Source organism: Streptomyces sp. NPDC006923, from assembly GCF_040635655.1.
Lineage (GTDB): Bacteria > Actinomycetota > Actinomycetes > Streptomycetales > Streptomycetaceae > Streptomyces.
On record NZ_JBEYIF010000001.1, the window covers coordinates 514387 to 741318 of the forward strand.

Below are 226932 nucleotides of genomic sequence, written 5' to 3' on the forward strand. Positions count from 1 at the left end.
TCTCGCATGGCTGGGCGGCGGCGTCGTCCACTCCGAGCGCTCCGTCCAGGCCCTCAGGGATTTCCGCGCCCGCCTTGAACCCCATCGGTCCGAACCAGTCGTCCAGCACTTCGACAGGCAAGCCCGCTCTGCCCTCGGGGCCGCCTGAATGAATTCACCCCGAGCCGCCCCAGCCGCATCCGGCGAAGTGGTCTCATACGGGGGACGCGGCAGACGAGTCGGGCTGTACGCCGGATTTTGTCGCCCGGTCGCCTCGCGGCGGCCGGGGAGACGGCCATCCATCTAGGACCGGCGTTGCCGCCGGCCTCGTGCGGTCTACCCGCGGACTCGGGCGGGCAGCCCTCGGTCGTCCGCGCAGGGCCATCAGCCGATGGCCCCTCTTGACCTTGCTCCGGGTGGGGTTTACCAAGCCGTCCGAGTCACCTCGGACGCTGGTGGTCTCTTACACCACCGTTTCACCCTTACCGAGGGCCGAAGCCCCCGGCGGTCTGTTTTCTGTGGCACTGTCCCGCGGGTCACCCCGGGTGGGCGTTACCCACCACCCTGCCGTGTGGAGTCCGGACGTTCCTCGGCAAGATCAGAGATCTTGACGCGGCCGTCCGCCCGGCTCGTCTGCCGTGTCGGCCATGTTACCCGCCGAGAGCGGGGCAGTACGCATCGGCGTCGGTGGCCGGGCGCCGTGAGGGAGCGCGTCCGCCGGGGCCTCCGAGGTCACCTACGCTGGCGCGGGGACCGCTCCGCCGTTCCGTATGCCGTCCGAGGAGAACCACCGTGCTCGTGCTGTTGCCGCCGTCGGAAGGAAAGGCCGCTTCCGGACGCGGCACTCCGCTGAGGCCGGAGTCCCTGTCCCTGCCCGGTCTGGCCGAGGCGAGGGCCGCCGTGCTGGAGGAGCTGGTCGCACTGTGCGCCGCGGACGAGGAGAAGGCGCGCCAGGTGCTGGGCCTGAGCGAGGGGCTGCGCGGCGAGATCGCGAAGAACGCGGAGCTGCTCACGGCGGGCACACGGCCGGCGGGCGAGATCTACACCGGCGTGCTGTACGACGCGCTGGACCTGGCCACCCTGGACACCGCCGCACGACGGCGGGCCGGGAAGTCGCTGCTGGTCTTCTCCGGGCTGTGGGGCGCGGTACGGATCAGTGACCGGATCCCGTCGTACCGCTGCTCGATGGGGGTGCGGCTGCCGGGGCTCGGCGCGCTGGGCACGCACTGGCGCGCGCCGATGGAGTCGGTCCTGCCGGAGGCGGCGGGCGAGGGGCTCGTACTGGATCTGCGTTCTTCCGCGTACGCGGCGGCGTGGAAGCCGAAGGGCGCGTTGGCCGAACGTACCGCGACGGTACGGGTGCTGCACACGCAGACCGACAGGGTGACCGGAGTGGAGAAGCGGTCCGTGGTCAGCCACTTCAACAAGGCGACCAAGGGTCGGCTGGTGCGGGACCTGCTGTCGGCGGGCGTCCGGCCGAGGAATCCGGCGGAACTCGTGGAGGCACTGCGGGAGCTGGGGTACGTGGTGGAGGCGACCGCTCCAGCGAAACCGGGCCGGACCTGGGCGCTGGACGTGGTGGTGACGGAGATCCACTGAGGCCCCCGCGAGGCGCGTTGCACTATGCGCAACGCTCGTTGCGCTGTCTGATGGCGCCCGGCAGGATAAGCGCATGACCTCCGTGCTGGACCTCGCCCCCGTGATCCCTGTCGTCGTCCTCGACGACGCCGCCGACGCCGTACCCCTCGCCCGCGCCCTGGTCGCGGGCGGACTGCCCGCGATCGAGGTGACCCTGCGGACACCGGCCGCGATCAGCGCGATCCGCGCGATCGCGGCGGAGGTGCCGGACGCGGTGGTCGGCGCGGGCACGGTGATCACGCAGGACGCGGTGACCGGATCGGTGACGGCGGGCGCGCGCTTCCTGGTCAGTCCCGGCTGGACGGACGCGCTGCTGGGGGCGATGCGGTCGTCCGGTGTGCCGTTCCTGCCCGGTGTGTCGACGGCCTCGGAGGTCGTGGCGCTGCTGGAGCGCGGGGTGACGGAGATGAAGTTCTTCCCGGCGGAGGCGGCGGGCGGCACCGCCTATCTGAAGTCCCTGGCCGGTCCCCTCCCCCAGGCCCGGTTCTGCCCGACGGGCGGCATCACGGCGGAGTCGGCCGCGTCCTATCTCGCCCTGCCGAACGTCGGCTGCGTGGGCGGTACGTGGATGGTCCCGGCGGACGCGCTGGCGTCGAAGGACTGGGACCGGGTGGAGTCGCTGGCCCGCGAGGCGTCGACCCTGCGCATGAGCCGCCGGTCCTGAGCCGCCGGTCCTGAGAGGTCCTGGCCGGACCCTCGGGGCATCCGCCGCGCACGGCGTTCACGGCCGCCTGCGCGGCCGGGGCCGGTGGATTGACAGCACGCGGATTGACAGTCCGTCAGCGGAGGTGGGAGGTGTCGTTCAGCAGCCGCACCGAGGCGTTTCCGTCCGCGTAGTACGCCACGGCCGACAGCGAGGCCGGCGACAGCTCCATCCGGAACAGCGACTGCGGAGGCGCGCCCAGGGCCAGCCGGACCAGGGTCTTCACCGGGGTGACATGCGTGACGACAAGCACCGTCCCGCCCCGGTACCGGTCGAGCAGCCGGTCGCGGGCCGCCGCGACCCGCCGTCCCACGGTCGCGAAGCTCTCGCCGCCGCCCGTGGGCGGTGCGGCGGGCGACGCGAGCCAGGCGTTCAGATCGTCGGGATACCGCTCCCGCACCTCCGCGAAGGTCAGCCCCTCCCAGGCACCGAAGTCCGTTTCGCGCAGGCCCTCTTCGACCTCGACGTCCAGGCCGAGCCGGACGGCCGCGGCCTCCGCCGTCTGACGGCAGCGGCCGAGCGGCGAGGAGACGATGGACCGCACGGTGCCGCGTGTGGCCAGTGCCTCGGCGACGGCCCCGGCCTGGCGCAGGCCCACCGCGGACAGGTCCGGATCGCTTCCGCCACTGCCCGAGAAGCGCTTCTCGGGAGTGAGCGCGGTCTCGCCGTGCCGCAGCAGGACGAAGGTGGTGGGGACGCCGAGGTCGGCGGCGGCGCCCCAGCCGACCGACGGGGTGGCCGAGGACTCCCGCTCCGGCGCGGCGGACTCGGTCAGCGCTGTACGTCCGGCCGTCCGGACGGCGGCGGCTTCCGCGCCGCCCGGTGATCCGGCCCGTCCCGCGAGGGCCGCCCGTGCCCTCGCCGCGCCCGCCGCCGCGTCGCCGGGCGGACCGGGGGGAGCCGTCGAGGCGGCCGAACGCGCCGCGGCGGCGTCCAGCGCCGTCGTGGACGCCGAGGGCTCCCAGCGTTTGCCCTTCTTGCCCGCGTCCATCGCCTCGTTGGCCAGCCGGTCCGCGTGTTTGTTCTTCTCGCGCGGGATCCACTCGAAGGTGACCTGCCCCGTGGGGAAGACCCGCGCGGCCTCGGCGGCCAGCGGCTTCATGTCCGGGTGCTTGATCTTCCAGCGGCCCGACATCTGCTCGACGACCAGCTTGGAGTCCATCCGCACATGGACCTCGGCGGCCGGATCCAGGGCCTTCGCGGCGCGCAGACCGGCGAGCAGTCCCCTGTACTCGGCGACGTTGTTGGTGGCGACACCGATGTACTCGGCGGCCTCGGCGAGTGTCTCCCCCGTCACCGGGTCCAGGACGACGGCTCCGTACCCCGCGGGCCCCGGGTTGCCCCGGGAGCCGCCGTCCGCCTCGACGACGAACTTCGGGGTCCGCTTCGGCTCCGGCATCCGCTACAGACCCGAGTCGGCGGTACGGACCAGGATGCGGCGGCAGTTCTCGCACCGCAGCACGGTGTCCGCGGACGCGGCCCGGACATCGTTGACCTCGGTGATGTTGAGTTCGAGCTGGCAGCCCTCGCAGCGGCGCCGGTAGAGGCGGGCCGCGCCCACCCCACCCTGCTGCACCCGCAGCTTCTCGTACAGCTTCAGCAGATCGGCCGGGATGGAGGCGCCGACGACCTCGCGCTCCTTGGCCACCGAGGCGGCCTCAAGGTCGAACTCGGCCACGGCGGCGTCCCGGCGCGCGACCGCGTCGTCGACCTTGGCCTGGACGGAGGCGACACGTTCCGTCAGCTCGGCCACGCGCTCCTGGGCGGACTCCCGGCGCTCCATGACTTCGAGGACGACGTCCTCCAGGTCGCCCTGGCGCTTGGCGAGCGAGACGATCTCGCGCTGGAGGTTCTCCAGGTCCTTGGGCGAGGTGACCGCGCCCGAGTCCAGGCGCTGCTGGTCGCGTACGGCGCGCTGGCGCACCTGGTCGACGTCCTGCTCCGCCTTGGTCTGCTCGCGGGCCGTGTCGCTCTCCTCGGTCGTCGCGGCGACGAGCAGGTCGCGGAGCTGGACGAGGTCCTTGTTCAGCGACTCGATCTCGGCGTGCTCCGGCAGCGACCTGCGCTTGTGGGCGAGCTGCGACAGCCGTACGTCGAGGGCCTGGACGTCGAGGAGTCGGATCTGGTCGGCGGGGGCGGCGTTCAGTTGGGGGCTCCTGAGGAATCGGCGGGGGCGCTCGAAGCGCCCGCTGGAAGGGCGGTGGCAGGGGCGAGGCTGGAGGACCAGGGGTCGGTGACCGTCTTGGAGACATGGACCCGCAGGTCCCAGCCATGGCGGTCGGAGATCTCGTCGAGCTGGGCGGCGGCCTGCTCGCACCAGGGCCACTCGGTGGCCCAGTGCGCGGCGTCGATCAGTCCGAGCGGTGAGTGCTGCACAGCCTCGGAGGCGGGATGGTGGCGCAGGTCCGCGGTGAGGAACGCGTCCACACCCGCCGCCCTGACCTCGTCGAAGAGACTGTCGCCGGAGCCGCCGCTGACCGCGACCGTACGGACGAGGGCGTCCGGGTCACCGGCGACCCGGATGCCCTGCGCGGTGGCGGGCAGCCGGTGCGCGACGCGCAGGGCGAAGTCGCCGAGGGTGGCGGGGCGGTCCAGCTCGCAGACCCGGCCGAGGCCGCGGCGGCCGGCGGGGTCGGTGGGATCCGGCACCAGAGGGCGCACGATCCGCAGGTCCAGCGCGCCCGCGAGGGCGTCGGAGACGCCGGGGTCGGCGCTGTCCGCGTTGGTGTGGGCGACGTGCAGCGCGATGTCGTGCTTGATGAGGGTGTGTACGACACGGCCCTTGAAGGTGGAGGCCGCGACCGTTGTCGTACCGCGCAGATAGAGGGGGTGGTGCGTGACGACGAGCTGGGCGCCGAGTGCCACGGCCTCCTCGGCGATGTCCTGGACGGGGTCGACGGCGAACAGGACGCGGGTCACCGTGGCGTCGGGATCACCGCAGACCGTCCCGACGGCATCCCACTGCTGGGCCCGCTCGGGAGGCCAGAGGGCGTCGAGAGCGGCGAGGACTTCGGACAGACGGGGCACGGGGGAAAGGCTACCTGTCCTGGGTGCGCCGCCCACCATGGCTCCGGTCGCGCGGAAGGCCACCGGCCGGGGGCGGGGCGCCGTGCGGCGCGGGGCCGCGCGGCTTCCGCGGCGCCGGGCCGGAGCCGGCGCCACGGGCCGCGCGGCCCGTGCGGTGGCCGTCGCCGGCCGCCGGACTACTTGACGAGGTAGCCGCGGAGGTCGTCGAGGACCAGGTTGGCCGCCGTGACACCCAGGCCCAGGTACCAGGTCTCGTCCTTGACGTCCTTCGCCCGGCCGGCCTTGACCGCCTTCAGGTTCTTCCACAGGGGGTTGGAGCGCGCGGTGTCCCGGTCGGTCTTCTTCGCGTCGCCGTACACACCGGTGAAGATCCAGTCGGCGTCCGCGTCGTCGATCTTCTCCGGGCTGATCTCCACGGCCAGATCGTTGATCTGCTGGTTCGCGGGCCGCGGCAGACCGACGTCCTGGAGGATCGTGCCGATGAAGGACGCCTTCGCGTAGAGCCGCAGCCGGCCCGGCATGTAGCGGACCATCGAGACACTCGGCTTGTCGGGGCCGATCGCCGCGCCGAGGTCGGCCGCCTTCTTGTCGTACGCGGCAAGCGCGGCCTTCGCCTCGGCGGTGCGGTCCAGCGCCTGGGCGTTGAGGAGGTAGTTCTCCTTCCAGGTGAAGCCCGGCCGGATGGAGAAGACCGTCGGGGCGATCTTCGACAGCTCCTGGTACTTGTCGGCCGCGCGAAGCTGGCTGCCGAGGATGAGGTCCGGCTTGAGAGCGGCGATCGCCTCAAGGTTGAGGTTGCTGATCGTGCCGACGTTCTCGGGCTCGCCCGCGCCCTTCTTCAGATAGCCGGGGATGGCCTCGTCACCCTCGGTGGGCGCGTATCCGACCGGCTTGACGCCCAGTGAGACCACATTGTCGAACTCACCGACGTCGAGCACGACAACCCGTTCGGGGCGGGCCTTCAGCTCCGTCTTGCCCATGGCATGAGTGATCGTGCGCGGGAACTGGCCCGGTGCGGCGTCGGTGCCGTATCCGGCCGTCTTCCTGGCCGCGTCGGCGAAGTCCTTGCCGCCCGTGGCGACGGCGGCCTTCTTGCCGCCGGCGTCGTCGGACGTGGCGGAGCCGCTGCTGGAGGAGTCGCCACTGCCGCAGGCCGCGAGGGAGAGCGCGGCGGCGAGGGCGACAACGGCGGCGGCGCCACGGCGTCGTATGGACATCTACATGCTCCTGATGGGGAGGCCGAGCAAGGCGTGCAGGCGAAGAAGAAACGGTGCAGGGCGGTGCTCAGGACAGTTACTTAGGCGTGCCTAACCTTAATGGTGGCCCTCGGAGCCAGCACACCCGCCCCCGCACATTCAGGCGAATCACGACGTGGCCACCCTTATGTGTGAAGTAGGCCGTCCCGCGCTGTTCGGCAGGAAGTGCGAAAACTAGCTTCGTCGCCGGAGGTGACGAACCGATGACAGCCTGTGCCATCGAGTTGACCGCTGAGGACGGAGCGGTACGGCGTACGGGGTTCGCGATGACGGCGGACGGAACGTATGCCGCACGGCTGACACTCGGCCCGCCCCGGGACGGCGGGGACGCGAGCGGGGACGCGTGGTTCCCGGAGCGGTGGACCCTCGACGGGCCCGAGCCCTATGCCGTGCCCCTGCCGCTCGACCAGCCCGAGGAGCCCGACACGGAGGTGCTCCCGCTGGCCGACGGGCGGGTGCTGATCCGCCGTCGGGTCGGCGACCGGCACGACTTCTCCCTGCTGTACCCGACCGGACCGGGTACCGGGCAGCTCCCGGTGGGCGCGATCGGATGTCCGGAGCTGACGCTGCTGCCGCCGTCGCCGGACGGCCGGTGCGTGTACGCCCTTTCGCCGGGCGAACACACCACCACTGTCTGGCTGGTGGCGGACGGCGGGTACGGACCCGAGCGGGTCGCGGAGGTCCCGGGCCGCTGCTCGGGCGGCGTATGGCTGGACCGTACGGGACGGATGCTGGCCCTGGACCGGGAGCGGGACGGCGTGGTGAAGACCGTCGTGGTCGACCTGGGGCGCGGCGGCGAGGTGTCTCCGCTGTTGCAGATCACGGAGGAGAGCAATGACCGGCTGCTGCTGGCGGACGCCGACAGCGGGCTGCTGCTGATCCGCTCGGACGCGCCCGGCCACGACCGGCTGGGCTGGGGTGTGCTGGGGAGCCCCCGGCCGGTGCGGTTTCCCGAGAGCCTCCGGCAGGCGGATTGCGCGGTGACACCGTTCGCGGTGCAGCCGGGGCAGGCGCTGATGCCGGAGAGCTGCGCGGTGGCGTTCCGCATCGACGGCGCGGCGGGGAGCTGGGTCGGAGTGTGGCGGCCGATGGGCCGGGGGCTGCGTCAACTGCCCGCGCCCGAGGGCTGGCTGGCGGGCGCCGGGCTGTGGACCCGCGACGGTGTGCTGCGGCTGCCGTACGCGACGGGCGCGGTGCCGTGCGGACTGGCCAGCCTGAGGACCGACGCACCCGGTCCCGGAGCCGGGTCCGGGGCGGGATCCGGCGGCGGGCCGGGCCCCGGTTCCGGCGTGATCACGGAACCGACACAAACGGAATCCGGCGGCGGGGAACCGTCCGGCGCCCCGCGTACTCCTGTGATGTGCAGGCCGGTGCCCTTGCAGCAGGCGCCGCTCACCGGCCGGGCGGCGCGTGGATAGACTTTCGCCGGGGCTACGCAGCCGTACCGACCGGATGCCGTCGGTGACGGTGATGTGGACTGTGACCGTGCCGTTGTCGGGGTGGTACGGGACGGCTGGGGCCCTGTGCCACGCAAGCAGCGATCACGACGGGGTGACTTCCCACATGTCTGAAGCCCGAACCAACACGACCCAGAAGCGCCCGCAGGGAACGGCGGCCGACCGGGACGAATTCGGCAGCCACGGCAAGCACCGAGGTGGTGCGGCCCCGACGGAGGACTCGGCGTCTCCGGCGTACGGCCGCCACCGCCGACCAGCGGAGACCAGCAACGCGGCCTGACCGGCCACGCGTACACCGGGAGGCCGCCGCGGCAGCTCCGCGCCGGCCTCCCGGCATGCTCGGGCAGATGTCCGCGGGGCGGCGGGGGCGGGACGGTCCCGACGGGCGGGCGTCACCGGCCCGGGCGCATGCCCGCGCCGGACGGACCCGGCCGCCCTACTCTGTGCTCGTGACGGAGATGCCCCGGGACTACAGGCCAGCCAGGTGCGTACGCGTCCTTCTCGCCGAGGACCAGGGCACGACGCCCGGCGCGCTCGCGCTGCTGCTGGGCATGGAACGGGACATCGAGGTCGTCGCCCAGGTCACCACCGGCGACGCCGTCGTGGACACGGCGCTCCACTCGCGTCCCGATGTGGCCCTGCTGGACATCGGGCTGTCCGGCCTGAGCGGGCTCGACGCCGCCGCACTGCTGCGGGACGAGGTGCCCGACTGCCGGGTCCTGATCCTGACGACCTTCGGCCGGCCCGGCCATCTGCGGCGGGCGATGGCGGCCGGGGCGGCGGGCTTCCTGGTCAAGGACGGTCCGGTGGAGGAGCTGGCCGACGCGATCCGCCGGGTGCTGACCGGCGAGACCGTCATCGACCCGGCCCTGGCCGCCGCCGCGTCGAGCGAGGAGCCGAACCCGCTCACCGAGGGGGAGCAGGACGTGCTGAACGCCTCCGTGGACGGGGCGGGCGTCGCGGACATCGCGGCGGAGCTGCGTCTGCCCGAGTCGACCGTACGGGACCACCTGTCCTCGGCCATCGGCAAGACCGGCACCGGGGACCGTGCGGAGGCGGTACGCGCCGCCCGCCGGCAGGGCTGGCTGTGACCGGGCGACGGCCCGGACCGGCCTGACGGCCCGGGAAGACACCACGGCCGGTTGCGCGCCCCACAAGCGCCCCGGCCATGTGCGCCTGACGCCTCGTCAGCAGAACCGCTCACCGGGCTTCGCGTGGTGTTCGTAACACGTTCGTCGGAATATCGCGCCGCCAGTGAAGGTTTCATGGTGCACCGACTTCATGGAATGTCCGCACTTCCTTACCGCGCCGACTCACGGACAACGCTGTCCGGCCAGGGCCGCGCGCCCGCCCGCATCTCCTTGCCCTCATACCTTTTTGCCGCCCGGAGGCCGCACGAATGCCGCAGACGACGACCGAACAACACGCCGGGGCTCGCCCGGATCCACGGGAACGGGGCACCGGCGGTGTGGTCCCCGTCCTCGCCTTCGCGGGCATCACCGTCGCGGTGATGCAGACCCTGCTCGTCCCCGTCATCAAGGATCTGCCCACCCTGCTCCACACGGAGCCCGCCAACGCCACCTGGGTGATGACGGCGACACTGCTCGCCGGCGCGGTCTCCACCCCGATCATGGGTCGTCTCGGCGACCTCTTCGGCAAGCGGCGGATGCTGCTCGCGAGCCTCGCCGTCATGGTGATCGGCTCACTGATCTGCGGATTCACCGACGACCTGGTGATCATGATCGTCGGCAGGTCGCTCCAGGGCTTCGCCATGGGCGCCATCCCCCTCGGCATCGGCATCATGCGCGACGAGCTGCCGCGCGAGCGGCTCGGCTCGGCCATGGCGCTCATGAGCTCCTCCATCGGTGTGGGCGGCGGTCTCGCGCTGCCCGCGGCGGCCCTGGTCGCGCAGAACGCCGACTGGCACGCGCTCTTCTTCGGCGCCGCCGGTCTCGGTGCCCTGTCGATGCTGCTCACCGTCCTCTTCGTACCCGAGTCCTCGGTGCGGGCCCCGGGCCGGTTCGACTGGCTCGGCGCGATCGGTCTCTCCGCCGGTCTCGTGGCCCTGCTGCTGCCGATCACCAAGGGCAGCGACTGGGGCTGGACCTCGTCCACCACTCTCGGGCTGTTCGGCCTGGCGGTGGCCATCCTGCTGCTGTGGGGCGTCATGGAGCTGAGAAGCTCCGCGCCACTGGTCGATCTGCGCACCAGCGCCCGGCGTGAGGTACTGCTCACCAACCTCACTTCGATCATGGTCGGTGTCGCCTTCTACGCGATCTCCCTCGTGCTGCCCCAGCTTCTCCAGCTCCCGGCCTCGACCGGATACGGCCTGGGCCAGTCGATGGTGGTGGCGGGTCTGTGCGTGGCGCCGCTCGGCCTGACCATGATGTTCACCGCGCCGGTCTACGCCCGTATCTCGGCCAAGCACGGGCCCAAGGTCTCCCTGATGCTCGGCATGCTGATCATCGGCATCGGTTACGGAGCCGGACTCGGCCTGATGAGCGCGGCCTGGCAGACCATCATCATCTCGGTGGTGGTGGGCGCGGGCATCGGTCTCGCGTACTCCTCGCTTCCCGCGCTGATCATCGGCGCCGTCGACGCGTCGGAGACGGGCGCGGCCAATGGTCTGAACACGCTGATGCGGTCCATCGGTACGTCGGTGTCGAGCGCCGTCATCGGCATGGTGCTGGCGCACACCTCGGTCCCGTCGGGCGGGGTGGCGATACCGACGATGAGCGGCTTCCGCATCTCCTTCGTCATCGCCACCGGCGCGGTGATCGGCGGTCTGGTGCTGGCGTCGTTCCTGCCGTCGCAGCGGGCGTCGCGGCGGGCCGCCGCCAAGTCCCCGGGCGGCGCGACCACGCAGCACCCGACGCTGGTCGCCGGGTCCGGCGGGTTCCGGGGACGCGTGCTGGACGCCGAGGGTCTGCCGGTCCCCCGGGCCAACATCACCCTGATCGACCGCCGGGGACGGCAGGCCGGCCTGACCGTCGCCGACGAGGACGGCCGCTACACCCTGCTCCCGCCGTCCGAGGGCGACTATGTCCTGGCCGGATCGGCCGCCGGACACGCGCCGCACGCGTGCCCGGCGGTGTATCCGGGGGGCGGCCGTCCCGTGGATGTCGATCTGGTCCTGGCGGCGGGCGCTCCCGAGCGCCGGGCAGTGGTCCCGTCCTGATCCCCGCCGGCCGGCGGCCGTACCCCGGCGCCCTCTCCTTCCCCGGGGTACGGCAGCATGGGCGGCCACACCGCGTACCAGCGGGAGGAGAGTCCATTGCCCGCCGGGACCGAACCCCAGGCACCCGCCCTCCGGGCACCCGAGCCGCCGGCCGGGATCCTCGCCGCCTTCGAGGCGGCCAAGGGATTCATGCCCGTCCATGAGGGGCTCGCGCTGTACGCGGCGGCGGCCGGCGCGGGCGCGCTCGGCCTGCCGCTGCTGGAGGTCGGCACCTACTGCGGCCGGTCCACCCTGCTGCTGGCCGCCGCCGCCGGGGCGGCCGGGACGGTCGCCGTCACCGTCGACCACCACCGCGGCAGCGAGGAGCAGCAGCCCGGCTGGGAGTACCACGACCCGACCGTGGTCGACCAGGAGACGGGGCTGATGGACACGCTCCCGGCCTTCCGCCGCACCCTCCACCGGGCCGGTCTGGAAGACCAGGTGATCGCGGTCGTCGGCCGGTCGTCCCAGGTGGCCCGGGTCTGGGGCCGCCAGGTCGGCCTGGTCTTCATCGACGGCGGCCACACCGACGAACACGCCAACGCCGACTACGAGGGCTGGGCGCCGCATCTCGCCGACGGCGGGCTGCTCGTCATCCACGATGTCTTCCCCGATCCGGCGGACGGCGGCCAGGCGCCGTACCGCGTCTTTCTGCGGGCCCTCGCGTCCGGCGCCTTCACCGAGGTCTCGGTGACCGACTCGCTGCGCGTACTGCGCCGTACGGCCCCGGGGATCTGACCGGACGGCGCTCCACCGTCCACGGAGACCGGCCGCGCAGGCCATAGCATCGCTGTGTGTCGTACGACGAGAGCCAGCCCCCCGCCCGCCGCCGCCTCGGCCGGAAGAGTCTCACCGTCGCGGTCAGCGTCCTGGTGCCGACCGCGCTGGCGGGATGGCTCGTCTGGCAGGGGACGGGCGGTCCCGGGAGCGGAGGTCCGCCCGCCGCGACGGCGGCCACCGGCGCCTCCTCCTCGGCGGCGGCCCCCGGCGTCGGTGGTATCGCTCCCGGCACCACGGGCCCGTCCGGTTCGCGCGCCTCCCGCGCGTCCGCCGCCCGCCCGCTCGCGGGCAAGGTCGTGGTCATCGACCCGGGCCACAATCCGCGCAACCGCGATCACACCGCCGAGATCAACAAGCCCGTGCGCATCGGTACGGGCAGCAAGGAATGCGACACCACCGGCACCGCCACCAACGCCGGTTACGCGGAGGCCCGCTTCACCCTCGATGTCTCCCACCGGCTGCGGACACTGCTCCAGAAGCAGGGCGCCACGGTCCGCTTCACCCACGACAACGACCGCCCGTTCGGTCCCTGTGTCGACGAGCGCGCCCGGATCGGCAACCGGGCCGAGGCCGATGCCGTCGTCTCCGTCCACGCCGACGGCTCCGCGGCCGGCAATCGCGGCTTCCATGTGATCCTGCCCGCCCTGGTCAGGGGCGGCGGCGCGGACACCACGGCGATCGTGGGCCCGTCGCGGAAGCTGGGCGAACGCATCGTGGACAGTTTCCGGCGGGCCACCGGCAGCGCGCCGTCGAATTATCTCGGCGGCGGCACGGGGCTGGATGTGCGCAAGGACCTCGGCGGCCTGAATCTCTCCACGGTGCCCAAGGTCTTCGTCGAATGCGGCAATATGCGCGACGCGAAGGACGCCGCTCTGCTCACCAGCGCGGCGTGGCGGCAGAAAGCGGCCCGGGGTCTCGCGGACGGCATCGGCGCGTTTCTGACGAAGTGACCGGGCGGATCCGGCCGTTCACACGGGTCATCACGGGCCGGAACCGGGTCCGATACCGGGCAGACGCCCCGACCGGGCAGACGATACATTCATCCGTACGATAGGGAGCCGCCCCCGAGCTTCGCACCGCGCACCGCCCGCCGGCGATCGCGACGACCGCCCCGACGAGACAACTGACGAAGGACTTTCCACGTGAACATCCGCTCCCTCACTCGAGGCGACGGCGTGGTGATCGGAGCAGCGGTGTTGCTGTTCATCGCCTCGTTCCTCAATCTGTACGAGTCCAGTGCCTTCGGGTCCGAGAACGCCCCGAACGCATGGGACTCGCTGGGCACCGTGATGAGCATCCACCTGGCCGGGGTCATCGCCGCGGCTCTGATCGTCCTCTCCCGCGCGCTGCCGCAGCCGCGTAAGATCGCGGGACTCGACCTCGGGCAGTTCGGTATCGCGCTGGCGGTCTTCGCGGCCTGGACCGCGCTCTGGTCCCTGATCGGCCTGGACGGCCTCGACGCGGGCAGCGGTCTGATCCTCGGCTTCATCGCCGCCCTGATCCTCGCGGCCGCCGCCGTCGCGACCCCGCTCCTGCCGCCCCTGAAGGCCCCGCTCCTCGGCACGCCGAGGCCGGCGGCCCCGGCACCGTACGGCGGACAGCCGGGCGGGCCGGGCCAGGGTTACGGCTACCCGGGCGGCCAGCAGCCGTACGGCACCCAGCCGGGTGGGCCCCAGCCGTACGGTGCCCAGCCCGGCTCCTTCGGCGGGCAGCAGGGCCAGTCCCAGCCGGGGCGGCCCTCGGGGGGCGGCCCGGCGCAGCAGGGCGGCGGCGCTCCGGCGGCCGACTTCGCGCCGTTCTGGTTCGCCGTGCCGGTGGCCCGTCCGCTCTACGGCGAGGACGGATCGCCGTCGCCGATCGCCGAGCTGGCGCCCGGCACCTGGTACCTCGCGGTCGAACAGCGCGGCCCCGGCCTGGTGGCCCAGACCCAGGACGGCCGGCGCGGTGTCCTCCAGGACACCTCAGGCATCCAGCGCGGCTGACGCGCGCCCCCGCACCGCAGACCGCGGCCCCCCGCTCCCGGCGGGGGCCGCAGCCGTGTCCCGGCCGGTAACGCACCTGACGCGCCGTCAGCAAGCGGGCGGACGGGAGGCGCCGTCCCCCCTCCGGAACCCGGCGGCGGCCGGCCGGTTTCACACGGGCACAACCGGCAACACGTTCGACATGTCCTCACGTCATCGCAGTGGAAGTGGCTCCGCGGCGACGATCATCATCGTCATCGCGGACATCATGGCCTTCATACTGGGCCTCTGGATTCTGATGTACCTGCTGGACGCCAACCGCGCCAACGACCTGGTCAACTTCATCCAGGACGCGGCCCGCTGGCTCGCCGGCTGGTCCTACGACCTGTTCACCTTCGACGAGGCATGGGCACGCGTGGTGTGCGGCTACGGCCTCGCCGCCGTCGTCTATCTGCTCGTCGGCCATGGGCTGGCGAACCGGCTGCGGCGTATCTGACCGGCCCGCGTGGACCGGTCGGGAACTCAGCAGCAGTCGGGCGCCATTACCCGCGGCAGACGTTCGCCGCTGAACACGGCGGTGGTCGCCTCGTCTCCCCCCAGAGCGGCCACCGCCAGCAGCAGCGAACCCGCCGTCCAGGTGGTGAGTTCCTCCGGCCAGACGGCCCGGTTGCCCTCGAAGACGTAACCCGTCCAGTACATTCCGCCGTCGGCACGCAGGTGCTGGATGGACTGGAGGATCTCCAGCGCCCGGTCCGACTCCCCCATCACCCAGAGCGCCAGCGCGAGTTCACAGCTCTCGCCGCCCGTCACCCACGGGTTCGGCACCACACAGCGCACTCCGAGGCCCGGCACGACAAAGCGGTCCCAGTCCGTCTCGATCCGCTCCTTGGCCCCCGCTCCGGTCACCGCTCCGCCGAGCACCGGGTAGTACCAGTCCATGGAGTAGCGGCTCTTGTCGAGGAACCGCTCCGGGTGGCTGCGTATCGCGTGCCCGAGCGCACCGGCCGCCAGCTCCCACTCCGGCTGCGGCTCTTCGCGTTCCCCGGCTATCGCGAGCGCGCAGCGCAGCGCCTGGTAGATCGACGAACACCCGGTCAGCAGGGCGTCCTCGACCGGTGTGCCGTCCGCCTCGCGCTTCCAGCCGATCTGACCGCCGGGCTGCTGGAGCACCAGGACGAACTCGATCGCCGCGTGCACGACGGGCCACATCCGGTCCAGGAACGCGTCGTCGCCGGTGGCCAGGTAGTGGTGCCAGATGCCCACGGCCGCATACGCGCAGAAGTTGGTCTCGCGCCCGAGGTCGCTGGGGAGGACCGTTTCTCCGTCGAGGTCGGCGTAGCCGGCGTACCAGGACCCGTCCTCGTTCTGATGCCGGGCCAGCCACGCGTACGCGCGGGCCGCCGCCTCGTGTTCGCCCGAGGCGTCCAGCGCCATGGCCGCCTCCGTGTGGTCCCAGGGGTCGAGATGGTGCCCGCGGAACCACGGAATCGCCCCGTCCGGGCGCTGTACGGCGAGCAGAGCCGCGACGGTCTCGACGGCCTGCCCGGCGGTGAGGACTCCGGGCAGGACGAGACGCTCCGTGGCTTCGGAGCCGGGCAAGGTCACTTGGCGGCCGTCACGGGCAGGTGCGGCTTGGTCGCGTAGGCCACGAAGCTCTTGCCCACGACGGGGTTGAGGAGCTGTTCGGTGATCCGGGTGGCACGAGGCTTCTTCATGATGTCCCACACCAGCAGCTTGTGGTAGGCGCGGACGGGCAGCGCCTTGTCGTTGTCCACTCCGAAGGCGCACTTGAGCCACCAGTACGGCGCGTGCAGGGCGTGCGCGTGATGGGTGCCGTACGGCTTGAGTCCGGCCTCGCGCATTTTGCCCAGCAGTTCGTCGGCCCTGTAGATGCGGATATGGCCGCCCTCCACCTCGTGATAGGCGTCGGAGAGCGCCCAGCACACCTTCTCCGGGCCGTAGCGGGGGACGGTGACGGCGATCCGGCCGCCCGGCCTGAGCACCCGGACCATCTCCGCCAGCACCCCCTTGTCGTCCGGGATGTGCTCCATGACCTCGGAGATGATCACGACGTCGAAGGACTCGTCGGGAAACGGCAGCCGCAGCGCGTCGCCCTCCATGGCGGTGGCCGTCGCGTCCCGCGGCGCTTCCCCGGCCTCCTTCATCGCGGCGAACCACTTGGCCACCTCGCGGATCTCCTCGCCGTTCCGGTCGAGGGCCACGACCTGGGCGCCGCGCCGGTAGCACTCGAAGGCGTGGCGGCCCCCGCCGCACCCCAGATCGAGCACACGGTCGCCCGCGGCGAGCGGGAAGCGGGTGAAGTCCACGGTCAGCACAGGGTCCTGCTTTCGCGGTCGGGGAGGTGGGTGCGGGGACGGAGGCCGACTCGGGCGCGCGCCCGGTGAGTTGCGGCGGCGCGCGGGAACGGCAGCGCGGAGCGCGGCGGGTGCGGCATCAGCGGGCGCCGGCCCGCCGGGCGACGGCCGCGCGGTACAGCTCGGCGGTGCCCTGCGCGGCCCTGGCCCAGGTGAAGCGCGCGAGCACCCGCTCCCGGCCGGCCGCGCCCAGCCGGGCCCGCAGCTCCGCGTCGTCGAGCAGCCGTCCGAGGGCGGCGGCCAGGGCGCCCGCGTCGCCCGGCGGCACGGCCAGACAGGTCTCGCCGTCGGCGCCCGCGACCTCGGGGATCGCGCCGCCGGTGGTGGCGACCAGGGGGGTGCCGGTGGCCATGGCCTCGGCGGCGGGCAGCGAGAACCCCTCGTACAGCGACGGCACACAGGCGATCTGCGCGCCGCGCACCAGATCCACCAGCTCGTCGTCGGATATGCCCTTGACGAACTGGACGGCGTCTTCGAGTCCGTACCGCTCCATCGCCTGGGCGACAGGACCTTCCTCGGCGCGCTTGCCGACAACGACGAGATGCGCGGCGGGGTGTTCGGTACGGAGCTTGGCGAGCGCCTCCAGCAGGTGGACAAGACCCTTGAGCGGGACATCGGCGCTGGAGGTCGTGACGATCCGTCCGGGGATCTCCGGCACGGCCGGATCCGGCGCGAACCGCTCGGTGTCGGCGCCGATGTGCACCACGTCGATACGCTCCGCGGGCACGCCGAGCTGGTCGGTGATCTCCTGCTTCGAGGAACCGGAGACGGTGAGGACCGACGGCAGCCGGCGCGCGACGCGCCCCTGCATCCGGGTGAAGCCGTACCAGCGGCGTACGGAGGCGCGCCTGCGCCAGTCCCCGGCGGCGGCCAGATCCAGCCGCCGGTCGACGGTGATGGGGTGGTGGATGGTGGTGACCAGAGGCGCGCCCAGGTCGCCGAGGAGTCCGTAGCCGAGGGTCTGGTTGTCGTGGATGACATCGAACTCGCCGCGCCGGGCGGCGAGATGGCGGCGTGCGCGGAGCGAGAAGGTCAGCGGCTCGGGAAAGCCGCCCGTCCACATCGTGGCGACTTCCAGTGTGTCGATCCAGTCGCGGAACTCGTCCCGTCCCGGCGTACGGAACGGGTCGGGCTGGCGGTAGAGATCGAGGCTGGGCAGCTCGGTGAGCGGTACGCCCTCGTCGAGCACGGGATAGGGCTGGGCGCCGATCACCTCGACGCTGTGGCCGAGCCGGGCGAGTTCACGGGAGAGATGGCGGACGTAGACGCCCTGGCCGCCGCAGAACGGGTTGCCCTTGTAACTGAGGAGAGCGATACGCAACGGCCGGTCGCCCTCGCCCCGGGACCCCGCTCCGGTGCCCGCCTCTATGGCCTCAGCGGTCACTCTCGGCCCCCTTCTCACTGCGTACTCCGCGTTTTCGCCGGAGCGTAACCGCCGACGCCAATCTAGAACAAGTTCTTGTCGGCCCGCCGCCCGGGGCCGCTCGCCCGCGATCCGGCCCCAATTGACCGCTCACGGACTTCGAATCTACCGGCAGGTAGTGACGCTGTACGGGCTCGCTCAGGTGATTCGCGCCACGACACGTGTCTGCCATGCTGTGCGGTCCGGAGGCGCCCCCTCGGTCCAGGAGAGGCCGGAAACCTCCCGGGGCGGGTCGGGCGAAGGGCATGGAGTGGGACATATGGCAGGCGAAACCGGACCGGTGTCAACCCCGCTGACGGAACGCCAGCAGGCGCGGCGCCGCCGCATCCTGACCGCCACCGCCGAACTGGCGGGCCGAGGCGGTTTCGACGCCGTACAGATGCGTGAGGTGGCCGAGGAGGCGGGCGTCGCCCTCGGCACGCTCTACCGCTACTTCCCCTCCAAGATCCATCTGCTGCTCGCCCTCACGCGGGAGCGGCTGGAGCGGCTGCACACCGCGCTGCGCGAACGGCCGCCCCGCGGGGAGGACCCGGCCGAACGAGTCGCCGAGACCCTGATCTGCGCCTTCCGCGCCCTCCAGCGTGATCCGTACCTCGCGGACGCGATGGTACGGGCGCTGACCTTCGCCGACCGGTCCGCGAGCCGCGAGGTGGACACCGTCTCCCGGCAGACGACGGCGATCATCCTCGACGCCATGGGCCGGGCCGTGGGCAGCGGCGGCCCGACGCCCGAGCAGCTCTCCGCCGTCCGCGTCGTCGAACAGACCTGGCACGCGGCGCTGATCGGCTGGCTCTCGGGGCGGGCGTCGGCGGGCCAGGTGCGGAGGGACATCGAGACGGTCTGCCGGCTGATCGGCCTGACCACGCCCGGGACGCCGGCGCGCTGACGCCTGGCCGGCGGCCGGCCGCCGTGCACGCTTTATGCCGCGATGAGGGCCGCCGCGCGCTCGGCGATGGCGTAGACCGTCGCGTTCGTATTGGCGGACACGAGGGAGGGCATGACGGAGGCGTCCGCCACCCGGAGCCCTCCGATGCCCCGTACGCGCAGGTCGGTGTCGACCACGGCCGTCGCGTCGGTGCCGATCCGGCAGGTGCTGGTGTAGTGGAAGTAGGGCAGCAGGCTCTCGCGCAGATACGCGCGCACGCTGTCGTCGTCGGCACTGCGGACACCGGGTCCTGGCAGCGCCTCCTTACCTCGCCAGGAGCTGAGCGCGGCGGACCGGCCGATCTCACGTGCGATCCGGAGACCGGTGGTCATCGTCCCGAAGTCCGCGTCGTCCCCGAGATAGTTCGGGTCGACCAGCGGCGGCACTCCGGCGTCCGCGCTCGCGAGGCGGACCGAGCCCCGGCTGCGTGGGTTCATGGCCGAGAAGGCAATCGTGTAGCCGCTGTCGGGTCCCGGCAGCGTGACCGCGCGATAGGGCACGCTGATAAAGAGGATCTGCACGTCCGGTGTGTCCAGAGCGGGATCCGTTTTGACGAGCCCGAGCGCCTCTCCCATCAGATTGTCCACGATCCCGGGAACCGGCTGTCCGGCGCTGTAGGTGACGGTCGACATGGGATGGTCCCGCAGACCGTTTCCCACACCGGGCAGATCCAGCGCGACCTCCACCCCCGCCTGGCGCAACTGGGCCGCAGGTCCGATCCCGGACAGCAGCAGCAGTTGCGGCGTACCGATCGCGCCCGCCGTCAGCACGACCTCCTCGGTGCAGCTCGCCGAGACGGTCGTGCCCGCCTTCCGGTACTCGACGCCGGTGCACCGGTCGCCGGAGACCCGCAGACGGCCCACGCGCGCGTCGGTGACGATGTCGAGGTTCGGCCGTCCTGCGACCGGTCCGAGGTAGGCGTCGGCCGCGCTCTGCCGCGCACCGTCGACGATGTTGCCATCACTCCAGCCGAATCCGGTTTCCAAGCCGCTGTTGATATCGGTCGCCCGCCGATGCCCCGATTCCACCGCAGCCTCCACACACGCCTCCACCAGAGGGTTGGACACCACCACCGGCGTCACGGTCAGCGGCCCGTCCACACCCCGGACCGCCGGGTCGCGTCCCGGCGCCGTCTCGCTGCGCCGGAAGAACGGCAGCAGGTCGCCAAAACCCCATCCGGCCGCGCCGAGACCCGGCCACGCGTCATAGCTGGAGCGGTGCCCGCGCAGGAAGTTGAGCGCGTTGATGCTGGAAGAACCGCCCAGGCAGCGGCCACGGGGCATGGGTATCGCCGTTCCCGTGGCCGCCTGCACCACGCTGATGTCGGCCCAGTCAGCGGTGCTTCCCAACAGGCTCGGCCAGGCCCTCGGCACCGCCATCGCGTCCAGGGGTTCCCCGGCGCCGGCCTCCAGCAGCAGCACCCGCGCATTCGCGCGCTCGGACAGCCGCGACGCGAGCACGCACCCGGCCGTCCCGGCTCCCACCACGATGTAGTCGTAGCTCGACGCGGTCGCTTCCACGGTGGGGCCTCACAGATCTCAGGCGCTTACCGGGCTCATACCACCGTACGCCGGGCCCTGCCGGGATTCGACCGGAAGGACGGCGGCCGGGAACCGCCCCGCGAAGAAGGTCACCGCGTCCGCCAGCGCCACGCTGTCGGTGAGCACCTGGCCGGGCGCGCTTCCATTGCCGAGCAGCGTCCCGCCCCAGCGCATGCCCAGGAACTCCGCGCAGTTGCGCAGGGTGCCGACGAGCGGGTCGGCCTTGGAACGGTCCTCGGAGGCGAGCACGGTCACGGCCCACATCGTCTTGCCCGCCATCCGTGCCCGGAAGTCGAGACCGGGCACGCGCATCCAGGCGGACCAGTGCTCCAGATAGAGCTTGGCGCTCGTCGAGACGCTGTACCAGTAGAGCGGCGAGGCGATCACCAGATCGCTCGCGGCCAAGGTGGCGTCCAGCAGCAGCCGGGCGTTGCCCCCGGGCTCCGGATACTGGCCGGTCCCGGTGTGCCGGTTGTCCTCGAACGGCGGCAGCGGCAGTTCCTTCAGCCGCAGCCACTCCTGAGCCGCACCCTCGGGCAGCCCCTCGGCCGCACGCCGGGCCAGTTCCTCGGTGTTCCCGCCCTCGCGCGCGCTCGCCAGAAGGAAGAGAAACTTCCGCTCGGCGTCCTGCTCCGCTGCCCCCATGCGTACACACCTCTCGCTCGCCCCACACGTCGACCGGCGACATACTCAAGCGCGGGCCGGGCCCGGCTATTCCACGGCGGGCCTGATCCGGTGCGGCGGACGGACAGGAAGGATCAACTCCACGTCACCCGCTGTCCCTCACGGTCCGCGTGGAATGTCATGCGCTCAGCCGCGGGCCGGCCGTCCTTCACCCACGGGAGCACCTGCCGGGAGATGCTGTCCCACAGCCGCTCAGGTCCGCCCTGACGGACCAACCAGTGGCCGTTCCGCTCGTTCAGCGACGCCCACGAGCCCTGCTCCACGTCCAGAATGAGATGTTCGATGCCGCCGTCGTGCGACAGCGAAAGCCGCTGGGCGCGAGGCGCGGCGAACTGAGCGACAAATCGCGCCGTCCAGTCGTCCAGCACGGTCGCGCCAAGCTCCGTCTCCTCGACGTCGCCGTGCTCCCTGTTGGGCAACATCCCCAGCGGCGGCGCCTGGTGGGGCCGGGCAAGCATGAAACTGACCTGTCCTCCGAGCACGGGACCGCTCACCGTGCCGTCGTGGCCGACGGTGAGCCGCACCAACTCGGAAGCGCCCATCCAGCCGCCGACAGTAGCCAGGATCTCGCCGCCGGGCCTGGTCTGCGCGACCCATTCGCGAGGGATGGTATGCACGCCGCACGTGGCGATGACGCGATCGTACGGCCCTCCCGGCTCATGACCGAGCAGCCCGTCCTTCGTGAGGATCTCGGGGCGAAAACCCAGACCGGCAAGAGCAACCGCCGCTCGCGCCGCCACCTGTGGATCGACCTCGATCGACGTCACGTTCTCGGGACCGAAGGTCCGGACCATCAAGCCGGTTGAGTAACCAGTGCCCGTGCCGACCTCCAGGACACGGCCGCCCTCCAGCAGGCGCAGCTCTTCGAGCATTCGCACGACGAGGCTGGGAAGAGTTGAGGACGAGGTCGGCTTCTGGGAGATGCGCCCCTCGACCTCACACGGCACGACCGCGCCGGCCACCTGAGTGACGAGGGTGTCATCTTCGTAGACGCGCGCAAGGTCGTCGTCGGCCTCCGCGAGGAATTTCGGCCTGTACCAGCCGTCACCCTCATACTCGAACCAGCCGGCCGCGAGGAACGCCTCTCGTGGCACGGAGCGGAGTGCTGCCTCCCACTCCGGACTGCGCAGAGCCCCGGCCTCCTTGAGCCGACGCACAAGAGCGGCGCGCAGTCCCACCGACTTCAGGTGGTCATTCATGGACCCTTACCCTTCTCCAGCAGGTCGGCGATGGCCTCGGTGATGGGCAGCCCGGCTTCGTGCTCCAGCCACGCCCATTGTCCGTTCGGGTTGCATTCCAAGAACCACCATCCGCCATCGGTGGATACGGAAAAGTCGAAGGCTCCGTAGTTGAGGTCGAAGGCGGCGAGGAAGCGCAGGAGTGCTTGGCGCACTTCCTCCGAGCACTCAACCGCCTCGTAGGTCAAGTTCTGGTATTCGGCCCGCCAGTCGACGACCCCTGGAGGCGCCGTGATTCGGGCACAGAAGACTTTCTGACCGACGACGACGGCGCGAACATCTGCGACCTTCTCGACCTGCTCCTGGAAGAGGTGAGCACAACGAGAGATACGTCCGTCGATCTCGCGGCTCCTCACGGGGGCCGCCCAGATTCCCGCCGGCTCTCCGTCCACGTCGTAGGCGCCGGCATGCAGGGGCTTGTAGATCGTCGGCTGCTCGGCGGCGAAGGCATGGGCTTCGGCCGGATCGTTCGTAATGAGCGTGCGAGGAACAAGCAGTCCAAGACATTTGGCCTCGGCTAACTGAGCGGGCTTGTACTCGCCACGCGCAATCGACTGCGGATGACTCAGGTAGAGGCAGTGGGGCAAGGAGGCAAGCACCCCACCGAGTCCGCGCCGGTTCTCATTCGCGACGAAACGCGCCACCTGATCCGCACTGTTCAGGTTCAGGTAGCTGCTCGGCCGCCTGTGGTAAAGCGCTCCCACTTCGGTGAGATCGACCGTCTTGCTATGTGCGGTCAGACGCCCCGACCACCCAAGATGATCCGAGTACGCCGTGAGATTACTCCTGTCCGGGAAGTCCCGCCCTGGGTCGAACCGCACAACGGGCACGCGGCGTCGGTTCAACTCGGCTATCACCAGATCGGCGGTAGCATCCTCGTTTTCGGTAGCAACCAACACCACTCGACCAGTCATCCGTTATTCCCTAATCCTGGGTGGCATCGGAGCCGCTGTCGCTGTCCATCTTCCCGTCTTTGCTGACAGTCGTGGCCGGATAGGTGTTCACACTCGTACCGTGCTTGCCCAGCTCTGCGGGGCTCAGAGTTCCGTCTTCACCCACCCATCGCCCTGTCTGGGTGTCGAGGTCAAGCCCTTCGTAGCGGAAGAGCGAGGGCCGGCCGTTACGCAGTGGGGCCATGCGACTCCATCCCCACGGGGCCGTAGAGGTGGGCACCGCGTTGCTCCGGGAGATTCCGGTCATCGTTGTCTCCTTCAATCGAATTCGGATTTTACCCCTCCACACATCAGGCGCTGTGCGAGGGCGGTAGGGAAGAGCCCGCCCCGGACGAACGAGGCGTCGGTAAGGGCGGGCCGTCTCAGGGGGACGCGTACTCCCCCATGACGCGCATCACAGAATCGACCTGCTCGCCGCATTGCGCGCGGTATTGCGCACGTTCAACTCCTCGCGTGCGGTGAGGGAAACGACGTTGCTGGACTCAACGCCCCACTCGACTCCTCCATTGACGGGGCGCAGGTGAACGCGACCGCCGAACTCCCCCATCACAACGCCGATCTTGCCGGACGTGCTGTCCCTGGCCAGATCGCCGACACCTGGTCCCGCCTGTTGGCTGCTCGCCATGACTGGAAAGTTACGGGGGGTGACCGACATCGACCAGACGCAAGACGCTGCACTTTCTATGACGGCTCGTCAGAAGTGCATCGTGTCAGTGCACTTAGCTGAATAGGCCCAGGTGGGTGCCGACTTCACGCATTTCCGTCGTGAGGGTGCGACGCTTTTTGGTGATCTCCTCGAAGGTGACAGCCGCCGACGCCTGGTGACGGAACCACTCAGGTGCGATCTCGTCCAACCGAGCGAGTGCTTCCATGGCGCCCGTCGCATCACCGGTGCGGACCTGGGCGCGTGCCAGGTCGAGGTGATAGCGGTTCCCGTCGTTGGTACTGGGCCCGCCGAGGCGCTTCCAGCTCTTCTCCTGCAGGTTCTCTTCGTCGCTGGATTTCCGGACAACGGCCCGAGCATCCCCGGCGACCATGAAGTCCTCCAGTTCCTTCATGGACGCCGTTACCGGACCGAACATCGACCAGTGGCGAAGAAGATTTTTGTGCGTCACCCCAACGGCCTTGGCTGCGGTGCCGGCGGCGCGACGGAGCGCCTTGGCCTCGTTGGGCCGGTTGTTCCTCGCTGCCGCAGCAGCCGCCTCCATCGCCAGACCACCCCATGTCGCGTATTCGTCCGGAGTGGCACCCCTGATCTTCGGTTCGACCAGATCCATGGTCGCGACGGCCACATCCTCGGCCTCGTCGAACCGCTCGGTCCGCATAAGCATCCAACACATCCCGCCGACGCCCGAGGCGGCGACGAGCTGATCACCGGCCGTCTTGGCGTCCGCGATGGCCTCCCGGATAGCCCCGTGAGCGAGGTCGTACTGGCGAATCTGGGTCAGGTACCGTCCAGCCAGTTGAAGGGCCTGGGAGCGCGCCACCAGGGCTCCCGCTCGCTGCTCGCCCGAGTCGTAGTACGCCACAGCGTCGTTGGCCGCATGAATGAGGGCCGGAAGGTCTGCGGCGACACTTCTGTAACTATCCCCGAAGTAAAGGACGGAATTGTCGTGCGTCATGCGTCGCAAGCGGCGGAGGTCTGGTTCCTCTCCAACACGGGAACCTGCGGGTTTCAGTCCGATCGCCGGCGTGAGCGCGATGCGTAGTTCGCGCAGGCTCAAGCTGTTGGGGTCGTCATGCTTGACCGGCTCGGGCGGCCCTGCCGCCATGAGGGCGGAAGTCGTGATTCCCAGGGCACGGGCAACAGTGTGAAGGGTCTCCATGCGTACCCCGTCGCCACCTTGTTCGATCCTGCGAACCGGCCCCACCGAGAGTCCGGCTCGATGCGCGAGTTGCTCCTGGCTAAGCCCTTTCGCGCGCCGGTATCGCCGTAGATTGTCCGCGAGTTCGTCCGACATGCGTCACCACCTCTCGCTGCCAGCGTACGACTTGCCGTGTACGGACTCGGCGTACCTGGACTGCCCTCGCGGGAAGCGGGTGCGGTCTCCGTCGCTGTTGCTGTCCGTGGTCCGCGAGAGGGAAAGATTTCCAACTCGGCGAAGAGGATTCGGGAAGTCTGTTCAGTAATCTTCGCGTGATTGCAACTCGACGGACCGCCATCCTGAACTGCATGTTCGAGTCTTGTCGACGAGGGCGAGGAGCACGGCCCACAGCCTCCTGGAGGTACCCCGGGACCGACCGGCACGTCTGGATGCGCGTCGAAGGCGTGGACCGTGAGTCGCGAGTCGTGAGTGTGGTCCCCCGGCGCTCCCTCGACACAAATGTGACGTGTACGCGCTCCGGTCCGGAAGTGCGTACACGCCACATGGGGGCCGGGGTCAGCGGAGGCGGGCCACCTGGGGGTCGTGGTCGCTCGCCTTGTCGGCGAACTCGGCGTTGATGTGGACGACGTCGTAGCCGGGCTTCTTGAGCGCCGGGCTGACGAGGATGTGGTCCAGGGTCTGCGAGTTGCCGTCGTAGACGTAGCTGTAGCGCTCGTTCTTCGGCAGCGTGCTCATCAGGTCCGTGAGGACCCTGCCCTTGGTGAGGGCGTCGACGGGCGGGGAGAACGGGAAGTCGTTCAGGTCCCCGAGGACGACGACCTTGGCCTTCCTGTCCTTGGCGAGCAGGCCGGAGACAAAGGTGTTGACCTCCTTGGCCTGGGCCAGGCGCTGGACCTCCGAGCTGAGGACCGGGGGCTGGAACCGGCCGTACAGGGGCTGGTCACCGCCCTTGGAGTTGAAGTGGTTGCCGATGACGAAGTACTGCTCGCCACGGAAGGTGAATTCGCCGACCAGCGGCTTGCGGCTGTTCTGCCAGGCGTCGGAGGTGGGGTTGATACGGCCCGGCGAGACGGACAGCGTGATGTCCTTGCCGTGCTTGCCCTTGGTGACGACCTCGACCGGGGTGGTGGCGTCGCCGCCCGCGTGGTCGACGAAACCGACACGCTTCGGGTTGAAGAGGAAGACATTGCGGATGTTGCCGCCCGGCTCACCGCCGTCCGTCTTGTCCTGGGGGTCGACGGAACGCCACTCGTACGCGGGGCCGCCGGCCGCCTTGATGGCGGCGGTGAACTTCGCGAGGGTCTGGTCGGCGCTGACCGTACCGTCGTCCTTGGCGCCGTTGCTGTCCTGGATCTCCTCCAGGCTCACGATGTCCGGCGTCGCGAGGTTCTTGACGATGCCCACGGCCAGCCGGTCGAACTTGGTGTCCGGGTCGGTCGGGTCGAGGTTCTCGACGTTGTACGTGGCCACCGAAAGCTCGTCGGACTTGGCCTTCTTGGTGACTTCCGGCTTGAGACCGCCGGACCTGACCGCGCCGATCGTGGTCGCCTGGAGGCTGTAGCCGCCGTAGTTGGCGTAGTCCAGCGGGCCGGAGGTCGAGCCGGTGAGCGTGTCACCGACGTTGGCCACAGGCGCACCGCCGGTGAGCGAGGTGACCAGCAGACGGCCCGAGTTCACATCGGCGTAGGAGCCGTAGAGGGTGCCGCCGCGAGGGGTCGGGTTCTGCCGGGGCTTGGTGGTGACAAAGGTCTCGCCGTACTCGTTGGACGCGCCCACCACCCGGCTGCTGCCGATGCGCACCAGCATGCCCTCGCGGGACTCCAGCCAGTCCAGGGCGTACTTCCCGGTCCGCAGCGGCAGCGGCTCGATGGTGCCGCCGTCGGCGTCCGGGGCGTACGTCTCGGGGAGCGTCCGCGCGTCGATCAGCTCGGCGGCGGGGATCCGGTTGCCGGAGGAGAGCACGGTGGTGGTCGGGCCGGTCAGTTCGGTGACGGACTGTCCGCCGGCGCTCGCGCCGCCCGGGTAGTACTCGCTGACCTTGCCGGAGACCAGGACCGAGTCGCCGGCCCGCACCTGCGGGGTGGCCGAGCCGGTGAAGACGAAGACGCCCTCGCTGGTGGCCGGGTCCTTGTCCGGGTGGGAGTCCTGGAACCAGAAGCCGCGCGAGGAGCCGGTGGAGCGGACTCCGGTCACCACGCCGGGCACATTGGCGACCGTCGCGCCGGACTTCGGCGAGAGCCGGGTGCTGCCCTGGATGTCATGGATGCGCAGCTCACCGGGGGTGGTGTCGGTGGGCGAAGGAGTGGGCGACGGCTCGTCGCCACCGCCGCCGGTGCCCGCGCTGTTACGGGGAGCCGGCGCGGACGCGGCGAGGTCGGCGGAGTTGTCGTCCGTGTCGCCGAGTGCCGCGTTCCTGCTCACGGAGGTGGTGTTGCCGGCGCCGGTGGCGGGCGCGGTCTCCCGGACCACGGCGGTGCCGAAGCCGACCAGGTCCTTGATGCCGGGGTCCGCCGCGCAGTCGGCGGCGGTGAGGCAGGTCAGCGGGGTCGTGGAGTGGACCAGTGCGACGGTGCCGCTGGTCGCCGACATCGGGATGGTCCCGGCGGCGTCCGGCGCCGGCAGGGCGGTGGTGCCGCCCGCGCCCTTGGACTCCTCGACGAGATAGCTGCCACCCGCAGGGATGGCGCCGGTGATCTCGGTGACCTGCCACTTGGAGCCAGAGGAGGGCGAGCCGCTGAGGTACTGCACGGACCAGCCGGTGAGGTCGAAGGCCCCGTCGCCGGAGTTGCCCAGCTCGATGAAGTCATTGGTGAGCGTGGCACCGGAGTTCCCGCCGCCGCCGTAGACCTCCGCGATGACCGCGTCCGGGGACGCGGCCTGAGCGTTGATCGGGAGCGCCAGAAGCGATCCGGCCAGGCCGACGGGGATGGTCAGGGCCAGGAACGTGGCCCGCCGGCCGCGCAGGGCCGAGGGTATCGATGGAGGCACGGTGAACTCTTTCTGTCGCGTGACATCTCGCGTGAATCTCTCGCGGGTTCCCTCGCGTGTCCTCGCGTGAATCATGTGGACGTGCCGTGCAGGAGCGGTGCGAGAGGGCCGGAAGTCGGCTCAAGATACGCGCGTAGATAGCGCGCCAACAAGAGGCGGACCGCTCCAAGGGGCAAGTGTTTCCCCGCTGTTCGCCGGATTTAACCTGGTTGGCGGAAGAGAGTGACGTCGAGCCGGACCGGAGCGCACCGAGTGACTCGCCACCGGCCTGGTCCTGAGCTGGACCTGAGCGGGCCGGAGCTGGGCCGCCGGTCAGCGCTTCCGGGCCTCGATGAGGAAGCGCCGCGAGTAGGCCACGAACGGGCCGTGGCGCTCAATGAAGTCGTGGAGCTCCGCCAGGCGGCCGATATAACCGTCCACGGTGAAGTCCGGGACGATCCAGATCACTTTGCGGAGGAAGTGGACCACGGCCGCGACATCGTAGAACTCCATCCGGAGTGCCTCCTGCCGGAGATCGACCACCTCCAGGCCCGCCGCCTCCGCGACGGATGTCGCGGCCAGCGGGCTGACGCCCGCCGTGGTGGCCGCCGGGCCCACGGGTGGATGAGCCGAGCCCGGCCGCGGCCCCGTCATGAATTCGGTCAGCTCGCGCACCGAGCCCGAGCCGACCTGCTGGGAGAGGTACGTGCCGTTCGGGCGCAGGACCCGCTGGATCTCGTCCCAGCGGGTGACCACCGGATGACGGCTGACGACCAGGTCGAAGTGATCCGGGGGAAAGGGCAGGGCGGCGGTGTCACCGACCTCGACGACCGAGGCGTCGAACTTGGCCAGGTTGCGCCGGGCGATCTCCACGTTCGGCTGCCACGACTCCGTCGCGGCCAGAATCGGCGGGGCGATCGGGACCGTGGCCAGCACCTCACCACCGCCGGTCTGGATGTCGAGTGCCGCCCCGGCCGCCGCCATCCGGCCCGCGAGCGACTTCGCATATCCCCAGGACGGACGCTGCTCGGTCGCACGACCGGTGAACCAGGAGAAGTCCCAGCCCTCCGTGGGGACGGCCGCACCTTCGGCGACCAGATCTTCGAACCTGGGCATGCCGTGAGAATGACAGACGCCGGAGTCGCCCGCACCGGAATTCCGGCTCCGGACAGGGCCTACGGGACCGGTGACCACGGGTCGGTAGAGTGGGCGAGTCGTCATCACGCCCGTACGGTGGGAAGCCGGTGCAAAACCGGCGCAGGCCCGCAGCCGTGAGCCGTCGTCACCGGCGGCGGACCGGACTGTTCCGTACGCGGTCGTGAGCGGCTCGTGCCATCGGAAACCGCCGGTGGCCGGCATCGTCGAGTTTTACGGGGCCGGAGTCTGGTGCCTGAGTGTGCCGGCGCCCGGCTCCCGCAGGAGAGGCCCAGCCCGCCATGACCACCGTCCGCCGCTGCGCAGCGGCGCTCGCCGCATCCGCCGTGCTCTGCGTGGCTGTCGCTCCGGCCGCAGTCGCGGGGGGCGATATGCCTCCCGCCGCCGCGCCTTCCCGGTCCGCCTCCTCCACCCCGTCCCCCTCGCCCGCCGCGCCGGAGGCCACCGATCCGCCGGAGGCCACCGCGACGCCCGCGCCGGTCGTGATCCCGCCGGGGCTGTACGGCGAGAGCGACCCGGCCTACGACGGTGTGTGGCGGCAATCACTCGCGCTGCTCGGACAGTTCACGGGTGGTGTGCGCCCCGCCGACCAGGCGGTGGCCTGGCTGAAGGGCCAGCAGTGCGCGAACGGCGCCTTCCCCGCGTACCGCGCCGATCCCGCCACGCCGTGCGACGCGCTGACGGCCGTCGACTCCAACTCCACCGCGGCCGCCGTCCAGGCGCTCTCCACGCTCGGTGGTCAACGCGTCCCCATGGACAGGGCGATCGAGTGGCTGAGGTCCGTCCAGAATGAGGACGGCGGCTGGGGCTACGTCCCCGGCACCCCCAGTGACACGAACTCGACCTCCCTGGTGGCGGGCGCCCTGACGGTGGCGGGAGTACGGCCCAGCTCGATGAGGTCGGCCACGGGGAAGAACGCGTACGACGCGCTGGTCGGTTTCGCCATCCCGTGCGGCGCCGGGACACCCGGCGCCGCGGCGACCGGCAAGGCTGCCGCCTCGGAAGACGCCGGAGCCTTCGCCTACCAGCCGGACAGATCCGGCCGGTTGACCGCCAACGCGGACGCCACCGCGGCGGCCGTCCTCGCCGGGGTCGGCAAACGCATGGTGACAGGACCGGTGGACGCGGGCCCGGCGCCGTCCTGCGTGACGACGAAGGACCTCGCACCGGAACGGGCGGCCCGCAACGCGGCCGCCTATCTGGCGGCGGCCCTCGCGAAGACCGGACACCTCGACCAGCCGCCGATGCCCGGCGCGGCCGACAGCGCTCCGGTGCCCGACCCCGGCAACACCGCGGACGCGATCGTCGCCCTGATGGCCACCGGATACGGGAACCAGGCCACCGGCGCCCTGGAGTGGCTGAAGGCGAACTCCGGCGCCTGGGCCCAGGAGAACGGGCCCGCCGCCTACGCCCAGTTGATCTTCGCCGCCCATACGTCGGGGACGGATCCGCGCAACTTCGGCGGTATCGATCTGGTGCAGCGGCTGAACGAGACCGGACCGGCGCCCAAGTCCGTCGCGTCCCCCAGCGCGTCGGCCGTCAGCGCGAGCGGCGCGGGTTCCGGCAGCGCGGTCAATGTCCTGTGGCTGGCGGGCATCGCCCTGCTCGTCTGTGTCGCGGCCGGCTTCCTGATCAGCGGTCGCAGGAAGCCGCAGCACCGGTGACCCGCCATCGGCTCGGCGCCCCGCTGCCTCTGCTCGTCTGCCTGCTCCTTGCCTCCGCCTGCCTCGCCCTCGTGTTCGGCGCCGGGACGGCCCGGGCGGCCGGCTACCGGTACTGGTCGTTCTGGGAGAGCGACGGCGGGAAGTGGACGTACGCCACGCAGGGCCCCGCGATGTCCCGGCCCGCCGACGGCGATGTCAACGGCTTTCGCTTCTCCCTGAGCGAGGACAACGGGGCCGCGGCCCAGCCCCGCAGGGCGCCGGGCTTCGACGCGATCTGCGGCGACACCCCGGCGAGGGACGGCGGCAAAAGGATCGCGGTCGTCATCGACCCGGGTACGCCCGCCGACGCGGTGGACGGCCGGACACCGCCCGCTCTTCGGGCGGAGTGCGCGCTGGTCGGCGAGGACGCGACCGCGGCGGAGGCCCTCGCTGCGGTCGCCAAACCGCTGCGCTACAACAGCGACGCCCTGCTCTGCGCCATCGCCGGGTATCCGGACTCGGGCTGCGGTGAGCAGGTGTCCGGTGGAAAGGCGTCGTCGGCGCCCGCGCGGAAGCCTTCCGAGGCCGCGCGTCCCGGCGAGGACGGAAGCACGGCGGAGAGCGCGGGAGCACAGGACGGCGGCGGGCCGTCCGTCGGTCTGCTCGCCGGCGGCGCCGCCGTGGTCCTGCTGGGCGCCGCCGGGTTCTGGCGGGCCCGCCGACGGCGCCCATGAGCCGCCTCGCGCCGTACGCGACGAGCCGCACGGCGGACCGCCGCACCCCGCTCCGCCGCGCGTTCTCCGCGCTGCGCCCGCCCGCGGCCGACCGGGGCAGCGCCCTGCACGCGGGCGCCTGGTGGCTGTGGGCGCTCGGGCTGGCCGTCGCCGCGTCCCGCACGACCAATCCGCTGCTCCTCGGGCTGCTGGTCGGGGTCGCGGGCTATGTGGTGGCGGCCCGCCGTACCGACGCGCCCTGGGCCCGCTCGTACGGAGCCTTCGTCAGACTGGGCCTGGCCGTCATCGCCGTCCGGCTGCTGTTCTCGGTCCTCCTCGGCTCGCCAATCCCCGGCGCGCACACCCTGCTGACCCTGCCCGACGTGCCGCTGCCCGACTGGGTGCGGGGCATACGCCTCGGCGGCCGGGTGACGGCCGAACAACTGGTCTTCGCGCTGTACGACGGCGCGAAACTGGCCGCGCTGCTGATCTGTGTGGGCGCGGCCAACGCGCTGGCCAACCCGGCCCGGCTGCTCAAGTCGCTGCCCGGCGCGCTGTACGAGGCCGGGGTCGCCGTCGTCGTGGCGATGACCTTCGCGCCGAACATGGTCGCCGACGTGATGCGGCTGCGCACCGCCCGGAGGCTGCGCGGCCGGCCGGCGGGCGGGGTCCGGGCGGTCCTCCAGATCGGACTGCCGGTCCTGGAGGGCGCGCTGGAACGGTCGGTCGCGGTGGCGGCCTCGATGGACGCCCGGGGATACGGCCGTACGGCCCAGGTCCCGCCCGTCGCGCGGCACACCACCACCACGCTCACCCTCGGCGGGCTGCTGGGCGTGTGCGCCGGTTCGTACGGGCTGCTCGCCGCGCGGGGCGCCGGATACGGGCTGCCGCTGCTCGGCGCGGGCGCCGTCGCCGCGCTGGCCGGGCTCTGGCTCGGCGGGCGGCGTTCCGTCCGTACGCGCTACCGCCCGGACCGCTGGGGGGCGCGCGCCTGGCTGGTCGCCGGTTCCGGCGCGGCCGTGGCGGCGCTGATGATCCGGGCGGGCGGCGCCGATCCGGAGGCGCTGCACCCGGGCGTCGTCCCGCTGGTGGCGCCGGCGCTGCCGCTGTGGCCGGCGGCCGGCGCCCTGATCGGCCTGCTGCCCGCGTTCGTCGCGCCCGTACCGAGGCACGCGTCCGGGGCCCCGGAGCAGGATTCCCGGGCCGCGGCCCCCGCGTTGAAGGAGACGGCTCCGTGATCCGCTTCGAGCAGGTGTCGGTGGTGTACGGCGATGCCCGGACGCCCGCGATCAGCGGGATCGACCTCACCGTGCCGGAAGGTGAACTGGTGCTGCTCGTCGGCCCGTCCGGGGTCGGCAAGTCGACCCTGCTCGGGACGGTGTCCGGCCTGGTCCCGCACTTCACGGGCGGCACCCTGCGCGGTCGTGTGACCGTCGGCGGCCGTGACACCCGCACCCACAAACCGCGTGAACTCGCCGATCTCGTCGGCACGGTGGGCCAGGACCCACTGGCCCATTTCGTGACGGACATCGTGGAGGACGAGCTGGCGTACGGCATGGAGTCGCTGGGGCTCGCTCCCGATGTGATGCGGCGCAGGGTCGAGGAGACGCTCGATCTGCTGGGCCTGGCCGAGCTGCGTGACCGGCCGATCGCCACGCTCTCCGGCGGCCAGCGGCAGCGCGTCGCGATCGGTTCCGTACTGACACCGCATCCCCGGGTGCTGGTGCTCGACGAACCGACCTCGGCGCTGGATCCGGCGGCGGCCGAGGAGGTGCTTGCGGTACTGCAACGGCTGGTGCACGACCTCGGGACCACCGTCCTGCTGGCCGAGCACCGGCTTGAGCGGGTGGTGCAGTACGCGGACCAGGTCGTCCTGCTGCCGGGCCCCGGTCAGGCCCCGCTCGTCGGCCCCCCGGAACGGATCATGGCGGTGTCGCCGGTGTGTCCGCCGGTGGTGGCGCTGGGCCGGCTCGCCGGATGGGATCCTCTGCCGCTGTCCGTACGGGACGCGCGGCGCGGCGCGGCGGGGCTGCGGCAGCGGCTGGCCGGGACGGCACCCGGGGCGCCCGCGGCCGGGCCGACCGGGCCGCCGTCGTCGGCGCCGGTGCCGGTGCCAGTGCCGGTGCCAGTGCCGGTGCCGGTGCCGGTGCCGGTGCCGGTGCCGGTCGCGAGGAGTGCGCGGCCGGGGCCGGACACGGCGCGGGGGCGGCGCGGCGCGCGTGGTGTGTTCGCCGCGTTCCCGGGCCGCCGCGCGGCGGCGCGTGTCCCCGGAGCGACCGGCCCGGTCATGGCCGGGGGTGCTCCGGGCGGCGGGGCGGTCGGCGCCGAACCGCTCGCCGTCGTCAGGGATCTCGTCGTACGGCTCGACCGGACGCAGGCGCTGCGCCGGGTCTCTCTCACGGTCACGCCCGGTGAGACGGTCGCGCTGATGGGACGTAATGGCGCGGGCAAGTCCACCCTGCTCAACACCCTGGTGGGAATGGTCGAACCGGCCTCGGGCTCGGTCCTGGCCGGCGGACTCACCCCGCACCGCACCCCGCCGCGCGAGCTGGTCCGCGCGGTGGGTCTCGTACCGCAGGAGCCGCGCGATCTGCTGTACGCCGACACGGTCGCCGCCGAGTGCGCGGCGGCGGACGGCGACGCGGGCGCGCCGCCCGGCACCTGCCGGGCGCTCGTCGGCGAACTGCTGCCGGAGGTGCCGGACGCGACGCACCCCCGCGATCTGTCCGAGGGGCAGCGGCTGGTGCTGGCGCTCGCCGTCGTCCTGACCGGCCGGCCGCCCCTGCTGCTTCTGGACGAGCCGACGCGCGGCCTGGACTACGCGGCGAAGGCGCGCCTCGTCGGGGTGCTGCGGGCACTGGCGGCCGGGGGCCACGCGATCGTCCTGGCGACGCACGATGTCGAACTGGCCGCGGAGCTGGCGCACCGGGTGGTGATCCTGGCCGACGGCGAGATCGTGGCGGACGGCCCGACGCCCCAAGTGGTGGTCTCGTCCCCGGCCTTCGCACCGCAGGTGGCGAAGATCCTGGCCCCCCAGGATTGGCTGACGGCGGCTCAGGTCCGGGCGGCGCTGGCGTCCGGCACCGGCGGGATGCCGGGCGACGGCGTACCGGACAGCCGGAGAGCGGGCGGCCCGGCGGCGGGTGGTCCCGGATGACCGCCGGCGGCGGGGAGACAGCGGCCCGTGCGGAGACCACGGGCGGTACGGAGGCCACCGGCAGCAGGGGGAACGCGTCCGCCGGCGCCGCGCGGGCGCGCCCGGTGCGGCTCGGGCCGCGCTCCGTCGTCGCTCTCGTCCTGATCAGCGCGATCGGTGTGGTCGCCTTCGGCTGGCCGCTGCTGGCCGACTCCGCGTCCGGGCTCGCGCACTCGCGGGACGCGCCCTGGCTCTTCGCCGTGCTGCTCCCGCTGCTTGTGGCCGTTGTCGTCGCGACGATCGCCGACTCCGGGCTCGATGCCAAGGCGGTCGCGATGCTGGGGGTGCTGGCCGCCGTCGGCGCGGCGCTGCGCCCGCTGGGCGCGGGCACGGCGGGGCTGGAGCCGATGTTCTTCCTGATGGTGCTGAGCGGCCGGGTGCTCGGTCCCGGATTCGGTTTTGTGCTGGGCTCGGTCACGATGTTCGCGTCCGCGCTGCTGACCGGCGGGGTCGGTCCCTGGATGCCGTTCCAGATGCTGGCGATGGGCTGGTTCACGATGGGCGCGGGCCTGCTGCCGGGACCTGAGCGGCTGCGCGGGCGCGGTGAGCTGCTGATGCTCTCGCTGTACGGAGCCTGCGCGGCCTTCGCGTACGGCACCGTCATGAACCTCCAGGGCTGGACGTATATCGGCGGGCTCTCGTCCGGCGTCTCCTTCCGGCCCGGCGATCCGGTCCACGAGAATCTGGTCCGCTTCCTGGCGTACTGCGCGGCGACGTCGTTCGGCTGGGACCTGGGACGGGCCGTGCTCACGGTCGTCCTGACGCTCACGATCGGTGCCACGCTGCTGAAGGCGCTGCGCCGGGCCACGCGCCGGGCGGTGTTCGAGGCGGCGGCCACCTTCGAGGATTTGCCGGGCGGCCGGGAGGGCTGAGGGCGCCGTCGCCTCCGTACGGCGCCCGGCCGCGCCGTACGCGCGCTATCCGGTCTCGCCCGCCACTCCTCCGGCCGGAACGGCAGGCCCGGCCCCGTTGTCACTCCGGCCGCCCTCCCCGCCCTTCTCGCCCTTCGGGAACGGGTCGGACTTCACCCGCGCCGGCGGCAGCAGCTTGCGCGGGCCCGCGAGTACGTAGGTCAGTGCGAAGCCCGTGCCGACCACGGTCGCGCCGCCCACCGCGTCCAGCACCCAGTGATTGGCGGTGGCGACGATCGCGCTCACCGTGAAGAGCGGGTGCAGCAGGCCGAGCAGCTTCATCCATGTCTTCGGCGCCAGGATCAGGATCACCACACCGCACCAGAGCGACCAGCCGAAGTGCAGTGAGGGCATCGCGGCGTACTGGTTGGTGACCGCCGTCATCGCCCCGTAGTCCGGGTTGGCCAGGTCCTGCGGGCCGTGCACGGTGTCGATGAAGTCGAGGCCCGGCATCAGCCGCGGTGGCGCGAGCGGATAGAACCAGAAGCCGATCAGCGCGAGGACCGTGGCGAAGCCGAGCGAGGAGCGCGCCCAGCGGTAGTCCGCGGGACGGCGTACGTACAGCACACCGAGGATCGACAGCGGCACCAGGAAGTGGAAGGACGTGTAGTAGAAGTTGAAGAAGCCCTCGGCCCACTTCGCGTTCACGACCGCGTGGTTGACCCAGCGCTCGATGTCGATGCCGAGCGCCCGCTCCACGGTCATGACCTGGCGGCCGTGTTCCTCCGCGGCCTCGCGGCCGCCCGTCGCGGCGAGCCGGATATGGGAGTAGACCGAGTATCCGACGCGTATGACAAGCAGTTCGAGCAGCAGGTTGGGGCGGCTGAGCTGCCGTCGCCAGAAGGGCGCCAGGGGCACGGCGCTCCAGCGCGCGGGCACGGGCCGCGCGTACTCGGTCGGCACCGGTCTGTCGAAGTACGGAGAGGTACGCGGCAGGAACGGCACGACGCACGCCGCCGCCAGCGCCGCTATCAGCGGCACGTTCTCCCGCAGGGGGTACAGCACCGTCATGTTCGGCAGCAGCATCCTGCCCGGCAGCGTCATCACCAGCACCACGACGGCCGGCCACACCAGCCGCTCCCTGGCCCGGACACCGACCCGGCCGACAAGCGCGAGCAGCACCCACAGGAGCTGGTGCTGCCAGGCGGTCGGTGAGACCGCGACCGCGACACAGCCGGTCAGCGCGACGGCGAGCAGAAGCTGTCCGTCCTCGGCGTAGCGGACCGCGCGCCGCAGGCCGACGACGGCCACCGTGATCGCCAGGACGCCGAAGAGCGCGATCTCCAGGGGCCCTTCCAGGCCGATCCTGAGCAGCGCCCCGTGCAGGGACTGGTTGGCGAGGCTGTCGGCGCGCTCGCCGAGGCCCGCGCCCGCCACATGGTGCACCCAGTACGTCCAGGAGTCCGCGGGCATGGCGGCCCAGGCCAGCGCCGTGCAGGCGGCGAAGGTCCCGGCCGCGCTCACAGCGGCCTTTCTGCGGCCGGTCAGCCAGAGGAAGGGAGCGAAGAGGAGAACGGCGGGCTGGAGGGCCGCGCCGACACCGATGAGGACGCCGGAGCCGCGTTCAGCGCGGACCACAAAACAGCCGAGCAGCACCACCAGGACGGGGATGATGCTGGTCTGGCCGAGATGGAAGCTGTTGCGCACCGGCAGGGACAGCATCAGCAGACTGATCGCGACGGGCGCCGCCAGCAGTCCGGTACGGCGCGAGACGCGGCCCGGCAGGGCGCGGGCCGTCACCAGGCCGAGAGCGACGACAAGCAGCAGTGTCCCGAAGGTCCACGCGATGCCGAGGCTCCGTTCCGCCGAGCGTGCCAGCGGTTTGAGGACCAGGCCCGCGAACGGCGTACCGGTGAACAGCCCGGTGTCGTACAGCGAGCCCGTCACATGCAGGACGCCGTTGTCCCCGATCCAGGTCTCCAGATCGGTGAGCCTTTCACCGGGCGGCTGCCGCAGCACCGCCGCCGCCTGTCTGACCGCCAGCACGGCGGCGACCAGCCAGAGAACCGCGCGGGTCCTGCTGAACCCGCTTCCCGCGGTACCCGCCGCCGCTCCGCCGTGCACGCTGTGCTCCGCATTCACCACGCCGCGCCGACCCTCCGTCCGAAACCACCGTCCTTGGGGCATAGAGCCTCGCACTGCCCCTTCGGGAAGACTCAGGCAACCCCCTCTTCGCCTGACTGTCATCCGCGTTTTGTCTCAATGCCCATGACATCCGGCGGAAACGGGCTCCCGGCCCGGATCGCGCGTCGCGCTTCCCTGGCGCGGCGGGGCGACTAGGATATGTTCCTCGCGGGAACTAACTCGGCACACGAGAGGCCCTCATGTCCCAGGAGCAGTGGAACGCGGTCGACCGCTATTTCACCGATCAGCTCGTCCCGGCCGACGACGTGCTCTCGGCGGCCCTCGCCGCCAGTGACGCGGCCGGTCTGCCCGCCATCAACGTCGCTCCGAACCAGGGCAAACTGCTGCATCTGCTGGCCCGTGTCCAGGGCGCCCGTACGATCCTGGAGATCGGCACACTCGGCGGCTACAGCACCATCTGGCTGGGCCGCGCGCTGCCCGAGGACGGCAGGCTGGTCTCGCTGGAGTACAACCCCGTGCACGCGGACGTGGCCCGCGCCAATCTGGCGCGCGCCGGACTCGACAAGATCGCCGAGGTCAGGACGGGCCCGGCGCTGGAGTCGCTCGCCGATCTCGCGGCGGCGGGCGCGGGCCCTTTCGATTTTGTCTTCATCGACGCCGACAAGCCCAACAACCCGCACTATCTGGAGTGGGCGCTGAAGCTCACGCGTCCGGGCAGCGTCATCATCGGTGACAACGTCGTACGGAACGGCGCGGTCGTCGACGCGGACAGCACCGACCCCTCGGTCCGGGGCACCCGGCGTCTGATCGAGCTGATGGCGGGCGATCCCCGGCTGTCCGCGACCGCGATCCAGACGGTGGGCAGCAAGGGCTACGACGGTTTCGCGCTGGCCCGCGTCAACTGACGGGTTGTGGCACGCGTACGGAGGCGGCGGGCCGTCCCTTGCCCGCCGCCTCCTGGTCCGCAATGACTCCGGTCAGATGCGGAGCAGCCGTTCCGTCACCTCGCGGTAGCTCTGCAGCGCGAGCCGCAGATCCTCCGTGTCGGAACCGTCCGCGGAACGGGTCCTGTCGTCCTTGGCGTTCCCGTCCCAGCTCGCGCGCAGCGAACGGGGCCGCTCGGCAAGCGCGTTCGTCAGCCGCTCGGCGGCCTCCTCCAGCACACCGGCCGCCTCCTCGACGGAGCGCCTCGGCCCGTCGACAAAGGTGTTGAGGGCCTCCTGGAGACGCTGGGCGAGCTTGTCGCTCTCGTCCTGCGGGAACAACTGCCCGACGGTGTGGTCCGTCCCGCGCCCCGGGCTCTTGCCGCCGGTCCTTCCCTCGGTCCGGCTCTCCGTGTCGGTCCTGCTCCCCGTCGGGCGGTCCGTCCGGCTCTCCGCACGGCCCGGCGCTCGGCCCGCGGCCGTGGCCGTGGTCCCGTCCGGAGCCGTGTCCGGAGCGTGCGACGGCTTGGCCGGTGCGCGCGTCTCATCGGCCTGACGACTGTGGAGAGGCTTGACGGTCTCCGCGCTCTCGGGCGGATGCACGGGCCTGATGGCCGCCGTCCGGCTGTCGGCGGCGCCGGCCCGGTCACGGGTCCCGGCGGGCCCGGACTGCTCGCGGGCCTCACGGGTCTCACGGCTCCCGGGCACCTCACGGACCTCGCGGCTCGCGGCGGAACGCTCCCGCGCCGGCCCGTCCGTCGTCCCGTCCGCCCGGCCGTCCAGCCGTCCGTCCGGCCGCCCGTCCCGGCCGGTCCCGGAGGTCCGGTCCGTCACGGGTATCTCCTGGTTCTTCCGCTCATTCTCCGCGTCGTACGTCATCACGCACCACTCCCTTTGGGCCGCAGTGAGAAGTTCCGGTTCCGGCCGGCGTTCCCGGGGCGGCTCCTGCCGCTCTCCTCCGGGCGGCTGAGGATCAGTCGCTCAAAGAGCTCGCGCGCGCCGACCATCGCCTCACGCAGCTCCTCCGTGCTCGCACCGCGGCCGTCTTCCGAGGCCACCTGGTGCACCCTGCGGTAGCCGTCCACCTGATGCGCGTGGTGGACGGAGAGGGCGTCGAGCTGTTCGTCGTACCGCGCACCGTCGGGGTAGCCCAGCTCCGCCGCCAGCCGCGCGACCAGCCGGTCGGCTTCCGCGACCGCTTCCTGCGGCGCGTCGACAAATCGCTCCTGAAGTCCGGCCCAGCGGGCCACGTACTGCTCGCGCTGCTCCGCGGTGAGGGGCTCCGGCCGCAGGTCGCCGTGGCGCTGGACCCGATCGGTCAGCTCGCGCTCGGCGGCCTTGCTGTCACCGTCATGGCGGGCGACAACACGCTCGTACTCCGGGCCGAACCGGCGCTTCAGTCCGCTCCGCCCGCCTGCCCTGCCGGGCCCGAGATACAGGACCGCGGCCACAATGATCACAAACACCACGATCAGCGCGACGACGATCAGAACTGTGGACATGGTTGCCTTCCTGGTTCTCGGCTCGTCTCGGCTCGTACTCGTTTCGGTACTGCTCGCAACGGGTCGTTCATCGTCACGGGTTGCCCGGAATCCGGTGGCCAAACGGTCCGGTGCCGAGGTAGGGAGACGACCATGAACTGGTCCTTCCGACCCGAGTCCTTCGACACCCCGGACGCCCGCCGGCTGCGCCGCGCCTACTACGCCGAGGTGGCGAGCCGCTATTGGGGGCGCCCCGCGACGGCCGCCGAGATCGACGAGGGGCTCGCCGGTGATCCGCCCGATCACCTGGCCCCGCCCACGGGCGAGTTCGTCGTCGGACGGTACGGGGACGAGGCCGCCTCCTGCGGCGGACTGCGGATGCTGGACGCGGAGACGGCGGAGCTGACGCGGGTGTACGTGAGTCCCGCCGTGCGCGGCACCGGGGGCGGCGGGACCCTGCTGGCCGCCCTGGAGGATGCCGCGCTGCGGCTGGGGGCCGGCCGGCTCGTCCTCGACACCCGGCTCGATCTGGTCGAGGCACGGGGGCTGTACGCCAAGCACGGCTTCCGGGAGATACCGGCGTACGGCGAGCCGGGCCCCCACAGCGAGATCTGGTACGGCAAGGGGCTCACCGCGCGCGCTGCCGGACAGGCCCCGGCAGCGCGGGCACGGCGGCTCCCGGGGCCCCTCGGGTGACCTCCCCGGCGAAGGCCGTCCGACGCGGTCTCAGGCGGCGTGATCCCTCGGCGGCTCGGGGGCGTGCGGGCGTTCCGCGTCGGAGCCGCACAGCTCACTGTTCAACTCCTTCACCAGCCGCACCAGGTCGTTCGGCCGGTCGGGCCCCCACCAGTCACCCAGCAGTTCGGCGAGGGACTCCTCGCGCGCCCGCGACAGCACGTCCGCCATCCGCGCCCCGCGGTCGGTGAGCATCAGCTCCAGGCCCTCGCGGTGGGCCAGCCCCCGTTCCTCCACCTGCCGGGACGCGTCGGTGAGCGACTTGAGCGGTACGGGGATGGTGTCCGCGAGCTGACCGGGCCTGACGGAGCCCTGGCGTCTGATGCGCAGCAGCAGCCAACTGGCCGCGGGCAGCAGGTCGTACCCCGCCTTCGCGGTGATCGTCTCGTAGATGCGGTGGCGGCCCTCGCGCGTGCCGAGGACCGACAGCGCGCGGGCCACCTCGTCGCGGGAGGAGCGCTCGACCGGGTTGGACGCCAGGGTCTCGGTGATCTCCGGCGCGGTCACGGAGCCCCGCAGCTTGTCCTCCCTGATGTACCAGGCGACGGCGAAGGCGAGGAGCACCACCGGCACGGCGTACAGGAAGACATCGGTGATGGAGGTCGCGTACGCGTTCAGTACGGCGGGCCGCAGCCCGGCCGGCAGCCGTTCGACGGCCCGGGGGTCTGCGGCGAGTTGGCTCGGGCCCATGCCGGGCGGCAGCCGCCGGCCGGCCAGGGCGTCACCGAGCCTGCCGATGAGGAGATTGGTGAAGACCGTACCGAACACGGCGACGCCGAAGGACGCCCCGATGGAGCGGAAGAAGGTCGCGCCCGCGGTGGCGACGCCCAGGTCCCGGTAGCTGACGGCGTTCTGGACGACCACCACGAGCACCTGCATGACCAGTCCGAGGCCCGCGCCGAAGACGAAGAAGTAGCCGCTCATCACCCAGGCGCCGCTGGAGGGGGTGAGCTGATGGAGCAGCAGCAGTCCGACGGCGGTCACGGCGGTGCCGATGATGGGAAACGCCTTCCAGCGGCCGGTCCGGCTGACGATCTGCCCGGACAGGGTCGAGGTGATCAGCACGCCGAGCACCATGGGCAGCAGGCGCACACCGGAGAGTGTGGGTGTCACGCCCTGCACCACCTGGAGGAAGGTCGGCAGGTAGGTCATCGCGCCGAACATCGCGAAGCCCACGATGAAGCTGATGAGCGCGACCAGGGTGAAGGTCCTGACCCGGAAGAGCCGCAGCGGCAGTACGGGTTCGGCCGCGCGGCGCTCGACCCGGACGAAGACGGCGAGCAGGACGAGCCCGAGGAGGGTGAGACCGATGACCTGGACCGAGCCCCAGGCCCAGGTGGTGCCGCCGAGCGAGGCGACCAGCACCAGACAGGTGGCGACGGCCGCGATCAGGAAGGTGCCGAGGTAGTCGATGGTGTGCTTGGCCGAGCGCGCCGGTATGCGCAGCGCCGCGGCGATGACGAGCAGAGCGACGACACCGATCGGTAGATTGACGTAGAAGACCCAGCGCCAGCTCAGTTCCTGGGTGAAGAATCCGCCGAGCAGGGGGCCGAGGACGCTGGTCGTACCGAAGACGGCGCCGAACAGGCCCTGGTACTTGCCGCGTTCACGCGGCGCGACGAGGTCGCCTACGATCGCCATCGACAGGACTATCAGGCCGCCGCCGCCCAGCCCCTGGAGCGCGCGGAAGCCGATGAGCTGGGCCATGTTCTGGGATATGCCGCAGAGCGCCGAGCCGGCGAGGAAGATCACGACGGCGGTCTGGAAGAGCCTCTTGCGGCCGTAGAGGTCACCGAGCTTGCCCCACAGGGGGGTGGCGGCGGTCGAGGCCAGCAGATACGCGGTGACGACCCAGGAGAGATGCTCCAGGCCGCCGAGATCGCTGACGATGGTCGGCAGTGCGGTGGACACGATGGTCTGGTCGAGCGACGCGAGTAGCAAACCCATCAGCAGGGCGCTGATGGCAAGCATCACGGTGCGCGGTGTCTGGCCCTCGCCGGGGGCCGGACTCACAGCCGGGATGCGCAATTCCTGAACCATGGGACATCTCCTCGGGGTCTGCGAATCTCCATCCTGTCCGCTCTGTCCCGTTATGGCCTGCCGAACATCCTTGTGGACCACGGGCGTGCGTACGCCGTTCGGAAAGGGCCTGCATAATCGCTGGCAGTTCAAGGGGAGGGGACCCACGTTGACCGGACAGCTCTGTCCTGAGTGCGAAACACCGCGTGCCACCGGGGACAGACCCGGCTGTGACTGCGCGGAGCGCGCGACCCAGGCCGTACAGGCCGGGCGTTCCGAGGAGATCGCGGCGGCGGAGGACTTCCATCCGCTGCGCCTGCGTCCCTATGTGACGCTGGAGACCGGGGACGGGCAGGCGCCGAAGGCGTTCCGCACCGCGGGCCCGCTGCCGCCGCTCGCGACGGAGGCCGCCCCCGTCGAGCCGCCGGCCGCGGAGCCGCTTCCGGCGGCGCTGCCACCGGCACCGTCCCGCCGTAGGCCGTTCAGGGCGGTGGCCATCGGCGCGGCGGCCGTGGCGGTGCTCGGGACAGCGGTGATCGTCGCGGGGCTGCTGCCGGGCGACCGGCAGGAACGGGCGCTGCCGGACGAGACGCTCCCGCCGCTGCCTTCGTCGAACCTCGTGGAACCGGACGCGTCGACGCCGTCGGCCGCCGCGTCGGCGTCACCGTCCGCCCCGGCGACGGCCTCGTCGCGGCCGGCCCCGCCGCCGGAACCGACAGCGAGCGCGCCGCGCTCGACCGCGCCCCAGGCGCCGCCGGTGTCGGCCTCCGCGAAGCCCTCGACCTCGCCGCCTCCGCAGCAGCCGGTCCAGCCGCCCAGGGGCGGCTCGCTGGGCCCCGGCGACTCGGGCCCGGCGGTCATGGAGCTCCAGAACCGGCTGGAGCAGATCTGGCTGTACCGGGGGCCGACGAACGGCGAGTACGACCAGAGCGTGGAGGGCGCCGTGCGCGTCTACCAGTCGTACAAGCACATTGAGGGGGATCCTGAAGGCGTCTACGGCCCGAACACCCGGCGCGCCCTGGAGGCAGAAACCAGGGGCCGGGGTCGCGGACACTGAACCCTTTTGTACAATGTCGAAACAAAGTGGCTTCGCCCGTACTCCCTGACCGGCGGGCGGAGCCGCTTGTCTCCGCTCACGTCCCCTGGAGTCCGCCGATGCCGGCCACCGCTTCCCCCACGACGTCGTCCGTCCTGACCGCCCGGGGCCTCCTGCTCGACATGGACGGCACCCTCGTCAACTCGGACGCCTCGGTGGAGCGCGTCTGGCGCGGCTGGGCGGTCGACCACGGGCTGGACCCGGACGAGGTCATGAAGGTCGTCCACGGCCGCCAGGGCTACGCGACCATGGCCGTGCTGCTCCCCGAACGGCCCATGGAGCTCAACTACGCGGACAACCGGGTGATGCTCGCCCGGGAGACGGCCGACACGGAGGGCGTCGTCCCGGTCCCCGGCGCCCCGGCGTTCATGGCTGCCATCGCCGCCCTCCCCCACGCGCTGGTCACCTCGGCGGACGTGGCCCTGGCGGACGCCCGCATGGCGGCGGCGGACCTCCCGATGCCGAAGATCCGTGTCACGGCCGAAAGTGTGACGGCCAGCAAGCCCCACCCGGAGGGCTTCCTCAAGGGCGCGGAGGCGCTGGGCCTCGCGCCCGCGGACTGCGTCGCCTTCGAGGACTCCGAGGCGGGCATCACGGCGGCCCGTGCGGCCGGGATGCGCGTGGTCGGCGTGGGCCCGCGGGCGAAGGCGATGTCACCGGACGCCCATGTCGAGGACCTGACGCAGATCCGGGTGGAACCGACCGCGGAGGGCGGCATCCGCCTGTACGTGACGGCCTGACCGGGGAGCGGCGCGGCCCCGGCGGGGTCTCTCACCGGCGCCGCCGCCGTCCGGGCCGGGACCGGGGCGGGTTGGGCCCGCTTTCTCACACGCCCCGGTCGGGCAGATCACCGTTGCCGCCCAGATTCGCGACCATGCGACGCAGGACGTTGATCGTCGTCACGAAGTCGGCCGTGCCGATACCTTCATGCGTCCGCTCGTGGACACGCCAGTTGCGCTCCCTGGCCCGGAGGCGCCCGGCCTCTCCGGCCTCCGTCAAGGTCAGCAGCCCCGCCTCCTCCGTGACCCAGCCGCGAGCCAGCAGGTCCTCGAAGACACCGCCGAAGTCGATACCGAGGTCGTCGTACGACGTCAGCCGCTCGGTCAGCGCCGTACGGTGCCACGCGCCCGGCTGCCCGGCGACATGGTTGAGAATCCACCAGTGCGGCTGGGTGAGGTCCTCCGCCGCGAGTTGTTCGCGGAGGGCTCCCACCACCCGGCGGTAGGCCTCACCGCTCCATGCGCCAATGGGCTGGGCAGCCAGCTCCTCCTGCGAGTACTCCGTGACAGCCATACCGACGCGCCCCCTTCGAGTGATGACCGGACATGATGACCGTAGGACCTCAAGTCACGTTGAGGTCAAGGCGCGTCGCGGGCGCCGTCCGGAGCCGATCCGCCCTGGGATACGGGCAGCAGGGCCGCGATCCGACGCCGGCAGGTCGTCCGCTCCGGCAGATCATGCATGCCGGAGCCTCGCCACGAACTCTGTCCGCGCCGGCGCGGTCGGCGGCGGAGCGAGACCCGGTCCCGCACGGCGGCCACCGGCCGGACCCACCGTCAGGACATGTCGTCCCGCCGCCCCGCGCCCCGCTACGCGCGTCAACTCTGCCCCCAATCAACCCAATTGCCCCCGCGTCGGGGTGAGATCGGCACCTTTGGCCCCTTGATGTGACGTGCTCATGTCGTCACGCTGTTACCTGACGCCCACTCCGCGGCAACCCGGCGCCGACACGATGACGGCCGGGCCCACGACCCGCACGGCCGGGCCCGCAGCCTCGCACGGTCAGGTCAGGTTCCCCCCCCCCACCCCAAGGGAGTTCGCATGTCCGGTATCTACGCGCGTCGAGTGCCCCGCATAGCCATTCTCGCCGCGTCGGCCGCCCTCGCCACCGCGACCACACTGCTCACCGCTCCCACCGCCCAGGCCGCTCTGCCGACGCCGGTCAGCGCCGCCACCGCCCGCACCTATCTCGGCCAGCTCACCGTCAAGGCGGAAGGTTCCTCCAGCGGTTACAGCCGTGACGCGTTCCCGCACTGGATCACGCAGTCCGGCTCCTGTGACACCCGTGAGGTCGTCCTCAAGCGCGACGGTTCGAACGTCCAGCAGAGTTCAAGCTGCTCGGCCACGAGCGGAAGCTGGTACTCCGAGTACGACGGCGCGACCTGGACCGCCGCGTCCGACGTGGACATCGACCACATGGTGCCGCTCGCCGAGGCATGGACCTCGGGCGCCAGCGGCTGGACCACCGCGCAGCGGCAGTCCTTCGCGAACGACCTGACCCGGCCTCAGCTCATCGCCGTCACGGACAATGTGAACCAGTCGAAGAGCGACCGGGACCCCGCCGAGTGGCTGCCGCCGCGCACCGCGTACCGCTGCACCTACGTCCGCGCCTGGGTGCAGGTGAAGAAGTACTACAACCTGAGCGTCGACTCCGCCGAGAAGAGTGCGCTCCAGAGCGTGCTGAACGGCTGCTGACCTGCGGTTCCAGGGACGGGACGCTCATCACACCGGACCCCCCTCCCGGTGCCCTCCGTCGTTCCGTACCGTACGGGGCGACGGAGGAGGGCATATATGACCGGGCTGCGCCTGGGACCACTGCTGCGGTACGTCGACTGGGACGGCGACGGCACAGCGACCGTTTGGATCGAGGCCGACCGCCCCTGCGTGGCGGAGGTCCGCTGCGAGGACGGCGCGCACGGCACGACGCGTACCTTCCAGATCGCCGGCCACCACTACGCGCTGATAACCGTGACCGGCCTGACGCCGGGCACCGCGACTCCGTACGAAGTACTGCTGGACGACCAGCGCGTCTGGCCGCCGGAGGACTCCCCCTTCCCGCCGAGCACGATCCGCACGCCCGACGCCTCCTCGCCGGGAGCCGAGCTGCGCGTCTCCTTCGGCTCCTGCCGCTGGGCCTCGCCGCCGCACGGCGAGCCGGACCCGGTCGGCCCCGACGCGCTCGACACCCTCGCCACCCGGATTTCCGGCGACCCCGACGCCGAGCGCCCGGATGTGCTGCTGCTGCTCGGTGACCAGGTGTACGCGGACGAGACCTCGAAGGAGACACAGCGCTGGCTGGCCGGGCGCCGTGATCTGAGCGAGCCGCCGGGCGAGGAGGTCGCGGACTACCAGGAGTACACCCACCTCTACGACGAGTCCTGGGGCGATCCCCAGGTGCGCTGGCTGCTCTCCACCGTCCCCAGCTCCATGATCTTCGACGACCACGATCTGGTCGACGACTGGAACACCAGCGCCGCCTGGGTGGCCGACATGCGCGCGAAGCCCTGGTGGCAGGAGCGTGTGCTCAGCGGGCTGATGTCGTACTGGGTCTACCAGCATCTCGGCAATCTCTCCCCGGCGGAACTGGCGACGGACGAGCTGTACGCGGCGATACGCGCGGATCCCGACGGCACCGACCTGCTGCGGCACTTCGCCTCCGAGGCCGACCGCGACCCGGCGTGTGCGCGCTGGAGCTACCGGCGCGACTTCGGGCGCACACGGCTGCTGATGGTCGACTCCCGGGCCGCGCGGGTGCTGGAGGAGCAGCACCGCGCCATGCTCGACGACGGCGAGGCGCTGTGGGTGCGGGAGCAGGCGCTGGAGGGGTGGGGCTCGTACGACCATCTCCTTGTCGGGACCTCACTGCCCTGGCTGCTGCCGCCCTTCATCCATGACGTGGAGTCCTGGGACGCCGCGCTCAGCCGCGGCGAACGCGGCGCACGCTGGGCGCGCTTCGGTGAATGGCTGCGCAGGGCCGCGGACTTGGAGCACTGGGCGGCCTTCCCCGACTCCTTCGAGAAGCTGGCGGCGCTGATCTCGGAGGTCGGCAGCGGACCCGGGGCGCCCGCCACGGTGTGTGTGCTGTCGGGTGATGTGCACCACGCGTATGTCGCCGAGCCCTCGTGGCGGGCGGGTGACCCGGACGCACGGGTCCTCCAGCTCACCTGCTCACCGGTGCACAACTCCATCCCGGCCTCGATGAGGTTCGGTTTCCGCTTCGGCTGGAGCCGGTTGAGCCGGTATCTGGGCAAGGCCCTGGCACGGCACGGGCGGGTCCCCGACCCCTCGGTCACCTGGCGGAAGACGGGCGGGCCCTGGTTCGGCAATCAGCTCATGACGCTGACGATGCGCGGCCGTTCGGCCGAGCTGCGGCTGGACCATGCCCGCACCCACGACGACGGCGCGGAGTTGGTGACCGTCCACAAGAGGACACTGACGGCGGGCCGCTGACCCGCCGTCGGCGGGCCGGCGACGGCCGCGCACCGGTTCGGTGGCCCTTGACAATGGGGCCGTGATCCTTGCCACAAGGCGTGATCCTTGGCCCAACGGTTCGGCAGCCGCGTCACCAACGGCATGATGAGGCGGACCATTCCGCTTCCAGAGGCGGGCCGTCCCGCTTCCCGCACCCCACATGCCCCGGGAGTCACAGCTTTGTCCGATGTACGGCAGCACCTGCCCCGCTCACTCGCCGTCGTCGGCGCCGGCCCCCGCGGCACCTCGGTCCTCGAAAGACTTTGTGCGTCCGTACCCGAACTGGCCCCCGGCACACCACTGACGGTCCATCTCGTCGATCCGGCGCCGCCCGGCGCGGGCCGCGTCTGGCGCACCGACCAGCCGGCCGAGCTGCTCATGAACACGGTGGCTTCACAGGTGACGGTCTTCACCGACCGGAGCGTCGAGTGCGAGGGTCCGATACGCCCGGGTCCGAGCCTGTACGAGTGGGCCGCGAGCCGCCCGGCCGAGCGGCTGGGTCCGGACGACTATCCGAGCCGCGCCGCCTACGGCCGCTATCTGGAGTGGGCCTTTCGCCGGACGGTGGAGGGCGCTCCGGCGAATGTGAGGGTCACGGTCCACCGGGCTCTCGCGATTCGTCTTGATGACGACCCCGAGAGCGCGTCCCTGGACACCGGAGCCCCGGGCGTCACACCCGGTTCGCTTGATTCGCCCGCCATGTCCCCCGCGCACCAGCCCACCCAGACACTCACGCTCGACAATGGCACGACGATTTCCGGCCTCTCCGCCGTCATCCTCGCGCAGGGCCATCTGCCGGTAGTTTCCGGCCAGACCCAGGCGATCCTGTCGGCGTACGCGGAGCGTCATCGGCTGCGTTATGTGCCGCCCGCCAACCCGGCCGATGTCGATCTCTCCGCGATCGACCCGGACGAACCGATTCTGCTGCGCGGACTCGGTCTCAACTTCTTCGACCACATGACCTTGCTGACAGCGGGCCGGGGCGGCACCTTCGCGCGCGGGGCCGGCGACGGCGCTCTCGTATACCACCCGTCGGGGCGGGAGCCGCGGCTCTACGCGGGTTCGCGGCGCGGTGTCCCGTACCAGGCGCGCGGCGACAACGCGAAGGGACCGTCCGGCCGCCACCTGCCGCTGGTGCTGACCCCGGACGTGATCGCGGTGTTCCGCAAACGCGCGGGCGAGGGCGACCCGCCGGACTTCCTCGCGGAGATATGGCCACTGGTCGCCAAGGAGGTGGAAGCGGTCTTCTACGGGACGGCGATGACGGCCGCCGGCCGGCCGCCGAGCTTCCGCGAGCGTTTTCTCGACCGTTTCCTCGGGGCGCCGCACGGCAGCCCGCAGGAGGCCGCCGCCCTGGACGAGGCCGGCATCGGTCCGGCGGACCGCTGGTCCTGGGAGGCGATCACGCGTCCCTACGGCGGGGCGGCCTTCCGGGATCCTGCGGATCACCGCGCCTGGCTGCTGGCGCATCTGCGCCAGGACGCGGCACAGGCTGCCCTCGGCAATGTCGCCGGTCCGCTCAAGGCCGCGCTGGACGTGCTCCGCGACCTCCGCAATGAACTGCGCCAGATCGTGGACCACTCGGGTCTCTCCGGCACCTCCCGCCGCGATCATCTCGACCGCTGGTACACACCACTGAACGCTTTTCTCTCCATCGGCCCGCCGCGCCGCCGTATCGAGGAGATGACGGCCCTGATCGAGGCGGGTGTGCTGGAGGTGATCGGTCCGCGCATGACCGTGAGAGCGGAGGACGGCGTCTTTGTCGCCGAGTCCCCGGACGTGGCCGGATCAGCCGTCAGGGCGACGGCGCTCGTGGAGGCCCGGCTGCCGGAGGCGGATCTGCGGCGCAGCCGTGACCCCCTGCTGTCGCGGCTCCTGAAGACCGGCCAGTGCCGGCCGCACGCGGTCGGTGGTTACGAAACCGGTGGGGTGGATGTAACACGCCGTCCGTACCACCTGATAGGCCGCCAGGGCGAAATCCACCCCAGGAGGTTCGCCCTGGGAGTGCCCACGGAAGGGGTGCACTGGGTGACGGCCGCCGGGGCACGGCCGGGAGTCGATTCGGTGATGCTCTCGGACACCGACGCGGTGGCCCGTGCGGCCCTGCGGACCTCGGTCTCCGGGCGGTCACGACACTCGGCGCGAATTGATCCCCGCCAGGATGTTGAACTTGCAAGCATTGATTAGGGATGCCTAACGTGAGGGAGCTTCTCATCGGTCCAGACCATTGATCGAAGGAGTACGACCCCCCATGTCCACACGCCTCAATGACGCCCAGCCGTACGCGCTGGGCCTGTTTCGCATCGTCGTCGGACTGCTCTTCGCCTGCCACGGTGCCGCCACCCTCTTCGGCCTGTTCGGCAATGACACGGCTCCAGCCGGCGCCTGGCCCGGCTGGTACGCCGCCGTGATCCAGCTCGTGGGCGGGGGCCTCGTGCTGCTCGGCCTCGGCACCCGGATCGCGGCGCTGGTGGCCTCCGGCTCCATGGCGTACGCCTACTTCAATGTCCACCAGCCCACCGGGCTCTTCCCGATGGAGAACGGCGGCGAAGCGGCGGCGATATTCGCCTGGACGTTCCTGCTGATCGTCTTCACCGGCCCGGGCGCGCTCTCCGTGGACCGGCTGTTCTTCTCCGGTGGCCGCGCGGAGGAGGAGAGCCAGGAGAGCCGTACGGCCGTGGCCGCCTGACGTCCGACCGGACGGCGCCGAGGTGACGGCGCCCGGGCCCGCGACCGGGGTCCGGGCGCCGCTCGCACGGCGCCGCCGTTCCCTTCGTACGGGAGCGGCGTACATGGCTTCATGCGGCGTACATGGCTTCATTTCGCACCTGGCCGACCTGCCCGCCGCCCACAGGCGTACGCTGTATGGCTGCAGCCGCCCCTGCCGCTCCCTTGCGACACAGCGGCGTTTTCGGAGAACGGGGCGGGGAGTCACAAGGTGCTGGAGAGTCTGGGGTCGCTGACGGGCAGTCCATGGATATACGCCGTCGTGGGCGCCTCCGTACTGCTCGATGTGTTTCTGCCCGTGCTGCCCAGCGGGGTCCTGGTGATCACGGCGGCCACGGCGGCCGCCGCGGGCTCGACCACGGTCGCGGAGGCCGCCGACAAGGTGGCGCACGTGCCCCGCGAGGTTCCGTCACTGCTCATCCTGATGCTGTGCGCGGCCGGCGCGTCCGTGCTCGGCGACCTTGTCGCCTTCCGGCTCGCCTGGCGCGGCGGCGAACGTCTGCACCGCGCCATCGCCCGGTCACGCCGGCTCACCACCGCCCAGGAGCGCCTCGGCGCGGCGCTCAGCGGCGGTGGCGGAATCCTTGTGGTCATCGCCCGGTTCGCCCCGGCGGGCCGCTCGGTCGTCTCGCTCGGCGCGGGCGCGGCGCACCGCACGGTGAAGGAGTTCCTGCCCTGGTCGGCGCTGGCGGGCGTGGCCTGGACCGGCTACAGCGTGGGCCTCGGCTACTTCGGCGGCCAGTGGCTGGGCGCGAGCTGGGTGGGCGCCGCCATCTCCGTACTGGCGCTGTTCGCGGCGGGCACGCTGGCCGCGTACATCGTGCGCCGTCCGTCGGCGCAGCCGGTCTGAGGGGCTGCTCGAAAGCCCCTCAGGAGCACCGGACGTGCCCCGGAGGCGCACTTTCCCCGGCGGGAAAACCCCCGCTTCTGAGAAAACTTGCCCCATTGGCCGACTTTACCCAACGGGAAAAGTTGAGGTTCCAGGCAAGTTTTCCCGTCTGAGCAACGTGCCCAGTACCCCGACCTGACCCGGCCGCCGCTTCACGCTCCCTGGGGCTCCCGGGCCGCCGGCCGCGCCGAGCCGCGCACCTCGATGCCCTTGAGCAGCCTCTCGGTCGCCTCGGCGATCTCGCCGACCGCCCGTTCGAAGACGTCGCGGTTGTGCGCGGCCGGCTCGCGGAAGCCGGACACCTTGCGTACGTACTGCAGGGCAGCGGCCCTGATGTCCTCCTCGGTGGCTTCTTCGGGGAGGACGGGCGGACGGAGGGTCTTGATGCTGCGGCACATGCCTCCAGTGTGACCGAGACCCGGCGCCGACCGGGACCCGGCGGGCGCGCCGCCGGTCCCGCTCCGGTACCGCTACCGGTCCGTCCCCGCCTCCAGGGCCGCCGTGCTGTTCCTGACGACCAGCCGGGTGCCGAATTCGATACGGGCGTCGGCCTGGTCGGACTGGCGCAGCCGGAGCAGCATCCGGGTGGCCTCCTCTGCCATCTGCGCGAGCGGCTGGTGCACGGTGGTCAGCGCCGGGCTGGACCACTGGGCGGGCGGGATGTCGTCGTATCCCACGACCGAGAGGTCCTGAGGCACCTGGAGTCCGAGCACCCGGGCCGCCTCCAGCACGCCCAGCGCCTGGAGGTCGCTGCCCGCGAAAATCGCGGTCGGTCTGTCGGGATCCTTGAGCAGTTCCATGGCGTGCGCATGGCCGGACTGGACATGGAAGTCGCCGAATCTCACCAGCGCCGGGTCGGTGTCGAGCCCGGCCATGCCCATGGCCGAGCGGAAGCCGTCGAGCCGGGCCAGCGAGCAGAGCATGTCCTCGGGGCCGGTGATGACGGCGATCCTGCGGTGGCCGAGGTCGATGAGATGGCGGGTGGCGGCGACCCCGCCCGCCCAGTTGGCCGAGCCCACGGACGGCACATCGGGTTCCGGGTCGCCCGCCGGGTCGATGATGACGAACGGGATCGCCCGGGACCACAGCTTCTTCTTGAGGTCGTCCGGCAGCGTGGAGAAGACAAGGACCACGCCCATCGGGCGGCGGCGCAGCACGCCCTCGACCCAGTCGGCCCCCGGCGAGTGCCGGGTGCCGGTCTCGGTGAGGACGACGCTCAGTCCCGCCTCCTTGGCGACGCTCTGGACGCCCCTGATCAACTCCATCGACCAGGTGCTGTCGAGTTCGTGGAAGACGATCTCGACCAGCGGTGATTCCGGGGGCGTGGGCGCGGAGCGCCGGTAGCCGTGCTCCTCCAGCAGCTCCTCGACCTTCACCCGGGTGGGGGCCGACACATCCGGGCGTCCGTTGAGGACTTTCGAAACTGTCGAGAGGGATACGCCGGCTTGCGAAGCCACCTGGGCCAGGGTGACTCGGCCCGTACTCCTGTCATCACGCATGGACTGAAGGATAGGGCACCGCCGCTTGTAACGGTTTGATAGCGCAGCGACAGCGCTGTTGACCGCCCCGGAAGAGAAACCTACGGTCGCTCGACAGGAGACTTTCGGCAATGTGGCCGATACTTTCGAGAGGTCGATCGATGAAGACACGCGCACGGTTTCTTCGAGCCGTCGCCGGCAGCGCGACGCTCGTCCTGGGTCTGAGCCTGGCGGCCTGTGGCGGCAACGCCTCCTCCTCCGGTGCCGGGGAGTTCCACGTACTCGTCTACGGCGACTCCGCGAACAAGGTGGAGAAGCAGATCGTCGCGACGTTCAACAAGACCTCCAAGGTCAAGGCCGTCCTGGACACCGTCCCCGGCGCGGACTACCAGCAGAAGCTCCAGACCGTCATCGGCACCCCGCAGGCGCCCGACGTGTTCTTCAACTGGGGCGGCGGCAGCATCCAGCCGTTCGTCAAGGCGGATCTGCTGATGCCGCTCGACGACCTGATCAAGAAGGACCCGGGGCTGAAGTCCAACTTCCTGCCGTCGGTCTTCAACACGGCCATGGTCGACGGCAAGGCGTACGGCGTTCCCATGCGCGGCACCCAGCCGGTCCTGCTGTTCAACAACAGCAAGGTGCTCGCGGACGCCGGTGTGCAGCCGCCGAAGACCTGGGACGAGCTGCTGGACTCGGTGAAGAAGCTCAAGGCGAAGGGCGTCACGCCGATCGCGCTCGGCGGCGGCGACAAGTGGCCGACGCTGATGTGGTTCGAGTACCTCTACGACCGGGTGGCGGGCCCCGGGCTGTTCGAGAAGGCCCTGTCCGGCGACAAGAGCGCCTGGGAGAGCGCCGACAGCAAGAAGGCGCTGAGCATGCTCAAGGAGCTGATTGACGCGGGCGCGTTCGGCACCAACTACGACTCGGTGAAGTTCACCGACGGCGGCTCCCCTGCTCTGCTGGCAGGCGGCAAGGCGGGCTTCGAGCTGATGGGCTCCTGGGCGTACTCCACCCACCAGGACGCCAGCCCCGACTTCGCCAAGAACGACCTGGGTTACACCACCTTCCCCAGTGTCACCGGTGGCAAGGGCGACCCCGCCGACCTCGTCGGCAACACCAACAACTTCTACTCGGTGCGCAAGACCACCAAGCACGCCGACGACATAGCCAAGTTCCTCAAGCTGATGTATTCGGACGAGTTCGTGAAGGCGCAGCTCGCCATCGGCAATCTGCCCACCACCACGAACACCGGCAAGTTCCTGGACTCCGCGGACAACCCCGAGTACCTGAAGTACCAGCTCGACCTGGTCGACAAGGCTCCCGCGTTCCAGCTCTCGTGGGACCAGGCGTACCCGCCCGCGAACATGACGCCCATCTATGTGGCGGTCCAGCAGTTCTTCAACGGACAGCTCGACGCGGCCGGCTTCATCACGTCCATGCAGGCCCTGACCACCGCCTGAGCCGAGAAACAGAACTGAGAGTGACGTCCGACATGGTTACCCTCTCCGCCCCGGCGAAGGGCGAACGGCGGCAGTCACAGCGGCCCGGTCCGGGCGGGCGCGGAGTCGCCCGCCCCGGCCTGGGCTGGGCCCTGCCCGCCACCCTGTTCTTCGCCCTGTTCGCGATCGTCCCGCTGGCGCTGGTCGCCGTGCTGTCCTTCACCAGTTGGAGCGGTCTGGGATCGCCCACGTTCGCCGGCCTGGACAACTGGACCACGCTGTTCCACGACCCGGTGATGATCAAAAGCCTCTGGCTGAGCGTGCTGCTCACCGCGCTGGGCGTGGTCGTCCAGACGCCGCTGAGCATCCTGCTCGGCGTCTGGGCCGCCGGGCCCCAGCGGAACAGGGCCGTCCTGTCGGCCGTCTTCTTCATCCCGCTGCTGCTGTCCGCCACGGCGGTGTCCGTGCTGTGGCGGGCGCTGCTCGACCCCAACTTCGGGGTGCCCGCGCAGGCGCGCTGGCTCTTCGGGGACGGCAATCTCCTGGGCTCGCGCACCGGCGCCATCGGTGTCCTCGTCCTGGTCAGCGCCTGGCAGTTCACCCCGCTGCACGCGCTGATCTACCAGGGCGCGACCCGGGCGATCCCCACGGTCCTCTACCAGGCGGCCGCCATCGACGGCGCCGGGACCGTACGGCAGTTCTTCCACGTCACGCTGCCGCAACTGCGCAACTCGATCATCACGTCGGTGATCCTCATGGTCGTCGGCGGGCTCACCACCTTCGACACCGTGCTGATCCTCACCCAGGGCGGACCGGGCACCGACACCACCATCAGCGCCTACTACATGTACCAAAAGGCTTTCAAGGGCTTCGACTTCGGCGCGGGCGCCGCCGTCGCGCTGCTGCTGGTGGTCGTGGCGACGGCCATCTCGCTGATCGTCGTACGGATCTCCGGCTACGACAAAATGGCCGGCACGAAGGAAGGCCTGTGATGAGGCGCCGCCCCAACTATCTCGCGGGGCTCGGCGCCCTGTTGTGGCTGTGCCTGGTGGGACTGCCGGTCTATGTGATGCTCGGCGCGACCGTACAGTCCCGCGCGGAGTACACCGCCAACGGTCCGCTGGCGTTCCCGAAGACCTTCAGCCTGACCAACTACGTCCAGGACTTCTCCAACGGCTTCGGCCAGTACTTCCTCAACACCGTGATCGTCACGACGAGCGTCGTGGTGATCGTGCTGCTCCTCGTACCGCCGCTGGCCTTCTCGATCGTGCGCAACCGGGGCCGGGCCACCTCCCGGGTCTTCCGGCTCTTCCTGCTGGGCCTGGCGATACCCGCCCAGGCGGTGATCGTCCCGATGTTCTATGTGATCAGTCAGGCCGGCCTGTACGACAACCTCATCGGTGTCATCCTGCCCACCGCCGCGTTCTGTCTGCCGGTCTGCGCGCTCATCCTCACCGGCACCATGCGCGACATCACCGACGAACTCTTCGAGGCCATGGCCCTCGACGGGGCCGACACCCGGCGGGTCTTCTTCCAGCTCGTCGTGCCGCTGTCCAAGAGCGGACTGGCGACCATCGTCGTCTTCTCCGCGCTCCAGGCGTGGAACGGCTTCCTCTTCCCGCTGGTACTGACCCAGTCCGAGAACACCAAGGTGCTCACCCTCGGGCTGTACAACTTCCAGACCCAGTACGGGATCAACATCCCCGGACTGCTGGCCGCCGTGGTCCTCTCCACACTGCCCGTCCTGCTCGTCTACCTGTTCGCGCGCCGCGCCCTGGTCCAGGGGCTGATGGGCGTCGGAGGAAAGTGAACGACAACGTGACCGCCGATACCCGCCCCGGCACCACCGCCACCGGCATCCCCGCGTCCGGCGCCCCGGCGCCCGGCCTCCGGGACCACCGTGCCGAACGGGTCGAGACGCTGATCTCCGCCATGACCCTGGAGGAGAAACTCGCTCAGCTCTACGGCCTGTGGGCGGGCGCTTCCGCCGACGGCGCCGAAGTCGCCCCGCACCAGCACGACATGGACCGGCCGCCGTCCCTGGAGGAGTTGCTGCCGCACGGCCTCGGCCAGCTCACCAGGCCCTTCGGGACGGTTCCCGTCGACCCCGCCCTGGGCGCCGTGTCCCTGGCGCGCACCCAGCAGCGCATCGTGGCGGCCAACCGCTTCGGCATCCCCGCCATGGCGCACGACGAGTGCCTGGCGGGCTTCGCCGCCTGGGGCGCCACCACCTATCCCGTCCCGCTGTCGTGGGGCGCCGCGTTCGACCCTGACCTGGTACGCCGGATGGCGGGCGCGATCGGCCACGACATGCGGTCGGTCGGTGTCCACCAGGGCCTGGCCCCGGTGCTCGACGTGGTGCGCGACGCACGCTGGGGCCGTGTCGAGGAGACCATCGGCGAGGACCCGTATCTCGTCGGCACCACCGCCACCGCCTATATCCAGGGCCTGGAGTCCGCCGGGATCGTGGCCACGCTCAAACACTTCGTGGGCTACTCGGCCTCCCGGGGCGGGCGCAACCTCGCTCCGGTGAGCATGGGCGCCAGGGAGCGCGCCGACGTGATGCTGCCGCCGTTCGAAATGGCGGTGCGGGAGAGCGGCGTACGGTCCGTCATGCACGCGTACACCGACACCGACGGCGTGCCCTGCGCCGCCGACGAGGAGCTGCTGACCGGGCTGCTCCGGGACACCTGGGGCTTCGACGGCACCGTGGTCGCCGACTACTTCGGTGTCGCCTTCCTCAAGACCCTGCACGGCGTGGCCGCCGACTGGAGCGACGCCGCCGCCGCGGCCCTGACGGCCGGCGTCGACGTGGAACTGCCGACCGTGAAGACCTTCGGAGAGCCGCTGCGGGACGCGGTCGCCGCCGGAAAGCTCTCCGAGGAGACGATCAACCGCGCGCTGCGCCGCGTCCTGACGCAGAAAGCCCAGCTCGGGCTGCTGGACCCGGACTGGAGTCCCCTGCCGCCGGCCCTGTCCGGCGCCGCGCTGGACGATCCGCAGGCGCTGCGCGGCACGGTCAGTCTGGACTCCCCCGCCCACCGCGACATCTCCCGCCGTCTCGCCGAGCAGTCGGTGATCCTGCTGCGCAACAACGGCACGCTCCCGCTGGACGGGCCCCGCAGGATCGCCCTTGTCGGCCCGCAGGCCGACACCCCCACGGCCGTCCTGGGCTGCTACTCCTTCCCCGTCCATGTCGGAAGCCAGCACCCGGGCACTCCTGCCGGCGTCGGACTGCCGACGCTCCGGGAGTCCCTGGCCGCGGAGTTCCCCGGCAGCGAGATCATCACGGTGCGGGGCGCGGGAATCGACTCCACCGACACCGACGGATTCGCCGAGGCGGTGCGCGTGGCCCGCCACGCGGACCTGGTCGTCGCGGCCCTCGGCGACCGGGCCGGACTCTTCGGCCGGGGCACCAGCGGAGAAGGATGCGACGCGGAGTCCCTGGAGCTGCCCGGTGTGCAGCGCCAGCTCCTCGACGCGCTCCTGGACAGCGGCACGCCGGTGGTGGTGACGCTGCTGGCGGGACGCCCGTACGCCCTCGGCCGGGCCACCGAAGAGGCGGACGCCATCGTCCAGACGTTCTTCCCCGGCCAGGAAGGCACCCCGGCCCTCGCCGGAGTGCTCAGCGGGCGGATCAACCCGTCGGGGCGGCTTCCCGTCAGCGTCCCCCGGCTCCCCGGCGCACAGCCGTCCACCTATCTGGCGGCCACCCTGGCCCGTGTCAGCGAGGTCTCCAGCATCGATCCCACGCCGGCCTTCGGCTTCGGCCACGGGCTGACGTACACCTCGTTCGCGTGGTCGGACCTGGAGGCGGGCGACCCGCTCCGGGCGGAGACGGACGGTGCGGTGGCACTGTCCTTCACCGTACGCAACACCGGGGAGCGGCCGGGCGCGGAAGTCGTCCAGCTCTATCTGCACGACCCCGTCGCCTCGGTCGTCCAGCCGGTGCAGCGGCTGATCGGTTACGTCCGGATCCCTCTGGAGCCGGGCGAGCGGGCCGGGGTCGCGGTGACCGTGCCCGCCGATCTCGCCTCCTTCACCGGGCGGAACGGGCGGCGTGTGGTCGAGCCGGGTGAGCTGGAGCTGCGGCTGGCGGCGTCCAGTACCGACATCCGGTTCACCGCGCGGGCGGTGCTGACGGGTCCGGTACGGCACGTGGACCACACCCGCGAGCTGCACGCCCGGTTCACCGTCACCCGGGACACCCCGGCCGGCGCCTGAGGGCTGCCCGGGCGCGGACAGCGCCGAGGGCCCGCGTCTCCGTCCCGGACGGGGGCGCGGGCCCCGCTCCGGCGGAAGTCGACAAAGCGTCTTGCGTTCGGCTCAGTGGACCTGTCAGTGGACCAGGAAGAGCACGATCAGCGCGGCGACAACCAGCACGGCGGCGATGATCGGAATGGAGCGCCGGTAGACGGAGGTACCGGCGAGGCTCATCAGATCGAGCGGCTCGGCCTGCTGCCGCTGGCCCGAACTCTGCGGAGCGCTCCCCGGCACCCGCGCCGTGCCGTCCGCCCGCGGCGGCGTCCCGCCCGACGCGCCGGCCGTACCGCCGGGCCCCGGGGACACCACATCGGTGACCATCCCCGTACCCACGACCGGTCCGGGCTCGCCCGCCGCGTCCGACGAGATGCCGGGCCCCTGATCCGGGGCTGTCAGCGCGGGCAGTTCGGCCTCCAGGTTCTCGACGAAACGGTCCACCAGCCTGGCCGACGCCTCTCTGATCATCCCGCTGTCGAAATGAGTGATCTCGCCGGTGACATCCAGATCGGTCGCGACGGTGACCACCGTGCCCGCGCCCTCCGGCCGCAATTCCGCGTTGATCAGCGCCGTCGCGTTCCCCGCCCCCCAGGAGTCGCTTCCCTTCGCGCGGATCACGGCCCGGTGCGCCGCTTCGTCCTTCTCGACAAGCTGCGCCGTACCCGCGTACCGACCGGTCACCGGGCCCAGCTTGACCTGCACCTCGCCACGGCAGACCGCGCCGTCGACCGCCGTGAGGTGCGCGCCCGGCATGCACGGCGCGATGCCCTCCAGATCGGTGAGCGCCTTCCATGCCTCGTCGATCGGCACGCCGACGGTGAATTGATTGTCGATCCGCATCATCACTCTCCCGGTCCTTCGGTGGCCGTCGGGGGCCCGCCGTTTCGCGCGGCCGGGTCGTCGGACGCGGCGGCCCGGGCGCTCCTCGCGATCCGGCCGCTCCTGGCCCGTGCAACGGCGCGGCGCAGCACACGTGCGGTGAGTTCCCTGACGAGATGGCGTTTGTAGTCGGCACTGCCCCGGCGGTCGGTGACCGGCGCGCACGACGCCGAGGCGATCTCACCGGCCTGCGCGTACAACTCCTCCGAGGGGAGCCGGCCGCGCAGGGCGCGCGAGATCTCCGGGGGCCCCATGGTGTTCGGTCCGACGGCCGCCAGCCCCACGCGCGCGTCGGCGACGACCACACCGTCCAGCCAGACGGCCGCGCCCGCCGAGGCCACCGCCCAGTCCCCGGCGCGCCGCTCGACCTTCTCGTACGCGCTGGAACCGTTCGGACGGACCGGGAAGCGCACCTCGATCAGCATCTCGGCGCCGCCCACGACCGTCTCGTACGGTCCTCGGTGGAAGTCCTCCATGGCGACCAGCCGCCGGCCCTTTCGGCTCTGGATCACACAGCTCGCGCCGAGCGTCGTGCAGACGGCGGACAGATCCTCCGCCGGATCGGCCTGACAGAGGGAGCCGCCGAGCGTGCCGCGCTCACGCACCACCGGATCGGCGATCATCTGTTCGGCGTCGGTGAAGATCGGGAACGTCTCGGCGAGGGCGGCGGATTCCAGCAGCTCACGGTGGCGCGCCAGGGCGCCGATACGGATCCGGCCGGGCTCCACCGCTATGTAACCCAGCTCTTCGGCGAGATCGTTGATGTCGATCAGATACGCGAAATCGGCCCGTCGCAGTTTCAACATCGGGAGCAGGCTGTGACCGCCGGCGACCAGCCTCGCCGAGCCTCCCAGCCGGTCGAGAAGCCCGATGGCATGGTCGACGCTGGTGGCACGTTCGTACGCGAACGACGCGGGCACCTCCATCAGCGGTCCTTCTCCCCGGCCCCTCTTCTCATGACCTTGTCCCGGTCGTGACAGCGAGCTCGTCACCGCGAGCCTTTTATGACATCAAAAACGTCCTTCTGCCACCCATGATGCCTTTGTCCTCGCCATGGGGCTCTTCGGCGGGGTAAGTCGTCAACAGCGACTCACGGTGCCGCTCACGTCGCTGTTGTCGCGCTCGCGGTGACGGGACGGTGCCCGGCCCTGAGCAGAACCGTCTGCCGGGTCAGAGCGCCCCCGGGTCAGAACGGAATGGCGCCCGTCCCCGAGACCCGCAGCCGCCCGCTGCCGATGGCGGTGTGTGTGGCCACGACGGTGCCCTCCTGGCCGTCCGGGAAGCGGATCTTCACATCGGCGCTGTCCAGTGCCGCGTAGAAGTCCTCCCCCGCTTCGCTGGTCTGGACGCTGCCGCCCCACTGGCGCACCGCGCCGGAGAGACTCGCGCTCAGTGTGGCTTCGACTTCGATCTCGGAGTCGCCGGCGACAAGCGTCGCGGGCCCCTGGTAGTTGCTCACGGGCCCAGTGTGCGCCCCAAGAGGCCCGCTCCCCGCCAGGCCCGCTCATATGATCTGCCAATCGTGTGGCGCCGGCACCACACTGTGCCGGGACGGCGGAACGATCCACCGGTCAACGCGACCCCATGTGTCCCGGCGGCCCGCCGGAGGACCAGCCGCCAGGGGACCGCCGTCGTGGGCTCCGCACAAGCGGCGAGGCACCGACGCGACGGCCCTCCGGCCACCGGTGTGTCAGTGCTTGGCCGCGGCCAGGTCTTCGGCGATCCGGTCCGCCGCGGCGGGACCGGCCGGTACGTCCACGAAGTGGGACGTCGACTTCTCGGTGTAGGGAGTCCCGTAGACCGGCGTACCCGGCTCGAACCGCCATCCCTCCGCGAGCGGACCCGCGTCCACGGTGTCGAAGCCCAGCGTGTTGATCAGCTCCGCCGCGTTCACCTTGGCGGTGGCATCGTCACCGGCGATCGGCAGGGCGGTACGGTCCGCCGCTCCCGCCGGGCGGGGGAGGGCGGCGAGGTGCTTGAAGTAGATGTTGTTGAAAGCCTTGACGACCTGCGAGCGCTTCAGGTGCCGCTGGAGAAGCTCGCTGCTCGTCGTCTCGCCCGAGTCCAGTGCGGGAAACTTTCCGTCCCGGTCCGGGTAGTAGTTGTTGGTGTCGATGACGGTCTTCCCCGCCAACGGCTCCACCGGGACCTGCTGATATGCCTTGAGCGGGATCGTCACCACCACCCAGTCACCCGCGGCCGCCGCCTCCTCCGCGGTGCCGGCGCGAGCTCGCGGGCCGAGCTCCGCGACAAGCTCGGAGAGGGTCTCCGGGCCTCGCGAGTTGCTGAGCACCACATCCAGACCGGCGTCAACCGCCAGCCGGGCGAGCGTGCTTCCGATGTGTCCGCTGCCAATGAGTCCGAGAGTAGCCATACACACAAGAACGCGTGATCCGCGCGATTCCTTCCACGCCGGCCCGCGAAATCCGGCGCCGGCCCGTGCGCACGGGCACCGGCCGCGCCCGGCCACCGCTCCTCGCCCGGGGGCACGCGTTGACAGCCGACCGCCGGGTGAATGTAATGGACCCGGTGTCGCGTGACGCTGGCCGAAGAGCAGTGGGCGGGCCGGTGATCGGGCGAACACCCTTCACCCAGGGGATCTCGCCTTGAGTACATACTCCGCACCCCGCATCTGACATCAGCGCGTCTCCGCGCCTCGTCTCTCGCATCGCGGTCCCGGCCCCCGTACGACCTCGGCGTTCGCCACGCCTCCCGACGGCAAGCACGCCGGAAGGCGTCTGTCGCCGTGCGTATCCAGCGGGCGCCCGTCTCCGGACGACCATCCACCGCGGAGGCGACGCGCGGGGCGCGCCCGTCGCCGCGCTCCACCCTCACCCGTCACCGCGCTCAGCGCGGACCCATGCCTTTCTGGAGACCCGAAACAGCATGCCCACGTCTTTCAATCAATCGGTCATCGACGAGTTCCGCGCCCATGGGGGAAAGGTCGGCGGTCCTTTCCAGGACAGTGATCTCCTTCTGCTGACCACCACCGGCGCACGGTCGGGGACGGAACACACCACCCCACTCGGCCATGTCCGCGACGGCGATCTGCTGCTGATCGTCGGATCCAACCTCGGCGCCGCGCATCACCCGGACTGGTATTACAACCTGCTGGTCCATCCCGTAGTGCGGGTGGAGATCGGCACCGATGTCTTCGAGGCCATCGCGGTTCCCGCCGAGGGAGCGCGGCGCGAGGAACTGTTCGAGCGCTGTGTGCGGGCCGCGCCCGGATACGCCGACTACCAGGCCCGGACCGCCCGGCCCCTGCCGGTCGTGGTGCTGGAGCGCGCCGAGCCCGACTCGTGGGAGCCACCGCGTGAGGTCAGTACGCTTGCCGACAAGCTCATGGAGGTCCACACCTGGCTGCGGGCCCAGTTGCGCCATGTGGGCGCGGAGGTCGACGCCCATTTCGCCGCCCACGCGGCCCAGGGGGGCCCTGGCGAGTCGCCGGTGCCGAGCCTGGGGCTGCAGATCCGTCAGCGCTGTCTGGCGTTCTGTCAGTCGCTGGAATTCCATCACACCAGCGAGGACGCACATCTTTTCCCCGGGATCGCGCGCTATCACCCGCAGTTGGCCGACACTTTCGACCGGCTCGGGGAGGAACACCGTACGGTCGCGCGCCTCCAGGGCGAACTGGCCGCGCTGCTGGCCGACATCGGCGCCGCCGATCCTCGCCTTTTCCGCGCCGAGTTGGACCGGATGGCCAGAGAGCTGAACGCGCATCTCGACTTCGAGGAGGAATCGCTTCTGCCGCTGCTGGCCGACGTCCCGTGGCCGCCGGTCGCACCGCCGCCGGTGGATCCGGCGGTTGAGCCGCTCACCTGACAGGTGGGCCGGTGCGTCCCCTCGTACCGGCCCCCCTCCACCTTCAAGGTCGGACGCATGTACGAAATTCGCCACCGGATCCCGTTAACAGCCGGTGGCGGACACTGGGTTCAGGTAAGAGTGGACGAGGAAGCCGTCACGGGCCGCCCAGCACCGTCCGACAGCTTCCGCTTCCCGGCGCCGAGTTCCGGGGATTACCCGTTCGAGTTCAGCAGGACTCCCCGATCCGACAGGTTCGGGCATTCCGGCGACGCTCGCGGGGACCGCGAACCACGCGGCCGGGCCGAGACTGACCGCCCGAGCCGCCGCGTTCACCGCCCCGGCGACCGAGTAGGCGATCGCGGAAGATATCGGATCGGCTGTCGACTTCACTGATGCGAGAGCCTCCGACCTCCCCGCTCGCCACTGACGAATGGAGCATTTGATGGCCACACCTCTCACCGCCTCCGCAGTGCTCGCCGCTCTCCGGGCGGAAGGCGTCGTCATTGTCGAGGTCGGGTCCTGGCGGACCCACAACCGCAACTCAGTAGGCGCCTGGGGCCCGTTGAACGGCTCCGTCGTCCACCACACCGTCACCAAGGGCACCGCGAACACCGTCGCCATCGTCCGGGACGGCTACAGCTCCCTGCCCGGACCGCTCTGCCACGGCATGATCGCCAAGGACGGCCGGGTCCATCTCGTCGGCTGGGGCCGTACGAATCACGCGGGCGGCGGCGACCCCAGGGTGCTGGAGCAGGTGATCGCCGAGTCCTACGGCACCCGCCCGACCCCGCCCAACCGGGGCAACGCGGACGGCGTCGACGGCAACTCCCGCTTCTACGGCTGGGAGTGCGAGAACCTCGGCGACGGCAAGGACCCCTGGCCCGCCGCCCAGTACAACGCGATCGTGCGCGTCCAGGCGGCCATCTGCCGGGCACACGGCTGGACGGCGAAGTCGGTGATCGGCCACCTGGAGTGGTCCAACGACAAGATCGACCCCCGCGGGTTCTCCATGGTCGATCTGCGAGCCGACATCGCCGAACGCCTTGCCCACCCCGCCAACTGGAACCCGACCCCACCCACAGAGGAAGACACCATGGCCGGCATCACCAAGAAGGACATCTTCGACGCGGTCTGGTCCACCGACGCGATCGCCGCACCGACCGACGCCCCCGACATCAAAACCAACCCGACCTGGCAGGCACAGTCCCTGCTCAAGGACGTCGTCGCCCGCGTCCGCGGCCTGGAGAAGACCGTCGCCGCACAGACGGCGGCCATCACCGCGCTCGCCGCCGCGGTCGGCGGAGACGACGACACGGCCACCATCGTCGCCGCCGTCGAGCAGGCGGTCGCCGACGCCGTCGTCAAGGTCGACGCCGACATCACCGGCGCCGGCGCCTCCTGACCTCACGCCCGGCCGCCGGAAGCGGATCGCCGGGCGCGGGCCAGGTCGCGTTGCGTCCCGGGTCCGGATCATGGACCTGCCCCACGCAGGAGACCCCCTCCCTGTGATCATCAAGGAAGGGGGTCTCATCTGTGCTTGTCCGTCGGTGGGCGCGGACGGTTTCGAACCGCCGACATCTGCTTTGTAAGTTCGCCCGGAGCCTTGTCGAGCACCATGGTGGGCCCGGCCGCGGCTGCCGTCCAGGGTTCTCCGAGACTCCGTTGTGCGCTTCCGTTGATGTCGGCGGTGGATGTCAGCTCACGGGTTCGGCATCTGCTCGTTAGGCGCCCTGCGCGGTCGCGCCAAGAACCCCGCGGCGCGCCTGTCGTCTGCATGCTTCTTCTCTATGGTGGCTCGCAGCTCCCCAGGGGTCGGCCATGGCGCGCGCCGGTGGATCATGCGGTGGCAGTTGGCGCAGATGAGGGCGAGATCGCTGAGCTTGGTTCGCCCCTCTCCCGCCACGTGAAGCGGAAGGACGTGATGGCACTCGATGTACCCGGCGCCGCGGAACCCGTAGACCTTCTCGAAGTCGAAGCCGCACGCCTCACAAGCAAGGGGTCCGCCACGCTGAAGAACAGAGGTGATCTTCCTCTTACGCAGAGCCTTGTTCCGCTCGCGTGCCCTGTGCCGTCGCATGAGTAGTCGCCCTTCGGGCGCACTGAAGTCGTCGCCGAACTCTTCGTCCTCTGTCGGCGCGAAGGACTGCAGTTCACCCGTCGCAATGCCCTGACGTATGAGTCGCGCGGCCTCGGTCATCTCCGCCGGCCGGGCGAGGAAGTCGTTCATGACTTCGACGTCCAGGGCGTTTCCGTTCGTGGGCTTGCCCGTGTAACTGGGGTGCCGGCATGTGATGTCAACCGTCTTACGCGCTACCCCGTTGGGGTTTCGGAACAACTCGTTGCGTAGCTCCTCAGGATGGATCGGCATGGTCTGGAGCAGAGCCGACAGCTCGACCACACGCGGGTCGTCAAATTCCAGCCGCTTCCAGCCGTTGGCCATGGCCAGGTCGCAGGCAAGGATGATCTCGTCACGAGTCCAGTCAGGACTCCGGGACGAACGGATCGTGAAGCCGAGTCGGGCCAGCCACCTGGCGGCGTGCGACCTTCCGCCGATTAGCTCGTCCGGCCTCAGCGCTCGACCGTGATCGAACTTGTGAGCCACGCCAGCGATGGCCTTGGAGTCGTAGGTTCGTTCCTCGTGCAGGAGGAGATACCCGGTGGCTGGCTTGTACCCGTACTTGGACAGAAACTCGTCCTGCCCCAGGTCGTCATACTCCGTCAGAGCTTGGAGGACAGCGTCTCGACTGATCGCACCTATGCGCATGGTGGAAGCGTAAGGATCGCCACTGACAGCCAGTCAGGCACTCGCCATCACCAATCCACTACTCGCCCCGGTTACCTACGCGAAGTACGAGACACACATCCGCCTCTACCTCGTGCCCATGCTCGGCTCGAAGCGCCTCGAATCGCTGAGCGTCGCTGATGTCCGGCGCTTCCTCGTCCGCCTGGAGCAGCAGACCACCGCGGCGACCGCCAAGGAATCCCACCGCGTCCTACGTACCGCCCTGACCGCTGCGTGCCGGGAAGGCCTGGTCATGCGGAACGTGGCCACCCTGGTGGAGCCTCCGTCCGCCACGCCCCGGGATCTGTCGCCCTGGTCGCTCGATGAGACCCTGGCCTTCCTCACCGCCGCGCGAAAGGACCCGCTCTACGCGGCCTTCGTCCTCGCCATCGCGCTCGCGTCGTGATGGAGATCCTCGGGCACAGTCAGATCGCGGTGACGATGAACATCTACACCCACATCGTCCAGGACACGCAGCGCGAGGCCGTGAGTCACCTGGGCCGCATGCTGAAGCGGCAGCGTCCCGACCGTGGGTGACCGCGCCCGTTGATGTCAGAAGTGGATGTCAAAGGCCCCCAGCCATGATCGGCTGGGGGCCTTTCCACTGGTGGGCGCGGACGGTTTCGAACCGCCGACATCTGCTTTGTAAGAGCAGCGCTCTACCCCTGAGCTACGCACCCGTGGATGAGGCAACAGCGTACATGGCCAGGGGGGCGCGCCCGCAAACCGCAGGTCCGGGGGCAGCCGAGGGACATCAGCCGCGGCGCGCCGCAGGTCGGCGGCCCGTCCGTTGTGCCCGACACGGTGGACACCGTGAGTGACAACGGAAGGAATCGAGATCGGCCGGCCCTGGTCGGGCGCTCCGCGCGCCTGCGGGCGACGAGCCACGACGGCGTGTGCCGAGCACGCGCGGCGACAACGGCCAAGTCACTGTACGAAGTGTGAACTAACCGGCTCGTGTGTTCGTCCTTACCTGGTGGGAGAATGGACCGGGCAGGCGAGCACGGGAGAGGGATGTGACGGCGACAGACGCGCGGCCGCACACAGAAGCCAAGACGAGTGCCGTCCGCGATGTCCTCACGCTGATGCTGCTCCCGGTGCCACTGATCGTTGCCGCCCTGCCGGCCGCCTTTGCCGGCGGGGGTACGCGACGCTGGTTCGGCGGGCGCGGCGAGAGCCAGCGTGCCGACGCTCAGGCCGCCAAGGACGCCGCTGCCGCCGCCTTCTACGAGCTGGACACCGCCCAGCGCGATCTGCGGATCTCGATCGAGACCATCACCGCTGTCGACAGCTCGCCGGGAGCCCGGAAGGCCGTGGCCGACTTCGCGGCGCTGGGGCAGCGCATCGACGAGGCGAGCAGCGGCTATATCCGTGCCGTCGACGCGCACGACCTGGACCGCGACGATCTTGAGCCGGCGACCGCGTCGAAGGCACGCGGCGAGCTGACGAAGGCCAAGGACGAGCTGGAGCGGGTCAAAGCCGAACTGGACCGGTTCGAGCAGGGCCTGGGGCCGCTGCTGGACAAGGCCGAGACGCAGTTGGCCCGGCTGGCCCCCTCGGTCGAGCGGGCCCGGCAGGCACTCCGATCGGCCAGCAACGCTCTCGATGTCGTGCGCGGCTCGGGACTGCGGGCGGACGATCTCGCCGCCCGGCTCGCCGTCCTCGGTCCGGAGCTGACAAAACTCAACCAGGGTGCCGGACAGCATGGTGTGGCGGAGACGCTTCAACGCGCCGACCGGGTCGTCCGGGACGCCGAGTCCGTACGCGTCGAGGCGGAACGCCTCCCCGAGCGTGCCCAGGAGATCGACCGGCGGCTGGTGTCACTGCGCACCCGTGCGCAGGCGCTGACAAACCGTGCCGGGTCGGTGGAGCCCATACTCAGCGAGCTGCGCCGCCGCTTCACCGCGGCGTGCTGGCAGGATCTGCAGCATGTCCCCGACGAGGCGGCCGGCAGCGTGCACCGGGCCGAGGAGAAACTGAAGGAAGCCGGCAAGGCCCGGGAAGAGCAGCGCTGGGCGGACGCGACGGCATTGCTCGCTACGGCCCGGGCCCTGCTGAACAGTACCGATGAGGCGGTCTCCGCCGCCGGTGACAGACTGCAACGGCTCAATGCCGTCTCAAAGGATCCGCAGCAGGAGATCGACCGCACACGCTTCGCGATCCGGGACGCACAACGGCTGGCCATGAGCGGACGGAACACTCCCGAACCTCGGCATGCCCGTCCGCTGGACGAGTCCGTGGCCAGGCTGGACCGGGCGGTGGCCGCGCTGGAAGGCCGCCATCCCGACTACTGGCACTTCCTCATGGAGACCGAGGCGGTACGCCAGGCCGTGGCCCATGTCGTTTCGGAGATCCGCGAGGAGCGCGGAGCGGGGGCCGGACACCGCGCCTGAGTTGTCCCCCTCCGGCTGTGGACGGATGCTGGAGCTACGTATCTCCCGTAGCTGCGCCCCGCCAAAGGAGGCCACCCATGGCCACCCAAGCGCTCCGTCGGCCACCTCGGCGCCGACAGGTCAGGCTCGACGAACAGCTTCCCGTCGATCACCGGCTCAACCAGGTGTACCGCATCGGGGCCGGAGTGACCGGCCTGATCCTCATCGTTTTCGGAATCCTCGGGCTGATAGACAAGATCGGCTTCTTTGACACCGGGGGTGCCCAGGTCGCGGGCCTGAGCACCAATGGCACCCTGAGCGTGCTCTCCATCTGCGTGGGCCTGCTGCTCCTCATCGGCATGATCATCGGCGCGAATTTCGCTTCGACGCTGAATATGGTCTTCGGCGTCCTCTTCATCGCCAGCGGTTTCATCAATCTCGCACTGCTCGACACCGGCTTCAACTTCCTCGCCTTCCGCATCCAGAATGTGCTGTTCAGTTTTGTAGTCGGCGTGATGCTGATGTTTTTCGGTATGTACGGGAGAGTCAGCGGCAGCCTGCCGCACGACAACCCGTACTGGCGGGCCCGCCACCCCGAGCAGGCGGAGCGCGAGCGGCTCCACAGGGCCAGGGGCCGCAAGGGGCAGGTGGGGGTGGGATAACCGGAAGCCGGAAGACTGCCCCGTGCCTCGGATAGCCTGACCCCATGCCTCGCTACGAGTACCGCTGCCGCTCCTGTGGTGACACCTTCGAACTCAGTCGGCCGATGTCGGAGTCCGGCTCTCCCGCGTCGTGCCCGGCGGGACACGACGACACCGTGAAGCTGCTCTCCACCGTCGCCGTGGGCGGGACCGCCAAGGGCGGCGCCCCGAGGCCTGCCCCGGCGGCGGGTGGGGGCGGTGGCTGCTGCGGCGGAGGCTGCTGCGGCTGACCCGCCGGGAGGCAGGGACCTGCCGGAGGCTCTGGACCGGGTCGGCCTATGTGCCCAGATAGCGCAGTACAGCCAAGACCCGACGGCTGTAGCCGGTGCTTCCGGCCAGTTCGAGCTTCTCGAAGATCGCGTTGATGTGCTTCTCAACAGCGCTCTGGGAGATGTGCAGCCGCTGGGCGATGGTCGCGTTGGTATGGCCCTGCGCCATCTCGGCAAGCACTCCCTGCTCCCTGTCGGTGAGCCGGGAGAGCGGATCGGTGCGATGGGAACGGGCCAGTAACTGCCGTACGACCTCCGAGTCGAAGGCCGCCCGGCCGGCAGCGACCCGCTCCAACGCGTCCAGGAACTCGTCCACTTCGACGACACGGTCCTTGAGCAGATATCCCACACCTTCCGACTCCCCGGTCATCAATTCGGTCGCATAGCGCTTCTCCACGTACTGGGAGAGGACAAGCACACCCACGGCGGGCCACCGCTCCCGGATCTCCAGCGCCGCGCGCAGACCCTCGTCCGTGTGGGAGGGCGGCATCCGGACATCGGCGACAACGACGTCCGGCTGCTCCTGCGCGACCGCGGCGATCAGCGCATCGGCGTCGGCGACCGAGGCGATCACCTCATGGCCTTCCTCCATCAGGAGTCGTGCCAGCCCCTCCCGGAGCAGGGTCGAGTCCTCGGCAAGGATTACTCGCATGGGATCTCCGCGGTGATGGTGGTGGGGCCGCCGGGCGGACTCCTGATGTGCAGCAGTCCGTCGAGGGCGGCGACACGGCGAGCCAGGCCGAGGAGACCGCTGCCCGCAGGGTCCGCGCCACCCTGACCGTAGTCCTTTACGCGTATGCGCAGGGTGCGCGCTTCTTCGAGAACGTCTACCTCGATGCGTGGCGCGCCGGAGTGTTTGACCGCGTTGGTGACACTCTCAGCGACCACGAAATAGGCGACGTTCGCCGCGGTCTTCGTGGGCTCGGTCTTGAGGACACATGTCAGCCGCACGGGGAGCGGCGAGCGTTCCGCCACGGTCTCCAGCGCCGCCCGCAGCCCGGCCTCGTCGAGCACCGTCGGATAGACTCGCCAGGCCACTTCCCGCAGCTCGGTCAGGGCCTCACGGCTCTGCTCGTGGGCCTGTCGCAGCAGTTCGTCCGCGCGCTCGGGGTCACGGCTGCGCCTGGCACGGCCCAACAGCATGCCGAGGGCGACGAGCCGCTGCTGAACCCCGTCGTGCAGATCGCGCTCGATACGCCGGCGTTCGTCATGGACGGCGTCCACAACACCCGCGCGACTGGTGGCGAGCTGCGCTATCCGGCGTTCCAACTCCTCCTGATGGCTGGGCCCGAGGAAATGCCGGGCCAGAATCCCTTCCAGGGCGGCGACCCCGAAAATCCCCTGCATCGCGAGAAAGAGAAGAAAGAGTCCACCGAGGCCGGCCGCCACTATGACGCCGGGGCTCTGGATGTCGATGATCAGCCAGGCGTAGACGAAGAACGTGCCGTACGCACCGCCGATCAGCACGGACAGCAGAACGACCGCGCCGAGCAGTCCGAGGGTCCAGCGCACGGCGAGATAGCGCAGCGCGCCGTCCGGTTCGTACGTACCGGAGACGCGCTCGCCTAGCAGCGTACGGAGCCGGTGACGCTCCATCTCGACCAGATTCCGGGCGCAGGCCGAGAGCGGACGCATGACGGCCTGCCGGCCGCGCGGCCAGGCAAGCACCAGCAACAGCGTGATGCCCGCGAAGAGGGTGAAGAGCAGCTCGACGAGTGCCGCGCCGCTGCCGATGAAGAGTCCTGCCGAGAGCCGCAGCCCCCGGCGTACCACCGCTTTCATGATCAGTCACGCTAGCCGGGCGGCCCTGGCACGCGCACTGCGGAAAACCTCATTGTTCCTTGCGGTCGGCTTCAATGCGCCTTCGCCCGCTGCTGCTTAGCGTTGAATGCATGATCGAGCACAGCGCAATTTCACGGGTCGGCCGGGTCGACCTTGCCATGGACGCTCTCGGGGGCGCCCGCCTGTCAGGCCGGGGTCTGACCGGCTGCGAGGCCAAGACGTCGGAGTATCTCCTCGCCCGCCGCGACGCCCGTCTCCTGGAGCGCGTCCACATGCGGGGCACTCCAGCCGGTGTCGGCGAGTTCACCGTGGCCGGGGCGCCAGGCACGGTCCGCAGCGAGCAGCATATCGGCGTCGAGCAGCGAGTCACCGGCCGCCAGGGTCAGTTCGGCGCCGGTGCGACAGGCCACCTCGCGCACGGCGGCGCTCTTGGTGAGCGGCTGAGGCACGGCGTAGATCTTGCGCCCCTGGAGGGAGACGTTCCAGCCGCGGCTCCCGGCCCACAGGGCGAGTTCCTTCACCCAGCCTTCGGGCAACAGGGCCCGGTCCACGACGAGATAGGCGAAGAGATCCTCCGCGACGCGCTCCTTGAGGAGCCACGCGGGGTCGGCGGCGGAGAGCAGATGGGCACGGACCTCGGCGAGGGAGGCGCACTCGTCGTCAAGCCGGCCGGCCACCCGTGCCGCCCAGTCGCGGTCGGACACGCCGTCGACCAGGAGGTGGCCGCCATTGGCGCAGATCGCGAAGCGCGGGGCGGGTCCTGGCAGGTGGATGCGTCGGTACTGCTCACGGGTGCGGGTGGTCGTCGGTACGAAGACGGTGGTGCGGGAGAGCTGGTCCAGGAGGCCGGCGGCCGTCTCCGTCAGATAGGACAGGGGTCTGTTCTCATACACCTCGACACAGAGCAGCCTGGGAGCCTCCGCGTCCGCCATCGGAAGCTGGAGCGCCGCGGCCGAATAGATAAGGGTGCGGTCCAGGTCGCTGGCGACGAGCGGCAGCGGCTTCGAGGGAGTGCTCACTTCGCGGCCACAGCCTTGCCCGTGGCGCCGGTCGCACCGCGGGTGTAGCGGGGGTGGATCAGCCCGACGCAGGTGTACGGGAGGCCGTCCACTTCCTCCACGGGCACTCCGCGCTGTCCGGCCAGCAGCCTGACATGGTCGAGGTCGGTGCCCGCGCCGCTCCGGGCGAGGATCTTCCAGGGGACGCGGCGCAGCAGGACACGGGTCGTCTCCCCGACACCCGGCTTGACGAGGTTCACATCGTGGATGCCGTACTCCTCGCTGATCCGCTCGACGGCCGCCCAGCCCTCCCAGGTGGGGGCACGGTCTGCGGTGAGCATCTCTTTCACCTCCCCCTCGACGGCCTCCGCGACATCGTCGAAGCGGGCCGCGACGGTGTCCAGGAAATGGGCCGAGACATCCGTCTCGGCGAGTTCGCGGTAGTACTTCGCGCCGTGGAAATCGTGCGGGCCGACCAGATCGGCTCTGAGGACCGTACGGGAGATCAGTCCGGAGACAGTCGAGTTGAGACAGGCAGAAGGGATGAGGAAGTCCTCGCGGGTGCCATAGGTCCGTACACAGGCACCGGGGTCGGCGAGGACGGCGATCTCCGGGTTGAATCCGCCGAACTCGGTGAGGGCCTCGGCCAGTTCGCGAGTGATGGCACCCTTGCCGGTCCAGCCGTCGACGAAGACGACATCGGCGGGGTCGTGGTGGGCGGCAAGCCAGCGCAGGGCGTTGGCGTCGATGCCCCGGCCACGGACGATGGAGACGGCGTAGTGCGGCAGATCCAGGCCGTGCCGGTGCTGGGCCCAGCGCCGCATCAGCACACCGACCGGCGTGCCCGCGCGGGCCAGCGAGACAAGAACGGGACGGGGTGATCGTTCGGCCAGCACGATCTCGGTGACGGTGCCCACGGCCCGTGCGATACGGGCCCCCGATGCCTCCAGAGCGGACTTGAAAAGCTCCTGGTACTGGGCGCTCGGCTGATATTCGACAGGAAGGGATTCGGCATAGTGCGCGCCACCGCTCTGTACGGCCTCCTCGCGTTCCTCCGTGGGTGCCTCCAGCTCCACGTCCGACATGTCCTGGAGGAGCCAGCCCACCTCGTCGGGCGCGTAGGAGGAGAAGGCGGGACCGCGAAGGGGCTCGGGCAGCATGGAGGGTTCCTGCCGTTCGAAGTGGCGCGAGGGGCCCGGGATGGAGGGCGACGACGGGACATACGAGGGGACGACGGTAAGGAGGACACGGGGTATGTGTGCGGCGAGCTGTGCCAGCAGTCCGTCGGGGGCGTGCAGCTCGGGAGAGTCCGCCACGGAGTCGACGACGGCGACCACGGCGTCGAAGCCCGCGCCCGCGACGTTGTAGGCGTACCGTTCGCCGTCGCCGTCCGGGAAGGCCGCGGTGTCGTGCGCGGGAAAGACCAAACGGCTACGGATCGCGTACCCGGGGTCGTTCACGGCCAGTACCGGCGACCGCGTGGTGGTCGAGTACCTCACTTCCGCCTCGACGCTCCGCTCCACCGCTTCGGCCAGCCGCAGCGGGGCGTACATCAGCTCCTCGAAGCCGAGTATCAGGATGCGGCGAGCACCGCCGAGCTCAGCGGCGAGGGCGGCCGCCATGGCGGGCAGCGAGGCCTCCAGCCGGATCCGGTGGGCAGGGGTGAAGCCGTGTCGTCCGCCGTCCGGCACCCCGGCCGGCCAGCCGAGCGGCACCCGGACCGCACGGGATCCGGCGCTGCCTCCCGCGTCGCTTCCGACGTCCTCTCCGAGTGGCGTCAGCGCCGGTGCTGGGAAGGGGCCTGGGCCCGGGTCGGGAAGAGCGGCCGGGGCCGAGACCAGTGCCTCCTGCTCCGCCACGAGCCGCTGGCCCTTCTCCAGGACGCCCTCCGGGAGCCGGACCGTGCCGGACGCCAGGGTGACCAGATCGACGCGGGCCCCTATGTCCCGGGCGAACTCGTCCAGCCGGCCGTGATCGGCCGCGGAACGCATGTCGACCAGGGCGACCACGACGTACCGACTGCGTGGGCAGCGCTCCTGGAGGTCGCGGATGGTGTTGAGGACGGTGTTGCCGGTGGAGAACTCGTCGTCCACAAGGACCAGTGGTCCGTCGCCGGTGAGCAGCCGCGGGTCCTCCGGCAGCAGCAGATGCGAGGTGGCGTGCGAGTGCGACTCCTCAAAGCCGCCCGCCCTCGCGACGCCCGCGACCGGACGCCGCGTCGAGTGGAGATACGGGGCGCGTCCCATCCCGTCCGCTACCGAGTGGCCGAGGCCGGTCGCGGTCTCCGCATAGCCGAGCACCACTGCCCGCTCGATGTCCGGGCCCAGAAGGTCGCTCACGCGCTTTCCGAGGCCGAAGCCCGTCTCGTATATGACCCGGGGGCTCTGCGGCACATGCTTCCCCAGCACACGGGAGACCAGGAGGTGGGCCCGTTTGGGGTTGCGGCGCAGGGCCAGACCCACTAGATCCCGTAGTTCTGGGCCACCGACGAGTTCGACTCCGAGCCGTTCAGCGACCCATGTGCCCGACCACACCATCTTGGCGATCTCTTCCTTCGCTGACGCCCCGCTCTCCACGAGCCGGCCGGCTTCCACGGACCGGTTGGCTTCCCCGGCCCGGTCCACCTTTCCAGGCCGGTCGGCCCGACCGGACAGTTCCGGCCCGGTCACCGGCCGAGGCCGGCGGTGAGCAGCTCCACGAAGCCGATGTCCTCCCGTGCGACGCCGAAGACCTCGGCCCGCTGGATGGTGCGTACGGCCCAGGCGCGGTGAGGTTTCACCTCGTTCATTTTGTTCGTGTACGCCGAGCGCAGCACCCCACCCCCGCCGCGCTCGGGCCGCAGGATGTCCTGGGCGTCGCTGAACTCCTCGTGGCTGACGACTGACAGCGCGTGCACGGGAGGGACGTGCGAGGGATGAATACAGGTCTTGCCCTGAAGTCCATTGGCCCGGTCGAGTTCGATCTCGCGCAGCAGCCCGTCGAGGTCGTGCTCGATCAGTGCGGTGCGCAGTTCTTCGGCCCGGCCTTCGAGGAACGGGCTGCGCCGGAGTTGCGGTTTGAACATGCGCTCCTGCAACCGGAAGTACTCCCAGACCGGGCCGGTGATCGTGAAGCCGGTGCCGTCGGCGCGTCCCAGCACGTTCACCACGTCCGCGATGACCCCGGCGACGATCTGTACGTCGTACGCGGTCATGTCCGGCGAGCGGCGCAGGCCGTACGCCGAGCAGAAGTCGGTGACTCCCAGTCGCAGGGCGAGCACCCGGTCGCGGTATTTGTCCACGACGTTGGCAATCCCCGTGAGCGTCGAGGTCCTGGTCTCCAGATGCAGCAGCTCGGGAGATTCGAGCACCGGCATCGCGTACAGCCACCGGCCGCTCGCGCTCTCCGCCTCGGCCAGCGCTTCCAGGAAGGACGTCCCGCGCTCCTCGGTGAACTTGGGCAGTACAAATCCGGACAGCAGCCGGACCGCCGGTCCCAGCCGCCTCACGAGGTCCGGGATCTGGTCCGGCTCACGGACGCGGATGAACAGCAGCGGGACCTCCACGCCCCGCGCGTCGAGGTCCTCGAACTGCCGGACCAGATTGGCCTCGGCCGCGGGCACCTCGGAGTCGTCGATGGAATCCTCCAGGCAGAGCACCATGGAGACGACTCCCCGCCGCGCCTGCTTCAGCACATCAGCGGCGAGCCCGGGCCGGGTGGCCGGGCTGTAGAGCGTGGCGCCGAGAGCCACCGAAAGCACCCTGGCCGGGGAGTCGGCGGTGAACTCGCACGGCTCCTGATGGAACAGGCCCTTGCGAGCAGTGGGCGGGATATGCCCGAAATGACGCATGTGGATCCCCCGTACTGCCGTTATGGCCCGTTGGTCATGTGGCCGGTAATAGTACGTACGGCCGCGTGTCGCAAGTTCCCCGGCCGCATGAAATTCTGGTAACCCATCCGCTTCATTTCCATGTCCGCGACGCCGTGAAGAGGCCCCCACGTTGTCCGCGTGGCGATGGGAAGGCAGGATGACCGGCATGACGCACGCGATGCTGAAGGGCTCGAACGTCCCCCTCGATGCCATGGCCGTACGAGCCGTGCTGCGCTGGTCCCCGGGCACCGGGGTGCCCGATGTGGACGCCTCCGCTCTGCTGCTGGGGCCCGAGGGCCGGGTGCGTTCGGATGAGGACTTCGTCTTCTACAACCAGCCCCGGCATCCTTCGGGGCTGGTGCGGCGGCTGCCCAAGAAGCAGGTCGGTGAGGGACTGACCGATTCGGTCGAGGCCGACCTCGCCGGGCTCCACCCCTCGGTCGACCAGGTGGTACTCGCCGCCTCGTCGGACGGCGCGAGCTTCCAGAATGTCAGCGATCTGCGGATACTGCTCTACGACGCCGCTTCGGCCGACGGCGAACCGCTGGCCTTCTTCGATGTCCGCCCGGAGACCGGCGAGGAGACCGCGATCATCTGCGGTGAGCTCTACCGGCGCGGTGAGGGCTGGAAGTTCCGTGCCGTGGGGCAGGGCTATCCCAGTGGTCTGGTCGGCCTGGCCACGGCGTTCGGTATCTCGGTGGACGAGACGGAGGAGACCGTCGACCACCCGTCGCCCGTCGCCTCCACCAGCGACACCGTGGCCGTGGAGCCGCCCGTCCAGCGCCCGACGCTCCCGGCCCAGGCCGCCACCGAGCCGCTCGCGTCGGGGTACGGATACCCGCAGCCCGCGCTGCCCTCGGCCCCGCCCGCCTACGGCTATCCGCAGCCCATGTCGTCGCCGCGGCCGGCCTACGGATATCCGCAGCCGGCCGCCGCGGCGGCTCCGGCGCCCGATCCCCATTTCCGGCTGCCGCCGATGGGGCCGCAGTTCGCCGGCCAGTAGACACCCGCCGCCCGGGTGGTCCCGGCCCCGGCCGCTCCTGCCGCCAGGGCCTCTCCCGCACAGGGCCGCCCTCAGGTCTTCGTCTTGTAGCCGCGCCCCCACTGCATGCCCCAGCCGTACAGCCGGTCCAGCTCCGCCTGGAAGCCGTAGACGAACTTCACCTCACGGCGCACGATCAGCTCGCCCTTGATGTTTTCCAGCGAGAACACCGCGCACGACCGGGCCTGAGGGGCGTGCTCGTCGAGCTCGATCTCGATACGCGGGCCATTGCTCGGGTAGAGCGTCACCTTGGCATGCGTACGGTCGAAGGCGGGCGTCTGGTCGTAGATGTAGACGAAGACCAGCAGCCGCTTGATCTCCTCCTGGTGATCGAGATTGACGAAGATCGTCTCGCCCGACGGAGCGCCGAACCGGTCGTCGCCGCTGAGCTTGACGTACGGCGGGCCGTTGAGATCCCCGAAGAGGCTGCCCAGCGGCTGGACCACGCCCTTGCTGCCGTCGGTCAGTTCGTACATGCAGCCGATGTCCAGGTCGACATTGACCACGCCCTGCGTATGGGCCTGCACCACTTCGGGCTTGAAGAGTTTGAAGGGATGCCGCAGGAGGCCGCCGCTCCGCCTCGACCGTCCTTCGATGTCGGACGAACGCATCCGCCAGGAGAGGTTCACCCGGAGATTGCCGGTGGCCGCGCCCTGCTTGGAGAGCGAGACCGACGGATGCCGCTTGGTCAGCTCGATGGAGTTGGAGGCCGCACTGCCCGAATCGAACTGCGTAGCCCTTTGCCCCTGCCACAGGTTGTCCCAGAAGGCCATGCCCACCCCACCCCAGTCGTCGTCAACTCGCCACCACCGCCCGTAACAACGGGGCGGCCGGGAGGCTTCCGCCTCCCGGCCGCCCCGTTCAGAGCGTTCCCAGAATCCTCTCCAGGTCACACCCCGGAGGACCGGCTCACCAGAGGGCTCACCGGAGCACGGCTCAGACGCGCAGCGCCGATTTGTCGTCGTCGGGATCCTTGCCGGACTGCTTCGCCGCCAGCGCCTTGTTGCGGCGCACCGAGGACCAGAAGGAGGCGGCGATCAGGACGACTCCGATCAGACCGGTGATGATCTCGTTGATCGAGTGCTCGATGGTGATCAGCAGAATCGCGGCGAGCGCGCCGATCGCGTAGTGCGCGCCGTGCTCCAGGTAGACGTAGTCGTCCAGGGTGCCCTGGCGGACCAGATAGACCGTGAGCGAACGCACATACATGGCACCGATGCCGAGCCCCAGGGCCATCCAGAAGATCTGGTTCGTGATGGCGAAGGCACCGATCACGCCGTCGAAGGAGAAGGACGCGTCCAGGACCTCGAGGTAGAGGAAGAGGAAGAACGCGGCCTTGCCCGCCAGGCCGACCGCCGAGATCTGCTTGCCCTCGGCCCTGGCCTTCTCCTCTTCCTCGTGCTCGTGCTCCTCCTGCTCCTCCAGCCGGTTCTCGAAGAAGCTCGAAAGGCCGCCGACGACGAGGTACGTGATCAGACCGCCGACCCCGGCGAGCAGCACGGTGGCCGACTTGTCCTGGTAGCCCGTGCTGGTGTGGGCGTGGGTGGCGAAGGTGAGCGCCGTGCCCAGAAGGACGATCAGCGCGATGCAGACCGACAGCATGTCGACCTTGCCGAGCTTCGCCAGCGGGCGCTCCACCCAGCCCAGCCACTTGATGTCCCGGTCCTCGAAGATGAAGTCCAGAAAGATCATCAGCAGGAACATGCCACCGAAGGCGGCGATCGCCGGGTGGGCGTCGGTGACCAGGGATTCGTACCGGTCGGGGTTGTCCACCGCGATCTGGACGGCTTCGATCGGCCCGACCTTGGCGCTGATGGCGACAATGACGACGGGGAACACAAGCCGCATGCCGAACACCGCGATGAGGATGCCGACGGTGAGGAAGATCTTCTGCCAGAAGGCATTCATCTTCTTCAGGATCCCGGCATTGACGACCGCGTTGTCGAACGACAGCGAGATCTCAAGGATCGACAGGATCAGTACGACCCCGAACGCCTCCCACCCCCACTGCCAGGCCGCGAAGGCGAGGCCGATCGCCGTGATGGCGATCGACCAGCCGAAGGTTTTCAGGATCACTGGTTACCCCATCTGGTGATTAACGGGTTTCCCCCGCGCAGAGCACTGCTTTACGAAACGTTGACCCCGAAGTCTAGAGCGATGCCCCGAAGTCCGGACGCGTACCCCTGTCCCACGGCCCGGAACTTCCACTCGCCGCCATAGCGGTACAGCTCGCCGAAGATCATCGCCGTTTCCGTGGAGGCGTCCTCGCTGAGGTCGTAGCGCGCGAGTTCCTGCCCGTCGGCCTGGTTGGCCACCCGAATGAACGCGTTACTGACCTGGCCGAAGGTCTGGCCGCGATTGTCGGCCTCGTGGATCGAGACCGGAAAGACGATCTTGTCGCAGTGCGCCGGCACCTTGGAGAGATCGACGAGGAGCGACTCGTCGTCGCCGTCGCCCTCACCCGTCAGATTGTCGCCCGTGTGTTCGACGGACCCGTCCGGGCTGATCAGGTTGTTGTAGAAGATGAACCACTCGTCGCCGAGCACCCGGCCCGACTGGCAGAGGAGCGCGCTGGCATCGAGGTCGAAGGGCGCTCCGGTGGTGGAGCGCGCGTCCCAGCCGAGCCCGACCAGCACCTGGGTGAGGTTCGGTGCGGCCTTGGAGAGGGAGACATTGCCTCCCTTGGCGAGTGTGACGCCCATGATGGTGAGTCCTCCCCGAGGTGGTGTGGTGCTGTACTGCCGGGCATGGCGCGCCTGACGTCATGCCCGTTCACGCCTTCTTCATGCCGTTCGTCCGGTACCGATGCGCGTACGAAGCGGCGACGGGCGCGGGCGGCGCGGGACCGTACTCCCCCCTGAGCGCGTCCGGCGCCGCACAGGGCTGTGCGGCGCCGGACGCGACGGAACGGATCGGCTCAGACGTTGACGCCGAAGTCCTGCGCGATACCGCGCAGACCCGAGGCGTAGCCCTGGCCGATGGCGCGGAACTTCCACTCCGCGCCGTTGCGGTAGAGCTCGCCGAAGACCATCGCGGTCTCCGTCGAGGCGTCCTCACTCAGGTCGTACCGCGCCAGTTCGTTGTTGTCGGCCTGGTTGACCACGCGGATGAACGCGTTGCGTACCTGGCCGAAGGACTGCTGACGGCTCTCCGCCTCGTAGATCGAGACGGGGAACACGATCTTGTCGACATCGGCGGGGACCGCGGCCAGATTGACCTTGATCGCCTCGTCGTCGCCCTCGCCCTCACCGGTGAGGTTGTCACCGGTGTGCTCGACGGATCCGTCCGGGCTCTTCAGGTTGTTGAAGAAGACGAAGTTACCGTCGATGGCGACCTTGCCCTCGGAGTTCGTCAGCAGGGCGCTGGCGTCGAGGTCGAAGTCGCTGCCGGTGGTGGTGCGGACATCCCAGCCCAGGCCCACGGTGACCGCGGTCAGATTGGGCGCGGCCTTGGTCAGCGAGACGTTTCCGCCCTTGCTGAGGCTGACTCCCACGAGTCCTCCTTATGGTTTCTCGGGGCCGGCAACCGTGGCCGGCGGCTGACCTGGCGAGATCAGTGGCCGGCAGCGCGGGCCGCGCGCCCCCTGGTGCGTTGGCATCGGATCAACGAGTGGATCCTAGTGACCGGTTCCCGGTCGCTGTGCGATTTCCGGCGGACACCCCGGGGCGTGGGGAGCGCTTCGCCCGATGGCCTCAGCCCGGTGGTCACGGCGCCCCGGCCCGGGCCGGGCGCGGCCAAAATCCCCGGCGGTGATCTCCGGCCGGCGACCCGGCGGTGGTTCCGGGCGGCGGACGGCGGTTGGGCTCCGGGTCAGAGGGCGGCCAGCGCCTTGATGTAGTCGTTGACGTCCCTGGCGTCCGGCAGAGCGTTGACCACGGTCCAGCGCACGAGCCCCTCCTTGTCGATGACGAAGGTGCCGCGCACGGCGCACCCCTTCCCCTCGTCGAAGACGCCGTACGCGCGCGAGACCTCGCCGTGCGGCCAGAAGTCCGACAGCAACGGATACTCCAGGCCCTCCTGCTCGGCGAACACACGCAGGGTGTGGATGGAGTCGGTGGAGACGGCGAGGAGCTGGGTGTCGTCGTTGTCGAACGCGGACAGCTCGTCGCGGAGGGCGCGCAGCTCGTCCGTGCACACGCTGGTGAAGGCGAACGGATAGAAGAGCAGCACCACGTTCCTGGCGCCGTCGGGCCCATGGAAGTCGGACAGCCGCACAGTCCGCCCGTGGTTGTCCTTCAGCTCGAAGTCCGGGGCGGTGGTGCCGACCTCGATCGCCATGGGGCACGTCCCTTCACTGGGCCCGTCAGATGCCGTCCAGCCTACGCACAGGGCCCCCGCCGACAGAGGTCGGCGGGGGCCGTCAAGGCTGCTTGCTGAGGGCTGCTGCGGCTTGCGCGCTCGATGCGGCGCTCGGAGTCAGCGCTTGGACTTCGCCGCCTTGGGCGTGACGAGCCGACTGCCGGTCCAGTCCTTGCCGGCGTTGATGCTCTTTGTCTGGGACAGGCCCGCGGTCTGGGCGGCCTCGTTGATGTCGCTCGGTTCGACGTAGCCATCACGGCCGGTCTTGGGCGTGAGCAGCCAGACCGCGCCGCCCTCCTCGATCAGACCGATGGCGTCCACCAGCGCGTCCGTAAGGTCGCCGTCCTCGTCGCGGAACCACAGCAGGACGGCGTCAGCCACGTCCTCGTAATCCTCGTCGACGAGCTCCTGGCCAATGACAGCCTCGATGGACTCGCGGAGCTCCTGCTCGACGTCGTCGTCGTAGCCGATCTCCTGGACCACCTGTCCGGGTTCGAACCCCAGCCTTGCGGCCGGGCTGGTCCGTTCCTCCGCGTGGTCCGCGGTCGCGCTCACGGATTGCCTCCTGATCTTGTTTCGGAAAATGCTTCAGCCACGCGCGTGCGCGGGGCATTGGCCGTAGTCCACACGGGCGGGGCGGATCGCGCAAGTACCCGGCCGCCGAGACCGCCGAAACGGTGACGATCCGGGCCACTCCACCGCATCTCCTGTCACTTCGGCACCGCCTTCCGCGATATGCGCCATACGTTTCCTCCCTCTTTGTAATGCTATGCCGGTTCAGTACGCCAATCGGGTCCGAACGGCCGAACGAAACGCTTGGACGGGTTGGGCGTAAGGTTGCGATTTGACCGACGCGCGAGCCCGAGCGGGGGCCGGATTTGGCGGAGAGCGCGGGTTACCCCTCAGTAGAGATGACGTTTCCGTCGCAGCGGTACACGATGGAGGCGGCGTACGTGCCCATGCCCAGGGCAACTCCGCGGGGTCTCACCCGGGGGCCCCTGGCCCGCGTAGAAGCAGTATCCCGACGGCGTGCACTGCATCGATCGCGTGCAGGGCACGACACGACCAAACAGCGAAGGAAAAGCGTGGCTTCCGGATCCGATCGCAACCCGATCATCATTGGCGGCCTTCCCAGCCAGGTCCCGGACTTTGATCCCGAAGAGACCCAGGAGTGGCTCGACTCGCTCGACGCCGCTGTCGACGAGCGAGGCCGTGAGCGCGCCCGTTATCTGATGCTCCGACTGATCGAGCGCGCGCGTGAGAAGCGTGTGGCTGTGCCCGAGATGCGCAGCACGGACTACGTCAACACCATCGCCACCAAGGACGAGCCGTTCTTCCCCGGCAACGAGGAGATCGAGCGCAAGATCCTCAACGCGACCCGCTGGAACGCGGCCGTGATGGTGTCGCGCGCGCAGCGTCCCGGTATCGGCGTCGGCGGCCACATCGCCACCTTCGCCTCCTCCGCCTCCCTGTACGACGTGGGCTTCAACCACTTCTTCCGGGGCAAGGACGGCGGCGACGGCGGCGACCAGATCTTCTTCCAGGGCCATGCCTCCCCCGGCATCTACGCCCGCGCCTTCCTGCTCGACCGGCTGAGCGAGGCGCAGCTCGACGCGTTCCGCCAGGAGAAGTCGAAGGCTCCCCACGGGCTGTCCAGCTACCCGCATCCGCGGCTGATGCCGGACTTCTGGGAGTTTCCCACCGTCTCGATGGGGCTCGGTCCGCTCGGGGCGATCTACCAGGCCCGGATGAACCGCTACATGGAGGCGCGCGGCATCGCCGACACCTCCTCCTCGCATGTCTGGGCGTATCTCGGCGACGGTGAGATGGACGAGCCCGAGTCGCTGGGCCAGCTTTCCATCGCCGCACGGGAGGGCCTGGACAATCTGACCTTTGTCGTCAACTGCAACCTCCAGCGGCTCGACGGCCCGGTGCGCGGCAATGGCAAGATCATCCAGGAGCTGGAGTCGCAGTTCCGCGGCGCCGGCTGGAATGTCATCAAGCTGGTCTGGGACCGCTCCTGGGACCCGCTGCTCGCGCAGGACCGCGACGGCGTGCTCGTCAACCGGCTGAACACCACGCCCGACGGGCAGTTCCAGACGTACGCGACCGAGACCGGCTCGTACATCCGCGAGCACTTCTTCGGCGACGACCAGCGGCTGCGCGCCATGGTCGAGAACATGTCCGACGAGCAGATCCTGCACCTCGGCCGTGGTGGCCACGACCACAAGAAGGTCTACGCGGCGTACGCGGCGGCCAAGGCCCACAAGGGCCAGCCCACCGTGATCCTGGCCCAGACCGTCAAGGGCTGGACGCTCGGACCGAACTTCGAGGGCCGCAACGCGACCCACCAGATGAAGAAGCTGACGGTCGCCGACCTCAAGGGCTTCCGCGACCGGCTGCACATCCCGATCACCGACCAGGAGCTGGAGGGCGGTCTGCCGCCCTACTACCACCCCGGCAGGGACTCGGAGGAGATCCAGTACATGCACGACCGGCGCAAGTCGCTGGGCGGGTACGTACCGACCAGGGTCGTGCGGGCGAAGCCGCTGAATCTGCCCGAGGACAAGACCTATGCGGCGGTGAAGAAGGGCTCGGGCCAGCAGTCGATCGCCACCACCATGGCGTTCGTCCGGCTGCTCAAGGACCTGATGCGGGACAAGGAGATCGGCAAGCGTTTTGTGCTGATCGCCCCCGACGAGTACCGCACCTTCGGCATGGACTCGTTCTTCCCGAGCGCCAAGATCTACAACCCGCTGGGCCAGCAGTACGAGGCTGTGGACCGCGAGCTGCTGCTCGCGTACAAGGAGTCCCCGACCGGACAGATGCTGCACGACGGCATCTCCGAGGCGGGCTGTACCGCCTCGCTGATCGCGGCGGGTTCGGCGTACGCCACGCACGGCGAGCCGCTGATCCCCGTGTACGTCTTCTATTCGATGTTCGGCTTCCAGCGCACCGGCGACCAGTTCTGGCAGATGTCCGATCAGCTCGCGCGGGGCTTTGTACTGGGTGCGACCGCCGGGCGGACGACTCTGACCGGTGAGGGGCTCCAGCACGCGGACGGCCACTCCCATCTGCTGGCTTCGACCAACCCGGCCTGTGTCGCGTACGACCCGGCGTACGGCTTTGAGATCGCGCATATCGTCAAGGACGGTCTGCGCCGGATGTACGGCCCGGACAGCGAGGACGTCTTCTACTACCTCACCGTCTACAACGAGCCGATCCAGCATCCCGCCGAGCCCGCCGACGTGGATGTCGACGGGATCCTCAAGGGCGTCTACCGCTTCAAGCGGGGCGAGCGGGGCGCGATCCCCGCGCAGATCATGGCGTCCGGGGTGGGGGTGCCGTGGGCGGTGGAGGCCCAGCGGATCCTCGCCGAGGAGTGGAATGTCCGGGCCGATGTCTGGTCCGCGACGTCCTGGAACGAGCTGCGGCGCGAGGCGGTCGAGGTGGAGCGGCACAATCTGCTGCACCCGGACGCGGAACAGCGCGTGCCGTATGTCACGCGCAAGCTGTCCGGCGCGGAGGGCCCGTTCGTCGCCGTGTCCGACTGGATGCGTTCGGTGCCCGACCAGATCTCGCGCTGGGTCCCCGGCACGTACCAGTCGCTGGGCGCGGACGGCTTCGGTTTCGCCGACACGCGCGGCGCGGCCCGTCGCTTCTTCCACATCGACGCGCAGTCGATCGTGCTCGCCGTGCTCACCGAGCTGGCCAAGGAGGGCAAGGTCGACCGTTCCGTACTGAAGCAGGCGGTGGACCGTTACGAGCTGCTGGACGCCTCCGCGGCCGACCCGGGCGTGGCCGGTGGTGACGCCTGACTCCGGTGGTGACGCCTGACTAGGGCATGTCCCGGAGCCGCGCGGACATCAGCACGCGCGACGGGGGGCGGCAGGACCCATGAGTCCCGCCGCCCTCCGGTCGTTCCGCCGGCCGTGACGCCGGCTCTCCCGGACCGCCCGGCCGGACGAGGTCAGGCCAGCCAGAGAATCGCCAGCAGGGTATCGATCGCCCCGAGCGCGACCGCTACCACCGACGGAATGTGCGTACTGCTCCAGCGACGGCCCATGGCCAGCCAGCCGCAGACGATCGCGACCGGGCCGAGCACAATGCCCAGCACGAACAGTCCGGCGACCGCGCAGACCAGTCCGACGATCCCGAGCGTCACGCGGTCCGGCCCGGTCCGCGACCTCATCCGGCCGCGTGAGCGGGGGCCCCAGCGTGTACGGGTGTTTCCCAAGCCCGTCATCGTCCCTCCTCGGGGTCGGTCGGGGGCTTTCTCCTCCCCTCGGGTACCCCCGGTCGGCGCGCCCAGACACCGGCTCCCCGGAACGGCTCAGTGCTCCCAGACCTTGAAGGCCCTCACGCGGTACGGCGACCGGGGCAGCCAGGTGCCGCCGCCCGGATAGGTCTCGAACTCCCCGGTCTCCTCGCACTCCTCCGACTGATAGGTCGTCACCGGCCGGCCGGTGCGGTTGGCGAGGGACTCCGCGGTGGCGCCCCGGGGCAGCGGTGTGCAACTGCCGGCGCCGACACCGGACAGCTCATGCGTCTGCCGCGCCCCCTTGAAGTCGCCCTTCTCCCACAGACAGAGCTCGCCGGCCGCGCACTCCCCGAGGCGTGGCGGTGCGGCAGCGGCAGCGGGCCCCGGCAGCAGGGCGGCGACGGCCAGCGCCCCGGCGGCGACGGCCTGCGGCACCGAGCCCGGCCCGGCCCTGCGCCCGGCCCCGGGTGCCGCTCCCCGCCGCGGCCGCAGCAGGGACATCGCCTCCCGCCGCGTCCTCGGCCCCTGCCCCGACGTGTGTGTGGTCCTGCGCATACGGATCAACCCCCGTCTCGTACAACCTGTGCACCCCACCCTGACCTGCGGCATCCGGTCCCGGGAAGGCGGCCGGAGGGCCTCCACCCGAATAGGCGACAGCCCCGCCGGAAGGTTCCGGCGGGGCTGTGACAGGCACGTGATTGACGTCGGGTCATCCGTGGATTGACCTCAGATGTGCACCCCACCGCCCGACGCGTCGGCGTTGATACCACGCTTCGTCAGCAGCGCGACAAAGACCGCCACGGTCGCGACGGCGGCGGCCACCAGGCAGGCCAGCCCCATGCCGGACATAAAGGTGTCGTGCGCCACGCCGGTGATCTTCGCGGCGACCTCGGCCGGGGTGCCGGGCGGCACCGGGGCCACCCCGCCCTGGACCGCCTCGGCGGCCTGGGCCTCCTGCTCGGCGGTGAGCGGCGGGAGCCCCGCCGCGGTCCAGTTGCCCGGCAGGTCGCTGGTGACCTTGGAGGCCATCACCGCGCCGAGCACCGCCGTACCGAGGCTGCCGCCGATCTGCATGGCGGCCTGTTGCAGACCGCCCGCCACACCGGACAGCTCCATCGGGGCGTTGCCCACGATGACCTCGGTCGCGCCCACCATGACCGGCGCCAGGCCGAGCCCGAGCAGGGCGAACCAGATCGACATGGTGAGGCTGCTGGTCCCCGTCTCCAGGGTGGACATGCCGAACATGGCGGCGGCGGTGAGCACCATGCCGCCCGCCAGCGGGACCCGGGGGCCGAGCTTGGTGATCACCACACCCGCCAGCGGCGAGCCGACGATCATCATCCCGGTCAGCGGCAGCAGATGCAGACCGGCGTCGATCGGGCTCATGCCGTGCACGTTCTGGAGGTAGAAGGTGACGAAGAAGAGGCCGCCCAGGAAGGCGATGGCCATCAGCACCATCAGGACCACACCGGCGGACAGCGGTACGGAGCGGAACAGCCCGAGCGGGACGAGCGGCTCCTTGACCTTGGTCTCCCAGAAGGCGAAGAGCCCGAAGCAGACCACGGAGGCGCCGATGAACAGCCAGGTCAGGCCGTCGCCCCAGCCCCATGCCGGGGCCTTGATGATCGCCCAGACCAGACAGAACATGGCGGCGGAGAGCAGCAGGATGCCAAGGATGTCGAAGGACTTCGGGGCGTTCTCCGCCCGGTGGTCCCGGAGGATCACCGCTCCGATGACCAGGGCGACCACGCCGACCGGCACATTGATGAAGAAGACCGACTGCCAGCTGACGTGCTCGACCAGCACGCCGCCGAGGATCGGCCCGCCCGCCGTCGAGGCGCCGATGACCATGCCCCAGATGCCGATGGCCATATTGAGCTTCTCGGCCGGGAAGGTGGCGCGCAGCAGGCCGAGCGCCGCCGGCATCAGCAGCGCTCCGAAGAGGCCCTGGAGCACCCGGAAGGTGACCACGAGGGAGATGCTGTGGGAGAGGCCGATGGCCCCCGAGGCGGCGGCGAAGCCGATGACGCCGATGAGGAAGGTCTGCCGGTGGCCGAAGCGGTCACCGAGCTTGCCCGCGGTGATCAGTGCCACGGCGAGGGCGAGGAAGTAGCCGTTGGTGATCCACTGGACGTCGGCGAAGGTCGCGCCGAGGTCCTGCTTGATGGCCGGATTGGCGATCGCGACGATGGTGCCGTCGAGCGCCACCATCATCACGCCGATGGCCACGGAGAAGAGCGTCAGCCAAGGGTGGCCGCGCAGTCCCTTGGACGGCGCCGCGGCCGGGGGTTCCGGGGCCTGTGGCGCCTTGTCGACGGTGGTCTGACTAGTCATACCGGACACGCTAGTGTCAGCCTCTGACAGTTGACAAACCAATTCACAAGTCGGTAACTGTCACGTAGCTCACAGATAGACTGAGCTGGGCGAAGCGCATTGAAGCGGTGGAATGAGGACCATGCGGTGACCTTCGGGCAGCACATAACCACCGAGCGGGACACAGCGGTTGAACAGCCGGCCGGGCTGCGCGCCCGCAAGAAGCAGCGCACCCGCGACGCCCTGCTGCGGGTGGCCCTGGAACTGTTCACCACGCGCGGATACGAGCAGACCACCGTCGACGAGATCGCGGACGCCGTGGAGGTCTCCCAGCGCACCTTCTTCCGCTATTTCGCCAGCAAGGAGGAGGTCGCCTTCGCGGTGGTGGACATGGTCGAGGACCGGTTTTTCGAGGCCCTGAGCCACCGGCCCGCCTCGGAGGGGCCATTCGAGGCCATGCGCAACGCCGTCACCTCCGCCTGGAACACCATCGGGGAAGCGATCGAGGCGGTCGTACCGGTGGATCTCCATATGCGGGCATATCAGATGATCGAATCCACTCCGGCCCTCCTCGCCGCGCATCTGCGCCGCTCCGCCGAACTGGAGGAGGGAATCGCCCGGCTGATCGCCGACCGCGAGGGCCTGGACGTGGACGCCGATCCCCGGCCACGGGTCGCCGTCGCCGCCTTCGCGGGTGTGATGCGGGTGACCGGCCGGCTCTGGGGGCAGGGACAGGACCCGAGCGTGGAGGCGCTGGGCGAGCTGACCGAGGCGTATCTCGACCACCTCGGTCCCGCGCTCGCCGAGACCTGGCGGAAGCCGGTGCGCGACCGGAGCAGCCGGTCCGCCTGAGGACGGTATGTATACGGGAGCCGCGCCCGCCGACACGCGCGGCCTCCGCCCCGCCGGGGCACGGCACCGGCACCGCCCCTGACGGCCCAGAAGGCTACGGTCCGTCACACGCGTTGTCCGGTACACCCGTAACGCCCCGAAGCGCGCGTGTCGTTCGTATACACGGCGAGGTTACCGGCGGTTCATTCCTCCATGAGGCGTGATCTGCCTCACCGTTGCCACAAGCGTCGCCACGCGCGTCCTAGGGTGGTCCGCAGTGACTTCCTTCGGCTCTTCCCCCTCCCTCAGCTCATGGCGCACGCTGCTCGCCCTCGCCGTGGTGTTTGTGTTGCTGACGACCACCGGATGGACCGCCGTCCGGCATCAGCGCGGCCCCGGCGAGCCCTGGCGGGCCGCCTTTCTCGCCTGGGAGCGGGGCCGGTCAGGAGACCGTCCGCTGCCGCGCCCCACCGCGCCGCCACGGCTGCTGTCGGCGTTCTTCGCCTCTCTCACCGGTGCTGAGCAGGTGCGGCTGGCCACGAAGCATCCGCTCGTCGTCGGCAATCTCAACGGCGCTCCCGTCGCCCTGCGGTACCTCGCCAACCGGCTGGCCCTGTCCCAGGCGCGCCGGGTGGAGCACGACCGGATGACCGACACCAGACTCTCCAGCGACGGCCGGTGGCAGGCGGGGCGGCGGATGCACCGCTTCGAGTCGATGCTCAGCGGCGGCCGGCAGATCCTCGCCTTCGACCCGTCGGGAAAGGGGCGCGCGGCCGAGGTCTTCGGAGATCTCGATCTCGCGGAGCGCGTCTCGGTCGTGGTCCCGGGGGTCGACACGAATGTGCTGACGTTCGAGAAGACACACCGCAGGTACACCGCGCCGGTGGGCATGGCCAAGTCGCTGTACGAAGCCGAGCGGGCCGCCGACCCGGACACCCGTACCGCCGTCATCGCCTGGGCCGACTACACCGCGCCCGCCGGGCTCGGCATGGACGCGGCGATCGGCAAGCTCGCCGAGGACGGCGCCGTACGGCTCTCCGCGCTCACGGCGGCGCTGCCGGGGAACTCCCGCGTCTCGCTGTTCTGCCACAGCTACGGCTCCGTGGTGTGCGGAGTGGCCGCCCGCGCGCTGCCGGCCAGGGTCGCGGACGTGGCGGTCGCGGGCAGCCCCGGCATGCGGGTCGGCAACGCACGTCAACTCCGCACCGGCGCCCGGGTGTGGGCCATGCGGGACCAGGACGACTGGATCCAGGATGTCCCGTATCTGGCCGTGGGCGGCCTCGGGCACGGCGCGGACCCGGTGTCCCGGGGCTTCGGCTCGCGGGTCCTCTCGGCGGAGGGCGCGATCGGGCACAGCGGCTACTTCGAGCCGGGCACCGAGAGCCTCGGCAACTTCGCGGAGATCGGGGTCGGTTCGTACTCCGCGGTGAGCTGTGCGGACGGCGATGTCACCTGTCGGAGTGGAATCCCGGGTGCCGAAGAAGCCGGGGCCGAAGAGATCTGACGCGCGTAGAATTGGTGTGTTGCGGCAGGCGACGCGCGGACGGCCGCGGCCTACGATGAAGCACATGGGTGATGTGCTTGCGGGGATTCATGCCACCTGGGAGTTCGAGAGCGACTCCGTGCTCATCCGCTTCGAACGGGGGATACGGACGCCGAAGCTCTTTCAGGCGCTCGGCGAACGCCGTGTTCCGCACGAGGCGTTGTCGTCGGTGAGTCTCTCCGCCGGCAAGCGCGGGACGGTCGTGCTGCACGCCGTGCCCAGACCCGGCGCCGACCCGCTGATGGAGGCCGCGGCCGGACAGCTCAAGCAGGGCTGCGATCCGTACCGGCTGGTGCTGCCCGCCGAGCGCGAGATTCTCGCGGAGTACTACGCCGACGAGCTGCGGGCCGCGCTGGGCCGGGACGGCGGCCCCCACATACGGGAGCCGCACGAGCCGGCCGAGCGCTATCTGGTGGCCTCGCCCGGTCCTTCCCTGCATTTCAAGGCGTACGACGGCAAGGCATCCTTCGACGGCGACCTGGTGTCCTTCCGCTGGTTCTGGACGGGCGCCTCGTCCGCCAAGTGGAAGGCGGGCGACCAGAGCTTCCCCGTGCGCGAGCTGCACGGCGTCGAGTGGCGCTCGCCGGAGGGCTTCGACGGACATCTGCGGCTGCTGCGCCGCGAGGGCCACGGCCCGGAGCTCTCCCGTCCGCCGCAGGCCGACCACGACCCGGCGACTGTCGTCTTCGGCCTCGGATATGGCCCGGTGCACGAGTCGCTGCCCTTCGCGGCGGCCGTCCTCCAGGCCATCCAGGGCGCGGCGGCGAGCCGCCCGGCCGTCCCGGTGCCCGCCGCCGCGTCCGGTCGCCGGGACCCGGCCGATGTCGCGGACCGTATCCGCCATCTCGGCGACCTGCACCGGGCGGGCCTGGTGACCGACGAGGAGTTCACCGCGAAGAAGGCGGAGCTGCTGGCGGAATTATGACGGCGCGGGCCTACTCGCGGCCCGCCGAGGTGAAGGACATGTCGGTGTACCGGCCGCCGGCCACCCGGCCCGCGATCGGCTCCAGCAGTTCCAGTTCGCTGGCGGTGAGGATGAGGCGGGTCGCGGCGGTGTTCTCCTCGATCCGGCTGGGCCTGCGCGTCCCGGGGATCGGTACGACACCGAGTCCGTGCACCGCCGCCCGCTGCTGCACCCAGGCGAGCGCGACCTGCCCGGGGGTGGCGTCACGGCCTTCGGCGATCTTGCGCACCGGTTCGAGCAGTGTGGCGTTCGCCGCCGCGTTCTCACCGGTGAAACGCGGCTGCTGACGGCGGAAGTCGCCGGCGCCCAGCTCCTGGTCGGCGTTGACGAAGGCGCCGGTCAGAAAACCCCGGCCGAGTGGCGAGTACGGCACGAGCGTGACGCCCAGTTCGGCGGCGGCCGGGACGACGGCCGCCTCGATGTCCCTGCTGAACAGCGACCACTCGGACTGCACGGCGGCGATCGGGTGCACGGCGTGCGCGGCGCGCAGCTCGTCGCCGGTGACCTCGCTCAGCCCGAGCTGCTTGACCTTGCCCTCGGAGACCAGTTCGGCCATCACACCGACCGTCTCCTCGATCGGGATGTTCACATCGCGGCGGTGCATGTAGTAGAGGTCGATCACCTCCACGCCGAGGCGCTGGAGGCTTCCCTCGACGCTCCGGCGGATATAAGGCGGGTCGTTGCGGATGATCCGCTTGGTGGGGTCGTCCGGGTGGATTCCCAGCCCGAACTTCGTGGCCACCACGACCTTGTCGCGGTTCGCCCGGATGAACGGCGAGACGAACTTCTCGTTCTCCCCCTTGCCGTAGACGTCCGCCGTGTCGTACAGCGTGACGCCCAGCTCCAGGGCGCGTTCCAGGGTGGCCCGGGCCTCGTCGGCGTCCGTCGGTCCGTACGCGAAGCTCATGCCCATGCAGCCGAGCCCCTGGACACCGACCTCGGGGCCGCCGGTCCCGAGCCGCACCTTGCTGATGATCCCGTTGTCACTCATCAGGGTTCAGACCCTCTCCGACGCCCTGCCGGCGTCCGCGTAAAAGCCGATCTTGTGATCGAGTACGGCGACGGTGTCCTGGAGCTCCGCGATCCGGGCGAGGACATCGCGCCTGGTCCGCGCCAGCAGTTCCCGCCGTTGTTCGAACGTCTCCTCGCCTGCCCTGACCAGCTCCGCATAGCGGACCATGTCCGCGACCGGCATCCCGGTCAGCCGCAGCTTCCCGACAAAGGCAAGCCAGTCCAGGTCACGGTTGGTGAAGCGGCGCTGGCCGGTGTGCGACCGGTCGACGTGCGGCATCAGGCCGATCCGCTCGTACCAGCGCAGGGTGTGGGCGGTGAGCCCGGTGAAGGCGGAGACCTCGCTGATCGTGTAGCGGTCCCCGTCGGGACGCGGATGCGCGCGGGGCGCCGCCGCGCAGGTCTCAACACGTTCCGTTCGTACGGCCCTGCTCTCGGTCAGCGTCATGTCCACAACGCTAATTCCTTGGAGTGCACTCGAAGCAAGCGGAAAAGGGGGCGAGTTTCCCGGCGCCTCGCACTACCCTCCCAGCTCATGAGCCCCGCACGCCGCGCCACCCCCACCGACGCCGAAGAACTGGTCCGCCTTCGCAAGGTCATGCTCGATTCGTACCGGGGGCCGGACCCGGACACCGGATGGCAGCCGGCCGCGATCGAGACCCTCCGCGAGCGTCTCGCGGTCCCCGACGGGTCGCTCATGGCTTTTGTGGTGGATCGCCCGGAAGGTTCCGGCGGGGCCGGGCCGGGGCTGGCCTCCTGCGCCGTGGGCACGATCGAGTACCGGCTCGGCGGTCCCGGCAATCCGACCGGCACCAGCGGCCATGTCTTCAATGTCGCCACCGATCCTGACCTGCGCCGCCGGGGATACTCACGGGCCTGCCTGGAGGCGCTGCTGGAGTGGTACCGGAGCCGTGGCGTCCGCAAGATCGATCTGCACGCGTCACGGGAGGGCGAGCCGCTGTACACGTCCCTGGGCTTCGCCCGCACGCCCGATCCCTCGATGCGGCTGACGTTCCAGGACCTGGTCCGCCCGGACCCGCCGCGAGAGCCCGCCCGGCCCGCGACGGGGCGGACGCGGCACGGGAGTCGGCACTAGAGTCGGTGCCATGCAGAGCCTGGCGCTGATCGAGAACTGGCCGGCGACCACCGCCGCGGCCGCCGTCGTACGAGTGGACGGCACGGTCGCCGGTGCACACGGCCCCACCGCACACCGGTTTCCCCTCGCCTCCGTGACCAAGCCGCTCACCGCGTACGCGGTGCTGGTGGCGTACGAGGAGGGCGCGGTCGAACTGGACGAGCCGGCCGGGCCCGAGGGCTCCACGGTCCGTCATCTGCTCGCGCACACCAGCGGGCTGGCCTTCGACGAGCACCGCGCGACCAGCGCGCCCGGCACCCGCAGGCTCTACTCCAACGCCGGGTTCGAGGCGCTCGCCGACCATGTCGCCAAGGCCACCGAGATCCCCTTCGCCGACTATCTCCGCGAGGCCGTGCTCGAACCGCTGGGCATGTCCTCCACATCCCTGGAGGGGTCGCCGGCCAAGGACGGCGTCTCGACCGTGGACGATCTGGTGCGGTTCGCCGCCGAACTCCAGGCGCCGCGGCTGCTCGACGCGCGCACCGTGCTGGAGGCGATGACGGTGGTGCACCCCGGGCTGTCCGGTGTGCTGCCCGGCTACGGCCACCAGCGGAACAACGACTGGGGCCTGGGCTTCGAGATCCGGGACACCAAGTCCCCGCACTGGACGGGCGCTTCGTCCTCGCCGCGCACCTTCGGGCACTTCGGCCAGTCCGGTACGTTCCTGTGGGTCGACCCGGACGCCGGGGCGGCGTGTGTGGCGCTGTCCGACCGGGCCTTCGGCTCCTGGGCCGTCGACGCCTGGCCGCCCTTCACCGACGCCGTCCTCGCGGAGCTGCGCCGGGACTCCGCCCGCTGACCGCCGCCGGGCCGGGGCGGGCTCAGCCCGACATCTCCCAGAGCAGCACCTCCGCCGCCGGGCCCGCGGCCAGTTCCAGGCCCTCGGCGTCCGTGACGCGCGCCGAGTCGCCCGGTCCCAGCTCCGCGCCGCCCAGACGTACTCCGCCGCGGACCGCGTGGACATACACATGGGGCGCGTCGGGCACGGCGGCCCGCTCGCCCGCTCCGAGGCGCCGCACATGCAGCATCGCCCCGGCCGCGGGCACGGCGTACGGCGTGGAGTCGGCGATGCCGCGCACGATGTCGTACGCGGGCTCGCCGCCCGGCTCCAGTGGCGCCAGCCACATCTGTACGAAGACCAGGGGCCGGTCGCCGTCGTTGCGCTCCACGTGCCGCACGCCGCCGGCCGAGCTGAGCCGCTGGACGTCGCCCGCCCTGACGACGGTGGCGTGCCCCTCCGAGTCACGGTGGGTGAGCTCGCCCTCGACGACCCAGGTGACGATCTCCATATGGCTGTGCGGATGTTCACCGAACCCGGCGCCCGGCGCGAGCCGCTCCTCGTTGCAGGCGAGGACCGCGCCGAAGCGGAGGTTCCCGGGGTCGTAGAAGCGCCCGAAGGAGAAGGCGTGCAGGGACTCGATTCCGGCGGAGGCATCGCCGCCGGGGTAACGCTCCGCCGCGTGGCGTACGAGAATCACAGGTCCACCGTAGCCCCGGCACCACAGACACCCGACCCGATAAGGCAGTCTTGTCCCCGTGCCAGAACCCGCGATCGAACCCCATCCCCATCCCGCGACGCTGCGCAGGCTGGAGCAGTCCTCGGGACGGCTCGCCGCCAACGCCATCGCACGCATGGACGGGACACTCCCGTGGTATCGCGCGATGCCGCCGGAGAACCGGTCCTGGATCGGGCTGGTCGCACAGGCCGGTATCGCCGCGTTCACGGAATGGTTCCGCCACCCGGAGACCCCGCAGGCCATCTCCACCGATGTCTTCGGCACGGCGCCGCGCGAGCTGACACGGGCGATCACCCTGCGCCAGACCGTGGAGATGGTGCGGACCACGATCGAGGTCATGGAATCGGCCATCGAGGAGGTCGCGGCGCCGGGCGACGAGGCGATACTCCGCGAGGCACTGCTCGTCTACGCCCGCGAGATCGCCTTCGCGACCGCGCAGGTCTACGCGCAGGCCGCCGAGGCACGCGGTGCCTGGGACGCGCGGCTGGAGTCCCTTGTGGTGAACGCCGTGCTCTCCGGCGAGGCGGACGAGGGGGCCGTCTCCCGGGCCGCGGCGCTCGGCTGGAACTCCCCCGAGCATGTCTGTGTGCTGCTCGGCACCGCCCCTGACGGGGACAGCGAACTGACCGTGGAGGCCATCCGCCGGGCCGCCCGGCACGCGAAGCTCCAGGTCCTCACCGGCGTCCTCGGCGACAGGCTGGTGGTGATCGCGGGCGGCAGCGACAACCCGCTCCAGGTCGCCAAGGCACTGATCGGTCCCTATGCCGCGGGCCCCGTCGTCGCGGGCCCCGTGGTGCCCGATCTGCTGGCCGCCACCAGGTCGGCGCAGGCCGCCGCCGCCGGGCTCAAGGCGTGTTTCGCCTGGCAGGACGCGCCGCGCCCGGTGCTGGCGGACGACCTGCTGCCGGAGCGCGCCATCGCCTCCGACCCTTCCGCACGTGACCAGTTGGTGGAGGAGATCTACAGACCGCTCGAAGAAGCGGGTTCCGCGCTGCTGGAGACTCTGAGTGTCTATCTTGAACAGGCGAGCAGCCTCGAAGGCGCGGCGCGGATGCTTTTCGTTCACCCCAACACCGTGCGATACCGGCTTCGACGTGTGACTGACGTCACCGGATGGTCACCCTCGGACGTACGGTCCGCGTTCACGCTGCGGATCGCCCTGATCCTCGGGCGTCTGGCCGACGGGGATCCCCAGTCCTAGACTTTTGTCGTACTCCAACAATTCCCCTGATGGTTCTTGGTCCCTGTCCCCACGGGCGGTGAGGACCGTCCCCAAGAGAGAGTGTGAGGGTGCTCGTACTCGTCGCTCCCGGCCAAGGCGCTCAGACGCCCGGCTTCCTGACTCCCTGGCTCGATCTTCCCGGCGCCGAAGACCGGCTGCGGGCCTGGTCGGCCGCCATCGACCTGGACCTGGTCCACTACGGCACGAAGGCCGACGCGGACGAGATCCGTGACACGGCGGTCGCCCAGCCCCTGCTGGTGGCGGCCGCCCTGCTGTCGGCCCGTCAACTCTTCCCCGTCACCGGGGACGTGGCCCGGGACGTCGGCGTCGTGGCCGGGCACAGTGTCGGCGAACTGGCCGCCACCGCGCTGGCCGGGGTGCTCACGGACGACGCGGCCATGGGGCTCGTCAGGACCCGGGGGCTGGCGATGGCCGAGGCCGCCGCCACCACCCGGACGGGGATGTCGGCACTGCTGGGCGGGGACCCCGAGACCACCTTCGCGTATCTGGAGAAGCTCGGTCTGACGCCGGCGAATGTGAACGGCGCCGGCCAGATCGTGGCCGCCGGCACGCTCGAAGAGCTCGCCGCGCTGGAGGCCGAGAAGCCGGAGGGCGTGCGCCGCGTGGTGGCGCTCAAGGTCGCCGGCGCGTTCCACACACACCACATGGCGCCCGCGGTCGAGACGCTGGAAGCGGCGGCCCGTACCCTTGACGCCGCCGCCCCGGCCGTACCGTATGTCTCGAACAAGGACGGCCAGGCCGTCGCCACCGGCTCCGGGATCCTGACACACCTGGTCGGACAGGTCGCCAACCCGGTCCGCTGGGACCTGTGCATGGAAACCTTCGTCCAGCGGGGCGCGACCGCGCTGATCGAGCTGAGCCCCGGTGGCACCCTGACCGGTCTCGCCAAGCGCGCCATGCCCGGCGTGAAGACCCTGGCACTCAAGACCCCCGACGACCTCGACGCGGCCCGCGCCCTGATCGCCGAGCACTCCTCCACGGCTGAATAGGAGCCAGAGAGCATGTCGAAGATCAAGCCCAGCAAGGGCGCCCCGTACGCGCGCATCATGGGCGTCGGCGGGTACCGCCCGACCCGTGTCGTGCCCAACGAGGTGATCCTCGAGACGATCGACTCGTCCGACGAGTGGATCCGCTCCCGCTCCGGAATCGCGACCCGTCACTGGGCCTCTCCGGAGGAGACCGTCGCCGCGATGTCCATCGAGGCGTCCGGCAAGGCGATCGCCGACGCCGGGGTCACGCCCGAGCAGATCGACGCCGTGATCGTCTCGACCGTCTCGCACTTCAAGCAGACCCCGGCCATCGCGACCGAGATCGCGGACAAGATCGGCGCCGGCAAGCCGGCCGCGTTCGACATCTCCGCGGGCTGCGCCGGCTTCGGCTACGGACTGACCCTGGCCAAGGGCCTGGTCGTCGAGGGCTCTGCCGAGCACGTCCTGGTGATCGGCGTGGAGCGGCTCTCGGATCTGACCGATCTGGAGGATCGCGCGACGGCCTTCCTCTTCGGCGACGGCGCGGGCGCCGTGGTCGTCGGTCCCGCCAAGGAGCCGATGATCGGCCCGACCGTCTGGGGCTCCGAGGGCGACAAGGCCGACACCATCAAACAGACCGTGCCGTGGGACGATTACCGCGACGGCACGGTGGAGAAGTTCCCGGCCATCACCCAGGAGGGCCAGGCCGTCTTCCGGTGGGCCGTCTTCGAGATGGCGAAGGTCGCCCAGCAGGCGCTGGACGCGGCCGGGATCGGCTCGGAAGACCTGGACGTCTTCATTCCGCACCAGGCCAATATGCGGATCATCGACTCGATGGTGAAGACTCTGAAGCTGCCGGAGAGCGTCACGGTCGCCCGTGACGTGGAAACCACCGGCAACACTTCGGCCGCCTCGATTCCGCTCGCGATGGAGCGGCTTCTGGCGACCGGACAGGCGAAGAGCGGCGACACCGCGCTCGTCATCGGCTTCGGGGCGGGTCTCGTCTACGCCGCGACGGTCGTTACCCTCCCCTAGGCACTCCGGATCTTCCGGATCGTGTTCCGATATATCCCTCTGCTGACTATCGAAGGAGCGCCCCACATGGCCGCCACCCTGGAAGAGATCGTCTCCGGTCTCGCCGAGATCGTGAACGAGATCGCCGGTATCCCGGTCGAGGACGTCAAGCTGGACAAGTCCTTCACCGACGACCTGGACGTCGACTCGCTGTCCATGGTCGAGGTCGTCGTCGCCGCCGAAGAGCGCTTCGACGTCAAGATCCCGGACGACGACGTCAAGAACCTGAAGACCGTCGGTGACGCCGCCTCGTACATCGCGGACCACCAGGCCTGACGCTCGTCGCGCGGCTGACGCCACCCGGTGGTGGCGCCGTAAAAATTCAGCACCCTCTACACGTGGAGAAAGAATTCCAGTGAGCTCGACCAATCGCACCGTGGTCGTCACCGGTATCGGCGCAACCACACCACTGGGTGGCGACAGCGCATCGACCTGGGAAGGCCTTCTCGCGGGCCGCTCCGGCGTCCGTCCCCTGGTGGGCGAACGCTTCGCCAGTCTGCCGGTCCGTATCGCCGCCGTCGCGGCGGTCGACCCGGGCGATGTACTGCCCCGTCCGCTCGCCCGCAAGCTCGACCGCTCGGCGCAGTTCGCGCTGATCGCGGCCAGGGAGGCCTGGGCGGACGCGGGTTTCACCGGCAGGGCCGGCGAGGACACCTCCGTCGACGCCGACCGGGTCGGAACGGTGATCGCCTCCGGTATCGGCGGCGTGACCACCCTGCTCGACCAGTACGACGTGCTGAAGGAGAAGGGCGAACGCCGTGTCTCCCCGCACACCGTGCCGATGCTGATGCCGAACGGCCCCTCCGCCAATGTCAGCCTGGAGGTGGGCGCCCGCGCGGGCGTGCACACCCCGGTCTCCGCCTGTGCGTCGGGCGCCGAGGCGGTCGGCTACGCCGTCGAGATGATCCGCACCGGGCGCGCCGACGTGGTCGTCGCCGGTGGTACGGAAGCGGCCATCCACCCGCTGCCCATCGCGGCGTTCGCCAACATGATGGCGATGTCCAAGAACAACGACGAGCCCACCAAAGCCTCCCGCCCGTACGACAAGGCGCGTGACGGCTTTGTCCTCGGTGAGGGCGCGGGCATCGTCGTCCTGGAGTCGGCGGAGCACGCCGCGGCGCGCGGCGCGCGGGTCTACTGCGAGGTGCTCGGCCAGGGCCTCTCCTCGGACGCGCACCACATCGCCCAGCCCGAGCCCACCGGCCGCGGCATCGCCAAGGCGCTGGAGAACCTGCTGGACTCGACGGACCTCAAGCCGTCCGAGGTCATGCACCTCAACGCGCACGCCACGTCCACGCCCCAGGGCGACGTCGCCGAGATCAAGGCGCTGCGCCGGGTCCTGGGCGACGACCTGGACCATGTCGCCGTCTCCGGTACGAAGTCCATGACGGGCCATCTGCTGGGCGGCGCGGGCGGTATCGAGACCGTGGCCACGGTCCTCGCGCTCTACCACCGCACGGCGCCGCCGACCATCAACATCGACGACCTCGACGAAGAGGTCGACGCGGACGTGGTGCGCGGCGAGCCGCGGGCGCTGCCCAGCGGCACGATCTCGGCGATCAACAACTCGTTCGGCTTCGGTGGTCACAACGTGGTGCTGGCTCTGCGCACGACCTGATTCCGGCGCTCGCGCGCTCAGGCCCGGTCCCTCGAAAGAGGCCGGGCCTGAGCCGTTCGGCGGGTCCCGCGCCGTCCGCCGTCGGTGGCGGACCGTCAGTTGTCAAAGCTGGCGAAGTAGGACGCCACCATGTCCTCGTCGCCGTGGCCCTGGGCCTCCGCCCGGCGGAAGCGCTCCGCGCCCGCCGCCGCGAGGTCCAGATGTACGCCCGCGGCCTCGGCGGCCTCCACGATCAGACGGGCGTCCTTGGCCGCGGTGACCACGGAGAACGACGGCGTGTAGTCGTCGTTGAGGATCGCGTCGGCCTTGAGGCGCATATAGCCGTTGTCCAGTGGGCCGGTCATGGCCTCCAGGAAGTACCGCGGGTCGACCCCCAGCCCCTTGGCCAGGGAGACCGCCTCGGCCGTGCCGTGGATGAGCATGAGCACCCAGCTGTTGCAGACGAGCTTGAGGCGGGTGGCGGCCGCGCCGCTGCCGTCCTCGCCGAGCCAGACCGTACGCCGGCCGATGGCGTCGAAGACGGCGCCGAGCGTGGGCCGCGCGTCCTCGGGACCGGCGGCCAGCACCAGCAGCTCGCCGCTCTCGGCGGGGCCCTTCGTACCGAGTACGGGGGCGTCGACAAAGACGAGTCCCAGGTGCCGGGCGAGGTCGGACAACTGGGCGATGCCCTCGACGCCGGCGGTCGTCGACTGGACCCAGATGGCCCCCGGACGCAGACCGGGACCGGCGGCCGTCATGGCCTCCAGTGCGGCAGGTCCGTCGTACAGCATGGTGAGGACGACATCGGCGCCGGTGACGGCCTCGGCCGGGGTCTGGGCGGCCCGCGCGCCGTCGGAGGTGAGGGCTTCGGCCTTTTCGGGGGTGCGGTTCCAGACGCGGACGTCGAGTCCCGCGCGGCAGAGGTTGCGGGCCATCGCGGAACCCATGATGCCGGTGCCCAGGACAGCTACTGTGAGTTGATCAGCCATGGGACCACGGTAGGACGGCGCGGCCGGACGTGCTCAGACGACCTGGTGCAACCAGCGAACGGGCGCGCCCTCGCCCGCGTAGCGGAAGGGCTCCAGCTCGTCGTCCCACGGCTTGCCGAGCAGCTTGGCGACCTCTTCCTCCAACTGGGTCTCGCCCTGCCGGGAGCGTGCGAGAGCGGCGCGCAGCCGGTCCTCGGGGACGAGGATGTCGCCGTGCATTCCGGTGACGGCATGGAAGATGCCCAGGTCAGGGGTGGCGCTGTAGCGCTCGCCCTCCGCGGTGGGACAGGGCTCGGCGGTCACTTCGAAGCGCAGCATCTGCCAGCCGCGCAGGGCTGAGGCGAGTTTGGAGGCGGTGCCCGGCTGTCCCTTCCAGGACACCTCGGCTCTCCAGGTGCCGGGCGAGGCCGGCTGTCTGATCCAGTCGAGCTGGACGCGCAGGCCGAGGACGCCCGCCACCGCCCATTCGACGTGGGGGCACATCGCGCGCGGTGCGGAGTGAACGTACAGAACTCCACGTGTCGTCACCGGGACCTCCAGTGTGGGACGAGGTTCGCCTTTCCCAGCGGCCTCAGTAAACAGCATCGGGAGTAAAACTCCGCAAAAGGGACAGCATGTGACGTGATGTAATTTACCGGAGCCGAGAGATCAGGCATCTCTGGTTCGACGTGGCAAAAGCTACCGTGCGGCGGGGGGCCCGGGGTGACGTACCGTCGGTCCCGGCCCCGATATGCGCGAAGCTTTCACTCGCCGGGACGCCGCCGGATGCCTGAGGACGCCAACGGGGAAGGGCCGTGATGCGGGAGAGCCGTCGGAGTCGGATCTGGAGCCCGAGCCGGAGCCGGGCTCGCGGCCGTCGCCCGCGCGTGGGCGTCGCGGCGCTGACGGCGGCGGTGCTCGCCGCAGGTTCCGCGCTGACCGGCTGTGATGTCCCGGCCTCGGACGCGACCAGGCACGCCAGCCCTTCTCCGCGCCCCACGCCCGTCTGGAACCGCAGTCCGGCCTCGGTGGCGGCGGTCGGTGACTCCATCACCCGTGGCTTCGACGCCTGTGTGGTCCTCGCGGACTGCCCGGAGGTGTCCTGGTCGACCGGTACGGACAGCGAGGTGCGCAGCCTCGCGTTGCGACTGCTGGGCGCGCCGGCGGTGACGGAGCACAGCTGGAATCTGGCGGTGTCCGGGGCCCGGATGTCGGATCTGCCCAGCCAGATGATCCAGGCGGCGCGGCGCGGGCCCGAGCTGGTCACGGTCATGGTCGGCGCGAATGACGCCTGCCAGGACTCAGCCAAACAGATGACGCCGGTCGCTGACTTCCGTAAGTCTTTCGAGCTGTCGATGCGCCGGCTGCGCGCCGGAGCACCCAGGGCGCAGGTGTACGTGTCGAGCGTGCCGGATCTCAAACGGCTCTGGTCGACGGGCCGCGGCAACCCGCTGGGCCGGCAGATCTGGAAGCTGGGTATCTGCGCCACGATGCTGGGGAACGCGCAGGACATGAGCAAGCGCGCGCAGAGCCGGCGGGCCCTGGTGTACGACCGGGTCGTGGCGTACAACGGCGTGCTGAAGGACGTGTGCGCCAAGGACCGCCGCTGCCGCTACGACGGCGGTGCGGTCTTCGACTACCGGTTCACGGGTGCCCAGCTCAGCCACTGGGACTGGTTCCATCCCAGCAAGAACGGGCAGGGCAGGCTGGCGGAGATCGCGTACCGCAATGTCACCGCGGCGCGGCCGCCCTCCTGACCCGGCACGGGAGCTGTCCGGCGTAGGGTGCCTGTGTGACTGTCATGAACACCGAACGCGTTGGCGCGACCGCCGAGGGTACGCCCGTCCACCGCTGGACCCTCGAACGGGCCGAGTCCCGGGTACGACTGCTGACGTACGGCGGGGTCGTGCAGTCGGTGGAGGTGCCCGACCGGAACGGCGGCATCGCGAATGTGGCGCTGGGCTTCCCCGATGTCGCGGGCTACCTCGGCTCCCGGGGGCCGTACTTCGGCGCCCTGGTCGGCCGCTACGCCAATCGCATCGCGGGCGCCGCCTTCACGCTGGACGGGCGGACGCACCGGCTCGCGCGCAATGACGGACCGAACACTCTGCACGGCGGTGAGCAGGGCTTCGACCGGCGGGTGTGGCACGCGGAGCAGGACGGCGACCACGGGGTGCGGCTGTCGCGGATCAGCCCGGACGGCGAGGAGGGCTTCCCCGGCCGGGTCGAGGTCTCGGCGACGTACACGCTGGAGGCGGACGGCGCGCTGCGGATCGACTACCGCGCGGTGACGGACGCCCCGACACCCGTGAATCTGACGAATCACACATACTGGAACCTGGGTGGCGCGGGCAGCGGCACCGCGACCGGGCACGAGCTGCGGATCGCGGCCGGCCTGATCACGCCGGTGGACGGCGCCGGTGTGCCGACCGGAGAGCTGATGCCCATCGACGGCACCCGCTTCGACTTCCGTGAGCCGCGCCCGCTGACTCTGGGCTACGACCACAACTTCGTGCTGGACGGGTTCGGGCCGGACGCGGAGCGGCTGGTGGCCGAGTTGTACGACCCGGAGTCGGGCCGGCTGCTGACGGTGACGACGACGGAGCCGGGCATGCAGCTCTACACCGGCGACCATTTCGACGGAAAGCCGTACGGTCCGGGCGAGGGCATCGCGCTGGAGACCCAGCATTTCCCGGACTCCCCGAACCGCCCGGACTTCCCGAACACCGTGCTGCGGCCCGGTGAGGTGTACACCTCGACGACGAGGTACGGCTTCGCCGTCAGATAGCCCGGAGTCGGCGCCGGCGTGGTGAGTCAGGGGTCAGGCATACGGCCCCGGGCGGTGTCAGGTTCCGCCCGGGGCCGTACGTTTTACGCCCGCGCGTCCACCGTGGCGCTCAGCCGGCGGTCGGCGACGGAGTGGGCGGCCTGGACCTCGTAGGTACCGGGGACGAACGACCAGGAGCCCGACCGCTCGTCCCAGATCTCGAAGGCCCGGCGGCGCAGCGGGACACCTACCTCGACCGTCTCGCCGGGCCCCGCCTCGGCCGAGGCGAATCCGGCGAGCCAGCGGGCCGGCCGCTCGGCGGTGTCGGGGTCCTGGGCCGTACCGGCCACCGGGGCCAGATAGATCTGGACGACCTCGCGGCCGCCTCGGGCTCCGGTGTTGCGCAGCCGCACCCTGGCCTCGGTGGTGGTGGCGGAGATGGTCTCGTACTCCCAGTCGGTGTAGCCGAGGCCGTGTCCGAAGGGGTACGCCGGGGCGGTGCCGGCCCGTTCCCAGGCCCGGTAGCCGATGAACACGCCCTCGGTGTAGTGGAGTTCGCCGTCCGTCGGAGTGGTGTCCGAGACCGGGGCGTCCGCCAGGACGGCCGGCCAGGTGGTCGGCAGCCGGCCGCCCGGCTCGGCCTCACCGAGCAGGACATCGGCCAGGGCGGCGCCGCCCTCCTGGCCCGGGAACCAGCTCAGCAGCACGGCGGCCACGTCCTCGCGCCATGGCAGCTCCACCGGTGAGCCGGTGTTGACCACCACGACGGTGTTCGGATTGACGGCGGCGACGGCCCGTACGAGATCGTCCTGGCGCCCGGGAAGGCGCAGGTCCGCGCGGTCGAAGCCCTCGGACTCGACGGCCTCGGTGGTGGCGACCACCACGACCGCGGTGCCCGCGGTGCGGGCCGCCTCGACCGCCTCCGCGATCAGCTCGTCCGGGTCGTGCCGCGGGCCGAGGTGGAGCAGTGAGAAGGCGACGGCGCTGATCGGGGCGTCCGTGGTCTTGTACACGGTGTGCAGCAGCGAGATCTCGACCCGCTGCCCCGCCGTGAACTCGGCGCGGGCGCGCTCCACCGGGCCGCCGAAGAACGCTTCGAACGGGTCGGAGGAGGTGCCCGCTTCCTGGTGGCCGTCGAAGAGGACCTCGCCGCCGACGGTGAGGACGAAGCCGCCGGGACCGCGGGTGCCGAAGGTGTGCTCGCCGCTCTCCCGGGGCAGGAAGTGGCCGGTCAGCTCGACGGTGTGCAGCTCGTCGTGGGTGACGCCGTCGGGCAGGTCGCTGCCGGCCCACTGCACCCGGCCGCCGGGCACCGTGGCCGTCCCGAGAACCCGCCCGTCCTCGGCGCGGCAGACGGCGCTGAGCGCGAACCCCTTGTCGGCGGCGGCGAGTTCATCGCTCGGGTCGGCGCCGATGGAGTAGCTCAGAGCGCCCGTGGCCAAGTCGGACTCGGCGAGGCTGGATCCGGCGAGCGCCGCGTTGAGGCCGTCCAGCGGAGAGACGATGTGGTGGGGGAAGACCACCGCGGAGCCGCCGCCGAGGACCCGGGCGTCGCGGGCGGCGGCGCCGATGAGCGCGATGGTGCCGGTGGCGGCCGGGTCGATCGGGAGGACGGGCCGCTCGCCGCGCACCTCGTTGCGTACCAGGACGAAGGAGCGGCGCGCCACCTCGCGGGCCAGGGCCTCGCCGTCGATGGGCGCGGGCGGCCGTGTGACGGCGGGCGGCGCGCCGTCCAGGATGCCGACGCGGGCGGCCAGCCTCAGCACATGGCGTACGGCCTCGTCGACGGCGGACTCCGCCACCTCGCCGGCCCGGACGGCCTCGGCGAGCGCCTCGCCGTACACGGTCCGGGGGCCGGGCATCGCGACATCGAGGCCGCCGAGCAGCGCGCCGACGGTGGAGCGCGCGGCCAGCCAGTCCGAGACGACATAGCCGTCGAAGCCCCACTCGCCGCGCAGGACCTCGTTCTGGAGATAGCGGTGTTCGGTCATCGTCGAGCCGTTGACCTGGTTGTACGCGGCCATGATGCCCCATGGGTGGGCGTTGGCGACGATGGCCTCGAAGGGCGCGAGATACAGCTCACGCAGCGGGCGCGGAGCGATGATGTTGTCGACGGTGAAGCGGTCGGTCTCGGCGTCGTTGCCGGCGAAGTGCTTGACGGTCGTGCCGACGCCGCCGTCCTGGACACCGAGGACATAGCCGGTGCCGATCTCGCCGGTGAGATACGGGTCTTCGCTGTACGCCTCGAAGTGCCGGCCGCCGAGCGGCGAGCGGTGCAGATTCACGGTCGGCGCCAGCAGGACGTGCACCCCCTTGCGGCGGGCCTCCTGGGCGAGCAGCCGGCCGGCGCGGCGGGCCAGCTCCGGATCCCAGGTGGCGGCGAGCGCGGTCGGGGACGGCAGGGCGACGGACGGGTCGTCGGCGGTCCAGCGGGTCCCACGGACCCCGATCGGACCGTCGGACATGACGAGCGACGCCAGCCCGATCTCGGGAAGTCCGGGCAGCGACCACATGTCCTGTCCGGCCAGCAGCCGGGCCTTGGCGTCCAGATCCAGTGCGCCGAGCGCCGCCTCGACGGCCGCGTGGCGTTCCTGATCGGCCCGGGTGACGGGTGCCACGGCGGTCCCTCCTCGTCCTCGTTGACGTTCCCGCCGATGATTACACGTCGGACCGAAAATCTGTAGATGAGTAGGCTTTGTTGCCGCTTCGTGATGTGGATATGGCGTACGGTCCTGTCGGCGGGCGAAGGGGAAGGGACGCGGGCGATGGCGAGAGCCAGAAGCGAGGAGCGGCGGGCGGACATTCTCCGCGCCAGCCTCGAAGTGATCGCCGAGCGCGGCTACCGGGGCACGACCCTGGGCGCGGTGGCCGAGCGGGTCGGCCTCACCCAGCAGGGACTTCTCCACTACTTCCCCAGCAAGGAGGCACTACTCGTCGCCGTCCTGGAGGACCGCGACCAGTGGGACACCGGCGGCGGGGGCCGTGGCCGGCGGGGCTGGCGGCTGGAGCTGCTGACCTCGCTCGTGGACTACAACGCGATGCGCCCGGGGGTCGTCCAGACCTTCTCGGCGCTGCTCGGCGAGAGCGTGACGGAGGAACACCCGGCCAGGGACTTCTTCGCGCACCGCTACGACCAGGTCCGGGGCGAGATGACGGCCGTCCTGCGGGACGAGTTCGGCGACCGGCTGCCGGGCGGCCTCACACCGGAACAGGCCGCCCCGCTGCTCACCGCGGTGATGGACGGACTCCAGTACCAGTGGCTGCTGGACCCGGAATCGGTGGACATGTCCGCGGCGTTCCGGGACTTTCTCACACTGCTGCGCGCGGGCGGCCCGGGTCCTTCCGCCTGACCGGTGCGGGTCCGGCGCCTCCGCGCGTCCGGACCGGGAGCAAGGCACCATGGTCATCGACCGCTCCGGAGGCGATACTTCCGCCATCCGACGGAAGGACTCCCGTGAGACTCATGAGGCCCATGAGCCGAATACGCGTACGCCCCAACGTGCTCGGTGTCGCCCTGCTCACCTCCGCCGCCCTGACGCTCGCCGTGCCACCGCCGTCCGCGACCGCCCAACAGGCGCCCGCCGCCGCGGCGTTCACCGTCGAGGAGCAGCGCCTCGACGGGGCCGTGCCGCAGGAGATCCTGCGGCGCAGCGGCTTCGACAAGGTCGCTCCGGACTTCGTGCGCGCGCTGCGCGGCGCGGACTCGTACGCCGAAGCCGAGCGGGCCATCGCCCGGCAGGGCACGCGGCTGTGGCAGCGGGCGGTGGACCGCGCGCAGGGCCGTGGCCCCGCGCGCGGCGACCTGAGCCGGGACGACGACCGCCCGCTCTACTGGGCGCGTCTCGCGCTCACTCGCGAACTCCGCCAGTGGCAGCCCGAGTTCAGGCTGTCCGAGGCCGCCAGGGCCCGTCTGCTCGGGAAGCTGGAGCGCTCCTCCCGGGGCCAGGACTCACTGACGTTCCCGGGGCGGAAGGGCGGCTGCCACGACCGGGGTGTCAAGCGGATCGTGGTGACGGGCTTCGACCCGTTCACCCTGGACAGCGACATCCGGATCAGCAATCCGTCCGGAGCGACGGCGCTGGCGCTGGACGGCACGGTGATCAGGACGGCCGGCGGTCCCGCCCGTATCGAGACCGCCGTCTTCCCGGTCCGCTGGCGGGACTTCGCCGACGGCACCGTCGAACGGGCCCTGCGCGGACCGCTGTCGGAGGCCGATCTCTTCACGACGGTCAGCCAGGGCCGGGTCGGCAGGATCGATGTGGAGCGCTTCAACGGCGCCTGGCGCGGCGGCTTCGGAGACAACGAGAATGTCTCGGAGACCGGGCTCGTCCCGGTGACCGATCCGGCGTCCCAGCCGCAGTGGACGACGACCAGCCTGCCGTACCCGGCGATCGTGGCGGCGGACACCGGCCGCTTCCCGGTGTACGACAACACCTCGGTGACGGAGATCCCGGCGGGCGCCACGGCTCCGGTGGTACGGCCGGACGGACCGACTCCGGGTTCGGCGGCCCGCGCCGGAGGCGGCGGGGACTATCTGTCCAACGAGATCGCCTACCGGGCGACCCTGCTGCGCGACCGGCTGGGCCGGGACATCCCGGGCGGCCATGTGCACACGCCGGTGCTGCAGTTCGGAGCGGGCAACACCAATCCGGCGACCGGGACGGTGACGGATCCGGAGTTCGTGCAGAACCGGCTGGACATCATCGAGCAGCTCCGGGCGATCATCACAGTGGCGGCCGGGGCTTCCTGAGAAGCCGGGCCGTCCGAACACCGGGGCCGTCGCGGGAAGCGGCGGCGGCCCCGGCCGGACGTCACCGGGAGCCGGGCCCCGGGGTCTCGGAACGCCCGGCCCCGCCGGGCTTCGGGACCGCGCCGAGGGAGAGGGTCGCCGCGTCACCGCCGCCGTCGAGCGTCCGGCCCGGCTCGCCCTCCGGCGCCGTCAGATCGCGGGCCATCAGGGTCGCTCCGGCCACCGCGCCCGGCATCAGGAAGACCGCCACCAGCGGGACGAGAAAGGCGAGCGTGAGCGGAACACCGAAGCCCAGGGTGAGCATCCGGCGGCCGCGGAGCAGTACGAGGCGTTCCTTCAGGGCGATCCCGCGCCGCTGGAGCGCCACCGCCGTCAGCTCCTCCGCCAGGAAGAAGCCGGACACACAGAAGCCGATCACCGGGACGACGGTCTGCCCGACGACGGGGATGAAACCGAGCGCGAAGAGCACCACGCCGTACAGCGCCACCCTGACCAGGATCCGCAGGCTGTCCCGGGCGGAGATCCACAGCTCGCGCCAGAACGGCAGCCCCGACTCGGGCACCTCGCCGCCCTCCGCGCGGTCGACCGCCTCCGAGAGCGATTCGTAGAAGGGCTGGCCGACGAGCAGGGTCACGGCGGTGAAGGTGACCACCGCGAGGAACAGCCCGAGCGCGAAGAGCAGGACGGTGAGGAACCCCCGGAAGAGCCCGAGCCAGGGCGAGGACCAGTCGTCGGCGAAGGGCGTCGCCCAGGCCGTCAGGTCGTCGGCGCCATAGGCGAGGCCGATCAGCGCTCCCGCGTACAGCACCAGGGTGACCAGACCGGGCAACAGCCCGAATCCGAACCACCGGCCGTGGCCGGCGACCCATCGCTGGCCCTTCAACACGTAGCCGAAGCCCACCCCGAGATCACGCATGGCGTTCACCCTACCGGGCGTGTTCGAGGGCCTCTTGAAGCCGGGGGCCGCAACCTGCTAGACCCCCGGTACCGATCACTTCCGATCAATTCCGAAAGACCGGAGGCTCAGACGCATGGGGATACCCAGACCCGTCCTGCTCGCGACCGCCGTCACGGCAGGTGGCCTGCTGCTCGTCCCGCTCCCCGCATCCGCCGTTCCCGGCCGCGACGATTCGCGCCCGCGCCATGTCCGGGAGAGCGGGGACCCGGCCACCGCCCTGCTCCAGGCCGGCCGGACCTCCGCCGCCACCGCCGCCATGTCCGGGACGCCGGGACCGGCGCTGCGCAAGGACGGCGGCTACCCTCGCCGTACGGTCCTCGAAGCGCCTCCCGAGAACCCCGCCGACAAGTCGGTCAAGCTCGGTCTGGCTCCGTACCATTCGCTCGCGCCCCGGCTCAACGCCCTTCAGGAGCTGGGCAGTCGTGTCAGTGTGGAGGTCGCGGGACGGTCCGCGGGCGGCCACGATCTGTATCTCGTCACCGTCACCGCGCCGGAGAGCGCGCGGGAGGCCGGCGAGCAGGAGCGGATGCGTGAGCTGATCGAGAACTCCCCCGCCGAGGCCGCCAAGGACCGCCGTATCAAGTCCTCCTACAAGACGCCGGTGTTCATCAACAACAACATCCACGGCAATGAGTGGGAGGGCACCGACGCGGCCCTGGGGCTCATCGAGGAGCTGGCAAAGGCGAAGGACGGCAGGACCAGGGACCTGCTCGCCAGGAACCGGATCTACCTCAATGTCACGGCCAATCCGGACGGCAGGATCGCCGGGACCCGCGCCAACGCCAACGGCTTCGATCTCAACCGCGACTTCATCACCGCCTCGCAGCCCGAGACCCGTGCGGTCCGGCAGATCGCCATCGACAAGCAGCCGGCCGTCATGCTCGATCTGCACGGCTATGTCAATGGCACGCTGATCGAGCCGACCACCCCGCCGCACGGCGAGAACTACGAGTACGACCTCTTTCTCAAGAACGCCTACGCCAACGCCCTCGGCATGGAGAAGGCGGTGAACGACCTCGGCTACACCTCCGCGAAGGACGGGGTCGAGCCGCCCGTCATTCCCTTCCGCGACCAGGAGGAGGGCTGGGACGACTGGCCGCCGATCTTCACCCCGCAGTACATGCCGTTCCAGGGCGCGGTCGCCTCGCACACGGTCGAGTTCCCGATGACCGTCAACAACCGCTCCTACGACACGCTGCCGGTCGAGGAGTTGCGCAGGCGCTCAGCGATCAACACGGACATCGCGGGCGCGGTGATGCGCGCGACCCTCGACTACACCCTGGACCACCGGACGTCGGTGATCGCCGACCAGATCGAGACGTTCCGGCGGGGCGCGGCGGGCGAGGCGCAGCGCCCGGTGTCCGAGAAGACCGTGCCGGGAGTGCCGGGCATCGGTCCCGAGGACGTGTACACCGCGTCCTTCCCCCGGGCCTATGTCATCCCGGCCGGCGGCGCTCAGCGCTCCGCGACCGCGGCGGCCCGGCTGGTGGACCACCTCATCGCCAATGACGTGCGGGTACGCCAGGCCCGCGCCGCCTTCCGGCTCGCGGGACGGTCGTATCCGGCGGGGTCCTACGTCGTCGACATGCACCAGCCCAAGCGCGGCATCGCCCATGTGATCCTGTCCGAGGGCCGCGACATCAGCGCGGACGTCTCCACGATGTACGACATCTCCGGGTGGAGCCTCGGACTGCTGTGGGGCGCGAGCGTCGACACCGTACGGAAGGCGGACGGCGGCGTGCGCTTCGACGGCCGTACGGTCCTGGCCGCCTCCCCCACCGGCTCGGTGGCGGGCGGCCGCGGTGATCTGCGGCTGCGGCTCGACGACCCGAAGGAGCTGGCCGCTCTCAACTCCCTGCTCGGACAGGGCGTGAAGGTCCGCCGGGCGGCGGACGGCGCGGCGGTCGTGCCGACCTCGGCCCGCCGTCAGGCCAAGGTCCTCGCCGACCGTTACGGCGTGGTCTTCTCCGCCACGAAGGAGAAGGGGACGACCAGGCTGCACCGCACTCGGGTGGCCGCCGCGGTGACGCCCGGCGAACAGTTCGCGCTGCGCGAGATGGGCTTCGAGGTGCTGCCGGTGTCGACCGCAACGCTGAACGCGGGCTTCGACTGGTCGGCGGCGGATGTCCTGTACGTCTCCTCCGGGCTCCAGTACGGCGCTCTGAACCCGGCCGCCCGCGAGGGGCTGGACGGCTTCCTCGCCGGCGGGGCCGGGCTGGTCACGCTCGGCTCGACGGGAGCGGCCTTCAACACCGCCGCGGGGCTGCTGGCCGCCGCGCCGGTGGCCGGCAACGGCGACGCCAACGGTGTGGTCCGAGTGGCCAACGCGGGCGGCGCGGTCACCGGCGGCGCTCCCGCGCACACCTTTGTCTACTCGCCGCTGTGGTTCACCGACCTCGGGCCCGGGGTGCGGACGGAACAGTCGTACGCGATCGCCGATCCGCTGGTCTCGGGCCACTGGCGCGCGAAGAGCGACGGCTCCGGGGGTCCCGGGGACGCGGCGGGCAAGGCATCGATCGTCAGTGGCAGGTCCGCGCAGGGCACGCCGGTGGTGATGTTCGGTACGGAGCCGCTGTTCCGTGACCATCCCAAGGGCGCGTTCGCCCAGCTCGGGCGGGCGCTGCTGAGCGGTTCGGCCGGCTGACGGAAGGACCGGACAGCGGAAGCACCGTGGGCCGGACCCGTACGCCGTACGGGTCCGGCCCACGGCCAGGCTCATGGCGCCGTGCTCAGCGCGCGACGCACAGGACGTGTCGCCGCGCGCCGTGCGGTCAGGCTACGGAGAGCTCGACCTTGATGTTGCCGCGAGTCGCGTTGGAGTAGGGGCACACCTGGTGCGCCTTCTCCAGGAGTTCCTTCGCGGTCGCGTCGTCCACATGCGGAATGTTGGCCGTGAGTTCGACCTCCAGGCCGAAGCCACCGGCCTCGGTCTTGCCGATGCTGACCCTGGCTGTCACCGTCGAGCCGGAGATGTCGGCCTTCGCCTGGCGGGCCACGACACCGAGCGCGCCCTGGAAGCAGGCGCTGTAACCGGCGGCGAAAAGCTGCTCCGGGTTGGTGCCGGCGCCGCTGCCGCCCATCTCCTTGGGCGGGTTGACGACTACGTCGAGCTTGCCGTCGTCGCTGGAGACGCGGCCGTCACGGCCGTTCTCCGCGGTGGCGACGGCGGTGTAGAGGACGTCGATCTTCTGGATGGTCATGAAGTGTGTGCCTCCTGTTGTTCGCCACGGCTCGCGCCCACGGACCGCGACGGTCTGTGTTCAGCCTAACGCTCAAGGCTGACGATCATCTTCCCGGTGTTCTCACCGCGGAGCAGGCCGAGAAAGGCGTCGAAGCCCTTCTCGATGCCATCGACCACGGTCTCGTGGTACTTGAGCTCACCGGAGGCGAGCCAGCCCGCGACGTCCTTGACGAACCGCGGCCGGAGCGCGGCGTGATCGCGCACCAGCATGCCCTGGAGCCTCAGCCGCTTCCCGACGGTCAGGCCGAGATTGCGCGGGGCCGGGGTCGGCTCGGTGCTGTTGTACTGCGCGATCATGCCGCAGAGCGTGGCCCGGCCGTGCGGGTTGAACGAGGCGATGGCGGCTTCGAGGTGTTCGCCGCCGACATTGTCGAAATAGACGTCGATGCCGTCGGGCGCCGCCTCCTTGAGCTGCTCCCCGACGGGGCCGTTCCGGTAGTTGAACGCGGCGTCGAAGCCGTACTCCTCGATCAGCAGCTTGACCTTCTCGTCGGAGCCGGCCGAGCCGATCACCCGGGAGGCACCCTTGATCCTGGCGAACTGCCCGGCCTGGCTCCCGACCGCGCCGGCCGCGCCGGAGACGAAGACGGCGTCGCCCGCCTGGAAGGAGGCGACCTCGAACAGGCCCGCGTACGCGGTGTGGCCGGGCATCCCCAGCACCCCGAGATACGCGGAGAGCGGGGCGAGACCGGCGTCCACCCGGGTGGCCTGCTCCGCCGGCAGCTCGGCGTACTCCCGCCAGCCCAGCGCGTGCACGACATGGTCGCCCACGGCTAAGCCCTCGGCGCGCGAGGCGATGACCTCGCCGACCGCGCCACCGTACATCGGCTTGTCCAGCTCGTAGGGGGCCGCGTACGACTTGGTGTCGTTCATCCGGCCCCGCATGTACGGGTCGACAGAGAAGTACAGATTGCGCACCAGGATCCGGCCCTCGCCCGGCTCGGCCACCGGGGCCTCACGCAGCGCGACGTCTCCGGGCTCGGGCCAGCCGTGCGGACGGGCGACAAGATGCCATTCGCGGCCGGACACGGGAAGTGCGGTCATGTACGGGGCCTCCTCAGACGGTTTGCCGACGGCGACGCCGGAAAGCTTCATCACCTGAAACAACCATGGCCCTGGATATTTCATGTTGTCAAGTAAAGCGTTACGCTGGTACACATGGCCGCCGCACGCATAGATCCCCTGACCCTTGAGGTCGTCGAGCTCATCGGCACCGTCGTGGCCCGCTACTACGAGGAGTACGAGCAGGCCGCGGCGGAGCACGGTCTGACGGGCGCCCAGGCGCGCGTCCTGGGACTGCTCTCCCTGGAGCCCATGCCCATGCGCCGGATCGCGCAGAAGCTGAAGTGCGAGCCGTCCAATGTCACCGGCATAGTGGACCGGCTCGAAGCCCGTGAGCTGGCCGAGCGGCGCCCGGACCCGGCCGACCGCCGGGTGAAACTCGCCGCGCCCACCGAGAAGGGTCTCGCGACGGCCACCCGGCTGCGGGAGGCGCTGGGCTTCGCCCGCGAGCCGCTCGCCGGACTCTCCGACGAGGAGCGCGGGATCCTGCGCGATCTGCTCAGGCGGATGCTGGGCGAGACCGTGCCGTAGCTCCCGCCGAGCGCGGGGCACCGCCGCTCCGGCGGCGGCGGGCGGGGATCAGAAGCAGAACCAGAGAATGGTGGTGCAGGTCTTCGTCGGCTCCGGCTCGGGCGGCTCCTCACCGCCGGGAGCGGTACCGGTCGGGGTCGGACGGGCCGAGGTGGGCCCGTCCGTCGGATCCGGCGGCCCGGTGGTCCCGGGCGTGGAGTCGTCGGGAGCGGGCGACTGCGGCCGGTCCGAGGAGGTGGCCCCGGCGCTCGGTGTGCCGGACGCGGAGGCCGGAGCCTGGGCGGAGCCGCTACCGGGGCCCTCACCCGAAGCCGAGGCCGAACCCGGACCGGGCGATCCGCTGCCGGGCCGGCCGGAGGACACCACAGGGCGGGGATCGCCGGACGCCTCGGGACGGTCCGTGTCGCGCGGGCCGCCCTCGAAGTCGACGGGCGTCTCCTCCTTGACCGCGGTGTCCCTGCCCCCGCCCGGCGCCTCGATCGCCAGTTGGGCCAGGCTCAGCGCGGCCACCGCGAGCACCACCCCGAGCGTTCCCATCAGCACCCTGCGCCCCCGCTTGCTGCGCGCCCTGCGCGGTCCCGTACGGGACGGGGACTTCCGGCGGGAGGACCTGCGGCGCCGGTCGGAGCCGTGTTCGGGACCGTGGCCGGAGAGCTCGTACACCTCTTCCGCCGTGTCCGCGGACTCTTCGGGGCCCTCGGGCCCTTCGGGTGCGTGTTCTTCCTCGCGCTCCCCGTGCCGTGCCCCGGACAGGCCGAGCCGGCCCTCGTGGTCCGGACGGCCGCTGTGGTGCGATCCGGGCGGAGGGGTGGTGCGCTGCCGCAGCACCTCGGCGGGGGTACCGCATCCGGCGCAGGCCAACGCGCCGTTGAGGTGCCGTCGGCACTGGGGGCAGTAGTCCATGGCGCCCGCAGATTATGCGCCGAAGAGACACCTCGGATAGCCGAGACTGTGAGGATGTTGTGTGGAACCTTCACTTCTACGCGTGTCAGCCCACTCCGGTCCGAGCGGGCAGGATGGCGGTATGACCCCCCATGGGCCGTTCGGGCCACTTCAGTTCCAGCTCGTCCTGCTGCGCCGCATGGCCGACCACCAGCCGGAGCTGGTCGACGAGGCCCGGCGCGAACTGGGCGCCTCACTGACCGAGATGCGGGAGGCCAATCGCCGCTGGCAGGCGATGGTGCGCTCGCCCCGGGCCCGCGGGTCGCTGTCCCGTTACCGCTCCGTCCTCGGCGAACCCGAGCTGACCTTCCGGCGGGTGGTCGGCGATCTGGAGTGCGACGCGCTGCTGTGGCCCGTACCGCTCTGGCCCGGGCTGCGCTTCGAGGTGATGGCCGCGCCCGGCGGAGCCGTCTGGAACGAATGGCTGGTCCGGGCTCCCGGCCAGGCCGGCCCCGAGCTGCGCACGGCCGGGGACCTGCGCCCCTGGTGCTGCACCGTGGACGAAGTCGCGCGGGCCTTTCCGCCCGCGCGTCCACTGGAGGGCACCGCCCCGACCCGGCTGGGGTTGGCGTTCACCCTGCCCGGCGGACGCCCGGGCGTGGCGGAGTTCACCTGGGGGCTGCTCCAGCGCTGGTCCGAGCGGCGCCCTCACCCGCGCTGACCGGTACGGATGCGGCATTGCGCCGCCGTCCTACCTTCTCCGGGAACGTTTCTAACGGTCCGTCAGATGAGAACGCCCGACTGGCGTAGCCCAACGCGCGCGGCGGTCCCCGTCCGCGCACGATTCGAACAGGGCCGGCCTCCGCCGGTGAACCACTTTCAGCGTTCTCGGGAGATCCTGCCGTGACCGTCAGTCTTGAGCAGTTGCGCCGTTGCCATATCGCCGTCGACCTCGGGGCCGCCAGGACCCGGGTCTTTGTGAAGGGTGCCGGACTCGTCGTGGACGAGCCGAGCGCCGCCGCTGTCAACACGCGTACCGGTGCGCTCATCGCCGTCGGCACTCTCGCCGAGCGAATGACCGGCCGTACGCCCGACTACATCCGTGTGTGCCGCCCGGTCAGCGGTGGCACCGTTGTCGACATCGAGATGGCTCAGCGGATGCTCCGCCATCTCCTCGGTGACAAACTCCGCCGCCAGCTCCGCCGCAAACCCCGGCTGCGGGCCGCCGCCTCCACGCCGCACGACAGCGACCCGCTCGCCCGGCGCGCCGCCGTGGAGACGCTGGTCGGCCTGGGCGCGCGCCGGGTCGAACTGGTCGACACACTGATCGCCGCCGCCGTCGGCTGCGGGCTGCCGGTGGAGCAGCCCACCGCGACCATGATCGCGATGTGCGGTGCGGCGACCACCCAGGTCGCGGTGCTCTCACTGGGCTCGATCGTCACCGCACAGCGCATCCCGGTCGGCGGCAACGCCATCGACCACGCGGTGATCCAGTATCTGCGCCAGCAGCACGAGCTGTTGCTGCCCAGCCAGTCCGTACGCCCTCTGCAACTTGCCCTCAGCGGCAGTGGACTCACTCCCCACGGCCCCTCGGTGACCGAGATCCACGGCAGGGACGTGGCGACCGGCGTCGCGCGCTCGGTGCTCGTGGACACCACCGCCGTGCGGAAGGCGATCTACAGTCCGCTCACCGCCGTCATCGACGGCATCGGCAAAGTCCTCCGCGACTGCCCGCCGGATCTGGTGGCCGATCTCGCCGACCGGGGGATCACCATGGTCGGCGGCAGCGCGCTGCTGCCCGGCCTCGACCAGATGCTGCGGGACGCCACGGGCATGCCGGTGGTCATCGCGGAACGCCCGGACATCTGCGCCGTGCTCGGTCTCGGCGCGATGCTCGAAGGCAAGATCGAGCCGCTGGTGCTGAACCCACTGGCCGGCACTCGCTGAGAGCGAGGCGGGCGGCGCGATGAGCGACGAGAGCTCGGGCGCCGGCGAAGCCCGCGGGCCCACCGGTGACGCCGCCTCGGCGGCCCGGCTGCCCATGCTGCTGGAGGCCGTGCTCGGTATCGGCACCGACGCCGAAGTACGCGCCACGCTCCAGCACATTGTCGACACCGCGACCGAACTCACCGGAGCGCGGTACGGCGCCCTCGGTGTGATCGGCCCCGAGAGCGCGCGCGTCACCGAGCTGTTCACGGCGGGTGTGAGTGACGCCGACCGCCGGCGCATCGGACGGCTGCCCGACGGCCACACCGGAATCCTCGGTGTCCTGACCGAGGACCCCCGGCCGCTGCGGCTCGACGATCTGACGACCGACCCACGGTCCGCCGGGATACCACCGGGCCATCCCGAGATGCGTTCCTTCCTCGGCGTCCCGGTCCAGGTGGGCCCGGAGGTCCTCGGCAGTCTCTATCTGGCCGAGAAGCGGTCCGGTTCCTTCACCGATCAGGACCAGAACCTGCTGTCGCTGCTCGCCTCACAGGCGGGCATCGCGATCACCAACGCCCGGCTGTACGGGACGGTCCAGCAGCGCGAACGCTGGATCGAGGGAACCGCGGCCGTCACCACCGCCCTGCTCACCGGGCAGAACGCCAACGAAGCACTGATCACCGTCGCCGAGTCGGCCAGGGTCCTCGCCGACGCCTACGCGGGCGTGGTCCTCCAGCCCACCGCGGCGGGCGGGATGGAGATCGTCGCCGCGTCGACCGCCGACGAACCGGGCGACATCGTCGGCGCCGTCATCGAGCCCGGCTCTCCGGTGCTGGTCCAACTGCTGGGCGGCGAACCGGTGTTCATCGACGACTCGGCGACCGATCCCCGGATGACCACGCATGTGAGGGTGCGCTTCGGACCGAGCATGATGCTGCCGCTCCAGAGCGGCGGCAAGCTGATCGGCACGCTCGCCCTGCCGCGCCGGCGCGGCGGCCGTCCGTACACCGCCGCGGACCGGCTGCTCGCCACGCAGTTCGCCTCGCAGGCCGCGCTCGCGCTGGTGCTGGCGGACTCCCAGCACGACCGGGAGCAGCTCGCGGTGTACGAGGACCGCGACCGGATCGCGCGCGATCTGCACGATCTCGTCGTCCAGCGGCTCTTCGCCACCGAGATGATGCTGGAGTCGGTCCGGCGGCGCGCGAGCGCCGCGGATCTGAACGTCCTGCTGGGCCGGGCCGTCGACGAACTGGACTTCACCATCCAGGAGGTGCGGACCACGATCTTCGCGCTCCAGCAGCCTCCGGCCGACGCTCCGACGACCCTCCGGGGGAAGGTACTGCGCGAGACGGGCGGCGCGGCGGTCCTGCTGGGCTTCCGGCCCTCCGTCCGGTTCACCGGGCCGGTGGACACGGTCGTGGGCGACCCGGCGGCCCGGCGGCTGCTGGCCGCACTGCGCGGCGCCCTCGCCGCCGCGCACCGGCGGCCCGGGGTGACCTCGATCGAGGTACGGATCGACGCGGCGGCGCAACTGCCCGACGGCCGGGCCGGGGTCCGGCTGGTCGTCAGGGACGACGGGCCGCGTGAGGACGGCGAGGAGTCAGGCACCGGCGAGCGCGGTACGACGGTGACCTGGGAGACACACCTGTGAGGGCCCGGCGCGCCGGAGCGGCGGCGCCCCCCGTGAGGAGACACCGCCGCTCCGGCCCTGCTTCGGCCGGCCGCGGTCAGCCGTCGCCTCCCCGCGGGGTGCAGTCGGCGGCCACGGCTCCGGCCGCGTACTGGATCCCGCCGAGCAGCTCCTGCTGGAAGACGGGGTCCGCGTAGGACTCGGCGGTGTGTCCCAGTCCGGTGTAGAAGGACCGCCCGGCGCCCTGTGCGTGGCACCAGGTGATGGGGTGGTCGCCGCTCATCTCGCCGCCGGTGTAGCTGCTTTCGTCCAGGCTCTGGAGCACCCGTACGTCCGCCCGGGGGTTGGTGCGGTAGTTGTACCACTCGTCGGTCCTGGACCAGGTCGGGTCGAGGTGCGAGGTCGCCGGATGGGTCCGGTCCTCGTTGACGACCGTGGCCTGCTGGATCGCCGGATGGCTCTTGAACCAGGCGCCGACGAGCCGCTCGTAGGCGGGCCACTCGTACTCGGTGTCGGCGGCGGCGTGGATCCCCGCGTAGCCGCCGCCCCCGTCGACATACGCTTCGAGCGCGTCCTGCTGGGCGTTGTCGAGGACATCGCCGGTGGTGCTCAGGAACACCACGGCCTCGTATCCGGCGAGATTCTCCGGGGTGAAGGCCGCGCTGTCCTCGGTGGCCGTGACGGTGAAGTCGTTGGCCGCGCCGAGGGCCTGGATCTCCGCGATGCCCGCCGGTATGGAGTCGTGCCGGAATCCGGCCGTCTTGGAGAAGACGAGCACCTGATACGGGTCGGCGGCGGCCTGCGCCGTCACACCGGGCGCCAGGAAGGCGCCGCCCAGCGCGACCGCGAGGACGCAGGACACCTGCCGTGCGCGACGGCTGAACCGGCTGCTCATCGCTTCGCCTCCCGGTCCGCGGTGGTGAAGCTGAAGGTGTCGATGTCGAACAGGTTGCCCTGGCCGGACGGGCCCTTGAAGACCAGGAACAGCTCCGTGGTGCCGGCCGGCGCGTTGCTCAGGGCCGCCGTCACATCCGTGAACTCCTCCCAGTCACCGGTCGGTTCGACGGTCGCCGTGCCCAGCAGCGTGCCGGTGGCCGACCCCGCCCGTACCTCGATCGTGCCGCCGGGTCCGGCCGACGAGACCCGCGCCGAGAACTGCGTCGCGTTGTCCAGGACGTACGGCTCGAAGGAGATCCAGTCGCCGTCGTCGGTGAAGCCGACCGTGTTGCCGCCCTCGGCGCTGCCGTGGCCCGCCACCTCGACGCCGGACTGGTCCGAGAAGTGCTCGGCCTGCCGGTGCCTGGGCTGGAGGACGCTGGTGCTGTGCGAGGTCAGACCGCCGGCGTCGGTGTACTCGGCGTCGAAGACCCCGTACAGGTTGGCGGCGCTGTCGTGCTCACCGTCGGCCGGGACGGTCAGCGATCCGGTGCAGCCGTCTGCCGAGGTGATCTGGTGCTGGTGGCTGTCGTGTCCCAGCAGATAGGTGACCTTGACCCGGGCGCAGTCGATCGGCCCGTCCTCGGGGTCGCTGCCCTCGACGGTGAACGGGACGGTGTCGCCGAAGGAGAACAGCTCGCCGTCGCCGGGCGTGGTCAGCTTCACGGTGGGCGCGGTGTTGCCCACCGTGACCACCAGGCTGATGGTGCCGGTCAGTCCCTCCGGGTCCTTGACCGTCAGCGTGGGCTGGAAGGTCCCCGTCTCGGTGTAGGTGTGGGTCGGGTTGGCGTCGGTGGAGGTGGCGCCGTCACCGAAGTCCCAGGAGTAGCTGAGCGCGCCGCCCTCCGGGTCGGAGCTTCCCGCCGAGTCGAAGCCGACGGCGAGCGGTGCCTGGCCCGAGGTCTTGTCGGCGACGGCCCGGGCCACCGGGTTGCGGTTGCTGCCTGCGAGATACTCGACGCGGTAGAGCGCCTGGTTGTCGGAGCCGGTGCCGTAGTCGAGGACGTACAGCGCGCCGTCCGGTCCGAAGGCCGTGTCCATGACCTGGGTGCCGGTCCACGGGAAGTCCTCGATGGTGCCGGGGCCGCCGTCGTCGCCCACCTCGATCGCCTTGATCCACTGACGGCCGTACTCGCCGGCGAAGAAGCGTCCGTCGAGCGACTCGGGGAACTTCACGTCCGAGTCGAGGTCCGCGTCGAAGTGGTAGACGGGTCCGCCCATCGGCGACTCGGAGCCGGTGCCGAACTCGGGAGGTGATCCGGCGTCACCGCCGTACTTGATCCAGGCGTTCTGGGGCTTCGGCAGCTTCTCCAGGCCCGTGTTGTGCGGTGAGTTGTTGGTGGGGCCGCCGGCGCAGTCGTACTTCGCGCCCGAGGGGCCGCTGGGGAAGGTGTATTCGTTGTACGACTCGGTGGCGGTGTTGGTGCCGGTGCAGTACGGCCAGCCGAAGTTGCCGGGCGCGGTGATCCGGTCGAACTCGACCTGGCCGCTGGGGCCCCGGTCGGGGTCGGTGACCCCGGCGTCCGGGCCGTAGTCGCCCACGTAGACGATGCCGGTGGGCTTGTCGACGGCGAGCCGGAACGGGTTGCGGAAGCCCATCGCGTAGATCTCGGGACGGGTGTTCGCGGTGCCGGGGGCGAAGAGGTTGCCGTCCGGGACGGTGTAGCCGCCTTCGGCCGTCGGCTTGATCCGCAGGACCTTGCCGCGCAGGTCGTTGGTGTTGCCGGAGGAGCGCTGCGCGTCGAACTGCGGGTTGCGGTTGGCCTGTTCGTCGATCGGCGCGTATCCCTGCGACTCGAACGGGTTGGTGTCGTCCCCCGTGGAGAGATAGAGGTTGCCCTGCGCGTCGAAGTCGAGGTCGCCGCCGACGTGGCAGCACTGGCCTCGGTCGTTCGCGACTTCGAGGACGACCTTCTCGCTGGCCATGTCGAGGGTGCCGTCGGCCTTCAGGGTGAAGCGCGAGAGATTGAGATGGCCCTTGAACGGTTCGAAGTCCGCGGCGCTGCCGGTGACGGGGGCGTCTCCGGGCGGGGTGTCCAGCGCGGGCGAGTAGTACAGGTAGAGATAGCGGTTGGTGGCGAACCCGGGGTCCGCGGCGACTCCCTGAAGACCTTCCTCGTCATGGGTGTAGGTGTTCAGCTTGCCCGCGACCTTGGTGTTGCCCGCGGCGTCGGTCAGCCGGACCGTGCCGTCCCTGGCCGTGTGCACGACCGACCGGTCCGGCAGTACGGCGAGGCCCATCGCCTCGCCCAACTCGGCCCCGCCGGAGGCGAGCTGGACCTGCTGGTAGTCGGAGGCGGGTATCTCGCTCGGCGCTCCGGACGCCGCCGTACCGACGGCGACTCCGCCGGTGAGGGCGAGCACGAGCGCTGTGAGGAGTCTGGACCACGCTGGGGGTCGTAGTGACATGGAGCTTCCTTCCTGACGTGCGGTGGGGGGATGTGTCAGGCAAGGCGCGCGCCGTCGCGCTTTGCGGTGGGGGCAGAGGTCCTTGTGTGGGGGTTGGAGTTCTCTGGTTCCGCGGTGAGCGATGTGATGCTGGCAACACGAAATTAATTTGTCAAGGTCATGGCCAAATTACTGACGGGCCATCGGACGGGGCCGAGCGGGCCCCGGAAGCCCCGCCTCGGAAGGCCCGTACGCCCCCTGAGCAGCCACGTTCGCCGGTCGGGCCGCGCGGGGCCCGCACCGTCGGCCGCGTACCCTCCGGACCTGGCCGGGGACGGCGACAACTCCGCGACCGGGCCCGGCAGGCCGCCGTATACGACGTGTGCGCCGCGGGCGGGCCGCCGATCTGGTACGGGCCGGCTCAGCGCAGCAGTTCGCGGAGCGACGCGGTCATCCGCACCGCGAACGCCTCGCGGGTCTCCGGCTCCACCAGCCCCAGGGACAGATACGGATTGAGGTCCTCCAGCTCGACGAGCAGCAGCTCGCCGTCCGGCGCCCGGCAGGCGTCCACCCGCTGTATCCCGTGGTCCAGCGTGTTCCAGTCGATGAACCGCCGCGCGAACTCCAGATCCGTGGCGCCGGCCTCATAGCGTTGCAGCTCCCAGCGCCGCTCGGGGTCCGGCGCGTAGAGGGCATACTGGAAGTCGCGGTCGACGAAGTAGAACGAGACCTCGTAGCGGAACGCGATCCGTGGCTGCACCAGCGCCTCGTCGAAGGCGATGTCCGCGAGCCGGTCCCCGGGGACGAACTCCATCCCGATCGAGTCCGCGCCGGCCAGGGGCTTGACGACATAGGTCCGGGCCTCGGGCAGCCGGCCGAGGTCCTCGGGCCGGCCGGCGGTCGGTATGACGGGGTACCCGGCGGCGCTCAGCTCCGCCAGATACCGCTTGCCCAGCATGTCGGCCCGTCCGTCGAGCGGGTTGTAGACCCGGACCCCGGCCGCGCGGGCACGCTCCCGGAAGGCGTCGTACTGTTCCTGGTAGTGCAGCACGGGCCCGCTGTTGCGCACCACCACCAGGTCGAAGGCCCCCATCAGCCGCGCCGCGTCGAGGGGATGACAGAGCGCGATGTCGAAGTCCCGCCGCAGCCGGGCCGAGAGCTGAATGTCCTCGTCGCCGTACCGCCGCCCGCCGGCCTTGTACACAAGATCGCTGACATAGAGGACACGCGGCGGCACGGGGGCTCCCGGTGATCGGAGAGGTCGCGGGCCGAGCGGCGCGCGGGGAAGGGAATCATCCGGCGGGCCAGGATACGGGAGCGCCGGTCCACGGCGGAGGCCCGCACCCGGGGCGTGTGCCGGGGCGTGTGCCGTGAGGGGGGCCAGACACGGGCTCATCGGGGCGGCGTCGGGGCCGTCCGGGACGGCACCGGCCCTCGCGCGAAACGTCGCACCGGCCGGCCGGTCGGCTGACCGGTCGGCTGCCCCGCCGACCGCCGTGCCGACCGCGCGGGAGTGAAGGGGAGGCCAGAGGATGACAGCTCGTATCAGCGGTGCGCGCGAGTTCCCCTACGTGGACGAGACGGGCGCCCACTGCCACCGGCGCGGGGTGAGCCTGCTGTAGAAAGGGCCGCTCATCACCGAGGGCGACCGCACGCACAACCGCCCGGGCCGGCTCGCGCGGGCGGCCCTCGGCTCCGCACCCGACCCCGCCGACCCGGCGAAACGGACCCGCTGAGCCCGCCCCGGCCGCTCTCCATGCCAGGACAGCGGCCGGGTCAACGCACCACCCATCCATCGGAACGGAAGCCACCATGCAGTGCTCCAAGTGCGGCGGCCAGATGACGAAGACCCAGGACGGCTGGTACATCTGCTATCCCTGCGGCACCAGCGGCACCGGAGAGTCCAGACGCTAACGCTGCCGGTGCCGCTGCCGCTGCCGGTGTCGGTGCTGCTGCCGGTGTCGGTGCTGCTGCCGGTGTCGGTGCTGCTGCCGGTGTCGGTGCTGCTGCCGCTGACGATGCCCGTGCCGGGGACGGTCCGGCCCCCGGCCCGTCCCCGCCGTACCGCCGGGATCACCTACCGGCAGTACGCCGGGCCGGCGCCCGGACCCGGGCACCGGCGGCAGAGGCCGTCTCCGCTTCATGGTGACCACCTTCATAGACGCCCTGCGTGCCTGTCTGAAGGAAGGCGGCTGGGCGAAGAAGGACTCCGAGCAGGAGGAGGCGGGCACCTTCCTGGTCGGTGTACAGGGGCATCTGTTCGTCGTCCACAGCGACTACCAGGTCGCAGAACCGGCGGACGGTTACGCGGCCGTGGGATGCGGCGACGAACTGGCCCTCGGCGCGCTGCATGTGACGGCGGCCCTGGACATGAAGCCACGGGCCCGCCTCGCCGCGGCGCTGGCGGCGGCCGACCACCACAGCGCCGGGGTCAGCGCGCCGTACACCTACGCCGCCACACCCCGGAACGCCTGACGGCCGGGGAGCGACGTACACGCGCCGCACCCGGCCAATCCTTCGAAACCACCGCATCCGTCGAACACGGGGCCGCGCCCCGGCTCCCCGATGGGAGCGGCGCGGGCGGTTCTCCGGCGTGACTGGCCACGCTCCGGCGCCCACGGCGATAACCTCCGCCCATGAGCGCACGGAGCGACTGGCTGCCGGAGTCCCACCCGAACCCCGCCCGGGAGCCGGACCACGGTCCTCAGATCACCGAGTCGGAGTGCAGAAGCTGCGGCTGCCTGATCGCGGGGCTCGACGGCAGATACGCCTGCGGGGTGTGCGGCTGGTCCAACCACTGGAGCGAGGGGCACCGTGAGCTGCCCGCCGCGGAGGACGACCCGGATCTCAGAAACCGTCTCTCCTGAACCCCGGCGTCGGGGGCCGGAACGGGTGTCGGAGCCGCGATCACCCGCCGCGCGGGGTACGGAGCCCAACGCCCCTCCCGGGCGCACCACGGTGGTACCGGAAGACCTCCGGCTCGGTGGGACACCGGCCGGCTCCACCGCGCCGGAGGTCTTCCCGATGATCAAGACCTGTGCCGCTGACGGGTCGGGGGCCCGTGGCGTCGCCCGCTGATCTCAGACCGTTTTGTAACCGCCGTCCCACCACGCGGTAATCAGCGCCGCGTACTCGTCGGGTGCTTCTTCCCAGACGAAGTGGCCCACGTCAATGAAGTCACTCCGGCTGTGCGGGAGCCTGCCGTGCAGGAACTCCGGGTTCGCGGCAGGCACGACAGCGTCATTGCTGCCGGAGATGATCTGGACGGGGGTCTGGATTTCCGGAAGCAGATCGCCAAGGATCGGCAGTTGCTGCGGATAGGTACGCGCGTACCGCATGGATTCGGCGAACTTCTCGCCCTCGTAGGAGGCGAGGTAGTCCTCGCGAATTTCGACGGGCATGGCGTAACCCTCGATGTACTCCATGGCGGCTGCCACGATGTGACGGCCGTCCACGCTCCGGTACGGCTCAAGGTCGGGCGCTTCGACCCATTCCTTCAACACCGATTCCAACTGAAGCGGAACCGCGGCTCCCCCGCTCCCCACAACCACGCTGCGCAGGCGTCCCGGCTGGGCCGCGGCGGCGAACAGCGACGCCGATGTTCCGACGTCGGGCCCCACGAGGTGGGGGTTCTCAAGACCGAATGCGTCGGCGACGCCGAGGACGAACTCACCCATCGCCCGCGGGGACAGCAGGTCGTCCCGACGCTCGGAGCCACCGAACCCGGGCAGATCCACGGCCACAAGATGCGCGTGCTCCGCCAGCCGATTCCATATCGGATTGAAGGCGAAGATGCTCTCCGGCCAAGGACTCAACAGGATGGCGTCCTGCTGGCCCGCCGTGCGCTCCGCGCTCTCCGCGAAACGAACAGACAGGCCGTCAATAGTCCGCACCCGAGGGTGTATCACGACTTCCTTTTCTTCACTCACAGCCATCTCCTGTTATTCGTTTTCGACCATGCATTCTTATATTTTTCAGGCTGTCCTGGCCTCGGAAATCGAGGTCCTTCGGAGCTGCCTTCTGACCGTCATCGCGACGCGGCAGCAACAGGCGCTCGTCCTCATTCACCCGTGCCGAGGTGGCCCGTGATGAGGTGGGCCGCCCTTTCCGCTATCGCGAGGACGGTGGCATTGGTATTGGCATCGGGCAGGGCCGGTATGACGGACGCGTCGACGACGCGCAGGCCCTCGGTCCCCCGGACCCGCAGGGTGGTGTCGGTGACCGCGTCGGGACTGTCGCCCAGACGGCAGCTGCCGACGGTATGGAAGTAGGTGCCGACTGTGCCGCGCAGGTAGGCACGCAGTTCGTCGGGGTCGGTGACGGATGCCCCGGGCAGGATTTCGCGGTCACGCCATGGGCGCATGGCCTCGGTCATGCCCACGTCGCGTGCGATGCGCAGGCCGGCGAGCATGCGGTCCATGTCGCGTTCGTCCGTGAGGAACGCCGGATCGATGACAGGCGCCACAGCGGGGTCCCCCGAGGCGAGAGTGACGGAACCACGGCTGTGCGGAGACAGAACGCTGAACCGCATGCCGTAACCGCCGTGCGATCCCGCTGCCGCAACGGGGGTGTCCATAAAGAAGACATGCAGGTCGGGCCGTGTCACAGCCGGGCTGCTGCGCAGCGCGGCAAGCACCTCGACATGGTTGTTGACGCCGTTCGGCAGATCGCGGCCGGCTGCGTAGCCGACCGCCGCCAAGGGATGATCAGAGAGGTTGGCGCCAACACCCGGCACGTCCTGAACGACCGGGATGCCATGACGGCGCAGCTCGGATGCCGGACCGACACCGGAGAGCATCAGGAGGTGCGGGGAGCCGATCGCTCCGGCGCTCAGCACGACTTCTCTCCCGGCCTCCGCGTGGAAGTCCGTACCGGCGTGGAGGTAGCTGACCCCCGTGCAGCGCGTGCCCGAGAACGTCAGACGCCGGGCCGTGGCACCCGTGAGCACGGTCAGACCGGAACGGCCGAGACGGGGACGCAGATAAGCGTCCGCCGCGGACTGACGCACGCCCCCGGCCACGGTCAGCTCCACCCAGGCGACGCCTTCGGCCCTGGCCCCGTTCAAGTCGTCCGACACCGGATGTCCGAGCTCCCGAAAGGCATCGAATGCCGATTCGGCGGCCGGGTGGTGTGTCCTTGGCACGCTCGGACGCATCGGGCCTTCTTCGCCCCGGTAGACGGGGTCGAGACCCTCGGTATGTTCACTGCGGCGGTAATAGGGCAGCAGGTCCTGATATCCCCAGCCGGCGATATTCCAGGCGTCGACGGCGGCAGGGTGTCCGCGGAGATTCATCAGCGCGTTGATGGCACCGGAACCGCCGAGCACCTTGCCCCGGGGATAGGGGAGCACCCGCCCGTCCAGCCCGGCCTGAGGGGCTGTGGTGAAACCCCAGTCCACCTCGCCGCGCATAAGACTGGGCCACTTCGATGGCACCGCCATCGATGGGGGGCCATCGGCCGGCCCGGCCTCAAGCAGCAGAACGCTCAGGTCGGAATGCCCGGAAAGGCGTGCGGCCAGAGCACATCCCGCCGTCCCGCCACCCACCACCACATAATCGAAAGATCGCAAAACGCCGCTCACGTGATCCTGGCTCCTTGCGCCGCAGGTCGCGGGGTGGCCAATCTCCCGATGCCACATGTCACCGCCCGACAGCGATGACTCTCTAGAGATTTGCACCTTATGTCGCGACCGTCAAATCAGCCGACGTAACATGCGTTTCACGTTAGCATATGGCGCTACGGAGCCTGGCGTGGGCCATCAACAGGAAGAGTCATATCTGTTCGGCTTACGCTCGCAACGCCGACGCCAACGCCGTCGGCCCGGCCGGGGAGCCGAACCCCTGACCCCAGCCGCGACGGCGCCGCGAAGGCAGGACCCTGCTGCCGCGACGCCGTCGACGGCAGCACGCACACCTCCGCGGAAGGCCGCGGAAGCTCACCTCTCGACGGGGTCAGGCGTTCTTGACGCGGCTGCGGTAGGCCCGCGCCGCCATCCGTGTGCTGCACGCCGTGCTGCAGTACAGGCCCGACGAGTTGCGCGTTTTGTCGAAGAACCCCGTGTAGCACGTCGGGTTCTTGCACATCTTGACGCGGGCCCAGCCACCACGAGCGGCCAAGTCGGCCCCTGCGGCGAAGAGCGCCCCGAAACCGCCGAGGACCCCGTCCTGGGCCGGGACCAGGCGACAGCCGTCCGCACTGAGCCGCGGCGCGAGGGGATAACGGTGGGCCATGCGCTGGAGATACCCCTCGGCGGCGGGCAGTGCCGCTTCCCCGTCCTCGCATCCCGAGTGCGCCCGGAAAATCATGGTGAACGCGTCGCGCAGCTCGCGGGCAGCGGCCACGTCCGCCCCGGTCACCGGCGTGTCGGCGGCGGCCAGGCCGGATTGAACCAGCCAGGCGGACAGCTCCTCCGGCCCCGTCAGACGGTCCCGGCTGCCCGCCAGGGGCGCGGTGTTGACGAATCCCAGGAGCAGGGCGGAACTGTCGCACGTGGACGGCGGGCACGGGTCCGCTGCGGCCTGATGCATGGTCACGCACCTCTCTCCTGGAGTGACAGCCTACAGTACCCCCATCCGCGCATCACATGTTAAGACAGTTGGCTGCGAATTTATCAGGATCATTGCGTCTGATCGTCAGCACCTAACATGTTACGGTCATGCCGTCGCGACGCCGGGGCCCGCAGGGGCCGACCAGGGGCGCGCGCATTCCGACCGGAGGTAGTCATGTCATCACTGCTTGTGATTCTCAGCGGAGCGACCAGGTGGAGCCAGCAGGACGGCTCGCAGCGCCCCACCGGGTTCTGGAGCGAGGAGTTCGCGGAACCGCACAAGGCGTTCACCGAGGCGGGAGTCGAACTGACCGTGGCCACGCCCGGCGGCCGCCCGGCCGTCGTGGACGAACTCAGCCTGACCGCGCAGGCCAACAACGGAGACGAGGAAAAGGCCGCGGAGCTGCGCGCGTACCTGGAGGGCGTGAAGGAGCTGCTCGCCGCGCCGGAGCGCCTTGAGGACATCGACCCGACCGCGTTCGACGGCGTGTTCATCCCCGGTGGCCACGGCCCGATGCAGGACCTGGCCGTCAACGAGGACGTCGCCCGGGTGTTGCAGACCCTGCTCCCCGACCAGTCGAAGGTTGTCGCAGCGCTGTGCCACGGCCAGGCAGCCTTCCTGCCGGCCGGCGACGAGGAGGGGCAGTGGCTGTTCAAGGGGCGCCGTCTGACGTCCTTCACCGACGAGGAGGAGACACTGACCGGCCTGGCAGCCAACGCCCCCTGGCTCATCGGCGCCCGCCTCAAGGCCGCCGGGGCCGACTTCGTGCCCGGACCGGCCTGGTCCTCGCACGTGGTCGTCGACGGCAACCTCGTGACCGGCCAGAACCCCGCCTCTGCCGCCGCCGCGGCGCAGGCCGTCCTGAAGGAGCTGGGCGCCCGCGCCACTTCGGCATGACCGTTCGGCTGTAGGGCCTCACGCACACCTGCCGCCGATACGCGCTCAGGGGGATCCGGGGTGCGCCGGAACTCTCTCCACCAAACTAGACAGGCCGTCCATACACAGTGTATGCATATGATGCACACTGCACGTGGGCGGCCTGTCGAACAGATATTCCGCCGGCGCAGCACCCTTTGCGACCTTCCGGGAGGACACCATGGCGTCGGTAACGCGGCGTCGGAACGATGGTCACGAGCGGCGGTCAGCGGCGACAGCGGAAAAGCTGCTCTCGTCCGTCGAGAAACTCCTCGGCGCCGGTGAATCCTTCACGGAGATCAGCGTTCAGCGCATCATCGAAGAAGCCGGCGTGTCACGGGCCACGTTCTACGCGCATTTCCAGGGAAAGCCGGACATCCTCAAGCGGCTCGCGGAGCGAGTCAGGGACGCCTCACTGGCATTGGCCAGGCAGTGGGACCCGGGAGCGGGCGAGGACGGCGCGGCCAGGTACACGCAGTTCTTCGAGGACGTACTCGCTCTCCACCGGGCACACCATCCGGTGCTTTCCGCGGTTCGAGAGGTCGCTTCCTACGACTCGGAGATGAGGGACTTCTACACGGCCGACCTCGAGGGGTTCGACGAGGCCGTGCTCGCGACGCTTCTGGAGCAGCAGAAAGCCGGAGCGACACCGTCCGACCTCGATGCCGTGGCCGCGAGCAGAGTCATCGTATGGGGCGGAGCCCAGGCCATCGCGTACCACATCAGCGTGGACGACGGGAGCGGTGATGCCGCACTGGCCCGTGAACTCGGAAGGATCTGGTGGTACGGCGCCTACCGCCGCCCGGCCGGGTAACGCCCCTTGGCCGCGTCACAGGTGACGGCGAATCACCTGATTCACCTGATTCGGACGACGGCCGTCAAACGTTTTTTATCATTTTTGCTGCTTTTGCTGCTTTTGCTGCTTTCACAGAGCCCAGACCTTCAATGAGCGAGGATGAAATGAGCGGAAAAGAATCCACGTATGTCCTGATCCCGGGTGCCTGGCACGGGGGGTGGTCCTGGCGTCCGGTGGCCGAGCGCCTGCGCGCCGCGGGTCACCGTGCGATCTGTCTCACTCTGCCCGGCCTGGGCGATGGTGACGATCCCTCGGGTCTTGGGCTCAAGGACGCCGTGGACCATGTGGTGTCCGAGGTGCAGCGGCTGGGTCTCACCGATGTGACCCTGGTGGGTCACAGCTGGGGTGGATATCCGCTGGCCGGCGCGGCGCACCGACTGTCGGACAACATATCCAGGGTCGTCTTCTACAGCGCGCAGGTTCCCGTGCGCGGCAGGTCGATGGTGGACGACAATCCTCCGGAGGCCGCGGCGATGCTGCGGGGGCTGATCGACGCGTCCCCCACCCGTGCGATCCCGCCCACTCTCCAGTTCGTCCAGGGCATCTTCATGCAGGACGTCGACGAGGCGGCCCAGCGTCTGGTGGCGGATCTGCTGACGCCGCAGCCCGGCGGCTATTTCCTGGACGCTCTTGACGTGCCCGATGTGGCCGAACTCGGCATCCCCGCGCTCTACATCCTCGGCGAGGACGATCACGCGCTCCCCCGGCCCGGCACCGAGTTCGCAGCGCGGCTGGGACTCGAACCCGTCATGGTGCCCGGGACCCACGAGGGCATGCTGACCCACCCCGACGAGGTCGCCAAGGCGATCCTGAACGACTGATCTCGCGTGCATGAGGTCCTCGGACGCACGGGTGCGACCCCTCCGAGGACTTCATGGGCGGTCTCCCGCCGGACGAAGGCCCGCGGCGCCTCACCGCCGGCCTCGGGACGGTGGACGACACAGGCGAAGGAACCGCTCCCGACCGAGCAGCAGTTGGCCCGTGACCAGGGAGTGAGCGTCAACACGGTTCGCCGGGCGGTCGACCTGCTGGTACAAGAGGGCCTCGTCTACCGGCGGCAGGGGTCCGGGACCTATGTCTCCGTTTCTCCGGCGGCAGGCACGGGGTACGCCGTCGGTGTTGCCGTGCCGTCGTTGACCTACTACTACCCGCGTGTCATCACGGGTATCGAGCGCGAACTCTCCCGCCACGGCTGCCGAATGATCCTGCGGTGCACGGAGTGGGACTCCGGGCCGAAGCACGAGGCCGTCGAGGAACTGACCCGATCGGGATCGGACGGGCTGATCGTGGTTCCGACGCTCGGCGGGGACGGACCGCACCCCTGGCTCGAAAACCCGGGAGTATCCGCCATACCCATGGTCCTCGTCGAGCGAGGAGTGGAACTGCCCACGACATCGCACCCGGGATCTTTCAGTGATCGGATACGACGATGAAGTAGCCGACCTGTGCGAAGTGCCCCTGACCGCGATGGCTCCGGCGAAGACGGAGATCGGCCGGCGGGCCGCGAACCTCATCAGAACCCGGATCGCCGACCCGAGCGCCCCCAGGCGTCAGGAAACACTCATCCCGGAACTTGTCGTCCGCGACTCCACCGGCCCGGCGCCCCGCACCACTGAACACATCGGCCAGGTGTCGTCCACCGGGCCGGTCAGTTGCCCCAGAAGGGGCCGGCCAGGCCGGCGGCACGGAAGTAGGCGGCTGCTTCGACGGGTTCACGGCGGCGGTAGCCGGGGGCGAGGCGGCCGGTGTACCAGTCGGAGGCGAGGTTCCAGAGCTTCGTGAGGCTGAACACCTCGCCCCTGGTGTGTCCGGTACGGATGAGCCAGGTGTCGACGCAGTCCTCCGTACAGAAGATCCGCTGGTTCTCGCAGGCGTGGACGACGTCGTCCCAGACGTGGGCCATCGGCACCAGGAAGTGTGCGACCTGGGCTCCGGCCGGCGGCTCGGTCCGGTGCACGTTCCAGGCGTGCGCCGTGCCGCAGGCGGGGCAGGCGGTGGCGACAAGCGCGGGAGCGGCGCCGGGCACCAGGTGCGGGATGGCGAATGAGTCCCAGGCGCAGCCGCCCCACCACAGCACGGAGTCGCTCTTGACGGAGAACCCGAAGTCACGGGTGCCGAAGGGGTGAGCCAGTTCGATCTGTCCCTCGTGGTCGAGGACGAGGTGCCGGTCCTGAGCGAGGGCGGTGAAGGCTTCCGCGGCCTCGGCGGCCTGGACGCCAAGTTCGTCGGCGATCCGGTCGCTGGTGGCCACTCGGCCTTCGCGGGCGAGCTGCCGGTAGAGCCGCACCCGCAGTGTTTCGAGGTCGATCACGCCGCTGTTCCGTTCATTGTCCGCATTCAGGGTGTGCCGTCTTCAGGGTGTGACGTCGGCGAGGTGGGCCTCGTGCACTCGCGCCCGGCGAGACCTGGCGGATCAGCCCGTCGGGTCCCAACTCGGTGGCTGCGAGGGAAACGCCGCCGAGAACGCGTCGCGCGCCGAGCGCCTCGCGGAGAATGTCCACGTGGCGGATGCCGTTGAGCAGCACCAGCACTGCCGTGCTTCCGCCGGCCGCCGGAGCGACATCGGTGAGAGCGCCGGTGAGCGCGGTGCCCTTGACGGCCAGCAGGATCAGGTCGTAGTGGCCTTTGAGGTCCGCCGCGTTGATCGTGACCACGGGCACTGAGCTGGTCGCCCCGTCGGCGCCCGCGATCCGCAGGCCCTCGGAGTCCAACCGGGTGAGGCGGGAACCGCGGACCAGGAAGGCCACTTCCGCACCGGACCGCACGAGCAGGGCACCGAAGCAGCCACCGACCGCCCCGGCACCCACCACGAGAACACGCATGCTCCTGCCCCTCAGTCCTCGAACAGGCGCAGCGCACTGAGCCAGATCGTGTACGGGTTCACCCGGTCCGGGTAGCGCTGTTTGACCGCGGCGTAGAAACCGGCCCGGTCCGTGGCGCCGTCGATGATCTCGGCGGCCGCGTCGAGGTAGCGGCGGGTTTCGCCGATATCCGACGGGAGATCGGGCCGTTGGGCGTCCTTGTGCCCGGAGACGAGGACACGCGGGTTGAGGCTTTCGACGGTGTCGAGTGCGCGGTGCCACGACTCCAGGCCGCCGTTACGGCCTTCGGCCACGTATTGGTGGACGTTGTTGTAGACGACGTCTCCGGCGACGACGAGTTCCAGCGAGGGGATGTGCAGCACGGAGGTCTCGTCGGTGTCGGAGTGCCCGACCTCGTGTGCCAACAGCTCGCGCCCGTCCAGGCGTACCCCTTCGGCGGGGAACACGGTGCCGTTCACGGTCACCGGAGCCTCCGGGACGGCGTCGCCGAACAGCGTGCTCCAGAGGCCGGGCACGGCCCCGCCGGGCGTCTCTGAGGCGATCCGGGTGAGGATGGCCCGGCTCGTGAGGACCTGCGCCTCGGGGAAGGCGCGGAGCAGGTAGTTGGTGGTGAGCCAGTGATCGGCGTGGCCGTGAGTGAGGTAGACGTACTTCAGCGTCACGTCGTGGCCGGTGACCCAGGCGATCAGCTCGTCAGCCTGTGCTCGGGTGATCGGCGGATCGGTCAGCAGTGCCTCGTCGGCGCCATGGACCAGAGTGTGGGCCAGGGGCGACCACTGGGAGGGTGAACCGTCTGCGAGCGCTCCCCCGGCGACGGGGAACATGCCGGACACGTGGACGTCATAACGAAGGTCGCCGCTCATTGGACCGGCTCCTGCCCACCGGCGTACGGAAGGTCCTCGGGCTGGAGGAAAAACGTGCCGTACTCGGTCGCGGCGAAGTGCTCGGCCATGATCCTGGACCACAGCAGCACCGAGCGCAGCGGCCGGTGGTTGATGACGATGTTCCCCACCAGGCCGGCTTCGTTGTAACGGATTACCACGATGCTGCCGATCGGCTCACCGCGCACCGTCGCCACATAGTCCTCGACGAAGCCGCTCTCGCCGTACCGGCCGATGACGTTGAACTCCTGGTAGTCGTAGAGCGTCCGCGCGAACGACAGGATCGACCGAACCGCCTCCGGCCCCTTGGCGACGCCATTCATCACGGCCGCCTCCAGCGTCACGTCCTCCGCCAGCTTCCCCAGCCAGTCCGGGGTGTAGTCCGTGCGGTGTGTGCTCACCTCACCACTGCCCATATATGTGGTCACGGCATATCCTTCCCATTGGCCTATGACATGAGCGTAATCCTCATACCCATGTCGCTGCCACTCGGGGATCAGGTGACTTGATTCCCTTCGGGCGGTAGGGTACGCAGACGTAATGCTTATGGCCATGTCGCGCGGAGGAGAGTGAGCCATGGGTGGCAGATTCAGCGTGCTGGAGGCGGAGGGCCCACTGGGTCTTGTGCAGAACCTGCTCAACACCGCCGCGCTGCCGAAGAACCCGCAGTCCTCACCCGACTTGCTCGACGCTCCGGACACCGCGGCCGCCTGGCTGGCCTCCGTGGGTACGCCCGCCGACCGGCCGGGCCTACGCGACCTGCAGACGCTTCGCGACGCCCTCCGGCGCGCGCTCATTCAGCGTGATCACGACACGACTGAAGGATCGGAGCCGGACGCCGGGATCGCGGTGCCGGTCCGCGCGATCCTGGCCGGGGACGGCACGGTCTCGCTCGCACCTGAGCGGGAGGGCGGGGCGGACCTGCGTGCGCGAGTGCTGCTGGCGGTCCACGCCGCTCAGCTCGCCGGCACATGGAGCCGGCTGAAGGTGTGCCGGAACCCGGAGTGCCGTGTGGCGTTCTGGGACAGTTCCCGCAACACCAGTGCCGTGTGGCATGACGCCCGCACCTGCGGGAACATCGCCAACCTCCGCAATTCCCGCGCCCGCCGGCAACAGGTGCGCCAGACAGGCCCGTGAACCACGCCGCCGCCTGGTTCACGACGAGTCGCATCCTTGCCAGGCGTACCATCCGGAAGGTGTATGTTCAGGATTTTTCGGGTGCGAAAATAGAGCAGATAGCCCGAGAGAGCTTCATGCCGGTCATCGTGCGGACGCGCCTGGATTTCAGGGGACGCATGGTGTCGGCCCCCTTCGGCGATGAGCACTATCTGGGAGCCATCTCCCGCGGTGGCGACGATGTGCCGATATACGCGGCGCCGGCCCGGGCGTCCGTCGCCGACCTGACCGGCCTGGCGCCCACTTGGTTGTGCACCTACCAGCTCGACCCGACCCGGGACGAGGCGCTGCGTTTCGCCGGACGTCTCGTACAAGCCGGCGTACCGACGGAAATGCACCACTACGCGGGAGCATTCCACATGGCGCACACCATCCCCGGTACCGCGATCGGGGCACGCATCCTCTCCGACTACTCCGGCCTACTCTGGCTCACTCCGAAGGAGCGGCTGGCCGAGGCGTGCGACGTCGACAGGCAGACCATCAATCGCGTCGAAATGGGCCACCACGCCACGCGTATTGACACGCTGCTCCGCATTGCCGCAGTCGTGCGGGTCCCCCTCAGTGACCTTGTGCGGGAGGAGCCCCGGCAGCCGTGATGGCGGCCGGGGCCCTTGTCCGTCCGGGCTACGCCGACTGGCGCGCGGAACTGGCGCGCAGCACGTTCAGCTTGTCCTTGTACAACGGGCCGGCGTGGTAGGCGGCGTCGTCGCGGGACGGGGCGGACTCCTCGATCAGGTGATGGGCTGCGGCCTTCAGGTCGGCGGCCCACAGCAGCACATGCTGCTGCGCGCTCTGGCCACACTCCTGAGGTTCTCCTGGGAGGCACAGCGGAAGATCACGCACGCCGATCTTGTTGTACGCGTGGCGCACGTACATTGCGGTCCGCAGCCATTGCTCGTCCGTCCGCGCCATGCCGCCTCCTATGATCCGATCCGCCCGGAAACCCCGATCGTAGCCTCCGCGTCGGGTGCGCACGGTGAGCATGGTCCGCACCAAGGAAGGCACTGCGGAGGTGTGCACGACTGCGCGGGCTGCGGCCGGTGCACGGCCTCGATCTCGGCGCGTGCCCGCCGGGTCGCTGGTCCCGCCCAAATGTCCTTCAGCGGGGACACCAGAACATTCCCCATGCTGATGAACCGGCAGATGACACAGGGCCACACATCCCCGTTGGGGCCGATCGCGAGCTTCCCCTGGGCACATTGCCCGCACAGATCAGCAACGGTGGGCGACGCGCCCTGGCCGGCCCGCCCGACTGCCCGGGTGTGGTCCCCGCCCACGGCTGTCAGTCCAAGGTCCGTGAGATCCCGGAAGGCGTCTTCGGCCCCTTGATCGGGCAGCGCTGAAATGACCGCGCCTCGCAGGGTGAGCCCAAGTTCCTGCGCTCTTTGGATGTTTGCCCGTGTGCGGCGATGGGACCCCGGCCGTGCCGTAACGGTGTCGTGTTCCTCGGCGGTGTCGGAGTAGTACGACGTGGCGAGCCTGACGCGGTATTCGGTGAACGCGCCCCACAGCTTGGCCGAGACGTGCGTCAAATTCGAGAACACCTCCACGGCCAGGCCGGCGCGCGCCGCGTGCCCAATGAGATCGATGAGGTGCGGATACAGGGTGGGCTCACCGCCGATGAACTGGACGTTCTGCGTGCCCATGGCGGCGAGCTGGTCGATGCAGTCCTTCCAGCGCGCCGCGGTCATGGTGCCGTGCGTCCCTCGGGGGGATGAGTCGGCGTAGCAGTGGCTGCAATAGAGGTTGCAGAATCCCGTGACTTCCAGCCAGGCGAACGTCAAGTCCTGGTCGGTGTCTGCCCCATGCGGGGGTAAGGATCGGGTAGACATGTGGTGCCCTCTCTTCTTGTGGATGGGTGGGCACCGCCTCGGCCGGAGTGTCCGGGCAGGAGTCGACGGCCGAGGCGGGATCAGTGGTCCCGCTGCTGCGGAAGCGTGGGGGAAGGTCCGGGGGGGCGGCGGCTCGCAGGCGGGCCGCAAGGAGCTGGGACTCGGCAGGCGGGAGGGCCAGGGGGCGCAGGCGCTCGCCGGGCCAGGACGGGCCCCGGTTGTAGTAATTCGGGTCGCGCGGGTCCGGGGGCGCGCTCCGGCCGATGCGACCGCTCACTGGGCTGCCATCCGCGCGGCGATGCTCGCCGACTGGGTCTCGCGCAGCCGGTCCTTCAGGGCGCCGACGTCGTAGCAGTCGGTGCCGCGCCGGCGGCAGGCGTAGCAGGTGGAGACGTGGGCTATGAACGCTGTGTGCGCGGCCGTGTATGCGGCGTCCGGGTCACCCGTCTGCGCGTCGTGCGGCGGGCTGGCTGTGGCGCCCTCGACGGGCGGTCGGTTGATCACAGTCGGCTCCCTGGGGGTGGGAGCGGCGCCGGAATCTCTGGCGGAGGTGCCCGGCGCCGCGATGTGCCGACCACGCTAGGTATCCGCGCGATCACATCCCAGGGGCGTGCGGTACCACTCTACGGATCCGGTGGGACGCCCTGCCCTACCCGGCAAGTCCGAGTCGGACGGCCAGGCCCAGTACCTCAGTGTCCGCGCGGGAGGCCCGCCCGCGCAGTTCCTCCACCAGTCGCCGTGAGGTGGAGTGGTACCGCATCCACTCCGGTGCGTCGGCCTCGGCGAGCAGCAACGCCCGGCCGGCGGCCCGGTCCTTGCCGAGGTGGTTGTAGGCGAGCGCCCGGTCCACCTGGAACCGGGCCCGCCAAGTCGGCGGCAGAGAGCGCAGGTTCGGGATGGTGCGCGCGGCGACGACCGCCTCGTCGGCCTTCTCCATCTCCACAAGGAAGTTGACGGCAGCGATGCCCGTGTTCGTCGGCCCGAACGGAGTCGCGTACACAAGGCGGTCCTCGCCCATGCTCTCAGCCGCGCCCTTCGCCAGCCGCATGAGATCGGTCACCGCGGCCTGCTTCTCCTGCCGTACAGCGGCCGTTGCCGCGCGCAGCAGAAGGATTCCCCACAAGGCGAGATCCTGCGGTGAGGAGCGGAAGCCGGGTTCGATCTTCTCCGCGTGGGCCAGGGCGATGCGCTCGGCGTCGGCAAGTCGGCCTTGCCGGGTGAACACCCAGGACAGGGTGGAGACGGCCATCGTTTCCAGGCCGGGGTCGTCGCACTCCCGGACAGCGGCCAGGGAACGCTCCATCGCGGTGAACGCGGCGTCTTCCTTGCCCAGCCCGGTGAGCGTCGTCGCGGCCACCTGATAGGCCACGGCGAGCACGGAGTTGGCTGCCGCCCGGTCGGCGCCCGTTGAGGCGTAGACGGCCGCGCGGGCGTCGCGAATGAGCTGAGGAAGCAGGCGGCCGATTTCCCCCATGCGGCCCTCCCTGCGGATGTTCTCCGTCGACTGGAGGGACGCGCGCAGCTCGTCGATGGTGGGCGGGTCCTCGGGATCGGTATCGCCCCCAAGGAGATCAGCGACCGGTGAGACCGCTTCGCGCAGCGCCAGGACGGAGGGGCGCCTGTCCTCCTGGTCGCCGTCCACCTCGAACGTCGTGGGCTGCCCGACGAGGTAGCTCGGTTCGGTGTCCAGCGCGCCCGCCAGGGCGTTGATGGTGGAGAGCCGGGGCGAGTTCCTGCGTCCCTGCTCCAGTTTCCGGATGACGTCGACGGAGATCCCGGCACGTTCGGCCAGTTGTTCTTGGGTCAGTTTCCGTCGTAGCCGCAGTTCCGCGAGGCGGTCGCCCATGCCGGACTCGTGTGTTGTGTTCACAGATACCCCCGCCAGAGAGTGAGGCATCCACGGTACTGCCGGGACATGACGAAACGCCCCCTGCCCGGCCTCCGAAGAAACCGGGCAGGGGGCGCAGTGCGGTACGGGCTGGGGTCACCGATGGTGCTTCTGTGCGCGGATCACCATGCGGGCGCGCTGAAGCATCAGCCCGGCGATGGCGAGCAGGATCACGGTCCGGGCCACCCGCAGCACCGCCGCAGGCAGCCCTTGCGGCCACACCGTGATCAGGATCGTGTACAGGCCCAGGGCCCCGATCGCTGCGGCCACGGCCATCAGGTGCCGGCCGACCGCCGTCGACCTCCACGGCGCGTACCGGTGGTACACGATCATGAAGGTCAGCGAGCTGGCCGGGACCAGCCCGGACGCCCAGGTGTTGCTGATCTGAGCGAAGGTCATTTCTCCCCACTCAGCGCGAGGTCGATCATCTCGGCGAAGTGGTTGTGCTCGCGCAGCCGCCGCAGTTTCGCCTCCGCGTCGGATACGTCGGGGCGCCGCTGCTTCGTCTCCCGGCGTGCCTGCTCAGCCCGGTGCGGGGCCGAGTCGGCGTCCCTCTGTCCGTCCGTCTCGGGCCGGGTGCGCGGCTCATGCCGGTGGGGCAGGAATCTCGTCCACCGGGGCACGTGCTGTCACCTCCCCCGGCTGGGGCAGGGAGCGAAGGACGTGGTCTGCCGTGCGGGCGGGTTCGAGCAGCTCGCCTGCCTGGTCCTGTGCTTCCCGCCGGGCTTCTTCGCTGACCTGGTGGGCCGTGCGCCAGGTGTCGCGCTCGTCGACGATCTCGCCGAGCCGGGCGTCTCGGTCCTCTTCGCCCGTGCAACCGGACGCACTCATCACGAGAGCCGCGGAGATGACGGCCGCGAAGGGGTACCGGCTTCGCCCAGTACGGCACATAGACTTCCTCGATCCAGCTGATCCTCACAGGGATGTTCTTCTGACCCTCGGGTCTGACCCGCTTGACAGCGTCAAGGGCTTCCTTCTCCCACCGTCCACCAGAAGGCCGACGGTTCAACCGGCTCGTGGAGCTGTCCGGACTTCCCCCGGTCCGCATGCACGACCCCCGGCACCTGTCGGCATCGTCGGCGCTCCTCGGTGGGGCGGACATCAAGGCTGCCCAAGAGCGGCTGGGGCACAGTTCGCGCCGGATCACCTCGGACACGTATACGAGCGTCCTGCCCCAACTCATGACCGCCGAGGCAGAGTCAACGAGCGCGGTCGTGCCCCGGTCCCGAAAAAAGGAGACCCCTTCGAGCGAGGAGCGCAAGGAGGCCGAGGGTGAGGCGCGGGAACCCGAACTGACGCCCGACGCCGACGAGAGTGAGCCAAATGAGGGATTGAGTCCCGACGCGTGACCTGCGTCCCCAATGTGTCCCCACGATCATGAAACCATGATCTCGACAGGCCACCCAGATCCTGCCGTTCCCAGCCCTGACCTGCAAAGAGCCTGGTCAGAACGATTCTTTGAACCGTTCACCGGGTGGGGCGGGTGGGACTCGAACCCACGACCGACGGATTATGAGTCCGCTGCTCTAACCGGCTGAGCTACCGCCCCTAACGGCGTGTCGCGCACATTTGTGCGCGCCGTCTGCCGCAGCATAGCCGCTCATACGATCTCCTGCCTCGGATGGGTGGCAACCTCTGACCTTGAGGACCATGCTGTGCTGCGCCCGGTTCGTCGGGGACCCAAGTGGAGCCGTACGAGCGGGGGATCACGGCAGACGGGTGAAGACGGGAACACGAAAAAGGACCCCGCAGGGTTTGCGGGGTCCTCTTTGTGCTGGGCTCCCCCGGCTGGACTCGAACCAGCAACCCTCCGGTTAACAGCCGAATGCTCTGCCAATTGAGCTACAGGGGACTGCGCTCCCCCGACTGGACTCGAACCAGTAACCTGCCGGTTAACAGCCGGCTGCTCTGCCAATTGAGCTACAGGGGATTGCTGTGTTTGCACCGAACGTACCTACCCCGGTCGCCCCGGGCGGCACACGTTCGCTGCGACACATACATTAGCGCAAGCAGGGGGGTGCTTCGCCAATCGGTATCGCCGCGGGTCACGCCGGGTGACACCATGCCCCGACGGGGTAGGCGAAGAGCACAGACCGACGGTCCGACGCTGACGCTGGGGACTCCGACGCTTAGGGAAGGGTGGCAGCCATGCGATACCGCCTCACGTTCATCGCGGGGATGGCCTGCGGATACGTTCTCGGGACACGCGCCGGGCGCGAGCGCTACGAGCAGCTCAAGAAGTCGGCGCGGCAGGTCTCGCAGAACCCGGCGGTGCGGAACGCGGCCGAGAGCGCCGCGCAGACCGGACGCGAATACGGAGGCAAGGCCTACCACCTGGTGAGCGGTGTGGTCGGCGACAAGGTGGGGGACAAGGTGCCGGACTCCGTCGCGCACCGTGTGCGCTCGCTCCGGGAGCGGAGCCAGAACGGCCAGGACGACTGGGGCACCAGCAACACCTGAGCCCCGCGCCCGAACGCCCCCGGACCGGTCCACCCGGTACGTCCCGGCAGCGCCCGACGCGCCGCGCGTGCGGCAGAATCGTGTGTCATGGGAATAGTCGCCGGGTTGGACAGTTCGTCCGGGTTCACACGCATCGTCGTCTGTGACGCGGACACGGGGGCCGTGCTGCGGCAGGGATACGCGCCGCATCCGGTCGACGCGAAGGCCACCGACATCGATCCGCAGGCCTGGCTGCTCTCCCTCGGCGAGGCCGCGTCCGGCGGACTGCTGGAGGGCGTGCAGGCCATCGGCGTCTCCGCCCAGCAGCACGGCATGGTGGCGCTGGACCGGCAGGGCAATCTCGTACGTCCGGCGCTGACCGGCAACGACAAGAGGGCCCAGGTCGCGGCGGCGGATCTGGTGGACGCGCTGGGCGGCCGGCAGGCGTGGGCCGAGGCCGTCGGGTCCGTACCGCAGTCGGCTCAGCTCGTGGCCAAGCTGCGCTGGATGGCGCGGACCGAGCCGGAGGCGGCGGAGCGGACGGCGCTGGTGCTCCAGCCGCACGACTGGCTGGTCTGGCAGCTCCTGGGACGCCCGGCGCGCAGAACGACCGACCGCGGCGCCGCGTCGGGGACCGGGTACTGGTCCGCGCGGACGGGGACCTACCGCCCTGACCTGGTGGAGCTGGCGCTGGGCCATCAGGCCGCGCTGCCCGAGGTGCTGGGTCCCTCCGAGTCCGCCGGGACCACTCCGGAGGGGCTGCTGATCTCCGCCGGCACGGGCGAGACCATGGCCGCGGCCTTCGGGCTCGGCGTCGGGGTCGGGGACGCCGTGGTGTCGCTGGGCGCCTCGGGCTCCGTGATGGCCGTGCACCACGAGGCCCTCGCCGACCCGTCCGGGATGATCACCTCCTTCGCGGACGCCACCGGAATGCATCTGCCGGTCGTCCACACCCTGAACGCCGTACGGGCCCTGCGCGGAACGGCGGAGCTGCTGGGGACGGAGGATCTGGCCGAACTGTCCGCGCTGGCGCTGAAGTCCACGCCGGGCTCGTCGGGCCTGGTGTTCCTGCCGTATCTGGAGGGCGAGCGGACCCCGCAGCTTCCGCACACGGCCGGCACGCTGACCGGGCTGCGCCGGGAGTCGATGAAGCCGGAGCACCTGGCGCGCGCCGCGTTCGAGGGGATGCTCTGCTCGCTCGCCGACGCGATGGATGTGCTGCGGGGGCGTGGTGTGGAGGTACGGCGGGTGTTCCTGCTGGGCGCCGCCGCCGAACTGCCCGCCGTGCAGGCCGCGGCGCCGGGGATCTTCGGGGCGCAGGTGCTCGTGCCGCAGCCCGCGGACTACACGGCTCTCGGCGCGGCCCGGCAGGCGGCCTGGGCGCTCGGTGTCTCCCAGGGGTCGCTCGCCCCGCACACCCCGCCGGTCTGGCAGGGCGCGGCGGTGCAGGTCTTCGAGCCGGGCGAGGACGCGGCGGTGGGGGCGGCCGTCCGTCAGCAGTACGCGGCGACACGGGAGCAGGTGCACCCGGGCGCGTTCGGACCGACGGCCTGAGCGTGACCGGAGTCTCGTAGGGACGTGCCGGCGTGGTGGGGCCCGGCGGCGCGGGGCGCGGTGTCGTGAGACGCGGCGCACAGTATGTGGCGCAGGACTCACCACGGCGGTGTGTCCGGCGGGTTCTTGACCCGGCCTTGGACATAAACCCGTGGGGTCCGGTGGGTGGAGTGCCGCAAGATGGGGTCGGATCCCCCGATCTAGCCGAATCCCGAGCCGACTCCGAGAGACTCCGCGTGCTCCTACGACTTCTGCGTGCCCACCTCGCGCCCTACAAGAGACCCATAGCCCTGCTGGTGGTGCTCCAGCTCCTGCAGACAGCCGCCACCCTCTATCTGCCCACCCTCAACGCCGACATCATCGACAACGGAGTGGTGAAGGGAGACACGGGCTACATCCTGGAGTTCGGCGGCATCATGATCGCCGCCAGTGTCCTCCAGGTGATCTGCAACATCGGCGCCGTGTACTACGGCGCCCGGACCGCCTCGGCCCTCGGCCGCGATGTGCGGGCCGCCATCTTCGAACGGGTGCAGAGCTTCTCGGCCCGCGAGGTGGGGCAGTTCGGAGCCCCCTCGCTGATCACCCGCACCACCAATGACGTCCAGCAGGTGCAGATGCTGGTCCTGATGTCGTTCACGCTGATGGTGTCCGCGCCGATCATGTGCGTCGGCGGCATCGTCATGGCGCTCGGCCAGGACATCCCGCTCTCCGGTGTGCTGCTGGCTGTGGTGCCGGTGCTCGGCATCGCCGTGAGCCTCATCGTCAAGCGCATGCGGCCGCTGTTCAGGACCATGCAGACCCGGCTGGACTCGGTGAACCGGATCCTGCGCGAGCAGATCACCGGCAACCGCGTGATCAGGGCTTTTGTCCGGGACGAGTACGAGAAGGACCGCTTCAGGAAGGCCAATACCGACCTGACCGATGTCGCGGTGTCCACCGGCCGGCTGATGGCACTGATGTTCCCGACCGTGATGACGGTCGTGAACGTGTCGTCGATCGCCGTCGTCTGGTTCGGCGCGCACCGCATCGACAGCGGCGGCATGGAGATCGGCGCGCTGACCGCGTTCCTCGCCTATCTGATGCAGATCGTGATGGCTGTGATGATGGCCACCTTCATGTTCATGATGGTGCCGCGCGCCGAGGTGTGCGCCGAGCGCATCGAAGAGGTGCTGGACACCAGGTCGAGTGTGGTGCCGCCGGCGAACCCGGTGAGCGAGCTGCGCAGGCACGGACATCTGGAGGTACGGGGCGCGGAGTTCCGCTTCCCCGGCGCCGAGGAGCCGGTGCTGCGGGATGTGACGCTGGTCGCACGGCCGGGCGAGACCACGGCGGTCATCGGGTCGACGGGCAGCGGCAAGTCGACGCTGCTCGGACTCGTACCGCGGCTGTTCGACGCGACCGGCGGGACGGTGCTTGTCGACGGCCAGGATGTGCGGGAGCTCGATCCGGTCCTGCTGGCGAAGACCGTGAGCCTGGTGCCGCAGAAGCCGTATCTCTTCTCCGGGACCGTCGCGACGAACCTGCGCTACGGCAATCCCGACGCGACCGACGAGGACCTGTGGCACGCGCTGGAGGTGGCGCAGGCGAAGGAGTTCGTCACCACCCTGGAGGGCGGACTGAACGCGCCGATATCCCAGGGCGGTACGAATGTCTCCGGCGGGCAGCGGCAGCGGCTCGCGATAGCGCGGTCGCTGGTGCGGCGGCCGGAGATCTATCTGTTCGACGACTCCTTCTCGGCACTGGACTACGCCACGGACGCGGCGCTGCGCCGCGCGCTGGCGACGGAGACCGCGGAGGCGACCGTGGTGATCGTCGCGCAGCGGGTCTCCACCATCAGGGACGCCGACCGGATCGTGGTCCTGGACGAGGGCCGGGTCGTCGGGGAGGGCCGCCACCACGAGCTGATGGCGGAGAACGAAACATACCGGGAGATTGTGCTCTCCCAGCTGACCGAGGCGGAGGCTGCCTGATGAGCGGTCCAGGCGGACGCATGATGATGGCCGGCCCGACGCAGCGGTCGATGGACTTCAAGGGATCGGGCAAGCGGCTGCTGCGGCGGCTGGCCGTGGAGAAGACCACGCTGTGGTGGATGCTCGCGGCCGGTGTGGTGAGTGTGGCGCTGTCGGTGACCGGCCCGAAGATCCTCGGCCAGGCCACCGACCTGATCTTCGCCGGGGTGATCGGCCGGCAGACTCCGGGCGGCGCCACCAAGGCGGAGACCCTCGCCGGGCTGCGGGAGAAGGGCGACGGCCAACTGGCGGACCTGCTCTCCGGGGTGGACTTCACGCCGGGCCACGGCATCGACTTCGGCGCGGTGGGCCGGGTCCTGCTGGTGGCGCTGCTGGTCTATCTGGGCGCCGGGCTGCTGATGCTCATATCCACGCGGCTGTCGATCCGGGTCATCAACCGCACGGTGTTCCGGATGCGGGAGGACGTACAGGCGAAGCTCTCGCGGCTGCCGCTGGCCTACTTCGACCAGAAGCCGCGCGGTGAGGTGCTCAGCCGCGCCACGAACGACGTCGACAACATCTCGCAGACCATGCAGCAGACGATGGGTCAGCTCATCAACTCGCTGCTGACGATCCTCGGTGTGCTGGGGATGATGTTCTGGATCTCGCCGCTGCTGGCGCTGGTCGCGCTGGTGACGGTGCCGCTGTCGGTGTTCGTGGCGACGAGGATCGGCAAGCGGTCCCAGCCGCAGTTCGTACTGCAGTGGAAGGTCACGGGCACGCTCAACGCGCACATCGAGGAGATGTACACCGGGCATGGCCTGGTGAAGGTCTTCGGGCGGCAGGACGAGTCGGCCGAGGTGTTCCGGGAGCAGAACGACCAGCTCTACGAGGCGGGGTTCAAGGCCCAGTTCAACAGCGGGATCATGCAGCCGCTGATGCTCTTCATATCCAACCTCAACTATGTGCTGGTCGCGGTCGTCGGCGGGCTGCGGGTCGCCTCGGGCACGCTGTCGATCGGTGATGTGCAGGCGTTCATCCAGTACTCGCGGCAGTTCTCGATGCCGCTGACGCAGGTCGCCTCGATGGCGAATCTGGTGCAGTCCGGAGTGGCGTCCGCGGAGCGGATATTCGAGCTGCTGGACGCCGAGGAGCAGGAGCCCGACGCGCCCGCGGTGGAGCGGCTGCGCAAGCGGCGGGGGCAGGTGGCGCTGGAGAACGTGTCGTTCCGCTACTCCCCCGACAAGCCGCTGATCGACGGTCTGTCGCTCCAGGTGGACCCGGGACAGACGGTCGCGATAGTCGGCCCGACCGGGGCGGGCAAGACCACCCTGGTCAATCTGCTGATGCGGTTCTACGAGGTGACGGACGGCCGGATCACCCTGGACGGGACGGATGTCGCCAAGATGTCCCGCGAGGAGCTGCGCTCCGGGATCGGCATGGTCCTCCAGGACACCTGGCTCTTCGGCGGCACGATCGCGGAGAACATCGCGTACGGCGCTTCGCGCGAGGTCACCCGGGAGGAGATCGAGGAGGCGGCCAGGGCGGCCCACGCCGACCGTTTCGTCCGTACGCTCCCCGACGGCTACGACACGGTGATCGACGAGGAGGGCTCGGGCGTCAGCGCCGGTGAGAAGCAGCTCATCACCATCGCGCGGGCGTTCCTGTCCGACCCGGTGATCCTGGTCCTGGACGAGGCCACCAGCTCGGTGGACACCCGTACCGAGGTGCTGATCCAGAAGGCGATGGCACGGCTGGCCCACGGGCGTACGAGCTTTGTGATCGCGCACCGGCTCTCCACGATCCGGGACGCGGATGTCATCCTGGTGATGGAGAACGGCGCGATCGTCGAACAGGGCACGCACGACGAGCTGCTGGCGGCGGAGGGCGCGTACGCACGGCTGTACGCGGCCCAGTTCGCGCAGGCCGTCGTCGAGGTGGACTGACCCCCGGACGGCCGGCGAGGACCAGGGCGCCGCGCCGCCGCCCACCGCGGGGCGGGGCGCGGCGCCGGGTCAGTCGAGGTAGCCGCGGAGCTGGTCGGCGGAGTTGTGGACGCGCAGCTTGTTCAGCGTCTTGGACTCGATCTGGCGTATGCGTTCGCGGGTCACACCGAAGATCCGGCCGATCTCCTCCAGGGTCCTGGCCCGGCCGTCGTCCAGGCCGTATCTGAGCTGGACGACCTTGCGTTCGCGCTCGCCGAGGGTGGAGAGCACCGCCTCCAGGTGCTGGCGCAGCAGCAGGAACGCCGCGGACTCGACGGGCGAGGCGGCGTCGCCGTCCTCGATGAGATCACCGAGCGCGACATCGTCCTCCTCGCCGATCGGAGTGTGCAGGGAGACCGGCTCCTGGGCGAGCCTGAGCACCTCGGTGACCCGCTCGGGGGCCAGTTCGAGCTGGGCGGCGACCTCCTCGGGGGTGGGTTCACAGCCGCGCTCCTGGAGCAGCCGGCGCTGGACCCGTACGACACGGTTGATCAGCTCGACCACATGGACCGGGACCCGGATGGTGCGTGCCTGGTCGGCCAGTGCCCGGGACATCGCCTGGCGGATCCACCAGGTCGCGTAGGTCGAGAACTTGTAGCCGCGGGTGTAGTCGAACTTCTCGACGGCTCTGATCAGGCCCAGATTTCCCTCCTGGACGAGATCGAGCATGGTCAGTCCGCGTCCCACATAGCGCTTGGCCACGGAGACGACGAGCCGCAGATTCGCTTCGATCAGCCGGCGCTTGGCCATCCGGCCCAGCACGACCAGCCGGTCGAGATCCAGCGCGAGCCCGGAGTCGAGACCGGGTGTGCTGCTCAGTTTCTCCTCGGCGAAGAGACCGGCCTCGACGCGGCGGGCCAGGTCGACCTCCTCGACGGCGGTGAGCAGCGGGATACGGCCGATCTCCCGCAGATACTGGCGGAAGAGGTCGGAGGAGGGTCCGCCGGTGTCGGTGCGGCCCCCGCGCCGGTCCCGGGGCGCGGGCACGAGCGGCGCCTCCACGGGGTCCTCGACGAGGATCTCGACGGCCGTCGCCACGCGGGCATGGGCCGGCGGCGGGGCCAGGGCCACGGCCGGCGTCTCGGGAAAGGTCTCGGTCACGGTCTGGGTGTGCACGGGGGGCGACCTCCAGGGTGATCGCTGCCGGTCGGGGGTGCCGGTTCGGGTTCGTGCAGCGGCGGGGCGGAGGCGGCCGGGCCGCCAGGCCGTCCTGTACACGATGAGCGGATCGAACCTCAGTGTGGGGTACGACACGTCACCGCCACGAGGGGCGTGCGGTGACTTTCTGCGTCCCGTGCGTGACCGGGCCGTTACCGGTGGATGTCGCGGAGGCGGTCCGCGCCGCTCTACAGGGCGTCCGCGCCGCGGGTGCGCAGGGCCTGGCCGTACTGCTGGAGCACCCAGAGGTCGTTCTGCACGGCGGCGTACCGTTCGGGATCGCCGCTGCTGGCGAGCCTGGTGAGGGTGGAGGCGATGTCCTGGATCCGGCGGTCCACCGCGCGGACGCGGACCTGGACGAGGTGGTGTCCCGCGTACAGCTCGTCGATGGTCCTGCCCCGGAACACCTCGACCGCCAGCTCGGTGACGAGTTTGCGCACGGAGTCGTCCGGGACGGCGTCGAGGACCCGGGCGAGGTACTCCCGGGGGTCGGACACGCCCTGTTCGGCGCCGCCGGCGTCGTCGATGCACTGCCGGACCATCGCGTACGGCGGGGCGGTGAACTCGTCGGCGCCGTACGCGTCGAACGCCGGAGAGACCAGCTCGGGCCGCTGGAGCGCCAGCTTCAGCAGCTCGCGCTCGGTGCTGTAGACCGGGTTACGGAGGTTGAGCGCGGGTCCGGAGGGGGCCGCAGGGGCCGGGGTCCCGTACGACGGCGCGCCGGGCCGGGCGTCGGCCGGCGGGCCGGCCGGGCCCCGGCCGCCGCGGTCCCGCGCCCAACGGGCGACCTGCGACACGCGTTTGACCACGAACTGGGTGTCGAGGATGCCGAGAATGCCGGCGAGCTGGACGGCGACCTCGTGCTGCGAGGCGCCGTTCTTGATCCGGGCGACGATCGGGGCGGCCTCGTCGAGTGCGGCGCCCCGGCCGGCCGGGGTCTCCAGGTCGTAGCGCGAGACGATCTGGCGGATCGCGAACTCGAAGAGCGGGGTGCGGGGTTCGACCAGGTCCTGGACGGCTTCGTCGCCCTTGGCGAGGCGCAGTTCGCACGGGTCCATGTTGTCCGGAGCGATGGCGATATAGGTCTCGGCGGCGAACTTCTGGTCGTCCTCGAAGGCGCGCAGCGCGGCCTTCTGGCCCGCCGCGTCCCCGTCGAAGGTGAAAATCACCCGGGCGCTGCCGTTGTCCATCAGCAGCCGTCGGAGGATCTTGATGTGGTCACCGCCGAAGGCCGTACCGCAGGTCGCGATGGCGGTGGTGACGCCGGCCAGGTGGCAGGCCATCACATCGGTGTAACCCTCGACGACGACGGCCCGGCTGGCCTTGGCGATGTCCTTCTTGGCCAGGTCGACGCCGTACAGCACCTGGGACTTCTTGTAGATCGCGGTCTCGGGGGTGTTGAGGTACTTCGGGCCGTTGTCGTCGTCGCGCAGTTTGCGCGCGCCGAAGCCGACGACCTCGCCGGAGATGTCGCGGATGGGCCACATCAGCCGGCCGCGGAAGCGGTCGATCGGGCCGCGGCGGCCGTCCTGGGAGAGGCCGGAGAGCAGCAGTTCCTTGTCGGTGAAGCCCTTGCCGCGCAGATAGCGGGTCAGATGGTCCCAGCCCGCCGGGCTGTAGCCGACGCCGAAATGCTCGGCCGCCGCCTGGTCGAAGCCCCGCTCGGCGAGGAACTTCCGGCCCGTCTCGGCCTCGGCGCCGGAGAGCTGCTCTGCGTAGAACTGCGCGGCGATCTTGTGCGCCTCGACCAGTCGGGTGCGCTCGCCGCGCTGCCCGGCCGGGTTGTAACCGCCTTCCTCGTATCTGAGGGTGATGCCCGCCTGGGCGGCGAGCCGCTCGATCGTCTCGGAGAAGGAGAGATGGTCGATCTTCATCACGAAGGCGATGGTGTCCCCGCCCTCCTGGCAGCCGAAGCAGTGGAAGAGACCCTTGCTCGGACTGACCTGGAAGGACGGGGACTTCTCGTCGTGGAAGGGGCAGAGGCCCTTGAGGTTGCCGCCGCCCGCGCTGCGTAGCTGGAGGTACTCGGACACGACGGCGTCGATCGGGACCGCGTCCCGTACCGCCTTCACGTCGTCATCGTTGATCCTGCCTGCCACGCGTGAATTCTACGGGGCGCGCGGAGAGTCCTGACCGGTGCGGGGCGCGTCAGCCGCCGAGGGAACCGAGCGGGACGCCCGGGTCGGCGAGGGCCTCCAGGTCCTGGGGCCGGCCTGAGCGGATCAGGCGCTGGATGTCCTCGGTGACGTCCCACACATTGACGTTCATCCCCGCGAGGACCCTGCGGTCCTTCAGCCAGAAGGCCACGAACTCCCGCTTCCCCGCGTCGCCGCGTACCACCACCTGGTCGTAGGAGCCGGGCGGCGCCCAGCCCGAGTACTCCAGGCCCAGGTCGTACTGGTCGGAGAAGAAGTACGGGACACGGTCGTAGGTGATGTCCTGGCCGAGCATGGCGCGGGCGGCGGCGGGGCCGCCGTTGAGCGCGTTGGCCCAGTGCTCGACGCGCAGCCGGGAGACGGGCGGGGCGACGCCCCAGCCGGCCGGCGGAAACGCCGCCACGTCACCGGCCGCGAAGATGTCCAGGTCGGAGGTGCGCAGAGCGGAGTCCACGGCGATGCCGCCGCCCTCGGCACGGTCGGCGAGATCGAGGCCGGCCGCCTCGGCGAGGGCCGTCCGGGGGGCGGCGCCGATCGCGGCGAGCACATCGTGGGCCGGGTGCTCCTCGCCGTCGTCCGTGCGGGCCGCCAGGACCATGCCGTCCTGGCCGACGATCTCGGTGAGCCGGGCGCCGAAGTGGAAACGGACGCCGTGCTCACGGTGGAGTTCGGTGAAGAGCTCGCCCAGTTCGGGGCCGATGACCTGGTGGAGCGGGGTCGCCGCGGCCTCGACGACGGTGACCTCCGCGCCGTATCCGCGCGCGGCGGCCGCGACCTCCAGGCCGATCCAGCCGGCTCCGGCGATCACCAGATGGCCGTTGTCGCGGCCGAGGGCGGTGAGCACCTGCCGCAGCCGGTCGGAGTGGGCGAGGCGGCGCAGATGGTGGACGCCCGCCAGATCCGTCCCCGGGATGTCGAGCCGGCGCGGTTCCGCGCCGGTGGCCAGCAGCAGCTTGTCGTAGCGCAGGGCGGTGCCGTCGCCGAGGTGCACGCACCGGGTGTCCCGGTCGACGGAGGTGACGGTCTGTCCGAGATGCAGCTCGACCTCGGCCTGGGCGTACCAGGCGGGCTCGTGCACGAAGACGCTGTCCCGCTCGTCCTTGCCGGTCAGATAGCCCTTGGACAGGGGCGGGCGTTCATAGGGGTGGTCACGCTCGTCACCGATGAGGATCACTCGGCCGGTGAATCCTTCCGCGCGCAGGGTTTCCGCGGCTTTCGCCGCCGCCAGCCCACCGCCGACGATGACAAAGGTCCGATGTGCGTCGACCACTTGATGCCTCCTCTTCATGCTGCCGCCATCCGCGAGCGTCCCGCACGGAGCGTGATGGCGAAAGAGGGAACGCTCCACGGGCATGTCTCACAGCCGTGATCCGGCTACTCTCGTACAAGCGTGCATCAGGGGCCGTGAGGCATGAGGGGCGCATGGTACGCATCTCTTTCACCTCCGAGGATCTCGCTGTGCTGCGTGTGGCGGCGCGGCCCGACCCGCTGTGGGAGATCGTTCTCAGTCCGCGCCTGCCGAAGAACCGGCAGGTGGCGCTGGTCTTCAGGGCCGGCCGGTGAGTCCGGCGTGCAGGGACCGGGCCACCGCGTCGGTGAGCGAGGCGATCTGGTCGACGATGACGCGTTTGCGCGCCTGGTCGTCGGGCGCCGCGTCGAACAGCGCGCGGAACTGCGGATCCAGCCCCTCCGGGGCGCGGGCCGTGATCGCCTCGGCCAGCTCCGCCAGGACGATCCGCTGGTCGGCGCGGAGCGCCTCCTGTTCGGCGCGCTGCATGACATAGCGGTCCGCGACGGCCTTGAGGACCGCGCACTCGTGCCGGGCCGCGCGCGGGACGACCAGTTCGGCGGCGTACCGGGTGTGCGGTCCCGTGCCGTACGCCTGCCGGGTGGCGGTCTCGGCCGCCAGACAGAACCGGCCGATGAGCTGGCTGGTGGCGTCCTTCAGCCGGCCCTGTGCGACGGCGGAACCGTCGTAGCCGTGCGGCCACCACTCCTGTCCCATGAGCCGGTCGAGCGCGGCGGACAGCTCCTGCGGATCGGTGCCCCGTGGCACGTACCTGCCGATGGCGGCGGCCCAGATCCCCTGCCGTTCGGACTCGGAGGAGAGCGCGGCCGGGTCGACATGGCCGGCGTGCAGCCCGTCCTCGAAGTCGTGGACGGAATAGGCCACATCGTCGGACCAGTCCATGACCTGCGCCTCGAAGCAGGTACGGCTCGCCGGAGCGCCGCGCCGGACCCAGTCGAAGACCGGCAGATCGTCCTCGTACACACCGAATTTCAGCGAGCCCGGCTCGACGGGGTGGGCGCCGCGCGGCCAGGGGTACTTGGTGGCCGCGTCCAGCGCGGCCCGGGTGAGATTGAGGCCGACGCTGACCGGTCCGCCGGTCTCCTCCTCCGACTCCACGAAGCGCTTCGGTTCGATCCGGGTCAGCAGCCGGAGCGACTGGGCGTTTCCCTCGAAGCCGCCGCAGTCCCTCGCGAAGTCGTTGAGCGCCTGCTCGCCGTTGTGACCGAAGGGCGGATGGCCCATGTCGTGGGAGAGGCACGCCGCCTCGACCAGATCCGGATCGCAGCCCAGCGCCGCCCCCAGCTCCCGCCCGACCTGGGCACACTCCAGGGAGTGGGTCAGCCGGGTCCGGGGGCTGGCGTCCCACTGCCGGCTCCGGGATCCCGGGGTCACCACCTGGGTCTTGCCGGCGAGCCGGCGCAGCGCAGAGGAGTGGAGCACACGGGCGCGGTCGCGCTGGAACGCGGTGCGTCCTGGGCGCTTGTCGGGCTCGGCGGCCCAGCGCTCGGTGGCCGAGTCGTCGTACGCGCCCGCCGGTCCTGAGGGGTGCGATGTGGTGATGCCGGTGGTCCCTGCCATGCACCGAAGGTAACCGGAGTCGCTGACGGACGAGGCGGCGCGGGCGGCCGTCGCTACGGCCGGGACGTCCCGGCGGAGGCGGCGAGGAACCGGCGGTGGCCCGTCCTGTGCCTTGCCGACGACGCCTCCGCGTACCGCTGGAGCAGCAGCGCGGCCATCGCCGGATGTGCGCCGAGCGGTGCGGCGGCGATCCAGGGCGCGTGGCCCGCGCCCATGGTGGCGAAGTGGCCGGGCGCCGTGAAGTACGAGGCGATCGCGGCCCGGTGACAGCCGCGCGCGGCGAGAGCGCGGAGGGCCTCGGGGATGGTGGGCGAGGCGGCGGAGGCATATCCCGGGACGACCGGCACACCGCCGAGGCGGCGGCTGAGCAGTGCGGCCGTGTGCCGGGTGTCCGCCGCGGACCGGGGATCCCGTGATCCCGCCGCCGCCAGCACCACGCCGGTGGCCTGCGGGCGGTGGTCGTCCGTGGTGTCCGGGGTCCTGCCGCCCGGGTCGGAGGTGCGCCAGCCCGCTTCGACGAGACGGGCGTACAGCGTCTCCACGAGCAGGGGGTGCGGCCCGAGCGGGGCGGCGATCCGGATGTCCAGGCCGGGCGCGGCGGCCGCGGCGGCGGGCAGGTCGCGTGTGACATGGACGCCACGGCTGAGCAGCAGGGGTACGAGGACCGCCCGGCCGGTCCCGCCCGCCCGGCCGGCTTCCAGCGCGGCGAGCGTGTCCGGCAGCCGTGGCTGCTCGATCTCGATGTGTCCGAGCCGTACGTCCAGGTCGGGACGGAGTGCGCGGACCCGGTCGAGGAGCGCCGTCACGGTGCGCAGGGCGCGTGGGTCCCGGCTGCCGTGCGCCACGACAACCAGGGCGGGACTCAGGGGGGCGGGGCGGTCGCTCTGCATGCTTCTGCGGGTTCCGTTCGGTGCGAGGTGGCCGAGCCGGCTGCTGAACCGATCCTGCCGGGCCCCGGTTGCCTGGCCGTTGCGCGGGGGTGACCGCGCTTTTCCACCACCTCACAGCCTCAGGAGGGGCGTTGTCAGACCTCTCACCTACGGTGGATTTCGTTCGGAACCGGCGGACCGGGGAGGGGTCCTGCCGTGGCTGCGGGCCGCCCGGCCCTCGCCGCGCCGGTATGCGAACGGATCGGCGCCGCCGATCGTCCTACCGAGTGGAACGCACGGGGAGCAGGATCGAACGGGGGGATCATGTCACTGCCGAAGCCGTCGCGACCGGGCCCGGCCCGGCGCCTGGGACCATGGCTGTCGTCGCTGAGACGGCTGTTCCGCACCAGGCGTCGGCAGCGCCTGGTCGCCCAGGCCGTCATGCTCGGGTGTGTGCTCGCCCTGGCGCCCGCGACCTGGATGCACACGGTCGCCGACAGCCGCGTCCGTACCGTCGCGGACGTCCCGGCCCGGGATGTCGCGGTGGTCTTCGGTGCCGGACTGCGGTCCGGCGCGCCGGCGCCGTATCTGGCCCACCGGCTGGACGCGGCGGCGGAGCTGTACCGCGCGGGCAGGGTGAGAGTCGTGCTGGTCACCGGTGACAACAGCCGCGAGGAGTACGACGAGCCGGACGCGATGCGGACGTATCTCGTCGGGCGCGGCGTGCCGGACGGGCGGATAGTCAGCGATTTCGCGGGCTTCGACACCTGGGACTCCTGTGTACGGGCGCGGAAGATATTCGGGGTGGACCGGGCCGTCCTGGTGACCCAGGGCTTCCATGTCCGGCGCGCGGTGGCGCTCTGCCGGGCGGCGGGGGTCGAGTCGTACGGCGTCGGGGTCGCCGAACCTCACGACCTGACCTGGTACTACGGCGGGATACGGGAGATGTTCGCGGCGGGCAAGGCCGCGGTCGACGCCGCGCTGCGGCCCGATCCCCGCTTCCTCGGGCCGGTGGAGACGGGGGTGGCCCGAGCCCTTCTGCCGGCCGGCGGGAGCGGCTGACCTCCCTCGGGCGGCAGGCGCCGGTCGGCCGGTGCGGCGGCGCGGACACCGTCCTGCTCGGCAGCGGGGTGCCACCACGGCCGCTGCCGCGCCGGCCGGGCCGCCGCGGCACCTCACGGGACGGGACCGGCGGGGCTGAGGAGGCCGTGCCCGGCGCGTAACCGGGTGCGGCCGGACGCGTAACACTGCCGCCGCACGCTGGCCCGATGACCGAGCCCACCACGCCCACCCACTGCCCCTACTGCGCGTTGCAGTGCGGAATGAATCTGCGCCCCGTCGAAGGCGGGGCCGTCGAGGTGGTCGAGCGTACGGACTTCCCCGTGAACCGGGGCGCGCTGTGCGGAAAGGGCCGTACGGCCCCCGCGCTGCTCTCCTCCCGGGTCCGGCTGACCGAGCCGCTGGTCAGGAGCGCGGCCACCGGCCGGCTCGAACCGGCCGGCTGGGACGAGGCGCTGCACGCGGTCGCCGACGGGCTGGCACGCGCCAGGGCGGTCCGCGGCCCGGACGCGGTGGGGGTGTTCGGGGGCGGCGGGCTCACCAATGAGAAGGCGTACGCGCTCGGGAAGTTCGCCAGGGTCGTGCTCGGGACGTCGCAGATCGACTACAACGGACGTTTCTGCATGTCGTCGGCGGCGGCCGGACACCAGCGGGCCTTCGGTCTCGACCGGGGGCTGCCGTTTCCGCTGGAGGACATTCCGCGCACGGGCTGCGTCATCCTCGTCGGGTCGAACCTCGCGGAGACCATGCCGCCCGCGCTCAGATACCTCACGGAACTGCGGGCGAACGGCGGCAAGCTGATCGTCGTGGACCCGCGCCGTACGCGGACCGCAGAACAGGCCGATCTTCATCTGGCCCCTCGGCCCGGCACGGATCTGGCGCTCGCGCTGGGACTGCTGCATCTCGTGGTGGCGCGGGGACATACGGATGAGGACTTCGTCCGGGAGCGTACGTCCGGCTGGGAGGAGGCCAGGGCCGGGGCGATGGCGCACTGGCCGGAGCTGGTCGAGCGCCTCACCGGCGTGGCGGTACCGGCGCTGCGCGAGGCGGTGGAGCTGTTCTGCGGGGCCGGGTCGGGGATGGTGCTCACCGCGCGCGGGCCCGAGCAGCAGTCCAAGGGCACGGACACCGTGGGCGCGTGGATCAATCTGTGTCTCGCGACGGGACGGGCGGGCCGCCCGCTCTCCGGCTACGGCTGTCTCACCGGTCAGGGCAACGGCCAGGGTGGCCGCGAACACGGCCAGAAGGCCGATCAGTTGCCCGGCTACCGGCGGCTGGACGACCCGGTGGCGCGGGCGGTGGTGGCGAAGGTGTGGGGCGTGTCCCCGGCCTCGCTGCCGGGCCCGGGACGCAGTGCGTACGAACTGCTGGACGCCCTGGGCACCGAAGTGAAGGCGCTGCTGCTGATGGGTTCGAATCCGGTGATCTCCGCACCGCGCGCCGCGCACATCGAGCGGCGGCTGCGGTCGCTGGACTTCCTGGCGGTGGCGGATGTGGTGCTTTCGGAGACCGCGGCGCTCGCGGATGTGGTGCTCCCGGCGGCCCAGTGGGCGGAGGAGACGGGCACGACCACCAATCTGGAGGGTCGTGTGCTGCTGCGCCGCAGGGCGCTGTCCCCTCCGAAGCAGGTACGCACCGACCTGGAGGTGCTGCACGGACTGGCCGGACTCCTCGGCCATGAGAAGGGCTTTCCCAGCGATCCGGAGGAGGTGTTCGAGGAGCTGCGCCGCGCCTCGGCGGGCGGTCCTGCGGACTACTCGGGCATCACCTACCGGCGCCTCGCGGAGGAGGACGGTGTGTTCTGGCCGTGCCCGGAGAGCGCGTGGTCGGAGGGTGCCGGGTCGGAGGGTGCCGGGTCGGAGAGCGCGGGTCCGGAAAGCGCGGGTCCCGGGACAGGTACGGGCCCGGCCGCGCGTACGGGCCCGGAGACGGGCGTGGCCCTGGACGCGGGGCCGGAGCCGGGAAGAGAGCACCGTCCGGACGCATGGCCGGACCCCGATGCCGTGTCCGCCGCCCGTCGCGGCGCCGGTTCCGTCCATCCCGGGACGCCCCGGCTCTTTCTCGACCGCTTCGCCACCCCGGACGGGCGGGCGCGCTTTGTGCCCGTCGTCCACCGGGCGGCGGCGGAGGAGACCGACGAGGAGTATCCGGTGCTGCTGACGACCGGTCGGGTCGTCGCCCAGTACCAGTCGGGGGCCCAGACCCGGCGGGTGGCGGAGCTGAACGCCGCCGCTCCCGGGCCGTTTGTCGAGCTGCATCCCCGGCTCGCGGCGCGGCTCGGGGCCGGCGAGGGCGATGCGCTGGTGGTCGTCTCGCGGCGCGGGCGGGTCGTCGCGCCCGCGCGGATCACGGAGACCATCCGGCCGGACACGGTGTTCATGCCGTTCCACTGGCCGGGCGAGGGGCGGGCCAACAATCTCACCAACCCGGCGCTCGACCCGGTGTCACGGATGCCGGAATTCAAGGTCTGTGCGGTACGGCTGGAGCGGGAGAAGGCGGACTGACGACGGCCCGGCGCGCCTGGACGGCCCGCGCGAGCCAGTCGCCGCCGGTGATCGGGCGGCCCCGGGTCCGCAGTGCGCGGGCCACGCGCGGCGCCGCGAGATAGACCCAGGCCCTGGCCGTTGTACCGTCCGCCAGCAAAACATCGCGGGCGGCGCGTTCGTACACGTTGCGCGGGTCGCCCGGCGCCTCGTACTCCTCCAATCGGTCGAGTACGCGCAGCAGTTCGCCGTACGTGCCGGGCGCGGCCGTCACCAGTTCACCGACGATCACGCCGGGGGCCTCGACCGCGTACGGATAGCCGGGACCGTCGTACAGGAGCGCCCCCGCCAGCCGGGCCGGTTCCTCCAGGGCCGTACGGCCGCGCAGGAAGAGGCCGTGGTTGCGTTCGCCCGGCCGCAGCGTGCCGTAGACGAAGAACGGCAGCGCTCCCCCTGCCCCGGGCTCCGGTGTCATGGCGCGACGGTCTCCTTGGTGAGCCACGCCAGATACTCGGCGCTGCCCCGCACCACGGGCGTGGCGATGATCTCCGGCGTGTCGTAGTCGTGGGCCGCCTTGAGATGGGCCTCCAGCGCTTCGTAACAGGCTGCGGTGGTCTTGAAGAGGATCTGCCACTCCTCCGTGGTCTCGATGGCGCTCTGCCAGCGGTAGACGGAAGTGACCGGCGCGGAGATCTGCGCGCAGGCGGCGAGCCGGGCCTCGATCACGCCCCGGGCCAGCTCGTCCGCCTTGTCGGCGCTGTCGGTCGTGGTCAGCACGGTCAGGCACTCGGCGAGAGACACGGGCGGGCTCCTTCATGGGCCGGGAGGAGGGAGGGGGCGGGCGGCGGGCCGGGCGTTCACCACACCACCTCATGAAACACCCCGTTCTCATCAAAGACCGCAGGTCCATCAAAGACCGCCGCCCCGCATCCCTCTTGTCCGGTCGCCCGGTCTCCGGCCCGGCCGCCTGCGGGACCAGGGCCGCGACCGGGCCGGGCCGGGAGACGGACTGCTCAACCGCCGTACGGACGGATCGTTTTGGCCTCCCGCAGGGCCAGCCCCCACCAGGCGAGCTGGTCGAGCATCGCCTTGGCCGCGGCGTCGCAGCCGGTCGGGTCCTTGGGCCGTCCCCCGTCGTCGAAGGTCGCCCTCGCGTTCTGGAACGAGACCGTGTCGCGGACGGTGACGGCATGCAGTTCGGCGAAGACCTGCCGGAGCTGCTCGACCGCGCGCAGCCCGCCGGAGATCCCGCCGTAGGAGACAAAGCCGACGGGCTTGGCCTGCCATTCGCTGTAGTGCCAGTCGATCAGCGACTTGACCCCGGCGGGAAAGGAATGGTTGTACTCGGGCGTAAGCAGCACAAACGCGTCGGCGTCGGCCAGCCGCGAGGTGACCTTGGCGAGTTCCGCCCGGACGGCCGGACCCGGGTCGAAGGAGAGCGCGGTCGGCAGGTCCGTCCCGGCCAGATCGATCAGTTCCGTGGTGAAGTCGGTGCGCTCGGCGGTGCGGGAGAGGAACCAGTCGGCGATGACCGGGCCGAAGCGGCCCTCTCGGTTGCTGCCGAGAATGACGGCGAGTCTCAGGGGCGCGTGGGATTCATATGGCCCGTGAGGTGCGTCGGGCTCCGGGACGGACCTCGGTGCGGATGCGCGCGAGGCGGTTGCCTGCGCGGTGTCCGTCATGACGTCCGGGGAAATATCCGCGTTGACGGCTTTGGCGCCATCTGTGGTGATGTCCATAAGAGGAGCGTGGTACCTCAAGCTTGGTTGACGTCAAGCCGGCGTCGCGGAGCTGAACCGTCGCGGAGCTGAACCGTCCGGCCCCTCCCGGCCGAGGACCGAGTCCGTCGTAGGGTGAGCGGCATGACTGCCTCTCCCCAGCCGTACATTGAGGTGGACGGTCGGCCCGCGACCGAGGCGGATCTGCGCCTGCGCGCGCTCGACACCTATGGTCACTTCACCGCCATGCAGGTCAGGGACGGCGGTGTGCGCGGCCTGGCACTGCATCTCGCCCGGCTGGACGCCTCCACCCGGGAGCTGTTCGGCGCGCCCCTGGACGGCGACCGCGTGCGCCACCTGCTGCGGAACGCCCTCGGTGACACCCGGGACGCCTCGGCCCGGGTGTATGTCCACTGGCCGGACGGCATGGCGGACGCGACGCTGATGGTCACGGTGCGGCCACCGGTGTTCCTGGACGAGCGCGCGCAGAGCCTGATGTCCGTCCCGTACCAGCGTCCGCTCGCCCACGTCAAACATCTGGGCGGCTTCGCGCAGACGCACTACGGCCGCCTCGCCCGGCGCGCGGGGTTTGACGACGCCCTGCTCGTGGGCCCCGGCGGAGTGGTGTCGGAGACCGCGATCGCCAATATCGCTCTCTGGGACGGCGACTCGGTGATCTGGCCGGACGCCCCGGCCCTGACCGGCATCACCATGGCCCTGCTGGAGCCGCTCCTGCCGTCCGCCGGTCTCCCGTCCGCCCGCCGGAAGGTCGTGTCGGGGGACTTGTCCTCGTACCGGGCGGCCTTTGTCACCAACTCCCATGGAGTCGCCCCGGTGGCCCGGATCGACGAGACGGTCCTCCCGGGCGACGCGGCGGTGCTGAAGACGGTGACGGAGCTCTACGACCAGGTGACGTGGGACCGGCTCTGAGCCGGCGGGGTCCGGCCCTCGCGCCGCGGCAGGGCCGGTGCCGTGTCACCCGTTCGGAGCGGAGCGGCCCGGATGCCGGGGCGATCCCGCTCAATCGGCTCTGACCTGCGAGAAAGCCCTCTCGCCCGGAAGATGCGCGGCTCCAGGGCGCCAGATCTGACCATCCATCAGCAGGCGTGCGCGCCCCGTACGCCTTATCTCTGAGGTGAAGACCGTCGCCCCGCCCCGGAGGACCACCATGCGCACCACCGCCTCCAGGAGCGGCCCGACATCATCCAGATCGCGACGGAAGCGGCTCAGTCCGCAGCCGTCGTCGGCGGGAGCCGGCTGCGCGGCCGGGCGAGCGGCGCGCAGGGCACTTGACGGGGCCGGCCTCCACCGCCCCGTCCCCGCCCGTCGTCCCCGCCCCTGTCACGCTCATCGCTGACACGGGCGGGGAACCGGCACCGCGTCCCTGACCGGAGGCCGCGCCTCGGCTCACGCGGACAGAGACGTGCGGAGTGGAGCGGCTCGGTTCCCGCTCGCCGTCGGTGTCCGCTCCATGGGGAGGCTCGGACATCAGGCCGTCCACTGGTCGAACGCGAGCTTCGCGACCAGGGAGAACACCACCACCAGCAGCACCCCGCGGACGAATTCGCTGCCCTTCCTGAGCGCCATCCGCGCGCCGAACATCCCGCCCGCCAGATTGAAGACCGCCATCAGCCCGGCCAACTGCCACAGCACCGTGCCCTGGTAGGCGAACATCGCGAGCGCGCCGCCATTGGTGCACACGTTCACGATCTTCGCGGTGGCGGACGCGGTCACCAGATCGAGGTGGAGCACGGCGGTCAGCGCGAGGACCAGGAAGGTGCCGGTGCCGGGCCCGAACAGCCCGTCGTAGAAGCCGATTCCGCCGCCGACCAGGACGATCGCGGTGACCGTACGGCGGCGGGTGACCGGACCGCCCGCCTGCGCCCTGCCGAAGGACGGGCGCAGCAGCACAAAGGCCGCCACCCCCAGCAGCACCACCATGATCACGGGTCGCAGCACCTCACTGCTGATCCCGGCCGCGAAGAAGGCGCCCGTCATCGAGCCGACAAGCGCCGTGAGCCCTATGCGTACGGCTGTCCGCACATCGACCGGGGCCTTGCGGAGATAGGTCACCGCCGCCCCGGTGGTGCCGACGATGGCCACCGCCTTGTTGGTGCCGAGGATGTTCGCGGCGGGTACGTGCGGCAGTCCGAGCAGCATCGCGGGCAGGAGCAGCAGCCCTCCACCGCCCACCACGGCATCGATCCAGCCGGCCGCGGCCGCGGCGAGGCAGAGCAGAACAAGCACGGTCAGCGATATGTCGGGCATGGCCGCGAGCCTAGGCCTTGTCTGTCACGCCCTGGGCGACGGGATCCGTGCCCTGCCCATCGACCCCGGGTGACAGCGGCCACGCGCCACTCCGCCCGCCGCCGTCCCGGCCCACCGGCCACCGCGCCCGCCGCCCTCACAGTCCGGGCCGGGCCGCGCTGAGGGCAGCGTTCCGTACGGGAAACGGCGGCGATCCTGCCGGGTAACAGCCGCCGCGCAGGCTGCCTGACATGACCTCGGACATCGTGGTGATCGGCGCCGGCCTGGCGGGCACACGGCTGGCGGTGCGTGCCCGGCTGCTCGGCGCGGACGTCACCGTCCTCGGCGAGGAGCCGCACGCCCCCTACAACAGGGTGCTGCTCGCGGAGGTGCTCGCGGGGCGGTACGGACCCGAGGTGATCGCGCTGCCCGGGACGCCCGTACGGCGCGGGGTCCGCGCGGTCCGCGTCGACCGGGCGGCGCGGACCGTGCACTGCGCCGACGGCAGCGCGATCGGGTACGGCACCCTGGTCCTCGCGACCGGGTCGAATCCGGTGCTGCCGCCGCTGCTCGGGCCGGACGCCGGTGAGCTGCCGGACGGCGTGCACCCGTTCCGTACGATGGACGACTGCCTGGCGCTGGCCTCGGCCGTGCGTCCCGGGGCCCGCGTCGTCGTCATCGGCGGCGGACTGCTCGGGGTGTCGGCGGCCAGGGCACTGGCCGAGCGGGGCGCGGAGGTAGTGCTGGCCCAGCAGGGCGAGCGCCTGATGGAACGCCAGCTCGACGCGGCGGCGGGCGCGCTGGTGCGGGCTCATCTGGAAGAGCTGGGTGTGGAGGTGCACACCGAGTGCCGGGTCCGGCGGCTGCGCGGCCCGCGCGGTACGACCGTCGAACTGGCCGACGGCCATGTCCTCGAAGCGGATCTGGTGGTCCTGGCCTGCGGAGTACGGCCCCGTACCGGCCTGGCCCGGTCCGCGGGGCTGCTCGTCCGCGACGGGATCGTGGTCGACGACGAGCTGCGCACCTCTGACCCGCACATCCGCGCCGTCGGTGACTGCGCGGAACACGCGGGCCGCGTCTACGGCCTCGCGGGCCCGGCGCTGGAACAGGCCGATGTGCTGGCGCGGTCGCTGACCTCACCGGGGCCGCGCTACACGGGGACCCGCGCGCTGACCCGGCTCACCCTGGCGGGCCCGCCCGCCGCCGCGCGCGGCACGCCGCAGCGGCACCCCCGTACCGCCGCCGGCTCCGGACCGCTCGATCTGGCCGTCTTCGGACAGCCGGACCCTCTCCCCGGCGACGAGGTCGTCCAGCTCGCGGACGCCACCCGCCGGGCGTACCGGAAGGTCGTCGTCCGGGAGGACCGGCTGGTCGGCGGTGTGCTCATCGGAGATCTCGCCGCCGTCGGCGCACTCGCCCACACCTGGGAGAGCGACGAACCACTGCCGTCCGCCACTCCCCTGCTTCACCTGCTCACCGCCGATGGAGGCTTCTGAGATGTCCACTCCCACGATCGTGCTCGTCGGCCACGGCATGGTCGGTCAGCGGTTTCTGGAGGCCCTCGCCGAGCGCGGCGTGCTCGACCGCGCCCGGGTGGTGGTCCTCTGCGAGGAGCCCCGGCCGGCCTACGACCGGGTCCGGCTGACCTCGTACTTCTCGGGCCGTACACCAGAGGAACTCGCCCTCGCCGCACCGGACTTCATGACGCGGCACGGGATCGAGCAATATCTCGGCGACCCCGCGGAGAGCATCGACCGCGCCGCGCGCACGGTCACCTCACGGACCGGGCGGACCTTCCGCTACGACACGCTGGTCCTCGCCACCGGTTCCTACCCCTTCGTGCCGCCCGTGCCCGGCAAGGAAGCGGCCGGCTGCTTCGTCTACCGCACCATCGAGGACCTCCTCGCGATCGAGGAGTACGCGAAGACGGCCCGCACCGGTGCCGTCGTCGGCGGCGGGCTGCTCGGGCTGGAGGCGGCCGGTGCGCTCAAGGGCCTGGGGCTCGACACCCATGTCGTCGAGTTCGCGCCCCGGCTGATGCCCGTCCAGATCGACGGGGGCGGCGGCGCGGCCCTGCTGCGCACCATCGAGTCCCTGGGGCTGACGGTCCACACGGGCGTCGGCACCCAGGAAGTGACGACGGACGGGGACGGCGCGGTCAACGGCATGGCCCTGTCGGACGGTTCGGTCCTCGCCACCGATCTTGTCGTCTTCTCCGCCGGTGTACGGCCCCGGGACCAGCTCGCCCGAGACACCGGTCTGACGGTCGGCGAGCGCGGCGGCATCGCCGTCGACGAGTGGTGCCGCACCTCCGACCCGGCCGTCTTCGCGATCGGCGAGTGCGCGCTGGCCTCGGACGGCCGGGTGTACGGGCTGGTGGCGCCGGGCTACGAGATGGCCGTCACCGTCGCCGGCGTACTGGCGCGCGAGGGCGGCGGCGCCGGGCACGACGGAGACACGACCGGCGGCTTCACCGGCGCCGACCTCTCGACCAAGCTCAAGCTGCTCGGCGTGGACGTGGCGTCGTTCGGCGACGCGCACGGCGCCGCTCCCGGCTCGCTGGATGTGATCTACGCGGACTCCCGCTCCGGTGTCTACAAGAAGCTGGTGGTCGATCCGGACGGCACCCTTCTCGGCGGTGTCCTCGTGGGCGACGCCGACGCCTACGGCATGCTGCGTCCGCTCACCGGCTCCGTACCGCCCGTCCCGCCGGAGCAACTGGTCCTGCCCGCGGGCGCCGGCGCACCGGCCGCGCTCGGCCCGTCGGCGCTGCCGGACGACGCGGTGATCTGTAGCTGTCACAACGTCAGCAAGGGCGCGATCGCCGCCTGCGCCACCCTCCCCGAGGTACGCAAGCGCACCAGGGCGGGCACCGGCTGCGGTAGCTGCGTCAAGGTCATCGGACAGCTCCTGCCACCGAGTGACGACGGTGACAAGGGGCTCTGCGGCTGCTTCCCGCACAGCCGGAGCGAGTTGTACGAGATCGTCCGCACCCTGCGCGTCCCCTCCTACGCCGCGCTCCTCGACTCGCACGGCCGTGAGCGGGCCCGAGGCGGGGACGGCTGTGAGATCTGCAAGCCGGCCGTCGCCTCGGTCATCGCCTCGCTCGCCCCGGCGCTGGGGGTGAGCGGCTATGTCCTGGACGGTGAACAGGCCGCGCTCCAGGACACCAACGACCATTTCCTGGCCAACATCCAGCGCAACGGATCGTATTCGATCGTGCCACGGATCCCGGGCGGCGAGATCACCCCGGAGAAACTGATTGTCATCGGTGAGGTGGCCAGGGACTTCGGTCTCTATACGAAGATCACGGGCGGTCAGCGGATCGATCTGTTCGGCGCGCGGGTGGAGCAGTTGCCGCTGATCTGGACCCGGCTGGTGGACGCGGGTTTCGAATCGGGACACGCGTACGGCAAGTCCCTGCGGACGGTCAAGTCCTGTGTGGGACAGAGCTGGTGCCGCTACGGCGTACAGGACTCGGTACGGATGGCCATCGATCTGGAGCTGCGCTACCGGGGTCTGCGGGCGCCGCACAAACTGAAGTCGGCGGTGTCGGGCTGCGCGCGGGAGTGCGCGGAGGCGCGCGGCAAGGACTTCGGGGTGATCGCCACGGCGAATGGCTGGAACCTCTATGTCGGCGGCAACGGGGGCGCGAATCCGCGCCACGCGGACCTGCTCGCGCAGGATCTGTCGGATGCGGAGCTGGTGCGGCTGATCGACCGCTTCCTGATGTTCTACATCCGCACCGCGGACCGGCTGGAGCGCACCTCCGCCTGGCTGGAGCGGATCGAGGGCGGCCTCGGCCATGTCCGGGACGTGGTGGTCCACGACTCGCTGGGACTCTGCGCCGAACTGGAACAGCTCATGGCCGCGCATGTGGCCGGATACCGCGACGAGTGGGCGGAGACGATCAGCGATCCGGAGCGGCTGCGGCGCTTTGTGTCCTTCGTCAACGCGCCGGAGGCGCCGGACCCGACGGTGAAGTTCGTGGCGGAACGCGACCAGGTCAGGCCGGATCTGACGGTCCTCGTCCCGGAAGGGGTGACGGCCCGATGAGCGCGCTCGTCCATACGGTCGAGGACTCGCCGACGCGTCCCGGGGCGGTGGCGCTCCGGCTCGGGGACGAATGGTTCACCGTCTGCGCGCTGTCCGTCCTCACGCCGGGCCGGGGCGTGGCGGCGCTGCTGCCGGACGGCCGGCAGGCGGCCGTGTTCCTGGACCGCGCCGGACACCCGTACGCGATCGACAACCGCGACCCGTTCACCGGCGCGCAGGTCCTCTCCCGGGGGCTGCTGGGCGCCCGCGACGGACGCCCGTTTGTGGCGTCCCCCCTGCTCAAACAGCGCTTCGACCTGACGACGGGGCGCTGTCTGGACGACGATTCGGTGTCCGTCCAGGTCTATGTCCCGCGGATCGCCGGCCGGTAGACCGCAGGACAGCGGTGTCTCCGCGCGCCGGAACGGCCCGCCGGGGTGCGGCACGCATGCCTCCGCACCCCGGGGGCCGTCGCGGCCCGTGCGCTCAGTCCTGAGCCTCGACGGCCGCCGGGTCCATCCACACGACCTCCCAGATGTGGTGGTCCGGGTCCTGGAAGGAGCGGCTGTACATGAAGCCGTGGTCGATGGCCTCGCTCGCCGGGAAGCCGCCCGAGGTGAGCGCGGCGTCGGCGATCTCGTCGACCTTCTCGCGGCTCTCGACACCGAGCGCCAGGATCACCTCCGTGCTCTTCGAGGCGTCTGCGACCTCCTTCGGGGTGAAGTCCTTGAATCTCGACTCCTCCAGGATCATCGCGAAGATCGTGTCGCTGATGACCAGGCAGCCGGTCCGCTCGTCGGAGAACTGCGGGTTGAACGAGTAACCGAGCTTGCCGAAGAACGACGTGGAGGTCTCCAGGTCCTTGACGGGGAGGTTGACGAAAATCCGGGTGGGCATGAGCCGTCTCTTTTCTGTCCGGGGCGTCCGGCGGCGGGGCCGGTGTCGGTGTCGGTGGCTTTCGGAGAGGTGGACCGGCGGCCCCGGCCGAACTCATCGCCGTCCGGAGAAAATCTTCACGAGTCTTCCGGAGCACCGGCGGCTCTCCGGGACGGCCCGGTGTCACTCGTGGGACACGCGTGCTCACCGTGCGTTCAGACTGCGGTCATTCAGGGCTTATAGGCTCCGCCGACGTGCGACCCCGCCGCGCCGTCCGGCGCCGCGGGGCGGTCACGACACCCCCATGGAGCGACCAGTGGAACGTCGCAGTTTCCTGCGCGGAGCTGTCATCGGCACCTCTGCCGCGGCCCTCGGCGGCACCCTGTGGCGCGGCGCGGCGGTCGCCGCACCCGCCCAGCCCGGAGCCGGTCCCTACGGAGCACTCGGCGCGGCGGACGCCAACAACATCCGGCTGCCGGCCGGATTCACCAGCCGCGTCATCGCCCGGTCCGGGCAGCGAGTCACCGGCACGTCGTACACCTGGCACAACGCGCCGGACGGCGGCGCCTGTTACGCGGACGGCACCGGCTGGATCTATGTCTCCAACTCGGAGATCGACCCGTCGGGCGGCGCGAGCGCGATCCGGTTCTCGTCGGCGGGGGCCATCACCAGCGCGTACCGCATCCTCTCCGGCACGCACCAGAACTGCGCGGGCGGCAAGACGCCGTGGAACACCTGGCTCTCCTGCGAGGAGGTGGACCGCGGCTATGTCTACGAGACCGACCCCTGGGGCGTGAAGACCCCGGTCCGCCGGGACGCGATGGGCCGTTTCAAGCACGAGGCCGCCGCCGCCGACCCCGTACGGAAGACCATCTATCTGACCGAGGACACCACCGACGGCTGCTTCTACCGCTTCACTCCCGCCACCTGGGGCGATCTGTCCACGGGCCGGCTGGAGGTGCTCGTCGCCGGTACCGCCACCGGCGGGCCGGTGAGCTGGGCGACCGTCCCCGACCCCGGCGGCTCCACGGCCACCCGCAACCAGGTGCCCGGCGCCAAGCGTTTCAACGGCGGTGAGGGCTGCTACTACGCCGGCGACACCTGCTGGTTCACCACCAAGGGCGACAACCGCGTCTGGCAGTACAACGCCGCCGCGAGCACCATCGAGCTGGCCTACGACGACTCGCTCGTCTCCGGTACGGCGCCGCTGACCGGTGTCGACAATGTCACCGGGGCCGGGTCCGGCGATCTCTTCGTCGCGGAGGACGGCGGCAATCTGGAGATCTGTGTGATCACGCCGGACGATGTCGTCGCGCCGTTCCTGCGGGTCGGCGGCCAGTCCGGGTCGGAGATCACCGGCCCGGCGTTCTCGCCCGACGGCAAGCGGCTGTACTTCTCCAGCCAGCGCGGCACGAGCGGCAGCTCTTCGGGCGGCATCACCTACGAGGTGACGGGTCCGTTCCGGTCGTAAAGGCCACTCGTCCGGTCGTAAAGGCCACTCGAAGGAGTGATGCCGGGCGCTGAGACGCCCGGCGTGGGGACGAAGGGGCGGGCGCCCCGCACAGGCGCCCGCCCCTTCTCTGTGCCCCGGAGCCGTACCACCGGCCCGGTGAGGGTCGGGGTGAACCGGCGGTGACGGCTCCGGTGTCGCGCGGCGGACCGTCCGGGAACCGGCAGGCCCGGCGCGGCCGGGCGCCGGACCCGCGGGTCGTCAGCGGGAGTCGCTGCCGCCCTGCTGGGCCGCCGCGCGGCCCGCCTCCAGCCGCGCCACCGGGATCCGGAACGGCGAGCAGGAGACATAGTCCAGGCCCACCTCGTGGAAGAAGTGCACCGACTCCGGATCGCCGCCGTGCTCACCGCAGATGCCCAGCTTGAGACCGGGCCGGGTGGCGCGACCCGCCTCGGCCGCGCTGCGCACGAGCGCGCCCACGCCGTCCCGGTCGATCGTCTCGAACGGCGAGACGCCGAAGATGCCCTTCTCCAGATAGGCCGTGAAGAAGCTCGCCTCCACATCGTCGCGGGAGAAGCCCCACACGGTCTGGGTCAGGTCGTTCGTACCGAACGAGAAGAACTCCGCGGCCTCCGCGATCTGTCCCGCCGTCAGCGCGGCGCGCGGCAGCTCGATCATCGTGCCGAGCGCCAGCTTGATCTCGACCCCCGTGGCCCGCTCGACGTCGGCGATGACCAGCTCGGCCTCGTCCCGGACGATCTCCAGCTCCTGGACGGTGCCCACCAGCGGGATCATGATCTCGGCTCGCGGGTCGCCCTTGGCGTTCTTGCGCTCGGCGACAGCCTCCGCGATGGCCCGCACCTGCATGGTGAACAGTCCGGGGATGACCAGACCGAGCCGGACCCCGCGCAGTCCCAGCATCGGATTCTGCTCGTGCAGCCGGTGGACGGCCTGGAGGAGACGCAGATCGTTCTCGTTGTGGTCCTTGCGCGCCTCGGCGAGGGCGACCCGGACCGAGAGTTCGGTGATGTCCGGCAGGAACTCGTGCAGCGGCGGGTCGAGGAGACGCACCGTCACCGGGAGCCCGTCCATGGCCTCGAACAGCTCGACGAAGTCCTTCCGCTGGAGCGGCAGCAGGCCCGCCAGCGCCTCGCCGCGCTCGTCGTCCGTGTCGGCGAGGATCAGTCTCTCGACCATGCCGCGGCGCTCACCGAGGAACATGTGCTCGGTCCGGCACAGCCCGATGCCCTGAGCGCCGAATCGGCGGGCGCGCAGCGCGTCCTCGGCATTGTCGGCGTTGGCGCGCACCCGCAGCCTGCGGCGGCGGTCGGCGTAGGCCATCATCCGGTGGACGGCCTCGACCAGTTCGTCGGCGTCGTCGGCGCCCGCGTGCATCCGTCCCTCGAAGTACTCCACGACCGGTGACGGGACGACGGGGACCTCACCGAGATAGACCTTTCCGGTGGAGCCGTCGACGGAGATGATGTCGCCCTCCTCGACGACGGTCCCGTTCACGGTCATCCGGCGCGCCTTGGTGTCGACCTCCAGCTCCTCGGCGCCGCACACACAGGTCTTGCCCATGCCGCGCGCGACGACGGCGGCGTGCGAGGTCTTGCCGCCGCGCGAGGTAAGGATGCCCTCGGCGGCGATCATGCCGTCGAGGTCGTCGGGGTTGGTCTCGCGGCGGACCAGGATGACCTTCTCGCCCGACCGGGACCATTTGATGGCGGTGTACGAGTCGAAGACGGCCTTGCCGACGGCCGCGCCCGGCGAGGCCGCGATCCCCCGCCCGAGCAGCTCGCGCCTGGCGCTCTCGTCGAAGCGCGGGAACATGAGCTGGGCGAGCTGGGCGCCGGTGACGCGCTGGAGCGCCTCCGCCTCGTCGATCAGTCCCTGGTCGACAAGCTGGGTGGCGATCCGGAAGGCGGCGCCCGCGGTGCGCTTGCCGACGCGGGTCTGAAGCATCCACAGCCGGCCGCGCTCGATGGTGAACTCGATGTCGCACAGATCCCGGTAGTGCGTCTCCAGCGTCCGCATGATCTCCATGAGCTGGTCGTACGACGCCTTGTCGATGGTTTCCAGCTCGGCGAGCGGGACGGTGTTGCGGATGCCCGCGACCACGTCCTCGCCCTGCGCGTTCTGGAGGTAGTCGCCGTAGACGCCCCGCTGGCCGCCGGCCGGGTCGCGGGTGAAGGCGACCCCGGTGCCGCCGCCCTTGGAGGTCGCCGTCGGGCCGAGGTTGCCGAACACCATCGAACAGATGCTGACGGCGGTGCCCAGGTCGCCGGGGATGCGCTCCTGGCGGCGGTAGAGCTTGGCCCGGTCGGTGTTCCACGAGTCGAAGACCGAGCGGATCGCCAGGTCCATCTGCTCGCGCGGGTCCTGCGGGAAGTCGCGGCCCGCCTCCCGGGAGACGATCTTCTTGAACTGCTTGACCAGCTCCTTGAGGTCCTCGGCCGACAGTTCCACATCGCTGTCGGCCTTCCCGACCCGCTTCGCCTCGTCCAGCGCCACCTCGAAGAGATCGCCGTCGACACCGAGCACGGTCCTGCCGAACATCTGGATGAGCCTGCGGTACGAGTCCCAGGCGAAGCGCTCGTCACCGGCCTGCGCGGCGAGCCCGGCGACGGAGTCGTCGGAGAGCCCGACGTTGAGGACGGTGTCCATCATGCCGGGCATGGAGAACTTGGCCCCGGAGCGTACGGAGACGAGCAGCGGGTCGTCGGGCTGGCCGAGCTTCTTGCCCATCCGCCGTTCCAGGGCGTCGAGGTGCACACTCACCTCGTCGTGCAGCGCCTCCGGTTCCTTGCCGCTGTCGAGATAGACATTGCACGCCTCGGTGGTGATGGTGAAGCCCGGAGGGACGGGCAGCCCGAGGTTCGTCATCTCGGCGAGATTGGCCCCCTTGCCGCCGAGGAGGTGCTTCAGATCCTTGTTGCCCTCGGTGAAGTCGTAGACGAACTTCACGTCCTGGGGCTCGGGGGTGGCTACGGGGGAATCCTTGTTCTCCGACACGGGTCTCGACTCCTCAAGGACGCGGTGGCTGCCCTGACGGCGAGGAACATACCCAGATCGAAGGCGCCCGGGTACGGCCACTTGCCGGTCATACGGCCTCAACCACTCGTCCGCCACTGGATCGAAAGTGACCGACACGCAGTCGGCGAGCGCCGGCTTCTTCATTCCTCGAAGCGAGCATGACCCGCCCATGACCGCATCCGCTCACATGAGCGACAGCTTCCACGATTGAGTTTACGACCTGAACGCGGAAGGGGTGGCACCATGTGCCACCCCTTCCGGAGATGCAGCCGGCCATCGCCCGCTCTTCTGAGCATCCAGCCCATCAAACGTGGCGAGAATCACTCGCCGGACGGACCCCCGATTCCGGCATCCGGACCGCCTCGGGCGCAGTCGCGCAGCACCCGGAGATCGACCTCTTCCAGGCTCTGGGCGAAGTACCGCCCGGCCGCCGGGTCGACCGGCAGCAGCGACGGCACCACCAGCACCGCGCAGCCGGCCGCCTGGGCCGAGGCGCTGCCGTCCGGCGAGTCCTCCACCGCCACACAGGCCCCGGCCCCGACACCGAGACGCTCGGCCGCCGCCCGGTAGGGATCCGGGTGCGGCTTGGTCCGTACGGTGTCGTCGGCCGAGAGCGTGAAGGCGAAACGGACATCGGCCAGCGAGCCCGCCACCACCGAGTCCACCACGGCCCGGGGGGAGGCGCTCACCAGCGCGAAGGGCACTCCGGCCCGCTCCAGCTCGGCCAGCAGGCGGCGGGCGCCGGGCCGCAGCGGAGCGCCCGCCTCCACCCGCCGGAAGAAGGAGCCGGCCAGCTCGGCGGCGACGCTCTCCCGGGAGCCGGTGCCCGTGACCCGCACCAGATGAGCGGCGGTGTCGGCGACGGCCCTGCCCACCACCTCCGGCGCGTCCGCGCCGGTCAGCCGGTGGCCGAGGCCCGCCGCGATCTCGTCCGCCGTGTCCCACCACAGCACCTCGGTGTCGACCAGGGTGCCGTCCATGTCGAAGAGCACGGCCGCGGGGCTGGTCACGCGTCCTTGCCGGACGTGGCCGGGCCCGCTGCGGCCGGTACCACCAGCACCGGGCGCTGTGCGGGGGTGACCGTCGCCCGTACGCCCGGGGCCAGCGCACCGGCGTCCCGCGACGGCACATCGGCCTTGACCGAACCGCCGCCGGGCAGGTCGAGCAGCACCCGGGTGACCGAGCCGAAGAACGACGCGGAGACGACCGTGGCCGTGCCCGCCGGGTCGGCGGTGGCGCTGACGTTCTCCGGCCGGATCAGCACCTCGACCTCCCGGCCCGCCGGGATCTCGCCGTCGACGGGCAGCGTGGCGCCCGCGACCTCGACCCGGCCGCCGTCGGTGAGACGTCCGGGCAGCCGGTTCATCGTGCCGACGAACTCGGCGACAAAGGCCGTGGCGGGCCGTTCGTACAGCTCGGCGGGGGGCGCGCACTGCTCCAGGCGGCCCGCGTTGAGCACGGCGACCCGGTCGGCCATGGACAGCGCCTCCTCCTGGTCGTGCGTGACGAAGATGGTGGTGATGCCCAGGGAGAGCTGGAGCCGCCTGATCTCCTCGCGCAGCGTCAGCCTGACCTTGGCATCGAGTGCCGACAGCGGTTCGTCCAGCAGCAGGACGCGGGGGCGCAGGGCCAGCGCGCGGGCGAGCGCGACGCGCTGCTGCTGGCCGCCGGACATCTGGTGCGGGAAGCGGTCGCCGTGCTGGGGCAGCCCGACCAGTTCCAGGAGTTCGGCCGCGCGGGCGTGCCGCTCGGCGGCGGAGACCTTGCGGACGCGCAGCCCGAAGGCGACGTTGTCACGGGCGTTGAGGTGCGGGAAGAGGCTGTACGACTGGAAGACCATGCCCGCGTCCCGCCGGTTGGCGGGCACCCGGGTGATGTCCTGGCCGTCCACCAGCACCTCGCCGGCGTCGTGCCGCTCGAAGCCCGCGAGCACCCGGAGCGCCGTGGTCTTGCCACAGCCGGACGGGCCCAGCAGGGCGAGCAGTTCGCCGGGCCTGGCCGTGAGGTCGAGCCCGTTCAGGGCGACGGTGGGGCCGAACGCCCGGCGCAGTCCGCGGAATTCGACCAGCGCGCCGGCCGCGGCCGTCCGCTCCGGCCGCTCGGCGGTCGCTGTGGAGGGGGATGACATGGGGGCTACTCCTTGCCGGAGGCGGGCGTGGGTGCGGAGGGGGCGGCGGAACCGGCCGCGGCACTGGCCCCGGCCCGTGCCCCGGCGCGGGAGAGAACCAGCAGCAGCGCCCAGGCGATCAGCAGACTGAGCAGGGACACGGCGACGGATGTCTGTGCCTGGTTGCCCGATATGGACACGATCCACACGGCGAAGGGCCGGAAGCCCAGCAGCGCGGCGATGGTGTATTCGCCCAGGACCAGCGCCAGGGTGAGGAAGGACGCGCCCGCGAGCGACGAGCGCAGATTGGGCAGGACGACCCGGATGATCACGTACGGCATGCTCGCCCCGCAGTTGCGGGCGGCCTCCACCAGGGTGGGGACGTCGACGGCGCGCAGCCCGGCGTCCAGCGAGCGGTACACGAACGGCAGCGCGAGGACGGTGTAGGCGAACACCAGCACCAGCGGGAACGACTCGTTCTGCACGGCGATGAACGTCTGGTACAGCGGCGTGGTGGAGAGGTACTCGGGCCCCCAGCGCAGCACCGTGGTGATGCCGCTGACCAGGGCGATGGGCGGCACGACCAGGGGCAGGGTGCAGACGATCTCGACGAAGGGCCGCAGCCGCGGCGCGCCGAGCCGCACGGCCACCAGCGCCGGCACCGCCAGCAGCAGCGAGAGCGCGATGGTGGCGGCGGCGAGACCGAGCGAGAGCAGCAGGCTCTGGGAGAAACCCTCGGCGGACAGGATGCCGCTGTACGCGTCGAAGGAGACGCCCTGACCCGGGATGTGCACCGTGAAGACGAACGACGCCAGCAGCGGTACGACGAAGTAGATCCCGGCCAGTCCCAGGACGGCACCGCGCCAGACGCGCGGCCTGGGCCGGGCGGCCTTGTTCCGCCGCGACGCGTTCTGCGGGGCGGCGGGGGCCGTGGAGGCGGTGGGTGTCAGTGCAGCCATCGGGTGCTCCGTCGCTGGAGGGGCAGATAGACCGCCATGACCAGGCCGGCGATCACGATCATGTCGAGGCTCAGCGCGAGCGCCACATTCTCCTGACCGACCTGGACGTTGCCGGAGAGCGCGTCGGCGATCTTCAGGGTGACCAGCGGGACGGAACCGCCGACCAGCGCGGCGGCCGTGGCGTACGCGGCGAAGGCGCTGCCGAAGAGCAGCACGAAACCGCCGAGCAGGGTGGGTGCGAGGACCGGCAGTCCGACATGGCGCCAGAACTGCCAGGAGGTGGCTCCGGCGTTCTGCGCGGCCTCGCGCCACTGCGGGCGCAGCCCGTCCAGCGCCGGAACGCTGACCAGCACCATCAGCGGCACCAGGAAGTACAGATAGATCACGCAGAGCCCGGTGAAGGAGTACAGGTTCCAGCCGGCCGCTTCGAGATGGGTGAGCTGGGTGACCACACCGGAGATGCCGAGGGTGGCGACAAAGGCGAAGGCGAGCGGGATGCCGCCGAAGTTGGCGAGGACACCGGAGGCGGTGAGGACGGATTCCCGCAGCGCGCCGCCGCGCGACGTGACGACGGCCTGGGCGACCAGCATGCCCAGCACGGTGCCGATCAGCGCGGTCAGCGCGGAGAGTTCGACGCTGCTGACCAGGGACGTCAGATACGGGCCCTGGAGCGTGGTCGTGATGTTCTCGCCGGTCGCGGCGACGGCGCCGCTGACCGGGTCGGTGGTGGTGACGGCCCCGTACAGCACGGCACCGAGCGGCAGGCCGAAGCAGAGTCCGGCGAAGACGAAGAGCGGGAGGGCGCCGAGCCAGGCGCGCGGCCCCCGCCGACGGCGGCTGCCGTCGGCGGCGCCCGGAGTGGGCGCGGGCACGGCCGGTGCGGCGGCCGGGCCCGGGGCGGGCGTGGTGGGGGCGGACATCAGGAGACGGCCTTGTCCCAGTTCTGGGCGAGGGCGGCCTTCACCTTGTCCAGGTCGGCGGACTCGGGGAACTCCGGGGCGCCCTGGACCTCGGGAAGCTTGGCGACAAGGGCCTTGTCGGCGGTGCCGTCCGCGGTCATCGCGGGCAGCAGCACGGGCCTGGCGTTGCCCGCGAGGAAGAGGTTCTGGCCCTCGGCGCTGTACAGGAACTCCATCCACAGCCGCGCGGCGGCCGGGTGGGGCGCGTCCTTGTTGATGGCCTGCGAGTAGTACTGGGCGTACACGCCGTCCGTCGGGACGGAGACCTTCCAGTCGACGCCCTTGCTCTTGAACTCGTCGGCGTAGCTCGCGTTGAGGTAGTCCCAGTCGATGGAGATGGGCGTCTCGCCCTTCTCGACCGTGGCCGGGGTGGACTCGACGGGGATGAAGTTGCCGCTCTTCTTCAGCTTGCCGAAGAAGTCGATGCCGGGCTGGATGTCGCCGAACGAGCCGCCGTTGGCGAGGGCCGCCGCGTACACGCCACCGAAGGCGGAGCCGGACTTGTTCGGGTTGCCGTTGAGGGCGACCTTGCCCTTGTACTCGGGCTTGAGGAGATCGGCGAAGGTCGTGGGGCACGCCTTGACGCGGGAGGCGTCGCAGCCGATGGAGATGTAGCCGCCGTAGTCGTTGTACCAGCGGGCGTCCGCGTCCTTCTGGGAGGCCGGGATCTTGTCGTACGAGGCGACCTTGTACGGCGCGAAGAGGTTGTCGGCGGCGCCGCTGCGGTCGAACGGGATACCGAGGTCGACGACGTCGGGCGCGCGGTCCTGACCCTTGCGGGACTTGATCGCGTTGATCTCGTCGGCGCTCGCGGCGTCCGGCGTCTCGACCTTGACCTTGACCTTGTACTTGGCCTCGAACGTCTTGATGATCTCGCCGTAGTTGGCCCAGTCCGGCGGCAGGGCGATCGCGTTGAGCTCGCCTTCCTTCTCCGCCGCGGCGACAAGGTCCTTCATGGTGCCGAAGTCGGCCACGGAGACGGCGGCATCGCTCTTGACGCCGTCGGCGGCGGCGGGCGCCGTCTCCTCCTTCGCACCGCACGCGGTGAGTGAGGTGAGTGCGACGGTACTGAGCGCCAGGGCGGCTACCAGCCGGCCGTTGGCGCGGACACGAAGACGGGTCACGCGGTTCTCCCGGGGGTGAAGTGATGGCACTTGTTCATACAAGCTGGCACCAGTTCGCCCGGTCCGAATGTCTGGCGAGTGAACGTCCGATGGCCCGGGCGGCACGTCCCGAGGAAGACCAAACCTCCGGGCCTAGCCGCTGAACACACCTTTTCCGGGCGATCAATGATCAACGCGGCACTCGGAGGGGCGGGGGCCCCGTCAGAACATGCGGTTAGAGTGAAGACCAGGTCCGCGACGGGTAGGCGTACCTGTGCACAGTTCAGTAATTCCAGCGGGACGGACCGAGGGGGCACGCGTGGGCAGTTCGCGCTATCTGGAGATCGCGGAGGCGCTCCGGCAGGCCATCCAGCGGGACGAGTATCCAGTCGGCGCCCGGCTGCCCTCGGAGAGCGATCTCGCGGCGCGCTGGTCCGTGTCGCGCGGCACGGTGCGGCAGGCGGTGGGGCTGCTCGCGTCGGAGGGCCTGATCGGCTCCCGCCAGGGCGCCAGACGGGTCGTTCTGCGCCAGGAGCGGCGCCACAGCTTCCAGCAGCTCAACAGCTTCGCGCAGTGGGCGCAGGCCATGGGCTGCGAGGTGTCCAGCCGTATCCTCAGCCGTACGGCACGCCCCGTCACCCCGGAGGACGCGGCCCGGCTGGGGATCGAGCCGGGCAGCGAGGTGCTGTACGTCCTGCGGCTGCGGCGGCTCGACGGGGAGCCGGTGATGGTCGAGCGCACCGCCTACACGGACTGGGTCGCCCCCGTCGTCCAGGCACTGCCCGAGGACTGCGTCTCGATCATGAACAGCATCGCGGAGAACGCGGGCATCGTCGCCCACTACGGCGACCATCTCATCGACGCCGTGGCAGCGGGCAGCGAGGACGCCCGGCTGCTCGGGGTCCGCCGGGGCAGCCCGCTGCTCAGGCAGCGCCATCTCACCTACACCGCCGCGGGCCGCCCCATCGAGTGGACCGACGACCGCTATCGCGCGGGCAGCGTGGCCTTCAGCGTCACCAACTCCGCGGCGGCGGCGCCGCTGGAGCGCCAGGCGGGCCCGGAAGTGACGCCCCAGCACACCCGCGCCGCCCCGTAGACGCCGATCAGCCGCCGGAGGTGTCCAGTTCGGCGTCCGCGCCGATCCCGGCGCAGTCGTACGGGTCCTTCAGCCAGCCGTCCGGCAGGACCACCCGGTTGTTGCCCGACGTTCGCCCGCGCGGCCCCTCCGCGCCGTCCGGCCACGGCTGGTCCAGGTCAAGTCCGGCCAGCAGCTCGTCCAGTTCGGCGAGCGAGGAGGTGATCGCCAACTGCTTGCGCATCTGCGAACCGACCGAGAAGCCCTTCAGATACCAGGCCACATGCTTACGGAAGTCGATCACCCCGCGGGCCTCGTCCCCGATCCACTCCCCCAGCAGCTCGGCGTGCCGCCGCATCACGCCCGCCACCTCGCGCAGCGTCGGGCGGGCCTCCCCGGCTCCCTCTCCGGTGCCTTCGAAGGCCGCGACCAGATCGCCGAAGAGCCAGGGCCGCCCCAGGCAGCCGCGCCCCACCACCACGCCGTCGCAGCCGGTCTCGCGCATCATCCGCAGCGCGTCGCCCGCCGACCAGATGTCACCGTTGCCGAGCACCGGGATCTCCGGGACATGCTCCTTGAGCCGCGCGATCGCGTCCCAGTCCGCCGTACCGCCGTAGTGCTGCGCGGCCGTCCTGCCGTGCAGCGCGATGGCCGTCACGCCCTCCTCGACGGCGATGCGCCCCGCGTCGAGGCAGGTGAGGTGATCGTCGTCGATGCCCTTGCGCATCTTCATCGTGACGGGCAGATCGCCGGCGTTGGAGACCGCCTCACGCAGGATCGCCCGCAGCAGCGGCCGCTTGTACGGAAGGGCCGAACCGCCGCCCCTGCGCGTGACCTTGGGCACCGGGCAGCCGAAGTTCAGATCGATGTGATCGGCCAGGTCCTCGTCCACGATCATCCGTACCGCCTTGCCGACGGTGACCGGGTCGACTCCGTAGAGCTGGATCGAGCGCGGGGTCTCGGTGGCGTCGAAGTGGATCAACTGCATGGTCTTCTCATTGCGCTCGACCAGTGCGCGTGTGGTGATCATCTCACTGACGAACAGGCCCCGGCCCTCCACCGGCGCCTCCGCCGGGACATGGGCACCGAATCCGCGCATGCCCTGGGCGAATTCCCGGCACAGCGTCCTGAAGGGGGCGTTGGTGATCCCGGCCATGGGAGCGAGCACCACCGGGGGCCACACGGTGTGCGGGCCGATGGCGAGCGGAGCGGTCGTGAGCGTGGCGAGCGGAGCGGTCATCCGCCCATTGTCGCGCACCCCATCATTCATTAGTTAGCCGTACTATCGACACATGCCCGAGCTCAGCCATCGACGGAAATCACTGGTGCTGGCGATCTGCTGCATGAGCCTGCTGATCGTCAGTCTGGACAACACCGTCCTGAACGTAGCCCTGCCGTCCATGCAGAGGGAACTGCACGCCTCGGTGGCCGGACTGCAGTGGACCATCGACGCCTACACCCTCGTCCTCGCGTCCCTGCTGATGCTCGCGGGCTCCACGGCCGACCGGATCGGCCGCAGACGGGTCTTCAAGGCCGGGCTGGTCATCTTCACCCTCGGCTCGCTCCTCTGCTCCCTCGCACCCAGCCTCGAATCGCTGGTGGCCTTCCGCATGGTGCAGGCGGTCGGCGGTTCGATGCTCAACCCCGTCGCGATGTCGATCATCACCAACACCTTCACCGACCGGCGTGAGCGCGCCCGCGCGATCGGCGCCTGGGGCGCCGTCGTCGGGATCTCGATGGCGGCCGGGCCCCTGGTGGGCGGAGTGCTGGTGGACTCGGTCGGCTGGCGGTCGATCTTCTGGATCAATCTCCCGATCGGACTCGCCGCCCTCCTGCTGACCTGGCGCTATGTCCCCGAGTCCCGCGCCCCCAAGCCCCGCCGCCCCGACCCGGTCGGTCAGGTGCTGGTCATCGGTGTCCTCGGCGCGCTGACCTACGCGATCATCGAGGCGCCGTCGGCCGGCCTGACCTCTCCGCTGATCCTGTCCTTCGCCGCCGTCGCGGTGCTCTCGCTGGCCGGTCTGCTCTGGTACGAGCCGAGGCGCGCCGAGCCGCTGATCGATCTGCGGTTCTTCCGCAGCGCGCCGTTCAGCGGCGCGACCGTCATAGCCGTGTGCGCCTTCGCCGCGCTCGGCGGGTTCCTCTTCCTCAACACCCTCTTCCTCCAGGACGTCCGCGGTCTCTCCGCGCTGCGCGCCGGGCTGTACATCCTGCCGATGGCGGCCATGACCTTCCTCTGCGCCCCGCTGTCGGGCCGGCTGGTCGGCAGTCGCGGACCGCGGCTTCCGCTGCTGATGGCCGGGATCGCCATGACGATCAGCGGTGTGCTGTTCGCCGCCTTCGGCGCGGAGTCGACCACCGCGCTGCTGTTCACCGGGTATGTGCTGTTCGGTATCGGCTTCGGCATGGTGAACGCGCCGATCACCAACACCGCCGTCTCCGGGATGCCCCGCTCCCAGGCCGGGGTCGCGGCGGCGGTCGCCTCCACGAGCCGCCAGATCGGACAGACCCTGGGCGTGGCCGTGATCGGCGCGGTGCTGGCGGGCGGGGTCGCGTCGGCGTCATACGGCGCCGGGTTCACGGACGCGAGCGGGCCGGCCTGGTGGATCATCACGGCCTGTGGCGCCTGCGTCCTGGTGGTGGGACTGCTGACCTCCGGCCCCTGGGCCCGGCGGACCGCGGAGCGGACGGCGCGGCGGCTGGAGGAGCCCGCCGCCGCTCAGAGCCCGGCGGGGACCAGCGTCTGAAGCTTTTCGAGCCGGGCCAGGGACTCGTCGTCCACGGGCACATAGCTGACCAGCCGGGGCCCCGAGGACGGTCCGAGCCAGAGATTGGTGTGCTCCAGATTCAGCTCACCGACCTGGGCGTTGACGAATCTCTTGGTCCGGTCGCCGGTGCCGACCACCTCGTGCCGCTCCCAGATCTCGCAGAATTCCGGCGAGGCCGCCCGCAGCCGTCCGAGCAGTGTCTTCCAGGCCGGTTCTGCGAGATGCTCGGCCATGGCGGCGCGGAACTTGGCCGCCATCATCCGGATCGTCTCCTGGCGGTTGCCGAGCGCGGAGCGCCACTCCTCGTTGGTGAAGGCGAGCCACATGCAGTTGCGGTCCTCGGGCGGCAGCGCGTCCAGATCGCACATGAGCTGCCCGTAGACGCGGTTGTACGCGAGGATGTCGTACCGGCTGTTCTGCACGCACGCCGGGAACGGCTCAAGCCGGTCCAGCATCCGCCGCATCGCGGGCGTGACATGCGGGCAGGGCGCGCCGGGTGTGGGATCAACAGCCCCCGCCAGGGCGAACAGATGCGCCCGCTCACTGCGGTCCAGCATCAGCGCGCGGGCCAGCGCGTCGAGCACCTGGGCGGAGACCTGGATGTCCCGGGCCTGCTCCAGCCAGGTGTACCAGGTGACGCCGACGGCGGAGAGCTGGGCGACCTCCTCGCGGCGCAGTCCCGGCGTGCGCCGGCGGCTGCCACGCGGCAGGCCGACCTGCTCGGGGGTGATGCGCTCGCGGCGGCTGCGCAGAAAACCCGCCAGCTCGTGCCGTCGGATGTCCGTTTCCTGCACAGCTGCGGTCATCTTTCCAGCTTGCCGTACGCCTCAGCCGATTGCCAGGTAGTCCATGTACCAGGATAAAGACACTCTGGTACCAGGCTCCGCCGAGAGTGATTGTTGATGGGGTGAGCAAAGAAGCATCTGCGCCCGTGCCAGAACCGGTCACTTCGCTGACGAAGCGGGCGACCTCCGCGAAAGCCGCGGACTCCGCGCCGTCAACGGAGTCCGCGAAGACGCGGGCGCCGTCCGGCGGATCCGGCATCCATGATCACGGGCCCGTGCTCGGTGCCCTCGGTCTCTTCACGGTACTGGTCGGCGCGTCCCTGCCGCTGATCGACTTCTTCATCGTCAATGTCGCCCTGCCGACCATCGACCGCGATCTGGCCGCGGGACCGGCGCTGCTGGAACTGGTGGTCGCCGGATACGGGCTCTCGTACGCGGTGCTGCTCGTTCTCGGCGGGCGGCTCGGCGACATGTTCGGCCGGCGAAGGCTTTTCCTCGCCGGGATGGCGGGCTTCGCGATCACCTCACTCGCCTGCGGCCTCGCGCCGAACGCCTGGACGCTGGTCGGCGCCCGGGTGGCCCAGGGCGCCGCCGCCGCGCTGATGCTGCCACAGGTGCTGGCCACCATCCAGTCCGCGACGTCGGGGCAACGCCGCGCGAAGGCGATCAGTCTGTACGGCGCGACGGCCGGCCTGTCGATGGTCGCGGGGCAGATCCTGGGCGGCGTCCTGGTCGCCGCGGACCTCGCCGGCAGCGGCTGGCGGGCGATCTTCCTGGTCAATGTGCCGGTCGCGCTGACGGGCCTGGTGCTGGCGGTACGTTCGGTCCCGGAGACCCGCTCCCAGCGGCCCGCGCCCATCGACACACCGGGCACGGTGCTGCTGGCCGTCGCGCTGGTGACACTGCTGGCACCGCTCACGGAGGGCCGGGCGGCCGGCTGGCCCGCCTGGACCTGGGTCTCCCTCGCCGCCTTCCCGGTCGCGGCCGTCGCCTTCCACCGCGTCGAGAAACGGGCGGACCGGCAGGGCAGGACCCCGCTGGTGCCACCGAGCCTGCTCGCACTGGTCTCGCTCAGACGGGGGCTGGCGCTGGTGCTGCCGTTCTCCATCGGGTTCGGCGGCTTCATGTTCGTGATCGCGATCGCGCTCCAGCAGGGCCTGCACATGGGGGCGATAGGGGCCGGAATGGCGCTGGTGCCGATGGCCGTGGCCTTCTTCGGGGCCTCGCTGGCCGGACCCCGGCTGGTCCGGCGGTACGGCAGCCTCGTGGTCACGACGGGCGCGGTGTCCCAGGGCGTCGGTGTGGCGCTGCTGGCGCTCGCCACCTGGGGCGGCTGGCCGTCGGTCGGCTGGCTCGACCTGCTGCCCGGCATGGCGCTGGCCGGTCTCGGACAGGGCCTCCAACTGCCCGTCCTCTTCCGGATCGTGCTCTCCGACGTACCGTCCGAGCGGGCCGGGGTCGGCAGCGGTGTAATGGTCACGACCCAGCAGTCCGCGCTGGCGCTGGGCGTGGCGACCCTCGGCACGCTTTTCCTGACCCTGGCCGCTTCGACGGGGATGCGGGACGCGCTGGTGATCACGCTGCTGGCGCAGCTCGGCGTGGTCGTGCTGACGGTGCTGCTGAGTCTGCGGCTGCCGCGCTCGGTGAGCTGACGGCCGGAGCTTCTACATGGCACCGGGCCCCGGATCATCAGATGATCCGGGGCCCGGTGCCGTATGCGTGAAGGTGACGGCGCGTCAGTCCTGCGCGGCGGCCGGGTCGCCCGTCCGGTCGTCGGCCGCGCCGTCCTGCTGCTCGCCCTGTCCGGCGGCGCGCTCGCGCATCTTGCGCACCAGCTCCTGCTTCTGGTCCTCGGCGGCCTTGCGGTCGGCGTTGCGCGCCGGGCCGTTGCCCTGCTGATCGGCGCGGGACAGCTTCTTGCGCTGTCCACCCACGCCGAGAAGGTTGTTGCGGCTCTTTGCCACGGGGTTCTCCCGATGTGATGAGAAGTGATCTGCGGATTCTTCGGTGGGGGGCGGGCTGGGGCCGCCGCGCTCTCACTCGTAGATCTGGAAGAACATGCGCACGACGCTACCACCGGGCACGGCGTGGACGTGACCCGTTTTCGACCGGCGCCCAACAGATGGACGCTGACAGAAATTGAAATCTGTCATCGGTCATGCCACAGTCGGTCGGGTCACTCCCTGATCCATATCGATCCCGTCCCTCCCCCGGCGGGATCCGTGTCGGAGGAAATCTCATGGCCACCATCCCCACCCGCCGCCTCGGCTCCACCGGCCCCCAGGTCTCCGCCCTCGGACTCGGCTGCATGGGCATGTCCGCGCTGTACCCGGGTGGCGACCGTGCCGACTCGATCGCCACCATCCACGCCGCCCTCGACGCCGGCGTCACACTGCTCGACACGGCCGACTTCTACGGCATGGGCCACAACGAACTGCTGATCGACGAAGCGCTGCGCACGGCCCCGGCGGGCGCCCGGGAGCGGGCCCTCATCAGCGTCAAGTTCGGTGCCCTGCGCGACCCGGACAACGGCTGGGGCGGCAACGACGGACGTCCGGCCGCCGTGAAGAACTTCGCGGCGTACTCCCTGCGGCGCCTCGGCACCGACCACATCGACATCTACCGGCTCACCCGGGTCGATCCTGACGTCCCGATCGAGGAGACGATCGGCGCCATCGCCGAGCTGGTCCAGGCCGGCCATGTGCGCCACATCGGTCTCTCCGAGGCCGGCGCCGAGACCATCCGCCGGGCCGCCGCCGTCGCCCCGATCTCCGATCTCCAGATCGAGTACTCCCTGATCTCACGCGGGATCGAGGACGCCATCCTGCCCACCGTCCGTGAGCTGGGCATCGGCGTCACGGCGTACGGCGTGCTCTCGCGCGGGCTGATCAGCGGGCATTTCACCCACACCCGCGAGCTGGACCCCACCGACTTCCGCGCCGCCATCCCCCGTTTCCGGGGCGGCAATCTCCGGCACAACCTGGCGCTGGTCGAAGCGCTGCGTGAGATCGCCGAGCGGAAGGGCGTCACGGTCGCCCAGATCGCCATCGCCTGGGTGCTGTCGCGGGGCGACGACATCGTGCCGCTCGTCGGTGCCCGCCGGCCCGACCGGCTGGCCGAGGCCCTCGGCTCCTTCGACATCACCCTCGACGCGGACGATCTCGCCGCCGTCGAGCACGCGGTCCCGGCCGGTGCAGCCGCGGGCGACCGCTACCCGGCGGCCCAGATGGCGCATCTCGACAGCGAGCGCTGAGCGTCACGGCACCGGCGGCGGTCCACCGCCGGCCGGACGGGGGGCGGCTGACAGGTACCGTCATCTGTCAGGCACGCTGCCAAGCCAAGAAAGGCCGGACACTCCATGGCCACCGAGTCCCTGACCGCCGAGCGCATCCTCGAAGCCACCGAGGAGGTCCTGCGCCGCTACGGCCCGGCCAAGGCCACGGTCGTCGATGTGGCGCGGCTGCTCGGAGTCAGCCATGGCAGCGTCTATCGGCACTTCCGCACCAAGGCGGAGCTGCGCGAGGCCGTCACCGCACGCTGGCTGCGGCGTACGGAGGCGGCCCTGGAGCAGATCACCGAGACCGCTCCGGCACCCGGCCCGGAGAAGCTGCGCGGCTGGCTGCTGACGCTGTTCGACGCCAAGCGTCACAAGGCGGGCGACGACCCGGAGCTGTTCGCCACCTTCTCCGCGCTCATCGCCGAGAACAGCGGGGTGGTCGACGCGCATCTGACGGAGCTCACGCGCCAGCTCACCAGGATCGTCCAGGAGGGCGTGCGGGCCGGGGAGTTCAGCGCGGCGGACCCGGCCGCGGCGGCCGGCGCGGTGTTCGCCGCCACCTCCCGTTTCCATGACCCCGCGCACGCCGGGGAGTGGCACAAGCCCACCATCGGGGACGAGTTCACCGCCGTGTGCGATCTGATACTGCGCGGGCTGCGGGTCTGAGCCGGCCCCCGCCCGCCGTCAGCCGGTGGTCGGGTCCACGGTCGCCTGGTGGGCCTCGGTGAGATGTTCCTCGGCCTTGAGCCAGGGCAGGAACTGCGCTCCCTTGTGCCAGCCGCAGGTGTCACATGTCAACGACCGCTGGGCACCCGCCTTCTGGACGCGAACGACATGTTCCCGTCCGTGCTGATCCCATCTGCTGACCTTGCTGGTGGTCGGGGACGGCATCCGAGCCTCCTGTTGACGCGTGTGCCCAGTCTGCAGTGAAGCCCCCGGTTCCGTGGCGGAACCGGGGGCTTCACTGGCATGAACGTAACAGCTCAGCAGCCGAGCAGCCGGCCGCCGAGGTAGCTCTGGATCTGGTCGAGCGAAACGCGCTCCTGCTTCATCGTGTCGCGCTCGCGCACCGTCACCGCGTTGTCATCGAGAGTGTCGAAGTCGACGGTGACACAGAACGGCGTGCCGATCTCGTCCTGGCGGCGGTAGCGGCGGCCGATGGCGCCCGCGTCGTCGAACTCGATGTTCCAGTTGCGCCGCAGGTCCGTGGCGAGACCCTTGGCCTTCGGCGAGAGCTGCGGGTTCCGGGAGAGTGGCAGCACGGCGACCTTGACCGGCGCCAGACGCGGGTCGAGCCGCAGCACGGTGCGCTTCTCCAGCACGCCCTTGGCGTTGGGTGCCTCGTCCTCGTTGTACGCGTCGAGCATGAACGCGAGCATCGCGCGGCCCACACCGGCGGCCGGCTCGATCACATACGGCGTCCAGCGCTCGCCGGCCTCCTGGTCGAAGAACGACAGGTCGTGGCCCGACGCCTTGGAGTGCGCCGTGAGGTCGTAGTCGGTGCGGTTGGCGACACCTTCCAGCTCGCCCCACTCGCTGCCGCCGAACTGGAAGCGGTACTCGATGTCGGCGGTGCGCTTGGAATAGTGGGAGAGCTTCTCCTTGGGGTGCTCGTACCAGCGCATGTTCTCCTCACGGAGACCCAGGTCGCGGTACCAGTTCCAGCGCTGCTCCATCCAGTATTCCTGCCACTGCTCGTCCTCGCCCGGCTTGACGAAGAACTCCATCTCCATCTGCTCGAACTCGCGGGTGCGGAAGATGAAGTTGCCCGGAGTGATCTCGTTCCGGAAGGACTTGCCCGTCTGGGCGATACCGAACGGCGGCTTCTTGCGGGAAGTCTGCTGCACCTGGGCGAAGTTGGTGAAAATACCCTGCGCGGTCTCCGGCCGCAGGTAGGCGACGGAGCCGGAGTCCTGCGTCGGGCCGAGGTGGGTGGTGAGCAGGCCGGAGAACTGCTTGGGCTCGGTGAAGGTGCCCTTGTTGCCGCAGTTGGGGCAGTTGAGGTCGGCCAGGCCATTCGCGGGGGCCTTGCCGTGCTTCTCCTCGTACGCCTCCTCCAGGTGGTCCGCGCGGAACCTCTTGTGGCAGGAGGTGCACTCGGTGAGCGGGTCGGTGAAGGTCGCGACGTGGCCGGACGCCTCCCAGACCTCCGTGGCCAGGATCACTGACGAGTCGAGACCGACAACGTCCTCGCGCGAGGTGACCATGTAGCGCCACCACTGGCGCTTGAGGTTCTCCTTGAGCTCGACTCCGAGCGGCCCGTAGTCCCAGGCGGCTCGCTGACCACCGTAAATCTCACTGGACGGGTAGACGAAGCCACGGCGCTTGCTCAGGTTGACGATGCTGTCGATCTTGTCGGCGGCCACGGTGCTCTCTTCATTACGACGACGACGAACGGCGAATGCTTCAGATTACCGGCGGGCGCACCCCCTGGATCAAATCGGTGCGGGGTAAGAGGTCACACCATCCCTTGTTGACAATCGTTTCCAAATTTGTTGAAAATGACTGTCATGAACGTACGACGCCTCATACCCACCGCCGCCATGGCCGGAGCTGTCACGCTCGGCCTGGTTTCATTGTCCGCCTGCTCCTCCGACGCCGCCGACGGAGGCGACAGCAAGGGCGGAGAGAAGCTCGGGATCACCGCGTCGTTCTATCCGCTGCAGTACCTGGCCACGGAGATCGGCGGCGACCATGTCTCCGTCACCACGCTCACCCCGCCCGGTGTCGAGCCGCACGACTTGGAGCTCAAGCCCAGGGACGTCGCCAGGCTCGGCGACGCGGGCGTCATCCTCTACCTCAAGGGCATCGCGCCGGCCGTCGACGACGCCGTCGCCCAGTCCGGCGGCGCGAACATCGTGGACGCCGGCTCCCTCACGACGCTGGAGAAGCACGGCACCGAGGCCGGCGTGCACGAGGAGACCCACGAAGCGGAGGCCGAAGAGGCCACCCCGGACGGCAACGACCCGCACATCTGGCTCGACCCGGTGCGGTTCGCCGAGGTCGCCCGGGGCGTCGGCGCCTCCATGGAGAAGGCCGACCCGGACCACGCAGCCGACTACAAGAAGAACACCGACGCCCTGGTCAAGAAGCTCGGCGGCCTCGACACCGCCTTCAAGCAGGGCCTCGCGAACACCACCGGCAAGACCTTCATCACCACCCATGCCGCCTTCGGCTACCTCGCCGAGCGCTACGGCCTGGAGCAGGAGGCCATCGTCGGGATGGACCCGGAGGCGGAGCCGAGCCCGGCGCGGGTCAGGGATCTGGGGGCCGTCGCGAAGCGCGAGAAGGTGAGCACCGTATTCTTCGAGACACTCACCAGCGACAAGACCGCCAAGACCATCGCCGCCGACGCGGGTCTGAAGACCGATGTCCTCGACCCGATCGAGGGGATCACGGACCGGTCCAAGGGCCGCGACTACATCGAGGTCATGGAGTCCAACCTGACCGCACTCCAGAAGGCACTCGGCGCGAAGTGAACCATGTGACGTGAAAGAGCCAGCAGCATCGGAGGCGCCCGACATGGCGACTGTGCACGGCGCGGGGTCCGCGCGGGCCGCGGAGAACGCCGCGCCCACGACGGAGAACGGGCAGGCGGACCAGGACGCCACCCCTGTCATATCCGTCCGCGGGGCCGGAGCCGAACTCGGCTCACGTCCCGTGCTGCGAGGCGTCGACCTCACCGTGCGCCGGGGCGAGGTCGTCGCGCTGCTCGGCGCCAACGGCTCGGGCAAGTCCACCGTCGTCCGCGCCCTCATCGGCCAGGTGCCGCTGACCGAGGGCGCGATCACCCTGTTCGGCACGGAACGGCGCCGCTTCCGCGACTGGGCGCGCATCGGCTATGTGCCACAGCGCACCACGGCGGCGGGCGGTGTGCCCGCCACGGTCCGCGAGATCGTGTCCGCCGGCCGGCTCTCCCGTACGAAGCTGCGGTGGCCCGGCAGGGCGGACCGGGCGGCCGTCCAGCGGGCCATCGAGCTCGTCGGGCTCGCCGACCGCGCCAAGGACTCCGTCAACGCGCTCTCCGGCGGCCAGCACCAGCGCGTGCTGATAGCCAGGGCACTCGCCGCCGAACCCGACCTGCTCATCATGGACGAGCCGATGGCGGGCGTGGACCTGGCCAGCCAGCGCATTCTGGCGGCGACCCTGCGCCAGCAGGTGGCGGCCGGGACGACCGTCCTGCTCGTCCTGCATGAACTGGGCCCGCTGGAGCCGCTGATCGACCGCGCGGTGGTCCTGCACGACGGCCGCGTGGTGCGCGAGGGACCGCCCGGGACCGTCGGCCCGTACTCCGGGCCCGGCCACGACCACGCCCACCCCCACGCGGCCGGTGAGCCGCTCCGTACGGGACTGCTGACCTGACCATGGAAATCCTCGAAACCGCACTTATGCAGCGGGCCCTGATCGCGGCGGTGCTCGTCGGCGTCACCGCTCCCGCCATCGGCATCCACCTCGTACAGCGCCGCCAGGCGCTGATGGGCGACGGCATCGGCCATGTCGCCCTGACCGGCGTCGGCCTGGGCTTCCTGCTCTCCACCAGCCCGGTGTGGATGGCGACCCTGGTCTCGGTGTTCGGCGCCGTGACGATGGAACTGATCAGGACATACAGCCGCACCCGCGGTGACATCGCGCTGGCGATGCTGTTCTACGGCGGCATGTCGGGCGGTGTGCTGCTGATCAATCTCGCGCCGAACGGCTCCACCGGGGTGCTCAGCTCGTACCTCTTCGGTTCGCTCTCCACGGTCTCGTCCCAGGACGTGGTCTCGATCTCCGTGCTCGCCGCGTTGGTCGTACTGGTCACGGTGGGGCTGCGACGGCAGCTCTTCGCGGTCAGCCAGGACGAGGAGTTCGCCCGGGTCACCGGACTGCCGGTGCGCGCCCTCAATCTGCTGATCGCGGTCACGGCCGCGATGACGGTCACCGTCGCCATGCGGGTGGTCGGGCTGCTGCTGGTCAGCGCGCTGATGGTGGTGCCGGTCGCGGCGGCGCAGCAGATCACCCGGTCCTTCCTGGTCACCTTTGTCCTGGCCGTCGTGATCGGTACGGCCGTCACCCTGGCCGGCACGGTCACCTCGTACTACCAGGACGTGCCGCCCGGCGCGACGATCGTGCTGATCGCGATCGGCCTCTTCCTGGTCCTGACCGCCCTCGCCACCCCACTGGCAAGGCGCCGGGCCCGCGCGCTGAGGGCCGTGCCGGAAGCACCCGAGGCGGACGCCGAAGCGCCGTCAGCCGGGGGCGGGCGCGCGGTGAAGGCCCCGTCCGTACCTGCCGCGCGGCGGCCCGCCGACGACATCACGGCGTGACCACGAACTGGCAGAATGGGCCCGATGGATGCGGGCAACGCCCGGCGGATACGGGCAGAGGCAAGGAGGCACCTGTGACGACTGCGCCGAACAGTGAATCAGACGCGGCCCCCGTGCGCGGCCGATCTACACGCCAGCGTGCGGCGGTGGCGGCGGCGCTCGACCAGGTGGACGAGTTCCGCAGCGCGCAGGAGCTCCACGACGTCCTCAAGCACCGCGGCGACTCGGTCGGTCTGACCACCGTCTACCGGACGCTCCAGTCACTCGCCGACGCCGGAGAGGTCGACGTACTGCGCACCACCGACGGCGAGTCCGTCTACCGGCGCTGCTCGACCGGGGACCATCATCACCATCTCGTGTGCCGGATCTGCGGAAAGGCCGTCGAGGTCGAGGGGCCCGCGGTGGAGCAGTGGGCGGAGACGGTCGCGGCGCAGCACGGCTATGTGAGCGTGGCACACACGGTGGAGATCTTCGGCACCTGCGCGGAGTGCGCGGCGGCCGCCGGAAGGAACTGACGCGGGTCGCCGATCGCGATCAGGACGGGACACCGCCGGGTCCGGCGGCCGAGGGCTCACCGCCCGTCGGCCGCCGGACCCGCCGCATGTCAGCCCTGCTGCTCCGCGGACGCCGGCCCGGACTCCTCCTCGCCGTCCGCACCGGTCGTCTGGTTGGGCAGCGCGCCGCCGAAGCGCCGGTCCCTGGACGCGTACTCCAGGCAGGCCCGCCACAGATCCCGGCGGTCGAAGTCCGGCCACAGCACGTCCTGGAAGACCATCTCCGCGTAACTGCTCTGCCAGATCAGGTAGTTGGACGTGCGCTGCTCACCGCTGGGACGCAGGAAGAGGTCCACGTCCGGCATGTCCGGGTAGTACAGGTACTTCGCGAAGGTCTTCTCATTGACCTTGGACGGGTCCAGCTTGCCGGACGCCACATCGGCCGCGAGCGCCTGCGCCGCGTCCGCGATCTCGGCACGACCGCCGTAATTGACGCAGAAATACAGCGTCATGGCATCGTTGTCCTTCGTCTGCTCCTGGGCGACCTGGAGTTCCTCGACGACGGACTTCCACATCTTCGGCATCCGGCCGACCCAGCGGATCCGGATGCCCAGTTCGTCCATCTCGTCGCGGCGGCGACGGATGACATCACGGTTGAAGTTCATCAGGAAGCGCACCTCGTCGGGCGTGCGCTTCCAGTTCTCGGTCGAGAAGGCGTACAGGGAGAGGTTCTTGACGCCCATCTCCAGGCAGCCCTTGAGGACGTCGAGGACGACGCCCTCGCCGACCTTGTGGCCCTCCGTGCGCGGCAGACCGCGCTCCTTGGCCCAGCGGCCGTTCCCGTCCATGACGACGGCCACATGCTTCGGCACCAGTTCGCCGGGGATCTTCGGCGGGCGCGCACCGGAGGGGTGCGGTTCCGGTGTCTTGTAGTCGCGGCGGGACCGCCCCATGATTCCGCGTCGTGCCATGCGCTCTTGTCTCCTAGTTCTTTTCCACGTATCTGAGCGAGCGCAGGCCGCGCTCCAGATGCCAGTGCAGATAGGCGGACACCAGCCCGCTGCCCTCTCTGACGTGCCGTGCCTCGCACGCGTCGGCCGTCTCCCAGTCACCGGTCAGCAGCGCGCTGAGCAGTCCGACGGCCTCCGCCGAGGGTACGACGCTGCCGGGCACCCGGCAGTCCCCGCAGGTGACACCGCCCGCCGCCACGGAGAAGAAACGGTTCGGGCCGTGCAGTCCGCACCGCGCGCAGTCGTCGAAGCTCGGCGCGTAGCCGTTGACGGCGAGAGAGCGCAGCAGGAAGGCGTCCAGGATCAGATGCGGGGCGTGCTCGCCCCGGGCGAGCGTACGCAGCCCGCCGACGAGAAGCAGATACTGCTGGACGGCCGGCTCGCCCTCGTGATCGGTGAAACGCTCCGCAGTCTCCAGCATGGCGGTGCCCGCCGTGTAGCGGGCATAGTCCGTGACGATGCCGCCACCGTACGGAGCGATGGTCTCGCTCTGCGTGCAGAGCGGCAGCCCGCGGCCGACGAGTTCACTGCCGCGCGCGAAGAACTGCACGTCGACATGGGAGAACGGCTCCAGCCGCGCCCCGAACTTGGACTTCGTCCGCCGCACCCCCCGGGCGACGGCGCGGACCCGCCCGTGGCCGCGGGTCAGAAGCGTGATGATGCGGTCGGCCTCACCGAGCTTCTGGGTGCGCAGCACAACGCCGTCGTCCCGGAACAGACTCATGGACTTCATTGTCCCGCATGCCCGCGTGCCCCTTGCAGCGGCCGTCCCGGCCCGTGCGCGGCCCCGGCACCGTCCACGCGGATGAGGAACTTCGCGGCTGAGGAGCGGGTATCTGCGCGAGCGCGTCGGTGAGCACGGTGATGTGGTCGTTCACCGTGCCGGCTTCTACAGCCGGCTGGTGACCTGGGTGGCGTTCGGCCGCGGCTCCGCGCGCGGCCCGGTTCGGGCGCCCGGCCGACACGGACGCCGGACCCGGGCCCGCCCTCTCCGCGACTGCCGCCCTCAGCCCGCCCGTTCAGCCCGCGGGGACCAGATGCGTCGCCGCCGCCCTGCGGAACGCGGCGAGCAGCGGGTGCCGTTCGCCGGATCTGGCGGCCAGCACGACCCGCACCGGCAGCGCGTCCAAGACCGGAACGCTCACGATGTCCGGCCGCAGACCGGCCGCGAACCCGGCGGGCGCCAGCGACACCACGTCATCGCCCGCGACCAGCTCCAGCTTGTCCTCCAGCGTCTCCACCAGCGCACCCAGCCGGGTGTGGCCCGGCGGATTGGCCCCGCCCCCGTCGATGCCCGCGAACCGGGGGAGCGTCTCGTCGGCGATGTCGTCGAGGGTGACCGACTCCTTCCCGGCCAGCCGGTGGCCGAGCGGGACCAGCAGGACGCGCGGCTCCTCGTAGAGCGGGGTGATCTCCAGCCCGTCCTCGGCGAACACCAGCCGCGCCGCGACCACGTCCACCCGGTGGTCGAGCAGCGCGTCCCGCGGCTCGCTCCAGCTCAGGTGCGCGGCGCGCACATCGGCCTCCGGATACCGGTGGCGCAGCTCGCGTACGGCCGGGGTGACGATGAGATTCGTGGTGTAACCCACGGTGAACGGACCGTGGCCCGCTGCGGACCGGGCGCTCGCCGTGGCCCGTGCGGCGGTCCGCAGCAGCTCCCTGGCCTGCGGCAGAAAGATCTCGCCGGCCTCGGTCAGCCGCGTCCCGCGCGGAGTACGGTCCAGCAGCCGGGCGCCGAGCTGCTGTTCCAGGCGCCGGATCTGCCGGCTCAGCGACGGCTGCGCCAGCCGCAGCACGTCGGCGGCCCGGCCGAAGTGCAGCTCGTCGGCGACCACCGTGAAGTAGCGCACCAGGCGCAGCTCCAGGTCCGCCGGCGATACGCGGGAATCGGTCACCCCTCGACCCTACTCCCGCCATGAGCTGCGGCCATGACCGATGGAGCATCACCCGGTGCCAAACAGGTCTTGGACCGGTGGCCGGTGCGGGACGCAGGCTGGGGTCTCCAGCAGAAACTCTCCGTGAGGTAAACAGTCATGCGTGTATTCGTCACCGGCGCCACCGGGTTCATCGGCAGCGCGGTCGTCCGCGAGCTGCTCGGCGCCGGGCACCAGGTGCTCGGCCTGGCCCGCTCGGACGCGGCCGAGGCGGCCCTGAAGGAGGTGGGGGTGGAGGCGTACCGGGGCGATCTGAACGACGTCGACGGGCTGCGGGCCGCGGCGGGAGTCACGGACGGCGTGATCCACACCGGCTTCAACCACGACGACATGCCCGGCGCCCTGCGCACCGAGCTCGCCGCGCTCGCGGCGTTCGGCGACGCCCTCGAAGGCTCCGGCCGCCCCCTCGTCATCAGCTCCGCCACCGGTGTGCTCACCCCCGGCCGCCTCGGCACCGAGACCGACGGCCCGGACCCGGCGGCGCCCGGCGCGCACCGGGGCGAGGCGGAGCGGGCCGCGCTGGCCCTGGCCGACCGTGGCGTACGGGTCTCCGCGATCCGGCTCTCGGCGTCCGTGCACGGCGCCGGCGACCACGGCTTCGTCCCGAACCTGATCGGCCTCGCCCGGGACAAGGGCGTCTCCGCCCACCCGGGCGACGGCGCCAACCGCTGGCCGGCCGTGCACCGCCTCGACGCCGCCCGGCTCTACCGCAAGGCCCTGGAGTCGGCCGACGCCGGTGCCGTCCTGCACGCGGCCGCCGAGGAGGGCGTACCGCTGCGGGCCGTCGCCGACGTTGTCGGCCGCCGCCTCGGCGTACCGGTGGTCTCTCTCGGCGAGGAGGAGGCGGCCGCCCACTTCGGGTGGATCCTGCGGTTCGCCCGCAACGACAACCCGACGTCGAGCACCGCGACCCGGAAGCGCTACGACTGGCACCCCCAGGAGCCCGGCCTGCTGGCCGACCTCGACCAGGACCACTACTTCGCCTGACCCACCGGGGACCGGCTCGGCCGGACCGGCCCACCAGGTCAGCCGGCCTTCGTAGTGGATTGCCGCCGGCATCGGCCACCCGCGTGGCCGATGCCGGCGGGCATGCCCGGCCTCGCCGCCCGCCTCGGCTACAGCCCTCGCCAGGTCGAACGTCACCTTCTCGCCGAATTCGGCGCGGGCCCGCCGGCCCTGAATCGCGCCCAGCGCGCCCAGACGCTCAGGAGGGTGTGCCCGAGGCGGCCAGCAGCAGCCTCGCGGTGTCGTCCGCGCACAGTTGGAGCGCGCCGCCGACAATGCTCAGCACCTCGCGCTCCGCCCCGCTGTACGGCCCGTCGGCCAGGGCGATCCTGGCGCCCTGCAACAGGATCGACTCCCGCCCCGCCGGGGCGAGATGCGGGGCCAGTGGCTCCAGGGCCTCGTGCAGCTCGATGGCGAGCGCCGCGCCGCAGGGGCCCGGGTCGACGACGAACCGGCCGGTGTCGGCGACGAGCGCCTCGACCAGACCCGTCAGCCGGTCCTCCGTGCAGTCCTCGAAGCCGGCCGCGCGGGCCGCCAGCACGGCGGTTTCCCTGACCGTACGGGAGGAGGTGCCGCCCGCCACGAGCACGGCGAGCACAACGGTGTGGACGGCGTCCCGCAGCATCGCGGAGAAGCGGACGGTGGTGGGATGGTCGAGGATGTCCGTGCCGAAGTGGCCGTGGCAGGCGGTGCATTCGACGACCGGCCCGGCGGCTCCGCGGGAGAGTACGGGAACGCCGAGGACGGTGAAGCGGCGACGGCCCGTACGACGGCGGTAGTTGCGGTCGCCCCCGCAGTCGGGACAGAAGAACTCCCCGTCCCCGACCGTGTTCCAGGACGTGCGAATGCCGCAGATGCGCAGTGTTCGGCCGCTTGGTCTGTGAACTGGCAGCACGTCGCGCACCTCCGTAACGCTCCGGCAACATTGCCGCGTTGACGTGATGTTAGCCACATCTTCGGGGCGGCGTCAGCACCCCGGCACGAGATCGCCATGACATGGCTGAACCCCGCCCACCGTGTCCGGTCGACGGGGTTCGTAAAAGCTCAGGTCAGCGCGTTGCGCGGTTCACAGCGGAGATGACCGCCTTGAGGGAGGCGCGCGTCGTGTTCGCGTCGATTCCGATGCCCCACAGCACCTTTCCGTCGATGGCGCACTCGATGTACGAGGCGGCCTGCGCGCTCGCGCCCTCGCTCATGGTGTGCTCCTGGTAGTCCAGCAGCCTGGCGTCCACGCCGACCGCCGCCAGGGCCTCGAAGAAGGCCGAAATCGGGCCGTTGCCGGTGCCGGTCAGCACCGTCTCCTCGCCGTCCACGACGGCCTGCACGGTCAGCGTGTCGCGCCCGTCCGTGTCGGTCGTGGTCTGGCCCGAGCGGAGCTGGATACGGCCCCAGGAATTCTCGGGATTGGGCAGGTACTCGTCCTGGAAGACCGACCAGATCTGGCCGGGCGTGACCTCGCCGCCCTCGGCATCGGTCTTGGCCTGGATGATCCGGGAGAACTCGATCTGCATCCGGCGCGGCAGGTCCAGCTTGTGCCCGTTCTTGAGGACGTACGCGACGCCGCCCTTGCCGGACTGCGAGTTGACCCGGATGACCGCCTCGTACGAACGGCCCACGTCCTTGGGGTCGATCGGCAGGTACGGCACGGCCCACTCGATCTCGTCGACGGTCTTCCCGCGCGCCTCGGCGTCGGCCGCCATCGCGTCGAAACCCTTCTTGATGGCGTCCTGGTGGGAGCCGGAGAAGGACGTGTAGACCAGGTCGCCCGCGTAGGGGTGGCGCGGGTGGATCTCCATCTGGTTGCAGTACTCGCTGGTCCTGCGGATCTCGTCGATCTGCGAGAAGTCGATCTGCGGGTCGACGCCCTGCGAGAAGAGGTTCATGCCCAGCGTCACCAGGTCGACGTTGCCGGTGCGCTCGCCCTGGCCGAACAGACAGCCCTCGATCCGGTCCGCACCGGCCATCAGCGCCAGTTCGGCGGCGGCGACGGCGGTGCCGCGGTCGTTGTGCGGGTGCACGGACAGGCAGACGTACTCACGGCGGGACAGGTGCCGCGACATCCACTCGAAGCGGTCCGCGTGCGTGGACGGCGTCGAACGCTCCACCGTGGCGGGCAGGTTGAGGATGATCTCGCGGCCGGCCTCGGGTCCCCACACGTCCATGACGGCCTCGCAGACCTCCAGGGCGAAGTCCAGCTCGGTGTCGGTGAAGATCTCCGGGCTGTACTGGTAGCCGAAGACGGTCTCGGGGCCGAGGGTCTTCTCCGCGTACTCCATCACCAGCCGGGTGCCGTCCACGGCGATCTGCTTGACCTCTTCCTTGGTGCCGCGGAAGACGACACGGCGGAAGGTGGGGGCGGTGGCGTTGTAGAGGTGGACGGTCGCGCGGTGGGCGCCGCGCAGCGACTCGACGGTGCGCTCGATCAGTTCCTCGCGCGCCTGGGTCAGGACGGAGATCGTCACGTCCTCGGGGATCGCGCCCTCTTCGATGATCGAGCGCACAAACGCGAAGTCGGTCTCGCCCGAGGACGGGAAGCCAACCTCGATCTCCTTGTAGCCCAGGCGTACCAGCAGGTCGAACATCTCGCGCTTGCGCGTGGGTGACATGGGGTCGATCAGCGCCTGGTTGCCGTCACGCAGATCGGTGGAGAGCCAGCGCGGGGCGGTGGTGATCCGGTTGTCGGGCCAGGTGCGGTCCGGGATGTCCACGGCCTCGTAGCGGCCGTACTTGTGGATCGGCATCCCGGACGACTTCTGGGTGTGGGTCGCGTTGGTGAGGGGCGTGGGGCGACCGACAGAAGGGGCAGACATTGCGCAGGGCTCCTCGTGTGTCCATGGGGACGGCCGACGGGGCGTGATCACCGCAACGCCAGACTCCGCGGGGAGGGGGTCGGCCTACGACTACAGGCCCTCGCCGCGGCAGCTAAGGAGAAGCAGCCCGAAACGCATGATGTGTCGAGAGTAGCGGAGCGGCGCCGTCCACGGAGTGTCCGTATCAGCATGCGGGATCAGCGGGGCCAACAGCGAATACCGGCGGATCACACCAGCGAAGGGCGGCAGGTTCACTCCATATCAGCAAAGATGGTCGCATTGAGTGACAGGGCGCTGACGGAGTGCCACATTGCTCGCATGAACACCACCCATCCCGTTTTCTGCGCCATCGTCCCGCCCCATGTCCTCGACAAGCTCGCGCAGGCCGACGACCCCGCGCTCGCCGCGCCGGCCCGCCGCACCCTGGAAACCGACGCCGCACGGCGGACGCACCGCCATCTGACGGTGGCGGCAGGGATCCGTACGGCCCGGGATCCGGCCGGTGACAAGGCGCCGGAGGGCCCCCGGCGGAGCATTCACGACTGCGAGCGCCGCACCGTCCTGCCGGGCAGGAAGGTCCGCGGCGAGGGCGACGAGCCCGGTACGGACGCGACCGTCAATCGCGCGTACGGCGGGCTCGGCGCCACCCTGGAGCTGCTGCTGAAGGCGTACGGACGGAATTCGCTCGACGGCGCGGGGCTCGCGCTGACCGCCAGCGTGCACTACGACGAGCGGTACGGGAACGCCTTCTGGGACGGGGACCAGATGGTCTTCGGGGACGGCGACGGCGAGATCTTCCTCGACTTCACCCTGCCCGTCGATGTGATCGGCCATGAGCTGGCCCACGGCCTCACCCAGTACACCGCCAACCTCAGCTACTTCGGCCAGCCGGGCGCGCTGAACGAATCGGTGTCGGACGTCTTCGGCTCGCTGGTCAAGCAGTACACCCTGGACCACACGGCCGAGCAGGCGGACTGGCTGATCGGCGCGGGCCTGCTCGCCCCCCGGGTCAGCGGTGTGGCCCTGCGCTCCATGAAGGCGCCGGGCACGGCGTACGACGACGATCTCCTCGGCAAGGACCCGCAGCCGGCCACGATGGACGACTTCGTCCGTACGGGACGGGACAACGGCGGCGTCCACATCAACTCCGGCATCCCCAACCACGCGTTCTATCTGTTCGCCACGCGCCTCGGCGGAAGGGCCTGGGAGCGGGCGGGCCAGATCTGGTTCGACGTGCTGACCGGCGGCGAGCTGCGGGCCGACGCGAAATTCGCGGACTTCGCCCGGCTGACCGTCGCGGCGGCGCGCGCCCGCTATGGCGAGGGCGCCGAGCACGAGGCCGTGGTGAAGGCGTGGTCCCAGGTCGGAGTTCCCACCGCATGAGGCCGGGCGGCGGCTACCGCCGGCGTCCCCGACACACTAGACAGGAACCATGCGTATCCAGGTACGGCGTACGGGCGGTTTCGCGGGGATCGAGCGGAGGGCCGAGGTCGACACCTCGGCCCTGCCCGATCCCCAGGCTTGGCGGGAGCTGGCCGAGCGGGCACTCACGGACAGCCGGGCGGCCCCGGCCTCCGGCGTGCCCGACGGCTTCAGCTACGCGATCACCATCGACGGCCGCACGGTCCACTGCGCGGATCCCCGGCTGTCGGAGGCGCAGCGGGAGCTGGTCTCGCGGGTCCTCAAAGAAGGCGCCTGAAGGAGAGGCGTCCGGCCGGGCGGTCCTGGGGGCCGGGGTCAGAAGCCGAGTTTGCGGAGCTGCTTGGGGTCGCGCTGCCAGTCCTTGGCAACCTTCACATGCAGGTCGAGGAAGACCGGCGTGCCCAGCAGCGCCTCGATGTGCTTGCGGGACTTCGTCCCGACCTCCTTGAGCCGCTTGCCCTTGGGGCCGATGATGATGCCCTTCTGGCTGGGCCGCTCGATATAGACATTGGCGTGGATGTCGAGCAGCGGCTTGTCGGCGGGGCGGTCCTCGCGCGGCAGCATTTCCTCGACGACGACCGCGATCGAGTGCGGCAGTTCGTCCCGTACGCCTTCCAGCGCGGCCTCGCGGATCAGCTCGGCCACCATGACCTGCTCGGGCTCGTCCGTCAGATCGCCCTCCGGGTAGAGCGGCGGGCTCTCCGGGAGCAGCGGCACCAGCAGGTCCGCCAGCAGTCCGACCTGCTGATCGCCGACGGCCGAGACCGGCACGATCTCCGCCCATTCCAGGCCGAGTTCGCGGCCGAGCTGGTCGATCGCGATGAGCTGCTCGGCGAGCGTCTTGGAGTCCACGAGGTCCGTCTTGGTGACGACGGCGACCTTGGGTGTCTTCTTGATGGCGGCCAGTTCCTTGGCGATGAACCGGTCACCGGGGCCAAGCTTCTGGTCGGCGGGCAGGCAGAAGCCGATCACGTCGACCTCGGCCCATGTCGTGCGCACCACGTCGTTGAGGCGTTCACCGAGCAGGGTGCGCGGTTTGTGCAGGCCAGGGGTGTCGACCAGGATGAGCTGCGCCTCGGGCCGGTGCACGATGCCCCGGACGGTGTGACGCGTGGTCTGCGGCCGGTTCGAGGTGATGGCCACCTTCTGACCGACCAGAGCGTTCGTGAGGGTGGACTTGCCGGCGTTGGGGCGGCCGACGAAGCAGGCGAAGCCGGCCCGGTGGGGGGCTCCGGATGTCTCGGGAGAGGGGGTACGAGCGCTCATGGCGCCCATTCTCCCCGATCGTTTACGCGCCGCCGACCAGATGCGCCGCCGACGTCGCTGTCAGCCGGCCGTCACGGTCGTCCGCAGCACGCCGTCGGGGCCTGCCACCAGGACCGGGGTGGCGGGGCCGCCCAGATCACGCACGGCCGCACGGTCCTCGTCGGCGGCGGTCTCGGCCGAGGTGACCACGGCCGCCGCCTCCAGCGAGGTGGCGCCACTGGCCACGGCCATCGCGACCGCCGTCCGCAGCGCGCTGAGCTTGAGGGAGTCCAGTTCGACGGTGCCCGCGACATAGGTGCGTCCGGTCTCGTCCCGTACCGCCGCCCCCTCGGCCACGCCATTACGGGCGCGGGCGCTGCGGGCCAGGGTGATGATCTTGCGGTCCTCGGCGCCGAGGTCGGTGCTCTGTGTCATGTGCCGAGCATAGGCAGGGCACGGAGCACGCCCCGCGAGGGGGCACGACGGGCGACCACGCCGCGAGGCACGGCGCCGGGCGCGCAAGCCCGGCCGGACCGGGACGAGAGCCCTATGCGTCGAAGTCGTATTCGAGAATGTATGACGCGGAGTCGAGCGTCATCTCGTTGGCCTCCACCGGACGGCCCTCGGCGGCGAATGCCGTACGGCAGACGAGCATCACGGGCGTGCCCGGGGCGAGGTTCAGTCGGTGTGCTTCGTCCTGGGACGGCATGCGTGAGCGGATCTCCTCCCTGAAGTGCACCGGTTTGAAGCCCAGTTCCCCGAGACGGGCACAGGTTCCGCCGGGACCGGTGTCCTTCCGGGTGATGGCCGGACGCCGTGGCGTCTCGGCGGGCGAAACGACCGTTCGAAGATCCGCGCATCCTCTGGGTCCGGGCCGGACAACTCATCACGCGGTCGCACGAATTCACGATCGTTGATCCGAACCCGGAGCACGCGACGCGGCGGCAGACCCGCGACAGGCCGGGTCCACCGGTGGCTCAGGGGCGGTCGAGGCGGAGGCGCTGCGCTTTCGGCAGGCCCGCCACCACCAGGTCGTACGAGTCCTCGATCAGCTCCCGCACCATCCGGTCCGGCAGTCCGCCGACCGTGACGGTGTTCCAGTGGCGCTTGTTGAGATGCCAGCCGGGGACGATCTCCGGATGCGCCTCGCGGAGCCGGACCGCCTCCTCCGGATCGCATTTGAGGGCCACCTTCAGGGGCCGCTCCTCCAGCGAGCTCAGCGCGAAGATCTTCCCGGCCACCTTGAAGACCGTGAGTTCGGGATAGCGCGGGAAGGGTGTGTCCTCGAAGGCCCCGTTCTGCCCAAGGCAGCAGGCCCGGATCTCCCCCGGGGTCACTGTGCCGGGGCCTCCTCGCGCACCGGCTCCGCCAGCACCGTGACGATCTTGTTGCGACGGCCGGCCGGGGACTCGGCCGTCAGCCGGAGTATGCGGCCGTCCGGCAGCTCGACCCGGGCACTGGCGCCCGCGATCGGGACCCTGCCCAGCGCCTTCGCCAGCAGTCCGCCGACCGTCTCCACGTCCTCGTCGTCGTATTCGTCGAGCCCGAACAGCTCGCCGAGATCGCCGATGTCCAGGCGGGCGGTGACGCGGTAGGAGCCGTCACCGATCTCCTCGACCGGCGGCAGCTCGCTGTCGTACTCGTCGGTGATCTCGCCGACGATCTCCTCAAGGATGTCCTCGATCGTCACGATTCCCGCGGTGCCGCCGTACTCGTCGATGACGACCGCGACATGGTTGCGGTCCTGCTGCATCTCGCGCAGCAGATCACCGGCGTTCTTCGTGTCGGGCACGAAGGCGGCGGGGCGCATCGCCGTGGAGACCGGGTCGGCCTCGGAGTCACGGTTGACGTGCGTCTTCCTGACCAGGTCCTTGAGATAGACGATGCCGACCATGTCGTCCTCGTTCTCCCCGGTCACCGGGATACGGGAGAAGCCGGAGCGCAGCGCCAGGGTCAGCGCCTGGCGGATCGTCTTGTAGCGCTCGATGCAGACCAGGTCGGTGCGCGGGACCATGACTTCGCGTACCAGCGTGTCGCCCAGTTCGAAGACGGAGTGCACCATCCGGCGCTCGTCGTCCTCGATGAGGGACTCCTGCTCGGCGAGGTCGACCATCGCGCGCAGCTCGGCCTCACTGGCGAACGGTCCCTTGCGGAAGCCCCTGCCCGGGGTGAGGGCGTTGCCCAGGAGGATCAGGAGCTGCGGGATCGGGCCCATGACACGGGCGAGCGGCAGCAGGACGTACGCGGAGGCCGTCGCCGTGTTCAGCGGGTGCTGGCGGCCGATGGTGCGGGGCGACACACCGACGGCGACATAGGAGACCAGCACCATCACGCCGATCGCGACGACCAGCGCCGCCCAGGTCTCCTCGAACTCGTTCAGACAGACATAGGTGACCAGCACACCGGCCGCCATCTCGCAGGCGACGCGGACCAGCAGCGCCACATTCAGATAGCGCGTCGGGTCCGAGGCGATCTGCGCCAGCTTGGCCGCGCCCCGGCGGCCCGAGCGGACGGCCTCGGCCGCCCGGAAGCTGGAGACCCGGGCGAGGCCCGCCTCTGCGGACGCCGCCAGCCACGCCACGACGACCAGCGCGACGGCCCCGACGATCAGTTGCGCGGTCACGAGACTGTCGGCGCGGGAGACGGACCCGTGAGCCCCTGCTCGGCCCGCCAGCCGTCGACGATCGCAGCCTGGAGGCCGAACATCTCGGCCTTCTCGTCCGGCACCTCGTGGTCGTACCCGAGGAGGTGCAGCACACCGTGGACGGTGAGGAGCTGGAGCTCCTCGTCCATGGTGTGCCGCGTCGGGGCTTCCTCGCCCTGCTTCAGGGCGACCTCCGGGCAGAGCACGATGTCACCGAGGAGCCCCTGCGGGGGCTCCTCGTCGTCCTTGACCGGCGGACGCAGCTCGTCCATCGGGAAGGACATGACATCCGTCGGACCCGGCAGGTCCATCCACTGCATATGGAGCTGTTCCATGGCGGCGGCGTCCACGACGATCACCGAGAGCTCGGAGAGCGGGTGGATGCGCATCCGGGCGAGCGCGTAGCGGGCGACATCGAGGATCGCCTGCTCGTCGACCTCGGTGCCTGACTCGTTGTTGACGTCGATCGACATGGTGCGCTGTGGCTCTTTCGGTTAATGTCCCAGCCCGTTGCGGCTGTCGTACTTTTCGTACGCGTCGACAATACGGCCGACGAGCTTGTGCCGTACGACATCCTGGGACGTGAGCCGGGAGAAGTGCACATCGTCGAGGCCCTCCAGGATGTCCTGGACCTGACGCAGACCGCTCTTGGTGCCCCCGGGCAGGTCGACCTGGGTGATGTCTCCGGTGATGACGATCTTCGATTCGAAGCCGAGCCTCGTCAGGAACATCTTCATCTGCTCGGGACTGGTGTTCTGTGCCTCGTCGAGAATGATGAAGGCGTCGTTGAGGGTCCGGCCACGCATGTACGCCAGGGGCGCGACCTCTATCGTGCCCGCCGCCATCAGGCGCGGGATCGAGTCGGGGTCGAGCATGTCGTGCAGCGCGTCGTAGAGCGGCCGCAGATACGGGTCGATCTTCTCGTAGAGGGTGCCGGGCAGGAAGCCGAGCCGCTCACCCGCCTCGACGGCCGGTCTGGTCAGGATGATCCGGTTGACCTGCTTGGAGAGCAGGGCCTGGACCGCCTTGGCCATCGCGAGATAGGTCTTGCCGGTACCGGCGGGACCGATGCCGAAGACGATCGTGTGCTTGTCGATCGCGTCGACATAGCGCTTCTGGTTGAGGGTCTTGGGGCGGATCGTCCGGCCGCGGCTGGACAGGATGTTCTGGGTGAGTACCTCGGCGGGCGTCTCGGGACCGTCCGCTCCGCCGTTCTCGCTCGCCCTGAGCATGGCGATCGAACGTTCCACTGCGTCCTCCGTCATCGGCTGACCGGTGCGGAGCACCAGCATCATCTCGTCGAACAGGCGCTGGACGAGCGCGACGTCCGCCGCGCTGCCGCTCGCACTGATCTCATTTCCCCGGACATGGATGTCAGCGGCCGGGAACGCCTTCTCGATCACACGCAGCAGGGAATCCCCGGAGCCCAGGACTGTCACCATCGGGTGATTGGCGGGGACGGTGAACCGGGCACGTGCCTGCCCCTGTGCGGGGCTCTGGGCTGTAGGTGTCTGAGTCATGGGCCGGCGCTGTGGCCTGCGCATACCTCCCGTTGCAGGGTTCTCGCTGCTCGACAACCTCTGAGGTACCAGCGTACGACTCCCCCCTCGGCAGGCCCTAGGGCTTTTCCGGTGCCATTACCGGGAACTCCCCGTGACCGGGAGGCCCGGCGAGGCCGCCGGAGAGCGCCGGTCAGGCCGAGCGGCCGAAGCCGATCGTCGGCACCGCTCTGCGCAGCGGCCAGGGCCGGGTGGGCGCGGGCAGCAGTTTCTCCAGGAAGGCGTAGCGCCGCAGGGCCGCCGGGTCCTGCTCCGGGGATCCCTGGACGTACTGCCACCAGGCCGCGATCTCCGACCAGCCCGGCGCGGAGAGCGAGCCGCCGAACTCCTGGACGGAGAGCGCGGCGGTCAGCCCGGCGAAGGCCAGCCGGTCCGCGAGCGGCCAGCCGGCCAGCGTGCCCGTGACGAATCCGGCGACGAAGACATCGCCGGCGCCGGTCGGGTCCAGGGCCTCCACGGCGATGGCGGGGACCTCTGCGGTGGCGCCGTTGGCACCGTCCACGGCGTACGCGCCCTCCGCGCCCAGGGTGACGACGGCGACCGGCACCCGCTCCGCGAGGACCCGGGCGGCGGTGCGGGGGCAGTCGGTGCGGGTGTAGCGCATCGCCTCCTCGGCGTTGGGCAGGAACGCCTCGCAGTACTCCAGATCGGCCAGCCCCGCCAGGTCCCAGCGGCCGGTCTCGTCCCAGCCGACATCCGCGAAGATCCGTGCCCCGGTGCGGGCGGCGTCGGCGATCCACTCCTCGCGGCGGCCGGGTGTCAGCGCGGCGACGGCGGCCCGGGCGCGGGGCGGGCACTCGGGCACGGCCCCTTCGGGGGGCGGGGCCTCATGGCCGTGCGAGACCATGGTCCGCTCGCCCTCGTAGGCCATGGAGACGGTGACGGGCGAGTGCCAGCCGGGGACGGTGCGTGAGCGGGAGAGGTCGATGCCCTCGCCCTGCTCCAGCGCGTCCCAGCAGTACTCGCCGTAGTGGTCGTCGCCGAAGGCCGCGGCGAGCGAGGTGTGCAGGCCGAGGCGGGCCAGCGCGCTCGCCATATTGGCGATGCCGCCGGGGCTGGAGCCCATCCCCCGGGCCCAGGACTCCGTGCCGCGCACCGGCGCGGTGTCCAGGCCGGTGAAGATGATGTCGAGAAAGACCGTGCCCGTGAGATAGACATCACACTCCGGGTCGTCCGGGACGCGCAGCGCGCCGAGCGGATCGACATGGGCGGTGTGTTCCTGCGGGTCTCCGTTGGATGTGATCACGGCGGGCTCCCCGGTCGTGTGCGGATCCGGACAGTGTGCCCGATCCGCCGCGCCGGGGCCGGACGGAGGCGGTCTCCGGCCCTTCCGTGTCAGCGCACGCGGCGCCGGGTCCCAGGGCGGGTGAGAGAAGTGGCGTCCTCGACGCGGCGACGTGCCGTGGCCGTCGTCGCGGGCCCGCCAGGGACTACGGGACAGCCCTCAGGACCGCTTGGGCAGGGACACCCGCGTCAGATCGGCGGCGACGGTCAGCTCGCCCTCGAAGCCGGCCGCGCGGGCCTGCCGCTCGAACTCGCCCGGATCGCCGTACCGCTGCGAGAAATGGGTCAGCACGAGATGCCGTACGCCCGCCTCCCGCGCCACCCGCGCCGCCTGGCCCGCGGTGAGATGGCCGTGGTCGGTCGCCAGCCGGACGTCCTCGTCGAGGAAGGTCGACTCGATGACCAGCATGTCGCAGCCTTCGGCCAGCGCGTACACGCCGTCGCAGAGCCGGGTGTCCATGACGAACGCGAAGCGCTGGCCCCGGCGCCGCTCGCTGACGTCGTCCAGGGTGACGCCGTTGAGCGTTCCCTCCCGCTGGAGCCGCCCGACGTCCGGCCCCCCGATGCCGTGCGCGGCCAGCAGCGCCGGGATCATCCGGCGCCCGTCGGGCTCGGTGAGGCGGTAGCCGTACGCCTCGACGGGATGCGAGAGCAGGCGGGCGTCCAGGGTGTACGCGGGGGTCCTGGCGAGGATCCCGTCCCCCGTGACCGGTTCCTCGGCCAGCTCGACGGTCTCGCGGTAGGCGGTCGCGTACCGCAGCCGCTCGAAGAAGTGCTGTCCGCTCGCCGGGTAGTGGGCGGTGATCCGGTGCGGCACCTGGTCGAGGTTGACGCGCTGGATCACTCCGGCAAGACCGAGCGAGTGGTCGCCGTGGAAGTGCGTGACACAGACGCGGTTGATGTCGTGCGCGGCCACGCCCGCGCGCAGCATCTGCCGCTGGGTGCCCTCGCCCGGGTCGAAGAGGAAACCCTCGCCGTCCCACCGCAGCAGATAGCCGTTGTGGTTGCGGTGGCGGGTGGGCACCTGGCTGGCCGTACCGAGCACCACCAGTTCGCGTACGGACAACGCCGTTATCCAGGGGGCCAGTTGAGGCCACGGCCGCCCAGCACATGGGCGTGCGCGTGAAAGACCGTCTGGCCGGCGCCGGCGCCCGTGTTGAACACGATCCGGTAGCCGCTGCCGTCGGTCTTGTCCTGGGCGGCGACCGCGGCCGCCTCCGCCAGCACATCGGCGGCGATCGACGGTTCGGCGGCGGCGAGCGTCCCGGCGTCCGGATAGTGCACCCGAGGGATCACCAGGACATGGGTCGGCGCCTGGGGGTTGATGTCCCGGAAGGCGACGGTGGTCGCCGACTCCCGGACGACGGTGGCCGGCACGTCCCCCGCGACGATCTTGCAGAACAGGCAGTCGGCCTGTGGTTCTCCCGCCATGGTCCGGGCCTCCTCGAATCCGGCGGGCGTGCCGCCGGTCGCTGCTGACGATGCTGACTGACTGATCCGCTGACCGGCCGGAAGACGACCCCGCCGGTCAGTACGGAGCATGCTATCGGCCGTGGCGCGGCCCGGCGATCAGGACCAGCGGCCCGTGCGGCCGAGCAGCAGAGCGGTGGCCGCCGTGCCCGCGGTGGAGGTCCGCAGGACGCTGCGGCCCAGCCGGTACGGCTTCGCTCCGGCCTCCGCGAAAGCCGCCAACTCCTCCGGGGACACGCCGCCTTCCGGCCCGACGACCAGCACGATCCGGCCCTCGGCGGGCAGCGGCGCGGTGGCCAGCGGTTCGCTGCCCTCCTCGTGCAGTACGGCCGCGAAGTCGGCGTCCGCGAGCAGCGCGGCCACCTGCCGGGTCGACAGCGCGTCCAGAACCTCGGGGAAGCGGAGCCTGCGTGACTGCTTGCCCGCCTCCCGGGCCGTGGCCCGCCATTTGGCGAGGGACTTGGCGCCGCGTTCGCCCTTCCACTGAGTGACACAGCGCGCGGCCTGCCAGGGCGCGATCGCGTCGGCGCCGGTCTCGGTCATCGTCTCGACGGCCAACTCGCCCCGGTCACCCTTGGGAAGAGCCTGGACGACGGTGATCCGCGGCGCGGGCTCCGCCTCTGTCCGTACGTCGGTGACGGCGACGTCCAGCCGGTCCTTGCCCTCGACCGCGGCGACGGTCCCGTACGCGCCGGTGCCCGCGCCGTCCGTCAGCACGATCTCCTCGCCGACGCGCAGCCGCCGTACGGAGACGGCGTGCCGCCCCTCCGGACCGTCCAGGGTGACCGTGCCCGGCCGGAGCGTGCCGTCCCCGACGACGAAGACGGGAGCGGTCACGAGTCGCTGCCCTGGATCAGCGACGACCGGGTGGCTTCGAGTTCGGCGGCGAGCAGCTTGACGAGCTGTCCGGCCGGCAGTTCGCGGGCCATGCGGTGGCCCTGCCCCGCCCACAGCGCCATGCCCTGGGCGTCGCCGACCTTCGCCGCGGCCTTGCGCAGCCCGGAGGTGAGGTGATGGACCTCGGGATAGGCGGAGGGGGCGTACGGGCCGTGTTCGCGCATGAAGCGGTTGACGAGGCCGCGCGCGGGGCGCCCGGAGAAGGCCCGGGTCAGCTCGGTCCTGACGAACAGCGGGTTGGTCATGGCCTGTTTGTGGACGACGTTCGCCCCGGACTCCGGGCAGACCAGGAACGCCGTCCCGAGCTGCGCCGCGTCCGCGCCCGCCGCGAGGACGGCGGCGATCTGGCCGCCGCGCATCAGACCGCCGGCCGCGATGACCGGGAGCTGTACGGTCTCCCGCACCTGGGAGACCAGCGAGAGCAGTCCTATGCCCGCGCCGTCGGTGGCCGGATCGTCGCGGTGGGTCCCCTGATGGCCGCCGGCCTCGATGCCCTGGACGGAGACGGCGTCGGCGCCCGACCACTGCGCGGTCTGGGCCTCTTCGGGGGTCGTCACCGTGACCACGGTGAAGGTCCCGGCCCGCGCGAAGGCGTCGAGGATTTCGCGGGTCGGGCAGCCGAAGGTGAACGAGACGACGGGAACGGGGTCTTCGAGGAGGATCGCCAACTTGGCCTCGTAACCGTCGTCCGAGCCGGTCTGGGGGTCGCCGAGCGGGGTCTCGTACCAGGTCGCCTCGCCGGCGAGCTGATTGCGGTAGACCTCCACGGCTGCCTGGTCCGCGTACTGGGTCTGCGGCATGAAGAGATTGACGCCGAAGGGCTGGCCGGTCAGCCCGCGGAGCTGTTTGACCTCTTCGTACATGCCGTCCGCGGTTTTGTATCCGGCGGCGAGGAAGCCGAGACCACCGGCCTCGGAGACGGCCGCGGCGAGCTGTGGGCAGGAGGCGCCGCCCGCCATGGGGGCCTGCACGATCGGATACCGGCAGAGATCGGTCAGTGCGGAGGACATGAAGGCATCGTGCCATGCCCCTCGCGGCGGCCACGAATCGGCTCGGGGCCCGGGAACGGCGCGGGAACAGGCCGGCGGCCGGCAGGCGCAGAAGGCCCGGGGTCAGCCCCCGGGCCTTCTGCGCACCTGTGTCTGCCTGTGTCTAGCGTCCGTTGAAGGCGTCCTTCAACCGCGAGAACAGCCCCTGCTGCCCCGGCTGGAACTGGCCGGTGGGGCGTTCCTCTCCGCGCAGCTTCGCCAGCTCCCGCAGCAGGCGCTCCTGCTCCGGGTCCAGCTTCGACGGGGTCGTCACCTCGACATGCACGATCAGGTCGCCGCGGCCGCCGCCGCGGAGATGGGTGATGCCCCTGCCGTGCAGCGGGATCGACTGGCCGGACTGCGTGCCCGGCCGGACGTCGATCTCCTCGACGCCGTCCAGCGTCTCCAGCGGACACTTCGTGCCCAGCGAGGCCGCCGTCATGGGGATGGTGACCGTGCAGTGCAGATCATCGCCGCGCCGCTGGAACACCGCGTGCGGCAGCTCGTGGATCTCGACGTACAGATCACCGGCGGGACCACCGCCGGGGCCGACCTCGCCTTCGCCGGCGAGCTGGATGCGGGTGCCGTTGTCGACACCGGCCGGGATCTTGACCGTGAGCGTACGGCGGGACCGGATACGCCCGTCGCCCGCGCACTCGGGGCACGGCGTCGGCACCACGGTGCCGAAGCCCTGGCACTGCGGGCACGGCCTGGAGGTCATGACCTGGCCCAGGAAGGACCGGGTGACCTGCGACACCTCACCGCGGCCGCGGCACATGTCACAGGTCTGCGCCGAGGTGCCGGGGGCCGCGCCCTCGCCCGAACACGTCGTACACACGACGGCCGTGTCGACCTGGATGTCCTTGGTCGTGCCGAAGGCCGACTCGTTGAGGTCGATCTCCAGCCGGATCATGGCGTCCTGCCCGCGCCGCGTCCGCGACCGGGGGCCGCGCTGCGACGCCGTACCGAAGAACGCGTCCATGATGTCCGAGAAGTTGCCGAAGCCGCCGGCTCCGAAACCGCCCGCGCCACCGCCGCCGCTCGCCGAGAGCGGGTCCCCGCCGAGGTCGTAGACCTGCTTCTTCTGCGGGTCCGACAACACCTCGTAAGCGGCGTTGATCTCCTTGAAGCGCTCCTGCGTCTTGGGATCGGGATTGACATCCGGGTGCAGCTCGCGGGCGAGCCGCCGGAATGCCTTCTTGATCTCGTCCTGAGATGCGTCGCGGCGCACGCCGAGTACGGCGTAGTAGTCCGTGGCCACTTACGACTCCGCCAGGATCTGTCCGACGTAACGTGCCACTGCGCGTACCGCTCCCATCGTTCCGGGGTAGTCCATGCGGGTCGGTCCGACCACGCCGAGTTTGGCGACTGCCTCGTCGCCCGAACCGTAGCCGACCGCGACGACGGACGTGGAGTTGAGGCCCTCATGGGCGTTCTCGTGCCCGATACGTACGGTCATGCCCGGGTGCTCCGCCTCACCCAGCAGCTTCAGAAGCACCACATGCTCCTCCAGCGCCTCCAGCACCGGCCGGATGGACAGCGGAAAATCGTGTCCGAAGCGCGTGAGGTTGGCGGTGCCGCCGATCACCAGCCGCTCCTCGGTCTCCTCGACCAGGGTTTCGAGCAGTGTCGCGAGGACCGTGGACACCGTCCCCCGGTCCTCCTGCTCGAACGACTCGGGAAGATCCTGCACGAGCTGGGGGACGTCGGCGAAGCGCCGCCCCACGATCCGGCTGTTGAGCCGGGCCCTGAGATCCGCGAGCGAGGTCTCGCCGAAGGGCGCGGGGCAGTCGATCATGCGCTGCTCGACCCGCCCGGTGTCGGTGATCAGCACAAGCATCAGCCGGGCCGGAGCGAGGGACAGCAGCTCCACATGGCGCACCGTCGAACGGGTCAGCGACGGGTACTGGACGACGGCGACCTGCCGGGTGAGCTGCGCCAGCAGCCGCACCGTACGGCCCACGACGTCGTCCAGGTCGACGGCCTTGTCGAGGAAGTTCTGGATGGCACGGCGCTCGGGCGAGGACATGGGCTTGACGCCCGCCAGCCGGTCCACGAAGAGCCGGTAGCCCTTGTCGGTCGGGATGCGCCCGGCGCTGGTGTGCGGCTGGGCGATGAAGCCCTCGTCCTCCAGCACCGCCATGTCGTTGCGGACGGTGGCCGGCGACACACCGAGCTTGTGCCGCTCGGTCAGTGCCTTGGAGCCGACGGGCTCCTCCGTGCCGACATAGTCCTGGACGATGGCGCGCAGGACTTCGAGTCTGCGTTCGCTGAGCATCGCGCACACCTCCAGCTCGTCCGTCGGATCGGGTTTGGCACTCGGTCCACGGGAGTGCCAGTTCCCCCGCCTCAGTGTACGGCCGTTGGGTACACCCCTAGCAAGGGCGGCCACGCCATCTCGCGCTCACGCCGCCCGCTGCCGTTAGCGTCCTCGTATGAACGTGCCTTGGGAAGAGCGCGGCTGGGAAGGGCTGGCGGCGGGGGTCGGCAGACGCCGGCTGCCCGGCTGGGACGCGACAGCCGGCCTGGTGGCCGGTGACCACGCGGTCCTTTTGTACGACACGGGCTCCTCCGTGCGCGAGGGCGGTGAACTCCGCGACCAGGCGGGCGCGCTGCTCGGCGGCAGGCGAGTGACGCATATCGCACTGAGCCATCCGCACTTCGACCATGTCCTGGGCACCGCGGCGTTCGCCGGGGCGGAGGTGTACGGCGCCGTCGGCGCGGCGGAGCTGCTGGCGCGGCAGGGCCCGGGGCTGTACGAGGACGCCGTGCGTGAGGGGGTGACGGCGCCGGAGGCCGCGGAGGCGGTGGAGCTGCTGGTACTGCCGCGGCACGCGGTGTCCGGCGAGGTGGCGCTGGACCTGGGCGGGCGCCGGGTGCTGCTGGCCAACGTCGGCCCCGGGCACACCGCTCATGACCTCGCCCTGCTCGTGCCCGGCTCCCCGGACGTGGTCTTCTGCGGCGATCTGGTGGAGGAGTCGGGCGAACCGCAGGCCGGTCCCGACGCGATCACCGCCCGCTGGCCGGCGGCCCTGGACCGGCTGCTGGCGCTGGGCGGTGCGGACGCCGTCTATGTGCCGGGCCACGGGGCCCTGGTGGACGCGGCGTTCGTACGCGCGCAGCGCGACGCCCTCGCCACGCGTTTCGGCGTGCCTCCGGGGTGAGGTGCCGTCCCGTGATTCCCCGGCGGGCGCGACGGGGCCGCCGCTGGGCGCCCGTGCGCCTATCGTCTGTCGAATGCGCAGCTACAACCCCGATCTGACGCCCCCGTGGAAACGCTCCACGCCCGCGCCCGAGGTCCCCGCAGAGCCCGATCTGGTGGTCGAGGAGGTGTCGACGGGCTTCTGCGGCGCGGTGATCCGCTGTGAGAAGACCGCCGAGGGGCCGACGGTCACCCTGGAGGACCGCTTCGGCAAACACCGGGTCTTCCCGCTGGTGGCGCGCGGATTTCTGCTGGAGGGGCGGGTGGTGACCCTGGTACGCCCGGCGACGGCCGGCCCGGCGCGGCCGGCCAGGACGGCTTCCGGCTCGGTCGCCGTGCCCGGCGCCCGCGCGCGCGTGGCCAGGGCGGGACGTATCTATGTCGAGGGCCGGCACGACGCGGAGCTGGTCGAGAGGGTGTGGGGTGACGATCTGCGCGTCGAGGGGGTGGTCGTGGAGTATCTGGAGGGCGTGGACGACCTCCGGTCCGTCGTCGCGGAGTTCGCCCCGGCGCCCGGGGCCCGCCTCGGCGTCCTGGTCGACCACATGGTGCCCGGGTCCAAGGAGTCCCGGATCGCCGCTCAGGTGACGGGCCCGGACGTGCTGGTGGTGGGCCACCCGTACATCGACGTCTGGGAGGCCGTGAAGCCGTCCGCCGTGGGGATCCCCGCCTGGCCCTCCGTACCGCGCGGCGAGGACTGGAAGACGGGCGTCTGCCGCGCCCTGGGCTGGCCGGAGAACACCGGCGCGGCCTGGCAGCACATCCTGTCCCGCGTCCGCTCGTACCGGGATCTGGAGCCCGCGCTGCTGGGGTCGGTGGAACGGCTGATCGACTTTGTCACGGAGCCCGTGGCGTAGCGGCGGTCCGGCGCGCCGCACCGCGACCGCGCCGGAAGCGCCCAGTCCGCCGCCGAGCCCGGACGCCGGAAGCCCTCAGTCCACCAGGTCGCGGACCACCGCGTCCGCCAGCAGCCGCCCGCGCAGCGTCAGCACCGCGCGTCCCGCCGCGAACGGCCCCGGCTCCAGCAGCCCGTCCGTCACCGCCCGGCCCGCCGCCGCCAGCCCCGCCGGGGCCAGCAGCGACAGTTCGCAGCCGTCCGACAGCCGCAGCTCCAGCAGGACGCGTTCCACCCGGCGGTCCTCCGCGGTGAGGATCTCCCGGCCCGCGCCCGGTGAGCGGCCCTGGGCCAGCGCCGCCGCGTACGCGCCGGGGTGTTTGACGTTCCACCAGCGCACGCCGCCGACATGGCTGTGGGCTCCGGGGCCCGCGCCCCACCAGTCCGCGCCGCGCCAGTACAGCTCGTTGTGCAGACAGCGGGCCGCCTCCGAGGTGGCCCAGTTGGACACCTCGTACCAGGAGAAACCCGCCTCCGCGAGCACGGAGTCCGCGATCAGATAACGGTCCGCGTGCTCGTCGTCGTCCGTCATCGGCACCTCGCCGCGCCGGATGCGCCGGGCGAGCTGGGTGCCCTCCTCCACGATCAGCGCGTACGCCGAGACATGGTCGGGCCCCGCCCCGATCGCGGCGGTGAGGGACTCCCGCCAGTCGTTGTCGCTCTCGCCCGGCGTGCCGTAGATCAGATCGAGGTTCACATGGTCGAATCCCGCCGCGCGGGCCTCGGCGACACACGCCTCGGGCCGGCCGGGTGTGTGCGTGCGGTCCAGCACCTTCAGCACATGCTGCTTCGCGCTCTGCATCCCGAAGGAGATCCGGTTGAAGCCGCCCTCCCGCAGTGCCTCCAGATACGCCGGATCCACCGATTCCGGATTGGCCTCCGTGGTGATCTCCGCGTCCTCCGCGAGGCCGAACTCCGCACGGATCGTGCCCAGCATCCGGACCAGGTCCCCGGCGGCCAGCAGCGTCGGCGTACCACCGCCGACGAACACCGTGCGGACCGGCCTCGGGTCGTCGCCCAGCACCTTCCTGGCCAGCCGGACCTCGTCGGCGAGCGTCTCCGCGTAGTTGTCGCGGGAGGCCAGCACACCGCCGGAGCCGCGCAGCTCGGTCGCCGTGTACGTGTTGAAGTCGCAGTAGCCGCAGCGGGTCGCGCAGTACGGCACGTGCAGATAGAAGCCGAGGGGCCGGTCGGCCGCGCCCTCCAGGGCGTGCCGGGGCAGCTCTCCGGTCTCGGGCATGGGGTCACCGTCGGGCAGTGCGGAAGGCATGCCCCCATTGTCCCGTACGCGGCAGGTGGGCCTTCCGCGTCACTCGGCCTGGAACACCAGCAGCGCCAGATCGTCCTCCGGCGGTGTCTCGGCGAACTCGTGCACGGTCCGCCGTATCCGCTCCGCGACGCCCTGCGCCGTCAGCCCCACGCAGCCCGCCAGGGTCCGTGCGAGCCCGTCGCCGTCGTCCAGCATCCGGTCGCCGGAGCGCCGCTCGGTGACTCCGTCGGTGACGCAGAGCAGCGTGTCACCGGGTTCCAGGTCGAAGGTGCTGCTCTCGTACGACACCTTCTCGACGACTCCGAGCAGGAGCTGCGGGTCCGCGGCGGTCCGTACCGTCCCGTCGGGCCGGAGCAGCAGCGGCAGCGGATGCCCGGCGCTCGCGAGGGTGCACCGTATCCGGCCCTCGCCGCCGGGCAGCGGCATCAGCTCGCCGTACAGCAGCGAGAGGAAGCGGGACTGGCTGCTTTCGGGCGGCGCGGTCGCGACGCCCGGCAGCCCCTGGACGACGGCCTGGGCGACCAGTGACGACGCCGATTCGGCCGCCTCCGTCGCGTCGTCGAGGAGCAGCCGGTTGAGGCGGTCGAGCACGGCGCCGACGCGGTAGCCCTCGCGGGCGAGCAGGCGCAGCCAGGGGCGGGCGAGGCCGGTGACGACGGCGGCCTCGGGACCGCTGCCCTGGACGTCACCGAGCATGAAGCACCAGCGGTCGCCGGGCGGGCACGGGAAGACGTCGTAGAAGTCGCCGCCCGCGAGACCGTGGTCGCTCGGCTCGTACACCAGGGAGCTGGCGACACGCGGTATCCGGGCGACCTGGCTGGGCAGCAGTCCGCGCTGGAGAACCCGGCTGATGGTGGCCTGGCGGGCGTAGCGGCGGGCGGCGCCCACGGCCAGGGCGACCCGCCGGGCGAAGTCCTCGATGAGGGCGGTCACTTCGTCGGGCACACCGGCCTGTCCCGGCCGGCCCAGCATCAGTGTGCCGAGGCTGCGTCCGTTGGCCAGCAGCCGGCAGGCGAGAGCCACTCCGCCGGGACCGCCGCCCGGAACCGGGACCGCCTCGTCCGGGACCGGGCCGTCCGGGACCGGCACGCCCGGCCAGGGCACCCGTACCGGCCCGCCGCGCGGCGGGTCCGGCAGCCTCGGCGGCCCCTGCTCCAGGACCGCGCGCAGCGGCTCGATCCGGGACTCGTCGGCGTGCCAGACACGGGCGAGCCGGGGCGCGGCGCCGGCCTGCGCGCTCTCACCGTCCAGCCAGACCGCGCACCATTCGGCTAGCCGTGGCACCAGGAGCTGGCCCGCGAGCGCGGCGACCAGGTCCTCGTCGAGCTGCCCGGCGAGCAGTTCGGACGCCTCGGCGAGGAAGGACAGCGCGCCCCGGCCGGCCCATTCCGGGTCGTCGCGCACGGTGCGCCGGGAGGACGGAGCGAGTATCTCGGCGGCGCGCAGGCCCCGGCGCAGCGCGGGCTCGGTGCCCTGGCCCGCGCCCGCGTCCCGCCCTTCGAGCGGCAGCCGCGCCCAGACGGTCTTGAGCCCGGAGCGATAGGTGATGCCCCAGCGTTCGGCGAGCGCGGCGACGAGTTCGAGACCGCGGCCGTACTCGGGGGTGCCGGACGGTGCCTGTCCCCGGGCGTCGCTCTGGATGGCGCGCCCCGGGTGGTGGTCGGACACCTCCAGGACGAGCGCGGCCGGCTCGTGGTCCTCCTCCGCCGGGCCCTCCTCGGGGTCCTCCAGGCGGCAGAGCAGTTCGACGGTGGTGCCGGCGTGCACCACCGCGTTGGTGACGAGTTCGCTGACGATCACCACCGCGTCCTCGGCGAGCAGGTCGGTGCTGTGTCTGCCCGGTGGACAGCTTCCGCCGCCGCGGCAGAAGGTGCAGGTGGCGAGGAGCCCGAGGCTGGTCCAGTCCGCCAGCGCGGCGCGTGCGAAGCGGCGGGCGGCAGAAGGGGAGAGCGGGTTGCCGGGCAGGCTGGTGCGTGATGTGGACCGCGTTTCCCTCCGTAACGGCACCTGCGATGCCGGACGGTGACGGGGTTCACGCGGGATCGGAATGGGCCCCACTGCGGCTCCTGATCCAGTTTTGGCGATGTGCCGCTTACGATCCCGACAGAGTGACAGACGGGGGGCGCTTCCCGGGCGTGTTTGGGAAGGAGCGCCGTCCGCCGGGAGGCCGCGCACCGGGCGGGACTTCTCCGAAGATCCCGGGGCATCCGAGCCGTCGGAGTGAGCGGAGGGCCTCGGGCGGGTCCGTCGCGGGCCGGGCCGCCGCCGGGTGCGGTGACCAGCCCGCGAGACACCGGGCCAAACCGCCGGAAGGACGTGCGGAATGGCCCGGGACAGAGGATTCTTGCCCCCTGGCCGCATCACGGGGCCCGACAAGGAGAAACCGGAATGAGCGGGAAGTCAGCCACCATGGATCGCGCGAGCATCCTTCTCGTCGATGACATGGAGGACAATCTCGTCGCGCTCGAATCGGTCCTGGCGTCTCTCGACGAGCCCCTGGTGAGGGCCCGTTCGGGCGAGGAGGCGATGCGGGCCCTGCTGCGGCAGCCGTTCGCGGTGGTGCTGCTGGATGTCCGTATGCCCGGCATGGACGGTTTCGAGACGGCTTCCCGGATCAAACGGCTGGACGGGGCCAAGGACACCCCCATCATCTTCCTGAACGGCCCCGATTCCGACAGCGGTTACGCCTTCCGGGGATACGCGACGGGCGCGGCGGACTTCCTCACCAAGCCGTTCGATCCCTGGGTCCTGCGGGCCAAGGTCAGCGTCTTTCTCGATCTGCACCGGAAGAACCGCCAGTTGGAGCGGATGCTGGCGCGCGAGCAGGAGTGTCTGGGGCAGATCAGCGACCGGCTCTCCTCGATCGAGGAGGAGTTACGGCGCGACGGCGCGAACGATCTCGCGGTCGTGGGCGGCCAGTTGGCCCGGATCGAGGACGCGCTGGACGAACTGCTCCGGGGCCGGGACAAGTAGGCCGCCCCGGTACGCGGCGGCGTCCCCGGCCTCGCGCGGCCGGGAGCGCGCCGTGCTCTTCAGGACTCCCGGGAGCCCTCGTACATCTCCTCGATCAGATACCTGTACTCACGCTCCACGACGGGCCTCTTGAGCTTGAGGCTCGGCGTCAGCTCGCCGTGCTCGATGTCCAGATCGCGCGGCAGCAGCCGGAACCGCTTGATGGTCTGCCAGCGCTGGAGGCCCGCGTTGAGGCGCTTCACATAGCCGTCGATCAGCCGCTCGGCCGCCGCGGAGGCGACCACGTCGGCGTACGGCTTGCCCGCCATGCCGTTCTCCGCCGCCCAGCCGAGGATCGTCGGCTCGTCGAGCGCGATCAGCGCCGTGCAGAAGTTCCGGTCCGCGCCGTGCACCATGATGTTGGAGACGAACGGGCAGACCGCCTTGAACCGCCCCTCGACCTCGGCCGGCGCGACGTACTTGCCGCCGGACGTCTTGATCAGGTCCTTCTTGCGGTCGGTGATCCGCAGATAACCGTCGACGGACAGCTCACCGATGTCCCCCGTGTGGAACCAGCCGTCGGGCTCCAGGACCTCCGCCGTCCTCTCGGGCAGTCCGTGATAGCCGGACATGATCCCGGGGCTGCGCAGCAGGATCTCGCCGTCGTCGGCGATGCGCACCTCGGTACCGGGCAGCGGCTTGCCGACCGTGCCCGTACGGTACGCCTCGCCCGGGTTGACGAAGCTCGCGGCGCTGGACTCGGTCAGGCCGTAGCCCTCCAGGACATGGATCCCGGCGCCGGAGAAGAAGTAGCCGATGTCGGGCGCGAGCGCGGCGGACCCGGAGACCGCGGCGCGCAGCCGGCCGCCGAACGCCTCACGCAGCTTGGCGAAGACCAGCACGTCGGCGGCCTTGTGCCGGGCGCCGAGGGCGAACGGCACGGACGCGTTGCCCGTACGGCGGAAGTTGTCCTGCGAGACCTTGGCGTATTCGCGGGCGACCTCGGCCGCCCACTGGAAGATCCGGTACTTGGCCGGGCCGCCGGCCCGCGCCTTGGCCGCGACCCCGTTGTAGACCTTCTCGAAGATCCGCGGCACGGCGGCCATATACGTCGGCCGGACCACCGGGAGATTCTCGATGATCCTGTCCACGCGCCCGTCGACCGCGGTGACATGTCCGACCTCGATCTGCCCCGAGGTCAGCACCTTGCCGAAGACATGGGCGAGCGGCAGCCACAGGTACTGCACGTCCTCGGCGGTGACCATCCCGGTCGCGGCGATCGCCTTGGCCATGTACGACCAACTGTCGTGCGGCAGCCGTACCCCCTTGGGCCGGCCGGTGGTCCCCGAGGTGTAGATCAGGGTGGCGAGCTGGTCGGCGGTGATGGCTCCGACCCGTTCCCTGACGGCCTCGGGGTTCGCGGCGAGATACGCCGTCCCGCGCGCCTCCAGCTCGGCGAGCGAGAGCACCCAGCCCTCCGGATCGCCCTCGGCGGGCCGCACGTCCTCGGCGTCGATGACCACGACATGAGCGAGGTCGGGCAGTTCGGCCCGGCACTCACGCGCCTTGGCGAGCTGGACGGCGTCCTCCGCGAACAGCACCCGGCTCCCGGAGTCGGCGAGGATGTACGCGGACTCCTCCGCGTTGGTCGACGGATAGACCGTGGTGGTCGCCGCGCCCGCGCACATCACACCGAGATCGGCGAGGATCCATTCGACGCGGGTGGCGCAGGCGAGCGCGACCCGCTCCTCGGGCCGTACACCCAGCTCGATCAGCCCGCCGGCCACGGCGAAGACCCGCTCGGCGGCCTGCGCCCAGCTCAGTGAGCGCCACTCGTCGGGGCCCTGGCCCGAGGCCGGCGGTACGGGATGGCGGTAGGCCTCGGCGTCCGGCGTGGCCGCCACGCGCTCAATGAAGAGGGCCGCGACGGACGGCGGCCGGTTCTCGATCAAGTTCTGTGTGTCGCTCACGACATCCTCCGGGCCCGCGGCAGCGCTGCGTGACTGACTGGTTGTGTGACTGGCGAGTAAGATAACTGGCGAGTAACCACCGAGTGATCAGAGTAGAGGCCGCCCGGCCGGGGCGTAAGAGGCAGCGACGGGCCGCTTGCAACGGATCCACCCCATGAACCACGGACGGGCCCCCACGCCACAGCGTGAGGGCCCGTCCGGTGCGGCGGCGCGTTCCGCCGCCCTTTGTGTGTGCTGACCGCCTTGTGCGGCGCCGCTACTTCTTCGCCTTGCCCCCGCCGGATTCGTCGCTGGAGAGCACCGCGATGAACGCCTCCTGGGGGACCTCGACACTGCCGACCATCTTCATCCGCTTCTTGCCCTCCTTCTGCTTCTCCAGCAGCTTCCGCTTACGGGAGATGTCACCGCCGTAGCACTTGGCGAGGACGTCCTTGCGGATGGCGCGGATCGTCTCGCGGGCGATGACCCGGGAGCCGATGGCGGCCTGGATGGGCACCTCGAACGCCTGGCGCGGAATCAGCTCGCGCAGCTTGGCGACGAGCCGCACGCCGTACGCGTACGCCTGGTCCCGGTGCGTGATGGCGGAGAAGGCGTCGACCTTGTCGCCGTGCAGCAGGATGTCGACCTTGACGAGCTGGGCGGTCTGCTCGCCCGTGGGCTCGTAGTCGAGCGAGGCGTAGCCACGGGTCTTGGACTTGAGCTGGTCGAAGAAGTCGAAGACGATCTCGGCGAGCGGCAGCGTGTAACGGATCTCGACCCGGTCCTCGGAGAGGTAGTCCATGCCGAGCAGGGTGCCGCGCCGGGTCTGGCACAGCTCCATGATCGAGCCGATGAACTCGCTCGGCGCGAGGATCGTCGCCCGTACGACCGGCTCGTACACCGCGTCGATCTTGCCCTCGGGGAATTCACTCGGGTTGGTGACCGTGTGCTCTTTGCCGTCCTCCATGATCACGCGATAGACCACATTGGGCGCGGTCGCGATCAGGTCGAGGCCGAACTCGCGCTCCAGCCGCTCCCGGATCACGTCCAGGTGCAGCAGGCCCAGGAAGCCGACGCGGAAACCGAAGCCGAGAGCCGCGGAGGTCTCCGGCTCGTAGACCAGGGCAGCGTCGTTGAGCTGGAGCTTGTCGAGGGCGTCGCGCAGCTCGGGATAGTCCGAGCCGTCCAGCGGATAGAGGCCGGAGAACACCATCGGCTTGGGGTCCTTGTAGCCGCCGAGCGCCTCGGTCGCCCCCTTGGTCAGGGTGGTGATCGTGTCACCGACCTTGGACTGGCGGACGTCCTTCACACCCGTGATCAGATAGCCGACCTCGCCGACGCCCAGACCGTCCGCCGGAAGCATCTCCGGGGAGTTCGTGCCGATCTCCAGCAGCTCGTGCGTGGCGCCGGTGGACATCATCCGGATGCGCTCACGCTTGTTGAGCTGACCGTCGATGACTCGTACATAGGTGACGACGCCGCGGTAGGAGTCATAGACGGAGTCGAAGATCATCGCGCGGGCGGGAGCGTCCTCGACACCCACCGGCGAAGGAACGTCCGCGACCACCCGGTCGAGCAGGACGTCCACACCGACACCGGTCTTCGCCGAGACCTTGAGGACGTCCTCCGGCTGGCAGCCGATGAGGTTGGCCAGCTCCTCGGAGAACTTCTCCGGCTGGGCGGCCGGCAGGTCGATCTTGTTGAGGACCGGGACGATGGTGAGGTCGTTCTCCATCGCCAGATAGAGGTTGGCGAGGGTCTGCGCCTCGATGCCCTGGGCGGCGTCGACCAGCAGGATGGTGCCCTCACAGGCCGCCAGCGAACGGGACACCTCATAGGTGAAGTCCACGTGGCCCGGCGTGTCGATCATATTGAGGATATGGGTCCTGCCCCGGCCCTCACCCGTGCTGGGCGCCCAGGGCAGCCGGACCGCCTGGGACTTGATCGTGATGCCGCGCTCGCGCTCGATGTCCATCCGGTCGAGGTACTGAGCGCGCATCTGCCGCGAATCGACGACTCCGGTGAGCTGGAGCATCCGGTCGGCGAGCGTCGACTTGCCGTGGTCGATGTGCGCGATGATGCAGAAGTTGCGGAGCAGCGCCGGGTCCGTACGGCTCGGCTCGGGCACGTGGAGAGGGGTCGCGGGCACGCAGGGTCCTGATTCTTGAGACGCGCGGCGTCTCGTCTCGGGTCGACTCGGATCGATACGTAGGCTCCATCGTCCCACGGGTGCGGGACTGCGCCCGGTTTGGGACGGTCGGAAAGTCACTGGTAGCCTGAACAGCTGTGTCTCGTGCCGTCTCGGTACGGGACGGCTCAGTCAGAGATCATCGAACCTGAAAAGGCTCTTTCGTGGCGAACATCAAGTCCCAGATCAAGCGGAACAAGACGAACGAGAAGGCACGCCTGCGCAACAAGGCTGTCAAGTCGGCGCTCAAGACCGCGATCCGCAAGGCCCGTGAGGCCGCTGCCGCCGGTGACGTCGAGAAGGCCACGCTGGCCGCTCGTGAGGCGTCCCGCAAGCTCGACAAGGCTGCCTCGAAGGGTGTCATCCACAAGAACGCCGCCGCCAACAAGAAGTCGGCGCTGGCCGCCCAGGTTGCCACCCTCCAGGGCTGAGCACTCTCTTGATTTGATCGCCGGGCGGGACTCAGCGGGCCCTCTCTACCGCTCCTGACCGGCATCTCCGAACTCGCACGCGACTGCGTTCGCCACGCGGGTGCGAGTTCACCCGAGTTACGCCAGGGCCCCGGTGGCGTCCTTTCCCAGGACGCGCCGGGGCCTTCGGCATTCCCCGGCCTGGTGTGCGCGGGCCTGGTGTGCGCGGGACACGGCCTGCGCGGGACACGGCGTGACCGGGCCCGGGACGACGGGACCGCTCAGCGGCCGTTGCGGGCCGCGCGCACGACGGCGACGACCGCCTTCTCCAGCGCGTACTCCGGATCGTCACCGCCGCCCTTGACCCCCGCGTCGGCCTCGGCGACGGCCCGCAGCGCCGCCGCCACACCCTCCGGGGTCCAGCCGCGCATCTGCTGGCGCACCCGGTCGATCTTCCATGGCGGCATTCCCAGCTCCCGGGCGAGATCGGCAGGCCGGCCGCCGCGCGCGGACGAGAGCTTCCCGATGGCCCGTACCCCCTGGGCCAGCGCGCTGGTGATCAGCACCGGCGCCACCCCGGTCGACAGCGACCAGCGCAGCGCTTCCAGGGCGTCGGCCGCCCGGCCCTCCACGGCCCGGTCGGCGACGGTGAAGCTGGACGCCTCGGCGCGGCCCGTGTAGTAACGGGCGACAACGGCCTCGTCGATGGTGCCCTCGATGTCCGCGACAAGCTGCGAGACGGCGCTCGCCAGCTCCCGGAGATCGCTGCCGATCGAGTCGACCAGGGCCTGGCACGCCTCGGGCGTCGCCGAGCGGCCCAGCGCGCGGAACTCGGAGCGTACGAAGGTGAGCCGCTCGGCGGGCTTGGTCGTCTTCGGGCAGGCGACCTCCCGGGCCCCCGCCTTACGCGCGGCGTCCAGCAAGCCCTTGCCCTTGGCACCCCCCGCGTGCAGCAGGACGAGCGTGATCTCCTCGGCCGGAGCGTCGAGATACGCCTTGACGTCCTTGATCGTGTCGGCCGAGAGGTCCTGCGCGTTCCGTACGACGACGACCTTGCGCTCCGCGAAGAGGGACGGGCTGGTCAGCTCGGCGAGGGTGCCGGGCTGAAGCTGGTCGGAGGTCAGGTCGCGTACGTCCGTGTCGGCGTCGGCGGCACGGGCAGCCGCCACCACCTGGCGGACGGCGCGGTCGAGCAGCAGATCCTCCTGGCCCACGGCGAGCGTCAGCGGGGCGAGGAGATCGTCGGGAGAAGACTTTCTGGTGGCCATCGCGGTCCAGCATCGCACGGGCCACGGACAGCCGAGGCCGGCGCCGACAGCGGTCCGGCCGTCGACAGCGGCCCACGCACCGGGAGGCGAACGGAGCCCGAAGCGGCGGTCGGCGGCACCGCGCGCGCCGCCGGGTGGCGGGGCACCGGGACGTCCGGAGGCACGGGCATGGCGCTCAGGGCGCTTCCCGCCAGCCTTCCCAGCCCGCGACGAACGCGTCCAGAGCCGCGCCGTCGAGGCGCGCCTCCGGGTCCTCCACGACGACCAGCCACTGGGCGTCCTCGGCGTCGTCCTCGCCGGCGAGGGCGTCGCGTATCAGCAGCGGCTCCTCGGCCACCCCGAAATCCTCGCCGAGGGCCGCCGCCACCTCTTCCGCCGCGTCGCGGTCGGGCAGCACCAGCACATGTCTCACATCGCTCACGGCGGCATTCTTCCAGGAGCCGGGCGCCGGGCTTCGGGAGACGTCCGGCGTCCGGCCTCGTGTGCCCGGCGCCCGTGCGGTCGGCTCCCGCTCCTCGGGCTCCGGTGTGTCCGGCCTCCGTGCGTCCGGCCTCGTGTGTCCGGCTCCGGGAGGTGGCCGGTGTCAGCTCTTGGGGACGATCTGGATATCCATCTCGATCTTGATGCTGGATCCGACGACCGCGATGCCCCGCGCCAGCATCGACTGCCAGTTGACGGTGTAGTCCTCGCGGTGCAGTTCGGTGGTGGCACGGACGGCCGCGCGGGTCTCGCCCTCCATACCGTTGCCGATGCCGAGGTACTGGGCGTCAAGGGTGATCGTGCGGGTGACACCGTGCAGCGTGAGCGCGCCGGTGATCGCCCAGTTGTTGCCGCCCCGGTGCGCGAACCGGTCGCTGTAGAACTCCAGCGTCGGGTAGTTGGCCACATCGAGGAAGTCGGCGGACCGCAGATGGTCGTCGCGCATCTGCACACTGGTGTCGATCGACGCGGCACCGATGACGACATGCATCGCCGTCTGCTCCATCGTCTCGCCGATCCGGATCGCACCGGCGAAGTTGTCGAACCGGCCGTGCACCCGGGCGAGTCCGATGTGACGCGCTATGAACCCGATCCGGGAGTGAGCCGGTTCGATCTCCCACTCACCGGGGACCGGCAGCGGCAGCGAGGGTGCGATCTGGAGCGTGATGTTCCCGAGCTCGGAATGCTGCCCGCCCTCGGTGACCGACGCGTTGCCCCGGTGCGGGCTGAAGCTGGCGGCCGAGATGGCCAGCCGGTACTCCCCGACCGGAACCATCGCCACGATCATGCCGAAGGGATCCGTCTCCCCACTCACGATCTTGCGACCGTTGCCGTCGCTCACCGTGAACTCGGCCTGTCCGACAGGCTCCCCGACCGGGTCAAGGACGCGGCAGCTCAGCAGACCCGCGCCGGGCGGCACGGACAGCCCGACCAGTTGATAACTACCCTCGTGAGCGGCCGTCCGTCGGCCGAGCAGGCGGCTGATCATGCTCTACGTACCCCTGTGCGATCGGGCTTTGCGGGGCCGCGCACGGCAGGACGTCCTCGTCGGGGCGGCGGCCACTGACGAAAAGGCATTCGATCACCCTTGCCGCGTTCGTGGCAAACGTACCGACAGGTAGAGAACTCGGCTACTACACGCCGTTACTGAAAGGCGTTCGGGGCGCGGGCATCCGGCCGAACCGCAGCCCGAAACGGTCTTGCCCAGTCGCAGTGCACACGAGGCCGCGCCGTCGGCGCGCGCCGGCCCGGCCACGCGGCACCGCCGCCAGCCCGTGCCCGGTCCCCGTCACCGCGATCGACCCGTCCGTGTCCGTACGCAGCACCACCGCTCCCCCGGCCCGAAGCGCGTCGACGGTCCGGGGCGAGGGATGGCCGTACGAGTTGTCCCTGCCCACCGAGATCAGCGCGAGCCGGGGGCGGACGCCACGGAGCAGCCCCGGATCCTGGAAGGGCGAACCATGATGGGCGACTTTGAGCACATCGACCGGCGGCAACTCGGGCCAGGCACGCAGCAGCCCCTGCTGAGCGGGTGGTTCGAGATCACCCAGCAGCAGCAATGTGGGGCCCCGGGCGATGCGTACGAACAGGGTGACGCTGGAGTTGTTCACCTCCCCGCCGACCGCTCCCGGCTCTGCTCCCGGCCACAGGACCCGCCAGGTGAGCGGCCCGATCCGCCGCTGCTCCCCAGGCCCCGCGCGGATGACGGGGATCCGCGCCCCTGCGGCGGTCCTCCGCACAAACGCGCGCTGCTCCGGCGGCTCTTCCGAGGTCGTCGTCTGGATCGCGCCGACCGACCTGCCCCGCAGCACGCCCGGCAGTCCGGCGACATGGTCGGCGTGGAAGTGGGTGAGCAGCAGGAGCGGGATCCGGGTGACGCCGAGGTCACGCAGACAGCGATCGGCCGGCCCGGGGTCGGGACCGGTGTCCACGACCACCGCCGTGCCCTCACCGGCCGACAGCACAACGGCGTCACCCTGGCCGACGTCACACATCGCCAGCGACCACCCCGGCGGCGGCCATCCGGTGACGATCCGGGCGAGCGAAGGCGGCCGGAGGACCGCGAGCAGCAGAAATACCGCACACACGGCGGCCGTCCAGGGATGGCGCGGCAGCCACCGGACGGCGAACAGGACAAACACCGTCAGGACGGTGAGCAGCAGCCCGCCCCACCAGCCGCCGGGCCAGGAGATCTCCGCACCCGGCAGGGCCGCGCCATGGCGGGCGACGGACGCGATCCAGCCCGCCGGCCAGCCCGCGCATCTCGCCAGCACCCCGGCCACCGGCAGCGTCACCGGTGCCAGGGCGAGCGCGGCGAAACCGAGGACCGTGGCGGGGGCCACCGCCAGTTCGGCGAAGAGATTGCACGGGACGGCCACCAGGCTGACCCGGGACGCGAACACGGCCACCACAGGAGCGCAGACCGCTTGCGCCGCTCCCGCCGCGGCCAGAACGTCAGCGAGCCTCGGCGGCACCCCGCGCCGCCGCAGCGCGGCACTCCATCTCGGCCCGACGGTGAGCAGGGAGCCGGTGGCCAGTACGGAGAGCAGGAAGCCGTAACTACGGCTCAGCCACGGGTCGTAGAGCACCAGCAGCAGCACGGCGGCGGCCAGCGCGGGCAGCAGTGACCTGCGGCGGCCCGTGCCGATGGCGAGCAGAGTGATCAGCCCGCAGGCCGCGGCCCGCAGCACACTGGGCTCCGGCCGGCAGACGATCACGAACACGAGCGTGAGCGCCCCGCCGAGCAGCGCGGTCGATCGCAGCGAGATCCCCAGGCGTGGCGCGAGCCCGCGCCGCTCGGCTCTGATGGCCAGCCCCGGCGGCCCGATCAGCAGGGCGAGCACCACCGTCAGATTGCTGCCGGACACGGCCAGCAGATGAGTGAGGCCGGTCGCCTTGAACGCGTCGTGCAGCTCAGGCGGCACGCGCGAGGTGTCGCCGACGACCAGGCCGGGGAGGAGCGCGCGGGCGTCCGGTTCGAGCCCGTCAGTCGCCCCGCGCAGTCCGGCGCGGAGCGCTCCGGCGGCCCGCTGCACGCGGGTCGGGAGCCCGGTGACGCGCGGCGGGCCGGGGCCCTCCATCCGTAACGCCGCGGCATGGCGCTCGTCCTCGTACAGCGGCGGGGAGAGTCTCCCGGTCGCCAGCAGCCGGGTGGAGGGCAGCAGCCGCTGCCACCGGCCGGGGTGCTCGCCGGGCCCGGTGAGCACCAGGACGGGCGTCCGGACCGTGGTGACCTCGCCGTCGGGCGCCGTCACCCGGGTGATGTCGGCGTCGAGGACAAAGCCGCCGCCGGTCGTCCTGTCCCCGTGGACCCTGGGGCGGACGGGACGGGGATCGGAGGTGACCGTCAGCTCGACGGTGACCCTGGCGTACCGCTCCGCGAGCCCCGGCACCGGCCCCCGGCGCGTGTCGGCCCCGTGCCAGCCGGCGGACGCCGCTCCGGCGGCGGCGCACAGCAGTGCCGCCGCGACCGCGGTGCCGTTGAGCCGCCTCCGGACGGCCCGGTCAGTGGCCCGGTCAGTGGCCCGGTCGACGGCCCGGTCAGTGGCCCGGTCGACGGCCCGGTCAGTGGCCCGGCCGTCTCCGGGGGCGTCTTCGCGCCCCCGCCTCCTGAGGCGCGCGGCGCGTGTCAGGAGCAGTCCGGCCGCCAGAAGACAGGCCGATGCGGCGGCCAGGAGCCAGCGGCCCGGAGCGCCCAGCGCCAGGGCCGCCGCCGCCCACGTCGCCAGCGCGGGCGGAATCAGGCGCAGATCCGCGGGCGCCTCCTGACGCGGATGGGCGTCCCCGAGCCGGTGGGCCGACGCCGCGTGGACCTCGGGGCGTGTCGGGGGCGACGTCATGGGCGTACAAGCGGCTCAAGGTCGGCGAACCTGCGCTCACCGATGCCATTGACCTCGCGCAGCTCGCCGATGGACCGAAAGCCTCCGCGCTGGGTGCGGTAATCGACGATGCGGCGGGCCAGCACGGGGCCGACCCCCGGGAGCGTGTCGAACTGTTCCAGCGTGCCGGAGTTGAGACTCACCGGCCCGGCGCCACCACCGCCGCTGCCGCCAACAACACCGCCACCACCGCCGACACCACCGACCGCGCCCGCCCCCGGTGGTGCCGGACCGCCGACGACCACCTGTTCGCCGTCCATCAGTACC

Annotated in this window: 207 protein-coding genes, 4 tRNA genes, 1 other RNA gene and 5 pseudogenes (2 of these 217 cut by a window edge); 95 read left to right on the forward strand and 122 right to left on the reverse strand. The window is 70.7% G+C overall.

Annotated features, from left to right (window positions below; translation table 11 throughout):
* A protein-coding gene (locus tag ABZ707_RS02315) for a hypothetical protein (protein ID WP_360166324.1) crosses the window boundary here: on the forward strand, positions 1-148 show its 3' end. The gene continues 1250 nt to the left of window position 1, outside the view; only the last 148 of its 1398 coding nucleotides appear in the window; its start codon lies off the left edge, out of view; its stop codon occupies positions 146-148.
* Between the two features lie 62 nt (positions 149-210).
* On the opposite strand, the gene rnpB is transcribed toward ABZ707_RS02315, so the two are convergent.
* Positions 211-611, reverse strand: an RNA gene (gene rnpB, locus ABZ707_RS02320) — RNase P RNA component class A.
* A gap of 160 nt (positions 612-771) precedes the next feature.
* Between rnpB and yaaA the strand changes: the two genes are divergently transcribed.
* Both yaaA and eda read left to right on the forward strand, forming a co-directional pair.
* Positions 772-1578 carry a peroxide stress protein YaaA gene (gene yaaA / locus ABZ707_RS02325; protein ID WP_360166327.1) on the forward strand — a complete coding sequence of 269 codons (807 nt, stop codon included), beginning with the start codon at positions 772-774 and terminating at the stop codon, positions 1576-1578.
* Positions 1579-1651: 73 nt separating this feature from the next.
* Positions 1652-2281, forward strand: a complete 630-nt coding sequence (gene eda / locus ABZ707_RS02330) for a bifunctional 4-hydroxy-2-oxoglutarate aldolase/2-dehydro-3-deoxy-phosphogluconate aldolase (RefSeq protein WP_360166330.1) — start codon at positions 1652-1654, stop codon at positions 2279-2281.
* A gap of 115 nt (positions 2282-2396) precedes the next feature.
* Here eda and ABZ707_RS02335 read toward each other — a convergent pair whose 3' ends face one another.
* The 4 genes from ABZ707_RS02335 to ABZ707_RS02350 form a co-directional block, all read right to left on the reverse strand.
* On the reverse strand, positions 2397-3719 hold the full coding sequence (locus ABZ707_RS02335) for a bifunctional RNase H/acid phosphatase (RefSeq protein ID WP_360166333.1): 1323 nt from the start codon (positions 3717-3719) through the stop codon (positions 2397-2399).
* 3 nt (positions 3720-3722) lie between these two features.
* Positions 3723-4466, reverse strand: a complete 744-nt coding sequence (locus ABZ707_RS02340; protein ID WP_360166964.1) for a C4-type zinc ribbon domain-containing protein — start codon at positions 4464-4466, stop codon at positions 3723-3725.
* The gene (locus tag ABZ707_RS02345) at positions 4463-5347 is read right to left on the reverse strand and encodes a Nif3-like dinuclear metal center hexameric protein (RefSeq protein ID WP_360166336.1); all 885 of its coding nucleotides are present in this window, start codon (positions 5345-5347) and stop codon (positions 4463-4465) included. The genes ABZ707_RS02340 and ABZ707_RS02345 overlap by 4 nt, the downstream gene beginning before the upstream one ends.
* Before the next feature lie 176 nt (positions 5348-5523).
* Positions 5524-6564: an iron-siderophore ABC transporter substrate-binding protein gene (locus ABZ707_RS02350; RefSeq protein ID WP_360166339.1), complete on the reverse strand. Its 1041-nt coding sequence runs from the start codon at positions 6562-6564 to the stop codon at positions 5524-5526.
* 242 nt (positions 6565-6806) lie between these two features.
* Between ABZ707_RS02350 and ABZ707_RS02355 the strand changes: the two genes are divergently transcribed.
* The 8 genes from ABZ707_RS02355 to ABZ707_RS02390 all read left to right on the forward strand — a co-directional run bounded on the left by ABZ707_RS02355 (position 6807) and on the right by ABZ707_RS02390 (position 14514).
* Entirely contained in the window at positions 6807-8021 is a 1215-nt protein-coding gene (locus ABZ707_RS02355) for a hypothetical protein (RefSeq protein WP_360166342.1), read from the forward strand.
* A gap of 145 nt (positions 8022-8166) precedes the next feature.
* On the forward strand, positions 8167-8340 hold the full coding sequence (locus tag ABZ707_RS02360; RefSeq protein WP_360166345.1) for a hypothetical protein: 174 nt from the start codon (positions 8167-8169) through the stop codon (positions 8338-8340).
* 178 nt (positions 8341-8518) lie between these two features.
* A complete protein-coding gene (locus ABZ707_RS02365) occupies positions 8519-9151 on the forward strand; it encodes a response regulator (protein ID WP_360166967.1) in 633 nt (210 codons plus the stop codon).
* A gap of 308 nt (positions 9152-9459) precedes the next feature.
* Entirely contained in the window at positions 9460-11238 is a 1779-nt protein-coding gene (locus tag ABZ707_RS02370) for an MFS transporter (protein ID WP_360166348.1), read from the forward strand.
* A gap of 189 nt (positions 11239-11427) precedes the next feature.
* The gene (locus ABZ707_RS02375; RefSeq protein ID WP_360166970.1) at positions 11428-12015 is read left to right on the forward strand and encodes a class I SAM-dependent methyltransferase; all 588 of its coding nucleotides are present in this window, start codon (positions 11428-11430) and stop codon (positions 12013-12015) included.
* A 56-nt stretch (positions 12016-12071) separates the two neighbouring features.
* Positions 12072-13007 carry an N-acetylmuramoyl-L-alanine amidase gene (locus ABZ707_RS02380; RefSeq protein WP_360166350.1) on the forward strand — a complete coding sequence of 312 codons (936 nt, stop codon included), beginning with the start codon at positions 12072-12074 and terminating at the stop codon, positions 13005-13007.
* Between the two features lie 192 nt (positions 13008-13199).
* Positions 13200-14039 carry a DUF5336 domain-containing protein gene (locus ABZ707_RS02385; protein WP_360166353.1) on the forward strand — a complete coding sequence of 280 codons (840 nt, stop codon included), beginning with the start codon at positions 13200-13202 and terminating at the stop codon, positions 14037-14039.
* A 181-nt stretch (positions 14040-14220) separates the two neighbouring features.
* Positions 14221-14514, forward strand: coding sequence for a hypothetical protein (locus tag ABZ707_RS02390; RefSeq protein ID WP_319678637.1), 294 nt, complete (start codon positions 14221-14223; stop codon positions 14512-14514).
* Between the two features lie 26 nt (positions 14515-14540).
* Here ABZ707_RS02390 and ABZ707_RS02395 read toward each other — a convergent pair whose 3' ends face one another.
* The 3 genes from ABZ707_RS02395 to ABZ707_RS02405 form a co-directional block, all read right to left on the reverse strand.
* A complete protein-coding gene (locus tag ABZ707_RS02395) occupies positions 14541-15623 on the reverse strand; it encodes a prenyltransferase (protein WP_360166356.1) in 1083 nt (360 codons plus the stop codon).
* The gene (locus ABZ707_RS02400; protein ID WP_360166359.1) at positions 15620-16354 is read right to left on the reverse strand and encodes a class I SAM-dependent methyltransferase; all 735 of its coding nucleotides are present in this window, start codon (positions 16352-16354) and stop codon (positions 15620-15622) included. The genes ABZ707_RS02395 and ABZ707_RS02400 overlap by 4 nt, the downstream gene beginning before the upstream one ends.
* A 118-nt stretch (positions 16355-16472) precedes the next feature.
* The gene (locus ABZ707_RS02405) at positions 16473-17777 is read right to left on the reverse strand and encodes a glycosyltransferase family 4 protein (protein ID WP_360166362.1); all 1305 of its coding nucleotides are present in this window, start codon (positions 17775-17777) and stop codon (positions 16473-16475) included.
* Between the two features lie 298 nt (positions 17778-18075).
* Between ABZ707_RS02405 and ABZ707_RS02410 the strand changes: the two genes are divergently transcribed.
* Entirely contained in the window at positions 18076-18702 is a 627-nt protein-coding gene (locus tag ABZ707_RS02410) for a TetR family transcriptional regulator (RefSeq protein WP_360166365.1), read from the forward strand.
* 32 nt (positions 18703-18734) lie between these two features.
* Here ABZ707_RS02410 and ABZ707_RS02415 read toward each other — a convergent pair whose 3' ends face one another.
* The 9 genes from ABZ707_RS02415 to ABZ707_RS02455 all read right to left on the reverse strand — a co-directional run bounded on the left by ABZ707_RS02415 (position 18735) and on the right by ABZ707_RS02455 (position 29066).
* A complete protein-coding gene (locus tag ABZ707_RS02415) occupies positions 18735-20261 on the reverse strand; it encodes a GMC family oxidoreductase N-terminal domain-containing protein (RefSeq protein WP_360166368.1) in 1527 nt (508 codons plus the stop codon).
* An 18-nt stretch (positions 20262-20279) separates the two neighbouring features.
* A complete protein-coding gene (locus tag ABZ707_RS02420; protein ID WP_360166371.1) occupies positions 20280-20927 on the reverse strand; it encodes an NAD(P)H-dependent oxidoreductase in 648 nt (215 codons plus the stop codon).
* A gap of 113 nt (positions 20928-21040) precedes the next feature.
* Positions 21041-22165 (reverse strand): ATP-grasp peptide maturase system methyltransferase, encoded by a 1125-nt coding sequence (gene tgmC, locus ABZ707_RS02425; protein WP_360166374.1) that lies wholly within the window; start codon positions 22163-22165, stop codon positions 21041-21043.
* Positions 22162-23118 (reverse strand): ATP-grasp ribosomal peptide maturase, encoded by a 957-nt coding sequence (gene tgmB / locus ABZ707_RS02430; protein WP_360166377.1) that lies wholly within the window; start codon positions 23116-23118, stop codon positions 22162-22164. Before tgmB ends, tgmC begins: the two co-directional genes overlap by 4 nt.
* Before the next feature lie 10 nt (positions 23119-23128).
* Complete coding sequence (tgmA, locus tag ABZ707_RS02435; RefSeq protein ID WP_360166380.1) at positions 23129-23404, reverse strand: putative ATP-grasp-modified RiPP; 276 nt, start codon at positions 23402-23404, stop codon at positions 23129-23131.
* Positions 23405-23551: 147 nt separating this feature from the next.
* Positions 23552-23782 carry a hypothetical protein gene (locus ABZ707_RS02440; protein WP_360166383.1) on the reverse strand — a complete coding sequence of 77 codons (231 nt, stop codon included), beginning with the start codon at positions 23780-23782 and terminating at the stop codon, positions 23552-23554.
* Positions 23783-23876: 94 nt separating this feature from the next.
* Positions 23877-25118, reverse strand: a complete 1242-nt coding sequence (locus tag ABZ707_RS02445) for a helix-turn-helix domain-containing protein (RefSeq protein ID WP_360166386.1) — start codon at positions 25116-25118, stop codon at positions 23877-23879.
* A gap of 420 nt (positions 25119-25538) precedes the next feature.
* Positions 25539-27971 carry an endonuclease/exonuclease/phosphatase family protein gene (locus ABZ707_RS02450; protein WP_360166389.1) on the reverse strand — a complete coding sequence of 811 codons (2433 nt, stop codon included), beginning with the start codon at positions 27969-27971 and terminating at the stop codon, positions 25539-25541.
* Positions 27972-28283: 312 nt separating this feature from the next.
* The gene (locus ABZ707_RS02455) at positions 28284-29066 is read right to left on the reverse strand and encodes a class I SAM-dependent methyltransferase (RefSeq protein ID WP_360166392.1); all 783 of its coding nucleotides are present in this window, start codon (positions 29064-29066) and stop codon (positions 28284-28286) included.
* A gap of 320 nt (positions 29067-29386) precedes the next feature.
* On the opposite strand from ABZ707_RS02455, the gene ABZ707_RS02460 reads away from it, so the two are divergent.
* From ABZ707_RS02460 to ABZ707_RS02480, 5 genes are read left to right on the forward strand one after another with little or no spacing between them, the layout of a single operon-like run.
* Positions 29387-30769 (forward strand): prenyltransferase/squalene oxidase repeat-containing protein, encoded by a 1383-nt coding sequence (locus ABZ707_RS02460; RefSeq protein ID WP_360166395.1) that lies wholly within the window; start codon positions 29387-29389, stop codon positions 30767-30769.
* Complete coding sequence (locus ABZ707_RS02465) at positions 30766-31482, forward strand: SCO2322 family protein (RefSeq protein ID WP_360166398.1); 717 nt, start codon at positions 30766-30768, stop codon at positions 31480-31482. The genes ABZ707_RS02460 and ABZ707_RS02465 overlap by 4 nt, the downstream gene beginning before the upstream one ends.
* Entirely contained in the window at positions 31479-32699 is a 1221-nt protein-coding gene (locus tag ABZ707_RS02470) for an energy-coupling factor transporter transmembrane protein EcfT (RefSeq protein WP_360166401.1), read from the forward strand. The genes ABZ707_RS02465 and ABZ707_RS02470 overlap by 4 nt, the downstream gene beginning before the upstream one ends.
* The gene (locus tag ABZ707_RS02475; protein ID WP_360166404.1) at positions 32696-34618 is read left to right on the forward strand and encodes an ATP-binding cassette domain-containing protein; all 1923 of its coding nucleotides are present in this window, start codon (positions 32696-32698) and stop codon (positions 34616-34618) included. Before ABZ707_RS02470 ends, ABZ707_RS02475 begins: the two co-directional genes overlap by 4 nt.
* Complete coding sequence (locus ABZ707_RS02480) at positions 34615-35529, forward strand: ECF transporter S component (protein WP_360166407.1); 915 nt, start codon at positions 34615-34617, stop codon at positions 35527-35529. Before ABZ707_RS02475 ends, ABZ707_RS02480 begins: the two co-directional genes overlap by 4 nt.
* A gap of 45 nt (positions 35530-35574) precedes the next feature.
* Here ABZ707_RS02480 and ABZ707_RS02485 read toward each other — a convergent pair whose 3' ends face one another.
* Positions 35575-37653 carry a bifunctional glycosyltransferase 87/phosphatase PAP2 family protein gene (locus ABZ707_RS02485; RefSeq protein ID WP_360166410.1) on the reverse strand — a complete coding sequence of 693 codons (2079 nt, stop codon included), beginning with the start codon at positions 37651-37653 and terminating at the stop codon, positions 35575-35577.
* A 239-nt stretch (positions 37654-37892) separates the two neighbouring features.
* Between ABZ707_RS02485 and ABZ707_RS02490 the strand changes: the two genes are divergently transcribed.
* A complete protein-coding gene (locus ABZ707_RS02490) occupies positions 37893-38558 on the forward strand; it encodes an O-methyltransferase (RefSeq protein ID WP_360166413.1) in 666 nt (221 codons plus the stop codon).
* Between the two features lie 72 nt (positions 38559-38630).
* On the opposite strand, the gene ABZ707_RS02495 is transcribed toward ABZ707_RS02490, so the two are convergent.
* Entirely contained in the window at positions 38631-39455 is an 825-nt protein-coding gene (locus tag ABZ707_RS02495) for a hypothetical protein (RefSeq protein WP_360166416.1), read from the reverse strand.
* Complete coding sequence (locus tag ABZ707_RS02500) at positions 39455-40078, reverse strand: hypothetical protein (RefSeq protein ID WP_360166419.1); 624 nt, start codon at positions 40076-40078, stop codon at positions 39455-39457. The genes ABZ707_RS02495 and ABZ707_RS02500 overlap by 1 nt, the downstream gene beginning before the upstream one ends.
* Positions 40079-40210: 132 nt before the next feature.
* Between ABZ707_RS02500 and ABZ707_RS02505 the strand changes: the two genes are divergently transcribed.
* Positions 40211-40753, forward strand: a complete 543-nt coding sequence (locus ABZ707_RS02505) for a GNAT family N-acetyltransferase (RefSeq protein WP_360166422.1) — start codon at positions 40211-40213, stop codon at positions 40751-40753.
* A gap of 30 nt (positions 40754-40783) precedes the next feature.
* Here ABZ707_RS02505 and ABZ707_RS02510 read toward each other — a convergent pair whose 3' ends face one another.
* The gene (locus tag ABZ707_RS02510) at positions 40784-42832 is read right to left on the reverse strand and encodes an MFS transporter (protein ID WP_360166425.1); all 2049 of its coding nucleotides are present in this window, start codon (positions 42830-42832) and stop codon (positions 40784-40786) included.
* Positions 42833-42980: 148 nt separating this feature from the next.
* Here ABZ707_RS02510 and ABZ707_RS02515 point away from each other — a divergent pair, with 148 nt between their 5' ends.
* Positions 42981-43868: a peptidoglycan-binding domain-containing protein gene (locus tag ABZ707_RS02515; protein WP_360166428.1), complete on the forward strand. Its 888-nt coding sequence runs from the start codon at positions 42981-42983 to the stop codon at positions 43866-43868.
* A 98-nt stretch (positions 43869-43966) separates the two neighbouring features.
* Entirely contained in the window at positions 43967-44647 is a 681-nt protein-coding gene (locus ABZ707_RS02520; protein WP_360166431.1) for an HAD-IA family hydrolase, read from the forward strand.
* Positions 44648-44732: 85 nt separating this feature from the next.
* On the opposite strand, the gene ABZ707_RS02525 is transcribed toward ABZ707_RS02520, so the two are convergent.
* Positions 44733-45200, reverse strand: a complete 468-nt coding sequence (locus ABZ707_RS02525; protein ID WP_360166434.1) for a MarR family transcriptional regulator — start codon at positions 45198-45200, stop codon at positions 44733-44735.
* Positions 45201-45728: 528 nt separating this feature from the next.
* On the opposite strand from ABZ707_RS02525, the gene ABZ707_RS02530 reads away from it, so the two are divergent.
* From ABZ707_RS02530 to ABZ707_RS02550, 5 genes are all read left to right on the forward strand, one after another.
* Positions 45729-46382, forward strand: coding sequence for an HNH endonuclease family protein (locus ABZ707_RS02530; protein WP_360166437.1), 654 nt, complete (start codon positions 45729-45731; stop codon positions 46380-46382).
* A gap of 96 nt (positions 46383-46478) precedes the next feature.
* Entirely contained in the window at positions 46479-48137 is a 1659-nt protein-coding gene (locus ABZ707_RS02535) for an alkaline phosphatase D family protein (RefSeq protein WP_360166440.1), read from the forward strand.
* A gap of 201 nt (positions 48138-48338) precedes the next feature.
* Complete coding sequence (locus ABZ707_RS02540) at positions 48339-50345, forward strand: FAD/NAD(P)-binding protein (RefSeq protein ID WP_360166443.1); 2007 nt, start codon at positions 48339-48341, stop codon at positions 50343-50345.
* Positions 50346-50409: 64 nt separating this feature from the next.
* On the forward strand, positions 50410-50847 hold the full coding sequence (locus tag ABZ707_RS02545; RefSeq protein WP_360166446.1) for a DoxX family protein: 438 nt from the start codon (positions 50410-50412) through the stop codon (positions 50845-50847).
* Between the two features lie 249 nt (positions 50848-51096).
* Complete coding sequence (locus tag ABZ707_RS02550) at positions 51097-51735, forward strand: VTT domain-containing protein (protein ID WP_360166449.1); 639 nt, start codon at positions 51097-51099, stop codon at positions 51733-51735.
* A gap of 191 nt (positions 51736-51926) precedes the next feature.
* Here the strand turns inward: ABZ707_RS02550 and ABZ707_RS02555 are convergent, their stop codons facing one another.
* Together ABZ707_RS02555 and ABZ707_RS02560 are read right to left on the reverse strand one after the other, a co-directional pair.
* Complete coding sequence (locus ABZ707_RS02555; protein ID WP_360166452.1) at positions 51927-52172, reverse strand: DUF2277 domain-containing protein; 246 nt, start codon at positions 52170-52172, stop codon at positions 51927-51929.
* A gap of 72 nt (positions 52173-52244) precedes the next feature.
* Positions 52245-53273, reverse strand: a complete 1029-nt coding sequence (locus tag ABZ707_RS02560) for a LacI family DNA-binding transcriptional regulator (protein ID WP_360166455.1) — start codon at positions 53271-53273, stop codon at positions 52245-52247.
* A gap of 140 nt (positions 53274-53413) precedes the next feature.
* On the opposite strand from ABZ707_RS02560, the gene ABZ707_RS02565 reads away from it, so the two are divergent.
* The 4 genes from ABZ707_RS02565 to ABZ707_RS02580 all read left to right on the forward strand — a co-directional run bounded on the left by ABZ707_RS02565 (position 53414) and on the right by ABZ707_RS02580 (position 58915).
* The gene (locus ABZ707_RS02565; protein WP_360166458.1) at positions 53414-54712 is read left to right on the forward strand and encodes an extracellular solute-binding protein; all 1299 of its coding nucleotides are present in this window, start codon (positions 53414-53416) and stop codon (positions 54710-54712) included.
* A 32-nt stretch (positions 54713-54744) separates the two neighbouring features.
* On the forward strand, positions 54745-55683 hold the full coding sequence (locus ABZ707_RS02570) for a sugar ABC transporter permease (RefSeq protein WP_360166461.1): 939 nt from the start codon (positions 54745-54747) through the stop codon (positions 55681-55683).
* Positions 55683-56501: a carbohydrate ABC transporter permease gene (locus ABZ707_RS02575; protein ID WP_360166464.1), complete on the forward strand. Its 819-nt coding sequence runs from the start codon at positions 55683-55685 to the stop codon at positions 56499-56501. The genes ABZ707_RS02570 and ABZ707_RS02575 overlap by 1 nt, the downstream gene beginning before the upstream one ends.
* Before the next feature lie 122 nt (positions 56502-56623).
* Entirely contained in the window at positions 56624-58915 is a 2292-nt protein-coding gene (locus ABZ707_RS02580) for a glycoside hydrolase family 3 N-terminal domain-containing protein (protein ID WP_360166973.1), read from the forward strand.
* 114 nt (positions 58916-59029) lie between these two features.
* On the opposite strand, the gene ABZ707_RS02585 is transcribed toward ABZ707_RS02580, so the two are convergent.
* From ABZ707_RS02585 to ABZ707_RS02600, 4 genes are all read right to left on the reverse strand, one after another.
* Positions 59030-59794, reverse strand: coding sequence for an SRPBCC family protein (locus ABZ707_RS02585; RefSeq protein WP_360166467.1), 765 nt, complete (start codon positions 59792-59794; stop codon positions 59030-59032).
* Positions 59794-60756, reverse strand: a complete 963-nt coding sequence (locus tag ABZ707_RS02590; protein WP_360166470.1) for a xanthine dehydrogenase family protein subunit M — start codon at positions 60754-60756, stop codon at positions 59794-59796. Before ABZ707_RS02590 ends, ABZ707_RS02585 begins: the two co-directional genes overlap by 1 nt.
* A 260-nt stretch (positions 60757-61016) precedes the next feature.
* Positions 61017-61289: a DUF4873 domain-containing protein gene (locus ABZ707_RS02595; protein WP_360166473.1), complete on the reverse strand. Its 273-nt coding sequence runs from the start codon at positions 61287-61289 to the stop codon at positions 61017-61019.
* A gap of 231 nt (positions 61290-61520) precedes the next feature.
* Positions 61521-62414 (reverse strand): NADPH-dependent F420 reductase, encoded by an 894-nt coding sequence (locus ABZ707_RS02600; protein WP_360166476.1) that lies wholly within the window; start codon positions 62412-62414, stop codon positions 61521-61523.
* Between the two features lie 302 nt (positions 62415-62716).
* On the opposite strand from ABZ707_RS02600, the gene ABZ707_RS02605 reads away from it, so the two are divergent.
* Complete coding sequence (locus tag ABZ707_RS02605; protein WP_360166479.1) at positions 62717-63655, forward strand: nitroreductase/quinone reductase family protein; 939 nt, start codon at positions 62717-62719, stop codon at positions 63653-63655.
* Between the two features lie 424 nt (positions 63656-64079).
* On the forward strand, positions 64080-65039 hold the full coding sequence (locus ABZ707_RS02610) for an N-acetylmuramoyl-L-alanine amidase (RefSeq protein WP_360166482.1): 960 nt from the start codon (positions 64080-64082) through the stop codon (positions 65037-65039).
* Positions 65040-65336: 297 nt separating this feature from the next.
* On the opposite strand, the gene ABZ707_RS02615 is transcribed toward ABZ707_RS02610, so the two are convergent.
* Complete coding sequence (locus ABZ707_RS02615; RefSeq protein ID WP_360166485.1) at positions 65337-66401, reverse strand: HNH endonuclease; 1065 nt, start codon at positions 66399-66401, stop codon at positions 65337-65339.
* A 73-nt stretch (positions 66402-66474) separates the two neighbouring features.
* Here ABZ707_RS02615 and ABZ707_RS02620 point away from each other — a divergent pair.
* Positions 66475-66956: pseudogene (locus ABZ707_RS02620) on the forward strand (hypothetical protein); the annotation flags it as partial.
* A gap of 68 nt (positions 66957-67024) precedes the next feature.
* Here the strand turns inward: ABZ707_RS02620 and ABZ707_RS02625 are convergent.
* A tRNA-Val gene (locus ABZ707_RS02625) sits at positions 67025-67099 on the reverse strand.
* A gap of 336 nt (positions 67100-67435) precedes the next feature.
* On the opposite strand from ABZ707_RS02625, the gene ABZ707_RS02630 reads away from it, so the two are divergent.
* The 3 genes from ABZ707_RS02630 to ABZ707_RS02640 all read left to right on the forward strand — a co-directional run bounded on the left by ABZ707_RS02630 (position 67436) and on the right by ABZ707_RS02640 (position 69722).
* Positions 67436-68812, forward strand: a complete 1377-nt coding sequence (locus ABZ707_RS02630; RefSeq protein ID WP_360166487.1) for a hypothetical protein — start codon at positions 67436-67438, stop codon at positions 68810-68812.
* Positions 68813-68889: 77 nt separating this feature from the next.
* A complete protein-coding gene (locus tag ABZ707_RS02635; RefSeq protein ID WP_360166490.1) occupies positions 68890-69453 on the forward strand; it encodes a DUF4383 domain-containing protein in 564 nt (187 codons plus the stop codon).
* 44 nt (positions 69454-69497) lie between these two features.
* The gene (locus ABZ707_RS02640) at positions 69498-69722 is read left to right on the forward strand and encodes a zinc ribbon domain-containing protein (RefSeq protein ID WP_360166493.1); all 225 of its coding nucleotides are present in this window, start codon (positions 69498-69500) and stop codon (positions 69720-69722) included.
* A gap of 46 nt (positions 69723-69768) precedes the next feature.
* Here the strand turns inward: ABZ707_RS02640 and ABZ707_RS02645 are convergent, their stop codons facing one another.
* The 5 genes from ABZ707_RS02645 to ABZ707_RS02665 form a co-directional block, all read right to left on the reverse strand.
* A complete protein-coding gene (locus tag ABZ707_RS02645) occupies positions 69769-70413 on the reverse strand; it encodes a response regulator transcription factor (protein ID WP_360166496.1) in 645 nt (214 codons plus the stop codon).
* Positions 70404-71543 (reverse strand): sensor histidine kinase, encoded by a 1140-nt coding sequence (locus tag ABZ707_RS02650; RefSeq protein ID WP_360166499.1) that lies wholly within the window; start codon positions 71541-71543, stop codon positions 70404-70406. The genes ABZ707_RS02645 and ABZ707_RS02650 overlap by 10 nt, the downstream gene beginning before the upstream one ends.
* A 185-nt stretch (positions 71544-71728) precedes the next feature.
* Positions 71729-72562, reverse strand: coding sequence for an HAD family hydrolase (locus ABZ707_RS02655; RefSeq protein WP_360166502.1), 834 nt, complete (start codon positions 72560-72562; stop codon positions 71729-71731).
* Positions 72559-75078, reverse strand: a complete 2520-nt coding sequence (locus ABZ707_RS02660) for a phosphoribosyltransferase (RefSeq protein ID WP_360166976.1) — start codon at positions 75076-75078, stop codon at positions 72559-72561. The genes ABZ707_RS02655 and ABZ707_RS02660 overlap by 4 nt, the downstream gene beginning before the upstream one ends.
* Before the next feature lie 128 nt (positions 75079-75206).
* On the reverse strand, positions 75207-76370 hold the full coding sequence (locus ABZ707_RS02665) for an HpcH/HpaI aldolase/citrate lyase family protein (RefSeq protein ID WP_360166505.1): 1164 nt from the start codon (positions 76368-76370) through the stop codon (positions 75207-75209).
* Positions 76371-76548: 178 nt separating this feature from the next.
* Here ABZ707_RS02665 and ABZ707_RS02670 point away from each other — a divergent pair, with 178 nt between their 5' ends.
* On the forward strand, positions 76549-77394 hold the full coding sequence (locus ABZ707_RS02670) for a TerD family protein (RefSeq protein ID WP_360166508.1): 846 nt from the start codon (positions 76549-76551) through the stop codon (positions 77392-77394).
* A 71-nt stretch (positions 77395-77465) separates the two neighbouring features.
* Here ABZ707_RS02670 and ABZ707_RS02675 read toward each other — a convergent pair whose 3' ends face one another.
* The 6 genes from ABZ707_RS02675 to ABZ707_RS02700 all read right to left on the reverse strand — a co-directional run bounded on the left by ABZ707_RS02675 (position 77466) and on the right by ABZ707_RS02700 (position 82287).
* On the reverse strand, positions 77466-78206 hold the full coding sequence (locus ABZ707_RS02675) for a Tellurium resistance (RefSeq protein WP_360166511.1): 741 nt from the start codon (positions 78204-78206) through the stop codon (positions 77466-77468).
* A 163-nt stretch (positions 78207-78369) separates the two neighbouring features.
* Complete coding sequence (locus tag ABZ707_RS02680; protein ID WP_360166514.1) at positions 78370-79509, reverse strand: DUF475 domain-containing protein; 1140 nt, start codon at positions 79507-79509, stop codon at positions 78370-78372.
* A gap of 50 nt (positions 79510-79559) precedes the next feature.
* Positions 79560-80135, reverse strand: a complete 576-nt coding sequence (locus ABZ707_RS02685) for a TerD family protein (protein ID WP_360166517.1) — start codon at positions 80133-80135, stop codon at positions 79560-79562.
* Between the two features lie 215 nt (positions 80136-80350).
* Positions 80351-80926 carry a TerD family protein gene (locus ABZ707_RS02690; protein WP_360166520.1) on the reverse strand — a complete coding sequence of 192 codons (576 nt, stop codon included), beginning with the start codon at positions 80924-80926 and terminating at the stop codon, positions 80351-80353.
* 317 nt (positions 80927-81243) lie between these two features.
* Positions 81244-81711 carry a peroxiredoxin gene (locus ABZ707_RS02695; RefSeq protein ID WP_360166523.1) on the reverse strand — a complete coding sequence of 156 codons (468 nt, stop codon included), beginning with the start codon at positions 81709-81711 and terminating at the stop codon, positions 81244-81246.
* A gap of 138 nt (positions 81712-81849) precedes the next feature.
* Entirely contained in the window at positions 81850-82287 is a 438-nt protein-coding gene (locus tag ABZ707_RS02700) for a DUF3052 domain-containing protein (RefSeq protein WP_319678689.1), read from the reverse strand.
* A 530-nt stretch (positions 82288-82817) separates the two neighbouring features.
* Between ABZ707_RS02700 and aceE the strand changes: the two genes are divergently transcribed.
* On the forward strand, positions 82818-85550 hold the full coding sequence (gene aceE / locus ABZ707_RS02705) for a pyruvate dehydrogenase (acetyl-transferring), homodimeric type (protein ID WP_360166528.1): 2733 nt from the start codon (positions 82818-82820) through the stop codon (positions 85548-85550).
* Between the two features lie 152 nt (positions 85551-85702).
* Here aceE and ABZ707_RS02710 read toward each other — a convergent pair whose 3' ends face one another.
* From ABZ707_RS02710 to ABZ707_RS02720, 3 genes are all read right to left on the reverse strand, one after another.
* Entirely contained in the window at positions 85703-85978 is a 276-nt protein-coding gene (locus tag ABZ707_RS02710; RefSeq protein WP_360166531.1) for a small hydrophobic protein, read from the reverse strand.
* Positions 85979-86065: 87 nt separating this feature from the next.
* On the reverse strand, positions 86066-86401 hold the full coding sequence (locus tag ABZ707_RS02715) for a peptidase inhibitor family I36 protein (protein WP_360166979.1): 336 nt from the start codon (positions 86399-86401) through the stop codon (positions 86066-86068).
* Between the two features lie 318 nt (positions 86402-86719).
* The gene (locus ABZ707_RS02720; RefSeq protein WP_360166534.1) at positions 86720-88327 is read right to left on the reverse strand and encodes an MFS transporter; all 1608 of its coding nucleotides are present in this window, start codon (positions 88325-88327) and stop codon (positions 86720-86722) included.
* A gap of 126 nt (positions 88328-88453) precedes the next feature.
* On the opposite strand from ABZ707_RS02720, the gene ABZ707_RS02725 reads away from it, so the two are divergent.
* The 3 genes from ABZ707_RS02725 to ABZ707_RS02735 all read left to right on the forward strand — a co-directional run bounded on the left by ABZ707_RS02725 (position 88454) and on the right by ABZ707_RS02735 (position 91605).
* A complete protein-coding gene (locus ABZ707_RS02725) occupies positions 88454-89158 on the forward strand; it encodes a TetR family transcriptional regulator (RefSeq protein ID WP_360166537.1) in 705 nt (234 codons plus the stop codon).
* Between the two features lie 256 nt (positions 89159-89414).
* Positions 89415-90641, forward strand: coding sequence for an alpha/beta hydrolase (locus ABZ707_RS02730; RefSeq protein ID WP_360166540.1), 1227 nt, complete (start codon positions 89415-89417; stop codon positions 90639-90641).
* Between the two features lie 64 nt (positions 90642-90705).
* A complete protein-coding gene (locus ABZ707_RS02735; protein ID WP_360166543.1) occupies positions 90706-91605 on the forward strand; it encodes a DUF4429 domain-containing protein in 900 nt (299 codons plus the stop codon).
* 10 nt (positions 91606-91615) lie between these two features.
* Here ABZ707_RS02735 and ABZ707_RS02740 read toward each other — a convergent pair whose 3' ends face one another.
* Together ABZ707_RS02740 and ABZ707_RS02745 are read right to left on the reverse strand one after the other, a co-directional pair.
* The gene (locus tag ABZ707_RS02740) at positions 91616-92635 is read right to left on the reverse strand and encodes an aldo/keto reductase (protein ID WP_360166546.1); all 1020 of its coding nucleotides are present in this window, start codon (positions 92633-92635) and stop codon (positions 91616-91618) included.
* A gap of 6 nt (positions 92636-92641) precedes the next feature.
* Positions 92642-93103 carry a MerR family transcriptional regulator gene (locus tag ABZ707_RS02745; protein ID WP_360166549.1) on the reverse strand — a complete coding sequence of 154 codons (462 nt, stop codon included), beginning with the start codon at positions 93101-93103 and terminating at the stop codon, positions 92642-92644.
* 87 nt (positions 93104-93190) lie between these two features.
* Between ABZ707_RS02745 and ABZ707_RS02750 the strand changes: the two genes are divergently transcribed.
* Positions 93191-93751: a GNAT family N-acetyltransferase gene (locus ABZ707_RS02750; RefSeq protein ID WP_360166552.1), complete on the forward strand. Its 561-nt coding sequence runs from the start codon at positions 93191-93193 to the stop codon at positions 93749-93751.
* A 10-nt stretch (positions 93752-93761) separates the two neighbouring features.
* Complete coding sequence (locus ABZ707_RS02755; protein ID WP_360166555.1) at positions 93762-94589, forward strand: serine hydrolase domain-containing protein; 828 nt, start codon at positions 93762-93764, stop codon at positions 94587-94589.
* 22 nt (positions 94590-94611) lie between these two features.
* Here the strand turns inward: ABZ707_RS02755 and ABZ707_RS02760 are convergent, their stop codons facing one another.
* Entirely contained in the window at positions 94612-95268 is a 657-nt protein-coding gene (locus ABZ707_RS02760; RefSeq protein ID WP_360166558.1) for a pirin family protein, read from the reverse strand.
* 58 nt (positions 95269-95326) lie between these two features.
* Between ABZ707_RS02760 and ABZ707_RS02765 the strand changes: the two genes are divergently transcribed.
* The 5 genes from ABZ707_RS02765 (at position 95327) to fabF (ending at position 100210) form a co-directional block, all read left to right on the forward strand.
* Positions 95327-96508 carry a helix-turn-helix domain-containing protein gene (locus ABZ707_RS02765; protein WP_360166561.1) on the forward strand — a complete coding sequence of 394 codons (1182 nt, stop codon included), beginning with the start codon at positions 95327-95329 and terminating at the stop codon, positions 96506-96508.
* An 89-nt stretch (positions 96509-96597) separates the two neighbouring features.
* Positions 96598-97539: an ACP S-malonyltransferase gene (locus ABZ707_RS02770; RefSeq protein ID WP_360166982.1), complete on the forward strand. Its 942-nt coding sequence runs from the start codon at positions 96598-96600 to the stop codon at positions 97537-97539.
* A gap of 12 nt (positions 97540-97551) precedes the next feature.
* Positions 97552-98553 (forward strand): ketoacyl-ACP synthase III, encoded by a 1002-nt coding sequence (locus ABZ707_RS02775; RefSeq protein ID WP_360166564.1) that lies wholly within the window; start codon positions 97552-97554, stop codon positions 98551-98553.
* A 66-nt stretch (positions 98554-98619) separates the two neighbouring features.
* Positions 98620-98868 carry an acyl carrier protein gene (locus tag ABZ707_RS02780; protein ID WP_319678707.1) on the forward strand — a complete coding sequence of 83 codons (249 nt, stop codon included), beginning with the start codon at positions 98620-98622 and terminating at the stop codon, positions 98866-98868.
* A 79-nt stretch (positions 98869-98947) separates the two neighbouring features.
* The gene (gene fabF / locus ABZ707_RS02785; protein ID WP_360166567.1) at positions 98948-100210 is read left to right on the forward strand and encodes a beta-ketoacyl-ACP synthase II; all 1263 of its coding nucleotides are present in this window, start codon (positions 98948-98950) and stop codon (positions 100208-100210) included.
* Positions 100211-100305: 95 nt separating this feature from the next.
* On the opposite strand, the gene ABZ707_RS02790 is transcribed toward fabF, so the two are convergent.
* Both ABZ707_RS02790 and ABZ707_RS02795 read right to left on the reverse strand, forming a co-directional pair.
* Positions 100306-101178, reverse strand: coding sequence for an NAD(P)-dependent oxidoreductase (locus ABZ707_RS02790; RefSeq protein WP_360166570.1), 873 nt, complete (start codon positions 101176-101178; stop codon positions 100306-100308).
* Between the two features lie 33 nt (positions 101179-101211).
* The gene (locus ABZ707_RS02795; RefSeq protein WP_319678710.1) at positions 101212-101706 is read right to left on the reverse strand and encodes a DUF3145 domain-containing protein; all 495 of its coding nucleotides are present in this window, start codon (positions 101704-101706) and stop codon (positions 101212-101214) included.
* 338 nt (positions 101707-102044) lie between these two features.
* Between ABZ707_RS02795 and ABZ707_RS02800 the strand changes: the two genes are divergently transcribed.
* Positions 102045-102914, forward strand: coding sequence for an SGNH/GDSL hydrolase family protein (locus ABZ707_RS02800; protein ID WP_360166573.1), 870 nt, complete (start codon positions 102045-102047; stop codon positions 102912-102914).
* Positions 102915-102958: 44 nt separating this feature from the next.
* A complete protein-coding gene (locus ABZ707_RS02805; protein ID WP_360166985.1) occupies positions 102959-103945 on the forward strand; it encodes an aldose epimerase family protein in 987 nt (328 codons plus the stop codon).
* Between the two features lie 83 nt (positions 103946-104028).
* Here ABZ707_RS02805 and ABZ707_RS02810 read toward each other — a convergent pair whose 3' ends face one another.
* A complete protein-coding gene (locus ABZ707_RS02810; RefSeq protein WP_360166576.1) occupies positions 104029-106542 on the reverse strand; it encodes a glycoside hydrolase family 3 C-terminal domain-containing protein in 2514 nt (837 codons plus the stop codon).
* 147 nt (positions 106543-106689) lie between these two features.
* Here ABZ707_RS02810 and ABZ707_RS02815 point away from each other — a divergent pair, with 147 nt between their 5' ends.
* Together ABZ707_RS02815 and ABZ707_RS02820 are read left to right on the forward strand one after the other, a co-directional pair.
* Positions 106690-107274: a TetR/AcrR family transcriptional regulator gene (locus tag ABZ707_RS02815; RefSeq protein ID WP_319678713.1), complete on the forward strand. Its 585-nt coding sequence runs from the start codon at positions 106690-106692 to the stop codon at positions 107272-107274.
* Between the two features lie 122 nt (positions 107275-107396).
* Complete coding sequence (locus tag ABZ707_RS02820; RefSeq protein WP_360166580.1) at positions 107397-108674, forward strand: pyroglutamyl peptidase; 1278 nt, start codon at positions 107397-107399, stop codon at positions 108672-108674.
* A gap of 61 nt (positions 108675-108735) precedes the next feature.
* On the opposite strand, the gene ABZ707_RS02825 is transcribed toward ABZ707_RS02820, so the two are convergent.
* A complete protein-coding gene (locus tag ABZ707_RS02825; protein WP_360166583.1) occupies positions 108736-109590 on the reverse strand; it encodes an EI24 domain-containing protein in 855 nt (284 codons plus the stop codon).
* Between the two features lie 115 nt (positions 109591-109705).
* Between ABZ707_RS02825 and ABZ707_RS02830 the strand changes: the two genes are divergently transcribed.
* Positions 109706-112276: a M14 family zinc carboxypeptidase gene (locus ABZ707_RS02830; RefSeq protein WP_360166586.1), complete on the forward strand. Its 2571-nt coding sequence runs from the start codon at positions 109706-109708 to the stop codon at positions 112274-112276.
* 127 nt (positions 112277-112403) lie between these two features.
* Here ABZ707_RS02830 and ABZ707_RS02835 read toward each other — a convergent pair whose 3' ends face one another.
* The gene (locus tag ABZ707_RS02835) at positions 112404-112832 is read right to left on the reverse strand and encodes an organic hydroperoxide resistance protein (RefSeq protein ID WP_360166589.1); all 429 of its coding nucleotides are present in this window, start codon (positions 112830-112832) and stop codon (positions 112404-112406) included.
* Positions 112833-112897: 65 nt separating this feature from the next.
* On the reverse strand, positions 112898-113917 hold the full coding sequence (locus ABZ707_RS02840; protein WP_360166592.1) for an NADP-dependent oxidoreductase: 1020 nt from the start codon (positions 113915-113917) through the stop codon (positions 112898-112900).
* Between the two features lie 114 nt (positions 113918-114031).
* Between ABZ707_RS02840 and ABZ707_RS02845 the strand changes: the two genes are divergently transcribed.
* Complete coding sequence (locus tag ABZ707_RS02845) at positions 114032-114466, forward strand: MarR family transcriptional regulator (protein ID WP_360166595.1); 435 nt, start codon at positions 114032-114034, stop codon at positions 114464-114466.
* A gap of 48 nt (positions 114467-114514) precedes the next feature.
* Here ABZ707_RS02845 and ABZ707_RS02850 read toward each other — a convergent pair whose 3' ends face one another.
* Positions 114515-115369 carry a hypothetical protein gene (locus tag ABZ707_RS02850; RefSeq protein WP_360166598.1) on the reverse strand — a complete coding sequence of 285 codons (855 nt, stop codon included), beginning with the start codon at positions 115367-115369 and terminating at the stop codon, positions 114515-114517.
* A 121-nt stretch (positions 115370-115490) separates the two neighbouring features.
* Between ABZ707_RS02850 and ABZ707_RS02855 the strand changes: the two genes are divergently transcribed.
* The 3 genes from ABZ707_RS02855 (at position 115491) to ABZ707_RS02865 (ending at position 118928) form a co-directional block, all read left to right on the forward strand.
* A complete protein-coding gene (locus ABZ707_RS02855) occupies positions 115491-116069 on the forward strand; it encodes a hypothetical protein (protein WP_360166601.1) in 579 nt (192 codons plus the stop codon).
* Between the two features lie 182 nt (positions 116070-116251).
* On the forward strand, positions 116252-117295 hold the full coding sequence (locus ABZ707_RS02860; RefSeq protein ID WP_360166604.1) for a rod shape-determining protein: 1044 nt from the start codon (positions 116252-116254) through the stop codon (positions 117293-117295).
* Between the two features lie 94 nt (positions 117296-117389).
* Positions 117390-118928 carry a GAF domain-containing protein gene (locus ABZ707_RS02865; RefSeq protein ID WP_360166988.1) on the forward strand — a complete coding sequence of 513 codons (1539 nt, stop codon included), beginning with the start codon at positions 117390-117392 and terminating at the stop codon, positions 118926-118928.
* A gap of 97 nt (positions 118929-119025) precedes the next feature.
* On the opposite strand, the pseudogene ABZ707_RS02870 reads toward ABZ707_RS02865, so the two are convergent.
* The 3 genes and pseudogenes from ABZ707_RS02870 to ABZ707_RS02880 all read right to left on the reverse strand — a co-directional run.
* Positions 119026-119802, reverse strand: a pseudogene (locus ABZ707_RS02870) (ThuA domain-containing protein); the annotation flags it as partial.
* Complete coding sequence (locus ABZ707_RS02875) at positions 119799-122252, reverse strand: PQQ-dependent sugar dehydrogenase (protein WP_360166607.1); 2454 nt, start codon at positions 122250-122252, stop codon at positions 119799-119801. The gene ABZ707_RS02875 and the pseudogene ABZ707_RS02870, both read right to left, overlap by 4 nt.
* Positions 122253-122652: 400 nt before the next feature.
* On the reverse strand, positions 122653-123468 hold the full coding sequence (locus ABZ707_RS02880) for a hypothetical protein (protein ID WP_360166610.1): 816 nt from the start codon (positions 123466-123468) through the stop codon (positions 122653-122655).
* A gap of 905 nt (positions 123469-124373) precedes the next feature.
* On the opposite strand from ABZ707_RS02880, the gene ABZ707_RS02885 reads away from it, so the two are divergent.
* Both ABZ707_RS02885 and ABZ707_RS02890 read left to right on the forward strand, forming a co-directional pair.
* Positions 124374-124706: a hypothetical protein gene (locus ABZ707_RS02885; RefSeq protein WP_360166613.1), complete on the forward strand. Its 333-nt coding sequence runs from the start codon at positions 124374-124376 to the stop codon at positions 124704-124706.
* Between the two features lie 161 nt (positions 124707-124867).
* On the forward strand, positions 124868-125098 hold the full coding sequence (locus tag ABZ707_RS02890; RefSeq protein ID WP_360166616.1) for a hypothetical protein: 231 nt from the start codon (positions 124868-124870) through the stop codon (positions 125096-125098).
* Between the two features lie 213 nt (positions 125099-125311).
* On the opposite strand, the gene ABZ707_RS02895 is transcribed toward ABZ707_RS02890, so the two are convergent.
* The 3 genes from ABZ707_RS02895 to ABZ707_RS02905 form a co-directional block, all read right to left on the reverse strand.
* Positions 125312-126124: an alpha/beta hydrolase gene (locus ABZ707_RS02895; RefSeq protein WP_360166619.1), complete on the reverse strand. Its 813-nt coding sequence runs from the start codon at positions 126122-126124 to the stop codon at positions 125312-125314.
* 167 nt (positions 126125-126291) lie between these two features.
* Positions 126292-127869: a GMC family oxidoreductase N-terminal domain-containing protein gene (locus ABZ707_RS02900; protein ID WP_360166622.1), complete on the reverse strand. Its 1578-nt coding sequence runs from the start codon at positions 127867-127869 to the stop codon at positions 126292-126294.
* A gap of 313 nt (positions 127870-128182) precedes the next feature.
* Complete coding sequence (locus tag ABZ707_RS02905; RefSeq protein ID WP_360166991.1) at positions 128183-128758, reverse strand: CGNR zinc finger domain-containing protein; 576 nt, start codon at positions 128756-128758, stop codon at positions 128183-128185.
* A gap of 195 nt (positions 128759-128953) precedes the next feature.
* On the opposite strand from ABZ707_RS02905, the gene ABZ707_RS02910 reads away from it, so the two are divergent.
* The 5 genes and pseudogenes from ABZ707_RS02910 to ABZ707_RS02930 form a co-directional block, all read left to right on the forward strand.
* Entirely contained in the window at positions 128954-129676 is a 723-nt protein-coding gene (locus tag ABZ707_RS02910; protein WP_360166625.1) for a type 1 glutamine amidotransferase domain-containing protein, read from the forward strand.
* Between the two features lie 199 nt (positions 129677-129875).
* Positions 129876-130508 (forward strand): TetR/AcrR family transcriptional regulator, encoded by a 633-nt coding sequence (locus ABZ707_RS02915; RefSeq protein ID WP_360166628.1) that lies wholly within the window; start codon positions 129876-129878, stop codon positions 130506-130508.
* 146 nt (positions 130509-130654) lie between these two features.
* On the forward strand, positions 130655-131371 hold the full coding sequence (locus ABZ707_RS02920) for an alpha/beta hydrolase (RefSeq protein WP_360166631.1): 717 nt from the start codon (positions 130655-130657) through the stop codon (positions 131369-131371).
* A 6-nt stretch (positions 131372-131377) separates the two neighbouring features.
* A complete protein-coding gene (locus tag ABZ707_RS02925; RefSeq protein ID WP_360166634.1) occupies positions 131378-131983 on the forward strand; it encodes a GntR family transcriptional regulator in 606 nt (201 codons plus the stop codon).
* Positions 131984-132002: 19 nt separating this feature from the next.
* Positions 132003-132083: pseudogene (locus tag ABZ707_RS02930) on the forward strand (hypothetical protein); the annotation flags it as partial.
* 115 nt (positions 132084-132198) lie between these two features.
* Here ABZ707_RS02930 and merB read toward each other — a convergent pair.
* Genes merB through ABZ707_RS02950 form a run of 4 tightly spaced genes read right to left on the reverse strand, consistent with a single transcriptional unit; the run spans position 132199 to position 134681 of the window.
* Positions 132199-132861, reverse strand: coding sequence for an organomercurial lyase (gene merB / locus ABZ707_RS02935; RefSeq protein ID WP_360166637.1), 663 nt, complete (start codon positions 132859-132861; stop codon positions 132199-132201).
* A 13-nt stretch (positions 132862-132874) separates the two neighbouring features.
* Entirely contained in the window at positions 132875-133372 is a 498-nt protein-coding gene (locus ABZ707_RS02940) for a 2-dehydropantoate 2-reductase N-terminal domain-containing protein (RefSeq protein WP_360166640.1), read from the reverse strand.
* 11 nt (positions 133373-133383) lie between these two features.
* A complete protein-coding gene (locus ABZ707_RS02945; protein ID WP_360166643.1) occupies positions 133384-134235 on the reverse strand; it encodes an MBL fold metallo-hydrolase in 852 nt (283 codons plus the stop codon).
* Positions 134232-134681 (reverse strand): hypothetical protein, encoded by a 450-nt coding sequence (locus ABZ707_RS02950; protein ID WP_360166645.1) that lies wholly within the window; start codon positions 134679-134681, stop codon positions 134232-134234. The genes ABZ707_RS02945 and ABZ707_RS02950 overlap by 4 nt, the downstream gene beginning before the upstream one ends.
* 148 nt (positions 134682-134829) lie before the next feature.
* Between ABZ707_RS02950 and ABZ707_RS02955 the strand changes: the two genes are divergently transcribed.
* A complete protein-coding gene (locus ABZ707_RS02955; RefSeq protein WP_360166648.1) occupies positions 134830-135390 on the forward strand; it encodes a CGNR zinc finger domain-containing protein in 561 nt (186 codons plus the stop codon).
* Positions 135391-135548: 158 nt separating this feature from the next.
* A complete protein-coding gene (locus tag ABZ707_RS02960; RefSeq protein WP_360166651.1) occupies positions 135549-136025 on the forward strand; it encodes an alpha/beta hydrolase fold domain-containing protein in 477 nt (158 codons plus the stop codon).
* 28 nt (positions 136026-136053) lie between these two features.
* Here the strand turns inward: ABZ707_RS02960 and ABZ707_RS02965 are convergent, their stop codons facing one another.
* The 6 genes from ABZ707_RS02965 to ABZ707_RS02990 form a co-directional block, all read right to left on the reverse strand.
* Positions 136054-136341, reverse strand: a complete 288-nt coding sequence (locus ABZ707_RS02965; protein ID WP_360166654.1) for a hypothetical protein — start codon at positions 136339-136341, stop codon at positions 136054-136056.
* A gap of 8 nt (positions 136342-136349) precedes the next feature.
* On the reverse strand, positions 136350-137261 hold the full coding sequence (locus tag ABZ707_RS02970) for a radical SAM protein (protein WP_360166657.1): 912 nt from the start codon (positions 137259-137261) through the stop codon (positions 136350-136352).
* A gap of 273 nt (positions 137262-137534) precedes the next feature.
* Positions 137535-137765 carry a hypothetical protein gene (locus ABZ707_RS02975; protein WP_360166660.1) on the reverse strand — a complete coding sequence of 77 codons (231 nt, stop codon included), beginning with the start codon at positions 137763-137765 and terminating at the stop codon, positions 137535-137537.
* Between the two features lie 145 nt (positions 137766-137910).
* Positions 137911-139131, reverse strand: coding sequence for a helix-turn-helix domain-containing protein (locus ABZ707_RS02980; protein ID WP_360166663.1), 1221 nt, complete (start codon positions 139129-139131; stop codon positions 137911-137913).
* Positions 139132-139245: 114 nt separating this feature from the next.
* Positions 139246-139548, reverse strand: a complete 303-nt coding sequence (locus tag ABZ707_RS02985) for a hypothetical protein (protein ID WP_360166666.1) — start codon at positions 139546-139548, stop codon at positions 139246-139248.
* The gene (locus tag ABZ707_RS02990; protein WP_360166669.1) at positions 139545-139772 is read right to left on the reverse strand and encodes a hypothetical protein; all 228 of its coding nucleotides are present in this window, start codon (positions 139770-139772) and stop codon (positions 139545-139547) included. The genes ABZ707_RS02985 and ABZ707_RS02990 overlap by 4 nt, the downstream gene beginning before the upstream one ends.
* Before the next feature lie 330 nt (positions 139773-140102).
* Here ABZ707_RS02990 and ABZ707_RS02995 point away from each other — a divergent pair, with 330 nt between their 5' ends.
* Complete coding sequence (locus ABZ707_RS02995; RefSeq protein WP_360166672.1) at positions 140103-140498, forward strand: tyrosine-type recombinase/integrase; 396 nt, start codon at positions 140103-140105, stop codon at positions 140496-140498.
* Between the two features lie 126 nt (positions 140499-140624).
* Here the strand turns inward: ABZ707_RS02995 and ABZ707_RS03000 are convergent.
* The 3 genes from ABZ707_RS03000 to ABZ707_RS03010 all read right to left on the reverse strand — a co-directional run bounded on the left by ABZ707_RS03000 (position 140625) and on the right by ABZ707_RS03010 (position 141079).
* A tRNA-Ile gene (locus ABZ707_RS03000) sits at positions 140625-140698 on the reverse strand.
* A gap of 230 nt (positions 140699-140928) precedes the next feature.
* Positions 140929-141001: transfer RNA gene (locus tag ABZ707_RS03005), tRNA-Asn, on the reverse strand.
* Positions 141002-141006: 5 nt separating this feature from the next.
* Positions 141007-141079: transfer RNA gene (locus tag ABZ707_RS03010), tRNA-Asn, on the reverse strand.
* A gap of 218 nt (positions 141080-141297) precedes the next feature.
* Between ABZ707_RS03010 and ABZ707_RS03015 the strand changes: the two genes are divergently transcribed.
* From ABZ707_RS03015 to ABZ707_RS03030, 4 genes are all read left to right on the forward strand, one after another.
* Entirely contained in the window at positions 141298-141609 is a 312-nt protein-coding gene (locus tag ABZ707_RS03015; protein WP_360166675.1) for a YtxH domain-containing protein, read from the forward strand.
* A gap of 87 nt (positions 141610-141696) precedes the next feature.
* Positions 141697-143142, forward strand: a complete 1446-nt coding sequence (locus ABZ707_RS03020) for an FGGY family carbohydrate kinase (protein WP_360166678.1) — start codon at positions 141697-141699, stop codon at positions 143140-143142.
* Between the two features lie 236 nt (positions 143143-143378).
* A complete protein-coding gene (locus tag ABZ707_RS03025; RefSeq protein WP_360166681.1) occupies positions 143379-145112 on the forward strand; it encodes an ABC transporter ATP-binding protein in 1734 nt (577 codons plus the stop codon).
* A complete protein-coding gene (locus ABZ707_RS03030) occupies positions 145112-147037 on the forward strand; it encodes an ABC transporter ATP-binding protein (RefSeq protein WP_360166683.1) in 1926 nt (641 codons plus the stop codon). Before ABZ707_RS03025 ends, ABZ707_RS03030 begins: the two co-directional genes overlap by 1 nt.
* 69 nt (positions 147038-147106) lie before the next feature.
* Here the strand turns inward: ABZ707_RS03030 and ABZ707_RS03035 are convergent.
* The 3 genes and pseudogenes from ABZ707_RS03035 to ABZ707_RS03045 all read right to left on the reverse strand — a co-directional run bounded on the left by ABZ707_RS03035 (position 147107) and on the right by ABZ707_RS03045 (position 151660).
* Positions 147107-148280 (reverse strand): annotated as a pseudogene (locus tag ABZ707_RS03035) (RNA polymerase sigma factor).
* A gap of 142 nt (positions 148281-148422) precedes the next feature.
* Positions 148423-150333, reverse strand: a complete 1911-nt coding sequence (dnaG, locus tag ABZ707_RS03040; RefSeq protein ID WP_360166686.1) for a DNA primase — start codon at positions 150331-150333, stop codon at positions 148423-148425.
* Between the two features lie 49 nt (positions 150334-150382).
* Positions 150383-151660, reverse strand: coding sequence for an FAD-dependent oxidoreductase (locus ABZ707_RS03045; RefSeq protein ID WP_360166689.1), 1278 nt, complete (start codon positions 151658-151660; stop codon positions 150383-150385).
* Between the two features lie 152 nt (positions 151661-151812).
* Here ABZ707_RS03045 and ABZ707_RS03050 point away from each other — a divergent pair, with 152 nt between their 5' ends.
* Entirely contained in the window at positions 151813-151953 is a 141-nt protein-coding gene (locus ABZ707_RS03050; protein WP_360166691.1) for a hypothetical protein, read from the forward strand.
* Here ABZ707_RS03050 and ABZ707_RS03055 read toward each other — a convergent pair.
* Both ABZ707_RS03055 and ABZ707_RS03060 read right to left on the reverse strand, forming a co-directional pair.
* Complete coding sequence (locus tag ABZ707_RS03055; protein ID WP_360166693.1) at positions 151937-153259, reverse strand: deoxyguanosinetriphosphate triphosphohydrolase; 1323 nt, start codon at positions 153257-153259, stop codon at positions 151937-151939. The two genes, ABZ707_RS03050 and ABZ707_RS03055, sit on opposite strands and share 17 nt — an antisense overlap.
* Positions 153260-153312: 53 nt before the next feature.
* Positions 153313-154149, reverse strand: a complete 837-nt coding sequence (locus ABZ707_RS03060; protein ID WP_360166695.1) for a sirohydrochlorin chelatase — start codon at positions 154147-154149, stop codon at positions 153313-153315.
* Between the two features lie 420 nt (positions 154150-154569).
* Between ABZ707_RS03060 and ABZ707_RS03065 the strand changes: the two genes are divergently transcribed.
* Positions 154570-155190, forward strand: coding sequence for an ElyC/SanA/YdcF family protein (locus ABZ707_RS03065; RefSeq protein WP_360166994.1), 621 nt, complete (start codon positions 154570-154572; stop codon positions 155188-155190).
* Positions 155191-155396: 206 nt separating this feature from the next.
* The gene (locus ABZ707_RS03070; RefSeq protein ID WP_360166697.1) at positions 155397-157691 is read left to right on the forward strand and encodes a molybdopterin oxidoreductase family protein; all 2295 of its coding nucleotides are present in this window, start codon (positions 155397-155399) and stop codon (positions 157689-157691) included.
* Here ABZ707_RS03070 and ABZ707_RS03075 read toward each other — a convergent pair.
* The 3 genes from ABZ707_RS03075 to ABZ707_RS03085 form a co-directional block, all read right to left on the reverse strand.
* Complete coding sequence (locus ABZ707_RS03075) at positions 157648-158145, reverse strand: gamma-glutamylcyclotransferase family protein (RefSeq protein WP_360166699.1); 498 nt, start codon at positions 158143-158145, stop codon at positions 157648-157650. The two genes, ABZ707_RS03070 and ABZ707_RS03075, sit on opposite strands and share 44 nt — an antisense overlap.
* A complete protein-coding gene (gene cutA, locus ABZ707_RS03080) occupies positions 158142-158471 on the reverse strand; it encodes a divalent-cation tolerance protein CutA (protein ID WP_360166701.1) in 330 nt (109 codons plus the stop codon). The genes ABZ707_RS03075 and cutA overlap by 4 nt, the downstream gene beginning before the upstream one ends.
* A 212-nt stretch (positions 158472-158683) precedes the next feature.
* Positions 158684-159409, reverse strand: coding sequence for an NAD(P)H-dependent oxidoreductase (locus tag ABZ707_RS03085; RefSeq protein WP_360166704.1), 726 nt, complete (start codon positions 159407-159409; stop codon positions 158684-158686).
* Between the two features lie 123 nt (positions 159410-159532).
* Between ABZ707_RS03085 and ABZ707_RS03090 the strand changes: the two genes are divergently transcribed.
* Positions 159533-160318, forward strand: coding sequence for an aminotransferase class IV (locus ABZ707_RS03090; protein ID WP_360166707.1), 786 nt, complete (start codon positions 159533-159535; stop codon positions 160316-160318).
* 558 nt (positions 160319-160876) lie between these two features.
* Here ABZ707_RS03090 and ABZ707_RS03095 read toward each other — a convergent pair.
* On the reverse strand, positions 160877-161656 hold the full coding sequence (locus ABZ707_RS03095) for a TSUP family transporter (RefSeq protein ID WP_360166710.1): 780 nt from the start codon (positions 161654-161656) through the stop codon (positions 160877-160879).
* Between the two features lie 230 nt (positions 161657-161886).
* Between ABZ707_RS03095 and ABZ707_RS03100 the strand changes: the two genes are divergently transcribed.
* The 3 genes from ABZ707_RS03100 to nirD are packed head-to-tail and all read left to right on the forward strand — an operon-like array spanning position 161887 to position 166062.
* Complete coding sequence (locus ABZ707_RS03100; protein ID WP_360166713.1) at positions 161887-163131, forward strand: FAD-dependent oxidoreductase; 1245 nt, start codon at positions 161887-161889, stop codon at positions 163129-163131.
* Position 163132: 1 nt separating this feature from the next.
* Positions 163133-165691: a nitrite reductase large subunit NirB gene (nirB, locus tag ABZ707_RS03105; RefSeq protein ID WP_360166716.1), complete on the forward strand. Its 2559-nt coding sequence runs from the start codon at positions 163133-163135 to the stop codon at positions 165689-165691.
* Entirely contained in the window at positions 165688-166062 is a 375-nt protein-coding gene (gene nirD, locus ABZ707_RS03110; RefSeq protein ID WP_360166719.1) for a nitrite reductase small subunit NirD, read from the forward strand. Before nirB ends, nirD begins: the two co-directional genes overlap by 4 nt.
* A gap of 94 nt (positions 166063-166156) precedes the next feature.
* Here nirD and ABZ707_RS03115 read toward each other — a convergent pair whose 3' ends face one another.
* Positions 166157-166567, reverse strand: coding sequence for a VOC family protein (locus tag ABZ707_RS03115; RefSeq protein WP_360166722.1), 411 nt, complete (start codon positions 166565-166567; stop codon positions 166157-166159).
* A gap of 295 nt (positions 166568-166862) precedes the next feature.
* Here ABZ707_RS03115 and ABZ707_RS03120 point away from each other — a divergent pair, with 295 nt between their 5' ends.
* Positions 166863-168017, forward strand: a complete 1155-nt coding sequence (locus ABZ707_RS03120) for an alkaline phosphatase PhoX (RefSeq protein ID WP_360166725.1) — start codon at positions 166863-166865, stop codon at positions 168015-168017.
* A gap of 240 nt (positions 168018-168257) precedes the next feature.
* On the opposite strand, the gene ppdK is transcribed toward ABZ707_RS03120, so the two are convergent.
* The 6 genes from ppdK to ABZ707_RS03150 form a co-directional block, all read right to left on the reverse strand.
* The gene (gene ppdK / locus ABZ707_RS03125; protein ID WP_360166997.1) at positions 168258-170963 is read right to left on the reverse strand and encodes a pyruvate, phosphate dikinase; all 2706 of its coding nucleotides are present in this window, start codon (positions 170961-170963) and stop codon (positions 168258-168260) included.
* 389 nt (positions 170964-171352) lie between these two features.
* Entirely contained in the window at positions 171353-172042 is a 690-nt protein-coding gene (locus tag ABZ707_RS03130; RefSeq protein WP_360166728.1) for an HAD family phosphatase, read from the reverse strand.
* Positions 172039-173160 (reverse strand): ABC transporter ATP-binding protein, encoded by a 1122-nt coding sequence (locus tag ABZ707_RS03135; RefSeq protein WP_360166731.1) that lies wholly within the window; start codon positions 173158-173160, stop codon positions 172039-172041. Before ABZ707_RS03135 ends, ABZ707_RS03130 begins: the two co-directional genes overlap by 4 nt.
* 5 nt (positions 173161-173165) lie before the next feature.
* Positions 173166-174098, reverse strand: a complete 933-nt coding sequence (locus ABZ707_RS03140) for an ABC transporter permease subunit (RefSeq protein WP_360166734.1) — start codon at positions 174096-174098, stop codon at positions 173166-173168.
* Positions 174086-175018, reverse strand: a complete 933-nt coding sequence (locus tag ABZ707_RS03145; protein ID WP_360166737.1) for an ABC transporter permease subunit — start codon at positions 175016-175018, stop codon at positions 174086-174088. The genes ABZ707_RS03140 and ABZ707_RS03145 overlap by 13 nt, the downstream gene beginning before the upstream one ends.
* Positions 175018-176148: an extracellular solute-binding protein gene (locus ABZ707_RS03150; RefSeq protein WP_360167000.1), complete on the reverse strand. Its 1131-nt coding sequence runs from the start codon at positions 176146-176148 to the stop codon at positions 175018-175020. Before ABZ707_RS03150 ends, ABZ707_RS03145 begins: the two co-directional genes overlap by 1 nt.
* Positions 176149-176479: 331 nt before the next feature.
* On the opposite strand from ABZ707_RS03150, the gene ABZ707_RS03155 reads away from it, so the two are divergent.
* Complete coding sequence (locus ABZ707_RS03155; RefSeq protein WP_360166740.1) at positions 176480-177256, forward strand: GntR family transcriptional regulator; 777 nt, start codon at positions 176480-176482, stop codon at positions 177254-177256.
* 7 nt (positions 177257-177263) lie between these two features.
* On the opposite strand, the gene dusB is transcribed toward ABZ707_RS03155, so the two are convergent.
* Complete coding sequence (gene dusB / locus ABZ707_RS03160) at positions 177264-178475, reverse strand: tRNA dihydrouridine synthase DusB (protein ID WP_360166743.1); 1212 nt, start codon at positions 178473-178475, stop codon at positions 177264-177266.
* Positions 178476-178527: 52 nt separating this feature from the next.
* Here dusB and ABZ707_RS03165 point away from each other — a divergent pair, with 52 nt between their 5' ends.
* Entirely contained in the window at positions 178528-179982 is a 1455-nt protein-coding gene (locus ABZ707_RS03165) for an MFS transporter (RefSeq protein ID WP_360166746.1), read from the forward strand.
* On the opposite strand, the gene ABZ707_RS03170 is transcribed toward ABZ707_RS03165, so the two are convergent.
* A complete protein-coding gene (locus ABZ707_RS03170) occupies positions 179955-180809 on the reverse strand; it encodes a helix-turn-helix transcriptional regulator (RefSeq protein ID WP_360166749.1) in 855 nt (284 codons plus the stop codon). The genes ABZ707_RS03165 and ABZ707_RS03170 overlap by 28 nt on opposite strands.
* 236 nt (positions 180810-181045) lie before the next feature.
* Between ABZ707_RS03170 and ABZ707_RS03175 the strand changes: the two genes are divergently transcribed.
* A complete protein-coding gene (locus tag ABZ707_RS03175) occupies positions 181046-182440 on the forward strand; it encodes an MFS transporter (RefSeq protein ID WP_360167003.1) in 1395 nt (464 codons plus the stop codon).
* An 84-nt stretch (positions 182441-182524) separates the two neighbouring features.
* Here the strand turns inward: ABZ707_RS03175 and ABZ707_RS03180 are convergent, their stop codons facing one another.
* Positions 182525-182752: a DUF6243 family protein gene (locus tag ABZ707_RS03180; RefSeq protein WP_360166752.1), complete on the reverse strand. Its 228-nt coding sequence runs from the start codon at positions 182750-182752 to the stop codon at positions 182525-182527.
* A gap of 275 nt (positions 182753-183027) precedes the next feature.
* On the opposite strand from ABZ707_RS03180, the gene ABZ707_RS03185 reads away from it, so the two are divergent.
* Together ABZ707_RS03185 and ABZ707_RS03190 are read left to right on the forward strand one after the other, a co-directional pair.
* Positions 183028-184041 carry an aldo/keto reductase gene (locus tag ABZ707_RS03185; RefSeq protein WP_360166755.1) on the forward strand — a complete coding sequence of 338 codons (1014 nt, stop codon included), beginning with the start codon at positions 183028-183030 and terminating at the stop codon, positions 184039-184041.
* Positions 184042-184146: 105 nt separating this feature from the next.
* Entirely contained in the window at positions 184147-184731 is a 585-nt protein-coding gene (locus tag ABZ707_RS03190; protein WP_360166758.1) for a TetR/AcrR family transcriptional regulator, read from the forward strand.
* An 18-nt stretch (positions 184732-184749) separates the two neighbouring features.
* Here ABZ707_RS03190 and ABZ707_RS03195 read toward each other — a convergent pair whose 3' ends face one another.
* Both ABZ707_RS03195 and ABZ707_RS03200 read right to left on the reverse strand, forming a co-directional pair.
* Positions 184750-184956: a hypothetical protein gene (locus tag ABZ707_RS03195; RefSeq protein ID WP_360166761.1), complete on the reverse strand. Its 207-nt coding sequence runs from the start codon at positions 184954-184956 to the stop codon at positions 184750-184752.
* 92 nt (positions 184957-185048) lie between these two features.
* On the reverse strand, positions 185049-186431 hold the full coding sequence (locus ABZ707_RS03200; protein ID WP_360166764.1) for a glycine--tRNA ligase: 1383 nt from the start codon (positions 186429-186431) through the stop codon (positions 185049-185051).
* A gap of 144 nt (positions 186432-186575) precedes the next feature.
* Here ABZ707_RS03200 and ABZ707_RS03205 point away from each other — a divergent pair, with 144 nt between their 5' ends.
* The 4 genes from ABZ707_RS03205 to ABZ707_RS03220 all read left to right on the forward strand — a co-directional run bounded on the left by ABZ707_RS03205 (position 186576) and on the right by ABZ707_RS03220 (position 189886).
* Positions 186576-187544, forward strand: coding sequence for a metal ABC transporter substrate-binding protein (locus ABZ707_RS03205; RefSeq protein WP_360166767.1), 969 nt, complete (start codon positions 186576-186578; stop codon positions 187542-187544).
* Positions 187545-187587: 43 nt separating this feature from the next.
* Positions 187588-188427: a metal ABC transporter ATP-binding protein gene (locus tag ABZ707_RS03210; RefSeq protein WP_360166770.1), complete on the forward strand. Its 840-nt coding sequence runs from the start codon at positions 187588-187590 to the stop codon at positions 188425-188427.
* A gap of 2 nt (positions 188428-188429) precedes the next feature.
* Positions 188430-189371 carry a metal ABC transporter permease gene (locus ABZ707_RS03215; protein ID WP_360166773.1) on the forward strand — a complete coding sequence of 314 codons (942 nt, stop codon included), beginning with the start codon at positions 188430-188432 and terminating at the stop codon, positions 189369-189371.
* A gap of 74 nt (positions 189372-189445) precedes the next feature.
* The gene (locus ABZ707_RS03220; protein ID WP_360166776.1) at positions 189446-189886 is read left to right on the forward strand and encodes a Fur family transcriptional regulator; all 441 of its coding nucleotides are present in this window, start codon (positions 189446-189448) and stop codon (positions 189884-189886) included.
* An 89-nt stretch (positions 189887-189975) separates the two neighbouring features.
* On the opposite strand, the gene ABZ707_RS03225 is transcribed toward ABZ707_RS03220, so the two are convergent.
* The 3 genes from ABZ707_RS03225 to ABZ707_RS03235 all read right to left on the reverse strand — a co-directional run bounded on the left by ABZ707_RS03225 (position 189976) and on the right by ABZ707_RS03235 (position 192770).
* Positions 189976-190836, reverse strand: a complete 861-nt coding sequence (locus tag ABZ707_RS03225; protein WP_360166779.1) for an isoprenyl transferase — start codon at positions 190834-190836, stop codon at positions 189976-189978.
* A gap of 13 nt (positions 190837-190849) precedes the next feature.
* Positions 190850-191599 carry a DNA repair protein RecO gene (gene recO / locus ABZ707_RS03230; RefSeq protein ID WP_360166782.1) on the reverse strand — a complete coding sequence of 250 codons (750 nt, stop codon included), beginning with the start codon at positions 191597-191599 and terminating at the stop codon, positions 190850-190852.
* 295 nt (positions 191600-191894) lie between these two features.
* Positions 191895-192770 carry a LysR family transcriptional regulator gene (locus ABZ707_RS03235; RefSeq protein WP_360166785.1) on the reverse strand — a complete coding sequence of 292 codons (876 nt, stop codon included), beginning with the start codon at positions 192768-192770 and terminating at the stop codon, positions 191895-191897.
* 138 nt (positions 192771-192908) lie between these two features.
* Between ABZ707_RS03235 and ABZ707_RS03240 the strand changes: the two genes are divergently transcribed.
* Positions 192909-193796: an SDR family oxidoreductase gene (locus ABZ707_RS03240; protein ID WP_360166788.1), complete on the forward strand. Its 888-nt coding sequence runs from the start codon at positions 192909-192911 to the stop codon at positions 193794-193796.
* Between the two features lie 217 nt (positions 193797-194013).
* Here the strand turns inward: ABZ707_RS03240 and ABZ707_RS03245 are convergent, their stop codons facing one another.
* Together ABZ707_RS03245 and leuA are read right to left on the reverse strand one after the other, a co-directional pair.
* Positions 194014-194709, reverse strand: coding sequence for a TerB family tellurite resistance protein (locus tag ABZ707_RS03245; protein WP_360166791.1), 696 nt, complete (start codon positions 194707-194709; stop codon positions 194014-194016).
* Between the two features lie 154 nt (positions 194710-194863).
* The gene (gene leuA, locus ABZ707_RS03250) at positions 194864-196624 is read right to left on the reverse strand and encodes a 2-isopropylmalate synthase (protein WP_360166794.1); all 1761 of its coding nucleotides are present in this window, start codon (positions 196622-196624) and stop codon (positions 194864-194866) included.
* A gap of 318 nt (positions 196625-196942) precedes the next feature.
* On the opposite strand from leuA, the gene ABZ707_RS03255 reads away from it, so the two are divergent.
* Positions 196943-198007: a M4 family metallopeptidase gene (locus tag ABZ707_RS03255; protein ID WP_360166797.1), complete on the forward strand. Its 1065-nt coding sequence runs from the start codon at positions 196943-196945 to the stop codon at positions 198005-198007.
* Positions 198008-198056: 49 nt separating this feature from the next.
* Positions 198057-198323 carry a protealysin inhibitor emfourin gene (locus tag ABZ707_RS03260; protein ID WP_360166800.1) on the forward strand — a complete coding sequence of 89 codons (267 nt, stop codon included), beginning with the start codon at positions 198057-198059 and terminating at the stop codon, positions 198321-198323.
* Positions 198324-198361: 38 nt separating this feature from the next.
* On the opposite strand, the gene era is transcribed toward ABZ707_RS03260, so the two are convergent.
* From era to hrcA, 14 genes and pseudogenes are all read right to left on the reverse strand, one after another.
* A complete protein-coding gene (gene era / locus ABZ707_RS03265) occupies positions 198362-199312 on the reverse strand; it encodes a GTPase Era (RefSeq protein ID WP_360166803.1) in 951 nt (316 codons plus the stop codon).
* A gap of 60 nt (positions 199313-199372) precedes the next feature.
* Positions 199373-199726 (reverse strand): cytidine deaminase, encoded by a 354-nt coding sequence (locus ABZ707_RS03270; protein WP_360166806.1) that lies wholly within the window; start codon positions 199724-199726, stop codon positions 199373-199375.
* Between the two features lie 112 nt (positions 199727-199838).
* Positions 199839-200099 (reverse strand): annotated as a pseudogene (locus tag ABZ707_RS03275) (UTRA domain-containing protein); the annotation flags it as partial.
* Positions 200100-200268: 169 nt separating this feature from the next.
* Positions 200269-200628, reverse strand: a complete 360-nt coding sequence (locus ABZ707_RS03280) for an MmcQ/YjbR family DNA-binding protein (protein ID WP_360166809.1) — start codon at positions 200626-200628, stop codon at positions 200269-200271.
* The gene (locus ABZ707_RS03285) at positions 200625-201914 is read right to left on the reverse strand and encodes a hemolysin family protein (RefSeq protein WP_360166812.1); all 1290 of its coding nucleotides are present in this window, start codon (positions 201912-201914) and stop codon (positions 200625-200627) included. Before ABZ707_RS03285 ends, ABZ707_RS03280 begins: the two co-directional genes overlap by 4 nt.
* Positions 201911-202408 (reverse strand): rRNA maturation RNase YbeY, encoded by a 498-nt coding sequence (gene ybeY / locus ABZ707_RS03290; protein ID WP_360166815.1) that lies wholly within the window; start codon positions 202406-202408, stop codon positions 201911-201913. Before ybeY ends, ABZ707_RS03285 begins: the two co-directional genes overlap by 4 nt.
* A 21-nt stretch (positions 202409-202429) precedes the next feature.
* Positions 202430-203455, reverse strand: a complete 1026-nt coding sequence (locus ABZ707_RS03295) for a PhoH family protein (protein WP_319678403.1) — start codon at positions 203453-203455, stop codon at positions 202430-202432.
* A gap of 172 nt (positions 203456-203627) precedes the next feature.
* Entirely contained in the window at positions 203628-204740 is a 1113-nt protein-coding gene (locus ABZ707_RS03300; RefSeq protein WP_360166819.1) for a PfkB family carbohydrate kinase, read from the reverse strand.
* Positions 204741-204938: 198 nt separating this feature from the next.
* Complete coding sequence (locus ABZ707_RS03305; protein WP_360166822.1) at positions 204939-205844, reverse strand: ribonuclease Z; 906 nt, start codon at positions 205842-205844, stop codon at positions 204939-204941.
* A 5-nt stretch (positions 205845-205849) separates the two neighbouring features.
* Positions 205850-206209 (reverse strand): histidine triad nucleotide-binding protein, encoded by a 360-nt coding sequence (locus ABZ707_RS03310; protein ID WP_360166825.1) that lies wholly within the window; start codon positions 206207-206209, stop codon positions 205850-205852.
* A 138-nt stretch (positions 206210-206347) separates the two neighbouring features.
* The gene (locus tag ABZ707_RS03315; RefSeq protein ID WP_360166828.1) at positions 206348-207085 is read right to left on the reverse strand and encodes a 16S rRNA (uracil(1498)-N(3))-methyltransferase; all 738 of its coding nucleotides are present in this window, start codon (positions 207083-207085) and stop codon (positions 206348-206350) included.
* A complete protein-coding gene (locus ABZ707_RS03320) occupies positions 207082-208155 on the reverse strand; it encodes a nitronate monooxygenase (protein WP_360166831.1) in 1074 nt (357 codons plus the stop codon). Before ABZ707_RS03320 ends, ABZ707_RS03315 begins: the two co-directional genes overlap by 4 nt.
* 142 nt (positions 208156-208297) lie before the next feature.
* On the reverse strand, positions 208298-209434 hold the full coding sequence (gene dnaJ / locus ABZ707_RS03325; RefSeq protein WP_319678397.1) for a molecular chaperone DnaJ: 1137 nt from the start codon (positions 209432-209434) through the stop codon (positions 208298-208300).
* Positions 209435-210451 carry a heat-inducible transcriptional repressor HrcA gene (hrcA, locus tag ABZ707_RS03330; protein ID WP_319678396.1) on the reverse strand — a complete coding sequence of 339 codons (1017 nt, stop codon included), beginning with the start codon at positions 210449-210451 and terminating at the stop codon, positions 209435-209437.
* Positions 210452-210608: 157 nt separating this feature from the next.
* On the opposite strand from hrcA, the gene ABZ707_RS03335 reads away from it, so the two are divergent.
* The gene (locus tag ABZ707_RS03335; RefSeq protein WP_360166836.1) at positions 210609-211337 is read left to right on the forward strand and encodes an MBL fold metallo-hydrolase; all 729 of its coding nucleotides are present in this window, start codon (positions 210609-210611) and stop codon (positions 211335-211337) included.
* A 73-nt stretch (positions 211338-211410) separates the two neighbouring features.
* Positions 211411-212232, forward strand: a complete 822-nt coding sequence (locus ABZ707_RS03340) for a DUF3097 domain-containing protein (protein ID WP_360166839.1) — start codon at positions 211411-211413, stop codon at positions 212230-212232.
* Between the two features lie 75 nt (positions 212233-212307).
* On the opposite strand, the gene hemW is transcribed toward ABZ707_RS03340, so the two are convergent.
* Both hemW and ABZ707_RS03350 read right to left on the reverse strand, forming a co-directional pair.
* The gene (gene hemW, locus ABZ707_RS03345; RefSeq protein WP_360166842.1) at positions 212308-213540 is read right to left on the reverse strand and encodes a radical SAM family heme chaperone HemW; all 1233 of its coding nucleotides are present in this window, start codon (positions 213538-213540) and stop codon (positions 212308-212310) included.
* Between the two features lie 39 nt (positions 213541-213579).
* A complete protein-coding gene (locus ABZ707_RS03350; RefSeq protein ID WP_360166845.1) occupies positions 213580-215547 on the reverse strand; it encodes an ATP-binding SpoIIE family protein phosphatase in 1968 nt (655 codons plus the stop codon).
* A gap of 381 nt (positions 215548-215928) precedes the next feature.
* Here ABZ707_RS03350 and ABZ707_RS03355 point away from each other — a divergent pair, with 381 nt between their 5' ends.
* Positions 215929-216513: a response regulator gene (locus tag ABZ707_RS03355; protein WP_360166848.1), complete on the forward strand. Its 585-nt coding sequence runs from the start codon at positions 215929-215931 to the stop codon at positions 216511-216513.
* A 59-nt stretch (positions 216514-216572) separates the two neighbouring features.
* Here the strand turns inward: ABZ707_RS03355 and ABZ707_RS03360 are convergent, their stop codons facing one another.
* Together ABZ707_RS03360 and lepA are read right to left on the reverse strand one after the other, a co-directional pair.
* Positions 216573-218462, reverse strand: a complete 1890-nt coding sequence (locus ABZ707_RS03360) for an AMP-binding protein (protein WP_360166851.1) — start codon at positions 218460-218462, stop codon at positions 216573-216575.
* A gap of 256 nt (positions 218463-218718) precedes the next feature.
* Positions 218719-220590: a translation elongation factor 4 gene (gene lepA / locus ABZ707_RS03365; protein WP_360166854.1), complete on the reverse strand. Its 1872-nt coding sequence runs from the start codon at positions 220588-220590 to the stop codon at positions 218719-218721.
* Between the two features lie 203 nt (positions 220591-220793).
* Between lepA and rpsT the strand changes: the two genes are divergently transcribed.
* A complete protein-coding gene (rpsT, locus tag ABZ707_RS03370) occupies positions 220794-221060 on the forward strand; it encodes a 30S ribosomal protein S20 (RefSeq protein WP_360166857.1) in 267 nt (88 codons plus the stop codon).
* A gap of 260 nt (positions 221061-221320) precedes the next feature.
* Here the strand turns inward: rpsT and holA are convergent, their stop codons facing one another.
* The 5 genes from holA to ABZ707_RS03395 form a co-directional block, all read right to left on the reverse strand.
* Positions 221321-222307 (reverse strand): DNA polymerase III subunit delta, encoded by a 987-nt coding sequence (gene holA / locus ABZ707_RS03375; RefSeq protein WP_360166860.1) that lies wholly within the window; start codon positions 222305-222307, stop codon positions 221321-221323.
* Between the two features lie 175 nt (positions 222308-222482).
* Entirely contained in the window at positions 222483-222728 is a 246-nt protein-coding gene (locus ABZ707_RS03380; protein ID WP_360166863.1) for a hypothetical protein, read from the reverse strand.
* Between the two features lie 162 nt (positions 222729-222890).
* Positions 222891-223775 (reverse strand): YceI family protein, encoded by an 885-nt coding sequence (locus tag ABZ707_RS03385; RefSeq protein ID WP_360166866.1) that lies wholly within the window; start codon positions 223773-223775, stop codon positions 222891-222893.
* 145 nt (positions 223776-223920) lie between these two features.
* Positions 223921-226626 carry a ComEC/Rec2 family competence protein gene (locus ABZ707_RS03390; protein ID WP_360166869.1) on the reverse strand — a complete coding sequence of 902 codons (2706 nt, stop codon included), beginning with the start codon at positions 226624-226626 and terminating at the stop codon, positions 223921-223923.
* Positions 226623-226932, reverse strand: partial view of a ComEA family DNA-binding protein gene (locus ABZ707_RS03395; RefSeq protein ID WP_360166872.1) — the final stretch only. 734 nt of this gene lie beyond the right edge of the window; only the last 310 of its 1044 coding nucleotides appear in the window; its start codon lies beyond the right edge, outside the window; its stop codon occupies positions 226623-226625. Before ABZ707_RS03395 ends, ABZ707_RS03390 begins: the two co-directional genes overlap by 4 nt.

Excerpts from the sequence above, each read along its gene's own strand:
- ABZ707_RS02470 (WP_360166401.1), top strand. The coding sequence starts at position 31,479 with ATGAGCCGCCTCGCGCCGTACGCGACGAGCCGCACGGCGGACCGCCGC.
- dusB (WP_360166743.1), bottom strand. The coding sequence starts at position 178,475 with ATGACCGCTCCGCTCGCCACGCTCACGACCGCTCCGCTCGCCATCGGC.
- ABZ707_RS03225 (WP_360166779.1), bottom strand. The coding sequence starts at position 190,836 with ATGGCACGACGCGGAATCATGGGGCGGTCCCGCCGCGACTACAAGACA.
- ABZ707_RS02745 (WP_360166549.1), bottom strand. The coding sequence starts at position 93,103 with ATGACGCTGACCGAGAGCAGGGCCGTACGAACGGAACGTGTTGAGACC.
- ABZ707_RS02675 (WP_360166511.1), bottom strand. The coding sequence starts at position 78,206 with ATGGCCTTCTGGGACAACCTGTGGCAGGGGCAAAGGGCTACGCAGTTC.
- ABZ707_RS02440 (WP_360166383.1), bottom strand. The coding sequence starts at position 23,782 with ATGGCGAGCAGCCAACAGGCGGGACCAGGTGTCGGCGATCTGGCCAGG.
- ABZ707_RS02610 (WP_360166482.1), top strand. The coding sequence starts at position 64,080 with ATGGCCACACCTCTCACCGCCTCCGCAGTGCTCGCCGCTCTCCGGGCG.
- ABZ707_RS02370 (WP_360166348.1), top strand. The coding sequence starts at position 9,460 with ATGCCGCAGACGACGACCGAACAACACGCCGGGGCTCGCCCGGATCCA.
- recO (WP_360166782.1), bottom strand. The coding sequence starts at position 191,599 with ATGAGTCTGTTCCGGGACGACGGCGTTGTGCTGCGCACCCAGAAGCTC.
- ABZ707_RS03075 (WP_360166699.1), bottom strand. The coding sequence starts at position 158,145 with ATGACACCGGAGCCCGGGGCAGGGGGAGCGCTGCCGTTCTTCGTCTAC.
- ABZ707_RS03020 (WP_360166678.1), top strand. The coding sequence starts at position 141,697 with ATGGGAATAGTCGCCGGGTTGGACAGTTCGTCCGGGTTCACACGCATC.
- ABZ707_RS02710 (WP_360166531.1), bottom strand. The coding sequence starts at position 85,978 with ATGACGGGCTTGGGAAACACCCGTACACGCTGGGGCCCCCGCTCACGC.
- ABZ707_RS02525 (WP_360166434.1), bottom strand. The coding sequence starts at position 45,200 with ATGGCTGTCACGGAGTACTCGCAGGAGGAGCTGGCTGCCCAGCCCATT.
- ABZ707_RS02505 (WP_360166422.1), top strand. The coding sequence starts at position 40,211 with ATGAACTGGTCCTTCCGACCCGAGTCCTTCGACACCCCGGACGCCCGC.
- ABZ707_RS03170 (WP_360166749.1), bottom strand. The coding sequence starts at position 180,809 with ATGACCGCAGCTGTGCAGGAAACGGACATCCGACGGCACGAGCTGGCG.
- eda (WP_360166330.1), top strand. The coding sequence starts at position 1,652 with ATGACCTCCGTGCTGGACCTCGCCCCCGTGATCCCTGTCGTCGTCCTC.
- ABZ707_RS02420 (WP_360166371.1), bottom strand. The coding sequence starts at position 20,927 with ATGGGGGCAGCGGAGCAGGACGCCGAGCGGAAGTTTCTCTTCCTTCTG.
- ABZ707_RS02490 (WP_360166413.1), top strand. The coding sequence starts at position 37,893 with ATGTCCCAGGAGCAGTGGAACGCGGTCGACCGCTATTTCACCGATCAG.
- ABZ707_RS03210 (WP_360166770.1), top strand. The coding sequence starts at position 187,588 with ATGGCGACTGTGCACGGCGCGGGGTCCGCGCGGGCCGCGGAGAACGCC.
- ABZ707_RS02375 (WP_360166970.1), top strand. The coding sequence starts at position 11,428 with ATGCCCGTCCATGAGGGGCTCGCGCTGTACGCGGCGGCGGCCGGCGCG.
- ABZ707_RS03310 (WP_360166825.1), bottom strand. The coding sequence starts at position 206,209 with ATGGCGGGAGAACCACAGGCCGACTGCCTGTTCTGCAAGATCGTCGCG.
- ABZ707_RS02820 (WP_360166580.1), top strand. The coding sequence starts at position 107,397 with ATGAGCCGAATACGCGTACGCCCCAACGTGCTCGGTGTCGCCCTGCTC.
- ABZ707_RS02615 (WP_360166485.1), bottom strand. The coding sequence starts at position 66,401 with ATGCGCATAGGTGCGATCAGTCGAGACGCTGTCCTCCAAGCTCTGACG.
- hemW (WP_360166842.1), bottom strand. The coding sequence starts at position 213,540 with ATGCCTTCCGCACTGCCCGACGGTGACCCCATGCCCGAGACCGGAGAG.
- ABZ707_RS02545 (WP_360166446.1), top strand. The coding sequence starts at position 50,410 with ATGTCCACACGCCTCAATGACGCCCAGCCGTACGCGCTGGGCCTGTTT.
- ABZ707_RS02555 (WP_360166452.1), bottom strand. The coding sequence starts at position 52,172 with ATGTGCCGCAGCATCAAGACCCTCCGTCCGCCCGTCCTCCCCGAAGAA.
- ABZ707_RS02355 (WP_360166342.1), top strand. The coding sequence starts at position 6,807 with ATGACAGCCTGTGCCATCGAGTTGACCGCTGAGGACGGAGCGGTACGG.
- ABZ707_RS03165 (WP_360166746.1), top strand. The coding sequence starts at position 178,528 with ATGCCCGAGCTCAGCCATCGACGGAAATCACTGGTGCTGGCGATCTGC.
- ABZ707_RS02960 (WP_360166651.1), top strand. The coding sequence starts at position 135,549 with ATGGTGTCGGCCCCCTTCGGCGATGAGCACTATCTGGGAGCCATCTCC.
- ABZ707_RS02570 (WP_360166461.1), top strand. The coding sequence starts at position 54,745 with ATGGTTACCCTCTCCGCCCCGGCGAAGGGCGAACGGCGGCAGTCACAG.
- ABZ707_RS02875 (WP_360166607.1), bottom strand. The coding sequence starts at position 122,252 with ATGTCACTACGACCCCCAGCGTGGTCCAGACTCCTCACAGCGCTCGTG.
- ABZ707_RS02940 (WP_360166640.1), bottom strand. The coding sequence starts at position 133,372 with ATGCGTGTTCTCGTGGTGGGTGCCGGGGCGGTCGGTGGCTGCTTCGGT.
- ABZ707_RS02575 (WP_360166464.1), top strand. The coding sequence starts at position 55,683 with ATGAGGCGCCGCCCCAACTATCTCGCGGGGCTCGGCGCCCTGTTGTGG.
- ABZ707_RS03065 (WP_360166994.1), top strand. The coding sequence starts at position 154,570 with ATGCTCGGGTGTGTGCTCGCCCTGGCGCCCGCGACCTGGATGCACACG.
- ybeY (WP_360166815.1), bottom strand. The coding sequence starts at position 202,408 with ATGTCGATCGACGTCAACAACGAGTCAGGCACCGAGGTCGACGAGCAG.
- ABZ707_RS02635 (WP_360166490.1), top strand. The coding sequence starts at position 68,890 with ATGGCCACCCAAGCGCTCCGTCGGCCACCTCGGCGCCGACAGGTCAGG.
- ABZ707_RS02560 (WP_360166455.1), bottom strand. The coding sequence starts at position 53,273 with ATGCGTGATGACAGGAGTACGGGCCGAGTCACCCTGGCCCAGGTGGCT.
- ABZ707_RS02640 (WP_360166493.1), top strand. The coding sequence starts at position 69,498 with ATGCCTCGCTACGAGTACCGCTGCCGCTCCTGTGGTGACACCTTCGAA.
- ABZ707_RS03145 (WP_360166737.1), bottom strand. The coding sequence starts at position 175,018 with ATGTCCGCCCCCACCACGCCCGCCCCGGGCCCGGCCGCCGCACCGGCC.
- ABZ707_RS03185 (WP_360166755.1), top strand. The coding sequence starts at position 183,028 with ATGGCCACCATCCCCACCCGCCGCCTCGGCTCCACCGGCCCCCAGGTC.
- ABZ707_RS02900 (WP_360166622.1), bottom strand. The coding sequence starts at position 127,869 with ATGTGGCATCGGGAGATTGGCCACCCCGCGACCTGCGGCGCAAGGAGC.
- ABZ707_RS02460 (WP_360166395.1), top strand. The coding sequence starts at position 29,387 with ATGACCACCGTCCGCCGCTGCGCAGCGGCGCTCGCCGCATCCGCCGTG.
- ABZ707_RS02945 (WP_360166643.1), bottom strand. The coding sequence starts at position 134,235 with ATGAGCGGCGACCTTCGTTATGACGTCCACGTGTCCGGCATGTTCCCC.
- ABZ707_RS02805 (WP_360166985.1), top strand. The coding sequence starts at position 102,959 with ATGAACACCGAACGCGTTGGCGCGACCGCCGAGGGTACGCCCGTCCAC.
- ABZ707_RS02645 (WP_360166496.1), bottom strand. The coding sequence starts at position 70,413 with ATGCGAGTAATCCTTGCCGAGGACTCGACCCTGCTCCGGGAGGGGCTG.
- ABZ707_RS03015 (WP_360166675.1), top strand. The coding sequence starts at position 141,298 with ATGCGATACCGCCTCACGTTCATCGCGGGGATGGCCTGCGGATACGTT.
- ABZ707_RS02580 (WP_360166973.1), top strand. The coding sequence starts at position 56,624 with ATGACCCTGGAGGAGAAACTCGCTCAGCTCTACGGCCTGTGGGCGGGC.
- ABZ707_RS02920 (WP_360166631.1), top strand. The coding sequence starts at position 130,655 with ATGAGCGGAAAAGAATCCACGTATGTCCTGATCCCGGGTGCCTGGCAC.
- ABZ707_RS02350 (WP_360166339.1), bottom strand. The coding sequence starts at position 6,564 with ATGTCCATACGACGCCGTGGCGCCGCCGCCGTTGTCGCCCTCGCCGCC.
- ABZ707_RS02845 (WP_360166595.1), top strand. The coding sequence starts at position 114,032 with ATGGCCGCCGCACGCATAGATCCCCTGACCCTTGAGGTCGTCGAGCTC.
- ABZ707_RS03195 (WP_360166761.1), bottom strand. The coding sequence starts at position 184,956 with ATGCCGTCCCCGACCACCAGCAAGGTCAGCAGATGGGATCAGCACGGA.
- ABZ707_RS02390 (WP_319678637.1), top strand. The coding sequence starts at position 14,221 with ATGTCCTCACGTCATCGCAGTGGAAGTGGCTCCGCGGCGACGATCATC.
- nirD (WP_360166719.1), top strand. The coding sequence starts at position 165,688 with ATGAGCGCGCTCGTCCATACGGTCGAGGACTCGCCGACGCGTCCCGGG.
- ABZ707_RS02755 (WP_360166555.1), top strand. The coding sequence starts at position 93,762 with ATGCAGAGCCTGGCGCTGATCGAGAACTGGCCGGCGACCACCGCCGCG.
- ABZ707_RS02660 (WP_360166976.1), bottom strand. The coding sequence starts at position 75,078 with ATGGTGTGGTCGGGCACATGGGTCGCTGAACGGCTCGGAGTCGAACTC.
- ABZ707_RS02965 (WP_360166654.1), bottom strand. The coding sequence starts at position 136,341 with ATGGCGCGGACGGACGAGCAATGGCTGCGGACCGCAATGTACGTGCGC.
- nirB (WP_360166716.1), top strand. The coding sequence starts at position 163,133 with ATGTCCACTCCCACGATCGTGCTCGTCGGCCACGGCATGGTCGGTCAG.
- ABZ707_RS02815 (WP_319678713.1), top strand. The coding sequence starts at position 106,690 with ATGGCGAGAGCCAGAAGCGAGGAGCGGCGGGCGGACATTCTCCGCGCC.
- ABZ707_RS02650 (WP_360166499.1), bottom strand. The coding sequence starts at position 71,543 with ATGAAAGCGGTGGTACGCCGGGGGCTGCGGCTCTCGGCAGGACTCTTC.
- leuA (WP_360166794.1), bottom strand. The coding sequence starts at position 196,624 with ATGTCTGCCCCTTCTGTCGGTCGCCCCACGCCCCTCACCAACGCGACC.
- ABZ707_RS03320 (WP_360166831.1), bottom strand. The coding sequence starts at position 208,155 with ATGTCCTCCGCACTGACCGATCTCTGCCGGTATCCGATCGTGCAGGCC.
- ABZ707_RS03340 (WP_360166839.1), top strand. The coding sequence starts at position 211,411 with ATGCGCAGCTACAACCCCGATCTGACGCCCCCGTGGAAACGCTCCACG.
- ABZ707_RS02605 (WP_360166479.1), top strand. The coding sequence starts at position 62,717 with ATGCCCACGTCTTTCAATCAATCGGTCATCGACGAGTTCCGCGCCCAT.
- ABZ707_RS03390 (WP_360166869.1), bottom strand. The coding sequence starts at position 226,626 with ATGACGTCGCCCCCGACACGCCCCGAGGTCCACGCGGCGTCGGCCCAC.
- ABZ707_RS03050 (WP_360166691.1), top strand. The coding sequence starts at position 151,813 with ATGGTACGCATCTCTTTCACCTCCGAGGATCTCGCTGTGCTGCGTGTG.
- ABZ707_RS02685 (WP_360166517.1), bottom strand. The coding sequence starts at position 80,135 with ATGGGCGTCACACTCGCCAAGGGAGGCAATGTCTCCCTCTCCAAGGCC.
- ABZ707_RS03060 (WP_360166695.1), bottom strand. The coding sequence starts at position 154,149 with ATGCAGAGCGACCGCCCCGCCCCCCTGAGTCCCGCCCTGGTTGTCGTG.
- hrcA (WP_319678396.1), bottom strand. The coding sequence starts at position 210,451 with ATGCTCAGCGAACGCAGACTCGAAGTCCTGCGCGCCATCGTCCAGGAC.
- ABZ707_RS03215 (WP_360166773.1), top strand. The coding sequence starts at position 188,430 with ATGGAAATCCTCGAAACCGCACTTATGCAGCGGGCCCTGATCGCGGCG.
- ABZ707_RS02665 (WP_360166505.1), bottom strand. The coding sequence starts at position 76,370 with ATGCGTCATTTCGGGCATATCCCGCCCACTGCTCGCAAGGGCCTGTTC.
- ABZ707_RS02495 (WP_360166416.1), bottom strand. The coding sequence starts at position 39,455 with ATGACGTACGACGCGGAGAATGAGCGGAAGAACCAGGAGATACCCGTG.
- ABZ707_RS03295 (WP_319678403.1), bottom strand. The coding sequence starts at position 203,455 with ATGACTCAGACACCTACAGCCCAGAGCCCCGCACAGGGGCAGGCACGT.
- ABZ707_RS02565 (WP_360166458.1), top strand. The coding sequence starts at position 53,414 with ATGAAGACACGCGCACGGTTTCTTCGAGCCGTCGCCGGCAGCGCGACG.
- ABZ707_RS02885 (WP_360166613.1), top strand. The coding sequence starts at position 124,374 with ATGGTGACCACCTTCATAGACGCCCTGCGTGCCTGTCTGAAGGAAGGC.
- ABZ707_RS02865 (WP_360166988.1), top strand. The coding sequence starts at position 117,390 with ATGCTGCTGGAGGCCGTGCTCGGTATCGGCACCGACGCCGAAGTACGC.
- ABZ707_RS03030 (WP_360166683.1), top strand. The coding sequence starts at position 145,112 with ATGAGCGGTCCAGGCGGACGCATGATGATGGCCGGCCCGACGCAGCGG.
- tgmC (WP_360166374.1), bottom strand. The coding sequence starts at position 22,165 with ATGAATGACCACCTGAAGTCGGTGGGACTGCGCGCCGCTCTTGTGCGT.
- ABZ707_RS02890 (WP_360166616.1), top strand. The coding sequence starts at position 124,868 with ATGAGCGCACGGAGCGACTGGCTGCCGGAGTCCCACCCGAACCCCGCC.
- ABZ707_RS02750 (WP_360166552.1), top strand. The coding sequence starts at position 93,191 with ATGAGCCCCGCACGCCGCGCCACCCCCACCGACGCCGAAGAACTGGTC.
- ABZ707_RS02850 (WP_360166598.1), bottom strand. The coding sequence starts at position 115,369 with ATGGACTACTGCCCCCAGTGCCGACGGCACCTCAACGGCGCGTTGGCC.
- ABZ707_RS02510 (WP_360166425.1), bottom strand. The coding sequence starts at position 42,832 with ATGGTTCAGGAATTGCGCATCCCGGCTGTGAGTCCGGCCCCCGGCGAG.
- ABZ707_RS03090 (WP_360166707.1), top strand. The coding sequence starts at position 159,533 with ATGACTGCCTCTCCCCAGCCGTACATTGAGGTGGACGGTCGGCCCGCG.
- tgmA (WP_360166380.1), bottom strand. The coding sequence starts at position 23,404 with ATGACCGGAATCTCCCGGAGCAACGCGGTGCCCACCTCTACGGCCCCG.
- ABZ707_RS03140 (WP_360166734.1), bottom strand. The coding sequence starts at position 174,098 with ATGGCTGCACTGACACCCACCGCCTCCACGGCCCCCGCCGCCCCGCAG.
- ABZ707_RS02360 (WP_360166345.1), top strand. The coding sequence starts at position 8,167 with ATGTCTGAAGCCCGAACCAACACGACCCAGAAGCGCCCGCAGGGAACG.
- ABZ707_RS02335 (WP_360166333.1), bottom strand. The coding sequence starts at position 3,719 with ATGCCGGAGCCGAAGCGGACCCCGAAGTTCGTCGTCGAGGCGGACGGC.
- ABZ707_RS03260 (WP_360166800.1), top strand. The coding sequence starts at position 198,057 with ATGCGTATCCAGGTACGGCGTACGGGCGGTTTCGCGGGGATCGAGCGG.
- ABZ707_RS02905 (WP_360166991.1), bottom strand. The coding sequence starts at position 128,758 with ATGCATCAGGCCGCAGCGGACCCGTGCCCGCCGTCCACGTGCGACAGT.
- ABZ707_RS02670 (WP_360166508.1), top strand. The coding sequence starts at position 76,549 with ATGACCGGCATGACGCACGCGATGCTGAAGGGCTCGAACGTCCCCCTC.
- ABZ707_RS02735 (WP_360166543.1), top strand. The coding sequence starts at position 90,706 with ATGGGTGATGTGCTTGCGGGGATTCATGCCACCTGGGAGTTCGAGAGC.
- ABZ707_RS02825 (WP_360166583.1), bottom strand. The coding sequence starts at position 109,590 with ATGCGTGATCTCGGGGTGGGCTTCGGCTACGTGTTGAAGGGCCAGCGA.
- ABZ707_RS02535 (WP_360166440.1), top strand. The coding sequence starts at position 46,479 with ATGACCGGGCTGCGCCTGGGACCACTGCTGCGGTACGTCGACTGGGAC.
- ABZ707_RS02590 (WP_360166470.1), bottom strand. The coding sequence starts at position 60,756 with ATGGAGGTGCCCGCGTCGTTCGCGTACGAACGTGCCACCAGCGTCGAC.
- holA (WP_360166860.1), bottom strand. The coding sequence starts at position 222,307 with ATGGCCACCAGAAAGTCTTCTCCCGACGATCTCCTCGCCCCGCTGACG.
- ABZ707_RS02955 (WP_360166648.1), top strand. The coding sequence starts at position 134,830 with ATGGGTGGCAGATTCAGCGTGCTGGAGGCGGAGGGCCCACTGGGTCTT.
- ABZ707_RS03240 (WP_360166788.1), top strand. The coding sequence starts at position 192,909 with ATGCGTGTATTCGTCACCGGCGCCACCGGGTTCATCGGCAGCGCGGTC.
- ABZ707_RS03255 (WP_360166797.1), top strand. The coding sequence starts at position 196,943 with ATGAACACCACCCATCCCGTTTTCTGCGCCATCGTCCCGCCCCATGTC.
- era (WP_360166803.1), bottom strand. The coding sequence starts at position 199,312 with ATGAGCGCTCGTACCCCCTCTCCCGAGACATCCGGAGCCCCCCACCGG.
- ABZ707_RS03085 (WP_360166704.1), bottom strand. The coding sequence starts at position 159,409 with ATGGACATCACCACAGATGGCGCCAAAGCCGTCAACGCGGATATTTCC.
- ABZ707_RS02855 (WP_360166601.1), top strand. The coding sequence starts at position 115,491 with ATGACCCCCCATGGGCCGTTCGGGCCACTTCAGTTCCAGCTCGTCCTG.
- ABZ707_RS02840 (WP_360166592.1), bottom strand. The coding sequence starts at position 113,917 with ATGACCGCACTTCCCGTGTCCGGCCGCGAATGGCATCTTGTCGCCCGT.
- ABZ707_RS02915 (WP_360166628.1), top strand. The coding sequence starts at position 129,876 with ATGGCGTCGGTAACGCGGCGTCGGAACGATGGTCACGAGCGGCGGTCA.
- ABZ707_RS03055 (WP_360166693.1), bottom strand. The coding sequence starts at position 153,259 with ATGGCAGGGACCACCGGCATCACCACATCGCACCCCTCAGGACCGGCG.
- ABZ707_RS02740 (WP_360166546.1), bottom strand. The coding sequence starts at position 92,635 with ATGAGTGACAACGGGATCATCAGCAAGGTGCGGCTCGGGACCGGCGGC.
- ABZ707_RS02780 (WP_319678707.1), top strand. The coding sequence starts at position 98,620 with ATGGCCGCCACCCTGGAAGAGATCGTCTCCGGTCTCGCCGAGATCGTG.
- ABZ707_RS02585 (WP_360166467.1), bottom strand. The coding sequence starts at position 59,794 with ATGATGCGGATCGACAATCAATTCACCGTCGGCGTGCCGATCGACGAG.
- ABZ707_RS02970 (WP_360166657.1), bottom strand. The coding sequence starts at position 137,261 with ATGTCTACCCGATCCTTACCCCCGCATGGGGCAGACACCGACCAGGAC.
- tgmB (WP_360166377.1), bottom strand. The coding sequence starts at position 23,118 with ATGACTGGTCGAGTGGTGTTGGTTGCTACCGAAAACGAGGATGCTACC.
- ABZ707_RS02910 (WP_360166625.1), top strand. The coding sequence starts at position 128,954 with ATGTCATCACTGCTTGTGATTCTCAGCGGAGCGACCAGGTGGAGCCAG.
- ABZ707_RS02830 (WP_360166586.1), top strand. The coding sequence starts at position 109,706 with ATGGGGATACCCAGACCCGTCCTGCTCGCGACCGCCGTCACGGCAGGT.
- ABZ707_RS03205 (WP_360166767.1), top strand. The coding sequence starts at position 186,576 with ATGAACGTACGACGCCTCATACCCACCGCCGCCATGGCCGGAGCTGTC.
- ABZ707_RS03190 (WP_360166758.1), top strand. The coding sequence starts at position 184,147 with ATGGCCACCGAGTCCCTGACCGCCGAGCGCATCCTCGAAGCCACCGAG.
- ABZ707_RS02500 (WP_360166419.1), bottom strand. The coding sequence starts at position 40,078 with ATGTCCACAGTTCTGATCGTCGTCGCGCTGATCGTGGTGTTTGTGATC.
- ABZ707_RS03115 (WP_360166722.1), bottom strand. The coding sequence starts at position 166,567 with ATGCCCACCCGGATTTTCGTCAACCTCCCCGTCAAGGACCTGGAGACC.
- ABZ707_RS02480 (WP_360166407.1), top strand. The coding sequence starts at position 34,615 with ATGACCGCCGGCGGCGGGGAGACAGCGGCCCGTGCGGAGACCACGGGC.
- ABZ707_RS03100 (WP_360166713.1), top strand. The coding sequence starts at position 161,887 with ATGACCTCGGACATCGTGGTGATCGGCGCCGGCCTGGCGGGCACACGG.
- ABZ707_RS02365 (WP_360166967.1), top strand. The coding sequence starts at position 8,519 with ATGCCCCGGGACTACAGGCCAGCCAGGTGCGTACGCGTCCTTCTCGCC.
- ABZ707_RS02445 (WP_360166386.1), bottom strand. The coding sequence starts at position 25,118 with ATGTCGGACGAACTCGCGGACAATCTACGGCGATACCGGCGCGCGAAA.
- ABZ707_RS03335 (WP_360166836.1), top strand. The coding sequence starts at position 210,609 with ATGAACGTGCCTTGGGAAGAGCGCGGCTGGGAAGGGCTGGCGGCGGGG.
- ABZ707_RS02985 (WP_360166666.1), bottom strand. The coding sequence starts at position 139,548 with ATGACCTTCGCTCAGATCAGCAACACCTGGGCGTCCGGGCTGGTCCCG.
- ABZ707_RS03135 (WP_360166731.1), bottom strand. The coding sequence starts at position 173,160 with ATGTCATCCCCCTCCACAGCGACCGCCGAGCGGCCGGAGCGGACGGCC.
- ABZ707_RS02695 (WP_360166523.1), bottom strand. The coding sequence starts at position 81,711 with ATGGCGATCGAGGTCGGCACCACCGCCCCGGACTTCGAGCTGAAGGAC.
- ABZ707_RS03270 (WP_360166806.1), bottom strand. The coding sequence starts at position 199,726 with ATGACACAGAGCACCGACCTCGGCGCCGAGGACCGCAAGATCATCACC.
- ABZ707_RS03385 (WP_360166866.1), bottom strand. The coding sequence starts at position 223,775 with ATGATCAGCCGCCTGCTCGGCCGACGGACGGCCGCTCACGAGGGTAGT.
- ABZ707_RS03355 (WP_360166848.1), top strand. The coding sequence starts at position 215,929 with ATGAGCGGGAAGTCAGCCACCATGGATCGCGCGAGCATCCTTCTCGTC.
- ABZ707_RS03070 (WP_360166697.1), top strand. The coding sequence starts at position 155,397 with ATGACCGAGCCCACCACGCCCACCCACTGCCCCTACTGCGCGTTGCAG.
- ABZ707_RS02455 (WP_360166392.1), bottom strand. The coding sequence starts at position 29,066 with ATGCCCAGGTTCGAAGATCTGGTCGCCGAAGGTGCGGCCGTCCCCACG.
- ABZ707_RS02520 (WP_360166431.1), top strand. The coding sequence starts at position 43,967 with ATGCCGGCCACCGCTTCCCCCACGACGTCGTCCGTCCTGACCGCCCGG.
- ABZ707_RS03095 (WP_360166710.1), bottom strand. The coding sequence starts at position 161,656 with ATGCCCGACATATCGCTGACCGTGCTTGTTCTGCTCTGCCTCGCCGCG.
- ABZ707_RS02530 (WP_360166437.1), top strand. The coding sequence starts at position 45,729 with ATGTCCGGTATCTACGCGCGTCGAGTGCCCCGCATAGCCATTCTCGCC.
- ABZ707_RS02835 (WP_360166589.1), bottom strand. The coding sequence starts at position 112,832 with ATGACCATCCAGAAGATCGACGTCCTCTACACCGCCGTCGCCACCGCG.
- ABZ707_RS02790 (WP_360166570.1), bottom strand. The coding sequence starts at position 101,178 with ATGGCTGATCAACTCACAGTAGCTGTCCTGGGCACCGGCATCATGGGT.
- ABZ707_RS02775 (WP_360166564.1), top strand. The coding sequence starts at position 97,552 with ATGTCGAAGATCAAGCCCAGCAAGGGCGCCCCGTACGCGCGCATCATG.
- ABZ707_RS02720 (WP_360166534.1), bottom strand. The coding sequence starts at position 88,327 with ATGACTAGTCAGACCACCGTCGACAAGGCGCCACAGGCCCCGGAACCC.
- ABZ707_RS02410 (WP_360166365.1), top strand. The coding sequence starts at position 18,076 with ATGGCAGGCGAAACCGGACCGGTGTCAACCCCGCTGACGGAACGCCAG.